Source organism: Pseudomonas sp. YH-1 (assembly GCF_051990045.1).
Lineage (GTDB): Bacteria > Pseudomonadota > Gammaproteobacteria > Pseudomonadales > Pseudomonadaceae > Pseudomonas > Pseudomonas nicosulfuronedens.
On record NZ_CP178184.1, the window covers coordinates 3,183,068 to 3,408,570 of the forward strand.

The window sequence follows — 225,503 nt, forward strand, 5'->3', positions numbered from 1 at the left end:
ACCATATCCGCAACGACGACGCGAACTATGTGGAAGCGGTGAAGGCGACCATGCACGAGCTGACCCGCGACCAGAGCCACGGCGGCTGGCTGTCGCGCTCGATGAAGCGATTCTTCGGCTGAATTTCGCAACACTTTGCCGGTGAATGCCGACGCGATTCCCCCACGGCTAACTATGCTCTGTGCACAACTACAAGCAATGCCACGGGGGTATTCGCGCATGAAGACGCTGTTGAAGTCACTGCTGCTGCTTTCTTTCCTGTCGTCCTTCCCATTGTTCGCCGCTCAGTCGGCCACCTCGCAGTCGGACGACCAGCGCGCCAAGGCACTGCTGTCCAAGGCGGTGGCCGCATACAAGCAGGAGGGCGACAAGGCCTTCGCCGCGTTCAGTCGCCAGGGCGAGTTCGTCGATGGCGACCTCTACGTCTTCGTGGTGGACAGCCACGGCACCATGCTTGCCAGCGGCGGGCCGTCGGTGGTGCTGATCGGCCGGGATGTTTCCTCTACGCTTGATCCCGCGCTGCAGCAGCAGTTCGCCAAGACGCTGAAGTCGCCGGAGACGGGCAAGGTTCAGCAGGCCGACTACCGCTGGAAGAACTGGGCGGACGGGCAGGTGGAGCGCAAGCACGTCTATTACCAGCGCGTCGGCGATCGCTTCCTCGCGGTGGGCTACTACATTCCGCGTGCCTCGGCGCAACAGGCCGCCGCCATGCTGGACAAGGCGGTGAAGGCCGTGGAGGCCAACCCGGAAGGCACCTTCAAGCAGATCACCGCACGGGACAAGGCCTTCATCGAGGATGACCTCTACGTCTTCGTGGTCGACCTGGATACCTCGAAGTTCGTCGCCCATGGCTTCAACATACGGATGGTCGGCACCGATTTCGACTCGCTCAAGGACCCGGGCGGTAACCCCATCGGCCACGCCATGCTGGAACTGGTGAAGGCCAAGGGCGAAGCCGAGTTCGAGTACCAGTGGCGCAACCCGGTGACCAGCAAGGTGGAGAACAAGCACGCCTTCCTGCGCAAGGCTGGCCACTATCTGGTCGCGGTGGGTTACTACACTCGCTGATCCCTTTCCTGCAGGCACAAAAAACCGGCCCTGGGGCCGGTTTTTTCATGGCGGCGGTTCGCGATCAGCGGATCAGGCTGAGGAACTCGCTGCGGGTGGCGGCGTTCTCGCGGAACTCGCCGAGCATCACCGAGGTGACCATCGAGGAGTTCTGCTTCTCCACGCCGCGCATCATCATGCACATGTGCTTGGCCTCGATCACCACGGCCACGCCCAGCGCGCCGGTGACCTGCTGCACGGCCTCGGCGATCTGCCGGGACATGTTCTCCTGGATCTGCAGGCGGCGGGCGTACATGTCGACGATGCGCGCGACCTTGGACAGGCCCAGGACTTTGCCATTGGGGATATAGGCGACGTGCGCCTTGCCAATGAACGGCAGCAGGTGGTGTTCGCACAGCGAGTAGAGCTCGATGTCCTTGACCAGCACCATTTCGCTGTTGTCGGAGCTGAACAGGGCGCCGTTGACGATCTCCTCCAGCGTCTGCTGGTAGCCGCGGCAAAGGTACTGCATGGCCTTGGCGGCACGCTTGGGCGTGTCGACCAGACCTTCGCGGGTGACGTCCTCACCGAGTTGGCTGAGGATCGCGGAGTAGTTTTGTTCCAGGGACATGATCTACCTGTGGCAATGACAAAAATAGAAACCGTGGCGCAGGGTAGGGCGCTCCGCCTTGGCTGGCAAGGCCCGCGCGCCGGTTGGCGCGTTATGGCGGGTGGTTTGTCGCCAGGCGCGCGGCCAGGGTTTTACTCGTCGCGGCCTTCGAGCATGGTGCGCCGCAGCATCACGTAGATGGCGCCGGTGCCGCCGTGGCGCGGCAGGCAGGAGGTGAAGCCAAGCACTTGCGGGTGCTGGCGCAGCCAGGTGTTCACGTGGCTCTTCACCATCGGGCTGCGGCCGTCGATGCGCGCGGCCTTGCCGTGGGTGACGCGGACGCAGCGGATCTCGAACTTGGTGGCTTCGGCAATGAAGTCCCAGAGGGTTTCGCGGGCGGTCTCGATTTTCATGCCGTGCAGGTCGAGGCTGCCTTCGAAGGCGATCTGGCCGGCCTTGAGCTTGCGGATCTGGCCTTCCTGGACGCCGTCGCGGGCCCAGTAGAGTTCGTCTTCGGGGCCGACGTCGATGACGAACTGGTCGGACAGGCCGTCCACCCGGATGTTCTCGGTACGCACGGTCGCGTTCTGCCGCAGCTCCTTGAGCTGTTTGCGGTCGGCCTTGGGTTTGCCGGTGTCGGCCTGGTCCACGGTGATGCGCTTGACGCCGCGCATCTCGCGGGCGAACTGGGAAAAATCGTCGTCTTGCATGCGCACCTCCTCGAAGAGCCGCGCAGTCTAACGGATCGTGCCTGCCCTGCGGAAATTCGTCACATTGCCCGTGGGAGATCAGTCGCGGCGCTTCATCAGTCGAGGCGACAGGCTCAGGCCTTCGCGGCCGCGGGCGCGGCGGCGGGCGGCGCGCCAGAAGGTGACGCCCAGCCAGAGGCAGAGCAGGCCGATCACCAGTAGCACGGCGCCGGCGCCCGGTTCGATGTGCAGTACGCCCACGGCGGGTTGGCGACGGAGCAGGGCGGCAACGCCAGCCATGGCGGACAGGATGCCGAAGGTGGCGATCACTGCGGCGATCGCGGCGGCGAAGCGCCAGCGCCAGCGGCCCGGACGTTTCGGGCGCAGGCTGGGTGGATCGAATTTCTCGGTCATCTTCATCCCGACTTCCTCATCTGTTGAACGAGGCTATGACCGGTGGGGAGGGGTGGGGTTCCAACCCCAGGGTCGGGAAGCGCGGCGAACCCACTGGGTGAGCGGGTTCGCGGGCTTTCGCGCCTAAGCTGAGCCTAACCCCGGGCGCTTGTCGTTGCCGCCCGTCGGGACGAATGGCTTCACACCAGCGCCTGGGCCTGTGCGACCACGGCGGCGAAGTTGTCGCCCAGGGCGGCGATTTCCGCTCGGTGCAGGTCGCGGGCCGCGAGCACGCCACCTTCGGGAGTGGGGATGTCGCGGGTGGCGCAGGCCGCATCCACCAGGGTGCAGCGGTAGCCGTAATCCTTGGCGGCGCGGACGGTGGTGCTGATGCTGGAGTGGGTCATGAACCCGCAGACGATCAGGTCCAGACGGCCGCTGGCCTGCAGGCGGTCATGCAGGTCGGTGCCGGCGAAGGCGTTGGGCAGGCGCTTGTCCACCACCACCTCGCCCGGCAACGGAGCCAGCTCGGGGAGGAAGCGGCCGCGCGGGCCCTGCGGGTCGAGCAGGCCGCCGACCACGCCCAGATGGTGCACGTGGACGATCGGGGTGCCCATGTTCCGGGCCGCCTCCAGCAGCAGGCGAATCTGCGCCACCGCGGCATCCAGGTCAGGCAGCGCCAGTACGCCGCTGCGGTACTCCTCCTGGGCATCGATGATCAACAGAGTGCTCTGGCGCAGGGTGGCCGGCGGATATCCGCGCCCACTGATCTGCAGCATGCTGAGCGGATGGGACATGTCACGACTCCTGTAAATGCATGTTCACTCATTGTGGGCCGTAACGCGTCCGCTGTGAATCTTTGCGAACTCGCGCCAAAGTGGTATTGGCATTCTTCTCAGGAACTGCCCGGAGGCGCCCCAGAGGTTCCCTGCTGAGCTAGAATGCGCCCCTTTTTTGCGAGCTGCGAGGACTGCTGCCGTGACCGAATCCCGTTTGCTGACCCTGCGTGACCATATCCGCTGGGCCGTCAGCCGCTTCCACGCCGAGGAACTGTTCTTTGGCCACGGTACCGACAACGCCTGGGACGAAGCCCGCCAACTGGTGCTGGGTGCGCTGCACCTGCCCTGGGAAATGGCCGATGCCTACCTGGACTGCCGCCTCGAGGACGAGGAGCGCGACTACCTGATGCACCTGCTGCGCCGGCGCATCGAGGAGCGCGTGCCCACCGCCTACCTGCTGGGCGAAGCCTGGTTCTGCGGCATGCCCTTCGTGGTGGACGAGCGTGTGCTGGTGCCGCGTTCCCCCATCGCCGAGCTGATCGAGCGCCGCTTCGAGCCCTGGCTGGCGGCTGACCCTGCGCGAATCCTGGACCTGTGCACCGGCTCGGGCTGCATCGGCATCGCCTGCGCCAGCGCCTTCCCGGAATCCGAGGTGGTACTGGGCGACCTGTCGTTCGATGCCCTGGAAGTGGCCAACATCAACATCGAGCGCCACGAGCTGGGTGAACGCGTCTATACCGTGCAGGGCGATGGCTTCGAAGGCCTGCCGAGCCAGCGTTTCGACCTGATCGTGTCGAACCCGCCCTATGTCGATGCGGAAGACTTCGCCGACATGCCCGCCGAGTACCACCATGAGCCGGAGCTGGGCCTGGCCTGCGGCAGCGACGGCCTGGACCTGGTGCGGCGCATGCTCGCCGAGGCTGCGGAGCACCTGACCGAGCGCGGCACGCTGGTGGTAGAAGTGGGCAACAGCCAGGTGCATGTGGCGGCGCTCTACCCGGAAGTGGACTTCACCTGGCTCGATTTCGAATACGGCGGCCATGGCGTGTTCCTGCTCTCGGCGCAGCAGTGCCGGGAACATCAGGAGCTGTTCAAGGCGCGGGTGAAGGCCTGATCCGCTCCGCAAGTGGGGTGAACCTGTAGGAGCGAGCTTGCTCGCGAACGGATTTGCCGGTTACCCCGGTGCTTGGCCGATTCGCGAGCAAGCTCGCTCCTACAAAAAACTCCTGGCACACTCGGCGCGGGCCATCGACGGCAATCCGCGCCTAGTGCGTGGCGATCCAGATCAGCAGCCCGGCCTGGAACACGGCGAACACCGTCAGGCAGGCGATGGTGAAGCGCAGGCTGGTGTCGTCGCGGCGGAAGGTCTCGATGCGCTGCTCCAGCCGGCGGATCTCGTTGGACTGGGTGGCGAGGTTCTGGTCGGCCTGTTCCAGCATGGAGCCGGCCTCCAGCAGCGGGACTATCTGCACCTTCTCCTTGTGCCAGTCGTCGTACAGTTCGCTGACCCTACCGACGCTGTAGCGTGCCTTCAGCAGCCGCGAATCCTCGTAGATCACATCGAAGCCCTGGGCGCGCAGGAAGTGGTCGCGGCGCTGCCGGGCCTCTTCATTGGGCGCGTCCTTCATCGCCAGCGCGCCGCCCTCGACGCGGTAGTGCGACCACTTCTTTTTCGCCCAGGCCACCCCCTGGGCCAGCAGGAAGCGCCCGAGGCCGCGGTTCAGCGGTTCGGTGGCGAAGCCTGAATCGGCGCCGAAGCGCACTTCCTTGTTGCGGTGGTCCGCCCAGACCTCCAGCAGGTTCACTTCCTTGCGCAGCACCAGGCCGGGCACCTGAACCGTCAGGCGCAGCAGGCTCTGCTCGGCGTTGTGGCGTTCCACCCGGCCGAATTGGACAAAACGCAACGGCCGCGCACCCGTGGTGCGATCGGTGGGCAACGGCGCCAGGCGCAGCAGGCGATAGTGTTCCGGCGCAAGCTCGGCCCATGGGTGCGGGCGGGCGGCGGCCTCGTCGGCGGCGACGGCGGTCTGTTCGGCTTCGGTCATGGGGATCTACCTCGGGGCCTGGCGGGCGTGGCCAGGGCTCTCCCGTGGTTTATCGACGCACCGGCGCATTTCTTGAGACGGTCGCTCCAGATTCCGCCAAGGTGCCGCCCGGCAGGCCCTGGGCCTTCTGGATAAAGGCGCTGACGCGCTCCACCAGCTCGCGGGCCAGCGGCAGATTGGGGTTGTTGTAGGAGGCGAGTTGCTGCGGACCGCTGGTCGGAACGATGCGCAGGATGTGGTTCATCCCCGAAATCAGGTGGAAGTCGCTGTCGGGCTTTGCGCGCTTGAGCGCCTGCGCGTCCTCGACGCCGACCTGGATGTCGTTGGTGCCCTGCAGGATCAGGGTGGGCAGCTTGAGCATGGCGAATGCTCGGGCCGGGTCCTGGCGGAACAGCGAGATCAGGTAGGGCTGCACGCTGGGGCGGAACAGCACTTTCAGTGGCTCTGGCACCTTGGGTTGCAGTTGCCCGGCCTGCAGGCCGTCGATCAGCTGGTCGGCCTGCGCCAGCAGTGGCGGGGCCAGCCGGCCCTGCAGCTGTTCGCGCAGCACGTCGCCGATCGGGCGGGCGCTGCCGGCCAGGGAAACCAGTGCCTCGGCGTGGGTTTGCGGCGCAGCGAGGCTGGCGATCAGCGCGCCTTCGCTGTGGCCGATGAGAATCTGCCGGCCGAAGCGTGGGTCGTGGGCCAGCTTGTCGCTCCACGCCACCACATCGCTGACGTAGGCCTCGACGCTGAGCTCTTCCTCGCGCGGCGCCGCCGGCAGGCTGCGGGCTACACCGCGCTTGTCATAGCGCACGCTGGCGATGCCGTTCTCCGCCAGTGCTTCGGCCAGCTTGCGCAGGTAGGCATTCTGCCCGCCCTCGGGATTGTTGCCGTCGCGGTCGGTGGGGCCGGAACCGGCGATCAGCAGGGCCACGGGTGGCGGGCTCTGGGGCGACGGCGACTGGGGTAGCAGCAGGGTACCGCGCAGCACACCGTGGCCTGTGTCCAGGTCATAGGGGCGTTGCAGGATGCTGGTGGGGGCGGCCAGGGCCACTGAGGAGGCGAGGCCGGCGAACAGGCAGAGGCAGAACAGGGCAAGACGGCGCATCGAGGACTTCGCGATGGGGCTGATGGCGCTTTGATCCTCGCGGGCGGCGAAGGTTCGCAGGGCGGATTGACGCAGGTATACTGCTCGGCCTTTTCGAATCCCAGCCTTTTCGCGGAGCCTCGCATGTCCGGCAACACCTACGGCAAGCTGTTCACCGTCACCACCGCTGGCGAAAGCCACGGCCCGGCGCTGGTCGCCATCGTCGACGGCTGCCCGCCCGGCCTGGAGATTTCCCTGGAAGACCTGCAGCGCGACCTGGACCGCCGCAAGCCCGGTACCAGCCGCCACACCACCCAGCGCCAGGAAGCCGACGAGGTGGAAATCCTCTCCGGTGTGTTCGAGGGCAAGACCACCGGTACTCCCATCGGCCTGCTGATCCGCAACACCGACCAGAAGTCCAAGGACTACTCGGCGATCAAAGACCTGTTCCGCCCGGCCCACGCCGACTACACCTACCACCACAAGTACGGCATCCGCGACTACCGTGGCGGCGGCCGTTCCTCGGCGCGCGAGACCGCCATGCGCGTGGCCGCCGGCGCCATCGCCAAGAAGGTGCTGGCGGGCATGGGCATCACCGTGCGCGGCTATATGAGCCAGCTCGGCCCGATCGAAATCCCCTTCAAGACCTGGGACAGCGTCGAAGACAACGCCTTCTTCAGCCCCGACCCGGACAAGGTGCCGGAGCTGGAGGCCTACATGGACCAGCTGCGCCGTGACCAGGATTCGGTGGGCGCGAAGATCACCGTGGTCGCCGAAGGCGTGCCGCCGGGCCTGGGCGAGCCGATCTTCGACCGCCTGGACGCCGAACTGGCCCACGCGCTGATGAGCATCAACGCGGTGAAGGGCGTGGAAATCGGCGCCGGCTTCGCCAGCGTTGCCCAGCGCGGCACCGAGCACCGCGATGAGCTGACTCCCGAGGGCTTCCTCTCGAACAACGCTGGCGGCATCCTCGGCGGCATCTCCTCCGGCCAGCCGATCATTGCCCACCTGGCGCTCAAGCCGACCTCCAGCATCACCACCCCCGGTCGTTCCATCGACGTGAACGGCGACCCGGTGGACGTGATCACCAAGGGCCGCCATGACCCCTGCGTGGGCATCCGCGCGACCCCCATCGCCGAGGCGATGATGGCCATCGTGCTGCTCGACCACCTGCTGCGCCACCGTGCGCAGAATGCCGACGTGAAGGTCGGCACCCCGGTCCTCGGCCAGCTCTGATCGACCTGGGCCCTCCGCGAGCCACACGGTTCGCGAAGGGCTCGTCGCGCCGCCGATGACGCAGGTTCCCTACTGGCGGCTGTCCAGTTTCTACTTCTTCTACTTCTGCCTGTTGGGCGGAACGGCGCCGTTCCTCGCGCTGTATTTCCATCACCTGGGCTTTTCCAGCGCGCGGATCGGCGAGCTGGTCGCCATCCCCATGCTGATGCGCTGCGTGGCGCCGAACCTGTGGGGCTGGCTGGGCGACCGCAGCGGCCAACGGCTGGCCATCGTGCGCTTTGGCGCGGTGTGCACGGCGTTGTGCTTCGCCGGCATCTTCCTCGGCCACAGCTACGCCTGGCTGGCGCTGATCATGGCCGGGCACGCGTTCTTCTGGCACGCGGTGCTGCCGCAGTTTGAAGTCATCACGCTCGCGCACCTCAAGGGCCGCACGGAATCCTATAGCCGGGTACGCCTGTGGGGCTCCATCGGCTTCATCTGCACCGTGGTCGGCCTGGGCTGGCTGTTCGAGTTCGCCAGCCTGGACGCCTACCCGCTGGCGCTGCTGGCGATCATGCTCGGCATCGTCGGCGCCAGCTGGTGGGTGCCGAACGCCCAGCCGCCGGCGCGGCAAGACGAGGCCAACGCCGGGGGCTTCCTCCAGCAACTGCTCAAGCCCGGCGTGCTCGCCTTCTATCTGTGCGTGTGCCTGATGCAGCTGTCCCATGGCCCGTACTACACCTTTCTGACCCTGCACCTGGAAGCGCTCGGCTACACCCGCGGGCTGATCGGCCAGTTCTGGGCGCTGGGTGTAGTGGCCGAGGTACTGCTGTTCCTGGTCATGCCGCGCCTGCTCAAGCGCTTCTCGCTGCGCCAGGTGCTGGTGGCGAGCTTCCTGCTGGCGGCCTTGCGCTGGCTTTTGCTGGGCACACTGGCCGGGCACCTGCCGGTATTGCTGTTCGCCCAGTTGCTGCACGCAGCGACCTTCGGCAGCTTCCACGCCGCCGCCATCCATTTCGTCCAGCGCAGCTTCCAGGCGCGCCAGCAGGGCCAGGGCCAGGCGCTCTATGCCGCACTGGCGGGGACCGGCGGCGCGCTGGGTGCGCTTTACTCCGGCTACAGCTGGGGTAGCCTTGGCCCGGCCTGGACCTTTGCCATTGCCAGCGTCGCCGCGCTGGCCGCCGCCTTCATCATCTGGACCCGTCTGAACGAGGACCCGCATGAACGACACCCGTGAACAGCTGACCCGGCAGATCATCGACGCCGGTCGCTTCCTCTATGGCCGTGGCTGGTCGCCGGCCACCAGCAGCAACTACTCGGCGCGCCTGGCGGCCGACCGCGCGCTGCTCACCGTTTCGGGCAAGCACAAGGGGCAGCTCGGCGAGGACGATGTGCTGGAAACCGACCTGGCCGGCAATAGCCTGGAGCCGGGTAAGAAGCCTTCGGCGGAAACCCTGCTGCACACCCAGCTCTACGCCTGGCGCCCGGAGATCGGTGCGGTGCTGCACACCCATTCGGTCAACGCCACCGTGCTGTCGCGCCTGACCGCCGGCGACCGCCTGGAGCTGCAAGACTACGAACTGCAGAAAGCCTTTAGCGGCGTCACCACCCATGAAGGCCGCGTCACCGTGCCAATCTTCGACAATGATCAGGACATCGCCCGCCTGGCTGCCAAGGTGCAGCCCTGGCTGGAGGCGCATCCGGACTGCCCCGGTTACCTGATCCGCGGCCACGGCCTGTACACTTGGGGCCCACGCATGGCCGATGCCCTGCGCCAGATCGAAGCCTTCGAGTTCCTCTTCGAATGCGAACTGAAAGTACTGAGCCTTCGCGGCGGCACGCGCTGAGCGAATCCGGCCCGCTTTTGAGAAAAAAGCCCAGAAGGACAACGACCATGAGCAGCCTGACCGTCTACCACGAATCCAACCCCGAGCAGCCACTGAAGCTGCTGACCCACGCCGAGGACATCGCTTCCACCCTCGGCGAGCTGGGCGTGCGTTTCCAGCGCTGGGCGGCCAACGCCCCCATCGTCCCCGGCGCCAGCCAGGAAGAAGTGATCGCCGCCTACCAGCACGAGATTCGCCGTTTGCAGGAAGAGGAAGGCTACGTCACCGTCGACGTGGTCAGCCTCACTGCTGACCATCCGCAAAAGGAAGAGCTGCGCGCCAAGTTCCTCGACGAGCACCGCCATGGCGAGGACGAAGTACGTTTCTTCGTCGCCGGCCGGGGCCTGTTCACCCTGCACATCGAGGACCACGTCTACGCCGTGCAATGCGAGAAGAACGACCTGATCTCGGTGCCCGCCGGCACCCGCCACTGGTTCGACATGGGCGAGCGCCCGCACTTCGTCGCCATCCGCCTGTTCAACAACGCTGAGGGCTGGGTCGCGAAGTTCACCGGCGACGAGATCGCCAAGCGGTTTCCGTTGCTGGAAGACTGACCTCCCCGTAGCCGGGGAGGGTGGACTGTTTCCTGCGATTCGTAGGAGCGAGCTTGCTCGCGAACAGTGTTACCGGCCCACTCCGTGCCATGCGGTTCGCGAGCAAGGACTGGGCGTCCCCCTCGGTCCTACACGTCATCCCGCCTGGGCTCAGGGCGGGTTTTTGGAGTTTCCATGCCCATCAAAGCCATCCTCACCGACATCGAAGGCACCACCAGCGCGGTCAGCTTCGTTTTCGACGTGCTCTTCCCCTATGCCGCCGCGCACCTGCCGGACTACGTGCGCCAGCACGCCGCCGAGCCGGTCGTGGCCGAGCAACTGGCGGCCGTGCGCGCCGACAGCGGCGAGGCGAATGCTGACAGCGAACGCTGCATCGAAATTCTCCTCGGCTGGATCGCCGAGGACCGCAAGGCCACGCCGCTCAAAGCGTTGCAGGGCATGGTCTGGGAGCAGGGCTACCGCGCCGGCCAGCTCAAGGGCCATGTCTACCCGGATGCCGTCGACGCGCTGCGCCAGTGGCACGCCGAGGGCTACCAGCTGTACGTCTATTCCTCCGGCTCGATCCAGGCACAGAAACTGATCTTCGGCTGCTCCGAGGCCGGCGATCTGTCGCCCCTGTTCTCGGGTTACTTCGACACCACCAGCGGGCCCAAGCGCGAGGCCGGGTCTTACCAGCGCATCGCCGCCGCCATCGGTCTGCCGGGCGAGGAAATCCTCTTCCTTTCTGACGTGGTTCAGGAGCTGGACGCCGCGCAGCAGGCAGGCCTGCAGACCATCGGCCTGGCCCGCGAGGGCGGTGTGCTGGAAGGCCATGACACCGTGGCCAGCTTCGCGGTGATCGACCCGGCCCGGTTCTGACACGCTACCAGTCGATCCAGATGGGACGGTGATCCGAGCCGCGCCAGGCGTAGGCTCCCACACCGGACACTGGTGCTCTGGCGCTGATCAGCGCGTGGTCCAACGACAGCAAGCCAGGCAACCAGGTCGGTCGGCCATTGGGGCTGCTGCGGCGCAGTCCGGCGGCCTCGATGAAGTGGCGCAGGCGTGGTGAGAACGGGCTGCTGTTGAAGTCGCCAAGCACCAGCACCGGTGCTTTCTCCGCCCTGATCCGTGCGGCGAGCTGGCGTAGCGATTCGTCCCTGGCCAACGCCAGGTTCGCTCCCAGCGGCGGCGGTGGATGCACACCGTAGATCAGCCGGCCGTCGGCCAGCTCGGCACGGATGTATGGGTAGCCCTGTGCGGCGCCGCCCAGACCGAGGACCCGGCAAGACTTCAGCGGTACCCGGCTGAATAGCGCCAGGCCGAAGGGTGAGTCGTCATAGCGGGCGCAACCCGGCGGCAATCCTTGTAATCGTGTCTCCCATTCGTGGCTGGCTTCGGTCACGAAGATCACTTTTGCATCGACCGTCGCCAGCCAGCGGGCGTCTGCATCGGCAGCGGGATTGTCTACTCTCAGGTTGTAGCCCAACAGGCGCAGCGGGCCGGCGGCGCTCGGGCTGGAAACGTCTGGAGCGGGTGCCAGGCTCCAGGCTGCCAGCCCCATCCCGACGAGCAGGAACAGGGCGTCTTGCCAGTCGCGCCGGTGGAACACGGCGGCCAGCAGCAGGATGGCTGCACAGTGGGGAATGAAGTGGCTGCACAGTTCCGCAAGCCAGTGCCAGCGACCCAGTTCGCCGAGGCCGGCCGCCAGCAGCGCCAGCCATGCGAGGCAGCGCAGGCGGGCGTTCAGGTAGTGAGGCAGGCGACTTTCGTCCATGGCGAGGTCCGAAGCTTCAACGCTGGCTATTCTGAGAGAACCTTACTTGCCGCGAAGAGAACTTCATCATGGGTTCCACCCTCAGTGGTCTGATCAGCCTGATCATCTTTGCCCTGGACATCTGGGCAATCATCAACGTCGTCAAAAGCGGTGCCGAACTACCGATGAAGATCATCTGGATCCTGGTGATCGTTATCCTGCCGGTGCTCGGGTTGATCATCTGGGCCATCGCCGGGCCGCGCGGCAACGTGCGGGTCTGAGCTTGCGGTATCGATGCCAGGGGCAGACACTTCGCTGATGCATTACTGCCTGATCGAAACAGACCTCGGCTGGTTCGGGCTCGCCTGGAGCCCGCAGGGGATTACGCGTGCCTATCTGCCGGGTGACTCCGTACACAGCGTGCGCGAGCGCTTCGCCAAGCTGGGTAGCGAAACCGCCCAGTGGCCGGCATTCATCGACGAAGCCTGCCGGTTGATCCTCGGCTATGCGCGGGGCGAGGCGGTGTCGTTCGAGACGCTGCCGCTGGACTTGTCGGGGCAGAGTGATTTCCACCGTCGCGTCTACGACGACATCCTTCAATTGGGCCGCGGCGAAACCACGACCTACGGCGAGATCGCCCGGCGCCTGGGCGATGTCGGCTTGTCCCGCGCGGTGGGGCAGGCGATGGGCTCCAACCCGATCCCGTTGATCATTCCTTGCCACCGAGTACTCGCCAGCGGCGGCAAGACCGGCGGTTTCTCCGCGCCCGGTGGCAGCACCTCGAAGATGCGCATGCTGGCGCTGGAAGGTTACGAGGACCCGCAGGCCGCGCAGACCGCTTTCGATTTCTAGCTCGGCTGTCAGGCCGATTCCAGCGCGCCTTCCAGGCGCAGCAGCAACTCCTTGCGCGGCAGGCCACCGGCATAGCCGGTGAGGCTGCCGTTGCTGCCGATCACCCGGTGGCAGGGGACGATGATGCTGATCGGGTTGGCGCCGTTGGCCGCGCCCACCGCACGGATCGCCTTGGGCCGGCCGATGCGCCGCGCGAGTTCCGCGTAGACGGTGGTGTAGCCGTAGGGAATTTCCAGCAGCGCCTGCCAGACCTGGCGCTGGAACTCGGTGCCGCCGGTATTCAGCTTCACGTCGAAGCGCTGGCGCTTGCCGGCGAAGTATTCGTCCAGCTGGCGCGCCACGTCGTCCAGCAGCGGACTGCCTTCCTGCCAATCTGGTTGTGGGTAGTGGCGGACTTCCAGATCCATGTAGAGCATCCGCAGGCCGCCTTCGTCGCCGGCCAGCAGCAGGCGGCCGGTGGGGCTGTCGTGGTAGCGGTAGTGCATGGTCATCCTCCGGTACGGCCAGCCTGGGAATAGGCGTGCCACAGGTAGACGGCGGCGTAGGCGCGCCAGGGCCGCCAGGCTTCGGCGCGGCGTTGCAGCTCGCGAGCGGTAATGCCCTCGGCGCCCCAGACCGGCGACTTGAGCAGGCCCAGGTCGGCGGCGGGGAAGGCGTCTGGATCACCGAAGGCGCGCAGGGCAATGTATTCGGCGGTCCAGGGGCCGATGCCGGGAAGGGCGCAGAGGCGCTTCACCAGGTCCTCGGCGCCGTCGTCGACGTGCAGCTCCAATGCGCCGCTGGCGCAGGCGGCGGAGAAGCGCTGCAGGGTCTCCACGCGCTTGCCGGGCATGCCGATGCCGGCGAGGTCGGCTTCGGCCAGGGCCTCGGGGGTGGGAAACAGACGGGTCGGCTGGCCTGCGATGTCGCCGGGCAGCGCTTCACCCAGGCGCTGCACCAGCCGCCCGACGATGGTCACCGCAGCTTTCACCGTGACCTGCTGGCCGACGATGGCACGCACAGCCTGTTCGAACGGGTCGAACGCCGTGGGCAGGCGCAGGCCGGGGGCCTGTAGCAAGAGCGGGCCGAGGACGGCGTCACCGCCCAGGTGCGCGGCGATGTGGGTGGGATTGCTGTCCAGGTCGAACATCTTGCGCACCTGCGTCGTCAGTGTGTCGCTGTGACGGGACGGTACGTGCAGCTCCAGCGCCAGCTCTGCGGAGTCCTCCAGAGGCGCCACGCTGAACCAGCCGCTATCCGCACCCAGCCTTACGCTGCGGGCGTAACGCCGGGGCGACAGGCATTCGACACCGCTCAGGCTGCGCAGGGCGAAGTGGTCGTGGAACTGCTGCCAGTCCCAGGGGGAGTGGTAGGGCAGGCGGATGATGCGGGGGGCGGGGGCTGTGCTTTTCATGCAGCGACCTTACCTGTTGCGTGCCGGGCTGTCCTCCCGCGGCTGACTTTCAAACTGGAGCGGCCAGGCTCGTTATATAGAGGGTACCGACGGCAGGGTTCGACCTGTCATCTTCCGGCACGTAGAATGCGCGCCTCTTTCGGGGCGGCCCGGCCGTCCCCTCCTAATGTCTTGTCCCGACGGGAGCCCACTGCATGCACGATTACCAGGAAACCCTCTACGACGGCTATGGCCAGCGTTTCAGCGTCGACAGGATGCTCCACGAGGTGCGCACCGAGCACCAGCACCTGGTGATCTTCGAGAATGCCCGCATGGGTCGCGTGATGGCGCTGGACGGCGTGATCCAGACCACCGAGGCCGACGAGTTCATCTACCACGAGATGCTCACCCACGTGCCGGTCCTCGCCCATGGCGCGGCCAAGCGCGTGCTGATCATCGGCGGTGGCGACGGCGGCATGCTGCGCGAGGTGGCCAAGCACGCCAGCGTCGAGCACATCACCATGGTCGAGATCGACGGCACCGTGGTCGACATGTGCAAGGAATTCCTGCCCAACCATTCCCAGGGTGCCTTCGACGATGCGCGCCTGAACCTGGTGATCGACGACGGCATGCGCTTCGTCGCCACCACCACGGAGAAGTTCGACGTGATCATCTCCGATTCCACCGATCCGATCGGCCCGGGCGAAGTGTTGTTCTCGGAAAACTTCTACCAGGCCTGCCACCGCTGCCTGAACGAGGGCGGCGTGCTGGTGACCCAGAACGGCACGCCGTTCATGCAGCTGGATACTGTGCGCAACACGGCGGGTCGCATGAACGGCCTGTTTGCCGACTGGCACTTCTACCAGGCGGCCGTGCCGACCTACATCGGCGGCTCGATGACCTTCGCCTGGGGCTCGACCAACCCGGTGCTGCGCAAGGTCGATGCCGCGACCCTGGCCCAGCGCTTCGCCGCCAGCGGAATCCAGACCCGCTACTACAACCCGGCCATCCATCAGGGCGCTTTCGCCCTGCCGCAGTACGTGCTGCAGGCTATCGGCAAGCCGGCCAACGACTGATGTACCGCTGCCCGCCGTGCCGATCGCACGGCGGGCAGGCGCGCAATGCCCCTGGATTTCCCGCCTGTCGGGACATTTTCTTCACAGGCCGTCCGGCACTATCCCCGCCGTCAGGCGGTCCCACCTGCGCCGGTTCACGCTTGCATCATTCGGAAACGAATCCCCGGCCAGGCTTAATGCCTGCTTAAGGCGCGCACAATAGAATGCGGCGCCGCTGCTTTTGCGGTGTAATGCCGCAGCCTTTCGCGCTCGCGCGGGCAGACCTTCCGCCCGGCCATGGCGATGCTCCTTCGAACCCTGAACGTTCACAACGGAACCAAGAAATGGGCCAATCAGAAGTCCTGACCAACCGCCAGACCGGTGCGAGCCTCACGCGGCCGACCGTGTCCAGCCACCTGGCGTTCACCGCGCTCAGCGTCGTTGCGCTGATGGTGATGTTTTCCCTGCTGCGCGTGGCGCTGCTGATCTACAACCGCGAGCTGATCGGCAGCACCCCGGCGTCCACCTTCGTCGAGGCCTTCATCACCGGTATGCGCTTCGACATCCGCGCGGTGGTCTACATCGTCGCCCCGCTGGTGTTTGCCATCGCCAGCGTGCGCGCCATGGGCTGGCGCTGGCTGTGGAAGGCCTGGCTGACCATCGCCGCGAGCATCACGCTGTTCCTCGGCGTGCTGGAGATGGACTTCTACCGCGAGTTCCACCAGCGCCTGAACAGCCTGGTGTTCCAGTACATGTCCGAAGACCCGAAGACGGTCATGAGCATGATCTGGTATGGCTACCCGGTGGTTCGCTACCTGTTGGCCTGGGCCTTTGCCACCTGGCTGCTGTACCTGGTGTTCCGTGGCATCGACCGCGCGACCCGTCCGGATGCTTCCGGTCCGCGCGCCGCCGCCTGGTACATCCGTGTGGCCGTGATGCTGGTAGTGATCGTGGTCTGCGTGGTTGCCGCTCGCGGCACCCTGCGCCAGGGCCCGCCGCTGCGCTGGGGCGATGCCTTCACCACGGATTCGATGTTCGCCAACCAACTGGGCCTGAACGGCACCCTGAGCCTGATCAAGGCCGCCGAGAGCCGCTTCCTGTCCGAAGACCGCGACAACATCTGGAAAGCCACCCTGCCGGTGGATCAGGCACGCGACGTGGTGCGCCAGATGCTGGTGATGCCGGACGACAAGCTGGTCGACGCCGATGACGCCGCCGTGCGCCGTGACTACACCCCGCCGGCCGACGGCACGCTGCCGATCAAGAACGTCGTGGTGATCCTCATGGAAAGCTTCGCCGGCCATTACGTCGGTGCGCTGGGCGGCAAGGGCGACATCACGCCGTACTTCGACAAGCTGAGCAAGGAAGGGCTGCTGTTCACCCAGTACTTCTCCAACGGCACCCACACGCACCAGGGCATGTTCGCCACCATGGCGTGCTTCCCCAACCTGCCGGGCTTCGAGTACCTGATGCAGACGCCCGAGGGCGGCCACAAGTTCTCCGGCCTGCCGCAGCTGCTGTCGGCGCGCAAGTTCGAGGACGTCTACGTCTACAACGGCGACTTTGCCTGGGACAACCAGTCCGGCTTCTTCGCCAACCAGGGCATGACCTCGTTCATCGGTCGTAACGACTTCGTCAACCCGGTGTTCTCCGATCCGACCTGGGGCGTGTCCGACCAGGACATGTTCGCCCGCGGCAACGAGGAGCTGGACAAGCTCGAAGCCACTGGCAAGCCGTTCTATGCCCTGCTGCAGACCCTGTCCAACCACGTGCCCTACGCACTGCCGAAGGATCTGCCGGTGGAGCGCGTAACCGGTAACGGCAGCCTCGACGAGCACCTGACGGCCATGCGTTATTCCGACTGGGCGCTGGGGCAGTTCTTCGAGAAGGCGAAGAAGTCGCCGTACTACAAGGACACCCTGTTCGTGGTCGTCGGCGACCATGGTTTCGGCAGCCCCGAGCAACTGACCGAGATGGACCTGTTCCGCTTCAACGTACCGCTGCTGCTGGTAGCCCCGGGCATCCAGGAGAAGTTCGGCGCGACCCGCGATACCGTTGGCACCCAGATCGACATCGTGCCGACCATCATGGGCCGCCTGGGCGGCGAAGTGCGTCACCAGTGCTGGGGCCGCGACCTGCTGAACCTGCCGGCTGGCGACAAGGGTATCGGCGTCATCAAGCCCTCGGGTAGCGAGCAGGTGGTCGCCGTGATCTCCGGCAACCGCATCCTGATCCGTCCGAAGGAAGGCGATATCCGCGTCTACGACTACAAGCTGGGCAGCGACTTTGGCGTGAAGCGTGTGGATGGCGCCACCGACCAGGAAAGCCTGCGCGTACGCCTGGAGTCCTTCATCCAGACCGCGACCAAGAGCCTGCTGGACAACACCGCTGGGGTGGTGGACGGCAAGCCTGACGCGAAGTGATCGAGCGCTAAGTGGAAAAGGGGCCTTCGGGCCCCTTTTTCGTTCCCACAGCGGAGCTCCCAGCAGGGGCGATTCATGCCCGCGATCATGCGCACAGTGAGCTCCTACAAGGCCCGTGCCAGAGACCTCGGACGAGAAATAAGCAACCAAACTAACGGTAAAAAGCAGTTATAAAGTAAGACCACATCGATCTAATGGATTATAAGAAAAGCCGTTATCCTGCCGCCCACACCACGAGGTGATCAGTTTCGCCAGTCAGGACGCGTAGATGGATGTTGGCAATATCGGTTTCGTAATCGCGGGTCTTGTCGTTGGCTTTATCGTGGGAATGACCGGTGTCGGCGGCGGTTCGCTGATGACGCCGATTCTCCTCTGGTTCGGTATCAACCCCGCCGCTGCAGTGGGTACCGACCTGCTCTATGCCGCCATCACCAAGTCCGGCGGCGTCCTGGTTCACCGCAAGAACGACAACATCGACTGGCGCATCACGGGTTGGCTGGCCCTGGGCAGCGTCCCGGCGGCGGCGCTGACGCTGCTGTTCCTGCACAGTCTGCACACCGATACCGCGGCCATGAACGCCGTGATCAAGAACGCCCTGGGTGTCGTGCTGCTGCTCACTGCGCTGGCGGTACTGTTCAAGAAGCAGGTGCTGGCCTTCGCCCAGCGCCATGCCGGCGATAGCTTCCACTTCAGCGGCTCGAAGCTGAACACCCTGACCGTGATCACCGGCGCCATCCTCGGCGCGATGGTCGCGCTGACCTCCATCGGCGCCGGCGCGCTGGGCACCGTGGCGCTGTTCATCCTTTATCCCTTCCTCGCCACCCGCCGTCTGGTCGGTACCGAGATCGCCCACGCCGTACCGCTCACCCTGGTCGCCGGCCTCGGCCACGCCAGCATGGGCAACATGGACTGGGGCCTGCTGGGCTACCTGCTGATCGGCTCGCTGCCGGGCATCTACGTCGGCAGCCACCTGGCCGGACGCATTCCGGACGGCATCCTGCGGCCGTGCCTGGCTGTGATGCTGGCGATGATCGGCTACAAGCTGGTCTTCTAAGCGCCCGAGAACACTCAGCTGCGGCGGAAACGCCCCGGTGTCACGCCTTTCCAGCGGCGGAAGGCGTGAATGAAGTTCGACACCTCGCCATAGCCGAGCCGCTCGGCAATCTCCTCCAGACGAATCGCCCCCGTGGCCAGCAACTCCTCGGCCAGCGCCTGGCGCACCTCGTCGAGCAGCGCGCGATAGCTGCTGCCTTCGGTTTCCAGCCGGCGGCGCAGCGTGCGCGACGTCATGTGCAGTTCATCCGCCAGTTGTTCCATGTCCGGCAGCCGCCCCGGCGTGCCCAGCAGACGATCGCGGATCTGTCCGGACAGCCCGGTGCGCACCTGGCGCCGGGCGAGCAGGGCGCGGCATTGTTCCTCGCAGCGGCGCGCTACTTCCGGATTGGCGCCGGGCAGCGGTAGTTCGAGAATACGGCTGTCGAAGACGATGCGGTTTTCCACCTGACCGAACAGCGGTTTCACTCCCAGTTCGTCGAGGTAAGGCTGCAGGTCGGCTGGCGCCTCGCGGCGGAACAGCGCCTGGCGGATCGGTGGCGGCTGGTTGGTGAGGTCGCGTTGGATACGCAGCACGCCGCCGCCGTCGCGGTCGATGAGGAAGTCGCGCAGGTCTTCCGGCACGGCCGCATCGTCCAGCAGCAGATGCGCCTCGCCGTCGTGTTCCTCCAGCGTCATGCGGTGGAAGGCATAGGTCAGGTCGAGGTAGCGCAGGCCCAGGTGCGCCGCGCTGAGGAAGGTCGAGCTGCTGAGCAGGGCGAAGCCCCAGATGCCATAGGTGTTGAGGTGATAGCGCAGGCCGGCCTTGAGGCCGATACCGGGGCGTTGACCGATGTGCCGGTTGATATTGCGCAGCAGCTCCAGTTCCTGGGTGGCTTCCACCTCGGCGCCGGGGTTGGCCAGCACGCCGATGTCCAGCCCGGTGCCGTCCAGGCACTGTTCCAGGGTCATGCCGTGGTCAAGGCCGAACTGGGCCATGAGCTGCACGCTGATGGCGCTGCGCCGGGGCGACCAGGGTGGGGTGGCAGGCATCGGAACCTCGGAAGTCGGAGTGACCGAAAGTCACAATTTTATGTCCGACTATGCCATAACCCGTGGCAGGAAGTCGCACTAGGATGTTGTCATCCGCCGCCGTGCGGACTTCGAAACCGGGAGCACAACAATGACAACACCTTCCCGCCGATCAGCCGCTCCGCGCGTGCTGATCATCGGTGCCGGCTTTGCCGGTCTGGGGTTGGCGATCCGCCTGCAGAAGGCCGGGATCGGCGACTTCCTGATCCTCGAAAAGGCCGCCGACGTTGGTGGCTGCTGGCGTGAGAACGTCTATCCGGGCGCCGCCTGCGACGTGCCTTCGCACCTGTATTCCTTTTCCTTCGAACCCAAGGCCGACTGGTCGCGCAAGTTCGCGCCCCAGGCGGAAATCCTCGATTACGCCCGGCACTGCGCGGACAAGTACCGCCTGCGCGAACGCATCCGCTTCAACTGCGAAGTGCGCGAGGCGAGCTTCGATGAAGCGGCTGGAGAGTGGCGAGTGACCTGCGCCGACGGTGAGGAGCTGCGCGCCCAGTCGCTGGTCTGTGCCCTCGGCCAGTTGAGCCGCCCGTTGATCCCGAAGCTGCCGGGTATCGAGCGCTTCCAGGGCAAGGCCTTCCATTCCGCGCAGTGGGACCACGGTGCGCCGCTGGAGGGCAAGCGCGTCGCGGTCGTCGGCACCGGCGCCAGTGCCATCCAGTTCGTCCCGCAGATCGCCCCGAAGGTAGCCGAGCTGCTGCTGTTCCAGCGCAGTGCTGCCTATGTGATCCCCAAGCCGGACCGTCCCTACGCCGACTGGGAACGCCGCATCAAGGCGCGCCTGCCTTGGCTGCAGCGCCTGGACCGCGGCCTGAAGTACGTCCAGCACGAGGCGCGGGCACTGGCCTTTACCGTGTTTCCGCCGATGATGAAGTTCATGCGGATCAGCTTCCACCTGCACATGCGCAAGAGCATCACCGACCCGCAGCTGCGCGCGCGGTTGCAGCCGGACTACCCCATGGGCTGCAAGCGCATCCTGATCAGCAACGACTATTACCCGGCGCTGGCGCGCAGCAACGTGAAGCTGGTGGATGCCGGCATCCGCGAGGTCACCGAAGACGCCATCGTCACCCGCGACGGTGTGCGGCATCCGGTGGACACCCTTATCTACGGCACCGGATTCGCCGCCACTGAGTTCCTCGCGCCGATGCGTATCACCGGCCTGGGCGGCCGTGAGCTGAACCAGGCCTGGAGCGACGGTGCCGAGGCCTACAAGGGCATCAGCGTCAGCGGTTTCCCCAACTTCTTCATCCTCTACGGGCCGAACACCAACCTGGGACACAACTCCATCATCTACATGCTGGAGAGCCAGTTCCCCTACGTGCTCGGCTGCCTGCAGCGGATTCAGCGCGAGGGCCTGAAGTACCTGGACCTCAAGCCACAGGCGCAGCAGGGCTTCAACCGCCAGTTGCAGCACGACCTGCAGCACACCATCTGGGAGCGCGGTTGCAGCAGCTGGTACAAGACCGAAAGCGGCCGCAATACCGTGAACTGGCCGGGCTTCACCTTCCGCTACCGCCAACAGACCCGTCAGCCGGAGTTCGCCGACTATGACTGCATCCGTTGAACCCGTGGTAACGCTGTCGCCCCGCCAGAAACTGCTGACCGCCACCCTGCGCGGTACCCTCAACCTGCTGTTTCGCGGCCTGATGGGGCCGCAACTGCCGGTGAAGGCGCAACGCGCGCTATTGCGCGGGCTGACGGCCGCGACGTTGACGCCTCGGGGTGTGCATTGCGAGCAAACGAACCTGGGCGGCGTACCTGCCGAAGTCTGGCGGCCCGACCGTGGTGGTGAGGGCCGGGTGATCCTCTACCTTCACGGCGGCGCCTACCTGATCGGCTCGCCCGCCACGCACCGGGCGATCACCGCCAACCTGGCGCGGCGCTGCAAGGCCGAGGTCTGGGTGCTCGACTACCGCCTGGCGCCCGAGCATCGCTTCCCCGCCCAGCGTGAGGATGCCGTGGCGGCCTACCGCGCGTTACTCGACAAGGGCATTCCCGCGGCAGCCATCGCGGTGGCCGGGGATTCCGCCGGCGGTCACCTGACCTTGCAGCTGGCGTTGCAGGCCAAGGCCCAGAACCTGCCGATTCCGGGGGCTTTAGTGACCTTCTCGCCGGTCACCGATCTCACCGGTGAGCATTTGCACGCACCGGCGGCGGGCGATCCGCTGATCACCCGCGCCTGGATAGACAGCGCCATGGGCATGTTCTGCCCGCCGGGCGTGCCGCGCGCCGATGCGCAACTGTCGCCGCTGTATGCCGACCTCACCGGCCTGCCACCGTTGCTGATCCAGGTCGGCGAGGACGAAGTGCTGCGCAATGACAGCTTGCGCTTCGTCGCCGCTGCGCGGCGTTACGGCGCGACGGTCGAGCTGCAGCGCTTCCCCGGTTGCTGGCATGTGTTCCAGGCCCACGCTGGGTTGCTGGACGTGGCCGACCGAGCCTTGCAGGACGTAGCCCATTTTGTCGCCAGCCATCTACAGGTCGCCCCCATGCAAGGAGTGCAGCGATGAACACCATCCTCATCAGCGGGGCCGCCTCGGGCATCGGCGCCGCCACCGCGAAACTGTTCCATCAGCGCGGCTGGCGCGTCGGCCTGATCGACCTCAATCCTGAGCCGCTGGCGGCACTGTCTGCCGAGCTGGGCGGCGCCTGGCAGCGGGCGCTGGACGTCACCGACGCCGAGGCGGTGACGGCGGCGGTGCGCGAGTTCGCCGACACACACGACGGCCATCTGCGCCTGCTGTTCAATTGCGCAGGCATCCTGCGTTTCGGCCGCTTCGAGGACATCAGCCTGGCCGAGCACAATCGCATCATCGCCATCAACGTGCAGGGCGTGCTCAATTGCTTCTACGCCGCGCTGCCGTACCTCAAGCGCACGCCGGGCGCGCAGGTGTTGAACATGGGCTCGGCATCCGGACTCTATGGCGTGCCGCAGATGGCCAGTTACTCGGCCTCGAAGTTCGCGGTGCGCGGGCTGACCGAGGCGCTGGAGCTGGAATGGCGCGAGCTGGGCATCCGCGTTGCCGACCTGATGCCGCCGTTCGTGCGCACGCCGATGGTTGCCAGCCAGACCTTCGAGCCGCCGGTGCTGCGCCGCCTGGGCGTCACCCTGGTAGCTGAGGATATTGCTCGGGCCGCGTGGCGACAGGCGCAGAGCGGCGGCGTGCATCGGCCCATCGGAGCGATGTTCCGCGCCATGTACTGGTCCGGCCAGTTGTCGCCGCCGGCAATCAACCGCTGGGTGATGGCCTGGCTCAGCCGCTGAGCGCAACGCGCAGGCGTTCACGGTCCGTTTCGCGAATGCCCCGGAGAACGGCTGCGGTCAACGCCGCCAGCGGACGCTCCCTTTAGACTGCGTACTGAGAATCCGCCCTGGCCGGGTTGCGGCCGGGGCGACAATGCAGCCAAGGAGCCCGATTCGTGGAGCGATCGCGACTTTCCTGGAAAACCGCCTGGAACAAGGCCTGGGGCGACCTGACCGATCCGTTCGACCGGCTCAGCGAAGTCGCCTTCGGGGTGATCATGGCGCTGACCATCATCTCCGTCATTCCCACCGCGGCGGATGGCGCGGGACGGCAGCAACTGGTGCTGGCGGCGCTGGGCTGCAACCTGGCGTGGGGCATGGTCGATGCCCTGATGACCCTGGTCGGCATGCGCGTGGACCGCGAGCATCGGCACGCAGGCCTGCGCGCCTTGCGTGGGTCGGAGGACGAGAGGAGCTTTCGCGAAGGCCTGCGGGAATTCCTCCCGGACCTGATGGTGGATCACCTGCAGAGCAGTGACGTCCAGCGTCTGCGCAGCAACTTCCTGAAATCATTGCTCGGCACCGGGGAGGCCCCGAGCCTGGGTCGCGAGCATTGGCTCGCGTGGCTGATCCTGGCCGGCCATACCTTCGTCGCGACCTTGCCGATCATCCTGCCGCTGCTGGTCATTCATGACGACCTGTTGGCGCTGCGCATGGCACAGGTCACGGGCCTGCTGCTGATGTTCGGGCTGGGTTGGCTGCTGGCGCGCTGGGCCGGCGGTCGGCCGTGGCAGGGCGCCGTCGGTTTTGCCGCGCTGGGCGTGGCGATGACCGGCATCTGCCTGGCGCTGGGTGGGTAGCTTCCCGGACGGCGCCATCCGGCTGCCGCCTGTCGCCGCCGAATGGGCGTTAGCGTCAAAGTAGCGGCAGGGCGCGCCGCCAGACGCTACGCTGAGCAATGTGGCCGGGAGAGTTCCGCTGCGCCGCTCGGCGCGTTCGGCGGAGTTGGCCACCATTTCGGGGGACGTTGCGTCATTTGACGTTTCCCGGCGGCACACTGAAGTGCCCGGAATACGCCCGCGCAGGGCGTGTTCGTTGGCGGGGAATACACTCTGAACGTCTCGAAAGGAGGTGCGTACCATGGAAAAGCCCCTCTCGGAGGATATCAGCGTCAACGTGTTGCGCCGGATGAAGGAAGGTGGTTTCGATTTCGCTCGTATTCATCCCATCGATTTTTTCGCCATCTTTTCCGATGAACAGAACGCCCGCAAAGCTGCCCGGCAGTTTCGCGGCGAGTCGCTGAGAACCCAGGTCGAAGCGCGCGATGACGGCGGCTGGAACCTGCAGATCAGCAAGGTGATGTTCGCCACCCATGCCGCCATCGGCGATTTCGAACACGACCTTGAGGAAGTCGTGGTGCCACTGGGCGGTACACTCGATGGATGGGGTGTGACCCAGGAGGTCACCTCCCTGCGTTGATCGCAACACGTCGTTGAGCCGTCGCAGGACGGCCGATCTTCTACCCGCGTCTCTATCCGCAAAGATGAAAATGCGCGCCGTTGCCAGCAGTGGCGGCGCGCCTTTCTTCGTGCGTGGGCGGCAGCAGTGCAAGCACGACCTTGCGGACACGCCCGGTTTCCTCCTCGCCACCGATGCGGCAGACTGCGGCGCGGAGGTAACCATGACCGATATCCTGATCCTGACCCACGTCGATTTCTGTCCGCCCGGCCACCTGGGGGCGGTGCTCGATCGTCTGCAACTGCCGTTCGACGTGCTTCGCGCCGATCTGGGCGAGTTGCAAGGCTACGACCTGGAACGACCGAAAGCCGTCGCCATCATGGGTGGCCCCATGAGTGTGAACGACGACCTGCCATGGTTGCGCGCCGAGATCGCCGCGATTCGCCGCTTCATCGAACGCGACGTGCCGATGATCGGCCACTGCCTGGGTGGTCAGTTGCTGGCCAAGGCGCTGGGCGCCGATATCCACCGCCTGCCGTACACCGAACTGGGCTGGCAGCCGATGCGCCGCGAGGAAGGGCAGAGCCCGTGGCTGGCGCACCTGCCCGAGGAATTCCCGATCTACCAGTGGCACGGCGATACCTTCGACATCCCCGAAGGCGCTACGCGCCTGCTCTCCAGCCCCTGGTGCGAGAACCAGGCGTTCAGCTTTGGCGAGCGCATCCTTGGTCTGCAGGGGCATCCGGAAATGACCGAAGAGCTGGTCAGCGGCTGGGTCAATGGCTTCCCGGAATACCTCGATCCGAGCCAGCCGAGTCAGGAAAGTGCTGACGTGATGCTGGCCGACCTGTCGCAGCGGGTGGCGGCCATGAACCGCGTGGCGGAAGGCTTCTACCATCACTGGCTGAAGCTGGCTGGATTAGTCTGATCGGCGCCCTGCACTCCGCCAGCGGTGCAGGGCGCGCCTTGTAGGATGGCGTGGAGCGTAGCGATACCCATCAATGCTGCGAGCCCATCAGCATGGGTATCGCTGCGCTCCTCCCATCCTACGGTTCATATGCTCAGCCGGTTCAGTGCTTGAACATGATGTGCCGCGCCACGGTGTAGTCCTCCAGGCCGTACATGGACAGGTCCTTGCCGTAGCCGGACTGCTTGAAGCCGCCGTGGGGCATTTCGCTGCACAACATGAAGTGGGTGTTCACCCAGGTGCAGCCGTATTGCAGGCGCGCGGCCACCCGTGAGGCGCGGCCGACATCCTTCGTCCACACCGATGAGGCAAGTCCGTAATCGGAGTCGTTCGCCCAGCGCACCGCCTCGTCCGCATCGCTGAACGGGGTCACCGAGACCACCGGGCCGAACACTTCGCGGCGGACGATCTCGTCGTCCTGCTGGGCGTTGGCCACCACAGTCGGTTCGTAGAAGAAGCCCTTGCCGCTGACCATCTTGCCGCCGGTAGCGATCTGGATGTGCGGGCTGGCCTTGGCCCGTTCGATGAAGCCGGAGACCCGGTCGCGCTGGGCCGCAGTGATCAGCGGGCCGAGTTCGGTATTCGGGTCGTTCTGCAGGCCGGTCTTGAGGCTCGATACCGCACTGGCGAGGTCGGCGACGAAATTGTCGTAGACCTTCTTGCCGGCGTAGATGCGGCAGGCCGCGGTGCAGTCCTGCCCGGCGTTGTAGAAACCGAAGGTGCGGATGCCGGCGATCACGTCCTGCAGGTCGGCATCGTCGAAGACGATCACCGGGGCCTTGCCGCCCAGCTCCATGTGCAGGCGCTTCACGCTGTCGGCGGCGCTCTTGATGATGGCCTTGCCGGTGCCCACCGAGCCGGTCAGCGAGACCATGCGCACCAGGTCATGGCTGACCAGCGGTGCGCCCACGCTCGGGCCGCGGCCGAACACCATGTTCACCACGCCGGCAGGGAACAGCTCGGCGATGAATTCGGCCACCCGCAGGGCGGTCAGCGGAGTCTGTTCCGAGGGCTTGAGCACCACGCAGTTGCCGGCGGCCAGTGCCGGGCCAAGCTTCCATGCCGCCATCATCAGCGGGTAATTCCAGGGCGCGATGGAGGCGACCACGCCCACCGGGTCGCGGCGAATCATCGAGGTGAAACCGGGCAGGTACTCGCCAGCGGCGGAACCGGGCAGCACACGACAGGCGCCGGCGAAGAAGCGGAAGACATCGGCGATAGCCGGGATCTCATCGTTCAGCGCGGCCGCGTAGGGCTTGCCGCAGTTGTCCGATTCCAGTTTGGCCAGTTCCTCGGCATGCTCCTCGATGCGATCGGCCAGACGCAACAGGAGCATGGCGCGGTCCTTCGGCGCGGTCTGCGACCAGCTGTCGAAGGCGGCATCGGCGGCGCGCACGGCCGTGTCCACCTGGGCTTTGCTGGCTTCGGCGACCTGGCCGATCACTTCGCCCGTGGCGGGGTTGAGGACGTCCAGCTTCGCGCCTTCGCCGGCGACGAACTGGCCGTTGATCAGCAGTTTGGTTTGCATGGGGCTCCTCCGTAGTGGGTTTCCCTCTCTCCAACCCTCTCCCTGAAGGGAGAGGGAGCTGTCCGTGCCGGCGAAAACGGTCGTTTCCTCCTGCGCCGTTCCAGTCCCCTCTCCCTTCAGGGGTAGGGCTAGGGAGGGGGCGCTTGGCACGGGATCATTTGCCGCTCCCCGCGACGTCGCTGGTGCCGCGCGTGAGGTAATACGCGCCGAGGATCGGCAGCATGGTGGCGAGCATCACCAGCATCGCCACCACGTTGGTCACGGGCACGTCGCGCGGGCGGGTCAGCTGGTTGAGCAGCCACAGCGGCAGGGTGCGCTCGTGGCCGGCGGTGAAGGTGGTGACGATGATCTCGTCGAACGACAGGGCGAAGGCCAGCATGCCGCCGGCCAGCAGCGCCGTGGCAATGTTCGGCAGGATGATGTAGCGGAAGGTCTGCCAGCCGTCGGCGCCCAGGTCCATGCTCGCTTCGATCAGGCTGAACGACGTGCGGCGGAAGCGTGCGATCACGTTGTTGTAGACGATCACCACGCAGAAGGTCGCGTGGCCGATGACGATGGTCAGCAAGCCCGGTTCGATCCCCAGCGTCTTGAACGCCGAGAGCAGGGCGATACCGGTGATGATGCCGGGCAGGGCGATGGGCAGGATCAGCATCAGCGAGATGCTTTCCTTGCCGAAGAAGTCGCGACGGTACAGCGCGCCGGCGGCCAGGGTGCCGAGGACCATGGCGATCAGCGTGGCCACGCAGGCGATCTTCACCGACAGCCAGATGGAGTCGAGCACGTCACCGCGCCCGAAGGCGATGCTGAACCACTTCAGGGTGAAGCCCTGCAGCGGGAAGCTGTACGCCGACTCCTCGGTGTTGAAGGCGTAAAGCAGGATCACCAGGATCGGAAAGTGCAGGAACAGCAGCCCGCCCCAGGCGGCCAGGCGCAGGAACCAGGAGGGGCGATCGGTGGAGTGGGCGTCAGAGCGCATCGAAGGCCCCCAGTCGCTTGGCGATGGACAGGTAGACAGCGATCAGCACGATGGGCACCAGGGTGAACGCCGCCGCCAGCGGCATGTTGCCCACCGCGCCCTGCTGCACATAGACCATGGTGCCGATGAACAGCCCGCTGGGGCCGACCAGCTGGGGGATGATGAAGTCGCCCAGGGTCAGGCTGAAGGTGAAGATCGAGCCGGCCACGACGCCAGGGAAGGCCAGCGGCAGGATGACCTGGAAGAAGGTCTGCCGCGGGTGCGCACCGAGGTCGGCCGAAGCCTGCAGCAGTGACGGCGGTAGGCGCTCCAGGGCGGCCTGGATCGGCAGGATCATGAACGGCAGCCAGATGTAGGTGAATACCCAGAAGCGCCCGATGTGCGAGGTCGACAGGGTGTTGCCACCCACGCCGGGTACTCCCAGCAGCAGGTCCAGCAGGCCGAGCAGGTGCAGGTGTTCGATCACCCAGTAGAGGATGCCGCCCTTGGCCAGGATCACCGTCCAGGCATAGGCCTTGACGATATAGCTGGCCCACATCGGCAGCATCACCGCGATGTAGAAGAAGGCTTTTTCCTTGGGCCCGGCATAGCGCGCCATGTAGTAGGCGATGGGGAAGGCGAGGAGGGCGCTGGCCACCGACACGGCAATCGCCATGCTGAAGGTGCGCAGCACGATGTCGTAGTTGGCCGGGTTGAACAGGGCCCTGTAGTTGGCCAGGGTCAGGTCCGGCGTCACCGCCATGGTGAAGTCGTCGAAGGTGTAGAAGCTCTGCCAGAGCAAGGCGAACAGCGAGCCGATGTAGATCACGCCGAACCACAGCAACGGCGGGATCAGCAGCATCAGCAGGTAGAGCGTGCTGCGCCGGTAGAGAAAGCTGGAGATCGCCCTCACGTTGCCGGCTCCTCGAGCAGCGGCACCAGCGCGCTGCGCGCCCAGCAGGCGGTTACCGCGTCACCGGGTTTCGGCCTTTGCTCCTCGCGTTCGCCGTTGGGCAGGGCGGCGACCAGCCGCACGCCGTTCTCCAACTCGATCTCGTAGCGGCTGCTCGCGCCCATGTATTGCACGTCGAACAGGGTGCCGCTGACTTCCAGTTCCCCTTCGCCGGCATGGCCGAAGCGCACGTGCTCGGGGCGCAGCGAGTGCGGGCGGGATTCGCCGAGCAGGCGCTGGGCGAGGTCCCCGCGCAGCACGTTGGCGGTACCGACGAACTCGGCGACGAAGCGCGTGGCGGGGCGGCGGTAGAGATTGCCGGGAGTGTCGACCTGTTCGATGCGGCCCTTGTTGAACACCGCCACGCGGTCGGACATGGACAGCGCTTCGCTCTGGTCATGGGTGACGAAGATGAAGGTGATGCCGAGCTGGCGCTGCAGCTTCTTCAGTTCCACCTGCATCTGCTCGCGCAACTTGAGGTCCAGAGCGCCGAGAGGCTCGTCCAGCAGCAGTACGCGCGGGCGATTGACCAGGGCACGGGCCAGGGCAACACGCTGGCGCTGGCCGCCGGAGAGCTGCGCCGGCTTGCGCTTGCCGTACCCGGCCAGGGCGACCATGCCGAGGGCCTCTTCGGCGCGGTGGTAGCGTTCGGCCTTGGCTACGCCTTTTACCTTCAGGCCGTAGGCAACGTTGTCCAGCACGCTCATGTGGGGGAACAGCGCATAGTCCTGGAACACCGTGTTTACGTCGCGCTCGTAAGGTGGCAGGCCTGCCGCTTCCGCGCCGTGGATGCGGATGGAGCCGGAGGTAGGCTGCTCGAAGCCGGCGATGAGGCGCAGGCAGGTGGTCTTGCCCGAGCCGGAAGGGCCGAGCATGGAGAAGAACTCGCCGTCGCGGATCTCGATGGATACCGAATCGACGGCGCGTACCTCGCCGTAGTGACGGCTCACGTCAGTGAACTGGACGGCTGTGGTCATGCTGCGGGCTACCTGAATGGCGGGGGCTGCATCAGAAAAGGTAGCGCATGGGGGCGGGGGTGCTCGGTTCGCTGGGGGCCAGGCGTGGAGGACGTCGTGTTCCCTCTCCCTAACCCTCTCCCTGAAGGGAGAGGGGACTGCCCGGCGAGCGCGGAATACACATCGCTCACTGCGGAAAACGAAATTGCCGGCAGGCTCTATATTCAGCTCCTGCTCGGATGGCTCCCTCTCCCTTCGGAGCGGGGCGCGCAGCCAGGGCTGGGGAGAGGGGCCTTCAGCGACGAAACAACGTCACCTCCCCCCCATGATCGCGATGTAGTCCTGTGTCCACCGGCTGTACGGCACGCACTGGCCTTGCTCGCACTTGGCCTGTGGAGTCTTCCAGAAAGCGATGCGGTCGAACTGGTCATAGCCGTTGTTCGCGCAGCCCTGGGCGCCGAGCAGCTGGCTGCCGGTGCAGCCGTCCGGAACCGCTGGCACCGAGCCGAACCAGGCGGCGACGTCACCCTGTACCTTGGGCTCCAGCGACCAGTTCAGCCACTTGTAGGCGCACACCGGATGCTTGGCGTCGACGTGCATCATGGTGGTGTCAGCCCAGCCAGTGACACCTTCGCCGGGGATGGTCGAGGCGATCGGCTGCTTCTCGCCCTGCAGCGCGTTCACCTGGTATGGCCAGGAGCCGGAAGCCGCCACGCCCTCGTTCTTGAAGTCGCTCATCTGTACCGTCGCGTCGTGCCAGTAGCGGTGGATCAGCTTCTGCTGTTCGCGCAGCAGCTTGAGGGCAGCGGCGTACTGCTCCTCGTTGAGTTCGTAAGGGTCCTGGATGCCCAGCTTGGGCTCGGCGGTCTTCAGGTAGAGCGCCGCGTCGGCGATGTAGATCGGGCCGTCATAGGCCTGCACGCGGCCCTTGTTGCTCTTGCCGTCGGGCAGCTTCTGCTCGCTGAACACCACGCTCCAGCTGTCCGGCGCTTTGGGGAAGACCTTGGTGTTGTACATCAGCACGTTCGGCCCCCACTGGTAGGGCGTGCCGAAGTGCTTGCCGTCCACGGTGTGCCAGGGCGCGTCCTGCAGGCGCTTGTCGACGTTCTTCCAGTTGGGCACCAGGGCGATATTGATCGGCTGCACGCGCTTGCCATAGACCAGCCGCAGTGAGGCGTCGCCGGAGGCGGTAACCAGGTCGTAGCCGCCCTTGGCCATCAGGCTGACCATCTCGTCGGAGGTGGCGGCCGTCTTCACGTTGACCTTGCAGCCGGAGTCTTTCTCAAACTGGCTGACCCAGTCGTAGTTCTTGTCGCTCTCGCCGCGTTCGATGTAGCCGGGCCAGGCGATGATATCCAGCGCCCCTTCGGGGTTGCCCAGCTGTTTGAGCGCTTCGGCGGCCTGCAACGAACCGCTGGCGAGCAGGCTGGCGCCGACGAAGGCCAGCGCCGCGACTTTCACTGAAAAGAATGGCACGGATGACATGGACGGACTCCTGTTGTTCTACGTTGTGGGAGCCACTGCGATACCAGCGCGCAGAAAATTGGCACCTCTGTTGATCGCGGCATGTCCATGGGAAATGGGCACGCTCTTGCAGCGTAGTTCCGGCCCCAGAGGCTGACAAGAAAGCCCTCGGCACCCCGCAAAGGCCCGCCACATGGCGCTCGCGGCTCCAAACGGGGCGATCCGGGGTTGCTGGCCGACAAAATCGCACCGCTCTGGTGCGGGGCGGTCGGGCAACCTTCGCAAGTCATTGAACGAACAGGAATTCGACCTCTGGCACGGGCCTTGCGACGGTTCCTTCAGCCGAGGACGAGCGGCAACAAGGAGTAGAAGATGGCTCGGGTGTTCTATGACGAAATGCATGACGCCGCTGGCGCCTGCCGACCGCACTACACGGAGTTCGCCCGCTGGCTGGCGGACATGCCCGGCGAACAGCTGCAGCAGCGTCGCCGCGAGGCCGACCTGTTGTTCTATCGCGCCGGGATTACCTTCACGTTGTACGGCGACGACCAGGGCACCGAACGCCTGATCCCCTTCGACACCATCCCGCGCAGCATTCCCGCCAGCGAGTGGAGGATCATCGAGGCCGGCTGCATCCAGCGGGTGCAGGCACTCAACCTGTTTCTCGCCGATCTCTACCATGACCAGCGCATCCTCAAGGAAGGCCTGATCCCACCCGAGCAGGTGCTGGCCAACGACCAGTACCAACTGGCCATGCAGGGCCTGGACGTGCCCGGCAACGTTTACGCGCACATCGCCGGCATCGACCTGGTGCGCGACGGCAATGGCGCGTACTACGTGCTCGAGGACAACCTGCGCACCCCCAGCGGCGTCTCCTACATGCTGGAGAACCGCAAGATGATGATGCGCCTGTTCCCGGAGCTGTTCTCCGCCCAGCGCATCGCGCCCATCGACCACTACCCGAACCTGCTGCTGGACACTCTGCGCAACTCCAGCCCGCTGGACAATCCCAGCGTGGTGGTGCTCACGCCGGGCCGATTCAACAGCGCTTACTTCGAGCATGCCTTCCTCGCTCGCGAGATGGGCGTGGAGCTGGTGGAAGGCGCCGACCTGTTCGTTCGCGACGAGCGCGTCTACATGCGTACTACCGCCGGCCCGCAGCAGGTGGACGTGATCTACCGGCGCATCGACGACGACTTCCTCGACCCGCTGGCCTTCAACCCCGACTCCATGCTCGGCGTGCCCGGCCTGCTGGCTGCCTACCGCGCCGGCAACGTGGTGCTGGCCAACGCCATCGGTACCGGCGTGGCCGACGACAAGTCGGTCTATCCGTACGTACCGGAGATGATCCGCTTCTACCTCGACCAGGAGCCGATCCTGCACAACGTGCCCACCTGGCAATGCCGCCGGCCGCAGGACCTGTCCCACGTGCTGGCGCACCTGCCCGAGCTGGTGGTGAAGGAAGCCCAGGGCTCCGGTGGCTACGGCATGCTGGTGGGACCGGCGTCGACCAGCGCCGAGATCGAAGCCTTCCGCGCCCGGCTCATGGCCCGCCCGGAGGCCTACATCGCGCAGCCGACCCTGAGCCTGTCGACCTGCCCGACCTTCGTCGAGAACGGTATCGCCCCGCGCCACATCGACCTGCGGCCCTTCGTGCTGTCCGCGCCGGACAACGTGCGCCTGGTGCCCGGTGGCCTGACCCGCGTGGCGCTGCGCGAAGGCTCGCTGGTGGTCAATTCGTCACAAGGTGGCGGTACCAAGGACACCTGGGTGGTGGAGTAGACGCTGCGTCCTCACAGTGAATGACGACCCCGCTGCGCCCCGAAAGGCGCAAGGTTCGGAAGAGAAGGAGGTTTCAGTGAATACCGATGAAACACGAGTTGCATCAGCTTGCGCCTTTCGGGGCACAGCCCTGCGGGTTGGCGCTGTGGGCCTGCCATGCGTCGTTGCGGGACTGGGTGAGGGGCCGACCATCACCGGCGTCCCGCGTCTAGCCTGGCAGGCCCCCATCACCAACGTGGTTCGCCATTAACTGTAAGGACGCACCGCATCATGCTGAGCCGTACCGCTTCCGACCTGTACTGGATGTCGCGTTACCTGGAACGCGCCGAGAACCTCGCGCGCATGCTCGACGTGTCCTACTCGCTGTCGCTGATGCCGCAGGATGGCCGTGGCGATGGCCTGGAGGAACTGGCCATGCCGCTGCGCATCACCGGCAACCTGGACGCCTACCTGGCCCGCCACGGCGAACTGCACGCCGAGCGATTGCTGAACTTCTTCGCGCTGGATGCGCAGAACCCCACCAGTATCTATTCCTGCTTCGGTGCCGCCCGCGCCGGCGCCCATGCGGTGCGCGGACGGATCACCACTGACATGTGGGAGAACATCAACGCCACCTGGCTGGAGATGCGCGACATCGCCCACCAGGGTCTGCTGCGCTACGGCATCAGCCACTTCTGCGAATGGGTGAAGGACCGTTCGCACCTGTTCCGCGGTGCCACTTTCGGCACCAGCATGCGCAACGACGCCTTCCACTTCATTCGCCTGGGCACCTACATCGAGCGTGCCGACAACACCCTGCGCCTGCTCGATGCGCGCAACCAGATCCTCGGCGGCGACCAGGGGCCGGCCGAAGGTTCCGCGCGCGGCTACTACCAGTGGACCGCACTGCTGCGCGCCTTGTCGGCCTTCGAGGGCTACACCGAGCTGTACCGCGACGCCCTCAACGCCCGCAACATCGCCGAACTCCTGCTGCTGCGCGAAGACGTCCCGCGCTCGCTGCTGGCCTGCGCCGAGGAGCTGCGCCAGATCCTCGCCAGCCTGCCCGGCGCCAACGGCCGTCCGGCCCAGCGCATGGCCGCCGAACTGGAAGCCCGGGTGCGCTACACCGGCATCGACGAAGTGCTGGATGCCGGCCTGCACGCCTGGATCACCGAACACATCGGGCTGGTTCGCCAGCTCGCCAACGCCATTCACAGCTCGTATCTGGAGGCCGCATGAAACTCTCCATCCGCCATGACACCACTTACCGCTACGAAGACCAGGTGCGCGCGAGCATCCAGTACCTGCGCCTGACGCCACAGGAAAGCGAGCGCCAGCACGTGCTCGACTGGCAGTTGCACCTGCCGCGCCCGGCCCATCCGCAGCGCGATGCCTATGGCAACATTCTCCATGTACTGACCCTGGACGAGCCCCACGAGGCCATCGTCATCGCCGCCCATGGCCAGGTGGAAATCGACGTGGAGAACGAGTGCGAGCACGATCACCTGTCGCCATTGCCGTTCCTGCGCAGCACCCGCCTGACGCTGGCCGATGGTGCGCTGCAGGAATTCGCCCGCGCCCAGTGCGCCGAGCGCCGTGACCGCAAGGCGATGATCCAGTTGATGCAGGCGTTGCATGATCGCATCGCTTACGTGCCCGGCTCGACCCAGGTGGACAGTACCGCCGCCGAAGCCTTCGCGGCCGGGCAGGGCGTCTGCCAGGACCATGCCCACGCTTTCCTCGCTTGCCTGCGTTACCTGGGTGTGCCGGCGCGCTACGTCTCCGGCTATCTCTACACCGACGCCGAGGAACACCTGGCCAGCCACGCCTGGGCCGAGGCCTGGCTGGACGACGCCTGGTACAGCTTCGACGTGACCAATGTGCTTGACCGCCCGGAGCGCCACCTGAAGCTGGCCGTCGGCCTGGACTACCTCGACGCCTGCCCGGTGCGCGGCATGCGACGGGGTGGCGGGGGCGAGCAGATGCATGCGCGCGTGACGGTAGCGCCGGGGCACCTGCAGCAGGCCCAGCAGATGCAACAGTGAGCAGGCGTGGCGAAAGGCCTGGCACCGGCTTAAGATCGGTGCCAGCTTTCCCGCTCCGTGAACCTGCCATGAGATCGTCATGACCTACTGCGTTGCCATGAACCTCGCCCAAGGCCTGGTCTTCATTTCCGATTCGCGCACCAATGCCGGCGTCGACAACATCGCCGTGTTCCGCAAGCTGCATATCTTTGGCACGCCGGGGGAGCGGCTGATCGTGGTGCAGAGCGCCGGCAACCTGGCCACCTCGCAATCGGTGATCAGCATGCTGCGCCAGCGCATGGGCGGCGACGGACCGAACCTGGGGAATGTCGAGAACCTGTTCGAGGCGGCCCGGCTGGTGGGCTCGACCCTGCGCGAGGTAGTCGATCACGACGAGAACATCGGCCAGAACCAGGGTGTCGACCTGGGCAGCTCGTTCCTTGTCGGTGGGCAGATCGGTACGGAAGTGCCGCGCCTGTTCAACGTCTACCCGCAGGGCAACTTCATCGAATCCTGCCGTGATACGCCCTACTTCCAGATCGGCGAGAGCAAGTACGGCAAGCCGATCATCGACCGCGCCATGAGCTACGCCACGCCGCTGGAGCAGGCCCTGCGCTGCGCGCTGATCAGCTTCGATTCGACCATCCGCAGCAACCTCTCGGTGGGCATGCCGCTGGACCTGCTGGTCTACCGCGAGGGCAGCCTGGAAGTGCCGGCGGGGTATCGCATCCAGGAAGGCGATGCGTATTTCGAGGGCATTCGTGGGCAGTGGGGCGCCGGTTTGCGCCAGTTGCTCGGCGAATTGCCGGCGCCGCCGGGGGATTACTGGCACTGAGGCTTCGCGGCTGGGCGGGTTCGCGAGCAAGCTCGCTCCTACCAGAGCCGCACCGAACTCGCTTTTCGTAGGAGCGAGCTTGCTCGCGAACCGCATCGATCCTAACCCCCGCTGTCCCCGGTTAGCGGATAACGCTGGCGCGTTATGCGTCCTGCGCAAGCGTCGGGTTTCAGCTCCCGGCCTTCACCTTCCGCCCCGCCATGTGCTTCAGGTAGGCCAGGATCTCATCCAGCTCCCGGTCGCTGATCACGTCCGCCGGGAAGCCCTTCATCCGCGCCTCCGGCCAGTGCCGCAGGCTCTGTGGGTCGCGGATGTACTGTTTGAGATAGCCGGCGGCAAAGTATTCGGTGGGGTTGTGCGGCAGGTTCAGGTCCGGGCCGAACTGCGAATCCCCGGCGCCATTCAGGCGATGGCAGGCCAGGCAGTTCTTCTGGAACTGGGCAAACCCCTTCTGCACCGACTCAGGTGCATTCTTCGCTGGCAGCAAAGCCGGGAAGCGCTCGGCCAGCGGCTTCAGGTAGCGAATGCTGGCGACCTGGAACGGCCATTGCTCCGGGCCGACGCCGGCGGCCTTCGGGTCGGTCCACACCAGATAGAACGGCCCGGCGGACGGCTTGCCTTCGCCCAGCTTCGGCCAGGGTTTATCGGGCTCCTCGATGGCCAGCCAGGCGCGTGCGCCTTTTTCCTCCAGTAGCGGTGCGGCCGGCAGTTCAGCGGCAAAGCCGTCCAGCGCCACGGCCTGCAGGTGATCTCCGGGGTTCACGCTTTGCAGCAACGCTGCCAGCGGCACCGCGCGGTAACGCATGGTGCGGTTGTAGGAGACGTCGGCGGGCACGTCGATGTCCTGCGCCTTGGGGTTGGCCAACAGTTGTTCCGTGCTGAAGTCGTGCTTGCCGTCGGGCAATTCCAGGGTGAGCGTGGCGGCGAAAGTGGTCGGGCAGAGCAGGAGCAGCGTCAGCAGCAGTGGGCGCATGGTCGCATCCGTGGCGGAGAAGGGCCGCGGAACATTAGCAGAGGTGTGGGGGCTACAGGAGGTAGGTGGCTCCCGCGCTGCGTTGACCGTGGCTCGCGGATGGCGGCACGCGGTACGCAGCGGCGGGGTAGCCGGGTGTTGGCCCTAGCCGACCAGACGACTCAGATTGGGGATGATCAGTACGACAGTGGTTGCGAAGACGATCAGGCTTGCCTGACGCCATTTTCTCGATTGTTTGTCCATGATGTCCTTCCGCCTTTCTTGTTCTTGGCACTGCCCACTCACGGCCTGTTGGTAGTGGAGCCTGCACCTTGGCTTCTGGTTTTTCGAACCGCTCCGGCAAACCCGGCAGCGGCACTCTTCGCATCATCTGCACGCTTTTCATTCACTGCATATCGGAGTCTAAGCCTAGTGCCGCGCGGGCTTAGACCATCTGGCAGCAAGTGATGCAGTTCCAGGCATATTCCCTCTATATGACCGCGGCGTGACAGCTCTGTTCAGCTTTTCGACCGTTCGTCTGCCTGCTCCGATAGCCCCTTGCCAGAGCCGTCGCCCCAGTCGCCGCCGGTCGGTGGCTGAGCGTGGCGGTCAATTGCGCTGAGCGCTGCGGTCATTGCCCCCGGCCGATACGTCGCTAAGGTAGGCCGACACGCCACGCCTGCGTGACGACAACTCTAAGAGAGAACGCCATGACCGAAGCATTCATTTACGACGCGGTGCGTACTCCCCGCGGCAAGGGCAAGAAGGACGGCGCGCTGCACAGCGTCAAGCCGGTCAACCTGATGGCCGGAGTCCTGCGCGCACTGCAGCAGCGCAACCAGCTCGACACGGCCCAGGTCGACGACATCGTCCTGGGCTGCGTGACTCCGGTGGGCGACCAGGGCTCGGACATCGCCAAGACTGCCGCGCTGGTGGCCGACTGGGATGAGCAGGTTGCCGGCGTACAGATCAACCGTTTCTGCGCCTCGGGCCTGGAAGCGGTCAACCTGGGCGCCATGAAGGTGCGCTCGGGCTTCGAGGACCTGGTGGTGGTTGGCGGCGTGGAATCCATGTCCCGCGTGCCCATGGGCTCCGACGGCGGCGCCTGGGCGCTGGACCCGGAAACCAACCTGCACACCAGCTTCGTGCCCCAGGGCATCGGTGCCGACCTGATCGCCACCCTGGAAGGCTTCAGCCGTGCTGACGTCGATGCCTTCGCCCTGCGCTCCCAGCAGAAGGCCGCCAAGGCCCGCGCCGAAGGGCTGTTCGCCAAGTCCCTGGTGCCGGTCACCGACCAGAACGGCATCGTCCTGCTCGACCATGACGAGTTCATCCGCGCCGACTCGACCCTCGAAGGCCTCGGCGCGCTCAAGCCCAGCTTCGAGATGATGGGGCAGATGGGCTTCGACGCCAGCGCGCTGCGCAAGTACAGCTTTGTCGAACGCATCGAGCACGTGCATACGCCGGGCAACAGCTCCGGCATCGTCGACGGCGCCACCGCCATGCTCATCGGCTCCGAGGCCAAGGGCCGCGAGCTGGGCCTGAAGGCCCGCGGGCGCATCGTCGCCACGGCGGTGACCAGTACCGACCCGACCATCATGCTCACCGGCCCCGCGCCGGCAACCCGCAAGGCGCTGGCCAAGGCCGGTTTGAAGGCCGAGGACATCGACCTCTACGAGGTGAACGAAGCCTTCGCCTCGGTGGTGATGAAGTTCATGAAGGACATGGGCGTGCCGGAGAGCAAGGTCAACGTCAACGGTGGATCCATCGCCATGGGCCACCCGCTGGGCGCCACTGGCTGCATGATCCTTGGCACCCTGCTGGACGAGTTGGAGCGGCGCAACCTGCGCTACGGCCTGGCCACCCTCTGCGTGGGTGGCGGCATGGGTATCGCGACGATTATCGAAAGGGTTTGAGGCCGGAGAACAAGAAAATGACCGACGCCATCCGCTTTGAAAAAGGCCAGGACAACATCGTCGTCCTGACCATGGACATGCCCGGCCAGAGTGCCAACACCATGAATGGTGTGTACCGCGAGGCCATGGCCGCCACCGTCGCGCGCCTGGAGGCCGAGAAAGACTCGATCGCCGGTGTGGTGATCACCTCCGCGAAGAAGACCTTCTTCGCCGGCGGCGATCTCAACGAACTGATCAAGGTGACCAAGGCCGACGCCCAGGCCTTCTACGAAGGCATCCTGGTTCTGAAAGGCCAACTGCGCCGCCTGGAAACCCTCGGCAAGCCCGTGGTCGCCGCCATCAATGGCGCGGCGCTGGGCGGCGGTTGGGAAATCTGCCTGGCCTGCCACCACCGCATCGCCCTGGACGAAAGCCACGTCCAGCTCGGCCTGCCGGAAGTCACCCTGGGCCTGCTGCCCGGCGGCGGCGGCGTGGTGCGCATGGTGCGCCTGCTCGGTCTGGAGAAGGCCCTGCCGTACCTGGCTGAAGGCAAGAAAGTACGCCCGGATCAGGCGCTCAAGGCTGGCCTGATTCACCAGCTGGCTTCCAGCCGCGAAGAGCTGCTGAGCAAGGCCCGCGAGTGGATCGCTGCCAACCCGGCCGCCAAGCAGCCGTGGGACAGCGCCGGCTACAAGATCCCCGGCGGCACGCCGTCCAGCCCGGCCGTGGCGCAGATGCTGGCCATCGCACCGTCGGTGCTGCGCGACAAGACCAAGGGCTGCTTCCCGGCGCCGGAGAAGATCATGTGCGCCGCCGTCGAAGGCGCGCAGGTGGACTTCGATACCGCCCAACTGATCGAGGCGCGCTACTTCACCGAACTGACCACCGGCCAGGTGGCGAAGAACATGATTGGCACCTTCTGGTTCCAGCTCAACGAGATCAACGCCGGCAAGTCGCGCCCGCAAGGCATCCCGCCGCAGCAGACGAAGAAGGTCGGGGTAGTCGGTGCCGGCATGATGGGCGCGGGCATCGCCTACGTCTCGGCCGCCGCCGGTATCGAGGTAGTGCTCAAGGACGTGTCCATCGAAGCGGCGGAGAAGGGCAAGGCCTATTCCGCCGGCCTGCTGGACAAGAAGGTCGGCCGGGGCCAGATGAGCGCCGAGAAGCGCGATGCCTTCCTCGCCCGGATCAAGCCGACTGCCAGCGACGCCGACTTCGAAGGTTGCGACCTGATCATCGAAGCGGTGTTCGAGGACCGCGGCCTGAAGGCCAAGGTCAGCGCCGCCGCCGAATCCGCCGCGCTGCCGGACGCGGTGATCGCCTCCAATACCTCGACCCTGCCGATCACCGGCCTGGCCGAAGCGGTGGTGCAGCCGCAGAAATTCATCGGCCTGCATTTCTTCAGCCCGGTGGACAAGATGCCGCTGGTAGAAATCATTCGTGGCGAGAAGACCGACGACGTCACCCTGGCCCGTGCCTTCGACTACGTCTTGCAGATCAAGAAGACCCCGATCGTGGTCCACGACAGCCGCGGTTTCTTCACCTCCCGCGTGTTCGGCACCTTCACCAACGAAGGCCTGGCCATGCTCGGCGAGGGCGTGTCGGCGGCGATGATCGAGAACCAGGCGCGCCAGGCCGGCATGCCGGTGGGTCCGCTGGCGATCAGCGACGAAGTGTCCATGAGCCTGATGACCCACATTCGCGAGCAGACTCGCAAGGACCTGGAAGCCGAGGGCAAGCAATTGCCCAAGCACCCGGCCTTCGCCGTGGTGGATCTGATGGTCAATGAGTACAAGCGTCCGGGCAAAGCCGCCGGCGCGGGTTTCTACGACTATCCCGCCAACGGCAAGAAGCACCTGTGGCCGGAGCTGAAGCAGCGCTTCGAGAAGGCTGACGCGCAGATCTCCGCCGAGGATGTGCGTGACCGCATCCTCTTCGTGCAGGCCATCGAGACAGTACGTTGCGTGGAGGAGGGGGTACTGACCTCCACTGCCGACGCCAACATCGGCTCGATCTTCGGCATCGGCTTTGCGGCCTGGAGCGGCGGCGCGCTGCAGTTCATCAACCAGTACGGGCTGAAGGACTTCGTCGCTCGCGCCCAGTACCTGGCCGAGCAGTACGGCGAGCGCTTCCTGCCGCCGGCGCTGCTGCTGGAGAAGGCTGCGCGCAACGAGAGCTTCTGACGGGCTCTTCATAGGAGCGAGCTTGCTCGCGAACGGGCTCGCAGCGGGATTGGGTTCGCGAGCAAGCACTGGGCGTCCTCCTCGCTCCTACAGAAAAACCGGCCGTGGTGGCCGGTTTTTTCTTGCCTGCTCAGGCCGTAGGATGGCGTCTTCCTACTCGCAAGGAGCGCCTCGATGACCCCTCCCGCCCTGTTGATCATCGACCAGCAGCAAGGCATGCGTACCAGCCCCGAGCCGCGCAACAACCCGCAGGCCGAACGTCGCATCGGTGAACTGCTGGCTGCCTGGCGTCGGAAAGGCTGGCCGCTGGTGCATATCCGCCATATCTCGCGTAGTCCGGGGTCGCCGTTCTGGCCGGGTCAGCCAGGTGCGGAGTTCCAGCCGGAGCTGGCGCCGCTGGATAGCGAGCACGTGGTGGATAAGAACGTCCCGGACGCTTTCATCAGCAGCGGCCTGGAGCGCTGGTTGCGCGTGCGGGGCATCGAGATGGTGGTGATCTGCGGCGTCAGCACCAACAACTCGGTGGAGGCCACGGCGCGCACAGCGGGGAACCTGGGATTCGCTACACGGGTGGTGGCGGACGCCTGTTTCACCTTCGACAAGCGCGATTTCAATGGGGTGCAACGCAGCGCCGAAGAGGTTCACGCCATGTCCCTGGCCAACCTGCAGGGCGAGTACGCGCAGGTCATGGACACGAACTTGGTGCTGCAAAGGCTGTCCATCGGCTGAATCCTTGCCAACCGGCCGTCACTCCTGTGCATCGGTGCAATTGAAGGAAGTCGGTTTTTCCGGTATTTCCCCTGAAATTCCTACACAAGAATCGGCTCAGGCATCTTGTGTGGTGAAAAAATAGGGCGTAATTTTCACGCGCGTTTCATCAGTGTCAGGAAAACCATTCTTATCAGCCGCCAACCCCCCAGGAATCACCCCTGCATGTCGTTGCACATCTGCATTCTGGAAACCGACATCCTCCGCCCCGAACTCATCGATCAGTACAAGGGCTATGGCTGGATGTTCCAGCAACTGTTCGCCAAGCAACCCGTTCCGGCCGAGTTCACGGTCTACAACGTGGTGGAAGGGCATTACCCGCCCGAAGATGAGAAGTTCGACGCGTACCTGGTGACCGGCAGCAAGGCGGACTCCTTCGGCACTGATCCCTGGATCCAGACCCTCAAGGACTACGTGCTCAAGCTCTACGAGCGTGGCGACAAGCTGCTGGGCGTGTGCTTCGGCCATCAGCTGCTGGCACTGGTGCTGGGTGGCAAGACCGAGCGGGCGAGCCAGGGCTGGGGCGTGGGCATTCACGATTACCGCATCGAGGAGCAGCCGGAGTGGATGACCCCGGCCCCGGGCGATGGCCTGACCCTGCTGGTCAGCCACCAGGACCAGGTCACCGAACTGCCCCATGGCGCTCGCCGTATCGCTTCCAGCGACTTTTGCCCGAACGCCGCCTACGCCATCGGCGACCAGGTACTGTGCTTCCAGGGCCATCCGGAGTTCCAGAGCGACTATTCCCAGGCGATCCTCGAGCTGCGCAAGCACATCTTCAGCGAACCGGTGTTCCAGTCCGGCATCGACAGCCTCTCGCGCCCTCACCAGGGCACGGCGGTCGGCGAATGGATGATGCGCTTCGTCCAGCAAGGTCGTGACGAGAAGAAAAGCGCGGCCTGATTTCGACTGTGCTGACTGAAAGCGCCGCTCGATTGAGCGGCGTTTTCGTTTGCGCAAGTGCCAGGCTGAACAGCTTTTGTAGGATGGGTGGAGCGCAGCGATACCCATGCAGGCCGGTGCACACCATTCGATGGGTATCGCTGCGCTCCACGCCATCCTGCGTTCCGCGTCGCCGAATGGCTCCCAAGGGTCTCTATAGCCAATCCGCCTGCTTGAAACTGATGTACAACCCGACGCAGCCCAGCGCCAGCAGCCCCATGATCAGGAAGTAGCCGTAGTGCCAGTGCAGCTCCGGGATGTATTCGAAGTTCATCCCGTAGATGCCGGCCACGGCGGTGGGGAAGGCGAGGATGGCCGCCCAGGCGGCGAACTTGCGCTGTACCACGCTCTGCCGTGAGGACTCCAGCGCCAGCCCGACCTCGATGGTCTGGCTGGCCACGTCGCGCAGGGTGGTGAGGTCTTCGAGCAGGCGGTTCACGTGGATCGCCACGTCGCGGAAGTAGGGCCGCATCTGCTTGTCGATGAAGGGGAAGTCCAGGCGCTGCAACTCCTGGCAGATCTCCACCATGGGTGCGGCGTAATGCTTGAGCTTGAGTACCTCGCGGCGCAGGCCGTAGATCTTCTCGATCTGCTCCTGGGTCAGCGATTGACGCAGCACCTGCTGCTCCACTTCCTCGATTTCCTCGCGGATGGCTTCCACCACCGGCTCGTAGTTGCTCATCACGAAGTCCAGCAGGGCGTAGAGCACGAAGTCGGTGCCGTGGGCCAGCAGGAGCGGCCGCGCCTCGCAGCGCTGTCGGACCTGGGCGTAGGACTGGGAGAAGCCGTGGCGCGCGCTGATGATGTAGCCGATGCCGGCGAAAAGATGGGTTTCGACGAACATCAATCGACTATCGGCGCGAATCGGTGAATAGATGACGATGAACAGCGCGTCACCAAAGGTCTCCAGCTTCGGTCGGCTGTGCTTTTCCAGGGCGTCGGACACGGCCAATTCGTGGAGGTTGAACTGTCGCTGCAGGTTGAACATCTCTTCCGGCGTCGGCTCCTGCAGGCCGGTCCAGACGAAGTGGTCGGGCTGGCACGCCCAGCGGTAACCGTCCTCGAGCGGGATGTCGGAGACCTTGCGGCCCTTGCTGTAGACGGCGGAAGCGATGACTCGGCCCATGCTCAAGCCCACCCTGCTGCTGGATAGGTCGTTCTGCAGGGATTGAGTGTTGGCCAGCCTGGCGCGACGCGCCAGCGAAGCGGAATCAGGAGTGAGGCGTGAGCGCTTCCTGGAGGCCTTGCAGTGCCACGGGCACCGCCTGATTGAAGCGTTCGAAGAGCCCGGTGCGATCGATGTTGTCCACCGGGGCGCGGCGGGCGTCGTCGAAGCCGGCGGTAAGGGCGGTGACCACCAGGATCACGATGGTATAGAGCCCCAGGGCAGCGAGGGCGCCGTTGCGGGCATAGCGATGGGCTTGGCGGTTCATGCTGGCGACTCGGGTTAGGGGAAGTGATGGCCCAGTGTCGCTTTGGTCATTTCGATTGAATAACGATGCCGGTTGGTTTCCGGTATCAGGCAAATTGATAGGTGGCGGTGCGGCGACCAAACGCAGGGTGGCGGGAGCCGGGGCGCTGTCGGTGGTTTGCTGGACTCTGGCGGGCTTCATGGCTATCTGACCCTTGCCGAGGTTGCGTCATCGTCCCTGAAAGGCCCGGCATCACGCCGGGCTTTTCGCTTCGGGCTCGACTGCATGACGTCACCTGCTGCAGGCGGCTGTAGGGGGGTAAAGGTTTCAGCCCTGCTTGGCAGCGGCTTCGACGTTCACCTGGCTGGCGGACTGCTCGGACTGTTGTTGCTGGATGGCAGCCTGGGTCATGTGAACCATGCGGTCCTGCATCAGCGGGGACTCTTCGGCGAAGCTGGCCTGGGCGGCAAAAGCGGTAGCGGCGGCCAGTACACTGGCGGCGATGATGTTGAGTTTCATGATGAACACCTCTGGGTTGGTTTGCTTTGGGTTCATCTATAGGTTAATGCGTAATAATTTTTGAAAAATAGCAAACAGGCTTAATCAGTATTGCTGTTTAGGTAATAGTGGTGGCATGAAAAAGCCCGGCATGTAGCCGGGCTTTTGTCTTTGGCCGCTCAGGCCAGGTGGTTCTTGTCCAGTTCGATGGACTTGTCCAGGGTTTCCAGCAGTTGCTTGCGCACTTTCAGCTTGGTGTTGCGGTGCGCGGTCATGTTCAGCTTCTTCAGGTGCTGGGCGGCTTCCAGGGCGGCGGCCTGGAGTTGTTCGGCCGGCACCACCTTGTCGAGGAAGCCGGCGTCCACGGCGTCGCGTGGGTTGAACATTTCCGCGTTCACCACGGAACGGGTGAACGCGGAGCGGCGCAGGCGGTCACGAGCCAGTTCGATGCCGACGTGGTGCATGGTCATGCCGATGGCGACTTCGTTGAGGCCAATCTGGAACGGACCGTCGACGCCGATGCGGTAGTCCGCCGAGAGCAGGATGAAGGCGCCCTTGGCCACCGCGTGGCCAGTACAGGCGACGATGACCGGGAACGGGTGGGACAGCATGCGGCGGGCCAGGGTGGAGCCGGCGGCCACCAGGTTCACGGCGTTTTCCGGGCCTGAGGTCATCACCTTGAGGTCGTAGCCGCCGGAGAGAATGCCCGGCTGGCCGGTGACGATGACGATGGCACGGTCTTTCTCCGCCTGGTCCAGGGCCTGGTTGAAGGCTTCGATGACCGCCGGCGAGATGGCGTTCACCTTGCCGTTGTTCAGGATCAGGGTGGCGATGCCGTCTTCGAATTGGTAGCTGATCAGCTCACTCATGGCAGAGGGTCCTGGGTTGCAGTCCTTGGGTTGGAAGTGGCCAGAACATACTGACGCGAGACGGGGGCGTAAAGCGTTTTGACTGACTGGTGAGTCAGCGGCATGCCACGAAATTCGGGCAGTTTCTGTGCGCTATGCACGCAAATTCCGACGGCGCTCGTGGAGAGGTGCCAGGTGTACTGTTAAGCTGCCACTATCCCTGCGTCCCGCTCTCGCACAATCCAGGATGTGCCTGCCATGTCGAAGATTCTCAAGTGGTCCCTTTTCGCCGTCGTGGCGATCGCCCTCATCATCAAGGCGTCGCTCTGGCTTTCGGTGCGCAGCGTGGTGAATGACGCCATCGCACGCGTCTCTCCGTTCATGGAGATCACCTATGGCGGCATTTCCTCGTCCTTCGACGGCCGTGTCGGCCTGCAGAACGTGGTGATCAGGGTGCCCATGGCGGGCGACAGCCTGAAGGTTTCCCACGCCCAGTTGAAATTCAATGGGCTGCGCGAGTTGCTGAGCTTCAAGGAGCGCCTGGACGAGGGCAAACTGCCGGAGCAGATGGCAGTGGACCTGAAGGGCGTTGAGTTGCAGATCCACGGTCCGTTCATGCGGTCGCTGTACGCCCAGCCGGCAGAGAAAAGCGCCTTTACCGCCATGAGTGAAGTGGCCTGCGGCGACGTGCGCAACATTGGCGTCGATGAGCTGCTGCAGATGGGCTACCGCACCCTCGAGTCGGATATCGAGTTCTCCTACCACATGCAGCCGGGCGCGCAGACGCTGACCTTCGACCTGCGCAGTGATACCCGCGACATGCTGGACATGCACACCAGCATGACGCTGATGAACGTCTCCGAGCGTCCGGGCGACATGCGCGTGAACCCGCCGCGGGTATCCCAGGTCGTCGTCGAAATGAACGACAACCAGTACCAGCGCCGGGTCAGCGAATTCTGCCGTGGCAAGCTGGGCGTGGACCAGAAGGCCTACACCGCGTTGTCGCTGGAAAAGTTCGACGCGGCCCTGCGCCAGCAGCGCATCGCGGTCGACAAACCGGTGCTCGAGGCCTATGGCCGTTACCTGGAAGATCCGCGTTCGCTGCGTATCGAGCTGATGCCCAGTGAGGGCATGGCCTGGGGTGGCCTGCAATTTTTCGAACCCAAGGATGTGATCCAGATGCTGCATCCGGTCGTCTTAGTGAACCAGCAGTCAGTCACACCGCTGGGGTTTGCCTGGGTCGATCCGCTGAAGAAAAAACTCACGCCGGAAAGCCAATATCAAATGGTTTCGGCCCCGGAAACGGTTGAGTCGCAGGCCAAAACGCAGCAATATGAGTTCGTTAGCGTTGAAAGCCTTGCCCAGTACACCGGCAAGCGCCTGCAGTTCATCACGTTTGATGGTGCCTATTATCAGGGTGTGCTGCACAAGGTGGAGAACGGCCGAGTCTATATCACCGTCATGATCGGGACGGGCTCGGCGGAAATGTTCCTCCGCCTGAACAAGATCAATCAGGTGCGGGTCATGTTGTAGAGGCCCTGCGAAGGAGAGAGCAAGTGAGTGAGTCGTTGTCCATCCAGCATGATGAAACCAGCCACCAGTTCGTAACGACTGTTGATGGTCATCGCGCCTATCTGGCCTACATGGATCTGGGCAAGCAGACGCTCGACATCTATCGCACTTTCGTTCCGGACAGCCTGCGTGGCCGTGGCATCGCTGCCGCGCTCACCGAACATGCTCTGCAGTTCGCCGAGCGCAAGGGCTACAGCGTCATCCCGTCGTGCTCCTACGTCGAGCGCTACCTGGAGCGCCGCCAGCGTCACACCGATACCGCGCTTTGACCGTCAGCGTGCCAATAGAAAAAGCCCGGCGAATGCCGGGCTTTTTTGTATCTGATGAGTCCGGTAGCCATCTTTGTAGGAGCGAGCTTGCTCGCGAACCGCTTGACGCTGGTGCGGACGGAGACCCCGTTCGCGAGCAAGCTCGCTCCTACGAAAAGCCAATAAAAAAGCCGGGCATCAGCCCGGCTTTTTCGTTCATGCCATGAACGTCAGCCGCGTTGGCGCTTGGGCAGGACGTCCTTGAGCTTGGTGTGCATGCTGCGCACGGCCTTCTCGGTAGTGTCCCAATCGATGCAGGCATCGGTGATCGACACGCCGTACTGCAGTTGGCACAGGTCTTTCGGGATCGGCTGAGCGCCCCAGCCCAGGTGGCTTTCCACCATCAGGCCGACGATGGAGTTGTTGCCCTCGGCGATCTGGTTGGCGACGTTGTCCATCACCAGCGGCTGCAGGGCCGGGTCCTTGTTGGAGTTGGCGTGGCTGCAGTCGACCATCACGTTCAGCGGGATCTTTGCCTTGGTCAGTTCCTGTTCGCACAGGGCGACGCTGACCGAGTCATAGTTCGGCTTGCCGTTGCCGCCGCGCAGCACCACGTGGCCGTAGGCGTTGCCCTTGGTGGTGACGATGGAGACGCCACCTTCCTGGTTGATGCCCAGGAAACGGTGCGGGCTGGAAACCGACTGCAGGGCGTTGATCGCCACGGTCAGGCTGCCGTCGGTGCCGTTCTTGAAGCCGACCGCCGAGGACAGGCCGGAAGCCATCTCGCGGTGGGTCTGGGATTCGGTGGTGCGTGCGCCGATGGCCGACCAGCTGATCAGGTCCTGCAGGTACTGCGGGGAGATCGGGTCGAGCGCCTCGGTGGCGGTGGGCAGGCCCATCTCGGCGAGGTCGCGCAGCAGCTGGCGGCCGATGTGCAGGCCGTCCTGGATCTTGAAGGAGTCATCCAGGTACGGGTCGTTGATCAGGCCCTTCCAGCCGACGGTGGTGCGCGGCTTCTCGAAGTACACGCGCATCACCAGGAACAGGGTGTCGGAGACTTCCGCGGCCAGCACCTTCAGGCGCTCGGCGTATTCGTGGGCGGCCTTGATGTCGTGGATCGAGCAGGGGCCGATCACCACGAACAGGCGGTGGTCCTTGCCATCGAGGATGTCACGGACGACCTGGCGGCCGTTGGCGACGGTGCGCAGGGCGGCGTCGGTCAGGGGGATTTCGCGCTTGAGCTGCTCCGGCGTGATCAGTGTCTCGTTGGAGGCAACGTTAAGGTCGTCGATCTGTAAATCAGCCATCGTGGTACTCAATCAGGTCACGGGTGCCGGCCGCCAGAAATCCCCGTGCGATGGGGCGCAGGCAAATGTGTCGCTAAGGGGAACCCGAACCTTAACCGTTCAGGCAGCGCCTCGACAATGGCTCGATGCAGGAAAATGCCCGGATCACGGGCATTTGCGCGACTTTCTGCGGGGCGCCGATCAGACCGCGCAAAACATCGGGAAGTCGGCGGCGTTCTGCGCGATCCACTCCAGCGCCAGCGTCTCGAACGGCAGGCGGGTGCCGCTGGCCTGTTCCTGCTGGCGTCGGTACTGCTCGATCTGGCAGACCTGCTCGACCATGCGCGCCCGGAACAGGGTGTCTTCGTCGATGAAGGCGATACCGACGCGATAGTCGCTGGCTTGCTTGCGGCTCCAGGCAATGATGCCGGGGTAGCAGGCTGAGTCGCCCAGCAGGGGAATGCGCAGCTCGATGGCGGTGCCCCGGCGAAAGCCCCGTGGCGAATTGCACGCGACGCCGCCGAGGCTGATATTGTGCAACCGCTGGCGCGGCAGGAAAGTCTGTTTGCGGATGACCAGCTCGACCGGAAAATCGCACGGGTGACGCAGGAACTGACGCATGACGGAACGCTCCGACTGCAATCTTTATAGTGTTGGCACCTTGAGTATAGTGCCGGCCCTGGAGCTGACCGACCTGGATGCCGACCGCCGGCTGCTGGAGCTGCCGGGTGTATCGCTGCTGATCTTTACTGGCGAAGGCTGCTCCACCTGCCGCTGGGCGCGGCAGGTGCTGCCGGAGTTCGGCCTGCCGGTAGATCGCCTGTGCTGGATCGATGCCGGACACAGTGGCGGCCTGGTCGAGCGCTACGAGGTCTTCCACCTGCCGTCCCTGTTCCTGGTGCGTGACGGCCATTTCCTGGGCCCGGTTCACGCACCGCTGCGCCCTGAACCCCTGATCCAAGCCCTGCGCGCTGCCCTGGCGCGCCCTGCTGAGGAATTGCCTTGATGAATCTGCGAATCGGCATCATCGGAACCGGCGCCATTGGCGGTTTTTACGGCCTGATGCTGGCCCGGGCCGGCCATGACGTTCATTTCCTGCTGCGCAGCGAGTTTCCCGCCGTCGCGCAGAACGGCCTGCGTCTGAACAGCCAGGTGCACGGTGCACTGAGCCTGTCTCCGGTGAATGCCTATGCCGACGTGGCGAAGATGCCGCCCTGCGACTGGCTGCTGGTGGGCGCTAAGACCACCAGCAACGCCGACCTCGCGCCGCTGATCGTTCAGGCCGCTGCACAGGGGGCGAAAGTCCTGTTGCTGCAGAACGGCCTTGCCGTGGAAGACGAGTTGCGCGCGTTGTTGCCCGAGCATATCCACCTGCTGGGCGGGCTCTGCTTCATCTGCGTGCACCGCGCCGAGCCGGGCGTGATTGAACACCAGGCCTTCGGAGGGGTGAACATCGGTTATCACTCGGGCTCTGCGCAGGAGGCCGAAGCACGCCAGGCGATCGTGGAGGAGGGCGCCGCGCTGTTCCGCAGCGCCGGCCTGGACTCCAACGCCATGCCCAACCTGGAGCAGGCGCGCTGGCAGAAACTGGTCTGGAACATCCCCTACAACGGCCTCTCCGTGCTGCTCGACAGCGGTACACGGGCGATCATGGACAATCCCGACAGCCGCGCTCTGGTGGCCGAGCTGATGGAGGAAGTGATAGCAGGTGCCGCCGCCTGCGGGCATTCGCTGCCCCAGGGCATCGTTGGCGCCATGCTCAGCTCCACCGACGCCATGCCCGACTATCTGCCGAGCATGTACCATGACTTCTCCCAGCGCCGGCCGCTGGAGCTGGGCGCGATCTACGCGGCGCCTCTGGAGGCTGCACGCAGGGCAGGGCGCGAGCTGCCGAAGATCGAGGCGCTGTACCGCGCGCTGCGTTTCATCGATGCGCGCAACCAGGCACGCTGACGGACACCGGGGGAAGCATGGCAAAAGGGCTGGGCGACAAGCTGGTGGTGGCGATTTCCTCGCGGGCGCTGTTCGACCTGCGGGAAAGCCATCAGGTCTATGAAAGCGAGGGCGTCGAAGCCTATCGTCAGTACCAGATCGACCGCGAGGACGAAGTCCTGCCGCCCGGCGATGCCTTCGCCCTGGTGCAGAAGCTGCTCGCGCTCAACGGCGGGACCGAAAGCGCGCCTGTCGAAGTCGTTCTGGTCTCGCGCAATAGCGCCGACACCGGCCTGCGTGTGTTCAATTCCATCCAGCACTACGGCCTGGGCATTTCCCGCGCTGCCTTCGTCGGCGGTCGCAGCCCCTATCCCTATCTAAAGGCGTTCAATTGCCACCTGTTCCTCTCCACCCACCTGGAGGACGTGCGCAACGCGCTGGAAGCAGGTTTCGCTGCGGCGACCATCCTCTCCGGGGGCACCCGTCGGGAAGCCAATGGCGAGCTGCGATTCGCCTTCGATGGCGATGCGGTGCTGTTCTCCGACGATTCCGAGCGCGTCTACCAGCAGGGCGGACTGGAAGCCTTCCAGACCCACGAGCGCGAGTCCGCCCGCGAGCCTCTGGGCGGCGGGCCGTTCAAGCCCTTCCTGGCGGCGTTGAACCGCGTGCAGCAGGCTTTCCCGCAGGAGTCCTGCCCGATACGCACGGCGCTGGTCACCGCGCGTTCCGCCCCGGCGCACGAACGGGTGATCCGCACGCTGCGCGAGTGGGACATCCGTCTGGACGAGTCGCTGTTCCTCGGCGGCCTGGACAAGGCCGCCTTCCTCGAAGCCTTTGCCGCCGATGTGTTCTTCGACGACCAGCCGATGCATTGCGAGAAGGCTCGGGACGTGGTGGCGACCGGCCATGTCCCGCACGGCGTGAGCAACGAGAAGAAGGTCGCCGGATAGCCGCCGGGCCGCGACAACCGGCCTTCTCGGAGCGATTCTCGTTCTCCTGCTACGCTGCTGGATAGGCCCCGCCGCGCAGGCAGTCGAGGAGGCCGCATGATCAGAACGATTCTTTACGCCACCGACCTCGGTCTTTACGCCCCCTACGTCCTTCAGCACGCACTTTCGCTGGCCCGTGCCTACGGAGCCGAGGTGTATGTCGTACACGCGGTAGAACCGTTGGGGCTGTTCGCCGAGTCCGTCTTGCAGACCTATCTGGATGAGGGCACGTTGAACGAGATGCGCACCAATGGCCTGACCAACGTCATGGGCAGCATTGAGCAGCGGGTGATGGAGGGGTTCCGCGATGAACTGGGGGAGGCGCGCCAGGACGCCGAGCTGATCCGCTCGGTGCGCGTGGTGCAGGGGGATGCGCCGATGGTGATCCTCGACGAGGCCAAGCGCCTGGGCGTCGACATCATCGTCGCCGGCAGCCACAGTCACGGGGACGGACTGAACACGCCGCTAGGGCGCACTGCCGCGCGCCTGGTGCAACTGGCCGAGGTGCCGGTCTACCTGGTGCCGATGCTGCAGCACCGCTGAAAGCTTTGTGACGATACGTCGGACAAGCCCGGATTTTCCGTGGGGCTTTAGACGAATGGCATGCAGGGCAAAAAAAAACGTCTAGTTTTATTCCTTAAACCATTAATATGGTTATAAAACGACAAGCCCCTGATCGCGGGACGCGACATTCATTTCGAGGAAAGTCCATGAAGCTTCAGCAACTGCGCTATATCTGGGAAGTCGCGCACCACGATCTGAACGTCTCGGCCACCGCCCAAAGCCTGTACACCTCCCAGCCCGGCATCAGCAAGCAGATCCGCCTGCTGGAGGACGAACTGGGCGTCGAAGTCTTCGCCCGCAGCGGCAAGCACCTGACCCGTGTCACCCCCGCTGGCGAGCGCATCATCACCACCGCCGGCGAGATCCTGCGCAAGGTCGAGAGCATCAAGCAGATCGCCCAGGAATTCTCCAACGAAAAGAAGGGCACGCTGTCCATCGCCACTACCCACACCCAGGCACGATATGCGTTGCCCGGCGTGATCAGCGGCTTCATCAAGCAGTATCCGGATGTCTCCCTGCACATGCATCAGGGCACGCCGATGCAGATCGCCGAGATGGCCGCCGACGGTACCGTCGACTTCGCCATCGCCACCGAGGCGCTGGAGCTGTTCGGCGACCTGATCATGATGCCGTGCTACCGCTGGAACCGCTGTGTGATCGTGCCCCAGGGGCACCCGCTGACCAAGGTGCCGAAGCTGACCCTGGAGCTGCTCGCCGAACAGCCCATCGTCACCTACGTATTCGGCTTCACCGGCCGCTCCAAGCTCGACGAAGCTTTCAACCAGCGCGGTCTGGTGCCGAAAGTGGTGTTCACCGCCGCCGACGCCGACGTGATCAAGACCTATGTTCGCCTGGGCCTGGGCGTAGGCATCGTGGCTCACATGGCGGTCGACCCGAAGCTCGACAGCGACCTGGTGATGCTCGACGCCAGCCACCTGTTCGAGTCCAGCGTGACCAAGATCGGTTTCCGTCGCGGTACTTTCCTGCGCGGCTTCATGTGCGACTTCATCGAGAAGTTCGCCCCGCACCTGACCCGCGACCTGCTGGCCAAGGCCGTGCAATGCCACAACAAGACCGAGCTGGACGAGCTGTTCGACGGCATCGAGCTGCCGGTCTACTGAGGACGTTCGTCCCTGCCATTGCCTAGGCAAGCTGCAAGGAAAACGCCGCGATCCGAAAGAGAGTCGCGGCGTTTTTTTATGAGCGGTTTCCAGGTGTGGTGGCCGGCTGCATTGGGTAGGAGCGAGCTTGCTCGCGAACAGCTCAACGTCGGAGTGCCCGGCGGGTCCTTTTGCGAGCAAGCTCGCTCCTGCAAAAGGGGCAGCGTCTCAGCGGACACGCCAGCGCAGCAACAGCAAGGCGGCGAAGGCAAGCGCCGCGCCGGCAAGGAAGGTCCAGCTGGCGCCGAAGCTCTGCCACAGCCAGCCGGCCAGCACGCTGGCGGCCAGCATGGCGAGGCCGCTGGCGAGGTTGAATACGCCGAAAGCGGTGCCCTTGAGATCGGCTGGCGTGGTGTCGGCGATCAAGGTCGCCAGCAGCCCTTGGGTGAAGCCCATGTGCAGGCCCCAGAGCGCGACACCGACGAGCATCAGTGGCGTGGAGTCGCCCCAGGCCAGCAGCAGGTCCGCCGCCACCAGCAGGAACATGCCGATGGCCAGCAAGCCGGTACGATCGGTGCGGTCAGACCACCAGCCCACGGGATAGGCCGAGAGCATGAACAGCAGGGCCATCACCACCATGACTATTGGCGTCCAGGCCATTGGCAGGCCGATGTCCTGGGCACGCAGCACCAGGAAGGCTTCGCTGAAGCGCGCGAGAGTGAACACCGCGCCGATGCCGACCACCCACCAGTAGCGCGCCGGGAAGCTGCGCAGCGCGTCTCGATGGATCGGCGAGCGGAAGCGGTGGGTACCTTCGGCCTGTTCCGGTTCCTTCACGAAGAAGACGATGGCCAGCACCGCGATACCGGCTGGAATGCAGGCGAACCAGAACACCAGCGGCAGATTGTTGCCTAGCCAGAGCATCAGCACGATGGCCAGCAGCGGGCCGGCGAAGGCGCCGACGGTGTCCATGGACTGGCGCAGGCCGAAACAGGCGCCACGGATCGACGGCGGCGAGACGTCAGCAATCAGTGCGTCCCGCGGTGCACCGCGGATGCCCTTGCCGATACGGTCGAGCAGACGCGCGGCGAAGATGGTCTCGCCCGAGGTGGCCAGCGGGAACAGTGGCTTGGAGAGCGCCGCGAGGCCATAGCCGAACAGAACCAGCCCCTTGCGCCGGCCGAGGTAGTCGCTGATGGCGCCGGAGAACACCTTGACGATCAGCGCGGTGGCCTCGGCGATGCCTTCGATCAGGCCGACCGCGACCATGCTCAGCCCCAGGCTGCCGACCAGGAACAGCGGTAGCAGGCTGTGCAGCAGTTCGGAGGAGACGTCCATGAACAGGCTGACGAAACCCAGCGCCCAGACGGTGCCGGGAATACGGGGGCGTGTGCGATCCGCGCCGTCGGCCATGGAGAAACTTCCTTGTGCGTCAGTAGTAGGAAGCGACAGTCTGGCCGAGCGGCCATCAAGAAAGCGTCAAGGTTGACGGCTACAGGCGATCCAGATCGTCGCGCTGGGCCAGTTCGGCCAGGGCTTCGCGAGAGTCCAGCGGCAGTTCGCCGCGGCCTTCGAGCACCTCGTGGAGGAAACTCATGAACACCGTGTAAACGACTTCACGACCGTCATCGTGGCGGACGACGAAGAAGGGCGCGGTGTCTACGCCGTACTGTGCAGCGACCAGCCAGCCGGTGCTGGCGGGGTTGCGTTCGTCGGCGACCAGGGTGCGATCGATTCGATTCAGGTAGCCGCCCTTGACCAGGCGTTCGTGGACTTCGCGGCACTTGCGGCAGTCCTGGCCATCGGCCAGGACCTTTTTCACCAGGGTGATGCGCATGGGATTGGCTCCGCCGCAGGCATGCAGGCGTCCGATCCTGGGCTGCGGGCTGACAAGGGAATTTCCGTCAGCCGAGGGTAAGGCCTCAGGCCTTGCTGATCAAATTGCCGGCGTGCAGGCCGCACTCTTTCTGGGTAGCTTCCTCCCACCACCAGCGGCCTTCGCGCTCGTGCTGGTTCGGCAGTACCGGGCGGGTGCAGGGCTCGCAACCAATGCTGATGAAGCCTCGCTCGTGCAGGCTGTTGTAGGGGATTTCCAGCATGCGGATGTAGGCCCAGACCTCTTCGCTGCTCATGTTCGCCAGCGGGTTGAACTTGATCAGAGGTTTCTCCGGGGTGGAGAACGCGCCGTCCACTTCGACTACGGCGACCTGGCTGCGGGTGCCCGGGCTCTGGTCCTTGCGCTGGCCGGTGGCCCAGGCGGTCACGGTGGACAGCTTGCGCTTGAGTGGTTCGATCTTGCGGATGCCGCAGCACTCGCCGTGGCCGTCCTTGAAGAAGCTGAACAGGCCCTTCTCCTTGACGAACGGCTCCAGCAGGCGCGGGTCCGGGGTCATCACTTCGATGGCGATGCCGTAGTGCTCGCGCACCTGCTCGATGAAGCGGTAGGTCTCCGGGTGCAGGCGACCGGTATCGAGGCTGAATACCTTGACGTTCTTGTTGAGCTTCCAGGCCATGTCCACCAGCACCACGTCCTCGGCACCGCTGAAGGAAATCCACAGCTCATCACCGAAGTGCTCGAAGGCAAGCTTCAGGATGTCCTGTGGGGCTTTGCTGGCATAGCTCGCGGCGATTTCCGCGATATCGAACGGGAGGCTCATCAGGCGGTATTCCTAGTTTTATTGGCGCAAGGCGCTCTGTGGGCGCGATGGTAGCAAAGAGGCGGATATGCCCATAAATAACCATCAGGAAGGTCGACTGTGGTGTTTGGGTATAAGTGGCGCGTTGCGCCGCTTGGAGCGAGCGGCTAGAGTGCCGCCTCTCAAGTCAAACCTGCGGGGAAATCGTTCGTGGAAATCGCCTGTCTCGACCTGGAAGGGGTTCTGGTTCCGGAAATCTGGATCGCCTTCGCTGAAAAAACCGGTATCGAAGCGCTCAAGGCGACGACCCGCGATATCCCGGATTACGACGTGCTGATGAAGCAGCGCCTGCGCATTCTCGACGAGCACGGCCTGAAGCTGTCCGACATCCAGGAAGTGATCGCCACCCTGAAGCCGCTGGAAGGCGCAGTGGAATTCGTCGACTGGCTGCGTGAGCGCTTCCAGGTGGTGATCCTCTCCGACACCTTCTACGAATTCTCCCAGCCGCTGATGCGCCAGCTGGGTTTCCCGACCCTGCTGTGCCACAAGCTGATCACCGATGAAACCGACCGTGTCGTCAGCTACCAGCTGCGCCAGAAGGATCCGAAGCGTCAGTCGGTCATCGCCTTCAAGAGCCTGTACTACCGTGTGATCGCTGCTGGCGACTCCTACAACGACACCACCATGCTCTCTGAAGCTCACGCCGGCATCCTGTTCCACGCACCGGACAACGTGATTCGCGAGTTCCCGCAGTTCCCGGCCGTGCACACCTATGAGGACCTGAAGAAGGAATTCCTCAAGGCGTCCAACCGCCCGCTCAGCCTGTAACACCGGCTGTGACGAAAAAGCCCCGCTGATGTGGGGCTTTTTCTTTTGGCGCTTTTTGTAGGAGCGGACTTTGTCCGCGATGCCCTTCAGGCAGGCCTGTCGGCCGGTTCGCGGACAAGATTCGCTCCTACAGACTTTCCAGGGTTCGCAGTAGCACGCCTACCTTGGTCAGCGATTCCTCGTATTCCTCTTCCCAGTCGGAGTCGGCCACGATGCCGCCGCCGGCCCAGCAACTTGCCTGGCCGTCCTTCACCAGCACGGTGCGGATGGCGATGGAGCTGTCCATTTCGCCGCGTACGTCGAGGTAGAGCAGGCTGCCGCAGTAGATGCTGCGCTGGGTCGGCTCCAGTTCGTCGATGATCTGCATGGCGCGGACCTTCGGCGCACCGGTGATGGAGCCGCCAGGGAAGCTGCCTTCGAGCAGGTCCAGCGCGTCCTTTCCTTCTGCCAGTTCGCCTCGCACGCTGCTGACCAGGTGGTGAACGTTGGGATAGGTCTCCACCGCGAACAGTTCGGGAACACGCACACTGCCGGGTCGGCAGCTGCGGCCGAGGTCGTTGCGCAGCAGATCGACGATCATCAGGTTCTCGGCACGGTCCTTCTCGCTGGCAAGCAGGGCGTCGGCATTCTGCTGGTCGGCCTCGGGCGTGTTACCGCGCGGGCGGGTGCCCTTGATCGGGCGAGTTTCCACCTGGGTGCCATGGAGCTGGATGAAGCGCTCCGGTGACAGGCTGAGGACTGCGCCTTCAGGCAATGCCAGGTAACCGGCAAAAGGCGTAGGGCATGCCTCGCGAAGTGCGCGGTAGGCCAGCCAGGGCGAGCCGCTGCAAGGTGCGCGGAAGCGCTGGGTGTAGTTCACCTGGTAGCAGTCGCCGGCGAGGATGTAGCTGTGCACGCGCTCCAGCGCTTCTCGGTACTGTTCGCGGCTCAGGTCCGGACGAAATGGTGCGCAGAGCCGGAAGGGCGGCAGCGCTTCATCTTCCTGAGCACCTTCGAACAGCGCGATCAGGCGCTCTCGCTCGCTCCTGGCCAGCGACGGGTGGAAGACCAGTTGGCTGCTGCATTCCTCGTGGTCGGTGACCAGCGCCCAGGCGTACAGGCCCAGGCGCGCATCGGGCAGGGCGAGGTCGTCGAGGTTCGGTTCGGGCAAATGCTCGACGCGCCGGCCGAAGTCATAACCGAGATAGCCGATCATTCCGCCGACGAATGGCACTCTGCGATTGTCTGGGACTTTTGCCTCGCCCAGGCTCTGCAAGGCGGCTCTTGCGCGGGCAAAAAAGCCCTTGGCCGATTCGTCGGCGGTTGGTGCCAGTTCTGCCAATGGCCAGGCGCTCAGAAGGTCATAGCGTCCACGTGTGGCAATGGGTCGACCGGCGTCCAGGAGTACGGCGCCGGGTGCCCGATGGATCAGGGCGAAGCGTTCGCCCGGGTCTTCCCGGTAAGGAAGCGGGTACAAAAAACAGTCAGGCATGGGTAACAGCGTGCAGGCAAATGAGGTGATCAGGTCGGCTGAAGTGTCGATCCTAGAGCTATTTCTTCAGTTTACGTAGGAAAAGCATTCTGATAAGAAGTGACGAATCCCACGCGGACAGTGCTCCGTACCAACAACGATAATGACATAGGGATACAGGCCGTGGATGTAGTGCTAGAGCCCGCAGCCGGCAGCCTTCTGCGCTCCAGATTAACACCCCCTCGGGTGCCTGCTGATTATTTGATTCGTCCCGAGGTCCAGAATGCCCTGGACCGTCATCCTTATGCCTCGATACTGTCGTTTTCGGCTCCCGCCGGTTTCGGCAAGACCACCGCACTGGCGGCACTGGCCGGCAAGCGTGCGAGCGAGGGACATCAGGTTGCCTGGCTCTCCCTGGAGAGCGACGACGACGATCCCGGCCGTTTCTGCCTGAAACTCATCCAGGCCCTCGCCACCGCCGTGCCCGGCACTGGCGAGGATGCGTTGGGCTACGTGCACAACACTATGCGTGTGCCCGTGGTCGCGGTCATGGAAAGCCTGCTGATGGACCTCGCCCGCGACGAGCGCAAGGTCCTGCTGGTACTCGACGACCTGCATGAGATCACCCATTCCGACGTCTTCGCCGGCCTCAATCGCCTGGTGCAGTACGCGCCGCCCGGCCTCACCCTGGCCATCGGCAGTCGTTCCCAGCCGCCGCTGAACCTCGCCACGTGGCGCGCCAAGGGGCTGCTGCTGGAGATCGGCCAGGACGAGCTGCGCCTGTCCCGCGACGAAACCCGCGAATACCTGGCCCGCGATGGCCTGCAACTCGAAGATAGCTGCCTGCAGTCGCTGCACAACCAGACCGAAGGTTGGATGGCGGGGGTTCATCTGGTCAGCCTGTGGCTGCGCCAGCAGCCGGGTGCTCCGGAAGACCTCAAGCTGCTAAGCAGCGACAAGGCGGCGGTAGGCGATTACCTGCTGCGCGCGGTGTTCGAGCGTCTTCCCGCCGATGTGCAGGGCGCACTGCTGTCCCTGGGGATTGCCAATCGCCTGAATGGCGACCTGGCCAACACCCTGACCGGTCGCCAGGACGGCCAGGCGCTGCTGGAACACCTGGACAGCATGCAGCTGTTCCTTCTGCCGCTGGACCGTGACCGCCAGTGGTACCGCTTCCACCAGCTGTTCGCCGACTTCCTCCGCGCCCGCCTGCGCGAGCGCGACCCGGAGCGCTTCAAGCAACTGCACTTCAATGCCAGCCTGTGGTTCACCAATCACCACATGCCGACCCTGGCCATCGAGCACGCCTGCCTCGCCGAGGACCCGGAAATGCTCGCCGCGCTGGTCGACGGCTGCGGCCTGGAGCTGATCAACCGAGGCCAGCTCTACCTGATCTCGCGCTGGCGCAAGCACGTGCCGAACGAGATCGCCGAGCGCTACCCGATCCTCGTGCTGAGCGACGTCTGGACCCGTGCCACGGAGCTCAGCCTGCCCGAAGCCAACCGCATGATCGACGAGCTGCTGGCGCGCTGGGGCGACTCGCGCGGCAACGGCCCGATGGGCAATCAGTACCTCTCGGCGCTGGCGGTGAAAGCCGTGTTGGCGCTGCAGAAGGACGACCTTGAACAGTGCATCACCCTGGCGCGCAAGGTGGAAAGCCAGCTGGGGCAGAACTCGGCGTTTCTCGAAGGTGCGATCCTGCTGATCGGCGCCTTCGCCCAGGTCATCCGCGGGCACGCGGAGCAGGCGCGCCGCCTAATGGGGCTGGCGCAGCAGCGCAACCATTTCCTCGACGGCCGCTACCTGCACATGCAGCAGTGCACCATCGAAGTGGTGCTGGCGCTGGAGCAGGGCCAGGTCAAGCAGGCGCAGATGCTCATCGAACGCGTGCGCGAGCAGGCCATGCCGCTGTTCGACAAACGCTCCCAGGCCCTGGCGCTGCCGGCCATCGCCGAAGCGCTGACCGCCTACTACCGCACCGAGCTGGACGGCCTGGAAGAGCGCCTTCGCTGGGCGCTGGGTCGGGTCGACGTGGTCAACCCCATCGACCTGTACGCCCAGGGCATGCAATGCCTGGCGCGCATCCAGCGCCTGCAGGGGCGCGGCAAGGAGGCCCTGGCTACCCTGGGGTTGATGCAGACCCTGGCCTCGCGCAATCAGTCCTGGCGCTTCTTTGCCATGGCGGTGGGCGAGGAGATCAACCTGATCCTCCAGGAAACCGCCACCGACCGCTGCAAGCGCGCCGAGCAGCGGCTCAAGGCCATCGACTGGGCCAAGCTGGCCAGCCACTACAAGCAGATGCCGTTCAACCCGGTGCTCTGGGTGCAGGGCATCAGCCGGGTGCGGCTGCTGCAGGCGCGCGGACACTTCAGCGAGGCGCTGCACGAAATCACCCAGCTGCGCGGCATGCTGCAGCCGGGCTGGCACGGCCTGCAACGGCTGCGCCTGGACCTGCTGGCGGCCCTGAGCTACCAGCGCTTGGGCTACCAGGAACGTTCCCACAGCCTGCTCGGCCAATGCCTGGTCGGCGCCGAGCGGGAAGGGGTGCGGAGCATTTTCATCGAGGAAGGCGAGGGGATTCGCCAGTTGCTGCAGCAACTGGAGTCCACCGAGCGACAACCGGCGCTGCAGGTCTTCATTCGCGGAATGTTGACCGTCTGGCCGGGGCAGGAAGCACGCAGGTCGCCCGAGGTGCTCGAAGAAGGTCTGACCGACCGCGAGCGCGAGGTGGTATGCCTGGCGGCCCAGGGACTCTCCAATGAGGAGATCGGCCAGCAGTTGTCGCTGGCGCTGGGCACCGTCAAATGGCACCTGCACAACATCTACGAGAAGCTCAAGGTGCGCAATCGGACCCAAGCGATACGCCGTGCCCGCGAGCTGAGTCTGCTCTGACATGACGACCCTGACCACACTGCCGCAGCAGCCCATGCCGCTGCTGCGCACCAAGCTGTTTCCACCGCGCACCGACAGCGATTCGCTGCTGCCGCGTCGTGCCCTGATCGACCGCCTGTATGCCAACCGCCAGCAGCGCGTGCTGATCCTCAGCGCACCGGCCGGCTTCGGCAAGAGCACCATTCTCAGTCTGCTCCGCGAGCGTCTGCTGGCAGGTGGCGCGCGGGTCGCCTGGATGTCCTGCGATGAGGGGGACAGCGAGCCGCAACGCCTGGTGCAGTACCTGGTGGCGAGCATTCGCAGCGTCGAGGCGGACTTCGGCACCAATACCTCGAACCTGCTGCAGTCGGACATGACCCTGCCGCTGGAAGGCATCATCGACGCCTTCCTCTCCGACCTGCGCCGTCTCGACGGGCCGCTCTACCTGCTGCTCGACGACTTCCATCAGATCCGCCATCCGGCGCTGGCCCATGGGGCGCGCTACCTGATCGAGCACCTGCCGGACAACATACGGCTGGTCACCAGCACCCGCTACCGCCCGCGCTTCCTGGTGGACGAGCCGGGCCTGGCGCCCTGGGCCTTCTGCCTGAGCGGCGACGACCTGCGCCTGACCCGCGAGGAAACCGACACCTTCCTCACGCAGCTCAAGGGCCTGGCCCTGAGCGACAGCGAGCTCAAGCTGCTGCACAAGCGCACCGAAGGCTGGATTACCGCGCTGCACCTAGCCGCTCTGGCGCTGGCGCGCAACCCGGACCGCGCGGCGCTGCTCAAGGGGCTTTCCGGCACCGAGCGCGACCTTGCCGACTACCTCGCCGAGGACGTGCTGTGCAGCCTGCCCGAACCGCTGCAGCAGTTTCTCGACCAGACCTCGGTGCTCGACGAGTTCTGCGCTGAGCTGTGCAATGCCCTGACCGGGCGCCGCGATGGCCTCGATATGCTGATGCGGCTGCAGAACGAGCAGTTGTTCATCATCGCGCTGGACGACCAGCGCGAGTGGTTCCGCTATCACCACCTGTTCGCCGAATTCCTCCAGGGCCGCCTGGCGCGCAATTCCGATCCGACACCGCTGCTGCATGCTGCCGCGCGCTGGTGTGAGGGGCGTGACATGGCCGACCGTGCGATCAAGTACGCCTTGCGCGCCCGTGACTATGCCTTCGCCGCCGACCTGCTGGAGCGCCAGGGCGCCAAGCTGATCGCCGGCAACCGCGTCTACGGCATCCTCGGCATGCTCAGCAGCATCCCCGCCGAGGTGATCCGCGAGCACCCGGTGTTCCAGATTTTCTACGCTTGGCAGCTGGCCTTCGAGCAGAAGTTCGCCGAGGCCGAGGCGCTGATCGAAGAGCTCAGCGTCCGGCTGCTGCAGGGGCAGGGCAAGGTGCGCCACTTCGGCATGGCGGAGTTGCTCGCGGTGGCCCAGGTGCTGAAGGCGCTGGTGCTGCTCTACCAGGACAAACTGGAAGCTTGCCTGAAGGTGGCGCGCCAGTGGCTGGCGCTGGTGCCGGGCAACCAGCCGGTGTTCCGCGCCAGCCTGTCGTGCATCCAGGCGGCGGCCTATGCGCTGCTGGGGGACTACGCCGAAGCGGCCAACGCCATCGGTGTCGCCCGCGATTGCCTGCGCATGGCCGACAGCGAGTACCTGCAGGTCGTGGTCAGCATGATCGAGGCCTTGATCTGCAAGGAGCGCGGCGAGCTGGAGCGCGGTCGAACTATCGCCGAGAGCGCGCGCAGCCGCGTGGAGCGGGTCTTCGGCCGGCGCAGCCGCGTTGGCGGACCTTTGTCGCTGGCCTACGCGGACCTGCTGTACGAGCAGGATCGCCACGCGGCGATCCTTGCCGAACTACCGCTGGCGACCACCTGGCGCGACGTCGCCACGCCGGTGGAGCTGATCAGCCGCGGCCAGTTGGTGATGGCCAAGGCGCGGTTCTTCGCCGGCGAGGCCGAACAAGGGTTGGCCCAGCTCGACGAATGGCTGGTTGGCCTGCAGTCGCCGGGCTACGAGCGGGTGCATGCACTGGCCATGAGTTGCAAGGTGCAGCTGTTGCTGTGGATGCGACGGCCCAACGAGGCCGAGCGCGTGTGCCTGCAACTGGCGCGGCACCTGTCGGGGCTCAACGCCGAACGCTATGCCGATGCCCATGCGGCGCTGGTGATGGCGGAGGCGCGCCTGGCACTTTCCGAGCGCCACGCCGAGCGAGCTCAGCAGCGTCTGGAATCGTGCCTGGCGGGCTTTACCTCGCCCTATCAGCGCGACCGGCGGCTGCGTCTTTCGCTGTTACTTTCTGTGGCGTATTGGCAGAAAGGTAACAGCGAAAAAGCCTTCGCCTTGTTCGCGCCCACCCTCGAGGAAGCCTGGAACCTGGGCTACCGACGCCTGTTCCAGGACGATGCTCTGTGGCTGCTGCCGCTCTGGGAGGCCTGGAAGGCCGCCGAACCCAAGCGTGCATCGGCCTGGCAGGGGGTCGCCGAGATGCTTCGCGAGCAGTGCCGCAGGTTGTCTGTCGATCCTGAAAGTTTCGATGAAAATCAAGATGTTAGCCATCGGGAGCGAGAGATCCTGCGACTCGTGGCAGCGGGCTTGTCGAACCGGGATATCGCCCAGGCGGTGCATCTGTCGGAGGCCACCATCAAGTGGCATCTGCACAACCTGTTCGCCAAGCTTGGCGTGCGTAGCCGGACCCAGGCGGTACTCAAGGGGAAGAGTCTGGGACTGCTCAGCGAAGCTTGAGTCAGAAGGTTGGTTTTGCGCCATCCCTTGGATGGGCTGGCAGGTTCACGGCGGGTCAGTAGCTTGGAGATCAGGACGCGAAGCCTTGTGCTTCACGAATCCATACCCGCGGCGCCTAAGGAAGAAGTCGGGGGTCTGGAAGATCGGCAGCAGCCGGTCAACCTGCAGCGGGGTAGGACGCCCCTTGCAGTGCCTGGGGCAACCCCACCTGAACACTGGAGAGTTATAACAATGAAAATCAAGCAACTGGTTCTTGCAAGCGCAGTTCTGGCCGCTCCGTTCCTGGCACATGCCGACATGAAATCCATGGATGACGCTGCACTGTCCGGTATCACCGGCCAGGATGGCATCAGCATTTCCGGTACCTTCAACGCCTCCATCGGCGCTGTCACCTACAAGGACGCCGATACCGGCGGCGGCTCCCTGGTGCTGCAGGGCATCCACCTGCCGAGCGTGACCATCGCCGACAACGCCCCGATGACTGTCGACGTGGTGACCACCAGCATCACCCCTGTCGGCGGCACCACTGCTGTTGCCACCCAACAGCTCGCCATCGGCCTTCCCACCGTGAACGGCGATGTGACCATCGACGCCGTCAAGGTTGGCACCAACGGCGCCAGCATTGGCTCGCTGACCGTTTCCAACCTGAACCTGGCTGGTTCGACCGTGAAGGTCTGGGGTCACTGATCCCGAGGTTGAAGCGCAGTACCCCTTGCCGGCGCCTGCCGGCAAGGGTCTTCCAGGATTGACTTCCAATATTGAAGAGAGGGGTGGGATGTTCGAGATTCTGCTGGGAAGCCTGCTGGGCCTGTTCGGTTTTACCCAGGCCGTGGATACCAAGCCGCAACAGCAGGGCACAGTGAACATCTCGCAGCCGCTCACGCCCAACGGTCCCTTCCGCGAGTCGGTCCAGCTCGAACCGATGAGCCAGGTGCAGTTCCGCAACGTCATTCGCCAGGCCTACGACTACAGCTGTGGCTCGGCGGCACTGACCACGCTGCTGGACTACTACCTGGGTCGCAACCTGGAAGAGCGTCAGGTCATGGAAGGCCTGATCAAGTACGGCGAGGCCGACAAGATCGTCCAGCGCCGTGGCTTCTCGCTTCTGGACATGAAGCGTTATGCCGCCGCACTCGGCTACAAGAGTGGCGGCTTCCGTGCCGAGTTCTCCGACCTGGACTCGCTCGAACACCCGGCGCTGGTGCCGATCCACTATGCCGGCTTCAAGCATTTCGTCGTGGTCCGCGATGTCTACAACGACCACGTCTTCGTTGCCGATCCTGCCTTGGGCAACATCAGTTTCACCCGCGCCCGTTTCGAGGAAATCTGGGACCAGAACGTGCTCTTCGTCATCTACCCCAGCGGCCAGGAGCCCAGGAACGCCCTGGAGCTGCGCGAGGCCGACCTGCGCCTGGTGGACGACCGGACCGTCAGCCTGCTGGCGTTCCGCGAGTTCCCGGAGATGAGCAAGATTACCCAGAACCAGATTGGCGAAGCCGCCACGAATGGAGACGTGCAGTACATCCGGCGCAAGTGACCGCCCGATCGGCCCATACGAATAAGAACAAGACCAGGGGATAGCAACATGGATTTCAAGGGGTTTGCGTGCGTTGCCGCTCTGGCCTTGCTGGCAAGTACCATCGCCATCGCCGAAGAAGCGACAAATGAAGACGCGCGTGATGCGCTGGCCAAGAAGGAAACCGACGCCGACAGCGCCAAGGCGCTGGAACAGGTATTCCAGGCCGCCGAGAAGAGCTACACCCTGCTCAAGAAGGGTGAGCGCCAGCTGACCTACGGCTTCGACTACACCTTGATGCGCGACACGCGCCTGCAGGCCGTGCGCAGCGGCGAGAACGTCTACAGCGTGCTGGCCCAGAGCGAGGCGCAGCACACCTTCACCAACTCCTTCACCTTCGACTACGGCATCTGGGACAACCTGACCTTCAGCATGCGCCTGCCGTTCGTGGCCAAGTACGACACCGAGCGCGACATCCATGCCTACAGCCTGGGCGACATTTCCGCGACCCTGCGCTGGCAACCCTGGGCGGCGGGCCGTGGCCGTCCGGTCACCACGCTCTACGCCACCCTCGGCCTGCCGACCGGCGACAGCCCCTACAAGGGCAACGTGCAGGACGACGTTTCCACCGGCAACGGCTTCTACAGCCTGGGCGCCGGGGCCAACATGTCCTACGTGATCGATCCGGTCGTGCTCTACGGCTCGCTCGGGTACACCTACAACATGAAGGTCGACGACATCCACCAGAACCAGTACGGCGAAGAACTGGAGAAAGTGGTGCCGGGCGACACGGTCAACTTCGCCATGGGCATGGCCTACGCGCTGTCCTACGACGTTTCCCTGGCCACCTCCTACCAGATGGCCTACTCGTTCAAGAACAAGTACTACTTCAACGACCGCACGGTCGAAGCGCCCGAGCAGACCAGCGCGATCATGAACTTCTCGCTCGGCCTGCGAACATCGCCGGACTACATCGTCAACGTGAACGCCGGTTTCGGTCTGACCGAAGACTCGCCGGATGTACTGCTGGGGGTTTCCCTTCCCCTGGATATCCAAGGCCTGAAAGCCCAGTAACCGACGAGCGACCACTACATGACTATGCGCATTTCGCCCCTCGCGGTGGCGATGGCAGGGGTGGGGTTTGGCTGGGCGACGCTCGCCAACGCCCAGTTGGCCAATGACCTGACCATCGGCAACCCCAAGGCCATGGCCATGGCCAACGCGGTGACGGCCGATTCCACTGGCATCGACGCGGTGCACTACAACCCGGCCGCACTGACCAAGCTCAAGGGCCGCCAGACCCAGATCAAGCTGATCACCGGGGTCATGGATATTCGCGCCGGCTTCAAGGCACCGCCGGACTACGGCTCGTCTGCCTTCGGCCTGGACGATGACCCGGTGGCTGGCGAGAACAGCCGCACCCTGACCCCGACCATGTACCTGCCCGGCCTCGGCGGCATGACCGACATGCCGTTGCTGGTGGCACCGCTGGCGGGCCTGTCGATCAACCCGCCGGGTTCCAAGTTCACCTTCGCCACCAACGTCTACGCGCCCCAGGCGCTGGGCTATTCGCGAGACTCGGACAGCGATCCGGCGCGCTACGAAGGCCGCCGCGTCTCGCTGCAACGCATCACCTACTTCTCGCCCTCGGTGGGCTACGAGGTCAACGACACGCTGTCGGCGGGCCTTTCGATCGGCTTCTCGCACCAGGCCATGGCGCTGGATACCGACTTCCGCAACCCCGGCCTGCTCACCGGCCTGCTGCAGACCCTGCACGACACCACCTGCGTGCCCGGCGCGCAGGAAATCGTCGAGCTGGTGTTCAACGTCTGCGGCGGGCGGATCGGCCCGTACGACTCGCTGGCCAACCTCAAGCTGGACATGCAGCAGACCCTCTCGCCGAGCTTCAACCTGGGCGTGCTCTGGGAGCCCTACGACTGGTTCGCCTGGGGCGCGACCTACCAGAGCGAGTCGCGCATGCACCTCAAGGGCAAGTACCGCGTCGACTACACCAAGGACTGGCAGGGCTTCTGGTCCGGCATGCAGAGCTCGGTGTTCGGCGCCTTCCTGAGCCCGCTGTTCCCCTATGGCAACGCCGAGGAAGAGCACGGCGTGGCGACGCTGAACATGGTCAATCCGGACAGCTTCTCCACCGGGATCAAGGTGCGCCCGTTCGACAAGTGGCAGTTCAACTTCGACCTGAAGTGGACCGACTACAGCGACTGGAACAAGCTGGAAATCGAGTTCGACAAGGAACTCGACCTGCTGCGCATCGCCAAGAACTTCGCCCCCAACGGCGCCACCGACCACAGCATCATCCTTGACCGTGGCTACCAGGACACCTGGAGCTATGCCATGGGCATGCAGTACGACGTCAACGACCGCCTGCAACTGCGCGCCGGCTATGAATATCGCCCCTCGGCGATTCCCAAGGACAAGGCCGATGCACTGGTGCCCATCGGCGATGCCAACCTCTACGGCCTGGGCTTGGGCTACCAGTGGGACAAGGACACGGTGATCGACCTGGGCTTCAACTACTTCGTCTCCAAGCAGAGCATCAAGGCGGGCACCAGCTGCAACCTGAACTGCACCGGCATCGACAACCTGGTGTACAACCCTTATGCCGGTCTCGATGTCAGCACCACGGTGAAGGCCTACGTCTTCGCCATGACTTACCGCACCACCTTCTGAGGGCATGGGCATGGGCAGGTTGACCCTCCTGATTTCCTGCGTCGCCGCCGCCGGCATGAGCGCGCCGGTGCACGCAGCCAGCGGCCGCTACCTGTCGTGGATCGACGATAGCGGCCAGGTGCACAACACCTTCGTCGACGACAGCTATGCCAAACAGCAACGCCAGGCGGACAAGCGCATCGATCAGAGCGACCGCGCGCGGCTGATCGATGTCAGCGCCACGCAATGGCCAGGTAGCAAGCCGGCGGGGGAGAGCAAGCGTCGCTATTTCACCTGGGTCGATGCCCAGGGCAACCTGCAGAACAGCTTCTATGCCGCCGGCCAGGTCGCGCCCGGGCGTGCCGATTACGTGCTGCCCAACGGCGATCATTCAGCCGAGTACATCGACGCGGAATCCTATGAGGACCGCGGTTTCGTCCGCAGCGAGAATGGCAACCCATACTTCACCTGGGTCGATGACAAGGGGCAGGTGCGCAACTCGCCGATCACCGCGCAGCAGCGCGGCGAGACGTTCCGTCGGGGCGAGCAGGGTGGCAGCAATATCGCCTTCACCGAGGGCCGGCAGGTCGACCTGAAGGCGCGCCCGAACAACCTGCCGGGGCTCGATGGCACCGGCGAGCAGACCGACGCCATGAAGGCGCTGCTCAAGGGCAGCGGCAAGACCCTGGACGACCTTTACGTCGACCTGCAGCGGCGCTGCTGCGATCAGATGGGCGATGGCGACTTCACCGAGCTGTCGGCCGAGGAGCCACGCTACGAGGAGCTGAACAAGTTCTCGCCGAGCTTCGACTTCCCCATGGGCAAGAGCTACTTCGTCGCGATGAAGCTGCCCAGCTCCCAGCGCGTTTACGGCCTGCGTGTGCGCAGCTTCGCCAACCACCAGGTGGTCTATCCGTCGTTACTGTTCCTCGACGAACAGAAGCGCCCGACCCGGCTGGTGAGCGACGCGGTGTACAAGCTCAATCCGGAGACCTGGTACCGCTATGCGTTCATCGAAGGGACCATTCCGGTGCGTGCCAACCAGGGCGAGCGCTATGTGCTGCTACTGACCACCGACGAGGACCGCAGCCTGCAGACCCTCGACAACAAGCCCTACAAGCGTCCGCTGGAAGACCTGGCAGTGAACGAGGCGGGGATGAAAGTGCGCGAGCACGGTGACCAGGGAGGCTTCGAGCTGGCCGTGGTGCGTTGAGTTGTGCGCGGGGGCGATGTTTTTTCGTAGGAGCGAGCTTGCTCGCGAACCGGGCAGCGGCGGAGTTGCCCGTGAATCCGTTCGCGAGCAAGCTCGCTCCTACAGTTTCACGCCAACGCTCATTGCCGAAGTTGCGTAGGGCGCATAACGCGTCAGCGTTATCCGCCATAGAGTATCCGGCGGATAACCTGTTCCAGGTTATGCGCCCTACGGGTCTGCTTCCCTGTGGTCACCCATGAAAAAGCCCGGCAATGGCCGGGCTTTTTCATGGGGTAGGTCGCCTCAGACTTCCTTCGGGTGCACGTGGCCGAAGAGCTGCTGGGAGAAGCGCACGCGCTCTTCCACGGTTTCCTTCACACCCTTGGCCTCCAGCTCGGCGAGGTGCGCTTCGACGGCATGGGTGCGCAGGGTCAGGCCACAGTCGTTGGCGATCTGGATGTTCAGGCCCGGGCGGGCGTTGAGCTCGAGAATCAGCGGGCCCTTGTCCTGGTCCAGCACCATGTCTACGCCGATGTAGCCCAGCCCGCACAACTCGTAGCAACCAGCGGCCAGCTTCATGAAGCCGTCCCAGTTGGGCAGCTGCACGCCGTCCACCGCGTTGGTGGTGTCCGGGTGCTTGCTGATCTTGTTGTTCAGCCAGGTGCCGCGCAGGGTCAGGCCGGTGGCCAGGTCCACACCCACGCCGATAGCGCCCTGGTGCAGGTTGGCCTTGCCGTTGGACTGGCGGGTCGGCAGGCGCAGCATCGCCATGACCGGATAGCCCATCAGTACGATGATGCGGATGTCCGGCACGCCTTCGTAGCTGATGCTCTTGAAGATCTGGTCCGGGGTCACCCGGTACTCGATCAGCGCACGATCGCGGTGGCCGCCCAGGGAGTACAGGCCGGTGAGGATGCTCGACAGCTGATGCTCGATTTCCTCATGGCTGATGATCCGCCCTGAGACCGTCTTGTAGCGCTCCTCGAAGCGGTCGGCGATCACCAGGATGCCGTCGCCGCCGGCGCCCTGCGCCGGCTTGATGACGAAGTCGCTGCGCTCGCCAATGATCTCCGGCAGGCGTTCGATCTCCTTCTCGGTGGAGATGATCCCGTACATTTCCGGTACGTGGATGCCCGCCTCGATGGCGCGCTGCTTGGTGATGATCTTGTCGTCGACGATCGGGTACAGGTGCCGCTGGTTGTACTTGAGCACGTAGTCCGCGTTGCGTCGGTTGATGCCCATGATGCCTTTGGCTTCCAGGGCTTTCCATCGCTTGATCAGGCCGAACATGGCTTAGTCCTTGAGGAAGGCTTTGAAGCGAAACAGTTCGGTCAGGCGGTAACCGCGGTAGCGACCCATCGCCAGCATGAACGACACCAGAATCAGCAGCACGGCCGGGAAGGTGAACACGAAGTACACCAGCTCCGGTACGCGCATCAGGATGTGCGCCAGGGCAGCGGCGAACAGGGTGCCGATGGCGGCCTTCATCGCGTGGGCGGCGCCGCGCTCTTCCCAGGTGATCGACAGGCGTTCGATGCTCATGGTCAGGATCACCATCGGGAACAGGGCGACCGACAGACCGCTCTCGAAGCCGAGCTTGTGGCTGAGCAGGCTGATGGCGGCGATCATCACCACCACGAAGGTCAGCACCACCGACAGGCGTGGCAGCATCTGCAACTTCAGGTGTTCCAGGTACGAGCGTAGCGACAGGCCGAGCGCGGTGATCACGGTGAACAGGCCAATGCCCCACTGCAGGCCGGTCTCGCGGAAGGCAAGGGCGATCAGTACCGGAGTAAAGGTGCCCAGTGTCTGCAGGCCGATCAGGTTGCGCAGGATCAGGATCACCAGTACGCCGAACGGGATCATGATCATGATCTGGAAAGTCTGCTGGGTGGACAGCGGCAGGCCGTACAGCGAGTACTCGAGGAAGGCCGCGTCGGTGTTCTCGTCCGACAGTTTGGCCAGGCGGATGGCGTTCATCTCGCTGCTGTTGAGGCTGAAGCTGACCTGGGCTTTCTTGCCGCCCTCGATGGACAGCAGGCTCTCGTCACCCAGCCACCAGATCAGGCGGTCGTTGGGCAGGCCGCGTTCGCCGGTTTCCGGGTTGAAGTACAGCCACTCCTTGCCGTTGTAGCTGCGCAGCCAAAGCTCGGGCTGCTGCGGCTGGTTGGCGACCAGGCGGATGGTGTGCACGCGCTCCAGCGGCACGTGGGCCACCGCGAGCAGGGTTTCGACCACGTGGGAACGCTTGTCCAGGCTGGTGTCGCCGGCCAGTAGCAGTTTCACGTTGTCATCATTGAGGTTGTTGGCGCGCTTGATGGCTTCGCTGACGAAGGTCTCGACGTCCGCCGAGTGCTGGCGGATGGGCGCGATCAGGGCTTCGGCGGCGATCTTGTCCGGACCTTCCAGGGGCAGGCTGTCGCGGAAGATCGGGCCCTTCTCCTTGGCCTTCTCGGTGGCGCCGGCATAGCGCTTGGTCAGCACCAGGCGATAGTAGAGGGTCTGCTGGCCGTTGGCACGGCGCGAGGACCAGGTGACCTTGCGATTGCCGTCGGAGCGGTTGATGCCAACGCCGTAGTTGTTGGAGACGAAGCTCTCGTTGAGGCTGACGTAATCCTGGGTCAGCGGCGGTACGAACATCTGCACCTTCACCGGAGTCTTCGGTGTGGCGACGAACTCGACCTTGGCGTCGATGTTCCACAGGTCGTCGGTCTCGGCCTCGGTCATGGGAATGCCGAGGACGAAGATCTGGTAGGCGGTGATCGCGACGCCCAGCGTCAGCAGGATGGCGATCAGGACCTTCAGATGCAGGGTAAGAGAGCGCATGGGATTACTCGGCAGGTTTCGCTACGGGTTGGCAGCCGGGCTTGCCGGCAGCGTATTTCAGGCTCGGGTCGACCAGGGCGCCGAAGCGCTTGAGCGCGTCGGAGCCGATCAGAAGCGGGTATTGGAAGGCGCTGCGGTCGGTAAGGTTCACTTCGATGGTGCGCAGGGCCTTGCCCATGCACAGCTCGAGCTCGATGACCGGACGTGCAGTGTAGGCCTTGCCCTCGTCGGGATCGTAGTCGCCGTGGCGACGCTTGATCTTGCTGATGCGCGCCAGGGGTTTCTCGATCGGCTGGCTGTCGGCGGTGTCGGTGGCCAGGTAGAAGCGCACCCAGGTCTCGCCATCGCGCTTGAAGCGCTTGATGTCGCGGGCGCTGAGGGAGGCGGTCTTGGCGCCGGTGTCGAGCTTGGCGGCCAGTTCGATGTCCAGGTCGTTGATCCGGGCGTATTCGTTCAGGCCATAGACGGTCTTGCCGGCAGCGGCGCTGATGCCGGGAAGCAGGAAGATGCTCAGGAAGAGGAGCAGGGCAGTGGGCTTGAGTCTCATGGGCCTTGATGAGTGAGTGGCCGCAAAGCCTTGAAAAGAAACGCCCCGGTCGTCACCCCATGTGGCTTTGGCCGGTATGCCGGCTGGCGTGGCCTGGTGACGCCAGGCAATAGCGCGCCGAATTCTATCATGTGGTTTTTCGCTGGCGACAGTCGGTTGGCGCGTTGGCAGGGTATTTGTTTCAGGCTCATGACAGGTCTGCGCGAGCCTGCCGGGAGCCAGTGCGCGTGACGGGCCTGCCGTGAACCCGTCCGACCGGCGGGCGGCCGGACAGGTTCAGTCACTCAGGGCTTTTCTTCTTCGGCAGTGACCTCGGTCCAGCTGCTGTCCGGGTCGAAACGACTCATCTTCTTGGCAATCTTGTCGCTCTCCGGGCCGAGGTTCTTGGAGAAGATCTCGCCATCGTGGCTGATCATGAAGCTCATCACGCCACTGTCGCCATACTTCACTGGCCAGGCGATGAGGGCAAAGCCGCGGGTCATCCTGCCGCCGATCCGGTAGTCGTAGGCGCCACCGGGTGCCGAGGGGCCCTGGGCGGTGAGGATGCGGTAGTGGTAGCCATGCCAGCCGTCGCCCGGCAGTTCGTCGCCGAACAGCGGGCCAAGCGGGCTTTCCTCGCCGCCATCTTCCTCCGGCCAGTACAGCCCATCATGGTGCCCGTCGCTGCTGACGAACTTCTGCGCGTACTCCAGGACGCCATCGTCGTTGCGGTCCACTTCGGCGTAGTCCATCTGCGCATCGTGGTAGGCCTGCACCGCCTCCAGGGTTGATTCCTCGTTGCGGCCGATCCGGCGAATGCGGATTTCCTCGCCGCCGGCCTTGGCGTTGAAGGCCCAGCCGTTCTTCTCATGGACGATCGGCAGGGGCAGGGTCCAGGGATCGTTGCCGACGACCAGGTGGGCGAGGTGGGGATTGTCCTGCTCGATCTGGTGCTTGTCCTTGTAGTGGGCGAGGAAGGCGTCCACTTCGTCCCGGTCGATGCCGGCGGTTGGAATGTAGCTCTGCCAGTCCTTGCCCAGCAGGGCGGCCAGGCGTTCGGGGTCGGCTTTTTCGGTGCCGAGCGCAGCGATGAAGGCGTCGGCGGCCGCGTCGGGAGTGGGGAAACTGTCCTGGGCCAGCAGGCTGGCGGGGAGGACGGCGAGGAGCGCGAGCGCCAGCAGGCGCGAGGCGATGGGCATGGCTCGTCTCCTATCGGCGTCCGCCGCCACGCGGGGCGCGGGCGGGGCGTTGCACGGTGTGGCCGGCGCGTGCCGCCTGCGGCCGGCTGGCAGCAGCGCGACTGACCTGGCCACGGTTGGCGAATTCGCGGGATTGTCGCGGGTTGTTGGCGCCGGCGAAGGCATTGTTGCGCGGAGCCTGGGTGCGGGCATGCTGCTGGCGCGCCTGTTCGCGGATCTGCTGGTTGTTCTGCGCCCGGGGCCGTTGCTGTACCTGATTGCTACGGTTCTGCATGGCGTTCTGCGCCCGCTGCCGGTTCTCAGGGTTGTTCTTCAGCTCGCGGGTGGCGTTCTGCGCGCGCTCACGGGCCAGATTGGCGTCGCGGGGTTCACGGTTGGCCTGTTGGGCGCGCTGGAGGGCTTGCGGGTTGTCACGCAGATCGCGGGTCGCCGCCTGAGCTCGCTCGCGCGCCTGCTGGTTGTTCGCTGCCGGGGCAATGCCCCGCTGCGTCAGGCTTTCCCGTGCACGGGAGCGCTCTTGCGCGCGGGCCGAGTCGAATCCGCGCATGGCTTCGCGCTGCTCGCCACCGGACAGGCGCCGGTTGTACTGCTCGCGGCTGCGGGCGTCGCGGTAGGGAACGCCATTACGATAGGTCGGGTCATGGCGCCAGGCTGCCCGATTGCCATTGATGTTCTGGCTGAACTCGCGATTCACGTTGCGATTGACGTTCCGGTTGCTGTTGAAGTTGTTGTAGTGCTCCACGTCGACGTCGATCTCATGGTCATCCCAGTCGCAGTCACCCCAGAGCGAGCCGACGATGGCAACTCCCGCGCCAAATGCCAGGCCGGTGGCCAGTGCGGTGGCAACGGGGTATTCGGGAGGTGGCGGGTAGTAGACCGGTGGGCTGGCCGGGTAGGGCCAGGAGCCATAGACCTGCGTGGGGTTGTAGCTGGGGACATAGACCACCTGCGGATCGGCAGGCTCGATGATGATCGTTTGAGCGGGTGCCGATTGCTGCACCACCTCGGTGCCGCCTGCCGTAGACGGCTGAGCGGTGGCCGGTGGCGCCGGTTTCACGGTGACAGTCTGCTGCTCGTTGGATTGCAGGTTGCCGGCGGCCTGGGCCTGGCGGCGCAGGCGCTGGATGGAGTCCATCACCGCGTCGGGCTGGGCCAGGAAGGCATCGCCGACGCGCTGGACCCAGGCCGGGTCCTGCCCCAGCGTGGCCAGTACCAGCGGGAAGGCAACCAGCGACTGGACGCTCGGGTCCCATGGCTGATCTGCCACCTGCTTGACGGCATCATCGCCACTGACTTTGGGGTGAGCCTTCGACCATGCTGCCGCGTCGGCCACGTTGCCGGGGTAGGTCGTCGCCATCAGCACCTGAGCCAGCAGTGAGTCGGGATACAGCGCCAGGGGGGCGAGCATCTGGTCCAGTTGCTCGGGGGTGAACACCGCCTGGCTGGGCTGCTCTGCCGCGGGGGCGGGTGGCGCTGCAGCGGGCTGCGCGGGAGCAGGCGCCGGAGCCGGCGGAGGCGCTGGTTCGGCGGCGGGTTGATTGGCGGCTGGGGGGCTCGTGGTGGCTGTCTTGGCTTTGGGCGGCTCGTCCGAATCGCAACCCGACAGCGCCAGTAGTACGGCCAGAACCAGATACTGACATCCTCGCATGGCGCTCTCCTGTGCCGGTGCAGTGGAATGCCCGCCCCATGACATAGGTCACGGGTAAATCGTGGGTCTGGAGAATGATAGGCGCAGCGGCGAAAGGCTGCCGGAAAGATCAGCGGCCGGTAGGGACAGCCGCTGCAAGCAGGAAAGTGAGCAAGGTGTTGGTGATTACTTGAGGCGACGCTCGACGCCTTTTTCCACCAGGATCTTCGCGGAGATTTCCTCCACCGAGAAATGCGTGGAGTTGATGTAGGCGATGTTCTCGCGGCGGAACAGGTTCTCCACCTCGCGAACCTCGAATTCGCACTGGGCGAAGCTGGCGTAGCGGCTGTTGGGTTTGCGCTCGTGGCGGATGGCGGTGAGCCGGTCGGGGTCGATGGTCAGGCCGAACAGCTTGTGCTTATAGGGCTTGAGCGCGTTGGGCAGCTGCAGGCGCTCCATGTCTTCTTCGGTCAGCGGGTAGTTTGCCGCGCGGATGCCGTATTGCAGGGCCATATAGAGGCAGGTGGGCGTCTTGCCGCAGCGCGAGACGCCGACCAGGATCAGGTCGGCCTTGTCGTAGTAGTGAGTGCGGGCGCCATCGTCGTTGTCGAGGGCGAAGTTCACCGCATCGATCCGCTCCATGTAGTGCGGGTTATGGCCGATGCTGTGGGATTTTCCGACGGAATACGAAGAGTCTGAGGATAATTCTTGCTCGAGCGGTGACAAAAAGGTCGAGAAGATGTCAATCATGAAACCGTTGGATTGCGCAAGGACCGAACGGATCTCACGATTGACGATGGTATCGAAGATGATTGGCCTTGCCCCGTCCGCCTCCGCAGCCCGGTTGATTTGCTGTACCATGACGCGCGCCTTTTCTTCGGTATCGATGTAAGGTCGTGTCAGTTTGGTGAAATTGATGTTCTCGAACTGCGCCAGAAGGCTCTGGCCGAGGGTTTCGGCAGTGATGCCGGTGCCGTCGGAAATGAAGAATGCAGTTCGTTTCATGTGCGCTGCGGGCCTTATAGGTAGGATCGAATCCTGGTTATGATAGGCCCCGCGTTTGCAAGGCCCTTTGCCGGGGCATTCTCACCCATTTTTCCGGCTCCGGCCAGACAGGGTGGGGCCGCACCGACTTGTATGACCTTTTCCAACACTTAGTGGAGAGATCACCTTGGTAGAGTACGTAGTTTCCCTCGATAAGCTCGGCGTCCACGATGTCGAACATGTGGGGGGCAAGAACGCATCCCTGGGCGAAATGATCAGCAACCTCGCCGGTGCCGGCGTTTCCGTACCGGGTGGCTTCGCCACTACCGCCCAGGCCTACCGTGACTTCCTCGAGCAGAGCGGCCTGAACGATCGCATCCACGCGGCACTTGACGCCCTGGACGTGGACGACGTCAACGCACTCGCCAAGACCGGCGCGCAGATCCGCCAGTGGGTGATGGACGCCGAGTTCCCACAGCGTCTGGATGCCGAGATTCGCAAGGCCTTCGCCGAGATGGCCGGCAGCAACGACAATATGGCCGTGGCCGTGCGTTCCTCCGCCACCGCCGAAGACCTGCCGGACGCTTCCTTCGCCGGCCAGCAGGAGACCTTCCTGAACATCCGCGGCGTGGACAACGTGATCCGCGCGGCCAAGGAGGTCTTCGCCTCCCTCTTCAACGACCGTGCCATCGCCTACCGCGTACACCAGGGCTTCGACCACAAGCTGGTCGCCCTGTCCGCCGGCGTGCAGCGCATGGTCCGTTCGGAAACCGGTACTGCCGGCGTGATGTTCACCCTGGACACCGAATCCGGTTTCCGTGACGTGGTGTTCATCACCGGCGCCTACGGTCTCGGCGAGACCGTGGTACAGGGCGCAGTGAACCCCGATGAGTTCTACGTCCACAAGCCGACCCTGGAAGCCGGTCGCCCGGCCATCCTGCGTCGCAACCTGGGCAGCAAGGCCATCAAGATGATCTACGGCGACGAAGCCAAGGCCGGTAAATCGGTCAAGGTGGTCGACGTGGAGAAGGTAGACCGCGCCCGCTTCGCCCTGTCCGACGCCGAAGTGACCGAGCTGGCCAAGCAGGCCCTGATCATCGAGAAACACTACGAGCGTCCGATGGACATTGAGTGGGCCAAGGACGGTGACGACGGCAAGCTGTACATCGTGCAGGCCCGTCCGGAAACCGTTAAGAGCCGTTCCAGCGCCAACGTGATGGAACGCTACCTGCTCAAGGAAAAAGGCAAGGTCCTGGTCGAGGGTCGTGCCATCGGCCAGCGCATCGGCGCCGGCCCCGTGAAGGTGATCCACGACGTTTCCGAGATGGACAAGGTCCAGCCGGGCGACGTACTGGTCTCCGACATGACCGACCCGGACTGGGAGCCCGTGATGAAGCGCGCCAGCGCCATCGTCACCAACCGTGGCGGCCGTACCTGCCACGCCGCGATCATCGCCCGCGAACTGGGTATCCCGGCAGTCGTCGGCTGTGGCAACGCCACCGCGGCGCTGAAGGACGGCCAGCGCGTGACCGTCTCCTGCGCCGAAGGCGATACCGGCCTGATCTACGAAGGCGAGCTGGGCTTCGACGTCCGCCAGAATTCGGTCGACGCCATGCCTGACCTGCCGTTCAAGATCATGATGAACGTCGGCAACCCGGATCGCGCCTTCGACTTCGCCCAGCTGCCGAACGAAGGGGTGGGCCTGGCCCGTCTGGAGTTCATCATCAACCGTATGATCGGCGTGCATCCCAAGGCGCTGCTGAACTTCTCCAGCCTGCCGGCGGATATCAAGGAAAGCGTCGAGAAGCGCATCGCCGGCTACGACGATCCGGTCGGCTTCTACGTCGAGAAGCTGGTCGAGGGTGTCAGCACCCTGGCCGCCGCTTTCTGGCCGAAGAAGGTCATCGTGCGTCTGTCGGACTTCAAGTCCAACGAATACGCCAACCTGATCGGCGGCAAGCTCTATGAGCCGGAAGAAGAGAACCCGATGCTCGGCTTCCGTGGCGCCTCGCGCTACATCAGCGAGTCCTTCCGCGATTGCTTCGAGCTCGAATGCCGCGCGATGAAGAAGGTTCGCAACGAGATGGGCCTGACCAACGTCGAGCTGATGGTGCCGTTCGTCCGTACCCTGGGCGAAGCCTCTCAGGTCGTCGACCTGCTGGCCACCAATGGTCTCAAGCGTGGCGAGAACGGCCTGCGCGTCATCATGATGTGCGAGCTGCCGTCCAACGCCCTGCTGGCTGACGAATTCCTCGAGTTCTTCGACGGCTTCTCCATCGGCTCCAACGACCTGACCCAGCTGACCCTGGGTCTGGACCGTGACTCGGGCATCGTCGCGCACCTGTTCGACGAGCGTAACCCGGCGGTGAAGAAGCTGCTGTCCAACGCCATCCAGGCGTGCAACCGCGCCGGCAAGTACATCGGCATCTGCGGCCAGGGCCCGTCGGACCACCCGGACCTCGCCAAGTGGCTGATGGAGCAGGGCATCGAGAGCGTGTCGCTGAACCCCGACTCGGTCCTCGATACCTGGTTCTTCCTCGCTGAAGGCCAGTCCTGACAGGCTCTCTACCATCCTGAAAAGGGCGGGTGATTTCACCCGCCCTTTTTTATGCAAGCGATTCCATGCAAAGCAGCAGTCAACTCTTTCCCGTCGCTCTCCTGAGTGCGGAACTGCGCGGCGACCTCACCGAAGACGTCTACCGCCTCAAGCCCAACAACAGCCCGGACTCCAGCGTCGAGCTGGCCGTCACTCGTCTGGGGCTTCCGGATGGGCGCCGCGGCGTGCCGGTGATCCTGTTGCACGGCAGCTTCTCCAATCGACGCTTCTGGTTCTCACCCAAGGGGATTGGGCTGGGTGCCCATCTGGCACGCTCCGGTTTCGATGTTTGGATTCCAGAGATGCGTGGCCACGGCCTGTCGCCGCGCAACGAGGACTACGATCACAATCGCGTGGCTGATTACGCCCGCTTCGATCTTCCGGCCATCGCCAACTTCGTTGTCGAGCAGAGTGGGCAGGCCCCGCACTGGATCGGCCATTCCCTGGGCGGCGTAACCCTGGCAGCCGCCCTGGGGGGCGGCTACCTGGATGAGCGGCAGGCCGCCACCGCAGCGCTGTGTGGCAGCCAGGTCAGTCGTACCTATTGGCCGTTGAAACTGCCCCCGGTGGCCTGGGGTGGGCGCTTCCTGCTCAGGCGCATGGGCGGCCTGTCTGGTTCACGGCTCAAGCGCGGGCCGGAAGACGAGCCGCTGGGGCTCGCCCTGGAGGCATTGCACTGGTACAGCCTGTTCGGTCGCTTCGGCGAGAAGGACAACGACTGGTGGGGCGGTCTGCAGAATGTTCGCGTGCCAGTGCTGGCCGTGGCCTCCGACGGTGATGTCCAGGACCCGGCCTGGGCCTGTCGCAAGTTGCTGGAGCAGTTTGGCTCCGAGGTGCGCGAGTACCTGCGCCTGGGGCGGCGCCAGGGCTTCTCGGAGGATTTCGGCCACATCGAGATGCTGATCAGCAAGGGCGCCCAGCGCGAAGTCTGGCCATTGCTGCAACACTGGCTGGACCACGCTGGATTGCCGGAGGGGCAGGGCGCTCTGGCGCAGGCTTGAGCTTGGCGTGGCAGGGAGTAGACTGTGACGCCATTGCGGCTTTCGGTCACATCCAGGCCTGAAGCCCTGCCGGATTTCATCAAGAGGAGCTTCTCCATGCATTACGTCACCCCCGATCTGTGCGATGCCTACCCGGAGCTGGTCCAGGTCGTCGAGCCGATGTTCAGCAACTTCGGCGGGCGGGACTCCTTCGGAGGCGAGATCGTCACCATCAAGTGCTTCGAAGACAACTCGCTGGTCAAGGAGCAGGTCGAGAAGGACGGCAAGGGCAAGGTGCTGGTGGTGGATGGCGGCGGCTCGCTGCGCCGCGCCCTGCTGGGTGACATGCTGGCCGAGAAGGCTGCCAAGAGCGGCTGGGAAGGCATCGTGGTGTACGGCTGCATCCGTGACGTCGACGTGATCGCGCAGACCGACCTGGGCGTGCAGGCGTTGGCCAGCCACCCGATGAAGACCGACAAGCGTGGCATCGGCGACCTGAACGTCGCCGTGACCTTCGGTGGCATCACCTTCCGCCCGGGCGAGTTCGTCTATGCCGACAACAACGGCATTATCGTTTCGCCTAAAGCGTTGAAAATGCCGGAATAATTCGAACCTTCCAGCTAAGGTTCAGGTCAATGCCGGAAGTGAAAGCTTCCGGCATTTTTCATGGAGCCTCGCGAACGCGACCTTGAGCGAAGGAAAAGGGCATGCAGCAGTACGAAAGCGGCACGGAGCGCGGATTGATCGACGGCTTCGTGCTGGACGGCCACGGCGGCGGCCGGCGGATCACCCGCAGTGAGCTGCCGCTGCTGGATCTCAAGCCCGAGGAAAGCCTCTGGGTGCACTGGGATCGTGGTGTGCCGGAAGCCCAGTCATGGTTGCGCGAGTCCAGCGGCCTGAATGAATTCGCCTGCGACCTCCTGTTGGAGGAGGCCACCCGTCCGCGCCTGGTGGACCTGGGCGGCGAGCGCCTGCTGCTGTTTCTGCGAGGGGTCAACCTGAACCCCGGCGCTGTGCCCGAGGACATGGTCTCGCTGCGCGTCTACGCCGAGTCGCAACGGGTGATTTCCCTGCGTCTGCGTCCGCTCAAGGCGGTGGCTGACCTGCGCGCCGACCTGGATGCCGGGCGCGGACCGAAGACGGCTTCGGAGGTGGTGCTGTACCTCGCACACTACCTTACCGATCGCGTCGATACCCTGATCGGCGGCCTCGCCGACCAGCTCGACGCCATGGAGGAGGCCATCGAGGAGGACGAGCGCAGCATTCCCGACCAGCACCAGTTGCGCGCCCTGCGACGACGTGCCGCGGGGTTGCGCCGCTACCTGGCGCCGCAGCGGGAAATCTACTCACAGATGATTCGCTTCAAGGCGTCCTGGACAGTGGCCGACGACGCGGATTACTGGAACGAGCTCTACAACCGCCTGACCCGCAATCTGGAAGAGCTGGAGTTGGTGCGAGAGCGCATCAGCCTGATCCAGGAAGCCGAACATCGTCGAATTACCGAGCGGATGAACCGCACCATGTACCTGCTTGGTATCATTACCGGCTTTTTCCTGCCCATGAGCTTCGTGACCGGTCTCCTGGGCATCAACGTCGGCGGCATTCCCGGCTCCGACGCACCCTACGGCTTTGCCGCGGCTTGCGTGGTGATCCTCGGGATAGTGGCTTTCCAATGGTGGATCTTCCGCCGCATGCGTTGGCTCTAGGTGTGACTTTTGAGGTGATGGGGGCGTCAAGCACCTCACACAGGCGAGGTGCGTATGCACGATCCATTTGAAGAATCCTTGCGCGATCTGCTGCGAATGCCCCCGGAACAGCCGGGAGACGATTCGCGCCTGGATCGTGTCCTGAAGACCGCCAACCGCCAGGTGGGCGCAGGCGATCTGTTCAGCCTGATGGGCCACTGGTTCCAGGCCCTGTCCATTGGCGTGAGCCGTGGCGCCGCGCACCTTGCACCCGTCACGCGCCACGCGCAGAATTCCGCCCCTTCCGCTGACAAGGCCGACTGAACATGCAATTCGACATCTGGACGCAAAGCCTGCTCACCGCCATGAACACCCTGTGGGGCAAGCTGGCCGGGTTCATCCCGAACCTGCTCGCCGCGCTGGTGATCGTGCTGCTCGGCTTCGTCGTCGCCAAACTGCTCGATGCGCTGCTCTCCAAGCTGCTGGCAAAGCTCGGCCTCGACCGCCTGATGGCGGGCACCGGCCTGACCAAGCTGCTGGCCCGTGCCGGCATCCAGGTGCCGGTCTCGACCCTGATCGGCAAGATCATCTACTGGTTCGTGCTGCTGGTATTCCTCGTTTCCGCGGCGGAATCCCTCGGCCTGCAGCGCGTCTCGGCAACCCTGGACATGCTCGCGCTGTACCTGCCCAAGGTGTTCGGTGCGGCGCTGGTGCTGATCGTCGGCATCCTGCTTGCCCAGTTGGCCAACAGCCTGGTGCGCGGCGCTGCCGACGGAGTCGGCCTCGAGTACGCCAACGGCCTGGGTCGCGTTGCCCAGTGGCTGGTCATCATCATCAGTATCTCGGTGGCCATCGGCCAGCTCGAGGTCAAGACCGACCTGCTGAACTACATCATTGCCATCGTGCTGATCACCATCGGCCTGGCTGCTGCGTTGGCCCTGGGCCTGGGCAGCCGCGAGGTGGCGGGGCAGATCATCGCAGGCATATACGTGCGGGAGCTGTATCAGGTCGGACAACAGGTGAAAGTGGCTGATGTCGAAGGCATCATCGAGGAAATTGGTACCATCAAGACTATCCTGCTGACAGACGAGGGTGAGCTGGTGTCGATCGCCAACCGCATCCTGCTCGATCAGCGTGTAACCAGTCGCTGAAGATGATGACCGATTACCGGTACGGCTTGCCGAAAGCCGCGCCGGACGCTGACTTGACCTGGCCCGACCCGACTTGAACAAGCCGCAATCACTGTCCTTGCGCTATGACCCGCGCCAGCTCACCGACGAGGAGCTGGTGGAGCGTTCCCACGAGGAGCTCTACCACGTGACGCGGGCTTATGAAGAGCTGATGCGCCGCTACCAGCGCACGCTCTTCAACGTCTGCGCACGCTATCTGGGCAACGACCGGGACGCCGATGATGTGTGTCAAGAGGTCATGCTCAAGGTGCTGTATGGTCTGAAGAACTTCGAGGGAAAGTCGAAGTTCAAGACCTGGCTGTACAGCATCACTTACAACGAGTGCATTACCCAGTATCGGAAGGAACGGCGTAAACGCAGATTGCTCGATGCGCTGAGTCTGGATCCCATCGAGGAAGCTTCTGAAGAGAAGGCTCCGAAAGTCGAAGAACGGGGTGGACTAGACCGCTGGCTAGTTCATGTCAATCCCATTGATCGGGAAATCCTCGTGCTCCGATTTGTTGCGGAACTGGAGTTCCAGGAAATCGCCGACATCATGCACATGGGGCTTAGCGCCACGAAGATGCGCTACAAACGTGCACTCGATCGAATGAGAGAAAAGTTTTCGAATGTGACGGAATCTTAGTCCGGGAAATATTGTCTCTCTGTTTGGCAAGTTCTGATAAACTTGCCACCCAAGTTGTACGGCCTATGGTTAGGACAACTTATTGACCACCAAGATGGGGATTTAACGGATGAAACTGAAGAACACCTTAGGCGTCGTAGTTGGCTCGCTGATCGCCACCGCCGCTGTCAATGCCTTCGCTCAAGGCCAGGGCGCCGTCGAAGTCGAAGCATTCGGCAAGCGCTACTTCACCGACAGCACCCGCAACATGAAGAACGCGGACCTGTACGGCGGCTCCGTTGGTTACTTCCTGACCGACGACGTCGAGCTGGCTCTGTCCTACGGTGAGTACCACGACGTACGTGGCACCTACGAGACCGGCAACAAGAAGGTCCATGGCAACCTGAGCACTCTGGACGCCATCTACCACTTCGGCACTCCGGGTGCTGGCAACCTGCGTCCGTACGTCTCCGCCGGCGTTGGCCACCAGAGCCTGACCAACATCAACTCCGACAACGGTGGCCGTCAGAACCTGACCATGGCCATGGTCGGTACCGGTCTGAAGTACTACTTCACCGAAAACTTCTACGCCAAAGCTAGCCTCGACGGCCAGTACGGCCTGGAGAAGCGTGACAACGGTCACCAGGGCGAGTGGATGGCTGGCCTGGGCGTCGGCATGAACTTCGGCGGCGGCGCCAAGCCGGCCCCGGCTCCCGAGCCGGTTGCTGAAGTCTGCTCCGACTCCGACAACGATGGCGTCTGCGACAACGTCGACAAGTGCCCGAACACCCCGGCCAACGTCACCGTTGACGCCAACGGCTGCCCGGCTGTTGCCGAAGTCGTTCGCGTTCAGCTGGACGTGAAGTTCGACTTCGACAAGTCCAAGGTTAAAGAGAACAGCTACGCTGACATCAAAAACCTGGCTGACTTCATGAAGCAGTACCCGTCCACCTCCACCACCGTTGAAGGCCACACCGACTCCGTCGGCACCGACGCCTACAACCAGAAGCTGTCCGAGCGTCGTGCCAACGCCGTTCGTGACGTACTGGTCAACGAGTACGGTGTTGAAGGCGGCCGCGTAAACGCTGTTGGTTACGGTGAGTCCCGTCCGGTTGCTGACAACGCAACCGCCGAAGGCCGCGCTGTTAACCGCCGCGTAGAAGCCGAAGTAGAAGCCCAAGCCAAGTAATTGGTCTGAGCTGACGAGAAAAACCCGGCCTAGGCCGGGTTTTTCTTTGCCTGCAGGAAAGTGAGCTTCAGGCGGTGCGAGCCAGGATTGACTGCTGCGAAGCGGCGGCGACTTCGCCGATCACCAGGATTGCCGGGCTCTTCAGGGCAAAGCGCTGGGCGTCGTCCAGCATGCTGGCGAGTTGGGAGCGGTACTCGCGTTGGGTGGGCAGGGAAGCGTTCTCGATCATCGCCACCGGCGTGCCGGCAGCCATGCCACCGTCGAGCAGGCCGTCGCGGATTTCCGCCAGTTTTGCCACGCCCATGTACACCACCAGCGTTGTGCCGCCCTCGGCCAGGCCACGCCAGTTCAGCAGGCTGTCGTCCTGGGTGTGCGCTGTTACCAGGGTCACGCCCCGGCTGATGCCGCGCAGGGTCACGGAGATGCCGCACTGGGTCGCGGCTGCCAGCCCGGCGGTGATGCCATTGACCAGTTCGCAGTCGATGCCGCGCGCAGTGAGCCAGTCGGCTTCTTCGCCGCCACGGCCGAAGATGCACGGGTCGCCGCCTTTCAGGCGTGCCACGCGGCGCCCCTGGCGGGCGTAGCGCAGCATCAGGCGGTGGATGAAGTCCTGCGGTGTAGAGCGGCAGCCGCCGCGTTTGCCGACGGAAATCACCCGCGCTGAAGGGCAGTGCTCCAGTACCGCGGGATTCACCAGGTCGTCGATGAGGACCACGTCGGCCTGAGCCATCGCACGGACGGCCTTCAGGGTCAACAGTTCCGGATCGCCGGGGCCGGCGCCGATCAGCCAGACTTTTCCACTCATGTCGTTCTCCTCGGGCTGCCGTCTTCGCGGCTTGGTTCAGGCTGTCGCCGCCAGCGGTTTTTGGGCCAACAGGCGCTTGATTTCCGGTACGCAGGAGCCGCAGGCGGTCCCGCACTTGAGTTCGCATTTCAGACCTTCGAGGTCCAGGCCCTTGTCGATACCGGCCTGGATACGGCTCTGGCTGACGTTCAGGCAGTTGCAGAGTGTCTTGTCTGCTGCCGCGCCAGCCTTGCCGGGGGCCGCGCTGAGCGGTGCGAGCAGCCAGCGGCGCAGTTCCTGGTCGGCACGGCCTTCCTTCCAAAGCTCGCGTAGCCAGGCGCGGGCGGCGGTTTCGCCGGCCAGCCGCAGCGAGACAATTCGTGATTGCTCGATACGCACGCGTTTGCCCACGGTGCGGCGCGGGTCGTCATAGGCCATGACCGGTCCATCGCCGAGGTCCAGCAGGGCGTCTATGCGGGCCAGCCAGTCCGCACTGGGGGCCTCGTGGTGCGCGGCACGGATCACCAGCGCCGGGCGCTCGCGGCCGATGGGGCTGAAGCTGGCGTAGCGCAGGTCTTCGAAAAGCGGGCGCAAGGCGTCGAAGCGTTTCTGTACGTCGCCTTCCACCAGGGCGAAGAACTGCCAGGGCAGCTCGATGCGGCTGACTTCCACCGTGGCGTGTTTCAGCTCGGGTTGGCGGGACAGCGGGTCTACCGCCGGCAGGGTCAGCACATTGATGCCCAGACCCTTGAGGTAGCGGTCGCCCCAGTGCATCGGCAGGAAGGCCTGGCCGGGGCGCAGTCGGTCGTCTGCCTGTACCGGCAGCACCAGTTCGCCACGGCGGCTATGCAGGCGCACCAATTGGCCGTCGCTGATGCGTCGGCGGCGCAGCTCGTCCGGGTGCAGGCCGAGTATGGCTTCTTCCACGTGGCCGAACAGTTGGGGAGCCGTGCCGGTACGGGTCATGCCGTGCCATTGATCGCGCAGGCGACCGGTGTTGAGGATCAGCGGGTAACGCGCATCACGCTTTTCCTTCGGGGCGCGGTAGGGCTCAGCGATCAGCCGGGCGCGGCCATTGGCGGTGGGGAACTGTCCGTCGCCATACAGGCGCTCGGTGCCTTGGGTTGCGCCGGCGCGGAAGGGCCATTGCTGCGGGCCACGGGTGTCCAGCAGTGCGTAGTCGATACCGGACAGATCAAGATCACGTTCACGGGTCAGCAGCTTGTACTCGTCGAACAGCGCGGACGGTGAGCCGAAGTCGAACAGGCTGCTTTCGCCGGGTCGCAGGTGTTGTTCCAGGCGGCGGGCGAAGTCGCAGACGATGTTCCAGTCCGCCCGGGCCTCGCCGATCGCCGGAATGGCCGGGCGCACGTGGCTGATGCGACGTTCGGAGTTGGTCACCGTGCCTTCCTTCTCGCCCCAGCTGGCGGCCGGAAGCAGCAGGTCGGCGTACTGGCAGGTCTCACTGGTGGTGAAGGCTTCCTGGACGATGACGAAGGGGCAGGTGGCCAGGGCTTCGCGCACGCGGGTCTGGTCCGGCAGCGATTGTGCCGGGTTGGTGCAGGCGATCCACAGGGCCTTGATGCGCCCGTCGCGTACTGCGTCGAAGAGCTCGATGGCGCTCAGGCCGGGACTTTCCGGCAGCCGTTCGACGCCCCAGTAGGCAGCCACTTCGGCACGATGTTCAGCGTTTGCAGCCTCGCGGTGGCCAGGCAGCAAGTTGGACAGGCTGCCGGTCTCGCGGCCGCCCATGGCGTTGGGCTGGCCAGTGAGGGAGAAGGGGCCGGCGCCGGGGCGGCCGATCTGCCCGGTGGCCAGGTGCAGGTTGATCAGCGCACTGTTCTTCGCGCTGCCGGCGGTGGACTGGTTAAGTCCCATGCACCAGAGCGACAGGACGGACGGCGACTGGCCGATCCACTGGGCCGCACGCTGCAGGTCATCGACTGCGATGCCACAGATTTCCGCCACGGCCAGCGGGCCGTAGTCACGCACCAGGGCTTTGAGCTCATCCAGGCCGTCGGTGTGGGCGTCGATGAAAGCCCGGTCGATCCAGCCTTCCCAGAGCAGGATGTGCAGGATGCCGTGGAACAGCGCGACGTCGGTGCCGGGCAGGATCGCCAGGTGCAGGTCGGCCGCCTCGGCCGTGTCGGTGACGCGCGGGTCGATGACGATCAGCTTCATCTCCGGGCGCCGTGCGCGGGCCTCTTCCAGGCGGCGGAACAGCACCGGGTGCGCGTAGGCCATGTTGCTGCCGGCGATCAACACGCAGTCGGCCAGTTCGATGTCTTCGTAGCTGCAGGGCGGGGCGTCGGCGCCCAGGCTGCGCTTGTAGCCGACCACCGCCGAGGACATGCACAGGCGCGAGTTGCTGTCGATGTTGTTGGTGCCGACCAAGGCGCGGGCGAGCTTGTTGAAGGCGTAGTAGTCCTCGGTCAGCAACTGGCCGGAGACGTAGAAGGCCACGCTGTCCGGCCCGTGCTCGCGAAGGGTTTCGGCGAAGACGCCAGCGGCATGTTCCAGCGCGGTGTCCCAGTCGGTTCGGGTGCGCGACAGGCCCTTGTCCAGGCGTAGCTCCGGGAATTGCGCGCGGGCATCGGCATCGCCGGTCAGGTGCAGGGTCGAGCCCTTGCTGCACAGGCGGCCGAAGTTGGCCGGATGCTGCGGGTCGCCCTGCACGCCCAGGATGCGCTCGTCGTCGTGCTCGATCAGTACACCGCAACCCACGCCGCAGTAGCAGCAGGTCGATGCGGTAGTGCGACGGTTATGGGTCATGGCGCAGCCTCGCTCTGAATCGGAAGCAGGGAAAATCAGGCGCAGTGGGTGAGGTTGTCGCGCAGGGCCAGCAGCACGCGGCCATCCGTGACCTTTACCTCGTGGCGATGGGCACAACCCTGGTCGGGGGCCACGGCTTCGCCGCTGGCCAGTTCGATCTGCCAGTTATGCAGCGGGCAGGCCACGCGCTTGCCATAGATCAGGCCCTGGGACAGCGGGCCGCCCTTGTGAGGGCAGCGGTCGTCGAGGGCGAAGACCTCATCATCGGAGGTACGGAAGATCGCGATGTCGCCCTTGGGGCCGGCGATGACGCGTGAGCCCAGCGGGTTGATGTCGTCCAGGGCGCAGATATCGATCCAGTTCATGGGGTGTCTCCGGCAATCGGGTAGTAGGGGCCCCGATGGCGGGGCCCGGCGGGCACTCAGGCGGGTTCCAGCTGCTTGAGGGGAATCCGTTCGAACTCCTTCTTCAGCGGCTGCTGGGCGATGCGCTCCTGCCACGGGTCCTGCTCCAGCGACAGGGAGAACTGCAGTCGGGCGTTGAGGGCCCGGCGGTTATCCGCGTCTTCCAGCACGGCCTTCTTGATGCGCTCCATGCCGACGCGCTGCAGGTAGTGCACGGTGCGTTCGAGGTAGAAGGCTTCTTCGCGATAGAGCTGCAGGAAGGCGCCGCTGTACTCGCGGACTTCGTCGGAGGTCTTGAGCTTGACGAAGAACTCCGCCACCTCGGTCTTTATCCCGCCATTGCCGCCGATGTACAGCTCCCAGCCCGAGTCCACGCCGATGATGCCGATGTCCTTGATGCCGGCCTCGGCGCAGTTGCGCGGGCAGCCGGAGACGGCGAGCTTGACCTTGTGCGGCGACCACATGTTGAACAGGTCGTGCTCCAGGTCGATGCCCAGCTGGGTCGAGTTCTGCGTGCCGAAGCGGCAGAACTCGCTGCCCACGCAGGTCTTCACGGTGCGGATGGACTTGCCGTAGGCATGCCCGGAAGGCATGTCCAGTTCCTTCCAGATCGCCGGCAGGTCGTCCTTCCTGATGCCGAGCAGGTCGATGCGCTGGCCGCCGGTGACCTTGACCATGGGCACCTGGTACTTGTCAGCGACGTCGGCGATGCGCCGCAGTTCGGCGGCGTTGGTGACGCCGCCCCACATGCGCGGGACCACCGAGTAGGTGCCGTCCTTCTGGATGTTGGCGTGGGCGCGCTCGTTGATCAGGCGCGACTGCGGGTCGTCCTTGGCCTCGCCCGGCCAGGTGGAGATCAGGTAGTAGTTCAGCGCGGGGCGGCAGGTGGCGCAGCCGTCCGGGGTGCGCCAGTCCATGAAGCGCATGGCGCTGCTCAGGGTGACCAGGTGATGGTCGCGGATCGCCTGGCGTATCTGGCCGTGGTTGAGGTCGCTGCAGCCGCAGATGGCTTTTTCGCTCTTGGGCTTCACGTCCGCCGCACCGCCCACGGTGCTGATCAGGATCTGCTCCACCAAGCCGGCGCAGGAGCCGCAGGAGCTGGCGGCCTTGGTGTGCTTCTTCACCTCGTCGACGCTGAACAGGCCGTTTTCCTGGATAGCCTTGACGATGGTGCCCTTGCACACGCCGTTGCAGCCGCAGACTTCGGCGCTGTCGGGCATGTTCGCCGCGCTGTTCTGGCCCTGGTGGCCGACATCGCCAATGCTGCTTTCACCGAACATCAGGTGGTCGCGGATCTCGCCGACGTTGTGGTTCTCGCGGATCTGCCGGAAGTACCAGCCACCGTCGGCGGTGTCGCCGTAGAGGCAGGCGCCGACCAGGACGTCGTCCTTGATCACCAGCTTCTTGTACACGCCGCCGATGGGGTCGGAGAGGGTGATGGTCTCGGTGCCTTCGCCGCCCATGAACTGGCCGGCGGAGAACAGATCGATGCCGGTGACCTTGAGCTTGGTGGAGGTCACCGAACCCTGGTAGCGGGCGAAGCCGAGCATGGCCAGGTGGTTGGCGCAGACCTTGGCCTGCTCGAACAGCGGCGCCACCAGACCGTAGGCGATGCCGCGGTGGCTGGCACACTCGCCCAGGGCGTAGATGCGCGGGTCATAGGTCTGCAGGGTGTCGTTGACCAGGATGCCGCGGTTGCAGGGCAGGCCGGTTTTTTCCGCCAGTTCGGTATTGGGGCGTATGCCGGCGGCCATCACGACGAGGTCAGCGGCGATCACTTCGCCATCCTTGAAGCGGATGGCGCAGACGCGGCCGTTGCCATCGTCGATCAGCTCTTCGGTATGGGTGTTCAGGCGGAAGTGGATGCCGCGCGATTCCAGCGCTTCCTGCAGCAGCTTGCCGGCGGTGCGGTCCAGCTGGCGTTCCAGCAGCCAGTCGGAGAGATGCACCACAGTGACGTCCATGCCGCGCTGCTTCAGGCCGTTGGCCGCTTCCAGGCCGAGCAGGCCGCCGCCGATGACCACCGCGTGGCTGTGGGTGCCGGCGGTGTCGATCATGGTCTGGGTGTCGGCGATGTCGCGGTAGCCGATCACGCCCTGCAGACGGCTGCCCGGCACCGGCAGGATGAAGGGGTTGGAGCCAGTGGCAATCAGCAGGCGATCGTACTCGGCCTCGGTGCCGTCTTCGGCGTAGACCTTGCGACGATGACGGTCGATGCGGGTGACCTTGCGGTTGAGCAGCAGGCGGATGCTGTTCTCGCTGTACCAGTTGAGGTCGTTGAGGACGATGTCCTCGAAGGCCTGTTCGCCAGCCAGCACGGGGGAGAGCAGGATGCGGTTGTAGTTGGGGTGCGGCTCGGCGCCGAATACGGTGATGTCGTAGAGGTCCGGGGCGACCTTCAGCAGTTCTTCCAGGGTCCGCACACCGGCCATGCCGTTGCCGATCAGTACGAGCTTGAGCTTCTTCATGTCAGGGCTCCGTCACGCAAAGCTGAAACACGGAAAACAAAAAAGGCGTCCCGCCGGTTGCCCAGCGAGGACGCCTTTGTCCAAGTCCCGTTCGATCGGGAAGTGCGAGCCTCTTCGTTGAGGGACGCGCTTTTGTAGATTGTTGCCAGGGTTATTGCAGGGGCTGTGCCAACTTGCTTGGACCCCGTTTTCCGGGGCTTTCAGCTGGCCTGTCGTACCGGTCGGCCATTTTGCTGCACTGCGGTGATGCGTACTGGGCCGAACTGGTGCGTCTTCAGCCGCCGTGCAATAGCCAGAACAGCAGGCCCAGGTTGATTGTCAGGGAGGCCAGGGCGACGCCGCGCCACACCCGAAGCGGCTCGCGTTCCAGGAGTGGGCGCGGGCGCGCGGGGGCCTGCCGTTCGCCTTGTTCCAGGGCGAGCAGGCATTCCTCGGCGGTCTCGAAGCGCTGTTGTGGCTGGGCGGAAGTCAGTTTTGCCAGCCAATCGTCGAGCCAGGCCGGCACATCCGGACGGTAGCGGCTGGCCGGGGCGGCTGTGCCGAAGCGCGGATGCTGGAAGGCTTCGATCTCGCCGTAGGGGTAGTGCCCGCAGAGCAGGCGGTAGAGCGTTACGCCGGTCGCGTAGAGGTCCTGGCGCGCGTCCGGTGCTGAGCCCTGGAAGGATTCCGGGGCGAGGTAGCTCGGCGTGCCGGGCAGGTCGTGCGGGTCCTCCTGCGACAATCCCGGGCAGTAGGCCAGGCCGAAGTCCAGCAGGCGCAGCTCGCCGTCGTCGGCCCAGTGCAGGTTTTCCGGCTTGATGTCGCGGTGCAGGATGTTGCGCCGATGCAGCTGGCCCAGGCCGCGCAGTAGCCGCTGAGCAAGGTTCAGCCAGTCGGGCAGGTTCAGCGGGCCGTTGAGTTTCAGGTGCTCGTCCAGCGTCTGCCCCGGATACTCGCGCATTGTGTAGTACAGGTGCTGGCGTTGCGGCAGGCTATGCAGCTCGGGGAAGTAGCGGCCCTGCACGCGGCGCAGGAACCATTCTTCCAGCAGCAGCGCCTGGGCGGCTTCCGGGGAGTCGCGCAGCGCCGACGGCAGGGTCTTGAGCAGCCAGGGACGATTCTGCCGGTCGCGCACGCGGTAGATCAGCGATTGGCGGGACTGGGCCAGTTTGCCTTCCACCTGCCAGCCTTCGAACTCCTGCCCGTCCCGCAGAGCGGGCGGTGCCGGCCAGTGATCGAGCTGGGCGAGGGCGTCGCCGAGACTCGCGGGTGGCAGTTCCGCCACCTGGAGGAGCAGGGCGCTGGCGTTGTCCTGGCTGCCGGCCAGGTGAGCGGCGCTGACCAGCGCATCGGCGCAGGCCTGCAGGGATTGAGCGTCCTCCAGCAGGCGCTGGATGGTGCTGTCGCCCAGCGCGGCCCAGATGCCGTCGCTGACCAGCAGGAAGCTCTGCCCGACCTCCAGCTCTCCGTCGCAGTAATCGACCACGAGGTGCTGGTCCAGGCCCAGCGCGCGCTTGAGCACGTGCTGCATGCCGGGCTGTTCCCAGACGTGGTCCTGGGTCAGGCAATCCAGAACGCCTGCCTGCCAGCGGTACAGGCGGCAGTCGCCGACGTGGGCGAGGGTGAAGCGCCGGCCCCGCAGGACCAGCGCGGTGAGGGTGGTGAGCAGCGGTTGTCCGCCGCCGTTGGCCTGCAGCCAGCGGTTCTGCGAGATCAGCAGGCGGTCGAGGGCCTGGGCGACGGCCCAGGTCTCGGGGGTGGCGTAGTAGTCGGAGGCCAGCGCCTGCAAGGTCAACCGTGCGGCCAGGCCGCCGTCGGCGCAGTGGCTGACGCCGTCGGCGATGGCGAACAGGTGCCCCTTGCTGGCGGCCAGCCCGGCGGGCGGGGTGACTACCCGCAGGGCATCCTGGTTCTCGTCGCGCGGGCCGGTGGCGCTGGCCTGGGCAAGGCTCAGGCGCAGCTGATTGTAGGAACGAGCTTGCTCGCGAACGTGTTCCCCAGTGACCTCCGCATCAAGCGGTTCGCGAGCAAGCTCGCTCCTACAGGCCATGTTCAGACTCGCGCCACTGTAACGGCCGCACTGCCCCAGGTGGTGCGCCAGCGGGCTTTCACCGCGTGCAGGCCGAACCAGGCCAGTACACCAAGGCTGGCGAACAGCCAGAGGCCGATCTGGTAGTCACCGGTGGCCTGCTTGATCGCCCCCAGGCCCGCCGTCAGGCAGAAGCCGCCGATGCCGCCGGCCATGCCGATCAGGCCGGTCATCACACCAATGGTCTGGCGGAAGCGCTGCGGCACCAGCTGGAACACCGCGCCGTTGCCCGCGCCGAGGCTGAGCATGGCGACCACGAAGAGGCCAAGCGCCGCCACTGCGCTGGGCAGGTGGAAGCCCACGGCGGCGATGCAGATCGAGGCGATGGTGTACATCACCAGCAGGCTGCGGATGCCGCCGATGCGGTCGGCCAGGGCGCCGCCCAGCGGGCGCATCAGGCTGCCGGCGAAGACGCAGGCGGCGGTGTAGTAGCCGGCTTTCACCGGGTCGAGGCCGTACTGGTCGTGGAAGTAGCCGGGCAGGGTGCTGGCCAGGCCGAGGAAGCCACCGAAGGTCACGCTGTAGAAAAACATGAACCACCAGCTGTCACGGTCGCCCAGGGCCTTCAGGTAATCCCCTAGGGATTTGGCCGGCGGCCGCTCCGGCGCATTGCGGGCGAGCAGGGCGAACACCACCAGGGTGGCCAGCAGCGGGATCAGCGCGAAGCCGAACACGTTCTGCCAGCCAAAGGCGGCGGCGATGGCCGGGGCGAACAGCGCGGTGAGCACGGTGCCGGAGTTGCCGGCGCCGGCGATGCCCATGGCCTTGCCCTGGTGCTGCGGCGGGTACCACTGCGAGGCCAGCGGCAGTGCCACGGCAAACGAGGCGCCGGCCATGCCCAGCAACACGCCGAGGATCATCGCCTGTTCCAGGCTGTGAATGCCCAATTGCCAGGCGCCAAACAGGGCGCAGATGACGATCACCTGGCCGAGGATGCCGGCGGCCTTGGGTGACCAGCGATCGGCCAGCAGGCCCATGAGGAAGCGCAGGATGGCGCCGGAGAGGATCGGCGTGGCGACCATCAGCGCGCGCTGCTGGGTCGTCAGTTGCAGGTCGGTGGCGATCTGCACCGCCAGCGGGCCGAGGACGTACCAGACCATGAAGCTCAGGTCGAAATACAGGAAGGCGGCAAACAGGGTCGGCGCATGGCCGGCTTTCCAGAAACTCGTGTTCATCGAACACCTCATCAGCAACGGTAGAGGAGCCCGGTCGTGCGCCACGTGGCAGCCGCCGGGTTCGAGAAGGTCCTGAGCCCCTGCGCCGGGGCAAACGAAAAAGGCGTCGCTCCACCCACCGCTCTGCGCGGGTGTGGATGCGACGCCTTTGTCGAAGTCGGGTAATCGCCGTTGATTACCATCGCCTTGTGCACAGCAAGGCGCGGGCCAATAGCGGAAAGTCCCGCCGGATCAAAAGGTTAGTGGTATTCGTGCTTCGCGGGCTGTCCCACAACGGGGCGCACGCGTCCCTGGCGTGCTCCCCGTTGGGGCGATTCAGGGGGCTGGCGAGGAAGGGAAGAGCACGACCGGGCCCTTGGGCGTGCCGCCGGGCGGTACGTAATCGGGCGCCCTGTTGCCGGCAGCGCCGAGGTGGCGCACGTAGCGATAGATACCGCGCAGGTCGGCTTCGTCCATGATCCGCAGCGTGTGGGAGGGCATTGGCGGACGGAAGTTGGCCTGGCGCGCGATGGCCAGCCATTGCTCTTCGTCATAGGCCTGCATGGCCAGGCGCAGGTTGCTGGCGTAGGTGGTGCCCCAGGGGCCGCTCCAACCGAGCTGGTCGCCGGTGAGCCAGGTGCTTTCGGGGACCTTGTCCGGGGCGAGGATGTAGCCAGCGGTGTGGCAATCGTTGCAACCGGCGACTTGTACCAGATAACGGCCGCGCTGGACCGGATCGGTATCCGCCGCCTGGGCGATGGGGAACAGTGAAGGGAAGGGCAGGCACAGACAGCTGGACAGCGCGCCCACCCGAAGGAAGGACGGCATGCTGGAATCTCCTCTGGAGGCTGACGGGTACGACTCCAGAGGTATAGCGCGCTGCCGCTTCGCTTGCCGCTCAGGCGACCCAGTTGACGTTGGGGAAGGTGTCGCGGAAGGCCTCGGGAATCGGCACGACCTGGCCGATCTTGTAGTCGAAGAACACGAAGCCGGACTTGGCCATGGCCACCAGGGTGCCGTCGGCCGGGCGGGTGATACGGAAGATGATGTCGCCGCCGTACTTGTTGAAGTCCATCACGCCGACCTCGAACAGCAGCTGGTCGCGGGCGTGGGCTTCGGCGCGGTAGGTGGTGGCGAGGTCGGTGACGATGATGCCGGTCTCGCGGATGCCGTAGTCGAACAGGAAGCGCGCTCGGGCCTCGGAGATCATCGAGATCATCGAGTCGTTGCCCAGGTGGTTGGCGCCGTTGATGTCGGTGACGCGAACGGTGAGCTTGGTGGTGTAGATGAAGAGTTCTTCGGGAAATTCCAGTTTCAGGCGGGCCATGGCGGTCTCGATGACAAGGCAACGGGTAGTGCGGATGTGCCGCGCATTCTACGCGCAGTCCGCCCGCCCCGTGCCTCATCAGGTCAGTGAATGGCGAGTCAGCGGTGTGCCGAGTTCAGGTGGAAGACGGTCACCCGCGCGCCCTCGCTGCTGTCGCCGTAGTTGTCGTTGATGTACGCGCCGGCCTTGAAGTACAGCAGTTGTTTGGACCAGGTGGTGCTGAGGATCTTGCGGTAGTAGTTGGCCCGACCGTCGGAGGTTTCCACGCGGATCGCCAGGTTGCCCACCGAGGTGACGCGCAGGCTGTAGTTGAAGGTCTGGTCCAGGGCGATGTTGTCGATCAGCGGGACGTTGATGCTGGCGCTATCGTCGGGATGGTTGCGCACCAGGGCTTCCAGGCGTCCACTTTCCAGGGTAGGGAGGTAGTGGTACTGCAGCTTGACCAGGGGCTCGCCGTTGCCGGTGTAGGGCGAGCGGCTGTGGATCTGGCCGATGATGATCTTGTTCTTCGACGGCACCTGCTGGACGCTCATGGTCACGCGCAGCTCGTTGTCGCCCTGGTTGTAGTACCAGTTGGAGACCTCGCCAGCGGTAGTGGTCTCGCGCAGTTCGCTGCGCGGGTAGACGCTATCGGAGGTATGCGAGCCGGTGACGGGAACCCAGAACACCACCTGACTGCCGTCGCGTTGGAAGTAGCGGCTCTGGTAGCCCCTGGCGATCTGCGCGGTGGTGACTTCGGTGGGGCGGGGGTCGGTGGGAACGCTGAGGTTCCAGGTGGTGAGGTCGATCATGGGCTTGCCCTTGCTGAGCCGCACAGGCGGCGAGGTCGGGTGGGCGCCGAGGTGCCTAGCCGGCGGCGGCCACTGCGATGCGCCATCGAACCCTGCCGATGACGCTCCTGGGACCCGGCCAGAAGACCGGGCGGCCGCAGCATAGGGCGTTGCAGGCGAGGTAGGGGCCAGCTCCGCCGCTGGCGAAATGATCGCGCCTTGCCGCCGCTGGCCGTTGGCCGGCTTCACCTCTTCGACGTCAGTGCCCCAACATCTCGTGCATGGCGATGATCTGCTCGGCCACTTGTGAAAGCTTCTGCTGGCGGCCCATGGCTTGGCGGCGCATCAGGGTGTAGGCCTCCTCCTCGGCACAACCCTTCATTTTCATCAGCAGCCCCTTGGCCAGCTCGATGCGCTTGCGCTCGGCCAGTTGCTGCTCGCGGGCCTGCAGTTGGGCACGCAGAGCCTGGTCGCTCTCGAAACGGGCCATGGCGACATCGAGGATCGGCTGCAGTCGCTCGGCCTGGATGCCCTCGACGATGTAGGCGCTAACCCCGGAGCGGATGGCCTGGCGCATCACCTGCGGGTCGTGTTCGTCGGTGAACATGACGATGGGGCGTGGCTGGTCGCGGCTGACCAGTACCACCTGTTCCATCACGTCGCGGCCGGGGGATTCGGTATCGATGAGGATCACGTCCGGGTGCAGGGCTTCGACCCGTTGCGCGAGGTCCACGGTGAGGCCGGATTCGTCGATGACCTCGAAGCCGCACTCCACCAGCGCGGCCTTGAGGCGCCCGACCTTTTTCGGGGTGTCGTTGATCAGCAGGACGCGCAGCATGCACAACCTCGCTCCGCCAGGGCATTCAGCTCGAAGCTGCGGGCATAACCGGCCGGGTCGCTGCCGTCCCAGAGGCGCCCGTCGATCAGGGTCGAGGCACGCATCTCGGCGGCCGGCACGCTGACGCCCACGGCGCTGGCGGCTTCTCGATAAAGGTCGAGTTGCTGAACCTGGCGGGCGGTGCCGAGGTAGTCGACGTCCTCGCGCAGCAGGCCCCAGCGGCGGAACTGGGTCATGAACCACAGCCCGTCGGAGAGCCAGGGATAGGTGGCCTGGCCGTCATTGAAGAAGCGCAGCGGGTGCGCATCTTGCCAGGCGTGGCCGAGACCGTCCTGATAGCGGCCGAGCAGGCGTGGCTCGACGCTGGCGAGAGGGGCGTCGACGTAGTCCTCGCTGCTGATCAGCTGGGCGGCACTGCGCAGGTTGTCTTCGTTGGCTTCGATGAAGCGGCTGGCATCGAGGAGGCTCATCACCAGCGCGCGGGCGGTGTTGGGGTACTGCTCGACGAAGGCACGGGTGGTGCCTAGCACCTTTTCCGGGTGGTCCGGCCAGATCTGCTGGCTGGTGGCGAGGGTAAAGCCCATGCCTTCGTCCACCGCCAGCGCGCCCCAGGGGCCGCCGGCGCAGAAGCCGTCGATGCGCCCGGCCTTGAGGTGCTCGACCATCTGCGCCGGGGGCACCACGAGACTGCGGACATCTTGCAGCGGATGGATGCCGTGGCTGGCCAGCCAGTAGTAGAGCCACATCGCATGGGTGCCGGTGGGGAAGGTATGGGCGAGAGTCATTTGTGCTCCGTTCTGGCGCACGTGGCTCCGCAGTGCCTCGGCAGAGGTCACACCGTCGCGCATTAGTGGGGCGGAGAGGTTGATCGACTGGCCGTTCTGGCATAGCCCCATGAGCACGGCCATGTCAGTGGCCGGGGCGCCGCCCAGGCCCAGTTGCAGGTCGTAGATGAGGCCGTAGAGGCTTTGCGCTGCGTCCAGTTCGCCGCTGAGCAGGCGGTCGCGCAGCCCGGACCAGGAGTTCTGTCGCTGCAGGTTGAGCGTCAAACCGTAGGGCTGGCCGAATCCCTGGGTGGCGGCCACCACCAGCGAGGCGGAGTCGGTGAGGGCCATGAAGCCCAGGTTGAGCGCGGTCTTCTCCGGGGCATCGGAGCCGGCCACCCAGGCCAGGTTGTCCGGCAGTGGGCTGGTGCTGTCGATCATCTCCACCTCTCAACGCACTCTCAATACAAAAAAGCGCCGCTCCACCGGCCGTCGAAGAGGCGGTGGCAGCGACGCCATTGTCGGTAGGCGATCCGCCGTTGGATCACCCTTTGCGAAAGTGCAGCAAGGGCTGTGCCAGTCAGCTGGATAAAAAGAAGCCCCGCCATGGAGGGCGGGGCGCAGAGGAAGGGAGCGCACCTCTGGAGGGTTCCACAAGGGCACCTGGGCACGGATATCGGCAGGAGCCTGATCTCCACCTTAGACCCGAGGCGCGTGGGTGCAACCGGTCAATAAGTATTAGGCCCATCGTTAGGGGAGGGCGGGAGCGCTCTGTTTCGGGGCCTGGAAAAGAAAAGCCCCGCACGAGGCGGGGCTTTTCATCACGCTAGGAGTCTCAGACCTGGACGGCCGGGATCTTCGCGTTGGCGGCAGCTTCGCGGAACTCGGCGATCTGGTCGAAGCTCAGGTAGCGGTAGATATCGGCAGACATGCTGTCGATGTCCTTCGCGTAGGCCATGTACTCCTCGACGGTCGGCAGCTTGCCGATGATCGAGGAGACGGCGGCCAGCTCGGCGGATGCCAGGAACACGTCGGTGGCGTCGCCCAGACGGTTCGGGAAGTTACGGGTCGAGGTGGAGACCACGGTCGAACCGGTCTGTACGCGAGCCTGGTTACCCATGCACAGCGAGCAGCCCGGCATTTCCATGCGCGCGCCAGCCTTGCCGTAGATGCCGTAGTAGCCTTCTTCGGTCAGCTGATGGGCGTCCATCTTGGTCGGCGGAGCCAGCCACAGACGGGTCGGAATGCCACCCTTGACCTTGTCCAGCAGCTTGCCGGCAGCGCGGAAGTGACCGATGTTGGTCATGCAGGAGCCGATGAAGACCTCATCGATCTTGCGGCCTTGAACGCTGGACAGCAGGCGGGCGTCGTCCGGGTCGTTCGGAGCGCAGAGTACCGGCTCCTTGACGTCGGCCAGGTCGATCTCGATGACCGCGGCGTACTCGGCGTCCTTGTCGGCTTCCAGCAGTTGCGGGTTGGCCAGCCAGGCTTCCATCGCTTGCGCGCGGCGCTCCAGGGTGCGGGCATCGCCGTAGCCTTCGCCGATCATCCAGCGCAGCAGGGTGATGTTGGACTTCAGGTACTCGGCGATGGCCTCTTCCGGCAGCTTGATGGTGCAACCGGCAGCCGAACGCTCGGCGGAGGCGTCGGACAGCTCGAAGGCTTGCTCGACGGTCAGGTCGTTCAGACCTTCGATCTCGAGGATGCGGCCGGAGAAGATGTTCTTCTTGCCTTTCTTCTCGACGGTCAGCAGGCCAGCCTGGATCGCGTAGTAGGGGATGGCATGGACCAGGTCACGCAGGGTGATACCCGGTTGCAGCTGGCCCTTGAAGCGCACCAGAACCGATTCGGGCATGTCCAGCGGCATGACGCCGGTGGCAGCGGCGAAGGCGACCAGGCCGGAGCCGGCCGGGAAGCTGATGCCGATCGGGAAGCGGGTGTGCGAGTCGCCGCCGGTGCCGACGGTGTCAGGCAGCAGCATGCGGTTCAGCCAGCTGTGGATGATGCCATCGCCCGGACGCAGGGAGACACCGCCGCGGGTCATGATGAAGTCCGGCAGGGTGTGGTGGGTCTTGACGTCGATCGGCTTCGGATAGGCAGCGGTGTGGCAGAAGGACTGCATCACCAGGTCGGCGGAGAAGCCCAGGCAAGCCAGGTCTTTCAGCTCGTCGCGGGTCATCGGGCCGGTGGTGTCCTGGGAACCGACGGTGGTCATCTTCGGTTCGCAGTAGGTGCCCGGACGGACGCCCTGGCCTTCGGCCAGACCGCAGGCGCGGCCAACCATCTTCTGGGCGAGGGTGAAGCCCTTGCCGCTGTCGGCCGGCGCTTCCGGCTTCTTGAACAGGTCGGACGGGGCCAGGCCCAGCTCGGCGCGGGCCTTCTCGGTCAGGCCACGGCCAACGATCAGCGGAATACGGCCGCCGGCGCGGACTTCGTCCAGCAGGACCGGGGTCTTCAGCTCGAAGGTGGTGACCACTTCGCCGCTGTCATGACGCACGACCTTGCCTTCGTACGGGTAAACGTCGATGACGTCGCCCATGGCCAGGTTGGTGCAGTCGAATTCGATCGGCAGGGCGCCGGCGTCTTCCATGGTGTTGTAGAAGATCGGGGCGATCTTGGTGCCGAAGCAGAAACCGCCGCCGCGCTTGTTCGGCACGTAGGGGATGTCGTCGCCGAAGAACCACAGCACCGAGTTGGTGGCGGACTTGCGGGAAGAACCGGTACCGACCACGTCACCGACGTAGGCAACCGGGAAGCCCTTGGCCTTGACCGCTTCGATCTGCTTCAGCGGACCGACGGAACCCGGCTGGATCGGCTCGATGCCGTCGCGGGCCATCTTCAGCATGGCCAGGGCGTGCAGCGGGATGTCAGGGCGCGACCAGGCGTCCGGAGCGGGGGACAGGTCGTCGGTGTTGGTTTCGCCGGGGACCTTGAACACGGTCAGGGTCAGCTTTTCGGCGACGGCCGGACGGGCCTTGAACCACTCGCCATCGGCCCAGGATTGCAGCACGGCCTTGGCGGCGGCGTTGCCTTTCTTGGCGCGCTCGGCGACGTCGTGGAAGGCGTCGAACATCAGCAGGGTGTGCTTCAGCTGCGCGGCGGCGACTTCGGCCAGCTCGGCGTTGTCCAGCAGCTCGACCATGGTGGTGATGTTGTAGCCACCCTGCATGGTGCCCAGCAGCTCGAGCGCGCGGGCCTTGGTCAGCAGCGGGGAAGTGGCTTCACCCTTGGCGACGGCGGACAGGAAGCCGGCCTTGACGTAGGCAGCTTCGTCCACGCCCGGCGGTACGCGGTTGGTGATCAGGTCGAGGAGAAATTCTTCTTCGCCGGCCGGCGGGTTCTTCAGGAGTTCGACCAGACCAGCGGTCTGTTCGGCGTTCAGCGGCTGGGGCACGACGCCCTGGGCGGCACGCTCTTCTACGTGTTTGCGATAGGCTTCAAGCACAGTATTTCCCTCATCAGTGGTCCCGGAGGACGCGTATCCAGGAGACCCCTCCGATCCATTCGTCAGGCATGGTGGACGGTAATCCACTGACCTACGACGGCACCGGCGATCTCCGGGCAGAAGCTGTTTTCAAAGTTTTACGCCGGGGTGGCCTGGGACTGATGGGTCTGGGCGCTTGAGGGAGGCGCCCAGACCGCGCGGCTGCCGGAATCTGTGCTTCGTGACGCTTTGAAAACAGCTTCTTTCGGACAATGACGCCAAAAAGGCGCAGCCATTCTAATGGAATTAATGGGCCTTGGTAAGCCGATTTGCGTGGCGCCCGAGGGTGATCTTGCCTAGACAAAGGGCTAACATGCCTGCTTTGCCAGCTATCTGTTCAGCCATGTCTTCGCAACGCATCAAAACCCCCTGTGTCGGGCTCTGCTCGACGGTCTATGGCGACCTGGTCTGCCGTGGCTGCAAGCGCTTCCACCACGAAGTGGTGAACTGGAACCGCTACGGCGACGAAGAGAAACGGGCGGTCCTGAGCCGTCTGGAGATCCTGCTGACGCAGGTGATGATGGCCAAGCTGGAAGTCTTCGATGCGTCCTTGCTGCGCAGCCAGCTGGAACAGCGGCAGATCCGCTTCGTGCCCGAGCAGTCGCCGTATTGCTGGGCCTACCAGCTGATCGCCCGCGGCTCGCGGATGATCAACCAGGTGGAAGCCTACGGCCTGGCGCTGTTGCCGGAGTTCCGCGAATGGCCGCTTCCGGACCTGCGTGATGCCATCGACAAGGAGTTCTTCATCCTGTCCGAGGCGCATTACGAACGTTATATCGCGCCGAGCTTCCTGGCTGATGCGCTGGAGTCGCGGGTCTGACTGTCTGCCGCCTGCCCATAAAAAAAGCGCCCGACGGGCGCTTTTGTTTTTTGTAGGAGCGAGCTTGCTCGCGAACTGGATTTTCCGGCAGCTCCAGCGCTGTGCTGGTTCGCGAGCAAGCTCGCTCCTACAGGTCAGGCTTCTGCGCGGTTTTCAGGGCTTGGCGGCGATCTCCTCCAGGTGGGCGATGATGTCGTCCGGCTTGAGCACCAGGATGTCGCTTTCCAGCGTATCCAGCACCACTTCCGCGGTGTTGCCGATCAGTGCGCCGGCGAACCCGGTGCGCGCCACGCTGCCGATCACCGTTACCGCCGCATCGAGGTTATGCGCTGCACGGGGGATCAGCACGTCCGCCGGGCCTTCCTCGATGTGCAGGTGCTGGTCGTCGACGCCGTATTCCGCCTGGAACGCCTTGCACGCCTCGCGGTACTTGGCCTCGATGGTCTCGCTGAGCTGGAAGGTCGGGTCGGCCGCCGAGAGCATGGGCGAGGGATGCGCGCTGATGACGTGCAGCTGACCGTGGGCGAGGCCGGCGATGTCGTAGGCGTGGCTGACGATCCCGGCGTGCAGCGTGCGGTGCTCGACGTCGTTGTTGCCCACGTCCACGGCGGCGAGGATGTTGCGCCCGGCCCAGGGCAGGCTGGTCTTCACCAGCAACACCGGGGCAGGGCAGAAGCGCAGCAGCTTCCAGTCGTCCGGGGTGAGCAGGGCTTTCTTCAGTGGGTTGTCCGGGCTGTGCTGCTTGATCACCAGCCCGCAGCCTTCGGCTTGCTGTTCGGCGATGATGGTCTGGTGGAGGTTGTCCTTCCAGGCCTGGCGGCTGGAAGCGCTGAAACCTTCCTGGCGCAGCACCTCGGCGACTTCCTCGAGCTTGGCGCTGTAGTCGGCGCGACGCTCGCAGGCCAGCAGGTGCAGGTGCGACTGGGTCACGCTGGCGATCAGGCGGGCCCGTTTCAGCGCGAGACCTTCCGGCTGGTCCGGGTCCACGACTACGAGGATGCTACGGATGGCTTGCATGATCGTCTCCCTTCGTGCGCGTTGTTTATGTGGAACAACTGTAGTCGGGATATCTCGTTCATGACGTTGAGGCATATCAACGCCGGAAGCTGGTTCCGCGCGGCGGCATTCGTATAATGCTCCGCCTTTATGACACCGGCCAGCGACGGGCGGGTGCGCCAAGTGTTTGCGCGGCTGCGCGTCGGTCTGCGGGTTGGAGAAAGTACATGTTGTCTGAAATCAGGGAATTCCTCGGTTGTGCCACGCCGGATGCGTGGGTGGAAGCCGCGCTGCGGGATCAGGCGGTGATGCTGATCGACCACAAGAACAACGAGTTCAAGGCTGCCAGCACTGCCCTGGCCCTGATCGCCAAGTACAGTGCCCACGAGGAACTGGTGAACTTCATGTCGCGCCTCGCCCGCGAGGAACTGCGTCACCATGAGCAGGTGCTGGCAATCCTGAAGAAGCGCGGCATCCCGCTACGGCCGATCTCCGCCGGTCGCTACGCTTCCAGCCTGCGTACCGTGGTACGCAATCACGAGCCGCAGAAGCTGGTGGATACCCTGATCGTCGGCGCCTTCATCGAATGCCGCAGCTGCGAGCGTTTCGCCGCGCTGGTGGATCACCTGGATGCCGACCTGGCGAAGTTCTACGGCTCGCTGCTCAAATCCGAGGCGCGGCATTTCCAGGGTTACCTGAGCCTGGCGCGCCGCTATGGCGATGACGCCGACATTGACCGCCGCGTGGCGGAGATTCGCGAAGTGGAGGCTGGACTGATCCAGTCGCCGGACAGCGAGTTCCGTTTCCACAGCGGTGTGCCGCTGGATCAGGCGGCCTGAGCCTTCGACCAGAATGAAAAAAGCGCCCTGATGGGCGCTTTTTCTTTGCTCTTTGTAGGAGCGAGCTTGCTCGCGAACCAATCCAGCGCGGGAGCTGCCGGGAAACTCGTTGGCGAGCAAGGACTGGGCGTCTCCCTCGCTCCTACAAATGCGGTGTCAGTCCTTCACCTTCAGGTCCAGCGCCAGGTCGCGCGCGGCCTTGGTGGCCAGTACGCCCATCAGCTGGCCGATCTCGTCCTGGCGGCTGCTGGCGCTGTTCTGCCCGCCGGCCATCATCACGCTGGGTACCGGCGCCTGGGCGGCGGCTTCGGCCCAGACCTTGTTGATGGCGATCAGCGCGTCCAGCTTGGGTTGCAGCGCACCGTCGGCCTTGATTACCGCTTCGCGGGCATAGGCATCGGCGTCGGCGGTGATCTTGGTGGCCTGTGCCGTCACGGTGGCTTTGTCGCGCAGCAGCTCGGCGGTTTGTTTCTCGATCTCGGCGCGCTGCTTCTCGCGCTCGGCGTTGATTACTGCCAGCTGCTTCTCGGTCTCGGCCTGGGTGGTGCGCTCGATCTGGTCACGCAGGGTTTCCTGGCGCTTGGCTTCCACTTCCTTCTCGCCGCGAGCGGTGACCAGCAGCTTCTCTTCCTCTTCCTTCAGGCGGTTCTGACGAGCCACGGCCAGCTCGGCCAAAGCCTGCTGAACCTTGACCATGCGCTGCTTGTACTGCGGGTTGGGGTCGACGTTGGTGATGCGTGCCTCCACCACTTCCACGCCGAACTTGCGGAATTGCTGCTGCTTGCGTACCGGGATGCCCTTGGTGTCAGTGACCTTCTCGGTGACGAACTGGCTGGCGTTGTTGTCGCCGAAGCTGCCCTGTTCGGTGCCGGCCTGGAGGATGGCGGTCTGATGCGGGACGGCGCCGCGCGGGCCACGGACTTCCTTGCGCTTGATCAGGTAAAGGCCGTCGTTGAGCTGGTTCTCGAACTCTGCGGCGAATTCGCTGCGGGCGCCGGCGTAGTAGTCGTCGGCGGTCATCAGTGAGGCGGTGGCCTGTAGGGTTTCCTTGATTGCCGGGACCAGCGCGGTACGGATGAAGTTGTCCGGGTTGCGATATTCCTGGGCCATCTTCAGGAACTGGTCGCCGCCGGGCAGGCGGAAGCGCGCGGAGGACTCGACCTTGGCGTCGACGTTGCCGAGGAACACGATCGGGAAGGCTTCGATGGTGGCGCCGAGGCCATCGTTGTCGGGGTTGTTGTCGTTGTCGTCCATGATCAGTACGGACTGCACGCTGATGGCTTTCTTCCAGGTAGTGGCGCGGCCGAACCATTTGGTGGCGTAGCCGACGTCGTCGACGATCTTCTCGTCGCCGAAGATGGTCCGCACGTGGGTCATGAAGCCGGCTTCGTTATAGAAGAAGACGCCGTTGAACAGGATGAAGGCGGCGGCGACCAGTGCCAGGGGCAGGGCGCCGAACTTGATGAGGTTTCCCTTGCTGAACATGTTTCTTCCTTGAGTGAGCAAACCGCGAATGCTGCGCAGGGCGGTTGGTGCCGGTCAAGGAGAAATGTCTGACAGTGCGGGTGAGTTAGCGCCAAAAGGCCACCATTGCGGTGGCCCGGGGCTTCACAGGGGGAAGGGCGCCTGCTGCATGCCCTGTTCGTCGGCCTCCAGGGCCCAGCCCTGGCTGTCCCAGTCGCCGAGGACGATGCGCCGCGCGGGGCGGCCGTCGATTTCCAGTTCGTGGACGGCGGGGCGGTGGGTGTGCCCGTGGATCAGGATGCGTACGCCCTTGTCGCGCATGATGCGCTCCACTTCCGTCGGGGTGACGTCGACGATCTCGCTGGCCTTCATGCGAGTCTGCGCGCGGCTTTCCTTGCGCAGCTTGCGCGCCAGCTTGTGGCGGGCGGCCAGTGGCAGGTGGCGCAGGATGAACAGGGTCAACGGATTGCGCAGCCAACGGCGCAGCTTCATATAGGCCACGTCGAGAGTGCACAGGCTGTCGCCATGCATCAGCAGGACTTGCTCGCCGCCCAGATCGATCAGGCTCGGGTCGCGCAGCAGCTTGCAGCCGGCCTCACGGCAGAAGGCCTGGCCGATCAGGAAGTCGCGGTTGCCGTGCATCAGGAAGATGCGCGTGCCGCTATCGGACAATTCACGCAGGGCGCGGGCGATGGAGTGCTGGAACTCGTCCATGCCATCGTCGCCGATCCAGGCTTCGAAGAAGTCGCCGAGGATATACAGCGCCTCGGCCGTGCGGGCCCGGGTAGAGAGGAAATGCAAGAACGCCCGGGTAATGTCCGGGCGTTCCGCTTCGAGATGCAGGTCCGAGATGAACAGGACGCTCATCGACTCACTCGCCGATGACTTCTGCTTTCTCGATGATCACGTCGTCGGCCGGTACGTCCTGGTGGCCGGAGCGCATGGTGGTGGCGACGGTCTTGATCTTGTTGACCACGTCCATGCCGTCCTTCACTTCACCGAACACGCAGTAGCCCCAGCCCTGCACGGTCGGTGCGCTGTGGTTGAGGAAGTCGTTGTCGGCGACGTTGATGAAGAACTGCGCGCTGGCCGAATGCGGCTCCATGGTACGGGCCATGGCGACGGTACCGATCTTGTTGCCGACGCCGTTGTTGGCTTCGTTCTTGATCGACTTGCGGGTGGACTTCTGCTTCATGCCCGGCTCGAAACCGCCGCCCTGGATCATGAAGTTGTTGATCACACGGTGGAACACGGTGTTGTCGTAATGGCCGGCCTTCACGTACTCCTTGAAGTTGGCGACGGTTTCGGGCGCCTTGTCGTCGAACAGTTCAAGGGTGATATCGCCGAAGTTGGTCTGCAGTTTGACGGTGGTAGTCATCAGGGAATTCCGCTCTTTGGAAAAATCGAAGGCCTGTCAGGGGGTTGACAGCTTCGGCTATGATAAGCGCTTTGGTTTGGCCGGCCTACCCTGGCTGAACGACAGCATGATCAAGGACACCATGAGCAAGCCTACCGCCGATACGAAAGAAGCCACCGTTGCCGCCAACTTCCTGCGCCCCATCGTCCAGGCTGACCTGGACAGTGGCAAGCACCAGAAGATCGTCACCCGCTTCCCGCCGGAGCCCAACGGCTACCTGCATATCGGCCATGCCAAGTCCATCTGTCTGAACTTCGGCCTGGCCAAGGAGTTCGGCGGTGACTGCCACCTGCGCTTCGACGACACCAACCCGGCGAAGGAAGACCAGGAATACATCGACGCCATCGAGGCTGATGTGAAGTGGCTGGGCTTCGAGTGGGCCGGCCAGGTGCGCTACGCCTCCAACTATTTCGACCAGTTGCACGACTGGGCAGTGGACCTGATCAAGGCCGGCAAGGCCTTCGTCTGCGACCTGAACGCCGAGGAAATGCGCGCCTACCGCGGCTCCCTGACCGAGCCGGGCAAGAACAGCCCGTTCCGCGAACGTTCGGTGGAAGAGAACCTGGACCTGTTCGCCCGCATGAAAGTCGGCGAGTTCCCGGATGGCGCCCGCTCGCTGCGCGCGAAGATCGACATGGCCTCGCCGAACATCAACCTGCGCGACCCGATCCTCTATCGCATCCGTCACGCCCATCACCACCAGACCGGCGACAAGTGGTGCATCTACCCCAGCTACGACTTCACCCACGGTCAGTCGGATGCGATCGAGGGCATCACCCACTCCATCTGCACCCTGGAGTTCGAGGATCACCGCCCGCTGTACGAGTGGTTCCTGGCCAACCTGCCGGTCCCGGCCCAGCCGCGCCAGTACGAATTTGCGCGCCTGAACCTGAACTACACCATCACCAGCAAGCGCAAGCTCAAGCAGCTGGTCGATGAAAACCACGTGAATGGCTGGGACGACCCGCGCATGTCGACGCTGTCCGGCTACCGTCGCCGTGGCTACACCCCGGCGTCGATCCGTGCCTTCTGCGACATGATCGGTGTTAACCGTGCCGGTGGCCTGGTGGATATCGGCATGCTGGAGTTCGCCATCCGTGACGACCTGGACGCCAACGCCGGCCGCGCCATGTGCGTGCTCAAGCCGCTGAAGGTGGTCATCACCAACTACCCGGAAGGCCAGGTCGAGAACCTCGAACTGCCGCGCCATCCGAAGCAGGACATGGGCGTGCGCGTGCTGCCGTTCAGCCGCGAGATCTACATTGATGCCAGCGACTTCGAGGAAGTCCCGCCGGCCGGCTACAAGCGCCTGATCCCGGGCGGCGAAGTGCGCCTGCGCGGCAGCTACGTGATCCGTGCCGACGAAGCCGTCAAGGATGCCGCAGGCAATATCGTCGAACTGCGCTGCAGCTACGACGAGAACACCCTGGGCAAGAACCCCGAGGGTCGCAAGGTCAAGGGTGTGATCCACTGGGTACCGGCCGCCGAGAGCGTCGAGTGCGAGGTGCGCCTGTACGACCGCCTGTTCCGCTCCGCCAACCCGGAGAAGTCGGAAGAGGGCGGCAGTTTCCTCGACAACATCAACCCGGACTCCCTGGTGGTGCTCCAGGGTTGCCGCGCCGAGCCGTCGCTGGCCAGCGCCGCTGCCGAGGATCGCTTCCAGTTCGAGCGTGAAGGTTACTTCTGCGCGGATGCCAAGGACTCCAAGGCTGAAGCCCTGGTCTTCAACCGCACCGTGACCCTGCGCGATTCCTGGGGGCAGTAACGGATGGCTGACTTGCAGATCTACAGCACGCTGTCCAAGACCAAGGACAGTTTCAAGCCGCTGGTGGGCAACCAGGTACGCATGTACGTGTGCGGCATGACCGTGTACGACTTTTGCCACATCGGCCATGCCCGCGTGATGGTGGCGTTCGACGTCATTGCCCGCTGGCTGCGCCATCGCGGCTATGACCTGACCTATGTGCGCAACATTACCGACATCGACGACAAGATCATCCGTCGCGCCCAGGAGAACGGCGAGTCGTTCGAAGATCTGACCGCCCGCATGATCGCTGCGATGCATGAAGACGAGGCGCGCCTGTCGGTCCTGCGTCCGGACATCGAGCCACGCGCCACCGGCCATATCGCCGGCATGCATGAGATGATCCAGACGCTGATCGACAAGGGCTACGCCTACGCGCCGGGCAACGGCGACGTCTACTACCGGGTCGGCAAGTTCGCCGGCTACGGCAAGCTGTCGCGCAAGAAGATCGAAGACCTGCGCATTGGGGCGCGAATCGAGGTCGACGAGTCCAAGGAAGACCCGCTGGACTTCGTGCTCTGGAAGGGCGCCAAGCCAGGCGAGCCGAGCTGGGAATCACCCTGGGGCGCCGGGCGTCCGGGTTGGCATATCGAGTGCTCGGTGATGTCCACCTGCTGCCTGGGCGAGACTTTCGACATCCACGGCGGCGGCCCGGACCTGGTGTTCCCGCACCACGAGAACGAGATCGCCCAGAGCGAGGCGGCCACCGGCAAGCTCTATGCGGCCAGCTGGATGCACGCCGGTGCGGTGCGCGTGGATGGCGAGAAGATGTCCAAGTCCCTGGGCAACTTCTTCACCATTCGCGAAGTGCTGGAGAAATACCATCCGGAAGTCGTGCGCTTCCTGCTGGTCTCCAGCCACTACCGCAGCCCGATCAACTATTCCGAAGACAACCTCAAGGAAGCGAAGGGCGCACTGGAGCGTTTCTACACCGCGCTGCGCGGTCTGCCGCAGGTGGCTGCCGAGGGTGGCGAGGAGTTTGTTGAGCGCTTCGGCAATGCAATGGATGACGACTTCGGTACGCCGGAAGCGGTTGCCGTGCTGTTCGAGATGGTCCGCGAGGTCAATCGTCTACGCGAAAGTGATCCGGCGGCAGCGGCTGCTCTCGCGGCGCGCGTGCGTGAGCTGGGTGCTCTGCTGGGCGTGCTGCAGCTGGATGCCGACGAGTTCCTCCAGGCCGGCGCTGTCGGCAAGGTCGACGCCGCGCAGGTCGAGGCGCTGATTCAGGCTCGCCTGGATGCCCGCGCGGCGAAGAACTGGGCTGAATCCGACCGCATCCGCGACGAGCTGACCGCTCTGGGCGTCGTGCTGGAAGATGGCAAAGGTGGCACTACCTGGCGTCTCGCCGAGTAAAGCTGTCCTGGAAATGAAAAAGGCCGCTGATCAGCGGCCTTTTTCTTGCTCGTCGAAAGCCTGTCAGGTGTGCAGGTGTTCGGCGGCGTACAGCGTGTTTTCCAGCAGGCAGGCACGGGTCATCGGGCCGACGCCGCCCGGCACCGGGGTGATCCAGCTGGCGCGCTCGGCGGCAACGTCATATTCAACGTCGCCCACCAGCTTGCCGTCGGCCTGGCGGTTAATGCCCACGTCGATGACGATGGCGCCTTCCTTGATCCACTCGCCCTTCACCAGGCCTGGCTTGCCGGCGGCCACGACCACCAGGTCGGCGCGGCGTACGTGATCGGCCAGGTCGCGGGTGAATCGGTGGGTCACGGTGACGGTGCAGCCGCCCAGCAGCAGTTCCAGTGCCATGGGGCGGCCGACAATGTTCGACGCGCCCACGACCACTGCATCCATGCCGTAAAGATCGACGCCAGTGCTTTCCAGCAGGGTCATGATGCCTTTCGGGGTGCAGGGGCGCAGCAGCGGGATGCGCTGGGCCAGGCGGCCGATGTTGAAGGGGTGGAAGCCGTCCACGTCCTTGTCCGGGCTGATGCGCTCCAGCAGTTGGGAGGCATCGAGGTGGGCGGGGAGGGGCAGCTGGACGAGGATGCCGTCGATGGCCGGGTCGGCGTTCAGGCGGTCGATCAGTGCCAGCAGCTCTTGCTGGGTGGTGCTGGCGGGGAGGTCGTACGCCTGGGAGAGGAAGCCGACCTCTTCACAGTCCTTGCGCTTGTGCGCGACATAGACCTGAGAGGCGGGGTCGCTACCGACCAGGATCACAGCCAGGCCGGGGATGCGCAGTCCTTGCTGGCGGCGTTCATTGACGCGTTGGCCAATCTGCTGGCGGAGGCTGGCGGCGATCGCTTTGCCGTCGATCAGTTTTGCAGTCATGTCGGGGGGATAACCATTAAGGCGGGTGAAAAGAAGGCGCGCATTTTCGCATGCTGCCTCCATAAGGCAAAGGCGGGAGCCCCTGATTTGGCGTAACTCCTTTATCTCTTTGAACTTTTTTTAAAAAAGTTGTTGACGGGGTATGGCCTCATCGATAACATGCGCCCCGCTTGCCGAGCACAGCCTGAAACACGAAAGAGGCGGTGCCAACCGATTCGGTGGTTTCCACTGAGTCTGCTTAGCAAGGGTTGCCGCCACTAAAGCGCCCGTAGCTCAGCTGGATAGAGCATCCGCCTTCTAAGCGGATGGTCGCAGGTTCGAGTCCTGCCGGGTGCGCCAAGTGGCGTTCGGTACAAGCAAATGTAATATGGTGGGCGTAGCTCAGTTGGTAGAGCACAGGATTGTGGCTCCTGGTGTCGTGGGTTCGATTCCCATCGTCCACCCCATATTCCGAAGCGCCAGGCCCAGAGCCTGGCGTTTTCGTTTCTGCGGTACCCTGCGGACGTGGTGAAATTGGTAGACACGCCGGATTTAGGTTCCGGTGGCGCAAGCTGTGAGAGTTCGAGTCTCTCCGTCCGCACCATCTTCTTTCCATAAGCTCTCGCATCCGTGAATTTCCGCAGCTTCCACTCGGGGTGACTTCTGCATTTCTAGCTACTAGAATGCTTGCCCTTGATTCTGGGAGCCGGAAGGACCGGCTTACGTCTGTGCCACGAGGAATATCCATGCAAGTTTCCGTTGAAAGCACCTCCGCTCTTGAGCGCCGCATGACCGTTGGCGTGCCGGCCGAGCGCATCGAGACCGAAGTCAACAAGCGTCTGCAGCAGACCGCTCGTCGCGCCAAGGTTCCTGGCTTCCGTCCCGGCAAGGTGCCGATGAGCGTGATCCGTCAGCGCTATGAAGCCGCCGCTCGTCAGGAAGCCCTCGGTGACCTGATCCAGGAAACCTTCTACGAAGCCGTGGTCGAGCAGAAGCTGAACCCGGCTGGTGCCCCCTCCGTCGAGCCGAAAGTGTTCGAGAAAGAGAAGGGCCTCGAGTACATCGCTACCTTCGAAGTCTTCCCCGAGTTCCAGGTTGCCGGTTTCGACGGTATCAAGGTCGAGCGCCTGCAGGCCGACGTGGCTGACGCCGATCTCGACAACATGCTGGAAATCCTGCGCAAGCAGAACACCCGCTTCGAAGCTGTTGACCGTGCCGCTCAGAACGACGACCAGGTGAACATCGACTTCGTTGGCAAGATCGATGGCGAAGCCTTCGCTGGTGGTTCCGCCAAGGGCACCCTGCTGGTGCTGGGCTCTGGCCGCATGATCCCGGGCTTCGAAGAAGGCCTGGTCGGCGCCAAGGCCGGTGAAGAGCGCGTTCTGAACGTAACCTTCCCCGAGGACTACCAGAACCTGGACCTGGCCGGCAAAGCCGCCGAGTTCACCGCTACCGTCAACAGCGTCGCCGAGCCGAAGCTGCCGGAACTGAACGAAGAGTTCTTCGCTCTGTTCGGCGTCAAGGAAAGCACTCTGGAAGGCTTCCGCACCGAAGTTCGCAAGAATATGGAGCGTGAGCTGCGTCAGGCCATCAAGTCCAAGGTGAAGAACCAGGTGATGGAAGGTCTGGTAGAGACCAACCCGATCGAAGTTCCGAAAGCCCTGATTGGCAACGAAGTCAATCGTCTGCGCGTCCAGGCTGTCCAGCAGTTCGGTGGCAACATCAAGCCCGACCAACTGCCGGCCGAGCTGTTCGAGGAGCAGGCCAAGCGCCGCGTCGTGCTGGGTCTGATCGTTGCCGAGCTGGTCAAGCAGCACGAGCTGAAGGCTGATGAAGCCCGCGTTCGCGAAATGATCGAAGAGATGGCTTCCGCTTATCAGGAGCCGGAACAGGTTGTTTCCTGGTACTACAAGAACGACCAGCAACTGAACGAAGTTCGCTCGGTTGTACTGGAAGAACAAGTTGTAGATACTGTCCTGCAGAAGGCCAATGTGACCGACAAGCAGGTATCCTACGAAGACGCGGTCAAGCCTGCAGAAGCTCCGCAAGCGGCCTGATCCTTCGCTTCGTTCGATTGTCACAAGCCAGCCTTCGGGCTGGCTTGTGCGTCTATAGAGACATGACTTTTTATTAGGGAGTGATCGTCGGACATGCATAATCCTTATATGCCGCAAGTTCCGAACATTCAGGCCGCTGGTGGTCTGGTGCCGATGGTGGTGGAGCAGTCCGCCCGCGGTGAGCGTTCCTACGACATCTATTCGCGCCTGCTGAAGGAGCGGATCATCTTCCTGGTGGGCCAGGTAGAGGACTACATGGCCAACCTCGTGGTTGCCCAGCTGCTGTTCCTCGAGGCCGAAAACCCGGACAAGGACATCCACCTCTACATCAACTCCCCGGGTGGTTCCGTGACTGCTGGCATGTCGATCTACGACACCATGCAGTTCATCAAGCCCGACGTGTCCACCATCTGCGTGGGCCAGGCGTGCAGCATGGGTGCCCTGCTGCTGGCCGGCGGCGCCGCTGGCAAGCGTTACTGCCTGCCGCATTCGCGCATGATGATCCACCAGCCGCTGGGTGGCTTCCAGGGCCAGGCCTCGGACATCGAGATCCACGCCAAGGAAATCCTCTTCATCAAGGAACGCCTGAACCAGGTGCTGGCGCACCACACCGGCCAGCCGCTGGATGTCATCGCCCGCGATACCGATCGTGACCGCTTCATGAGCGGCGACGACGCCGTCAAATACGGTCTGATCGATCAGGTCTTCACTCAGCGTCCTTCCGCCAGCTGAGTCTCTCCGCTGTACCGCGGCCGGTAATCCGGCCGCTCGCGGGCTTGAAAATGCCTGCGAATGCCTTCATCTTGTCCTTCACGTATATCCCCGATTGGAACGATCGAATGACTGACACCCGCAACGGCGAGGACAACGGCAAGCTGCTGTATTGCTCCTTCTGCGGCAAGAGCCAGCACGAAGTGCGCAAGTTGATTGCCGGCCCCTCGGTCTTTATCTGCGACGAGTGCGTCGACCTGTGCAATGACATCATCCGTGAGGAGGTGCAGGAAGCACAGGCAGAGAGCAGTGCGCACAAGCTTCCGGCGCCGAAAGAGATCCGCACCATCCTCGATCAGTACGTGATCGGCCAGGAACGTGCCAAGAAAACCCTGGCAGTAGCGGTGTACAACCACTACAAGCGTCTGAACCAGCGTGAGCGCAAGGACGACGTCGAGTTGGGCAAGAGCAACATCCTGCTCATCGGGCCGACCGGCTCGGGCAAGACCCTGCTCGCCGAGACCCTGGCGCGCCTGCTCAATGTTCCCTTCACCATCGCCGATGCCACCACCCTCACCGAGGCTGGCTATGTGGGCGAGGACGTCGAGAACATCATCCAGAAGCTGCTGCAGAAGTGCGACTACGATGTCGAGAAAGCCCAGATGGGTATCGTCTACATCGACGAAATCGACAAGATCTCGCGCAAATCCGACAACCCGTCGATCACCCGCGACGTCTCCGGCGAAGGCGTTCAGCAGGCTCTGCTGAAGCTGATCGAAGGTACCGTGGCTTCCGTACCGCCCCAGGGCGGCCGCAAGCACCCGCAGCAGGAGTTCCTGCAGGTCGACACCCGCAATATCCTGTTCATCTGCGGTGGCGCGTTCGCTGGCCTGGAAAAGGTCATCCAGAACCGTTCCACCAAGGGCGGCATCGGTTTCAATGCCGAGGTTCGCAGCCAGGAAGCGGGCAAGAAGGTCGGTGAGGCGCTGCGTGAGGTCGAGCCGGAAGATCTGGTGAAATTCGGTCTGATCCCCGAGTTTGTCGGCCGCCTGCCGATCATCGCGACCCTTGACGAGCTGGACGAGCCTGCGCTGATGCAGATTCTGACCGAGCCGAAGAACGCGTTGACCAAGCAGTACGCCAAGCTCTTCGAGATGGAAGGCGTGGACCTCGAGTTCCGCCCGGACGCGCTCAAGGCTGTCGCCCGTCGCGCGCTGGAGCGCAAGACCGGCGCCCGCGGCCTGCGTTCGATCCTCGAAGGCATCCTGCTCGACACCATGTACGAGATCCCCTCGCAGAACGATGTCAGCAAGGTGGTGATCGACGAAAGCGTTATCGAGGGCTCCTCCCAGCCGCTGCTGATCTACGAGAACAGCGAGCAGCCGGCCAAGGCTGCACCTGACGCCTGAAACCAGAAGGGGCCCTAGGGCCCCTTTTTTCTTCCCATCTACCGCGCTTGTTTTTTCCCAGTCCTAACCCCATCTTAGGCCGAAGGGTCCAATCCCATCGTTTTGGCCAAGTGCCGCTGTAGAGCCGAATATCATGAAAACACTCGTCGAGTTGCCCCTGCTGCCCCTGCGTGACGTAGTGGTGTATCCGCACATGGTCATCCCGCTGTTCGTGGGGCGTGAGAAGTCCATCGAGGCCCTCGAGGCCGCCATGACCAGCGACAAGCAGATCCTGTTGCTGGCGCAGAAGAATCCGGCCGACGACGATCCGGGCGCGGACGGTCTGTACCGCATGGGTACCGTGGCCACCGTCCTGCAACTGCTGAAGCTGCCCGACGGTACCGTCAAGGTGCTGGTGGAGGGTGAGCAGCGCGGCCAGGTAGAGCGTTTCATCGACGAGGAAGCCTACTGCCGCGCCGAAGTTTCGATCATTGACGAGGCCACCGTCGGCGAGCGCGAGTCTGAAGTCTTCACCCGCAGCCTGCTCAGCCAGTTCGAGCAGTACGTGCAGTTGGGCAAGAAAGTCCCGGCCGAAGTCCTGTCCTCGCTCAACAGCATCGACGAGCCCGGCCGTCTTGTAGACACCATGGCCGCCCACATGGCGCTGAAGATCGAGCAGAAGCAGGAAATCCTCGAGATCACCGAGTTGTCCGCCCGCGTCGAGCACGTGCTCGCCATGCTGGATGCCGAGATCGACCTGCTGCAGGTCGAGAAGCGCATCCGCGGCCGCGTGAAGAAACAGATGGAGCGCAGTCAACGCGAGTACTACCTCAACGAACAGATGAAGGCCATCCAGAAAGAACTGGGTGACATCGACGAAGGCCACAACGAAGTCGAGGAGCTGAAGAAACGCATCGACGCCGCTGGCCTGACCAAGGAAGCCCTGGCCAAGGCCACTGCCGAGCTGAACAAGCTCAAGCAGATGTCGCCGATGTCCGCCGAGGCGACCGTGGTGCGCTCCTACATCGACTGGCTGGTGAATGTGCCGTGGAAGGCCGAGAGCAAGGTGCGCCACGACCTGGACAAGGCCGAGGACATCCTCGACGCCGACCACTATGGCCTGGAAGAGGTCAAGGAGCGCATCCTTGAGTACCTCGCCGTGCAGAAGCGCGTGAAGAAGCTCAAAGGCCCGGTACTCTGCCTGGTCGGCCCTCCCGGCGTCGGCAAGACCTCGCTGGCCGAGTCCATTGCCCGCGCGACCAACCGCAAGTTCGTGCGCATGGCCCTGGGTGGCGTACGTGACGAGGCCGAGATTCGTGGTCACCGTCGTACCTACATCGGTTCCATGCCCGGTCGTCTGATTCAGAAAATGACCAAGGTCGGCGTGCGCAACCCGCTGTTCCTGCTCGACGAGATCGACAAGATGGGCAGTGACATGCGCGGCGACCCCGCGTCGGCGCTGCTGGAAGTGCTCGACCCGGAGCAGAACCACAACTTCAACGACCACTACCTCGAAGTCGACTACGACCTTTCCGACGTGATGTTCCTCTGCACGGCGAACTCCATGAATATTCCGGCAGCGTTGCTGGACCGCATGGAAGTCATCCGCCTGCCGGGTTACACCGAGGACGAGAAGATCAACATCGCCTCGAAATATCTTGTACCGAAACAGACTGCGGCCAATGGTCTCAAGAAGGGCGAGGTGGTCTTCGAGGAAGCGGCAACCCGTGACATCATCCGCTATTACACCCGCGAAGCCGGCGTGCGTAGCCTTGAGCGCCAGATCGCCAAGGTCTGCCGCAAGGCGGTCAAGGATGGTGGCAAGGCCAAGCGCATCGAAGCGGTGGTGACGCCGGATTCGCTGGAAAACTACCTGGGCGTGCGCAAGTTCCGCTACGGCCTGGCCGAGCAGCAGGACCAGATTGGCCAGGTGACCGGCCTCGCCTGGACCCAGGTGGGCGGCGAATTGCTGACCATCGAATCAGCCATGGTTCCCGGCAAGGGCGCACTGACCAAGACCGGCTCGCTGGGCGACGTCATGGCGGAGTCCATCACCGCCGCGCTGACCGTGGTTCGTAGTCGTTCGAAGAGCCTGGGCATCGCCCCGGACTTCCACGAGAAGCACGATATCCACATCCACGTGCCGGAAGGCGCGACGCCCAAGGACGGCCCTAGCGCGGGCATCGGCATGTGCACCGCACTGGTTTCGGCGATCACCCAGATCCCGGTCCGCGCGGACGTTGCCATGACTGGCGAGATCACCCTGCGGGGTCAGGTGCTGGCCATTGGTGGCCTGAAGGAAAAACTTCTGGCTGCGCACCGGGGTGGAATCAAGACGGTGATCATTCCCGAGGAAAACGTACGAGACCTTAGGGAAATTCCGGATAATATTAAGGCCGATCTTGTTATTAAACCGGTTAAATGGATTGACGAGGTCCTGCAAATTGCGCTGCAATACGCCCCGGAGCCCTTGCCCGATGCGGCTCCCGAGATGGTTGCAAAGGATGAGAAGCGCGAGTCTGATTCCAAGGAGCGAATCAGCACGCATTAGTTGGGGGGCTTTCTTGACACTGTTTTTGAGCCCTTGTTATAAAGCGGCACTTGCTTTGTCAGTTGGCAAACCAGCACCTGCTTTTGCTTACACCTAACACATAGAAACATACTCAACAGAAATAAGGGGACTTAGAGTGAACAAGTCGGAACTGATCGATGCTATCGCCGCATCTGCTGATATCCCGAAAGCTGTTGCCGGTCGCGCTCTGGACGCGGTGATCGAGTCCGTAACTGGCGCCCTGAAGGCTGGTGACTCCGTCGTACTGGTAGGCTTCGGCACCTTCGCTGTCAAAGAGCGCGCTGCTCGCACCGGTCGCAACCCGCAAACCGGCAAGCCGATCAAGATCGCTGCTGCTAAGATCCCGGGCTTCAAGGCCGGTAAAGCCCTCAAGGACGCTGTCAACTAAGCGTCTTTTTGGACTTGACCTGGACCGGTTCAACCTCGGTTGGGCCGGTCACGGAGCGATGACCCGGCTGGCGTAGGTCGGTTGGAATCATCAGGGGTCACGGGCTCAATGCCCGCAAGCTCCACCAGTTACGAGAAGGCGCATCCTCGGATGCGCCTTTCTTATATCCGCCTTTTTTCCACGCCGCGCCGCCATTGACGGTGAGCCGTGGCCGCGTCGGGGGCCGCATGCTGCAAAACATCAGGGACAATTCCCAAGGCTGGATCACCAAGACCATCCTGGGCGTGATCGTTGTCCTCATGGCTTTGACCGGGTTCGATCAGATCATTCGCGCAACCCACCACGAGAACGTCGCTGCTCAGGTCAACGGTGAAGACATCGGTCTGCCGGAACTGCAGCAGGCCGCGGACATGCAGCGTCGCCAGCTGATGCAGCGCCTGGGCAAGGACTTCGATTCGTCCATGCTCGACGACAAGCTGCTCAAGGATTCCGCGCTGAAGTCGCTCATCGAGCGCAAGCTGATCCTGCAGGCCGCCCAGAACGACAAGTTCGCCTTCTCCCAGCAGGCGCTGGATCAACTGATCCTGTCGACTCCTGAATTCCAGGTGGAGGGCAAGTTCAACGCCGACCGCTTCGACCAGGTCATCCGCCAGATGGGCTATGACCGCATGCAGTTCCGCCGCATGTTCGGCGAGGAAATGCTGATCGGTCAGCTGCGCGCCGGCATCGCCGGTACCGGCTTCGTCACCGACGACGAGCTGAATGCGTTTGCCCGCCTGGAGAAGCAGACCCGCGACTTCGCCACCCTGACCCTCAAGGCCGACCCGGCCAAGAGCAAGGTCGAGGACAGCGAGATCAAGGCGTACTACGACGCCCATAGCACCGAGTTCATGACTCCCGAGCAGGTCACCATCGACTACGTCGAGTTGAAGAAGTCGGCCTTCTTCGACCAGGTCGAGGTGAAGAAGGAAGATCTCGATGCTCTCTATCAGAAGGAAATCGCCGGCCTGGCCGAGCAGCGCGACGCCGCGCACATCCTGATTGAGGTGAACGACAAGCAGAACGACCAGCAGGCCAAGGCCAAGATCGACGAGATCAAGGCGCGCCTGGACAAGGGTGAAGACTTCGCCAAGCTGGCCAAGGAGCTGTCCAACGATACCGGTTCTGCGGCCAACGGTGGTGACCTCGGCTTTGCCGGTCGTGGCGTGTATGACCCGGCCTTCGAGGAGTCGCTGTATGCGCTGAAGAAGGGCGAAGTCTCTGCCCCGGTGAAGACCTCCTACGGCTGGCACCTGATCAAGCTGCTGGGCGTCGAAGCGCCGGAAGTTCCGACCTTCGATAGCCTCAAAGCCAAGCTGGAGCACGAAGCCAAGGCCCAACTGGTCGAGCAGCGTTTCGTCGACGCGACCAAGCAGCTGGAAAGCTCCGCCTACGAAGCTTCCGATCTGGGCCAGCCGGCTCAGGACATGGGCCTGAAGGTGCAGACCAGCAAGCCGTTCGGCAAGGAAGGTGGTGAGGGCGTGACTGCCAACCGCCAGGTCATCCAGACCGCTTTCAGCCCCGAAGTGCTGGAAGAGGGTGCCAACAGCGGCGCCATCGAACTGGACCCCGACACCGTAGTTGTGCTGCGCGTGAAGGAGCACCACAAGCCTGAGCAGGAAACCCTGGAGCAGGTGAGTGCCGATATCCTCAAGCGCCTGCAGGTCGAGCACGCTGCCACCGATGCCAAGGCTCGTGGTGAAGCGCTGCTGGCTGGTCTGCGCGATGGCAAGATCCCGCTGACCCAGGCTCAGGAAGGCCAGGACTGGAAGGTCGTGGAAGCGGCCGCCCGTGGTCAGGAAGGTGTCGATCCGGTCGTGCTGCAGAGCGTGTTCCGCATGGCTCGCCCGGAAGGCGCCGGCAAACTCGGCCTGGGTGGTGTCGCGCTGCAGAACGGCGACTTCGTGTTGGTCAAGCTCAGTGGTGTGAGTGAGCCGGAGGCCAAGCCGACCGAGGAAGAGAAAGCCATGTATCAGCGCTTCCTCGCCTCGCGTAGCGGCCAGGACGATTTCTCGGCCTTCCGTCGCTACCTGCAGGATCAGGCGAAGATCGAGAAGTTCGACGACGCCAAGAAGTAAAAGACAGGGCCGCGCAAGCGGCCCTTGTTTTATCGGGTACAAGAAAAAGGCCGCATCAGCGGCCTTTTTCTTTGCTTGGGATAAGATCTCAGTCGTCGCCCAGCGGGCCCATGGCGGTGGTGTTGAAGCCGCCATCGACATAGAGAATTTCGCCACTGATACCGCTGGCCAGGTCCGAGCAGAGGAAGGCGCCGGCGTTGCCAACCTCCTCGATGGTCACGTTGCGCCGCAGCGGCGTCTGCAGTTCGTTGGCGGCGAGCATCTTGCGGAAGCTCTTGATGCCCGAGGCGGCGAGGGTGCGAATCGGGCCGGCGGAGATGGCGTTGACGCGGGTGCCTTCCGGGCCGAGGCTGCCGGCCAGGTAGCGCACGCCGGCTTCCAGGCTGGCCTTTGCCATGCCCATGACGTTGTAGTTGGGCATCGTGCGTTCGGCGCCCAGGTAGGAGAGGGTGAGCAGGCTGCCGTTGCGGCCCTGCATCAGTTCGCGACCGGCCTTGGCCAGGGCGACGAAGCTGTAGGCGCTGATGTCGTGGGCGATGCGGAAGCCGTCGCGGGTGGTCACTTCGGTGAAGTCGCCGTCGAGCTGGTCGCCCGGCGCGAACCCCACCGAGTGGACGATGCAGTCCAGGCCGTCCCACTGTTTCGCCAGTGCGGCGAACACGGCTTCGATGTCCGCATCGCTGGCCACGTCGCACGGGAAGCAGCGCTCGGCGTTGGAGCCCCAGCTGGCGGCAAACTCCTCGACGCGGCCCTTGAGCTTGTCGTTCTGGTAGGTGAAGGCGAGCTCGGCACCTTCCCGGTGCATCGCTGCGGCGATGCCGGAGGCGATGGACAGCTTGCTGGCGACACCGACGATCAGTACGCGTTTACCGGCGAGAAATCCCATGTCATTGCTTCCTTGTCTGCTGGGTCAGGCTTGCGTGGGCACCATGAAGGCTGCCTCCAGCAGTTGCTGTGTGTAGGCATGCTGTGGCGCGGCGAAGACTTCCTCCGCCGAACCCTGTTCGACCACCTTGCCGTGGCGGATCACCATCAGCTGGTGACTGAGGGCTTTTACCACCGCGAGGTCGTGGCTGATGAACAGGTAGGTCAGGTTGTACTTGGCCTGCAGCCCGCGTAGCAGTTCGACGACCTGGCGCTGTACGGTGCGGTCCAGCGCCGACGTTGGTTCGTCCAGCAGGATCAGCGCCGGCTTGAGCACCAGCGCGCGGGCGATGGCGATGCGCTGCCGCTGGCCCCCGGAAAATTCGTGGGGATAGCGGTGGCGAGTATCCGGGTCGAGGCCGACTTCCTTGAGCGCCTCGACGATCGCCTGTTCGCGTTCCTCGGGGGTGCCCATGCCATGGATTTCCAGGCCTTCGCCGACAATCTGCCCCACTGACATGCGCGGGCTGAGGCTGCCGAACGGGTCCTGGAAGACTACCTGCATCTCGCGACGCAGAGGCCTGACTTGCGCCTGGTTCATGCCTTCGATGGCCTGGCCTTCGAAGCGGATGCCACCCTGGCTGTTGATCAGCCGGAGGATGGCCAGGCCCAGGGTCGACTTGCCCGAGCCGCTCTCGCCGACGATGCCCAGGGTCTGGCCGCGCGGCAGGCTGAAGTCGATGCCGTCCACCGCCTTGACGTGGTCGACGGTCTTGCGGAACACGCCTTTCTTGATCGGGAACCACACGCGCAGGTCGTCGACCTCCAGCAGCGGCTCGCCGGGCTCGTTCTGTGCGGGTCTACCGCTGGGTTCGGCGCCGAGCAATTCGCGCGTGTAGGGGTGCTGCGGGGCCTCGAAGAGGGTTTCGCAATCGGCCTGCTCGACGATGCAGCCGCGCTTCATCACGCAAACGCGATGGGCGATGCGCCGCACCAGGTTGAGGTCGTGGGTTATCAGCAGCATGGCCATGCCCAGACGCTGCTGCAGGTCGCGCAGCAGGTCGAGGATCTTCAGCTGAACCGTGACATCCAGCGCCGTGGTCGGTTCGTCTGCGATCAGCAGCTCCGGCTCGCAGGCCAGCGCCATGGCGATCATCACCCGCTGCCGTTGGCCGCCGGAAAGCTCGTGCGGGTAGGCCTTGAGGCGGCTGGCGGGATTGGGGATACCGACCAGGTCGAGCAGTTCCAGCGTGCGCTCGCGGGCCTGGTTGCCGTTCATGCCCTTGTGCAACGCGAGCACTTCGCCGATCTGCTTCTCGATGGTGTGCAGTGGGTTCAGTGAGGTCATGGGTTCCTGGAACACCATGGCGATGCGGTTACCGCGGATGCCGCGCAGCTTGCGCTCGGGCAGCTTGAGCAGGTCCTTGCCGGCGTACTGGACGCTGCCGGAGGGATGGCTGGCGGTGGGGTAGGGCAGCAGGCGCAGGATGGAGTGTGCGGTGACCGACTTGCCGGAACCGCTTTCGCCGACCAGTGCCAGGGTCTCGCCCTTGCGGATGTCGAAGCTGATGTGCTCGACCGCACGCACTTGTTCGTCGCCGCAGCGGAAATCGACGGACAGGTCGCGGACTTCGATGAGGTTCTCGTTCTGGTTCATGTCACTTCCTCGGGTCGAAGGCATCGCGGGCGGCTTCGCCGATGAACACCAGCAGGCTCAGCATCACGGCCAGCACCATGAACGCGGTGATGCCCAGCCAGGGCGCCTGCAGGTTGGACTTGCCCTGGGCGACCAGCTCGCCCAGCGACGGCGCGCCAGCGGGGAGGCCGAAGCCGAGGAAGTCCAGGGAGGTCAGGGTGCCGATCGCGCCGGTGAGGATGAAGGGCATGAAGGTGAGGGTGGAGATCATCGCGTTGGGCAGGATGTGGCGGAACATGATTGCCCCGTTGCGCATGCCCAGGGCGCGCGCGGCGCGCACATACTCCAGGTTGCGGCCACGGAGGAACTCGGCGCGCACCACGTCCACCAGGCTCATCCAGGAGAACAGCAGCATGATTCCGAGCAGCCACCAGAAGCCCGGCTGCACGAAGCTGGCAAGGATGATCAGCAGGTAGAGCACCGGCAGGCCCGACCAGATTTCCAGGAAGCGCTGGCCGAGCAGGTCGATCCAGCCGCCATAGAAGCCCTGCAGCGCACCCACGGCGACGCCGACGATGGAGCTGAGCACGGTGAGGATCAGGGCGAACAGCACCGACACGCGGAAGCCGTAGATCACGCGCGCCATGACATCGCGCGCCTGGTCGTCGGTGCCCAGCCAGTTCTCCGCGGTGGGCGCCGAGGGGGCCGGCACCCGCAGGTCGTAGTTGATGGTGTCGTAGCTGTAGGCGATCGGCGGCCAGAGAATCCAGCCGTCCTTCTGCGCGATTTGCTCGCGCATGTACGGGCTCTTGTAGTTCGCCTCCATGGGGAACTCACCGCCGAAGGCGGTTTCCGGGTAGCGCTTGACCACCGGGAAGTACCATTCGCCGTCGTAACGGATCGCCAGCGGCTTGTCGTTGGCGATCAGCTCGGCACCCAGGCTCAGGACGAACAGCGTGAGGAACAGCCAGAGGGACCACCAGCCGCGCTTGTTGGCCTTGAAACGCGCCCAGCGGCGCTGATTGATGGGAGACAGGCGCATCGGATTACTCCCGGTTCTCGAAGTCGATGCGCGGATCGACCAGCGTGTAGAGGACGTCGCTGACCAACTTCATGATCAGGCCGAACAGGGTGAAAATGAACAGCGTGCCGAACACCACCGGGTAGTCGCGGTTCAGTGCCGCCTCGAAGCTGAGCAGGCCCAGTCCGTCGAGGGAGAAGATCACCTCGATCAGCAGCGAGCCGGTGAAGAAGATGCCCAGGAGGGCGGAGGGCAGCCCCGCGATGATCAGCAGCATGGCGTTGCGGAACACATGGCCGTAGAGCACGCGGCGCTCGGTCAGGCCCTTGGCGCGGGCGGTGACCACGTACTGCTTGCCGATCTCGTCGAGGAAGCTGTTCTTGGTCAGCAGGGTGATGGTGGCAAAGTTGCCGATCACCAGCGCGGTAATGGGCAGCGCCAGGTGCCAGAAGTAGTCGCGGACCTTGCCGCCCCAGGTCAGCTCGTCGAAGTTGTTGGAGGTCAGCCCGCGCAAGGGGAACCAGTCCCAGTAGCTGCCGCCCGCGAACAGAACCACCAGCAGGATCGCGAAGAGGAACGCGGGGATGGCGTAGCCGACGATGATTGCCGAGCTGGTCCAGACGTCGAAATGGCTGCCGTGGCGCACCGCCTTGGCGATACCCAGCGGGATCGACACCAGGTACATGATCAGCGTGCTCCATAGCCCCAGGGAGATGGACACGGGCAGCTTCTCGACGATCAGGTCGGTGACCTTGGCGTCGCGGAAGAAGCTCTGGCCGAAGTCCAGGTGCACGTAGTTCTTGAGCATGATCCAGAAGCGCTCGGGGGCCGGCTTGTCGAAGCCGTACATCTTCTCGATTTCCTTCACCAGCTCCGGGTCCAGGCCTTGGGCGCCGCGGTAGTGCGTGCCAGCGGAGGCCACCTCACCGCCGCCGCCGGAGATGCGCCCGGTGGCGCCGCCGCTGGCGGCATCGAAGCCCTCCAGCTTGGCGATCATCTGCTCGACCGGGCCGCCGGGGGCGGCCTGGATGATGATGAAGTTGATCAGCAGGATGCCGAACAGGGTAGGGATGATCAGCAGCAGGCGCCGCAGGATGTAGGCCAGCATCAGTTGGACCCTTGGGCGACGGTGCCGTCAGCCGGCGTTTCGCTCGCGGCCTTGGCATCCGTATGGGTCGGTACGGCCTTGTCGCGGGCCTGCCACCAGGTCTGCAGGGCGTAGCTGTAGGGCGGCAGTTTTTCCGGGTGGGCGATGCGGTTCCAGTAGGCGATCCGCCAGTTGCCCAGGTACCAGTTGGGCACCACGTAGTGCCCCCAGAGCAGGGCGCGGTCGAGGGCGCGGGCGTGGCGAACCAGGCTTTCGCGGGAGCCGGCGTTGATCAGGCCTTCCACCAGGGCGTCGATGCCCGGATCGCGCAGGCCGATGAAATTGCGGCTGCCGGGCTTGTCGGCGCTGCTGGAGTGCCAGAACTCGCGCTGCTCGTTGCCGGGCGAGCTGGACTGCGGCCAGCTGCTGACGATCATGTCGTAGTCCCGCGAGCGCAGGCGGTTGATGTACTGCGAGACATCGACGCGGCGCAGCTGCATGTCGATGCCCAGCTCGGCGAGGTTGCGCTTGAACGGCAGCAGCACGCGCTCGAAGTCGGCCTGGGCGAGCATGAACTCGAAGCTCAGCTGCTTGCCGTCCGGGCCGACCATCTTGTCGTTCTCGATCTTGTAGCCGGCCTCCAGCAGCAGTTGGTAGGCCTTGCGCTTCTGCTCGCGAATGATGCCGCTGCCGTCGCTGGTGGGCGGTACGTAGACCTGGGTGAAGACTTCTGGCGGCAGCTTGTCGCGCAGCGGCTCGAGGATCTTCAGCTCCTCCGCGTCGGGCAGCTCCTTGGCGGCCATCTCGGAGTTCTCGAAGTAGCTGCCATCGCGCAGGTAGGAGCTGAAGAACAGCTGCTTGTTGGTCCACTCGAAGTCGAACAGGTTGGTGATGGCTTCACGCACCCGCGGGTCCTGGAACACCGGGCGGCGGATGTTGAAGGCATAGGCCTGCATGCCCCACGGGTTGCCGTTCACCGGCTCTTCGCGAACGATGCGGCCGTCGCGCACGGCGGGCGAGTCGTAGGCGGTCGCCCAGTTCTTTGCGATGCGCTCGTCGTTGAAGTCGAACTGCCCGGCCTTGAAGGCCTCGAGGGCGACGGTGAGATCGCGGTAGGACTCCACCACCACGGCGTCGAAGTTGTTGAAGCCGCGATTCACCGGCAGCTTGTCGCCCCACCAGTCCTTGACCTTCTCGTAGCGGATCGAACGCCCCGCCTCGACCTTGGCGATACGGTAGGGGCCACTGCCCAGCGGCGGTTCCATGTTGGTCTTGTTGAAGTCACGGCTGGCCCACCAGTGCTTGGGCAGGATCGACAACTGGCCGAGAATCAGCGGCAGCTCGCGGTTGTCGCCGTGCTTGAAGTCGAAGCGCACGCGCAGCTTGTCTTCGGCCACCACCTTGTCGACGTCCGCGTAGTAGTTGCGGTACATCGGGTCGCCGTCCTTCATCAGCGTCTCGAAGGTGAACACCACGTCTTCGGCAGTGACCGGCGTACCGTCCTGGAAACGCGCCTCGGGGCGCAGGTAGTAGCGGACGAAACGGTGCTCCGGGTCCTTCTCGATCTTCTCGGCGAGCAGGCCGTACTCGGTGAAGGGTTCGTCGAGGGAATGGAAGGTGAGGGTGTCGTAGATCAGGTTGATCTGCGGGGCCGAGTTGCCCTTGGCGATGAAGGGGTTGAGGCTGTCGAAACCGCCGAAATCGGAGAGGCGCAGCGTACCGCCCTTGGGCGCATCCGCATTGACGAAGTCGAAATGCTTGAAGTTCGCCGGGTACTTCGGCGCCTCGTCATACAGGGTGATGGCGTGCTGCGGCGCGGCCTGCGCACTGCCCAGCAGTCCCAGCAACAGGCCGGCGCAGAGCGCGGCGCGGCGGGGGCTTTTCATAGGGTTTTCTCCTGGTCTTTTTGCCACCAGGCTCGCAGACCCAGCGTGTAGGGCGGCGTGGTGACGAAGGCGAAGCGGTTGCGGTACGCCAGTCGGTGCTTGTTCAGGTACCAGTTGGGAATGCTGTAGTGCTGCCACAGCAGCACTCGGTCCAGGGCGCGCGCCGCCGCTTCCTGCTGGTCGCGGTCGGTGGCGCTGAGGAGTTTATCGAGCATCGCGTCCACCACGGGGTTGGCGATGCCTGCATAGTTCTTGCTGCCCTTGACCGCCACCTGGCTGGAGTGGAAGTACTGCCATTGTTCGAGGCCGGGGCTCAGTGTCTGGGGCAGGGTCATCAGAATCATGTCGTAGTCGAACTGGTCCAGACGCTGTTTGTACTGGGCGCGGTCCACGGTGCGCAAGCTCGCATCGATACCGATGCTGGCGAGGTTCTCGCGATAGGGCTGAAGTATCCGTTCCAGGCTGGGGTTGACCAGCAGGATCTCGAAGCGCAGCTGCTTGCCGCTGGCATCCAGCAGACGATCGCCAGAGAGTTTCCAGCCGGCTTCGCCCAATAGACCCAAGGCATGGCGCAGGGTTTCCCGCGGAATGCCGGCGCCCTTGGTCACCGGCACGGTGAAGGGGCGCTTGAACAGCGCTTCGGGCAGTTGCGAGCGGTACGGCGAGAGTAGCAGCCACTCCTGGCCTTGCGGTACGCCGGTGGCAGCGAGGGTGCTGTTGGGGTAGTAGCTGCTGGCGCGTGCGTAGGCGTCGTTGAACAGCGCGCGATTGGTCCATTCGAAGTCGAACATCATCCCCAGCGCCTCGCGCAGGCGGCGATCGGCGAAGGTCGCGCGGCGGGTGTTGAGGAAAAGCGCCTGGGTCTGGGTGGGAATCTGGTGGGGGATTTCCACCTTCACCACATCACCCCGGCGCACTGCCGGGAAGCGGTAGTTGCTGCGCCAGTTCTTCGCCTGGTGCTCGATGTAGACATCGAACTCGCCGGCCTTGAAGGCTTCGAAGGCGATGCCGGCGTCACGGTAGAAGTCCACCTCGACCCGGTCGAAGTTGTACTTGCCGCGATTCACCGGCAGGTCCTTGCCCCACCAGTCCTTGACCCGCTCGAACACCAGGCGGCGCCCCGGCTCCACCTCGGTGATCCGGTACGGGCCGCTGCCCAGCGGTGGCTCGAAGGTGGTGGCCTGGAAGTCGCGGCCTTTCCAGTAGTGCTGCGGCAGCACTGGCATCTCGCCCAGCCGCAGGATCAGCAGCGGGTTGTCGTGGCGCTTGAAGACGAAGCGGATGCTCTGCGGCGAGAGGATGTCGACCCGCTGCACTTCCTGCAGGTTGGTGCGGTACATCGGGTGGCCGTGGTGCAGCAGCGTGCGATAAGAGAACGCCACGTCGTAGGCGGTGATCGGTTTGCCGTCGTGGAAGCGGGCTTCCGGGCGCAGGTTGAACACTACCCAGCTGCGGTCCTCGGCGTATTCCACGCTGCGGGCGATCAGGCCATAGCTGGAGGCAGGCTCGTCGCCGGACGGGTCATACAGCCCGGTGCCGACCATCAGCGGCTCATTCAGCTCACTGACGCCGTACTGCAGGAAATCCGCGGTGCTGACCGGCGGGCTGCCCTTGAAGGTATAGGGGTTGAGCGTATCGAAGGTGCCCAGGCCCATCAGCCGCAGCAGGCCGCCCTTGGGCGCCTTGGGGTTGACCCAGTCGAAATGGTCGAAGCTGGCCGGGTACTTGAGGTCGCCGAACTGGGCGTAGCCGTGGCTCTCGGTGATCTGGGCGGAGGCGGGGAGGCCCAGGAAGAGTCCCAGGAACAGGAGAGACAAGCGACGCATCAGGCGTAGGATCCGATCCCGGCTGGCTGAAGGGGTTAGCGTCGTACAGTAGCAGCTTGTCCTGGCTGCCAGAAGACATGCAGCCGGGGCTGTGCGCCCCGGCGCATGGTGAAACTCAGCGGCTGGCGGTATCGAGGTACAGGGTGATGGTCTGGCCCGGCTTCAGGGCCTGGCCACTGCGCGGGTTCCAGCGCTTGATGTGCTGCATCTCGACGTTGAAGCGCTTGGCGATCAGGTACATCGAGTCGCCCTGCTTGACCTTGTAGTAGGTCGCAGTGTCCTGCTTGGACTTGCTCTTGCTGCTGGAGGCCAGCTGCGTCGCGGCGGCGCTCTGCAGCTTGAGGGTCTGGCCGGGCTTGACGCCATGGCTGTCCAGGCCGTTCCAGCGCTTGAGGTCCGCCACCTCGACGCCGTTCTTCTTGGCGATGTTCCACAGGGTATCGCCATTCTTCACGGTGTAGCTGCGAGTAGCGACGCGGGCGCTGGCGATGGTCTTCGAGCTTTCCACCTGAGCCAGTTGGCGCGGGCTCTCCGGCTCGATGGTCGGACGGCCGGGCTGGCCGGGGATGACCAGGGTCTGGCCATTGCGCAGGCGGTTGGCGCTCAGGCGGTTGGCGGCCTTGAGTTCGGCCACGCTCAGACGGTAGCGCTGGGCGATGCTGTGCAGGCTATCGCCTTTGCGTACGCGGTAACGGCCAGTGTTCGATGCCACCAGGGGCTTGACCTGTACCGGTTCCAGGTTTGCGACGCCAGCCTTGAGGGAGTCGGCCTTGGCCAGCGGCACCAGCAGGTGATGCGGGCCATCCAGGGTCACACCGCGCTTGAAGGCGGGGTTGAGCTGTTGCAGTTCGTCCTGGTCCAGGTCCCCCGCAGCGGCGACCTGGGAGAGATCCAGGCCCGGCTTGACACGGATCGAGGTGAAGTAGGGCTGGTTGGCGATCGGACTGAGGTTGATACCGTAGATGGTCGGGGCATTCACCAGTTGCGACAGGGCCAGCAGCTTGGGCACGTAGTCCTGGGTTTCCTGCGGCAGTGGCAGGTTCCAGTAGTCGGTGGGCAGGCCGAGGCGCTCGTTGCGCTCGATCGCGCGGCTGACGGTACCTTCGCCGGCGTTGTAGGCGGCCAGCGCGAGCAGCCAGTCGCCGTTGAACATGTCGTGCAGACGGTTCAGGTAGGTCAGCGCGGCGTTAGTCGATGCGGTGATGTCGCGACGGCCGTCATAGAAGTTGGTCTGGCGCAGGTTGAAGTGCGTGCCGGTGCTCGGGATGAACTGCCACAGGCCAACGGCCTGGGCGCGCGACACGGCCATCGGGTTGTACGAGCTCTCGATCATTGGCAGCAGCGCCAGCTCCAGCGGCATGTCGCGCTCTTCCAGGCGCTCGACGACGTAGTGCATGTACGGCGCACCGCGCTCGCTGGCGTTTTCCAGGAACGACTGGTTGCTCATGAACCACAGGCGCTGACGCTCGATACGCGGGTTGGTATTGAGCTGGTCCTGCAGCTGGAAGCCGCCACGCATGCGTTCCCAGATATCGTTCTGGGCCTGGTTCCAGGCCGGGTTGAACTGCACGTCAATGGCGCGGGAAGCACTGCGAATCTGGTTGTCGCTGGCGGTCTGCTGGGTCGACTGGCAACCCGCCAGGCCCGCCGCGAGGAGGACAATGGAGACTCGGATGGCGCGTGCCAATGCGTCTAGATCGGAGGTCTTTCTGGTCTTGGGCGGCATTGGCTGATGACTATGTCCGGGGCAAAAATTTCGGCGATTCTAGAAACCGAGCCTGCCCTGGTCAAGATTTCGCCAGCCCTCAGAACTGATCCTTCCAGCGGCGAATGGTCGCAAAGACCTCTTCCGGCGTGCGGATTTGCTGGCCGCTCCGCTCGTCGGCGACTTTCTTAACGGATGTTTCCGACACGCGAAGGAAAGGATTCGTCGCCCGCTCCAGAGCAATGGAAGAAGGAAGACTGATCTTCCCTTGTTCGCGCCAGCGACTGACTTCCTCGAAGCGCGCCAGGACCTCGGGATTCTCCGGCTCAACCGCACAGGCGAAGCGCAGGTTGCTCAGGGTGTATTCGTGGGCGCAGTACACGGCCGTGTGCTCGGGCAGGGCGGCCAGCCGGCTCAGCGAGGCATGCATCTGCGCCGGCGTGCCTTCGAACAGGCGACCGCAACCCGCGGCGAACAGGGTGTCGCCGCAGAACAGCAAGGGTTGCTCTTCGTCGTCATGGCTGTCTGTTGAGTGGAAATAGGCGATATGCCCGAGGGTGTGGCCCGGAACATGGATGACCTCGAACGGCAGGCCGAGCACTTCGACACGGTCGCCGTCTTCGAGCGCCACGTCGCGCCCTGGAATCTTTTCCCCGGCCGGGCCCAGCACGCGGGCGCCGGTTTCCGCCTTGAGACGGACGACGCCGCCGACATGGTCGGCATGGTGGTGGGTAATGATGATGTCGGTCAGCTTCCAGCCAGGATGGGCCTGTAGCCATTGCTCGACCGGCGCGGCGTCACCCGGGTCGACCACCGCGCATTCGCGGCGGGTCACATCCTGCAACAGCCAGAGGTAGTTGTCGGAAAAGGCGGGCAGGGCATCTATCTGTATCATGGGTGGAAAGTCGCCAAGTGGTGGGCATTGGCGCATAGTAGTGCGGATACGCACTTTTGTGTCGCGCTGTCCCACAGGGGGTAGTGATGATCGAAGAACCCTTCGCCCAGGCCGATGCCGACTGGCTCGAACTGATCGACCAGGCCCGCCATTGGCTGTCCGGGCCGATCGGCGGAATGATGCTCGCCGAAGAACAGCAACTGCTGATCGACGAGCTGGAGCGCTACTTCGGCGGCTACCTGGTGCATTACGGGCCGCATGCACAGTTGCCGGCGAGCGTCGGCAATATCCAGCGTGGCGTCCGCCTCGGGCCACCGTTGCCCGGCGTGGAGATCGCCTGCGACGAGGCTGCCTGGCCGCTGGGCGAGCATGCTGCTGACGTGGTGCTGCTGCACCATGGCCTGGATTTCTGCCTGTCGCCTCACCGCCTTCTGCGCGAAGCCGCGCGCAGCGTGCGCCCTGGTGGGCACCTGCTGGTGGTCGGGGTGAACCCCTGGAGCGCCTGGGGCATCCGTCATTACTTCGCCCGCGATGCCTTGCGCCGCGCCCGCTGCATCTCGCCGAACCGGGTCTGCGACTGGCTCAACCTGCTGGGTTTCGCGCTGGAGAAACGCCGCTTCGGGTGTTATCGTCCGCCGCTTGCATCGGCGAAATGGCAGGGCCGTCTGGCACGCATGGAGACCTGGGGCCCCGTCCTGCAGGGCTCTGGCGCCGGCTTCTATCTATTGGTGGCGCGCAAATTGGTGGTTGGTCTGCGGCCCCTGCGTCAGCCCCGTCGCGAGCCGCGCGGCCAACTGGTGCCGCTGCCGGTGGCCAAGGTCAGCCGCCGCGATTCCGAGTCCTGAAAGCGAGCCAAATGAGCGAAGAGAAAGTCGAGATCTACACCGACGGCGCCTGCAAGGGCAACCCGGGTCCGGGTGGCTGGGGCGCCGTGCTGTTCTACAAGGGTGCCGAGCGCGAACTGTGGGGCGGCGAGGCCGAAACCACCAACAACCGCATGGAACTGATGGCCGCCATCATGGCCCTGGCCGCGCTCAAGCGGCATTGCGAGGTGCGCATCGTCACCGACTCGCAGTACGTCATGCAGGGCATCACCGAGTGGATGGTCAACTGGAAGAAGCGTGGCTGGAAGACCGCCGCCAAGCAGCCGGTGAAGAATGCCGACCTGTGGCAGGCGCTGGACGAGCAGGTGAACCGGCATAATGTCGAATGGCGCTGGGTGCGCGGCCACACCGGCCACCCCGGCAACGAGCGGGCCGACATGCTTGCCAACCGTGGCGTGAGCGAGCTGCCGCGCTAAGCGTCCCGTTATCAGGATCAAGGTCGCCCGGAGCCGTCCGGGTGCATCAATCGCAAGAAGGTTTCACACAGAATGCGCAGCGTCGTACTCGATACTGAAACGACCGGTATGCCGGTCACCGACGGCCACCGGATCATCGAGATCGGTTGCGTCGAACTCGACGGTCGCCGCCTGACCGGCCGGCACTTCCATGTCTACCTGCAGCCCGATCGCGAGATCGACGAAGGCGCCATCGCGGTCCACGGCATCACCAATGAATACGTCAAGGACATGCCGCGCTTCCGCGAAGTGGCGGATGACTTCTTCGAGTTCATCAAGGGTGCCCAGCTGATCATCCACAACGCGGCGTTCGACGTTGGCTTCATCAACAACGAATTCGCCCTGCTGGGGCAGACCGAACGCGCGGACGTCGCTGACTACTGCGGCATCCTCGACACCCTGCTGATGGCCCGCGAGCGCCATCCGGGCCAGCGCAACAACCTCGATGCCCTGTGCAAGCGCTACGGCGTCGACAACTCTGGCCGTGACCTGCACGGCGCACTGCTCGATGCCGAGATTCTCGCCGACGTCTACCTGGCGATGACCGGTGGCCAGACCAGCCTGTCGCTGGCTGGCAACGGTGCCGAAGGTGACGGCAGCGGCCGCGCTACCGCTTCGGCGATCCGTCGCCTGGCGGCGGAGCGTGGGCTGACCCGTGTGATCCGCGCCACCGATGCAGAGATCGAAGCGCATGTGGCGCGCCTGGCGGTGATCGAGAAGTCTGCTGGCGGCCCGTCGCTGTGGGCGCAGATGGAAGCGCCGAAGGAGTGATCCTCCGTGCTGCCCTAAAAGGCCCCTGAACAGGGGCCTTTTTCATTTCGGCGAACAGTAGCCAGAGCCCGGCGCTCGAGGTGAGCGCACCTGTCAGCCACGCGACGTTTTATTACAGCCGTCAGCCGGGTGCATTCCCCTACATTCCGTGAGTCCATACTCTGGAGAGGATCGACGCCAGTCGTACGTCTTTTCAGGGGTTCACAATGTACAAAGATCTAAAATTCCCCATCCTCATCGTTCACCGCGACATCAAGGCCGATACCGTGGCCGGCGACCGGGTGAGGGATATCGCACGGGAGCTGGAGCAGGACGGCTTCAGCATCCTTTCCACTGCCAGTTCCGCCGAGGGGCGCATCGTCGCCTCGACTCACCATGGCCTCGCCTGCATCCTGGTCGCCGCCGAGGGGGCGGGGGAGAACCAGCGCCTGCTGCAGGACGTGGTGGAGCTGATCCGCATGGCCCGGGTGCGCGCGCCGCAACTGCCGATCTTTGCCCTCGGCGAGCAGATGACCATCGAGAACGCACCGGCCGAGTCCATGGCCGACCTGCACCAGCTGCGCGGCATTCTCTACCTGTTCGAGGACACCGTGCCGTTCCTTGCGCGCCAGGTCAGCCGCGCCGCGCGCAAGTACCTGGAAGGCCTGCTGCCGCCGTTCTTTCGGGCGCTGGTGGAGCACACCGCGCAGTCCAACTATTCCTGGCACACACCGGGCCACGGGGGCGGCGTAGCCTATCGCAAGAGCCCGGTGGGGCAGGCTTTCCACCAGTTCTTCGGGGAGAACACCCTGCGTTCCGACCTCTCCGTCTCGGTACCCGAGCTGGGCTCGCTGCTCGACCACACTGGCCCGCTGGCCGAGGCGGAGGCCCGCGCAGCGCGTAATTTCGGCGCCGACCATACCTTCTTCGTGATCAACGGCACCTCCACGGCGAACAAGATCGTCTGGCACTCCATGGTCTGCCGCGACGACCTGGTGCTGGTGGATCGCAACTGTCACAAGTCGATCCTCCATTCGATCATCATGACCGGTGCCATCCCGCTGTACCTGACACCGGAGCGCAACGAGCTGGGCATCATCGGGCCGATCCCGCTGTCGGAATTCAGCCGCGAATCCATTGCCGCGAAGATCGAGGCCAGCCCGCTGGCGCGCGGCCGAGAGCCCAAGGTGCGGCTGGCGGTGGTGACCAACTCTACCTACGACGGCCTCTGCTACAACGCGCAGCTGATCAAGCAGGCCCTGGGCGACAGCGTCGAGGTGCTGCATTTCGACGAAGCCTGGTATGCCTATGCGGCTTTCCATGAGTTCTACGCCGGACGCTACGGCATGGGCACCAGTCGCGACGACAGCGGCCCGCTGGTATTCACCACCCACTCCACGCACAAGATGCTCGCGGCTTTCAGCCAGGCCTCGATGATCCACGTGCAGGATGCCGGCGCGCGGCGTTTCGAGCAGGCGCGCTTCAACGAAGCCTTCATGATGCACATCTCCACTTCGCCGCAGTACGGCATCATTGCCTCGCTGGATGTGGCCTCGGCGATGATGGAAGGCCCGGCGGGGCGCTCGCTGATCCAGGAAACCTTCGACGAAGCCCTGAGCTTCCGCCGTGCCCTGGCCAACGTGCAGCAGAACCTCGCCGAGGATGATTGGTGGTTCTGCGTCTGGCAGCCGCCGGGCGTCGAGGGCACCGATGAGGTGAAGACCCGCGACTGGGTGCTGGAGCCCAACGCCGACTGGCATGGCTTCGGTGACGCGGTGGAAGACTACGTGCTGCTCGACCCGATCAAGGTGACCCTGGCCACGCCGGGCCTCACCGCCGGCGGGCGTCTGGACTCCCGCGGGATCCCCGCCGCAGTGGTCAGCCGCTTCCTCTGGGAACGCGGGCTGGTGGTGGAGAAGACCGGGCTGTACTCCTTCCTTGTCCTGTTCTCCATGGGCGTGACGAAGGGCAAATGGAGCACCCTGGTCACCGAGTTGCTGGAGTTCAAGCGCAGCTACGATGCCAACCAGCCGCTGGCGGACGCACTGCCCAGCGTCGCACAGGCAGGCGGCGCGCGATACGCGGGCATGGGCCTGCGCGACCTGTGCGACGAGTTGCATCGCTGCTACCGCGACCACGCCACGGCCAAGGCGATGAAGCGCATGTACACGGTGCTGCCGGAAATCGCCATGCGCCCGGCGGATGCCTACGCGCAGCTGGTGCGCGGCGAGGTGGAGGCGGTGCCTATCGATCGGTTGGAAGGGCGTATCGCGGCGGTGATGCTGGTGCCATATCCGCCAGGAATTCCGCTGATCATGCCAGGTGAGCGGTTCACCGAATCCACCCGCTCCATACTGGATTACCTGGCCTTCGCCCAGAGTTTCGAGCGCAACTTCCCAGGTTTCGACTCGGACGTCCATGGTCTGCAAGTGCGCGAGGTAGACGGTGAGCGGCGCTATACCGTGGAGTGCTGCAGGTGACCGTCCGGCTCCTGACAGAAGTGACATACAACCTTGTATGAAAACTGGAACTATCCTTGTGCGCATCGGTAAAGGGAGAACTTGAGGAAAAAGGGAGGTTTCCCCTATGCGCTGTCCCGTGACGTTGCCGAACGAAAGTGAGCGTTTGAGCGCGCTCTCCGACTATGGATTCGACGACGAAAACCTGCTGCCGAGCCTGGACCCGGTGGTGCAGATTGCCGTGCGCATGTTTGGCATGCCGGTCGCTGCGGTGAACATGATCGGCAGTGACCACGTGTTCTTCGCGGCCGCCACCGGCATCGGCGAAGTGGACATGGGGCGCGACGTATCCTTCTGCGCCCATGCCATCGCCCAGGACGGCGTGATGGTGGTGGGCGACGCCAGGCGCGACGAGCGCTTCCACGACAACCCCCTGGTGACCTCGCCCAATGGCGTGCGCTTCTATGCCGGCGTTCCCCTGCTCTCGGTGGAGGGCCAGCCGCTGGGCGCGTTGTGCATCATCGATAGCCAGCCCCACGAGGATTTTTCCAGCGACGACTGCGAGCGCTTGAAGGAGCTGGCGCGGATGGCTTCCGATCGCCTGGAGCTGCGGCGTATCGAGGTCGCCTCGGCGCGCACTCGGCCGCTGTTCGAGGAGTACGCCGGTACGTCGCCGACACCGGTCGTGTGGTTCGATTGCTGGGGTGAGATCGGCGCCTGGAACGAGGCTGCCGCCAACCTGTTCGGCTACGAGCTTGCCGAGGGCAGTGGGCAGGCTTTTGAACTGCTGTTGCCCGAGCGCAGCCGCCAGTCCTTCCGCAGTCTGATCAGCGGGGCCAGCGATGCCACCTCCCTGGACGGCATGGCCGTACCGGGAGAAATCGCCGGCTTGCGCAAGGATGGCTCGGAACTGTCCCTCGGCCTGACCCTGTTCAGCTGGTCGGAGCGGGGCAAGCTCAAGTTCGAGGCGGTGCTCAAGGATCTCACCGCCCGCCACCTGGAAGAGGAAGCGCTGCGCCAGTTGGCCAGCGTCGACGTGCTCACCGGCCTGGCCAATCGCGGTCAGTTCTACCGGCGCACCGAGGAGGTGCTGGTGCAGTCCCGGCCGGCGGCGGTGCTGATGATCGACCTGGACGGTTTCAAGGACGTCAATGACTCCCTGGGTCATGCGGTGGGCGATGGCATCCTGCGGCAGGTGGCCGAACGACTGGACCGGCTGGCCACGGCGGAGGCCACGGTCGCGCGGATCGGCGGCGACGAATTCGCCATCCTCGAGCCCAATCTGCTCTCGCCGGAGCATGCCATGCGCCTGGCTCAGGCTGTGATCGCCAGTATCGCCGAGCCCATCGTCATCGAGGCACACGAAGTGCGGGTAGCTGCCAGCTGCGGGGTGGCGCTGGCGCCTCTGCATGCCCAGGAAGCGCTGGAGCTGGTCGGCGACGCCGACCTGGCCCTGTTCAAGGCGAAGATCAGCGGGCGCAGCCACGCCTTCGTGTTCGTTCCGGCACTGAAGATGGAAGCGGCGGCGCGGCACCTCTATGGCATGGAACTGCACCGAGCCGTGGCCAACGGTGAGTTCCTGCTCTTCTACCAGCCGCAGGTGAGCCTGCGCGATGGCTCGCTTCGCGGCGCCGAGGCGTTGATTCGCTGGCAGCATCCGCAGCGTGGCCTGCTGTCACCGGCGGCTTTCCTGCCATCGCTGGAGGGCGGACCGCTGGCGGCCATCGTCGGGGCCTGGATACTCGATGAAGCCTGCGCCCAGGCTGCCTACTGGCGCCGCAACGGTGCGCCCGACTTGCGCATGGGGGTGAACCTGTTCGGCGCGCAGTTCCGCATGGGCAACCTGGTCACCCAGGTGCTCGAAGCGTTGGAGCGGCATGGCCTGCCGGCGGAGGCGCTGGAGCTGGAGATCACCGAGAACATCGTGCTCAACCACGACGACAGCGTGCTCAGCACCCTGCAGAGCCTGCGTTCCTATGGTGTGGGCATCGCCTTCGACGATTTCGGAACCGGCTATGCCTCCCTCAGCCTGCTCAAGACCTACCCGCTGAGCCGCATCAAGATCGATCGCACCTTCGTCAACGGCATGCTGGAGACCCAGCAGGATCTCTCGGTGATCCGCGCGATCCTCGACATGGCGCGCAGCTTCGATCTGGAGACCATCGCCGAGGGCATTGAAACGACTGCCCAGCGCGATCGCCTGCGCGCTGAGCGCTGCACCGAAGGACAGGGGTACCTGTTTGCCAAGCCGATGCCGTCACTGTTGTTCGAGCAGCTCTACGGCATCGGCGCGCGTCAGGTCGGATCTGCCTGATTCCACGGTTTTTCTGCAGCGGCATTGACCGTGCAGGGCGAAATCGCTCGAAACGGGCAGTGTCGTCCTGCAAAACGGTTTCCTCCTTTGCCCGGCGCTGTCTACCCTGTAGGACAGATCGCCGCTCTGCGTCTTCTCCAGGGGCAGGGCGATAAAACGAAAATACGGATCGCGGGCTTCTAAGGAGCGCAGATGGCGGAAGCGAAAAAGGGCAGCATGGGGTTCTGGAGCTGCACTGCGCTGGTGGTCGGCAACATGGTCGGGTCAGGGGTGTTCCTGTTGCCGTCGAGCCTGGCGGCGTTTGGCGGGCTCAGCCTGTTCGGTTGGCTGGTGTCGAGCACCGGGGCGGTGATCCTGGCCTTCACCTTCGCCCGGCTGGCGCGGCTCAATCCCGGTGCCGGCGGACCTTACGCCTATACCCGCGACGGTTTCGGCAGCTTTGCCGGTTATCTCTGCGCCTGGACCTACTGGAAAGCCGCCTGGATCGGCAACGCCGCCATCGCCGTCACGCTGGTGGGCTATCTGCGGGTGTTCATTCCGGCCCTGGCCGACCCGCTGCTGATGGTCGCCACGGCCATTGGCGCCATCTGGTTGTGCACCCTGATCAACCTGCGTGGCATCACCGCCTTCGCCGTGGTGCAGAACTGCCTCACGGCCCTCAAGCTGATCCCCTTGCTGCTGGTGGGCATTCTCGGCTGGTTCCACTTCAACCCCGACTACCTGACTATCCCGGCGCCTAGCGAGCTGCCGAACATGGGCTATGCCCAGGCGATCGCCACCACGGCGGCGCTGACGCTGTGGTCGTTCATCGGCCTGGAATCGGCCACCGTGCCGGCGGACGACGTGCGGGACCCGAAGAAGACCATCCCCCGCGCCACGCTGTTCGGCACCCTGGCAGCGGCTTCCGTGTACATCCTGTCGATCACCGCCGTGCAGGGCCTGATGCCGCCGGAAGTGCTGGCCAAGTCCACCTCGCCGTTCGCCGATGCCGCGCGCATCCTGCTGGGCAACTGGGGCTACTACCTGGTCGCCGGCGGTGCGGTGATCGCTTGCCTGGGCGCGCTCAATGGCTGGGTGCTGCTGCAGGGACAGATTCCGGTGGCGCCGGCCCGTGACGGGTTGTTCCCCGAGTCCCTGGGCAAGCTCAACAAGAATGGCGCGCCGGCCAATGGCCTGCTGTCCTCCGGGCTGCTGGTGACGGCGCTGGTGATGGTCGACGGCCACGGCGAGTTGGTGGAGGTGTTCAACGTCATCATCCTGCTCGGCACCATGACCGGCGTCGTGCCCTATGCCTTCTGCACCGCCGCGCTGCTGCAACTGCTGGCCACCAAGCCGGAGTCCTTCTCGCCACGCTCGCGGCCGCAGGTGCTGGCGATCGGTTGCCTGGGCTTCCTCTATTCGCTGTGGGCGTTGTATGGCACCGGCGAGCAGGCGATCTTCTGGGGCTTCCTGGTGTTCATGGCGGGTATCCCGATGTACACCTGGCGCCAGTACCGCAACCGTGCACAAGGGCTGCCGATGGCCGCTGGCGACTGATTGTCGCGGCGGCCACCTTCCTGCCAGATCAAGCAGTTGGTGAGCGTATTGCGAGCGGATTCACGCCTGATGCCGTGGCCTGTGTCACAGACCATGGCATCGACTTTTGGTCTTGCCTTGTTATAGTGGCGCGATGCCAAAAATCTGTATGCGGCACCCATAAGAACTGTTGGCCCGGGCTCCAGCGGCAGCGCGCCGCACCCAGACGAGAAGCAGGGCATTCCCGAGGACATCTCCCGTGACCGAATACAAAGCCTTCCGCGTTGAACTGGCGGACAAGATCGCCCATGTGCAGATCAACCGTCCGGAAAAGCTCAACGCCATGAACGCTGATTTCTGGAAGGAAATCATCGATATCTTCCAGTGGGCCGATGAAACGGATGAAGTCCGTGTCGTCGTCCTCAGTGGCGCCGGCAAGCACTTCTCCGCCGGCATCGACCTCGCCCTGCTGGCCCAGGCCGCCAGCCACCTGGGCAAGGACGTAGGTCGCAACGCCCGCGCGCTGCGCAAGACCATCCTGCAACTGCAGGGCTCCTTCAACGCCGTGGACCGCTGCAGCAAGCCAGTGCTTGCGGCGATCCAGGGTTACTGCATCGGCGGCGGCATCGACCTGATCTCCGCTTGCGACATGCGTTACTGCAGCGCGGATGCGCAGTTCTCCATCAAGGAAATCGACATGGGCATGGCGGCCGATGTCGGCACCCTGCAACGCCTGCCGCGCCTGATTGGCGATGGCATCATGCGTGAGCTGGCCTACACCGGGCGTAACGTCAATGCCGAGGAGGCCCAGCGCATTGGCCTGGTCAACAGCGTCTACGCCGACCATGCCGCGCTGTTCGATGGGGTGATGGAACTGGCCCGGCAGATCGCTGCCAAGTCGCCAATCGCCATTCGCGGCACCAAGGAAATGATCGGCTATGCCCGCGACCACCGTGTTGAGGACGGCCTGGAATACATCGCCACCTGGAACGCCGCCATGCTGCAGTCCGCTGACCTGCAGGCCGCCATGATGGCGCACATGAGCAAGAAGACCCCCGAGTTCGCCGATTGATGTCCGTTCACTCTTCTTGCGCGCAGGAGGCGCACTAGGCCGATGGTTACTGGAGCCACGTCCCTCAGTCTGGTCCGCGACGAGCTGTTTGCCACGATGGAGGAGGCCGAGCAGAATCTCGAGCACTTCATCGCCGAGCGCCAGAACGGCAGCCTGCTGCAACATTCCGTTGATTGCCTGAGCCAGATCCGCGGCACGCTCAATCTCATCGAGCTGGCCGGCGCTGAATTGCTGGCGCAGGAAGCGCTGGACCTGGCCACCGACATTCCGACCGGGGTCAGTGAAGACCGCGACGGCCAGCTGGCCGCGCTCGGCAACGCGCTCTACGTGCTGCGCCGCTACCTGGAAAACCTCGAGGCACACCGCCAGGAAATCCCCGAGCTTCTGCTGCCGGCGATCAACGACGTGCGCCAGGCCGCTGGCCAGCCCGCGCTGCCCGAGAGCTTCTTCTTCAGCGCGCGTCTGGACCTGCCGCGCCCGCTGCGCGCCGTCACCGCGCCACAGGTGGACGACCCGGCTCGCGAAGTCCGCCGCCTGCGGCAGATGTACCAGGTCGGCCTGGTGGGTTTGATCCGGGAACAGAATCTCTATCCCAGCCTCAAGCTCATGGGCCGTGCGCTGGGCAAGCTCGACGTATTGCTGGGCAGTGCCGCGCGCACTCGCCTGTGCTGGGTCGGTGCAGGCGCGCTGGAGTCGCTGGTGGACGCGCAGATGCTGCCGCGCAAGACGCGCAAGCTGGTGTTTTCGCGTCTGGACCGCGAGCTCAAGCAACTGATCGTCAACCCGCAGTACGAAGCGCCGCGGCAATTGCTCAAGGAGCTCCTGTATCTCACCACGCTGGCTGATACCAGCGGTGTGCGCGCCACCGAGCTGCGCCAGGTGTTCGGCCTGGCGCCGCTGCCGTTTACCGATCACCTGCTCGAGGACGAGTCGCAGCGCCTGTCCGGCCCTGGCCAATCGGTGATGCGCTCGCTATCGGTGGCAATCCGCGAGGAACTCACCGCCGTGAAGGACCAGCTCGACCTGATCGAGCGCGGCGTCTCCCAGGCCGATGCGCTGGGCATTCTGCACGCCCAGCTGGGCAAGCTGGCCAAGACCCTGGGCATGGTTGGCCTGAACTCTGCCGCCACTTCGCTGCAGCACCAGCATGGCGTGGTCGCCGGCTGGGTCTCCAGGGGAACGGTGGACGACCCTGCTGCGCTGAACTCCCTGGCCGATGCGTTGCTGTATGTCGAGAGCATGGTCGGCAACCTGGAGCGGGGCGAGCGCATGAGCACGCGTCCGACGCCGATGGGGGAGGACGACTCCTTCGCTGTGCACCAGCTCGCCGAGGCGCGCATCGTGGTGATCGACGAGGCCCAGGCGGGCCTGGCGCTGGCCAAGCGCGCGATTACCGCGTACCTGGAATCCAATGGCGACAAACTGCACCTGGCCAACGTCCCGGTCAGCCTGCAAGCGGTGCGTGGTGGCTTGTGGTTCCTCGGTCAGGAGCGCGCGGCATTGCTCGTGGGCGCCTGTGCCGATTACATTCAGGGGCAGATGATCGAGACGACCCAGATGCCGTCCGAGCAGATGCTGGAGACCCTGGCGGATGCACTGACCGGCCTGGAGTACTACCTGGAGGGTGGAGCCATGATGCGGCCTGAAGGCCAACCCGACGTCCTGGACGTCGCCAGCGAGAGCGTCAAGGCCCTGGGCCTGACGGTGGCAGCCTGATGCGTACCGGGCGCTGGGAGTCCTCGATGTTCGAGGTCGCGGCGAACGGCGGCTGGGCGCTCGCCCACTGCCAGCAGCAGTTCCTCGCCGACAGCAACGGCGTGCTGTTCCCCCGTGACTGGCTCAAGCGCCAGGACCTCTCGGTGCTGTCCGAGCATGCCGTCGGCCAGTTCGACGGCGAGCCGGTGTACCTGCTGGAAGTCGACCGCACTGATCCATTGGAGGGCGCCAGCTGGATCGGCCTGCGCCAGTTCATGATGCAGGCCGAGGACGACATCTTTGCCATGCTCGGCTTCGCCAGCCAGATCGGTATCTGGTGGCGGCAGAACCGCTTCTGCGGCAGCTGCGGCCAGCCCAGCCAGCGCCTGCCTCGCGACCGCGCCATGCACTGCGAGAGCTGTGGCATCCAGCGCTACCCGTTGCTGTCGCCGAGCATGATCGTGCTGGTGACCCGTGGCGATGAAGTGCTGCTGGCGCGTTCGCCGCGCTTCGTGCCGGGGATGTACAGCACCCTGGCCGGCTTCGTCGAGCCGGGCGAGTCGGTGGAGCACTGTGTCGCGCGCGAAGTGCGCGAAGAGGTGGGCGTGGAGATCGGCAATATCCGCTACATGGGCAGCCAGCCCTGGCCGTTCCCGCATTCGCTGATGTTCGGCTACCACGCCGAGTACGTCAGCGGCGAGATCGTCATGCAGCCGGACGAGATCGAGGATGCCCGCTGGTTCCACGTCGACGAGCTGCCGCGCCTGCCGGCCGAGCGCTCCATCGCCCGCTACCTGATCGAGGTCTACCTGGCGCGCCGCGCCGGTCGTCCCGATCCTGTCCTGCCCGGCGGCGCCTGAATCCAGGCGCCGCAACGGCCGCCTCAGGCCGCGGCGGAGAACCAGTGCTGCCAGGCCAGGCGCACGGTCAGAGCGAGCACCACCAGAATGAATACCGGACGAATGAACTTGGCACCGCCGCCAATGGCCGTGCGCGCGCCAAAATAGGCGCCGACCATCAGCGAACTGCCCATGCACAGGCCCAGCAGCCAGACCACCTGACCCGAGGCGATGAACACCGCCAGCGCGACGATGTTGCTGACGAAGTTCATGCTGCGCGCCACGCCGCTGGCGCGGACCAGGTCGAGCGGGTACATCAGCAAGGTGCTGACAGTCCAGAAGGCGCCAGTGCCGGGCCCGGCCACGCCGTCGTAGAAACCCAGGCCCAGACCCTGTGGCCACTGGCGGCGCTGGGCAATGCGCGGATTGGCGTCCAGCGGCGCCTCGGGTGTCTTGCCGAACAGCAGGTAGAGGCCGCAACCGAACACCACCACCGGCAGCATGCGGTTCAGCCATTCCGCTGGCATCAGGTGCGCAGCCCAGGCACCCAGGGCTGCGCCGATGGCGGTGGCGATCAGACCCTTGCGCCACTGGCGCGGCTGGAACAGCTTGCGGCGGTAGAAGGTATAGCTGGCCACGGCGGCGCCGAAGGTCGAGCTCAGCTTGTTTGTGCCCAGCGCCAGGTGCGGAGGGACGCCAGCAGTGAGCAGGGCAGGGATGGTCAGCAGGCCGCCGCCACCGGCGATGGCGTCGATGAAGCCGGCGAGGAAGGCAACGCCGGCGAGAATGACGAGGGTGGTCGGGTCTACGACGAGTTCGAAGGGCATGGGTCAGGCCTTGATCGGGGGCCCGTGGCGCCACTCTCTCGTAAAGAATGGTGCGCGGGAAACGTTAACGGGCCCGAAAGCTGCGACGGTCTGGCTGGCCGCGCAGGGATGCGGTGCGCATAATGCCGGCATTTCTACAAGGAAGGAAATCATTCGATGCAGTACGACGGTCTGGCCTGGGTCGTTGCCTTCTTGGCGCTGTTGGCCCTGGTGGTAGCCGCCCGCATTCTGTTCGACCGTCACTGGTTCCTCGGCTGGTTGCGGGGTACGGCGGGCATGCTGTTCGTGGCTGTCGCCGTGTTGGTGGCGCTGGTGGCCTGGGATCTGCGCAGCTACGACCCGCTGCCGGCAGAGCGTCCGCTGGCGACGCTGAGCTTTCACAAGGTCGGTGAGCAGCGCTATGACGTCACCGTGCTGCAGGGCGATGAGGAGCGCCGCGTGGAACTGGCTGGGGATCTCTGGCAGCTGGATGCGCGGGTGCTGGAGTGGAAAGGGCTGGCACGCTTGATCGGCCTGGCGCCGGGTTACCGCCTGCAGGACCTCAGCGGCCGCTTCCTGGCCGTGGAGCAGCAGAGCCTGGGGCGCAAGGTGGCGCTGGCGGACGACGTGCTGGGGCTCGATCTGTGGCGCTGGCTGCGCGACGGCCAGCATGACCTGCTGACCTTCGTGCCCAAGGCAGGCCGGGTGAACTACCTGCCGTTGGCCGACCAGGCCGTTTTCGCAGTGCGCTACGGGGCCGGTGGGTTGACCGCCGAGCCAATGAACGCGGCGGCGAATCAGGCGCTGAAAGACTGGCAGTGACTGCTTTTCTGTAGGAGCGAGCAAGCTCGCTCCTACAAAGAGCCGCTCGTTCGGAAATGAAAAAAGGGAGCCAATCGGCTCCCTTTTTCGTTTCCTCGATCAGGCTCAGGCGAGGAAGCCGCCGTCCACGTTCAGCGTGACGCCGGTGGTGTAGCTGGAGGCATCGCTGGCGAGGTACAGCACGGCGCCGGCCATTTCGCTCGGGTCGGCCACGCGCTTGAGCGGGATGCGCTGCAGGGCAACGTTGCGGATGGCGTCGTTGCTCACCAGCGCCGAGGCGAACTTGGTGTCGGTCAGGCCCGGCAGCAGGGCGTTGCAGCGAATGTTGAACTGCGCGCACTCCTTGGCGAAGACCTTGGTCATGCTGATCACCGCGGCCTTGGTCACCGAGTAGATGCCCTGGAACTCGCCGGGAGTGACGCCGTTCACCGAGGCGACGTTGATGATGCTGCCGCCGCCGTTGGCCTTCATCAGCTTGCCGCCTTCGATGGACATGAAGTAGTAGCCGCGGATGTTCACGTCGACGGTCTTCTGGAAGGCCGACAGGTCGGTGTCCAGTACGTTGCAGAACTGCGGGTTGGTGGCAGCGTTGTTGACCAGGATGTCCAGGCGGCCGAACTGCTCGCGGATCTGTGCGAAGACGGCCTGGATCTGCTCCATCTCGCCGATGTGGCAGGCAATCGCGGTGGCCTTGCCGCCGGCGGCGACGATTTCGTCAGCCACGGCCTGGCAGCCGTCGATCTTGCGGCTGGAGACGATCACGTGGGCGCCCTGTTGGGCCAGCAGCTTGGCGATGGCCTCGCCGATGCCACGGCTGGCGCCGGAGACGAAGGCGATCTTGCCTTCGAGGTCGAACAGTTGGGTCTTGGACATGGGGGTTCTCCTTGTTCTGGGGCGCCTTTACAGGCGGGACTTGCCGATGACTTGCAGGCTCACCTGTTCCAGCAGCTTGTTGGCGTGGATGAAGGTGGCGAAGCGCTTGTCCTGGGTCTGGCCGTGGAAGAAGCGGTAGTAGATCTGCTGCATGATGCCGGCCAGGCGGAACAGGCCGTAGGTGTAGTAGTAATCCAGGTTGTCGATCTGGATGCCGGCGCGCTCGGCGTAGTAGTCGGCGAACTGCTGGCGGGTCAGCATGCCCGGCTCATGGCTGGGCTGGCGGCGCAGCATCTGCATCGGCTGCGGATCACCCGCTTCGATCCAGTAGGCGAGGGTGTTGCCCAGGTCCATCAGCGGGTCGCCGATGGTGGTCATCTCCCAGTCGAGCACGCCGATGATCTGCATCGGGTTGTTCGGGTCGAGGATGACGTTGTCGAAGCGGTAGTCGTTGTGGACGATGCCCGGCTTGTGATGATCGGCCGGCATCTTCTCGCGCAGCCACACCTTCACCTGCTCCCAGGCCGGTGCGTCGGGGGTCAGGGACTTCTCGTAGCGATCGATCCAGCCGCCGATCTGGCGCTGCACGTAGCCCTCGGGCTTGCCCAGGTCGCCCAGGCCGCAGGCGTTGTAGTCGACGTTGTGCAGGTCGACGAATTTGTCGATGAAGCTCTTGCACAGGGCGGTGGTCTTCTCGGCGTCGAGGTTCAGTTCCTTGGGCAGGTCGCTGCGCAGGATGATGCCGTTGACCCGCTCCATGACGTAGAACTCGGCGCCGATCACCGATTCGTCGGTGCAGTAGGCGTACGCCTTGGGGCAGTAGGGGAAGCCGTCCTTGAGCTGGTTCAGGATGCGGAACTCGCGCCCCATGTCGTGGGCCGACTTGGCCTTCTTGCCGAACGGCGGGCGGCGCAGGACCAGCTCCTGGTTGTCGTACTGGATCAGGTAAGTCAGGTTCGAGGCACCGCCGGGGAACTGGCTGATGCGCGGCTGACCCTGCAGGCCGGGGATGTGGTCCTTGAGGTAGCCGTCGATCACGGCGGCATCGAGTTCTTCGCCTTCGCGGGAGCGGATGGTCTGGTCGGTCAACGACATGCTGGTCCCTTTTTATCTAGGAGCTCGTCTTGTACTGGCTCGTACTGATCTCCCCGCGAAGCCTGGGGCTCGGTGCGAGGTGCGCGCAGGCCGGCGCCTGTTTCTTGCCCGGTGGGTCGTGGCAGGATCAGGCAAAGCAATGATGACGCCGGGTGATCATTGGCTAATCTAATGTCCGGCCCTGTCCGTCACAAGCACACAAAGCCCTTATTGGTATTCGTGTTGGGCCCCGATCAGGCTGCCTGATCCGGGCCTTGCAGCGGCGCGCGGGCATAAAAAAACCGGAGCCATGGACTCCGGTTTTTTGCGTCGCGCGGGGCGGTTGCCTCGGGCTCAGACCGGGAACAGTTCGCCCAGCTTCATTGCCAGCATCATGTCGCCTTCGGCGCGCAGCTTGCCAGCCATGAAGGCCTGCATGCCGTCGGTTTCGCCGCTGGTGATGCCCTTGAGGGTTTCGCTGTCCATGATCAGGGTGACGTTGGGGGACTCGGCGTCGCCCTGCACGACTTGGCAGGTGCCGTCCTTGACGACCAGGTAGTGGTTGTCGCCGTCTTCGATGTTGAACTGGAACACCAGATCCAGGCCGGCGGCCGCGCTGGCGTTGAACTTGCTCTGCATGGTGGAAACGATGTCAGCAACACTCATGGTTCTATTCCTTTTCTAGGTTTTCTCGCGCGACGTCGAGGTCGCATTGGGCCGGTTCTCAACGATAGGTGATGAGTTCCGGCGCCTTCAACAGTTCCAGATGCACGTGACTGTTGAAGGAAGCCAGGGCCACTTCGCTGCCGCGGAACTTCAGGCGGTTGAGCGAGGTGTTGACGATCTGCCAGTTGAGCTCGAAGGCGTTCAGCGCCGGAATGCCGGTCACCTGCTGGAGTACCGCGGTGATGGTGCCGCCGGAGGTGAAGACGCCGATTGTGTCCTTGCCGCTGGCCGACTCCAGCAGGCGCTTGAGGCCGCCGTGCACGGTGTCGAGGAATTCGGCCCAGCTGACCAGGCCATCCTTGTCATGGTCGCCGGACACCCAGCGGGCGATCACGTTGGAGAACAGGCGCTGGAACTCGGCGCGGTGATCGGCGGCATTGCGCATGATGTGCAGCGCCTGCGGCTCGATCTCGAGCAGGTCCGGCAGGTGCGCGCGGATCACCGCGTCGGCTTCGAATTCGTTGAAGGCGGAGTCGATTTCCAGGGCAGGCGTGGCGATCCCGGCTTCGTTCAGCCGACCCATCACCGCTTCGGCGGTGTGGCGCTGGCGGCGCAGGTCGCCGGCAACGCAGCGATCGAAGCGCAGGCCCAGGCTGGCCAGGTGTTCGCCAAGAATTTCCGCCTGGCGTACGCCGGTGGCCGAGAGCACATCGTAGTCATCGGCACCGAACGAAGCCTGGCCATGTCGAATCAGGTAGATGCTTCCCACGCGCAGTATCCCGGCAGGGCTGAAAGTTCCGGCGAGGTTATGAGGATCACCTGGGGCTGTCAACGAAAAAACATACGCTTGTTTGAATGGCATTCGCTGGACTGATACAGCGGTTTGCCAGCGCTGGTGGCGGGCCTGCGGCGTGGGTATGCTTGCGGGATTCACTGCGCTTGTCGTGCGTGCGCGAACAGAATTGTAAAAGGGGATGTGAGTGGAGTTTCTAGCGGATTACGCGGGTTTCCTGGCCAAGACCTTCACCGTGGTGGTGGCCATCGTCATCGTCCTGGTGGTGATCGCCGCGTTGCGCGGCCGCGGTCGCCGCGGCGGCAGCGGGCATCTTGAAGTTCACAAGCTCAACGACTTCTACAAGGAGCTGCGCGAGCGCCTGCAGCACAGCGTGCTGGAGAAAGCCAAGCTCAAGGCCTTGCGCAAGTCCGAGGCGAAAAGCCTGAAGGAAGCGAAAAAGAAGAAGGGCAGCGAAAAGAACCGCGTCTACGTGCTCGACTTCGATGGCGATATTAAGGCCTCCGCCACCGAGCAGCTGCGCCATGAAGTCACCGCGCTGCTGACCCTCGCCACGCCGCGCGACGAAGTGGTGCTGCGCCTGGAGAGCGGCGGCGGCATGGTTCATGGATATGGCCTTGCCGCTTCACAGCTGGCGCGCATCCGTCAGGCAGGCGTGCCGCTGACTGTCTGCGTGGACAAGGTCGCTGCCAGCGGCGGCTACATGATGGCGTGCATCGGCGAGCGCATTCTCTCCGCACCCTTCGCCATCCTGGGGTCCATTGGCGTCGTGGCGCAGTTGCCCAACATCCATCGCCTGCTGAAGAAGCACGACGTCGATTTCGAGGTGCTCACCGCCGGTGAGTACAAGCGCACCCTGACCGTGTTCGGCGAGAACACCGAGAAGGGCCGGGAGAAGTTCCAGGAAGACCTGGAAACCACCCACGAACTGTTCAAGCGCTTCGTCGTCCACTACCGGCCGCAACTGGCCATCGACGAAATCGCCACCGGCGAGGTCTGGCTGGGCCAGGCGGCGCTGGGCAAGAAGCTGGTCGACGAACTCAAGACCAGTGACGAATACCTGGCCGAACGCGCCCGCGAGGCGGATGTCTACCAGCTCAGCTACGTGCAGAAGAAGTCCATCCAGGAACGCTTCGGCGTCGGTGTCAGTGGCGTGATCGATCGCGTGCTGGTGACCTGGTGGGACCGTCTGGGCCGCAGCCGCTTCTGGCAATGATGCTTCTGGCAAAGATTGGGTGTCGGGCGCCGGGATAGCGCCCGTTTTAGCGAATTCGAAAGAGGAGGGTCGAGATGAGTGCATTCAAGGCGTTGTGGGTCACGGAGAGCGCACATGGCGTGTATGACCTGCAGGTGGCCGAGCGGCAGGTTGCCGATCTGCCGGCGGGTGAAGTGCTGGTACGGGTGAAGTATTCCTCGCTCAACTACAAGGATGCGCTGTCTGCCAGCGGTAACCGCGGCGTCACCCGCAAGTATCCGCACACCCCCGGCATCGATGCCGCCGGTGTAGTGGAGTCCTCCTCGGTGGGTGAGTTCGCCCCCGGCGATGAAGTCATCGTCACCGGCTACGACCTGGGCATGAACACGCCGGGTGGCTTCGGCCAGTACATCCGCGTACCCGCCGCCTGGTTGATCAAGCGCCCACAGGGCCTGTCGCTGCGCGAAGCGATGATCCTCGGCACCGCCGGCCTGACCGCCGCACTGTGCGTCGACAAGCTGGAGCGTGCCGGCGTCACGCCGTCCGCCGGGCCGATCCTGGTCACTGGCGCCACCGGTGGCGTGGGCAGCATCGCGGTAATGCTGCTGGCGCAACTGGGCTACACCGTGGCCGCCGCCACCGGCAAGCTGGAACAGGCCGAGCTGCTGAACCGCCTTGGCGCGCGACAGATCCTGGATCGAGCTACCGTTTCCGACGGCATCGACAAGCCGCTGCTGCGTGAGCAGTGGGCCGGTGCGGTGGACACCGTGGGCGGTGACATCCTGTTCAACGTGGTCAAGTCGCTGCAGTACGGCGGTAGCGTCGCCTGCTGCGGCCTGACCGCCGGTGCCGCCTTCAAGGCCACCGTGCTGCCGTTCATCCTGCGCGGCGTGAACCTGCTGGGCGTGGACTCGGTGGAGCTGCCGCTGGTGGTCAAGGCTTCCATGTGGGACAAGCTGTCCCTGCAATGGAAGCTCGACAACCTAGAAGCGGCAGTGCGCGAGGTCAAGCTCGACGACCTGCCGGCCGCCATTCACCAGATCCTCGCCGGCAAGCTGGTCGGCCGGGTGCTGGTCACGCTGGACTGAGATGGTGCACGGAGGAGCCTGCAAAGGGCTCCTTTATTCTTCTGGGGCAGGGAGGCCACGGAATGAGCTGGAAGACAGCGGTTATCGGCAGCGAAAGCCCGTCAAAAGAGCGGTTGGCCTGGGTGCTCTGCATGTATTTCACTCTGGGCATGTTCGGTTACGGAGCAATTACCGATTTTGTGCCCGCCCCCGTTTGGCAGTCCTTTGGTGCCTATATTGCCGCAGCTGTCACGGCCATCGTGCTACTTGTCTTCATTGTGAATCTGGCGCTGGGTCGAGTACCCCTGAAAGACAAGAACTCCTTCTGGCGCAAGTGGTTGGCCATTCTGGCGCTTCCGCCGATTCTGTACGTCGTTGTGTGGTTAGGAGTGGTAAGGGGGGCTGCTGATCTGTATTCGTGTTGGGTTGGGCGTGCGGCGCAGGTCGAAGCAGTTTTGACGAAAGAGCGCGTCCATAGTCGGCGAGCTTGCGACTACCGGCTCGTGGGGCCCTCGCTGCGTGCTGGTTGGCTCGATTACTTCTGTGTTCGCGCGGCGCAGTTCGATGCCTTACCGGCGACTGCTCTTTATCGGCTGGAGGGACGAGCATCGTCGTTGGGTTTCCATATCGACGAGATCAGGACTTCCAGCGGAGAGCTGGTCCGCTAGCCGCTGGGTGTCCTTCTGCGCTCATTGTCGCTTGAGCTTCAGCCCAGGTCCGGCAACAGGTAATCCGCCCACAGCGAATCGGCGAACTGGCTGCGGAAGAAGCCGAAGTGGCCGATGCGTTTCACGCCGATGTCTTCTGGTGCAATGCGCTTCAGGGTTTTTCGCGAGCCGCGGTAGAAACCGTGCAGTGATTCGGTATTACGCCCGGACATCATCTCGTCGTCGGTGAAGGAGATCGAGGTGATGGGCGTACTTACCGAGGAGTAGGCCTCGCGCACCGCGCCGCCTTCCGCGCCCACCGAGTACTCGGGGTTCAGGCACCAGCGCCGCCATTGCTCGATCACTCCGCGCGGCAGGTCGCCGACCACGCCCAGGCGCTTGCCGGGGAAGTAGCCCAGCACTGGCGTGATGGTCGGCGCCAGCAGGTACCAGAGCAGCCAGGCCTTGTGCCGCAGACCTTTGGTGTTCTCGCGCCAGTAGCCGCTGCCGGTGGCGATGGTGAAGGCGCGGTGGATGCGCTCGGTGCCGCGTACGAAGGGCAGTATCTGCCCGCCGAGGCTGTGACCGATCCAGAACACCGGCAGGTCGCCGGCGGCCTCGATCACGGCGTCGAGCATCGCACTGCAATCGTGGTTGCCCCAGGCCAGGATGTCGACGTCCAGGTCACGCAGGTGGCCGGCACGGGACTTGCCCATGCCGACGTAGTCGAAGGTCACGGTCAGGTAGCCGCGCTCGGCCAGCCAGTTGGCGAAGGCCGTGTAGAAACGCTGCTCGACGCCCATGGCGGGGACGATCAGCACCGCTCCGCGAGCTTCTCCGGGTGGGTAGTACCAGTGGCTGGACAGGCTGTGGCCGTCGCCATTGTCCAGTGGACGAGGAAGCGGGGTGATCATGGTGCGGTCCCTCAGGCCTGGCTGATGTACATGGTGATGTCGGCACGGAAGACCTTCTTGTCGCCGACGTAGGCGAGCACCGGGACGATGATGTCGCCTTCCTGGTCCCAGTCCACCGCACGGCCATCGGCCACAGTGCGTACGTCGCCGTCAGCCTTGGCCAGGTATTCCACCGTCATGCCACGGGGAATCCAGCGGCGTCCCTGGGGGATCGATACGTCGGTCAGGGTGCCGGCCGCCAGTTCAGCAGCGTTGCACAGGGCAATGGCGTGAACGGTGCCGATGTGGTTGAGCACTTCGCGGCGCTTGGGGAAGGTCACTTCCGCATAGCCGGGGCGCAGTTCGACGAACTGCGGGGCGATGCTGGCGAAGTAGGGAGCGACCTGGCCGATCATGGCGCTGAACTGCGTGGGGCCGGCCTGCTGGTACATTTGCATCATCTGACTCATGGCAACTCCGGGGCAAAGCGGATTGAAGATGGATGCGCGCCCAGGCAGTATACGAAGATTAGAAAGTAATTCTAGAAAAATATTCTAGAATTCTGTTCGAGCAGTTTTCACCACAGGAACCCCATGGCCCGAGCTTCCCGCAAAGACGACATTCTCCAGGCCGCGCTGGCCTGTTTCAGCGAGTCCGGTGTGGACGCCACCACCATCGAGATGATCCGCGACCGCTCCGGCGCCAGCATCGGCAGCCTCTATCACCATTACGGCAACAAGGAACGCATCATCGGTGCGCTGTACCTCACGGGTGTTGGCCAGTACGCGGCGCTGCTGGACGCTGGGATCGAGGAGGGAATGAGCGCGGAGGCCTGCGTGAAACTATTCGTCACCTGTTACGTCGATTGGGTGGCGGCCAACCCGGACTGGGCACGTTTCATCCTGCACAGCCGGGGCCGGGTCGAGGCGGGAGAGGTGGGCGAGGCGTTGCGCGAGGCCAACCGCGAGCAGGGTCGGCGTATCGCCGGGCTGCTTTCCGAGCACCGCAAGGCTGGTGCATTCAAGGAGCTCGCGGCGGAATTGTTCAACTCGGTGGTGATTGGTCCGAGCCAGGACTACGCGCGCAATTGGCTGGCCGGGCGGACGAAGGTGCACCTGATCGATTGCCGGGATCAGCTGGCGCAGATTGCCTGGGAGAGCGTGCGGGCCTGAGAGCTGTTGCAGGGGGCGTAGGGCGAATAACCTGGAACAGGTTATCCGCCGTCTTCTTGGTGGCGGATAACGCTGGCGCGTTATGCGCCCTACGAGAGCGTGCGCAGCTTCCGAATCTGCAGAAATGAAAAAGCCCCGCGGTGCGGGGCTTTTTCATGTCGCTGAAGCGATCGGCCGGATCAGGCCAGCTGGCGGCGACGGAACAGCGGTTGCGGCTGGGTCACCGAAGTCTGGTAGACCTCGCTGAAGTCATCCAGGCCGGCCAGCGCTGCTTGCGGGTCGCGGTCGGCGCGGATGGCGTAGGCGTCGAAGCCACAGCTCTGCATGAAGAACAGCTGGTCACGCAGGACATCGCCGATGGCGCGCACTTCACCCTGGTAGCCGAAGCGCTCGCGCAGCAGGCGTGCGGTGCTGAAACCGCGGCCATCGGTAAAGGCCGGGAAGTTCACGGCGATCACCTGGAACTTGTCCAGATCACCGGCGATGGCCTCGGGCTCTTCTTCCGCATCCAGCCACACGCCCAGACCACCGTCACGGCCGCGCAGCGCAGGGCCGTGTTCCAGCCACAGGTTCAGCGGGATGATCACGTCGTCGCAGTTGGGCACGGTCTCGAGGGTTGCGTCCTTGGGCAGCAGGTGCCAGCGGTCGTCGACGACCTCGCGGTTCTTAATGATTCGCTGCATATACGCGCTCCTTGAAGGGATCGATGCCGATGCGACGGTAGGTATCGAGGAAACGTTCCTCTTCGGTGCGCTGTTCCACGTAGACCTTGATGATCTTCTCGATCACGTCGGCCATCTGCTCCTGGGCGAAGGATGGGCCGAGGATCTGCGCCAGGCTGGCGTCTCGGCTGGCGCTACCGCCCAGGGAGACCTGGTAGAACTCCTCACCCTTCTTGTCCACACCGAGGATGCCGATGTGGCCGACGTGGTGGTGGCCGCAGGCGTTCATGCAGCCGGAGATGTTCAGGTCGATGGCGCCGATGTCGAACAGGTAGTCCAGGTCGTCGAAGCGACGCTGGATGGCTTCGGCCACCGGGATCGACTTGGCGTTGGCCAGGGAGCAGAAGTCACCGCCAGGGCAGCAGATCAGGTCGGTCAGCAGGCCCACGTTCGGGGTGGCGAAACCGTTCTCGCGCAGTTCGCCCCAGAGGGTGAACAGCTGCGCCTGTTCGACGTCGGCGAGGATGATGTTCTGGTTATGGCTGTTGCGCACTTCGCCGAAGCTGTAGCGGTCGGCCAGGTCGGCGACCACGTCCAGCTGCTTGTCGGTGATGTCGCCGGGCGCAACGCCCGTGGGCTTGAGCGACAGGGTCACGGCGACGTAGCCGGGCTTCTTGTGGGCGAAGGTGTTGCGGGTGCGCCAGCGGGCGAAGCCGGGGTTCTCGGCGTCGAGCTGGGCGAGGGCGGCGTCCTGGTTCTCCAGGGCCTGGTAGGCCGGGTCGACGAAGTGCGCGGCCACGCGCTGCAATTCGGCGTCGGTCAGGGTGCTCGGGCCATCCTTCAGGTTCGCCCATTCGGCGTCGACCTTCTGGGCGAAGACTTCCGGCGTCAGCGCTTTCACCAGGATCTTGATGCGCGCCTTGTACTTGTTGTCCCGACGGCCATAGCGGTTGTACACGCGCAGGATGGCGTCCAGGTAGGACAGCAGGTGTTTCCACGGCAGGAATTCATTGATGAAGTTGCCGACGATCGGGGTACGGCCCAGGCCGCCGCCGACGGAAACGCGGAAGCCCAGCTCGCCGGCTTCGTTCTGCACCGCTTCCAGGCCGATGTCGTGCACCTCAATGGCGGCGCGGTCGCTCACGGCGCCGTTGACGGCAATCTTGAACTTGCGCGGCAGGTGGGCGAATTCGGGGTGGAAGGTCGACCACTGGCGGATGATCTCGCACCAGGGGCGCGGATCGACCAGTTCGTCATGGGCGACGCCGGCGAACTGGTCGGTGGTGGTGTTGCGGATGCAGTTGCCGCTGGTCTGGATCGCGTGCATCTGCACGGTGGCCAGCTCCGCGAGGATTTCCGGCACGTCTTCCAGTTCCGGCCAGTTGTACTGGACGTTCTGGCGGGTGCTGATGTGCGCGTAGCCCTTGTCGTAGTCGCGGGCGATCTGCGCCAGCTTGCGAACCTGCTGGGAGTTCAGCAGGCCGTAAGGCACAGCCACTCGCAGCATGGGCGCGTAGCGCTGGATGTACAGGCCATTCTGCAGACGCAGCGGGCGGAATTCCTCGCCGGTCAGTTCGCCCGCCAGGTAACGGTGGGTCTGATCGCGGAACTGCTTGACGCGATCCTCTACGATCCTCTGATCGTATTCGTCATATACGTACATGAATCATCCTGCTGTCAGGCTATAGCGCTCAGGGCGTATTGCGTTTCCCAGCGCGCACGGCAACGCGCTCCACGCGGAGTGGGGCGCACGATACCAGTTCAGGAATATGCGCAAAAGTGATGTTTGAGTATATGGCGAGAACTTTCCGATCTAAGCCGCGCCAGGCCTGAAACACAGGCGTGGCGGCGGCTTGCGCGGCCATCGGTGTACCGCTGCGCTTAGCACTTTTTATGCGGTGATCGGGCTTCGCGCCCGTGGGCGGCGTCGCGCAGTTGCGAGGTGTCGACACGAACGAAGATCGAGTCGCCGACGCAGGTCAGCACGTCGCCGGCATAGACCTCGCAGATGATCCGGCTCTTGCGGCCGACTTCGCCCTCGACGTAGGCCTTGAGGGTCAGCGGTACGCCCATGGGCGTCGGCTTGATGTACTTGATGCCCAGGTTGCCGGTGACGCAGTCGATGCGCGGCAGGCTGCCCGGCTCGCGGCCTTCGGCGCGATAGTGGTAGGCCATGGCGGTCCAGTTCGAGTGGCAGTCCACCAGCATGGCGATCAGGCCGCCGTAGACCAGCTCCGGCCAGCCGCAGTACTTGGCTTCGGGCAGGTGCTCGGCGATGACGTGGATGCCGTCCTCGTGCCAGCGGCTCTTGATGTGCAGTCCGTGCGGGTTGCTGCCTCCGCAGCCGTAGCAGACGCCTTCCGGCGCGACAGTGTCTTGCAGTGAGTCCACGTGCTTAATCCACTCGCTTGTTCTTATGGAGCCAGCAGCCTAACGGCATTTGCGCGGCGACGGAAAGGGGCGGTTCCTTGAGCAGCGGGCAGGGCTGGTCTTAACTCTTGCCTGTGGTCCTTCAGCCAATAACGAGAAGATGGGGGAAACATGAGCGAAGAGTCGTCCAACAAGACCAGCGACAGTGTCGTCGATGCCCGCGCCGCATTCATCCTGATCCTGCTGGTGGTCGCGACCGCGGTGTTTTGGGTCAGCCACCAGTGACAGCGGTGCCGGCGGGTCGTCCTGCGGCCCGCCCGGTACCTCATCCTTCGCCCGGCTTATCTACAGCCCGGCGAAATGCAGCACCAACTGCACCAGCCCGTAGAGCAGCAACACGAAGACCAGCGTGAAGAGAATGCCCATGGCGATGAAATGACTGGGCTTGCCGTGGGTGAAGTCGCGCGCGCGATTGCGTCCGCTCTGTACGCCGAAGGCCGCGGCCAGCACGCTTTGGAGCATCTGCCAGAAGGTCGGCGGCTTGTTCTGTTGCTCGTCCATCGTTGGTCCTCCTTTTGCCTGCAAGACTAGCTCCTGAGGGCGCGAGCGCTAGAGTTCGATCTGCGTCCACTGGCGTTTCTGCCACATCACCGCGAAGATCGCCGAGGCCAGTCCGCGCTGGAGAATCTGCATGCTCCAGATTGCCAGCAGCCCGCCGCCCAGCACCGGGCCGACCAGGTAGGCCAGGGGCAGGAAGAACAGCCACTGGTTGCCGAGGCTCACTGCCATCACCGTGCGTACGGCGCCCGCGCCGAGCAGCGCCTGGGTCAGCACCAGCGCCGTGGCGTCGATCACCATGCCCATGCCGGTGAGCATCAGCGGCACCCGGCCCAGTTCGATCAGCGCAGGATCGCTGACGAACAATTGCAGGATGGCCTCAGGGAAAATCCAGAACGGCGCGCCCAGCAGCGCCAGGCCGCAGGCTGCCACCTTCACCACGTCCCAGCCCCAGCGGTGCGCGCTGTCGAAGTCGCGCTCGCCCATGCTCTGGCTGACCAGGGTGGTCGCAGCCATACCCAGGCCGACGCCGGGGAGAATCAGGAACAGCGCCAGGTTGATCAGTACGTGGGCCACCGCCAGCTCGCGGGTGCCGACCTGGGCGATGATCCAGAACAGCAGGGTGATGCCGGCGGCGAAGAAGAACTGCTGCAGCGAGTTGGGCAGCGACAGGCGTAGCAGGGTGCGAACGTCGCGTTCGCTGGGCAGGCGCGCACGCAAGCCCTGGGCGCGGGCGTCGCGCCAGGTGATCCAGGCGTAGATCAGGGAGCCGATGTACAGTGCCAGTGTCGTGCCCAGGCCGCTGCCAACGGCGCCCATTTGCGGCAGGCCGAACAAGCCGTGGATCAGGCTGTAGCTGATCGCTGCGTTGGCCAGGTGCATCACCACCAGGGTACGCATGTACATGCCTGAGCGCCGGGTGCCGTTCCAGTAGCCGCGGAAGGAGAAGTTCAGTCCGACGGCGAGTACCGACAGTGCGCGCCATTCGAAGTAGGGGATGCCGACCGCGAGTACTTCGGGGTCGCTGGACAGAGCTCGGACGATAGGCTCGGCGAACAGCAGGCAGATCAGCGTGATTGGCAGTGACAGCCCCAGCGCTACCAGAAGCCCGCAATTCAGCGGCGCGGCCAATTCATCGTTGCGGCCTTCGCCGCGGCGGCGCGCAACCAGCGCCTGTACGCCGGCGCCCAGGCCCATCACCAGGGAGATGGCGACGAAGTTGGCGTAACTGCCGATGCCGACTCCGGCCAGGGACTTTTCTCCGAGGTGCCCGACCATCGCCGCATCCACCAGGTTGAGCAGGCTCTGGCTGAGCATCCCGCCGATGATCGGCAGGCCCAGGCTGAGAATATTCTGGAACCGCTGGCGCTCTAGCATGGCGTCTCTGGGCAGTGAGCTCCGGCTTTGTGTGGACGTCCAGCGGGCCCGTGCCGGTAGGGCGCCACTGTGGAAATCCTAGCTGATCCGTCCGGTCCCCGCCCCCCATTCAGAACGTAATGTGCCTACGAATACTGCGAAGTTGGCCCGGCGATATTTCCGATATTTGTGTGAGGTGTATCACGTTTTTTCGCCTTGGCGAACGCAGGCGGCGTACTACGCTGAGATTCAATTGACCAGGGCAAACCTGTGCGAAAGCCAGGGACGCAAAGCCACCGATCTACAGCCCGTAAGGGCCATGACCGCGGGGTTGCCAAGCAGGTCGGACGTTCGTCCGCACCTTCTGCGAGCTTGCGCTCGGCATCTTCCAACGTCCCGGTGAGCCTCCTGATCAACCCGTGCAGGTTGATGGTGTTTGTTGGCCAAAGGGAGCGCGCCGATGAATCAGCCGTACCAGCTTCAATACACCTACGGGTTCGCCCGCATGGCGTTGCGAGATCAGGTGGTTTTCAAATCCATTGTCGGCCTGCTCAGCGGGCGCACACTGGCGAACTGGGCATACGTCGACGGCCCGGCCGATCTGCTGGTGGAGGGTGAGGAGGGCGCGCCGCGCGTCCAGTTGCGCACCGCCGAGGGCGAGCCTTTCTGGGTGCACTGGCCGCTGCGCGCCAGTGAAGTCTTCGACTGTCTTGAGCGCGCCGCCCGTGCCATTGGCCAGCGACCCATAGAGGCGCTTGGCGCCACGCTACGCCTGAAGCACTGGCCAGCAGCCTCCCTGCTCCAGGGAGATCATCGCTACGTACGCCTGGCCACGTTGCTCTGTGCCCGGACCATGAGCCTGGACGAGTTATGCGAGCGCTCCGGCGTGCCGCGCACGGTGGCGGAGAGCTTTGTCCGCCTGATGGCCGCGCAGGAGATGCTTCAACACAGTCAGGCCATTCCCGTCGCAGCTGCGCAGCCAACTGCTGCTCCCATTGGCCTGCTGGCACGTATCCGCCGTCACTTGGGCCTGGGCGGGGCGGTGGAGGCCAGCCGATGAGGGAATACAAGATCCTCTTCACCGGCACCATGGGCGCCGGCAAGACCACCGCCATTGCCGCGATCAGCGATATCGACCCGGTCAGCACCGACGTACAGAACAACGATCCCAGCCTGGACAAGGCGCGCACCACGGTCGGCCTGGACTACGGCGAAGTGGTTCTTGGCCCGGACGAGCGCCTGCGCCTGTATGGCACTCCCGGTCAGGCCCGCTTCGCCTTCATGTGGGGAATCCTTGCCCGCGGCGCGCTCGGCCTGGTGATCCTGATCGACAACTCACGGCCTGATCCGCTGGGGGACCTGCGCGTCTACCTCGACGGTTTCGCCGATTGCATCGCCCAGGCGCCCTGCGTGGTCGGCGTCGGCCGCTTGCCGGGCAACCCCAGCCCCAGCCTGGACGACTACGCCGCTGCCTTGGCACAGGCCGGGTATGCCTTCCCGGTGGTGGAAGTGGATGTACGCGAAGCAGAGCAGGTGCGACTGCTGCTCGACCTGCTCCTGCTGCAACTGGAATGCACGGCAGCCTGAGGCTGAATTTTGCAATCGATTGGAGTCGACCATGGAACCTGTCCTGATGGGCCTGCCGGAAAGACTGCGTCGCGACGCCGAGCTGGCGCTGGACGAACTGGGCGACAGCCTGGGCCGTCTGAGCGCGGCGGTGATCGCCACGACTGACGGTTTTGAAGTGGCCTCCCGTGCCGGCAAGGGGCTGGAGGTTTCCAAGCTGGCGGCCATGGCCTGCTCGATCTCGGCCCTCGGCGCGATGGTGGGCCAGGAGAGTGAAGTCGGGCCGCACCAGAACGTGATAGTCGAAGCGAGCGAAGGCTACATCGTCATCGTCGACATCCCGCACCCGAGCCACCCGATGATCCTCAACCTGGTCGCCGACCGCGAGGAGATGTTGGGCCAGGTGCTCTACCAGGCAAAGCGAACCGCAACTCGGCTGGCGGATGTTTCGCTGGCCGGCTGAGACAAAAGGCATCGCGGCGCGCGCGGCCGCGGGGCCCCTATAACAGGACGCGCACTCAAGGAGTAATCGCTATGGCAGCACTGCAACAATCGCTGGACGAACTGCTGAACCTGGATGGTGCCCTGGCGTCGGCCGTGGTGGATGCCAAGAGCGGCATGCTGCTCGGGCAGGCCGGTGGTGGCGTGGACCTGGAACTGGCCGCGGCGGGCAATACCGAAGTAGTCCGTGCCAAGCTCAAGACCATGAAGTCGCTGGCGCTCAATGATGTGATCGAGGACATCCTCATCACCCTCGGCCGGCAGTACCACATCATCCGCCCGATGGCGAAGCATGAGGGCGTGTTCATGTACTACGTGCTGGACAAGGTGAAAGCGAACCTGGCGCTGGCGCGGCGCAAGTTGCAGGAGGTGGAGGGGCAGATGGCGATCTGAGGCGGGCAGGCAGGAGGCTTCTGCCCGTTCCCTGATGTGCAACCCGCTGGCCCGACACGGGCCAGCTTCGTTTCAGCTGAGCAGGAGTTGCGCCAACTGCGCGGCATGGCCGCGCAATTCCGGGACCGCAGTGGCCTCCCAGTGGCTGGCGCGCAGCATCGGGCTGAGGAGGTACAGATCAGGATGGACAACGCCTCGGGCATTGCGCAAGCGATAGTGGGCGTCGGTTTCGAGTCCCAGTTGCTGGCTGTCCTGACAAATGACTCCGCGGTCGAGCAAGCCGCAGAGCAGGGGCTCGCTGACGGTGCGCAGGTTGGTACAGGGGCCGGTGCAGTTGATCAGGTAGTCAAAGTGCTGCGCGGCTGATTGCGACGCGCCTCTGGGGCGGATGTCGAGCAAGATGCCTTGCGCATTGGCGCTCGCTGCAATGACCCGGCCAGCCTGGATTCGCAGTTGCCCACTGTCGCGCAGGTCGTTGATCCGTTGCGCTACCGGTGGCGCGGCGCGGTGGCGATGAACGTCCCAGTAAGGCTGCAGATGGCGCAGGAAGCGGTCACGTTCCTTGTCGTTTAGTGCTTGCCAGAGCTGTGGTGTTGCCGGGCGCAAGGCGGCGATCACGTCGCGCCAGTCGTGGCCGTCCTCTGTGGCCTGACGAATCAGGCTTCGCAGTCGGCGCAACCGTTCGTTCAGTTCCATCTGGTCGAGGAAGGTCGTTGGGAGCTCGGGCAGCACGGGGTGGCTGGTATTGTCGCGGTGCGCCTGAGGTAGCAGGGATCGGCGCGACAGCGCCAGCAGCGAGCCGCGATGGCCTTGGTCCTGCAGGGCGAGGGCCATGTCGTACATGGTTAGCCCGGTACCCAGCAGCAGGATTCTGGCGTCGGACGGAATGCTCTCCAGCACGCCAGGGGCCCAGGGGTCGCGCAGGTAGCGCGGATCGCTTTCGAGCGCTTTCAGAGGGGCTGGGGTGGCGGGGGCGAAGTTGCCGGTGGCGATGACTACCTTGCGGCTGTCCAGATGCTGGCCGTTATCCAGCAGCAGGTGCAGGTAATCCCCCTGCTCGTTCAGCTCCAGTACTTGTTCGCACAGACTGCTAAAGCGTACTCCCGGTGCGGCTTCGGCTATCGCCTGGCCGAGGCGGTCCTGCAGGTAGTCGCCGTAGAAACGTCGCGGCAGGAAGTCTCCGGGGTTCGCCTCGGGCATCTGCCGGCGAGCGAAGTCGAGAAAGTCCGAAGGCTGGTCGGGGAACAGGCTCATGCGCTCGGCGGGCACATTGAGGATGTGGCTGGCGGAACGGGTGCCGTAGGCGAGACCGCGGGCCAGCCGCCCGGAGCGATTGATCAGGCTGAGGCGCAGCGGCCCCTTGGCGTTGCGAAGCAACTGGATGGCCAGCGCTGTACCGCAAAAACCGCTGCCGATGATGGCGATGTGTTCCATGCAACCCGCTCCCTGTTTCGGACCGGGGCAGGGTCGCAGAGCGAGGCGTGACTGGCAACCGGGGGGCCGCGGAAATCTTGGCCCAGGTCAAACGAGTCCGATGCGCGAACTGGGTAAATGCCGGGGAAATAACAGAAAGGCGACTTTGGGGTCGCCTTTCTGTCGGGACTTACTCGAACAGGCCGTGCCAGCAGTCGCTCAGATCGCCCAGTTCGAAGGACTTGGCCCAGGATTGCTTTTCCAGCCACAGGCGGGTGGTTTCGCGGTCGGCTTCGGTCAGGCTGCCGACGGCGTTCAGGCACAGATAGCCGGTGAACTCACCGTCTTCGGTAGCGCCGCCGACGAAGACCCAGCCCTCGGACTCGACGAACGCGATCCACTGATCGAGCACGTCATCCAGGTCGCCGGTGTAGTTCACTTCCAGGCTGAAGCCGAACTCCTGGAACTCGCCCAGGCGCAGTTTCTTCAGCAGGCGGCGTTTGCGCGGTTTGGCCATTTGTTCAGGGGTGAGGTATTTCATGGGGGCTCCTTGGAATTCGTGGATCCGGCGTCGTGCCCAGATCGGCGACAGCCAGCCCGTCATGCTATCACTTGTTGGCTCGACCTCGTCATGGATCACCGTGCCGGGCGCCGTCGCTGATCATCACTCCTCAGAGATAGAACACGGTCAGTTGAGCCGTTCCTCTCACCTTTCCTCCTGTTACTTGGGCAGCAGTGCCGGTCCGGTAGTAGGAGACGTTCATCTTGATTGGCAATGTCGTGTTGCCTGATGTCGGGTTGTAATCCGGGACGGTGTAACTGGAATCGCCGAAGCTTATAGGCGCTGTATTGGCTTCGTTGGTGATCCGTAGGCCAACGCCTTGCGCCATGTCAGCGCCCGAGGCGTTCTGGAAGGTGCCGTCGGTTGCGCTGATGATGGTACCGATGGGATCGAGTTGGTACCTGATGCTGTTCATGCCGGCCGGGCAGTTCTGCAAGGTGAACTGGAAAGGTTTAGTCCTGACGCTGGTTGCATTGGCGAAGTCGCTTATTCTCGCCGTATCCAGGATGACGTCGGCCCCGACCGCGGTGCAGCTCAAGGCCTGAAATGTCACGGGACCGATGACGTAGTTGCGGCTGCCGACGGCGGTGGAGAAGGTCCCATCGACTACCTCCGCGGAGTTGGTCATCGTGAAGGTCGGCACTGTTCCGGCTGTGATCCTGCCTGTCTGGATCAGACGAAACTTCAGCTGGGCACCAAACGAATAACTGCTCGATTGCAGGTTGTAGCACCACCGATAACTGTATGGGGTCGTACCTGACCCGGTAGCCCAAGGATACCAACCATTGACGCCACCGTTCTGCTCGCAGTAGTTGCCGCTGGTATAGAAGCGAAATCCGTAGACGATCCCAACGCCCGGTACGCTGGTATTGAAAACCTTGTACGTAATGCCGCCTTCGCTGTAGTTCCCGGCCTGCGCCATGGTCGGGAATTTGATGCCTATGCCCCCCTGCGTGCTGTTACTGAGCGTGCAGGTGTAGATGTTGGTTGCCGCTTCTCCTGTGACCCAGTTCGAAAGGGGCACCATCGAAGCACTGTTGTCGCGGGGAACGGTTATGGGGCTGGGAAAGTTAAAGGTTTCCGCTCCTGTGCCGTTGAAGGTGCACGTTACGGCGGCCAGGGCGTTCTGGCCCCATAGCCCCATGGCGAGCAACAGAGTACCGCTTGCCCTACGTGACCACGATTCGCCGAAGGTATGTCGGCGGGTAAGTTGCCTTGGGTTCATGTTGATTCTCCTGCGCGTATTCCTGCGAAATGGATAGCCGATGCGTTTGAATCGATAACAAATGCATTGGTTGGCGCTCGCTCCCTGGGGCCGGCGCTGACTTCGGGAGAGTCCGGCAACGACTTCAATCCGGAGATGATTACCGGAGTACTCGTTCGCGGTCTGTCTGAGAAGTAATCCCGCATGTAGGGAAAATTCCCGAAGTTGTCCCGTTTCTGGTGTGGTTGAGTTTTCTCGATAGTGCTGTGTCATGGCTGCTCCTTCCACTGGCTCCGGGTTGGCAAAAGCGCAAGTATTGGCGCTGGCGCCCAGGCCTTGTCATTTGCAGGGGGCGAAGCCGTAGCGGGATGGATGGTCTGCCAGGAGCCAATTCGGATAAGCGCGCTGGTAGGCCTCCTCGATGTAGTCCGCGACATGCTGAGGTGCGTCCTTTCGGGCAAGCTCGATGGGGGGGAACAGCCGGTAGCCGAAACGCCCCCTGGAGAACGTAAGGTGGAAGCAGAGCAATACTGCGTCGACGTGGCTGCCGATGCTGAATACGCCGCGGTGCAGGCGCGCGGGGCGTTCCGAGAGTGAGACTTCCACGGTTTCCATGGGGTAGCGCTGCATCATGTAGGGCGGTACGTCGCTGAACAGCACGGCGATGCCTTCCTGTCTCAGGGCTCGCATGACGCGCAGCCCCAGTCCGGAACGGTTGTTCTCGTCATAGGTGTGCAGGATACGCAAGCCCGGAATCAGGATGTCTTCCCGGTGGCCGTAGGCTTCCCGCGGGCTACCGGAGACTACGGCGAGCTCGGTCAGGCCCAGCTTGGCGCGCAGCGCGTCGACCACATAGATGTTGGCGTACTCGGAAACGTAGTGGAACGGCGAAATAATGACCGGCCTGCCGGCGCAGTCGCTCCGGATCCTACGGGTGGCGGCGGCTAGTTCCTGAGCTGCCGCTTCCAGCTCCGGCCAATGGTTGCCCCGACCGTAGAGCCGCCCCAGGTGCATACGGCGATCGATCAGGTGTTCGATCTCCTCGCTGGCCATGGTGCGCCAGACATCGGCGCGAGTGAGTGCCGCACTGTCGGTACCCCATTCGTAGCGCAGTCGACCTTTCCAGCGCGCCCGACTGCTGAAGAGACTGCGCAGGCCCCAGGAGAGCAGCGCGGCACATTCCAACCCCCGCGCCGATGAGGCCAGCAACCAGCGGTCCTGCCAGCGTGGTCTAAGGGCTTCAACTTGCGGAGACATCGACAGTCAACCAGTTGTCGAGCAGTTGGATATCTCCCAGGCTGAGCGCTGCGACTTCGGCCTTCAGGGCCAGGAAGGCCGAGAGCATCTCGTAATTGGTCTTCGCCTGATCGCTGCGGCTGGCAAAGAGCATTTCCTGGGCCCGGAGTACATCCAGATTGGTCCGACTTCCGGCCTGATAGCCTTTGCGGGTGGCTTCCAGCGATGCCTCATTGAGACGAACGATCTCGCTTAAAGCCTGGCAGCGATCGCGCGCCCAATTGAAACGCTGGAACCACTCCCGAGTATCCGCCGCCGATTTGCGGGTAGCCGCCAGCAGGAGATTTTCAGCCTTTTCCTCTCCCGCCATGGTCTGGCGCAGGCGAGCGCGGTTAGCACCGCCAGTGAACAGTGGTGCTGAAATGGTGAGCATCGCGCTATTGGTAGTGGTCGGTTCGGAGTAGCCGGAAGCCGCGCCGGAGGGCGAATGGCTGGCGCTAAAGTTGATCACGGGGTAACGCTGGGCGCGGGCTTTCTCGCTGTCTTCGCTGGCGTTGCGAACATCGAGTTTTCCCAGTTGCACGGGGTAGCTGGAGGTCTCTGCCTGGCGCACCCACTGTTGCAAGCTCCTGGCTTTCAGCCAGGGTTTCGTGCGGCTCAGGTTTATCGTTGCGGGTGGCGTGACGTCACGGCCGGTCAGGGTCTCCAGGGCGCGTCGGCGGGAATCGAGGTTGCGCAGGGCATCCTGCTGGCGTAGTTGAGCTTCGCTCAGGCGCGAACGGGCCTCCTGCACGTCGATCAGCGTCGCCTCTCCGCCAGCCTGCAATTTTACGGTAAGGGCATGCTGTTCGCTGACAGCGCGGAGAAAGTCCGATGCTTGGGACTGTTCCTGCGCTGCGGCGAGTAGGTCCAGATAGGCGTTTGCACTTCTTAGCACCAGCGCCTGCCAGGCACGGGCGTATTCGAGCTCTGCCTTGGCGCTGGCGATGTCCGCCTGGCGCAGGGCAACCCAGCGCTCCCAATCGAATATGGGTTGATTCAGGGTGACCATCCAGCCGTTCTGCCAGTACCTAGCGGTGGGTTGGTTGTCGGTCTTGATCTGGTTGTAGGTTCGCCCCCAGCCACCATCCAGCCTGGGCAGCAGGGTGGCCCTGGCGATGGGGATCTCTTCGCGGCCAATGGCGATCTCCGAGTTCGCCGCAGAGAGTTCGGCATCGTGGGCCAGGGCGTTGTTGACCACTGCCAGCAACTCGCCGGAGGATGCGTCCAGCGGAGCGAGGGCCAGATAGATTCCCAGCGGGATGAAAAGCTTCGCTAGGCTCATGCGGGGGCTTCCTCGTGTCGGATTCGCCGCCGCAAGGTTCCGTCGATCAGTTGATAGCTGCGCTCGAAGCAGGACGCCAGGGACAGGTCATGGGTGATGACAATCAGCGTGCGCTCCAGGCGCTGAAGGAGGGCAGCGATATGCGCCACCGACGCAGGGTCGAGGTTGGAGGTCGGTTCGTCGAGCAGCAGCACTTCGGCGCCCTGATATAGTGCGCGTGCCAGCAGTAGCCGCTGTCGCTGGCCGGCGGAGATGTTCGCGATCGAGTCGCTGATCACTGTCTGGGTACGCATCGGTAGCTGCATGACGTCGTCCAGCAGGCCGACATCCTTGAGCAACTGGTTGATCCGACTGTGATCGGGGTTGGCGCCGAACAGAGAGATGTTGTCGGTGATGCTGCCGTTGAGGATCAGGTCGCCTTGGCGCATCTGGGTCATGTGCCGGCGGATTTCGTCGACGGCGAGGTTTGCATAGCTCACGCCGTTCAGGCGGATCTCGCCCTGTTGCACCGGTTCGGCCGCGCACAGGAGTTTGAACAGGGTGGATTTTCCAACGCCCGAAGGGCCTACGATGGCGATCTTGTCGCCGCGCTGGATGTCCAGCGTCACCCCCGACAGAACGGTACGGTCGGATATGCCGTAGCTGAAGGTCAGGTCGCGTATCGCGATGGAGTCCAAGTGCTGGAGCTCTGCCGTCCGGCCGATCTGTTCGGGCAGAGCATAGCGTTCCGGTTCATGCTCGACGATGTCGGCGACTCGCTGTACCGGCACGCTCAGCATGAAGCGGCCGAACAAGGCATTGATCGATTGTGCCAGCCGCTCCGAGGCCAGGGATTTGTAGATCATGAAGGAGTAGAAAACCCCCACGGATATCCTGCCGTCGAGCATAAGTCCGGCAGCGAGCCAGGTGATGGCAATCACGTCGGCATACTCCACCAGCTTCAGCACGGCATCACGAGCCGCCGTGAGCTTGGCGCTGTGTAGCGCCGCCGCGGCATTGGCGCGGAATTTCGCCATGAAGATCGCGGTACGGCGGGTCTCGCCGCAAGCCAGCTTGATCAGTGAAGCGCCCCGTATGGTCTCGATCAGGGTGTCGTCACATTGGGCGGAACGCTCCAGCACCAGCATGTGGGCATCGCGCATTGGCACGTAGAGGGCGAACGCGGTGCCCAGGTACAGAGCGAAGACTGCCAGGGCGACGCCGGCGAGCAGCGCGCTCTGCATCAGCATGAGGGCTATCGCCAGGCCCGCGACCACCAGGTCGATGCGCAGCGCGAAGCTGGTGCGTACGGTGTAGTCATTGATTTCTTCCTGGGATTTCAGGCGGGCGAACAGGTCGCCGACGTTGCGCTTCTCGAAATAGGCAATCGGGTTGCGCAGCAATTGCCCGACCAGCCCCTGGGTCACGTTGACGCTGACCAGCGTCCCCGCCAGGGCGACCAGGTAGGTTTGTACGTACTTGCTGAAGGCGCCGATGGCGAAAATGCTGGCGAAGGTGACGGCGAGGATATGTAGCAGGTTGCGGTTGTCGCTGGTCACCACATGGTCGAGGACGAGGTTGCCGAAATAGGGAAGGGCGAGGATGGCGAACTGCCCGCCGATGGCCACGAACATGAGCTTGGCAATGTGGCCACGCAACTGCGGATTCAGTGCGCGAACCCTGGTCAATGCGCCGGGTACGCGGGAGTGAGCGCGGATGCGCGATAGTTGAGGTGTTGGCGAGCACTCGAGGAGGTAGCCCGAGACGTTCGCCATGAACATCTCCAGTGTCAGGCGACGGCGCCCCGAGGCTGGGTCGATGATCACCACATGGCTGCGCCTGCACTTTTCGAATACCACGAAATGGGCGCCGCCGAAGTGAAGGATCGAGCCGGCTTTGATGTTGCCCAGGTCGCTGAGATCGAACTGGAAGGCTTGCACGGCGAGGCCGAAAGCGGTGGCCACATCGTACAGGTCCATCAAGGTCAGGCCGTTGGCCGACAGTGGGCGATGTGCCGTTATTTCGCGTACGTCGGTCGCGCGTCCCAGATGGGTCAGCACCATCGCCAGGCAGGCATAGCCGCAGTCTGCGACTTCGTTCTGGTAGATGATCCGCACAGTCAGCCCCGGATCATCTGGAACAGTGGCTCTAGCACCCATTCGGCGATGGACCTGCGCTCGATGACAACGCTGGCGGTGCCGCGCATGCCGGGAAGGATGCGCAGGGGGGAGCGGGATGGACCGAAGGTGTCGCCGGCGAGCGTCGCCCAGGCCATGTAGTTGTTGGTCTCTGCCGGCTTGCTGGCTGCCGGCGCCAGGGGGGGCTCGCTCTTGTTCATGGCCGTATCGGAAATGGATTCGATACTCGCCGGCAGGGCGCCAAAGCGAGCATAGGGGTAGGCGTCGAGCTTGAGGCGGACCACCTGGCCCGCGCGAATGAAGCCGCGTTGCCGCGAGGGAATGCTCAGGGCGGCTACCAGGGGTTGGTTGGATCCGGTGTTGATGACTAGCGCGACGTCTTCGGCGCCCAGCGTGTGACCGGCGACAAGGCTGGAGAAGGTGACGAGTCCCGAGTGCGGAGCGAAGATGGTGGCGTTCTGGCGCGCCGCTTCGAAGCGTAGTCGAATGTCCTGTATTTCGCGGGCGAGCTGGGCATCCAGTTCCCGTTGCTGCACTTTCAGCTCGAGTTGGTTGCCGCGCAGCGTCTCGATTTCGCTTAGCAGCGACTGGCGTCGCGCATCGCCCTGGGCGACCTCGGCGGCGCTCTGGTTGGCCTGCAGGCGTGCCTGTTCGACACGTTCGACGACCACATAGTCGGCCATGCCTTCCAGCCGCCTCAGTGTAATTTGCGAATCGGCGGCCATTTGCCGAGTGCGCAGTTGCTGCCGGTCGATGGCCTTTAGCTCCAGCTCGCGAGCATTCCCGGTTCGTTCGGCGGCTTCGAGGCGCGCGGCCAGGGCTGCGCGACGGTCGTCATGCTGCGTGGTGGCGGTCGCGATCTGATCATCGCGCATGGCCTCATCGAACCGGGGGCGGGGCGTACCGTCGCTCGTAAGGGTGAGGTCCCTGGCAAGCTGGAAAAGCGGCTGTCCCTGGTGGACCTGCTGGTTGCTCACGACCTGCAGACTGGTTACCAGCCCGGAGAGTCCTTTGATCTTGATCTCGGAGGGCGAGACGATTTCGCAGGGAACGTCGCGTTTGAGTTCAATTTCCTGGAAGAACGCAAAGACGATGCCTGCTGTTACCACCGTCGAACTGAAATAGGCGATCCAGCGCCAGGGTATATCGGTGAAACGGGGTAGTTTCTCGGCTTGGATACTCAAAGGACGGCCTGGCGGGTGGCGGATCAGTGGGTGCTGTTTCTAAGAGGGGCAATGAAGGTATTGCCCGACAATTTGTCGGGCAACACGACGTGACTGACGAGGTATTGCTCGCCGGCCGGCATCGAGGAGATTTCAGGTAGCGCTTGCGCCGTCGTCCCCGGTCGTCATCACATTAGCGGCTGCTGTTAACACCGCCGCCGCCACCGCCGCTTGGCGGAACGGGGGCCGGGCACGGAGCCGGCTTTTTCTTGGTCTTGCAGCAGCCGCCGGAAAGTTCGGAATTGATCAATTGGTCGCGATTGAGCTTTTTCATTGTTCGGTTTCCTACATTGCCTAATGGGTCGGATTCTGTTCGGTTGATATGTGCAATGTCTAGTTGTTGTGTTTCCTCTGGATATGGAAGTTGAGTGTGGTCCGACGGGGAATTTGTGCTGTGGTCGCGGCGTTGATAATTGGCTGGGTGGTTCCAAGATTTGATGAGGATCTGAGAATTCTTCAATGTACACGGGCTATTATCCGGAGTTGTGCCGCAGCCGAGTAAGAGTGGATGGTTTCATTTGGATTGTGGGGTATCAATGGGAATTGTTTTGAGATGTTGAGTGAATTTTCCGAGCTATTAATTCTCGGCTAATTGAATATGTAAAAATAAGATTTCAAATAATTAATAATATTTTCGGTTTAGCTAAAGGCGCGAATGGACGCGATGCTTGGGACGGGAGGCTACGCTTTCGAAGTTTATGCACGAGGCAAGGGTAAACGGGGGGAGGCGCGAGAAAGCAGTCCAGGACGGCAGCCGTGAGTAGCACGGTTCAGCGGGTGGGGAAGTCAAGGTGGGGGATAAAGCAGGGGGTTCGGAGGAGCAGGCCGCTCGCTTCCTTCGAAGGAGCAAGCCAAGCCAGGCGCCATGGTCGCCTGGCCTGCTAGTACCCGTTCCCGGTGAACTTAGTTGTCGTAACCCAGGTTCGGCGACAGCCAGCGCTCGCTGGTGGTGATTTCCTGATCCTTGCGCGCGCTGTAGCGTTCGATCTGGTCCTTGTCGACCTTACCCACGGCAAAGTACTGCGCCTGCGGATGGGCGAAGTACCAGCCGCTGACAGCGGCAGCGGGGAACATGGCGTAGTGTTCGGTCAGGGTGACGCCGGACAGGCCCTTGGGATCGAGCAGCTTGAACAGCGTGCCTTTCTCGGTGTGGTCCGGGCATGCCGGGTAGCCGGGGGCCGGGCGGATGCCGACGTACTGCTCCTTGATCAGCGCCTCGTTGTCCAGGTGCTCCTCGGGCTGGTAGCCCCAGTAGTCCTTGCGCACACGTTCGTGCAGCCACTCGGCGCAGGCTTCGGCAAGGCGGTCCGCCAGAGCCTTGACCATGATCGCGTTGTAGTCGTCGCCCTTGGCCTCGTAGGCCTTGGCCACCTCCTCGGCGCCGATACCGGCGGTGGTGATGAAGCCGCCGACGTAGTCCTTCACGCCACTGTCTTTGGGCGCGACGAAGTCGGCCAGGCTGAAGTTCGGCTTGCCGTCGGGCTTGATGGTCTGCTGGCGCAGGTGGTGCAGGGTGGCCAGCTTGTGGCCGTCGTCGCCGTAGACTTCCAGGTCGTCGTGGTGCACCTGGTTGGCCGGCCAGAAGCCGAAGACAGCCTTGGCGCGAATGAGCTTCTCGTCGATCAGCTTCTTCAGCATCGCCTGGGCGTCGTTGAACAGGCTGGTCGCGGCTTCGCCCACGACTTCATCGGTGAGGATGCGCGGGTACTTGCCGGCCAGGTCCCAGGAGATGAAGAAGGGCGTCCAGTCGATATATTCGGCCAGTACGTTGAGGTCGATGTCATCCAGCACCTTGACGCCGGTGAAGCTCGGCACCGGCGGCTGGTAGCCAGCCCAGTCGAACTTCGGCTTGGCGGCGATGGCTTGCTCGTAGCTCAGGCGCTCGGTGCGCGCACTGCGGTTGGCGGTACGTTCGCGGACTTCCGCGTACTCCTCGCGCAGCTTGCGGGTGTATTCGGGTTTCATTTCCTTGGACAGCAGGGTGGTCGCCACGCCCACCGCACGAGAGGCGTCGGTGACGTAGACCACGGCGTCATTGCTGTACTGCGGGTCGATCTTCACGGCGGTGTGCGCTTTGGAAGTGGTGGCACCGCCGATCAGCAACGGCAGGCTGAAGTTCTGCCGCTGCATTTCCTTGGCGACGTGGACCATCTCGTCCAGCGACGGTGTGATCAGGCCGGACAGCCCGATGATGTCGCACTGCTGCTCGCGGGCGGTCTGCAGGATCTTCTCGGCCGGGACCATCACGCCCAGGTCGACGATGTCGTACCCGTTGCAGCCCAGCACCACGCCGACGATGTTCTTGCCGATGTCGTGGACGTCGCCCTTCACCGTGGCCATGAGGATCTTGCCCTTGGCCTCGGGCTTGTCGCCTTTCTCCGCCTCGATGAAGGGGATCAGGTGGGCCACCGCCTGTTTCATCACGCGGGCGGACTTCACTACCTGCGGAAGGAACATCTTGCCGGCGCCGAACAGGTCGCCGACCACGTTCATGCCGTTCATCAGCGGGCCTTCGATGACCTCGATGGGGCGCGCGCATTTCTGCCGGCACTCCTCGGTGTCCTCGACGATATAGGTGGTGATGCCTTTGACCAGCGCGTGTTCCAGGCGTTTCTCGACGCTATGGCTGCGCCACTCCTCGTTCTCGATTTCCTTGACCGCTCCGCCGCCCTTGTAGTTGTCGGCGATGGCCAGCAGCGCCTCGGTGGCGTCCGGGCTGCGATTGAGCACCACGTCCTCGACCTTGTCGCGCAGTTCCTGCGGGATCTCGTCGTAGATTTCCAGCTGGCCGGCATTGACGATGCCCATGGTCAGGCCGTTCTGGATGGCGTAGTAGAGGAATACCGAGTGGATCGCCTCGCGCACCGGGTTGTTGCCGCGGAACGAGAAGGACACGTTGGACACCCCGCCCGAGGTCAGGGCGTAGGGGAGGTTGTCGCGGATGTACGCGCAAGCCTCGATGAAGTCCACCGCGTAGTTGTTGTGTTCCTCGATGCCGGTGGCGACCGCGAAGATGTTCGGGTCGAAGATGATGTCTTCTGGCGGGAAGCCCACTTCGTTGACCAGGATGTCGTAGGAGCGCTGGCAGATTTCTTCCTTGCGCGCCTGGGTGTCGGCCTGGCCGGCTTCGTCGAAGGCCATCACCACCACGGCGGCGCCGTAGCGCTTGCACAGACGGGCGTGGTGCTTGAACTGCTCGACACCTTCCTTCATGGAGATGGAGTTGACGATGCCCTTGCCCTGGATGCACTTCAGGCCTGCTTCGATCACTTCCCACTTGGAGGAGTCGATCATGATCGGCACGCGGGAGATGTCCGGCTCGGAGGCGATCAGGTTGAGGAATCGAACCATGGCGGCCTTCGAGTCCAGCATGCCCTCGTCCATGTTGATGTCGATCACCTGGGCGCCGGCTTCCACCTGCTGCTGCGCCACTTCCAGCGCTTCGGCGTAGTTCTCCTCGCGGATCAGCCGGGCGAACTTGGCCGAGCCGGTGATGTTGGTGCGCTCGCCGACGTTCACGAACAGCGAGTTGCGGTCGATGGTGAAGGGCTCAAGGCCGGACAGGCGGCAGGCGCGGGGGATTTCCGGAATCGCGCGCGGTGCGTACTTGGCCACGGCCTTGGCGATGGCCTCGATGTGCCCTGGGGTGGTGCCGCAGCAACCGCCGATGATGTTGAGGAAGCCCGAGGCGGCGAACTCCTCCACGACCACCGCCATTTCTGCCGGGGTCTCGTCGTATTCGCCGAAGGCGTTGGGCAGACCGGCGTTGGGGTGCGCGGAGACGTGGGTCCCGGCCTTGGTCGCCAGTTCTTCCAGGTAGGGGCGCAGCTCTTTTGCGCCCAGGGCGCAGTTCAGGCCGACGGAGATCGGGTTGGCGTGGCGCACCGAGTTCCAGAAGGCTTCGGTGGTCTGGCCCGACAGGGTGCGGCCGGAGGCATCGGTGATGGTGCCGGAGATCATGATCGGCAGCTCGACGCCCAGCTCTTCATACACGCCCTGCACGGCGAAGATCGCCGCCTTGGCGTTGAGGGTGTCGAAGATGGTCTCGATCAGGATCAGGTCCGCGCCGCCTTCGATCAGGCCGCGGGTGGATTCGCTGTAGTTCTCCACCAGCTCGTCGAAGGTGACGTTGCGGAAGCCGGGGTCGTTGACGTCCGGGGAAATCGAGCAGGTGCGGCTGGTCGGGCCGAGGACGCCGGCGACGAAGCGCGGTCGGTCCGGGGTTTCGGCGGTCTTGGCGTCGGCGACTTCACGGGCCAGGCGCGCACCTTCCACGTTCATCTCGTAGGCCAGTTCCTGCATGTCGTAGTCGGCCTGGGACACGCGGGTGGCGTTGAAGGTGTTGGTCTCGAGGATGTCCGCGCCAGCGTCCAGATAGGCCTTCTCGATGGCCTGGATGACGTCCGGGCGGCTGAGCAGCAGCAGGTCGTTGTTGCCCTTCACGTCGCTCGGCCAGTCGGCGAAGCGCGCGCCACGGTAATCCTCTTCCTGCAGCTTGTAGCTCTGGATCATGGTGCCCATGCCGCCGTCGAGGATCAGGATGCGCTCCTTGAGGGCTTGCTGGAGGGCTTGCAGGCGTGCGGCACGGTCGATCATTGGAATACCTGGAAAAGGGCGTGACGAAAGGTCGCTGATGATAGCAAAGCTGCACGGCTTTCCGGTGGCTCGCGGTTTTCCATGAATTTCATTCATGTTGATGCGGGGTGTGGCTTGACGTGGTGTCAACCGCGCCCTGAGCGGGCCTGACAAGTCCGGAACTGCCTGACGGCGGGCTTGCTGGAAGAATTCACGGTACCGGGCGGCAAGGATGAGGAAGTTTCGCGTCGCTGACCGCCTACCCAAGGATTCCGGACGCAAGGAGACACCCATGTCGCAGAACGCCAACACCCTGATGCTGTTCTTCAAGGAGCAGGGCCCGCACGAGCTGTGCGTGCTTTCGCTGGTCAACCTGATGCGAGGCGACCAGGAAAAATCCCGCGGCTACCAGCAGCGCCTCGGCGTGGACCTTGGCGGCATCTGGGAGGAGGTCTGGTTCAACCAGCAGTTCAGCGCGCAGCCCGAGTACATTCGCCTGGACTTCGACACTTCGGTGCGCGCCAACCTGCCGCTGGCGTTGCTGGAAAGCCTGTTCGAGCAGGGGCTGCGTGCCGCCGTGATCGAGGTCTTCCATAGCCAAGTCGGCGAGACCCAGCGCCACCACTTCCTCGATGGCAAGTTGGTGAATCGCTCGGACCTTTACCATCGCGAACCCTTCATCGAGCCCATCGTCAGCGTGCAGCTGGATGCACGTCATGAGGATGGCGAGGAAGACACGAGCGTCTGCGTGACGCGCCCGGTACCCTTGCGCCAGCTGATCGAAGAGGAGCGCGAGCACGAGGAGAACGCCAAGGTGCTGGTGGAGGGGATCGCCGAGATCGCCAAGGTGGCGCGCCAGACCGGTGTCGGCCCCGGCGGAGTGATCAAGACCGGACTGGTGCTCTGGCAGATGGCCAAGGGCTTGCTGCACGCGGTGATCCTCACCGTGCTGGCGCTGGTGTTCTTCAAGGGCTTCTGGATGTGGCTGGGGCTGGGTGTACTGCTCGCCGTCATCCTGCCGCTGCTCTATGGCTGGGTCGAGTACAGCGACCTGACTGGAAAGCGCGAGGAACCCGAGGCAGCTGACGGCGCAGACTGACGCACCGTGTCTGGCACGCTGCTCTCCCGCCGCGAAATGCGAAATCCGTCGCAGCCAAAAGCGAAACGCTGTCGCACCCGTCTAGGCGCGGAACCCCGCCGTGCGTATGCTGGCGCGCGGCGAGAAGGTAGTGGCTATCTGCCTGCTCGTCCTCGGCGGGGCGCCGTGGGCGCCCACTCGATCATGAAGCCGGCAGCATCGCAAGACCGGCGGGGATGGAGCGTGTGGCGCAGCTGGCCGCCCCACGCAAGCTATGGACTGGCAACCTTGGACACGGATGCTTTCTCGCAACTGCTGACGCTCTACATGCGGCGTATTCGCGCCAGCGCTTCGGGCGTGGCAACGGAAATCGGCCTGAGCCGCGAGGCGGTGAACAACTGGCGCAACGGCCTGTCACTGCCCAATCCCAAATCCCGCGACAAGCTCATGGCCTGCGCCCGCTACCTGCGTCTGACCGAGCTGGAAACCAACCGCCTGTTCAGTGCGGCGGGCTTCGAACCGGAATTCCCGCTACAGGCCGAGACGACCGGTGGCGTGCCCTTCGCCCCCTGCATCGACGCGCTGTTCGAGCAATTGCGCCGGCTCACGCCGTACCCCATTGTCCTGCTGCTTTCCCAGGCGCACTGGGGCCAGCCGCCGTTCCGCCAGGAGTTGCTGGCCCGCGCCCGTGCGCTCTACGGCGAGCCGTCAGTGCTGCACATCCAGCCGCCCTACAGCGCCAGCACCGCCAGCAGCGACTACTTCGCCGCCATCGGCCGCCAGTGCGGCTTCGCCGATATCACTTCGGACTATGACTTCGAAGCAGCCCTGGAGCGCCGCCTGTTGGCCGGCGAACGACTGTTCTGCCTGGTCAGCCGTTTCGAACAGGGCACTCCGCAATTGCGCGAAATGCTCGCTGGCATCCTGCGCAGCTTGAGCGAGATGCACAGTGGCCGACTGCATCTGCTGCTGTGTGGTGGGGAAGCCCTGGCCGACCTGAAGTACCGCAGCGGCGACCTGTCGCTGCTGAACATCGCCCAGGTCAGCCACTGGTCCGAGCTGACCCTGGCCGACCTGACGCTGCTCGCCCAGCGCCGCTGGCCCGAGCGGCGTTTCGACCAGGCCATGCTGGGTGAGCTGCTGGAAAGCTGCGGCGGCCACCCGGCGCTGGCGGAGGAGGGGTTGGAGTGGCTGGTGCAATTCGCCGCGCTGACCCCGGACTCGCGCCAGGCGCTGCACGACCTGTTGTCGCGCAGTGCCCGGCTCTGGCAGGCCTTCCTGCCACTGGCGGACACCGACAGTTCGCGCGAGCGACTGCGCGTGCGCCTGGACGCACTGGATCTGGGCCGCGCCAGCCCGTACCTGGCCGATGGCGAGTTGCGCCGACTGTTCTGGAACAACCTCATCACCGTCCGTGGCCAGGGTGACTCGGCGCGTCTGGTGTGGCGTTGCGAGATCATCCGGCAGACCGGTCGCCAGGTGCTGGACGCATGCGTCGAGGTCTGATTCGCCAGGGGGGCGCGGTGAGCTACAAGCGCCTGTTGATCATCGCCAGCATCACTTTCCTGCTGGTCAGCACCATACTGGCGCCGCGGCTCAACCCGTTTACCCGCGATGCGGCGTTGGGCAATGCGGCCTTCGAACAGTTCTTTGGCGAAATGACGGCCTGGCGCACGGCGATGATGGAGGCGCAGCAGATCGAGGGGCAGTGGCCCAAGGACATCCTCGCCTACGCGCCGCCCATCGAGCATCCCGTGCTGAAAGTCGTTTCGCCACAGCCACAGCGCTTGCAGATGACCGTTGAGGACCGGAGTGAGCTGGGCGACCTGGCAGGCAAGCAAGTCATCGTTGACATGCCGCCGCGCAGCAGCGAGTGGAGCTGCCGGCCGGGGACTCCGCCGGTTCCCTCGCGCTACCTGATGAATTTCTGCCTGGACCTCGGGAAAGAGGCATCGAGCGATAGCCCGCTGGTGGAAAACCTGCGTTGGCTGGTGATCATCTGCGCGCTGCTGTTTGTCATCGCTGCGCTGCTCCTGCTGTTCCGTCACCCCTTGCTCGGGCCGGTGCAGTTGCGCCCACAGCGTCTGCTGGACATGCCACCGGCGGACCTGCCCAGGGTTGACCGCCTGCTCGGTCTGCTCGGGCGGCGCAGGGCAACCCTGCGTGCCGCTGGCATCGATGAGCAGCACTGGCAGCAGGCTCTGGCCTATGAGCGCTCCGAGGCGGAGCAACGCGCCCAGGCGCTGGCGCTGGCGTTGGGTGCCAGTTGCCAGGTGAGCTGGGGCTGGACGCTGCCGGGAAGGGTGTTCGAGTGGAAGCTGCCGGATAACGTGCCGGTTTCGCTGGACCGCTGCCTGGTCTACGTGCCGGCTCCGGAAGAGAACGAGAGCCGTGTCCTCCAGCACCTACGCGTTTCCCACACCGGGCTAGACGTGATGCTGGTGCTGCTGGGCGAGCGGCAGGGGCAATTGCTGAAGTACTGCGCGGATACTGCCAACCTTTGCGTTGCCGTCGATGCCCACGAACAGACCCAATGGCTGCTCGCCGGCAATCCGGGCGACCTGTTGTTGCGTCTGCTCGCTGCACAACTGCGGCTGACCCGCATCTCGCCCTACCAGACGCGGGGCGGCGTGGTGCGCGCCAGCTCGTTTTTCGGCCGCGACCAGCTGCTGGCACGGGTCCTCAACCGCGAGCCGGCCAACTACCTGGTGGTCGGTGGCCGACAGCTGGGCAAGAGCAGCCTGCTCAAGGCCGTTCAGCGGCGCCTGGAGGACCATCCGCAGATGGTCTGTCACTACGTGTCGCTACGCGACCACCGCCTCACGCCACGGCTGGCGCTGCAGTTCGGCTTGCCAGCGGACAGTTCGCTGGAAGCGATCATCGAGCATATTCAAACGCAGCAGGCTGGCAAACGCCTGTTCCTGCTGATCGACGAAGCCGATCTGTTCTTCCGTGACGAGGCAGCCAAGGGGTATCCGCAGCTCTCGACCCTTCGGGCGCTGAGCGAGGAGGGCCGTTGCTGGTTCATGCTCGCCGGATTCTGGGACCTCTATGCCACCGCCGTGCTGGATTATCAGTCGCCGCTGCGCAACTTCGGCGAGGTGCTGACCATCGGTGCGCTGGAGCGCCAGGCTTGCCGCGAGCTGGCCAGCGTGCCCCTGGCCCGCCTGCGGCTGGGTTTCGCCAGCGACACCTTGCTGGAGGATCTGGTGGACGCCAGCGGCCAGCGCGCCAACCTGGTCGCCATTCTCTGCCAGGAGTGCCTGGAAGCTTTGCCGCCGGGAGCACGGGTGATCGAGCGGCTGCAACTCAGGGGCGCGCTGGCCTCCCAGGCTGTCCAGGATGCGCTGGCGGGCTGGGGTCGCCTGAGTCCGGACGAGACGGCCTGTCGCCTGGACCGGATCATCGTCTACCACTGCGCACTGCACGCCGGCACCAGCCTGCCACGGTTGATCGATCTGTTCGGCGAGCGCATCGACGCCGTGGCGCTCAAGGCTTCCCTGGCGCGGCTGCAACTGGCCTTCGTACTCAAGCGCAGCGGCGATGGCTACGAGTTCGCTGTGCCGCTGTTCGTCGGACAATTCGAGGTCGCTGAGCTGCCAGTGCTGCTGCGCCACGAGCTGTCCACTCTGGAACGCGACGCACGCTAGCCAAAAGGCGCGGAGCCGCGGAGGCTGCGAGTTGGTAGACTTGCCGGCGTTACTGGTCAAGGAACGCCCCCATGCTACCCCGGATTCTCGTACTGCTGGCCCTGCTCATGGCCAGCGTGGGCCTGCGTGCCGAATCGATGTCCTACACCCGCGATATCCAGCCGATCTTCACCGAGAAGTGCGTGGCCTGCCACGCTTGCTACGACTCGCCGTGCCAGCTCAACCTGACCGCCGCCGAAGGTGCGCAGCGTGGGGCGAACAAGCTGCCGGTGTATGACGGTGCGCGTACGAAGGCGCAGGACCCGACGCGGCTGTTCCTCGATGCCCATGGTGCGGATGCGTGGCGGCGCAAGGATTTCTGGTCGGTGCTCGATGGCCGCGGCAGCCAGGCGGCGCTGATGGCGCGGATGATCGACCTGGGTCATGAGCATCCGCTGGTGCCCAACGCGAAGATTCCCGATGGGCTGGACCTGTCGATCAACCGCACCAACCAGTGCCCGACACCGGACAGTATCGATGACTTCGTGGCGAAGAATCCGCGCAGCGGCATGCCGTTCGCCGTCACCGGCCTGACCGACAAGCAACTGTCCACCATCAAGACCTGGCTGGCCCAGGGGGCGCCGGTCGACGAAAAGGCCTGGCAGCCTGGCAGTGGTGAGGCACAACAGATCAGTGAGTGGGAGAGCTTCCTCAACCAGCCCGGCGCTCGCCAGAGCCTGGTATCGCGGTGGCTCTACGAGCACCTGTTCCTTGCCCACCTGTACTTCACCGAGCGCGGTGAGCCGGGGCACTTCTTCCAGCTGGTGCGTTCGCGCACACCCAGCGGCCAGCCCATCGACCCCATCGCCACGCGCCGGCCCAACGACGATCCGGGCAACACCTTCTACTACCGCCTGTGGCCCATCCAGGGTGTGATCGTACACAAGACGCACATCACTTATCCGCTCAACGAAGCCCGCCTCAAGCGTAACCAGGAGCTGTTCTACGGCTCCGCCTGGGACACCGACAAGGTGCCGGGTTACGGCCTGCAGCACCGCGCCAATCCGTTCGTGACCTTCGAGGCGATCCCGGCGCGGGCGCGCTACCAGTTCATGCTGGACAACGCCGAGTACTTCGTCCGCACCTTCATTCGCGGGCCGGTGTGCCGCGGGCAGATTGCCACCGACGTGATCCGCGACAATTTCTGGGCAGTGTTCCAGGACCCGGACCACGATCTCTACGTCACCGATCCGAAGTTCCAGCGCCAGGCCTCGCCGCTGCTGGCGCTGCCGGGGCAGATCGATGACGTCGGCGCCATGCTGTCGCAGTGGCGTTCCTACCGCGACATGCGCAATAAATATGAGGAGCTGCGCCAGGACGTCTACGACGAGGCGCCAGCGCCGACCTGGGCCGACATCTGGGCCGGCAACGACAACGCCGTGCTGAGCATCTTCCGCCAGTACGACAGCGCCTCGGTGCGCAAGGGGTTGATCGGCGGCGTGCCGCAGACTATCTGGTGGATGGACTATCCACTGCTGGAGCGCACCTACTATGGGCTGGTGGTGAACTTCGACGTGTTCGGCAACGTCGCCCACCAGGCGCAGACGCGGCTGTATTTCGACCTGATCCGCAACGGCGCCGAGCAGAACTTCCTGCGCCTGATGCCGGTTGGCGAGCGCCAGAAACTGCTCGACGACTGGTACCAGAGCAGCGGCAAGCTGAAGATGTGGGCGGACTACTACAACTCCGACAGCGACGCGCCCACCGGCCTGTTCCTGCCGGAAAAAGGCGCCAAGCTGGCCTTCGCCAAGCAATTGCTGAAGCACTACGTGGCGCTCAATGCGCGCCCCGATCCGATCAACCTGTGCGAAAACGGCGCCTGCTACCGCAACACCGTGGCAGCGCCGCTGCAGGATGCCGAACAGGCCTTCAGCCGCCTGGTCAGCCGCCCGGCCGCCGGGTTGCCGGTCATCGACCAGTTCCCCGAGGCGACCATGCTGCGCGTGGAACTGCCGGACGGCCAGCGCGAGATCTACACCGTGCTGCGCAACCGCGCGCACAGCAACGTTGCCTTCATGACGGGCGAGTCGCTGCGCTACCAGCCGGGGCTGGATACGCTGACCATCTACCCCGGCGTGCTGTCGAGCTACCCGAACTTCATGTTCAACCTCAAGGCCGCCGAGGTGGGCGACTTCGTCGCTGCGCTGGAGCAGGTGAAGGGCGCTGCAGACTTCGAGAAGGTCGCCGACCGCTGGGGAGTGCGTCGCAGTAATCCGCAATTCTGGTTCTACTTCCACGACCTGGATGCCTACCTGCGCGAAACCGAGCCGGTGGAGGCGGGCGTGCTGGACATGAACCGCTACGAGAACCTCTGATCCTGTACGACCGAGAGGGACGCCCGGTCCTTGCTCGCGAACCAAACCCTGGCGTGGGGCTGTTCGCGAGCAAGCTCGCTCCTACGAAAAGCTGATCTGCCCAGCTGCGAATTATTCCTACTAAAACGGTAGGGCTTTATCCCTTCCCCCCGAATGGCGTAAACTGGCGCCACGTTTGCGAGGAGTTGCCATGAGCGCTATCACCATTACCGAAGCCGCACAGGATTACCTGGCCGAGCTGCTGTCCAAGCAGGACACCCCCGGCATCGGCATTCGCATCTTCATCACCCAGCCGGGCACCACGTACGCCGAAACCTGCATTGCCTACTGCAAGCCGGGCGAGCAGAAGCCGGAAGACACCCCTGTCGGCCTGAAGGATTTCACCGCCTACATCGACGCAATCAGCGAGCCCTTCCTGGAAGACGCCGTGGTCGATTACGCCACCGACCGCATGGGCGGCCAGCTGACCATCAAGGCGCCCAACGCCAAGGTGCCGATGGTCAACGAAGACAGCCCGCTCACCGAGCGCATCAACTACTACCTGCAGACCGAGATCAACCCCGGCCTGGCCAGCCACGGCGGTCAGGTGAGCCTGGTGGACGTGGTTGAGGACAACATCGCCGTACTGCGTTTCGGCGGTGGTTGCCAGGGCTGCGGCGCGGTTGAGATGACCCTGAAGGACGGCGTCGAGAAGACCCTGATCGAGCGCATCCCCGAGCTGAAGGGCGTGCGTGACGTCACTGACCACAGCAACCGCGAGAACGCCTACTACTAAGGCCGGAGCGTGAGCTGCAGAAAAGGCGACCTTCGGGTCGCCTTTTTCGTTGGTGGATAACCGCTCGGATGCATGCGTAGGGCGCATAACCCGGAACGGGTTATCCGCCGCAATGGCGGATAACGCCTGAGGCGTTATTCGCCCTACGCAATGCTGTTCTTCGTAGGACCGAGGGGGACGCCCAGTCCTTGCTCGCGAACCAACCCCGCACAACACCGTCAGGCCTGCGCCATTTCTCGCCGCCCCGACCACATCACCACCAGCGCCACCAGCAGCACCGGCCACACCAGCAGGTTTACCGCGCCCCAGCCGACGCTGGTGATCAGCGCGCCGGAGCTGAACGACATCAGCGCCGCCAGGCTGCCATTGCCCAGTTCCATCAGCCCCTGCGCGTGGCCTCGCTCCTGTGGCGTATGGCCGAAGGCGAGCAGCGTGGTGCCGGCTACCAGCATCAGGTTCCAGCCCATGCCCAGCAGCAATGAGCTGACCAGGAACTGCGCCACCGACTGCCCGCTCAGGGCCACTGCCGCGCTCACCGCCAGCAGCGCCATGCCGACCCAGGCCACCCGACGACCGCCGAGGCGATCCACCAGCGGGCCAGCGATGAAGGCCGGCAGGAACATCCCCAGCACATGCCACTGGATCACGCTCACCGAGCGTTCCAGCGGCAGCCCGCAGAAGCTCATGGCCAGCGGCGTGGCGTTCATGATCAGGATCATCAGTCCATGGCCGGCAGCGGTGCAGGCCATGGCGGCGCGGACCGGCGGGCGCGACAGCAGCTCGCGCATCGCCTTCCAGCCGCCAGTGGAGGGCGCGGGCGCTGCGCCTTCCGGCAGGCGGCTGAGTACCGCGATGGCAACCAGGGCCAACCCGGCAATTGCCAGGTAGGAGCCCACGAAGGGCGCGGGCAGTGCGTTGCGCGACCACAGCGCCAGACTCGGCGCGAGCAGGGCGGCCAGCACGCCACCGCCGATCACGTAGGCCGTGGCGCGGCCCTTGTGCGACTCATCCACTGCCTCCAGCGCGGCGAAGCGGTAGTACATCGCCGATGCCTGGTAAGCACCGATGGGCAGCGCGCCGAGGCAGAACAGCAGGAAGTCCGCCAGCCACACGCCCAGCGCGCAGAGGAGCCCGCCGAGTACGCCGCCGGCCGCGCCCAGCAACAACCCGCGTCGGCGGCCATGGCGCTGCATGAACAGCGACAGCGGCTGTACCGCCAGCAGGTTGCCCAGCACCAGAATCGCCAGCGGCAGGGTCGCCAGGCTGTTGAGCGGCGTGAGTTGCGCGCCCACCAGCGAGGTGAGGGTGATACCGATCAGCGAGCAGGACCAGTACAACGCCTGGCTGGTGAACAGCAGACGGATGGCCGGAATGCGCAGCAGCATGATGCTTCCTCAGCCCTGGCAGCCGGCGGGCTTCAGCACCCGCTGGGTCGAGGCTGGATTGGCGGCGAGCTTTTCCAGCGGGCGGCGCGGGCGCGGCACCAGCTCGCCGCCGCAGTTGGGGCAATGGCCGTGCAGTACCTGTTCGGCGCAGTCGCTGCAGAAGGTGCATTCGAAGCTGCAGATACGGGCGTCGGCGCAGTCGCCGGGCAGGTCGCGGTCGCAGCATTCGCAGCCGGGGCGGAGTTCGAGCATGGCAGTCCTCCTGTGGGGGGTTGTCGTTGTCAGTGCAACTGGCCAAAGCGCTCGGCGTATTCCTGCGGGCTGATCGCCAGGTGCTTGTGGAAGGTGCGGCGCAGGTTCTCCGGATGGCCGAAGCCGCACAGCCGCGACACCGTGCTGATCGACGCCTGGGCGTCCTGCAGCAGCGCGCGCGCCGCTTCCAGGCGTACCCGTTCGACGTAGCGGCCAGGCCCCATGCCCAGTTCGCTGATGAACACCCGCGAGAGTGTGCGCGGGCTCATGCAGGCCTGCTCGGCCAGGGCTTCCAGCGACAGGTCATGGCCCAGGTGGGCGGGAATCCACTCCAGCAGCGCGGCCAGGCGCGGCGTGCGGGTCGGCTCCGGGGTCAGCCAGTGACTGAACTGCGCCTGCCCGCCGGGGCGCTTGAGGAACATCACCAGCCGCCGCGCCACCGCCAGTGCCAGCGCGCGGCCGAGGTCGGCTTCCACCAATGCCAGGGCGAGGTCGATGCCGGTGGTGACGCCCGCCGAGGTGAATACGTGATCGTCGCCATCGCGGCGCTGCGGATCGTAGGTGTGCAGGCGATCGCCCTGGACGAGCACTTCGGGAAAGCCTGCGCACAGCTCGTCGACATCCGCCCAGTGGGTGGTGGCCGGACGGCCGTTGAGGACGCCGGCAGCTGCGAGGATCAGTGCACCGGAGCATACCGAGCCGAGCCGGCGCACCCGGGGTTCGGCGGCGGCCAGCCAGTGCAGCAGGTCGGTGTTTTCGCATTGCGCCGGAACGCCTAGCCCGCCGGGGACCAGCAGGGTATCCAGGGTGGTGGGATCGACTTCCCGCCACCCCTGATCGGCGCAGATGCGGATGCCCGCCGAGGTCGCCACCGGCCCGGCCTGTTCGCCCAGCACCAGCAGTTCATAGAGCGGTGCCAGGCCCTGGCGCTGGCGCTCGACATTGGCGGAGGCGAACACCTGCAGCGGCCCGGTGATGTCCAGGCTCATGACCTCGGGGTAGAGCAGGCAGGCGATGCGGCGCGGCGATTCCATGGCAACACTCGTTCAGTGGATGGAACGAGTGTGGCGATGACCGGCGCTGGCGGCAACGTCAGTCATCCCACGAATCTTGCCAAGTTATGCCGCGGGGGCCTTTGCAGAACCCAGCCGATAGGCGCTGGCATACAGCACCGGCAGCACCACCAGCGTCAGCAGCGTGGCGAAGCCCAGGCCGAACATGATCACCACCGACATGCTCTGGAAGAAGGCGTCCAGCAGCAATGGCGCCAGGCCGAGGATGGTGGTCAATGCGGTCAGGCAGATCGGCCGCAGACGCGCGCAGGCAGCATTGACCAGCGCCTCGCGCGGTGGCTGGCCGCTTTCGGCGAGGTTGTCGACTTCCTCCAGCAGCACGATGCCGTTGCGCACCAGCATCCCGGACAGGCTCAGCAGCCCCAGCAGGGCCATGAAGCCGAACGGGATACCGGTGAGCAGGAAGCCGACGGTCACGCCGATCATCGCCAGCGGCACGGTGAGCCAGATCAGCAGCGCCTTGCGCGGTGAGGAGAACATCAGCACGGTGATGATGAACATCGCCAGGAAGGCCATCGGCAAGCTGCCGAGCACGCCGTTGCGGGCGTCGCCGGAGCTTTCCACGTCGCCGCCCCAGGCCAGCTCGTAGCCCGGTGGCAGTTGCAGCGCTTCGATCTGCGGGCGCACGCGGGCCAGCAGTTGCGAGGAGGTTTCGCCGCTCTGCGGGGCGACGTCGGCCATCACCGTCAGGGTGCGCTTGCGGTCCTGACGCAGGATCAGCGGGTCTTCCCAGACGCTGTCGAAGCCGCCGACCACTTGCTCGATGGGCAGGTAGCGCTGGCTCACCGGACTCCACAGCATCAGGTCGTTGATCTGCCCGGCAGTCAGCTCGCTCTCGCGTACGACGATGGGCAATTGCTGGGTGCCGTCGCGGTAGAGACCCACCGAGAGGCCGCTGAAACTCATGCGCAGCAGGCTGTCCAGGTCGCCCTTGTCGATGCCCAGTTCACGGCCGCGGGCTTCGTTGAACTGTGGGCGCACCAGCAGCGCGCGGGCCTGCCAGTCGTGGCTGACGCCGGTGGCGACAGGGTCGGCGGCGAGGATGTCACCGACCTGGGCACCGAGGCGGCGTAGTTGTTGCGGATCGGAGCCGGTCAGGCGCACTTCGATGGCACTGCCGTTGGACGGGCCGAACATCAGGCGCTTGAGGCCGGTCTGCACCTGCGGGTAGTGCTCGTCGAGGTAATGCTGCAGGTCGGCGATCAGCCCGGGAATCTGCGCGCGGTTCTCGGTGCGCACCAGCACCTGGGCGTAGTTGGCGTGCTGGCGTTCGGCGCCGTAGGTGAGGATGAAACGCGGCGCGCCCTGGCCGATGCTGGTCACGGTGCGCTCGACGCCGGGCAGGGCGGTGATGTGCTGGTCGATCTCGGCGGCCAGGTCGCGGGTGTGCTCGATGGCCGTGCCCTGGGGCAGCCACAGGTCAACGAAGAACATCGGCGTGTTGGCCGGCGGGAAGAAGTTCTGCCGCACCTGGGAGAAGCCCAGCAGGGACGCAGCCAGCGCCAGGGCCAGTACGCCCAGGGTCAGCGTGCGCTGGCGCAGGCAGGCTTGCAGCAGGGCACGGTAGGCGCGATACAGCCAGCCCTGGTGCGGCTCGGCGCTGTCGCCTTGCACCGGCATGCGGGCGAAGGCCCAGCGGGCGAACAGCGGCGCCAGGGTCATGGCGGTGACCCAGCTGAGCAGCAGCGACACCAGCAGCACGTCGAACAGCGAGCGGCAGTACTCGCCGGTGGAGTCCGAGGACAGCCCGATGGGCGCGAAGGCCAGCACCGCAATCACCGTTGCTCCCAGCAGGGGCAGGGCGGTGAGGCGGACGATGTGACGGATCGCGGCGTCGATGCCCTGGCCGCGCAGGCGGCCCACCAGCACGCCCTCGACCACCACGATGGCGTTGTCCACCAGCATGCACAGGGAAATGATCAGCGCGCCGAGGCTGATGCGTTGCAACTCGATGCCCAGCAGGTACATCAGCAGCAGGCTGCCCAGCACGTTGATCGCCAGTACCCCGGCGATCACCACGCCGCTGCGCAGGCCCATGAAGATCAACAGGGTGCCGACGACGATGCCCAGCGCGAGGACGAAGCTGAGCAGGAAACCGTTCACCGCGCCGTGAACTTCCACCGCCTGGTCGTAGAACGGCGTGAGTTGCATGCCGGCGGGGCGCTCGCTTTCCAGCTGGTCGAGGCGCAGGTGCACGGCGTCACCGACCTTCACCACGTTCACCTGCGGGGCGAAGGCGATGCCCAGCGCCAGGGCGGGGTTGCCGTCGGCGCGCCAGAGGTGGCTGGGGGTATCGGTGAAACCGCGCTTGACCGTGGCGATGTCGCCCAGGCGGATCAACTGGGCGCTGCCCGGCGCACTGACCAGCAGTTGTTCCAGTTCCGAGACGTCAGTGAATTCGCCGGTGGGGTGCAGGCGGATACTCTCGCTGCCGACGCGCAGGCTACCGGCGTCGGACACCACGTTCTGACGGGTCAGCAGGTTCACCAGGCGAGTCAGCGGCACGCCCATGGCGGTCATCTTTTCCCGCGAGACGTCCACTTGCACTTGTTCTGCCTGCAGGCCTGAGACCACTACCTTGCTCACGCCCGGTACCAGCACCAGCTCACGGCGCAGGTAGTCGGCGTAGTCGCGCAGCTCCTGGTAGCTGTAGCCCTTGCCGGACAACGACAGGAGGATGCCGTAGACGTCACCGAAATCGTCGTTCACCTGCGGCGGCGAGACGCCCGGCGGCAGGTGCGGGGCGAGGTCGTTGACCTTGCGCCGCAATTTGTCCCAGATCTGCGGCAGCTCGCCTGCGCGGTACTGCGGCTTCACGTTGACGGTGATCTGTGACAGCCCGGCGCTGGAGATCGAAGTGAGCTTGTCGACATAGGCCAGTTGTTGGATGGCGTTCTCCAGCGGGTAGGTGACTTCTTCTTCCACCTGCTGCGGCGAGGCGCCGGCGTAGCGGGTGGCGACCACAGCGGTTTTCACTGTGAAGGCAGGGTCTTCCAGGCGGCCGATCTCGAGGATGGCGTAGAGGCCGCCGAGGGATAGCAGGAGGATGACGATCCAGCTGCTGACCTTGTTTTTCAGAAAGTAGCCGGTGATATCCATCACAGCCCCCGTTCGCGTTGCCACGGGCGCACGCGCTGGCCTTCACGCAGCTCGGCGGTGCCGGCGGCGACGATGCGCTCGCCTGGCTCCAGCCCGGAGAGAATCTGGATGCCTTCCGTGCCGGGCTGGCCGAGCTTCACTTCGCGGCGCTCGACGTGCAGCGCGTCACCGTCACCTTTCACTACCCATACCTGGCTCAGTCCCGGCGCGCTGTTATCGGCGCTGAACACCGCTTCCACCGGCACCCGCAGTACCGCCTGGGCATCGCGGCCGAGCTGGGCGAAGTCCACCTCGACGGTGGCGCTCATGCCCGGCAGCAGGGTCACGTCCCTGGGGCGCTCGAGGGTGAGGGTGACGGTGTAGCTCAGGGTCGCCGGGTCGGGGCGGGTGCTGTGCTCCTTGTAATGCGCGGGGAAATCGCGTCCCGGCACGCGGGCCAGGCGCACGATGGGCTGGTAGTCGCTGCGCAGGCTGGCGCCGTCGACGCGCTCGAGCAGGCTCTCCGGCAGCTGGAACTGCACGTCGTAGGTATCGGCCGATTGCAGGATCGCCACCGGCTGCTTGGGCTGCAGCATCTGGTGGTTCTGTACCGGCACCTGGGCGATGACCCCGGCGAAGGGCGCTTCCAGGCGCGCATAGCCCAGCTCCTGGCGGGCCAGTTTCAGCGCGGCTTCGGCGGAATCCAGCTGGGCCTTGCGCTGGTCCAGTTCGGCGCGGGCCACCAGTTGCCGCTCGTTGAGCGTGGCGACGCGCTGGTACTGGGCGCGGGCCAGGTTATAGCTGGCCTCGCGGTCGCGCAGGCGCAGGCGCAAGTCGGCGTCGTCCAGCTCGGCAATCGATTGGCCGCGCTCGACGCGCTGGCCCTGTTTCACCGAGAGCGTCTTGAGATGGCCGGCGATACGGAAGGAGAGGTCGACTTCATCCGAGGCCACCAGTTGGCCGGGGAACTGACGCACACCTTCGGCAGTGGCGGCGGGCACGCTGTAGAGCTTCACCGGGCGCACGGTCTCGACCGGTGCCGAGGGAGTCGGGCCACAGCCGACCAGCAGGCCGGCGAGCAGAAGGCAGGCGGGCGTTTTCACGCGGGAATCCTCTGAAATTGAGCGGTGCAACAAGGCTGCGCGCCGCTCGGAGAAGTCCGCCTGACATGAGTCAAGACGCGCCAGACGGCTCAGGGAAAGTTCAGCAGCTGTACAGGGTTCGTTCAGAAACAGCCGTCAGACCTTCAACACGCCACGAAAACCCCGCGCGGCGTAATAGGACTGCACACCATTGTGGTAGGTGAAGACCCGCTCGTAGCGGCGGTCGCCGAACAGCGCGCCGTCGAGCTTGCGCATCGAACCCGGGGTGCGCAGCCAGCTGGAGGTCTTCTGATCGAAGCTGCCCAGCTCCTGTAACTGCCGGTACTGCGCCTCGTCCAGCAGCTCGATGCCGATCTGCGCGGCCAGCTCGGTGGCGCAGCCAGCAGGCTTGTCCTTCTTGCGCGCGTCCAGGGCGTCGCGGTCGTAGCAGAGGCTGCGGCGGCCAGCCGGGGTCTCGGCGGAGCAGTCGAAGAACAGGAGGGCGCCGCTGGCGCTCTCGCGGCCGACCACGTCGGGTTCGCCGCCGGTTTCTTCCATCTGCTCCAGGGCCTTGAGCTTGGCCGGGGCGGCCTCCAGGCGCGCCTGGACTTCCACCCAGTCGATGCCCTTGTGGCGTTGCGGATGCTGGTCGAAGCGGGCCTGCAAGGTGGCCAGCAGGGTATCGCGCTGCTTTGCGTTCATTCGCCATCTCCCTGGAGTGATTTCTTCAGCGATGGCAAAGCAGTAAAGCAGGAAAACGCTGGCTCGCCCCGTCTAGCCGGCGTCGCCCCAGCGCTCGCGCACCGCGAGGATGTCCGGCAGGCAGTCGAGGAACAGCTCCACCAGCTCCGGGTCGAACTGGCTGCCTTTTTCCCGACGCAGCAGTTCCACCGCCTCGTCGATGCTCCACGCCGGCTTGTACGGGCGCACGCTGGTCAGCGCGTCGAACACGTCGGCGATGGCGACGATGCGCCCCTCGATGGGAATCTCCTCGCCGCGCAGACCCTTCGGATAGCCGGTGCCGTCCCAGCGCTCGTGGTGGGTGAGGGCGATGCTGCGGGCCAGGCGCAGCAGGTTGGAGTCGTGCTCGCCGATGATCCGTGCGCCGATTTCCGGATGCTGGCGCATCACCGCCCATTCGTGCTCGTCGAGCCGGCCGGGTTTCTGCAGGATGGCGTCTGGAATACCGATCTTGCCCACGTCGTGCATGGGCGCGGCATTGAGCAGGTCGTCGGCGGCCTTCTCGGAGTAGCCGGCAGCGCGCGCCAGGATGTGCGCGTAGTGGCTCATGCGGATGACGTGCAGGCCGGTCTCGTTGTCCTTGTACTCGGACGCCTTGCCCAGGCGCTGGACGATCTGCAGGCGCGTCTCGCGCAGTTCCTCCACGCGCACCAGCGACAGGTGCGTGCGTACCCGTGCCTTGACGATGGGCGGGCTGACCGGCTTGGTGATGTAGTCCACCGCGCCGACCTCGAAGCCCTTGGCTTCGTCCGGCACATCGGCCAGGGCGGTGACGAAGATCACCGGGATGGCGCAGGTCGCTTGCTCGGCCTTGAGTCGCTGGCACACCTCGAAGCCGGTCATGCCGGGCATCATCACGTCGAGCAGGATCAGCTCCGGGCGCTCGCGATTGGCCAGTTCCAGGGCCTTCTCGCCATCCTTGGCGAACAACAGGCGGTAGTCGTCCTGCAGAATGTGGCGCAGCACCTGCAGGTTGGTGGCCTCGTCGTCCACCAACAGCAGGCAGGGCCGATGATCTTGGGCGGTCAGGGTCATGCTTGCTCCAGGCGGGTGCCGAGGGTCCTGACCCATTCCAGGGCCTGGTCGAAGTCGAAATCGTCGATGGCGTAGCGCAGGGCTTCGAAGGCCTCGCGATGCTTGCCCTGGGCGGTACCCAGGCGCAGGCGCTCCAGCGCCTGGTCGTCGAGACCGCCACGGGAGAGCGCCAGTTGCAAGGCTTGCAGAGCATCGTGCAGGTCTTCCGAGGCCGCTTCGCCAACCGCTTCGGCGACGGCGTCGGGCACCAGCGGTACCGATTCGCGAACAGTGGCGAACTCCATGCGGACCCGCTCCAGCGCAGAGCCCAGCTGTTCAGCCGGACCATGTTCAGCGGCGCCTTCCAACGCGCCGATGGCGCCGGCCAGGCGCGGCAGGGCGAGGTTGGCGGCGGCACCGCGCAGTCGGTGGGCGAGGGTGGTGATGCTGGTGCGGTCACCTTCGTTCACCGCGCTTTCCAGTGCGGCAAGGCTGGCTTCCTGCTCATCGAGGAAGCGCCCGATGGCCCGCGCCATGGGCAGCGGGCCGCCCCACAGGCGCGCACCGGCAGTCCAGTCCAGGGTCGCCAGTGGTGTTGGCTCGCTGGCCTGTGAGCTGCGTACAGCGGGGGCGGCACCGAGCAGGCGGGCCATCTCCTCCAGCAAGCCGGCGAGGTCCAGCGGTTTGCTGGCGAAACCGTTCATGCCGGCGTCGAGGGCGTTCTGCCGGTCGCGGTCGAGCACGCTGGCAGTGAGGGCGATGATCGGTACGGCCTCCGCACCGCGCTGTTGCTCGAGGGTGCGGATGCGCCGGGTCGCTTCCAGGCCGTCCATGCCGGGCATCTGCACATCCATCAGGATCAGGTCGAAGTCCTGCGCGCTGTAGGCGTCAACGGCGGCCTGTCCGTCGCCGACGCTGTGCGGGCGATGGCCCAGGCGGCGCAGATTCAGCTCCAGCAGCTCGACGTTCTGCGGCACGTCGTCGGCTACCAGAATGCGCAGTGGCGGCAGGTTCGGTGTGTGGCTGCGGGCTGCCGGTTGCACGCTGCGGCCGGCCGGCAGCGGCAGGTCGACGGTGAACACGCTGCCCCGGCCCACTTCGCTCTCCACGGTAATACGGCCACCCATCAGCTCCACCAGCTGACGCGAAATGGTGGTGCCAAGGCCCGTGCCGCCGAAGCGCCGGCTCATGGAGGCGTCGGCCTGGGCGAAAGGGTCGAAGATGCGCTCCAGGCGGTCGGCGGCGATGCCGATGCCGGTGTCGCGGATGGCCAGGCGCAGCGCGCCGGGTTCGCCGCTGATCACCAGCCGCACCTCGCCGCGCTCGGTGAACTTCACCGCGTTGCCCAGCAGGTTGGTCAGCACCTGCTGCAGGCGCAACGGGTCGCCCTGGAAGTACTCGCCGGCGCGCTGGCCGTAGTCGATCTGCAGGCTCAGCCCCTTGCGCTCGGCGGACAGCCGCAGCGCCGCGCAGACTTGCTCGCACAGTTCCGGCAGGGAGAAGTCGAGCGCTTCCAGCTCGATGGCGCCACGGTCCAGCTTGGCGGTGTCGAGGATGTCGTTGAGCAGGCCCAGCAGCGAGCGCGAGGCGTTCTGCACGGTGGTCAGGTAGCGCCGCTGGTTCTCTTCCAGCGGCGAATCCAGCAGCAGTTCGGTGAAGCCCATGATGGCGTTCATCGGCGTGCGGATTTCATGGCTCATGTTGGCGAGGAAGCTGCTGCGTGCGGCGGCGGCCTGTTCGGCGCGGTCGCGGGCGCTGCGCAGTTCCTGCTCCATGACGCGGCGCGGGGTGAGGTCGGTGGCCAGTTTCACTACCTTCACCGGCTTGCCGTCGAAGTCGAGGATCGGGTTGTAGGTGGCGTGGATCCACACCTCGCGCCCATCCTTGGCCAGGCGGCGGTACTCGCCGGCGCTGTGCTCGCCTTCGCGCAGCCCCTGCCAGAACGCCTGGTAGCGGGCGCTGGCGGCGACGTCCGGCGGGCAGAACAGGCTGTGGTGCTGGCCCAGCACCTCCGTCTCGCTGTAGCCGAAGAGTTCGAGGATGTTCTCGTTGGCGGCCAGGACACGGCCGTCCAGGTCGAATTCGATCAACGCCATGGCGCGGCCGATGGCAGTGACCTTGCCTTCGTACTCGTTGCTCAGCAGCTTGGTTTCGGTCTGGTCGAGCAGTACGCCGTCGATCCATTGCGGCCTGCCGGCCTCGTCGTAGCTGGCGCTGCCGCCTTCCCAGATCCAGTGTTCGGCGCCGCTGCGGTCGAACAGTCGATATTCGACGACATAGCTGCGGCGCTCGGCGATGGCGCGGCGTACTTCCTCATTCACCGCTTGCTGGTCGTCGGGGTGGTAGAGCTGGCCGAAGGTGATGCGCCTGGCGCTGAAGTCCTGTGCGGACCAGCCGGTGATGGCCTCGACCGCGTCACTGACGAACAGGGTGCTCCAGGGATCGTCCGGAAGGACGCGGAAGGCGATGCCGGGCATGTTGCGGATCAACGAGCGGTACTGCTCCTCGCTGGTGCGCAGGGCCTGCTCCATCACGCGGCGCTCGCTGATGTCGGCGACGAACACGACGAACCAGGGCTTGCCGTCGTGATCGGTGACGCCGAGGCTGACCCGCGCGGGGAATTCGCGGCCATCCCGGGTGAGGCCTTCCAGCTCCAGTTCGGAGTTGTGGAACTGGCGCTCGCCGCTGCGTTTGTAGTGCTCCAGGGCGACGCGGAACTGGTGTCCGTAGGCCTCGTTCATCAGCACCTGCATGGGCTGGCCGACCAGCTCGTGGGGGTGCCAGCCGAACAGGCGCAGCACCGCGTGGTTCACCGAGCGGATCACGCCGCTATGGTCGATGGTGAGGATGGCCTCGACGGCGGCGTCGAGCAGCGAATCCAGGTGCTTGCGCCGTCGCTGCAGCTCCTGGAACAGCTGGCGGTAGCGCAACAGGCCGTTTACCGCGGCGACGCAGATGCTCAGGCTGATGGTGGCCATGGACACCGCCATCGCCAGGTAGAAGCTGCCCTGCACACCCTGCGGCACGCCGAACTCCTCGCGGCCGACGAAGCGTGCGGCGGCCATCCCGGTGTAGTGCATGCCGGCGATCGCCAGGCCCATCACCACGCCGCTGACCAGGATCGTCAGGTTCGGCCGTATCCGCCCGCGCAGGCCGAAGCGCACCCACAGCGCGATCACCGCCAGCACCACGGCAACCAGTATCGACAGGGTGAACATCCACGGGTCGTAGCGCAGCAACGGGGCCATCTGCATCGCCGCCATGCCGCTGTAGTGCATGGCACCGATACCCGCGCCGACCAGCACGCCGCCGCCGATCAGTTGAAGGCGGCTGACGTTGCGACGGGCGAGCAGGCTCAGGGCGATCCACGAGGCGAACAGGCTCGGCAGGCCGGAGAGCAGGGTGATCAGCGGGTCATAGCGCACCGCAGCGCAGAGCTGGAAGGACAGCATGCCGATGAAGTGCATCGCCCACACGCCGCCACCGAGGGCCACCGCGCCGGTGCCGAGGGCCAACTGGCGGTAGAACGGGCTGCGCGCGAGCCGCGCCACGCCCGACAGTTGCAGGGCCATGGCCGAGGTGAAGATGGCGATGAGGATGGAGAGCAGGACCAATGCCGTGTTGTGCTCGCCGAAAACCAGCAGCGAAGGGGTGTCGCCGCTGTAGAAATATCGCTGCAGATCGAGCATTGAACGAAGACCGTACTGCGTGCCGAAGGCCCGGTGGAAGACGAGACTGGGGTGAGCAAAACACAGGATGACTGCAAATTGCCATCATTGTCGGTCGCTGCGCCCGCGAAGACCCCGCCACAGAGCAGGAATCGGACGAGTGGAAAGCCGGTGTTCGGAATCGAAGCTGAAACGATGCAGCAGGTGAGGCGACCGATAACGCGCTATCGGCGAATGGGGCGGGAAATTGAGCGTTTGCCGACGGCTGGCAGAGCCCATGAAAAAGCCCGGCTGAGGCCGGGCTTTTTGCGGTACCTGTCTGTGGATCAGGCGGGCATGTGCCATTCCTGCAGACGGTAGCCTTCGCGGTTCAGCTCGTCACGGGCCTGGTTCAGCAGGCCTTCGAGCTGCTCCGGGTCGGAGTAGGCGGAGCTGGGAATGCGGGTGAGGCCCAGCAGACGGGCACCGGTACGATCGAGAACGGACAGGTCGAGGCTGCCGTCGCCCCCTTGGTCAACCCAGGTCACACAGTGGAAGGGTTGGAAGGCTCGTCCGGTGATCAGCAGAGCCTCGTTGAAACGAAGAGTCGCATGCATGGTTGTGATCTCTCTGCGCGGTAATCCATTGCGAAGGTGGCGAAAGCGGTTCATCCACTTTCGTGTTCGTTCACGCAATTGATGGATTCAGAGTCGAAGAAAGTCACAACCCATGTCGCGGTTGTACACAAAATAGTCGCAAATAAAACTGTTTGATTCGCTGTAGGCCCCGCCAGCCGTGGCCTGCAGCGATTCCAAGGGTGCGCCATCGCGTCGCACGCACCTGATATGACCGGCGACGAACGGTCAGGCTTGCATCGCCCAACCGTCCACGTTCATCGCCGCCTGGCGCAATGCCTCGGAGCGCGTCGGATGTGGGTGGCAGGTGCGCGCGACGTCCTCGGCGGCGCCGCGGAACTCCATGGCCACGCAGTATTCCGCGATCATGTCGCCGACGTTCGGGCCGATCATGTGCACGCCGAGAATCTCGTCGCTGCGCTCGTCCGCCAGCACCTTCACGAAGCCCTCGGTCTCGTGGTTGATCTTCGCCCGGCTGTTGGCGGTAAAGGGGAACTTGCCCACCTTGTAGGCGCGGCCCTCGGCCTTGAGCTGTTCCTCGGTCTTGCCCACGGTGGCCACTTCCGGGTGGGTGTAGATCACGCTGGGGATCACGTCGTAGTTCACTTCCCCGGCCTTGCCGGCGATCAGCTCGACACAGGCGATGGCTTCGTCCTCGGCCTTGTGCGCGAGCATCGGGCCGGAGGTCACGTCGCCGATCACCCAGATGCCCGGCACGCTGCTGCGGTGCTCGTGGTTTTCCAGCAGGCCGCGCTTGTCGGTGGTCAGGCCCACGCTTTCCAACCCGAGGCCCTGCGTATAGGGGCGGCGGCCGATGGCGAGCAGGACGTAATCGGCCTGGATCGATTCCGCCGCGCCGCCGGCGGCCGGCTCGACGCTCAGCGTCACCTGCTTGCCGCTGACCTTGGCCTGGGTGACCTTCGAGCCCAGCTTGAAGCTCATGCCCTGCTTGGTCAGCGCGCGCTGGAAGGTCTTGGCGGTTTCCAGGTCCATGCCGGGGCAGATGCGGTCCAGGTACTCGATCACCGTGACTTGCGCGCCCAGGCGGCGCCATACCGAACCCAGCTCCAGGCCGATCACACCGGCGCCGATCACCACCAGGTGCTTGGGCACTTCCGGGATGGACAGCGCGCCGGTGGAATCGAGGATGCGCTGGTTATCGACCTCCACCCCTGGCAGCGGGGAGGGTTCCGAACCGGTGGCGATGATGATGTCCTTCGCGGTGAGCGAGGTTTTGCTGCCGTCGGCGGCGGTCACTTCGACCTTGCCCGGCCCGTCAATGCGGCCCCAGCCTTTTACCCAGTCCACCTTGTTCTTGCGGAAGAGGAATTCCACGCCCTTGGTCAGCGCGGTAACGCTCTCGGCTTTCTGCTTCATCATCTGTGCCAGGTCCAGCTTGGGCTTGACCTGGATACCGAGGTTGGCGAACTCGCCGCCGGCTGCTGCTTCGTACAGCTCGGATGCGTGCAGCAAGGCCTTGGACGGCATGCAGCCGACGTTCAGGCAGGTACCGCCGAGAGTCTCGCGACCCTCCACGCAGGCGACCTTCAGGCCCAGCTGGCCGGCGCGAATCGCCGCGTTGTAGCCGCCGGGGCCGCCGCCAATGACGATCACATCGTATGCGCTCATGCAGTGTTCTCCGCAGTAGGAAAAAGGGGTGAATCGAGGTTAGTCGGCACTCGCCGGATCACCAGCGCAGGGCTCGGGATAAGCGTTACTCAATTTATATTACGAACATAATATATGATGCCGCGCAAGTCACGCAGACATGACAGGCGCGGCGAGGAGGGCGAAAATGCAGGGCTTTGGCGCCTCAGGTTCGTGCGCCTACGGAGAATTCATGAAGATCGACTGCGATTTCGACAGCGGCAACATCCAGGTCATCGACGACAGCGACCCGCGCCACGTGCGCCTGGCGCTGCGCCCGGACAGCAAAAGCCCGCACTTCCAGTGGTTCCACTTCAAGGCCGAGGGCCTGCAGCCCGGCCAGCAATACCAGTTCAGCCTGACCAATACCTCGGGCTCCAGCTACACCGGCGGCTGGCCGGGCTACAACGCCGTGGCGTCCTATGACCAGCGCGACTGGTTCCGTGTGCCCAGCTCCTTCGACGCCAACGGCCTGCACTTCACGCTCGATGTCGAGCAGCCCCAGGCCTGGTTCGCCTACTTCGAGCCCTACAGCCGCGCGCGCCATGCCGAACTGGTGAAGCACGCCCAGGCCAACGGTGCCGAACTGCTCGCCACGGGGCACAGCCTCGAAGGCCGCGAGCTGCCGTTGCTGCGTATCGGCAAGGGCGCGGCCGGCGCACGCAAGATCTGGCTGATTGCCCAGCAGCATCCTGGCGAGCACATGGCTGAGTGGTTCATGGAAGGCCTGATCGAGCGCCTGCAATCCGGCGCGGCTGACATCCAGAGCCTGCTGGAGCGCGCCGACTTTTACCTGGTGCCGAACATGAACCCGGACGGCGCCTTCCACGGCCACCTGCGCACCAACGCCGCCGGCAAGGACCTCAACCGCGCCTGGGCTGCGCCCAGCGCCGAGGAGAGCCCCGAAGTGCTGTTCGTCCAGCAGCAGATGGCAAAATACGGCGTCGACCTGTTCCTCGACGTGCACGGCGATGAGGAAATTCCCTTCGTGTTCGCCGCCGGCTGCGAAGGCAACCCGGAGTTCACGCCGCGCCTGGATCGCCTGGAAAGCCTGTTCCGCGAGCGCCTGGAAGCCAACGGCGAATTCCAGAGCGTGCACGGCTATCCGAAGGACGCCCCGGGCCAGGCCAACCTGACCCTGGCCTGCAACCATGTCGGCCGCACCTACGACTGCCTGTCGCTGACCCTGGAAATGCCGTTCAAGGACCACAACCTGTCGCCCAATGCGCGTACCGGGTGGAGCGGGGCGCGTTCCAAGGCGTTGGCCGGCGCGGTACTGACCACCATCGGCAGTCTGGTCGACGAGTTGCGCTGATTCGCGAGCGGGCGTGTATCGCGGTTTGTTATTGCCCGCCCCGGAGCTCTTCGTAGGACCGCGGGGGACGCCTAGTCCTTGCTCGCGAACCCGCCCAGCCGCAGAGCCGCTGGGTATCCTTGTTCGCGAGCAAGCTCGCTCCTACAGAAAGGTGCCTTTCCCGGCGACGTCCTACATCCTTGGCGGCTGACCGTTCGGTTGATCCGTCGCAGGCAGTCGTTGAATCTTCCTGCTCGCGTGCTAATCCAAAGGGTGAGGCATACAAGTTCAGGAGGTAGGTATGACTCGTCATCGGAAGCTGTTGACCCCACAGGCCATCGAAGACCTGCAGGAACGCATGGACGCCCTGGAAGAACTGGACTTCAGAGAGCGCCGTGAAGTGCGCAAGAACCGCTCGGGCGAACACAGGCCACGCGCCCATCTCGGCATGGCCTGAGCAAGTGGGCCTCACGGTCCGGTCTCACTGGCGCCAGCGCCAGCCAAGGAGACACGACAAGGCCGATTCGGCATCGCGCCGGACCGGCCTTGCGTGACGTTATTCACTCCTTCATTCATTTCGTCGGACGGTCTCCCGCATTCCGCGCTGTAGTTTCTCTCCTGTCATCCATTTCCCCTCTGTAAGCGGCTCCCTAGAGCGGTTCGTATCTGTAACGTCCGGCTTGTCCAGTAGCGGATGTCTTACAAAAAACCGACTGAAAACTTGAACTGCTTCACATAAAATCGGGTCTTCCGTTAGCGCATTTCGCTCTACCCGCAGCCGTCAGAAGTAGCCCCATGGAAAACCACAGTACCCCCCTGGGTCCGGTTCCCGCACACCTGGTCCGTGAAGCCGTGGCCAAGAAAACGGGACTCGGCTGGGTGGTCGAGTTCAACGTCGCCACCTGGCTCAACCTGGCCGTGCGCGACGACACCGCCATCGCGCTCAAGATCAGCTACCTGGACGGCGAAAAGCCCCGGGAAGTGCTGGTCGACAAGGGCAGCATCTTCGGCGCCCAGCGCATCCTGCTGTGCGGCATCGCCCGCCTGGGGGTGAACCAGAAGCTGGAGTCCATGAGCCTGTCGCTGGAAACCCGTGCGCCCATCCAGTCGCTGCTGGTCGAGGAACTCTTCGTCCAGGCCGTCGAGCGCCAGAGCGAAAAGAAGAACGGCACCCGCAAGGCCCGTTGACGCTTCAGCGCCAGTGGATCGCCTGAGCAACGCCATCGGCGGGCATTCCCGTCATGCATGAAGCCACGCCGGGCTTGCGATCCGCCGGCAGGAGCGGGGAACATCGCCGGGCCCCACTCGAAGCTTCAGGAAGCTCCATGCCCCTCGATATCGAACAGCTCAAGCTCTACACCGCCCACCGTGGCATCGCCATTCCCATGCTCGATTTCCTGCAGTTCCGCCACGCTCCGGCGGAAGACGGAAACGGGCCGGGTCGTCTGGTCGTACGCGTCGAACCGCAGCACGTGAACGGCTGGGCCAACGCCCACGGAGGTCTGATCATGACCCTGCTCGACGTCGCCATGGCACTGAGTGCCAGCGATGCCGACGAGGCCGGACGCGGCGTAGTGACGGTGGAAATGAAGACCAATTTCCTGCGCCCCGGTGGAGAAGTGGGTGAGGTCCTGGAAGCCCTCGGCAACGTACGCCATCACACCCGTTCCATCGCCTTCTGCGAGGCCGAGTTGCGCAACAGTGCCGGCGTGGTCGTTGCTTCCGCGTCCGGCACCTTCAAGTACGTCAACAAGCCGCGCCCGCTGGCCGACGCCTGAGCATTTCCCCTCCCGTTGGCGGCCGTAGACGGAACATCGCGGCCGTTTCTCTCCCCTGATATCGCCTCGATATCAGCTCCGTTCAGCGGCTCGCCCGCGTCATCGAGACCTTCCGAAGTTATCGGCTGTCCTATCGAAGAACGCTCTAGCACGGGCTTTGTAAGAAATATCTTTCACTGGCTGTAATGAATTCGTCATAAAGCGTGACTACATTTTTCTGTCATGAAAGTGTCACTCGATGTGACTGAGCCAGTGACGGCACAAGGCAACCCACCATGCTGCTCGATGACAAGAACTTCCCACGACGCGTCCAGCGCGACTTGCTGGATGACCGCGACGAAGAGCTCGAACTCGAACTGTTCGACGAACTCTACGACTTCGAAGGGCTGCGCGAAGGCAGCCTGCAGACCCATGAAGAACGCCTGGCGCGCCAGCGCTACTTCCACACGCTGTTCAGCCTGCAGGCCGAGCTGGTCAAGCTGCAGAACTGGGTGGTGAAGACCGGCCACAAGGTCGTCATCCTCTTCGAAGGCCGCGACGCGGCGGGCAAGGGCGGCGTGATCAAGCGCATCACCCAGCGCCTGAACCCGCGCGTCTGCCGCGTCGCCGCGCTGCCCGCGCCGAATGACCGCGAGCAGACCCAGTGGTACTTCCAGCGCTACGTCTCGCATTTGCCGGCGGCAGGGGAGATCGTCCTGTTCGACCGCAGCTGGTACAACCGCGCCGGGGTGGAGCGGGTAATGGGCTTCTGCACCGACGTCCAGTACGAGGAATTCTTCCGCAGCGTGCCCGAGTTCGAGCGCATGCTCGTGCGCTCGGGCATCCAGGTCATCAAGTACTGGTTTTCCATCTCGGACGAGGAGCAGCACTACCGCTTCCTCAGCCGCATCCATGACCCGCTCAAGCAGTGGAAGCTCAGCCCCATGGACCTGGAATCGCGCCGCCGCTGGGAGTCCTACACCAAGGCCAAGGAAGTGATGCTCGAACGCACCCACATTGCCGAAGCGCCCTGGTGGATCGTGCAGGCCGACGACAAGAAGCGCGCGCGGCTGAACTGCATCAGCCACCTGCTCAGCCAGATTCCCTACCAGGAAGTGCAGCAGCCCGCCGTCAGCCTGCCTGAGCGGCAGCGCCACGAAGGTTATCGCCGGCATCCCACGCCGCAGGAATTACAGGTGCCGGAAGTCTACTGACCGGTACCGGTCGCTCTCGTAGGATGGTGTGGAGCGCAGCGATACCCACATCGATCCCGTGCTCGGACAGCATGGGTCTCGGCTGGACTCCATCCCTCTTACGGGCGTTCCGGCCTTGCTGCAGGAACTGGCTCTGCCCGCGCCCCTCTCGGGATCACCTTATTTGGCCAGGCTGCGGACCGTGAGGCTACCGTCCGCAATGGCGTCGCAGAGGAAGTACGGCATCCATTCCTCCCAATGCCCCTTGGTCACCGGCGATTCGTAACGGCACAACAGCCTACCCTCGCTGTCGAACAACCCCCATGGCTGCAACTCCCCGTCCGTGAGCTTGCTCTGCACCTTGATGCCCTGGTAGCTGGCATTGCAGCCCACATGAAACAACTCCGTCCTCCAGCGCACCGGCTCGTGCGGCGGGAACGGCTGCGCCGCGAGGAAGCCGAACAGATCGTCATGGCTCAGCAGGCTCTGACGAATGGTCGGCCACAGGCTGCGGCGCAGGAAGTACTGGTCGGCAAAGCGCTGGTGCGCTGCTTCCTCCTTCAGGTACTGGGCAATCAGCTCGCGGATGCCCGGCATATTCGGGTTGTGGCAGCCGGCCCACATGCCCGCCAGCAGCAATTCGGTATGGCTGAAGTAATCGCGCATGTGGTGATACCAGCAATCACTCTGAAGCCAGGCCTCGACCGCCGCGCGGTCCCGCTCGGAAAGCAGCGAATCGGCATCTCGCACCTGGAAGCGCGAGACCGTGTTGTCCTCCATCACCAGGAAGCGCCACATGGTCGCGGGGATGGCGCGGCGAGTCGCTTCGTCAACCCGCACGACCTGCGCGCCAGCCTCCTTCAATCGCGCCAGTACTGCCGGCGGCACCGAGTCGTCCACGTAGAAGCGGCAGCGCCATTGCGGGAACAGTTCGCGCGCGGCGTCCACGTTCTTCAGTGCACTCTCGCAATAGCGTGGGCGGGCGCCGAACAGCGAGAAAACGATCAGGTTGCGCTCAGGGTGCTTCCCGTCGAACGCCGGTGGCGGCGCATCGGGCAGCGGGTAAGCGAGGAACTGGCTGTACTTCCTGTCTGCCACGCTCAGCGACAGGTTGCCGTAGCGACGCACCAGATGATCGCGCTTCAGCCAGCCGCAGACCTCGGTCAGCCCGTCCAGCGCCGTGCCCGGCATATTGTTTTCGCCCAGTTTGTTCAGCAGCTTAAGGTAAGTCTTGTAGGCCAGTTCGTAGTCCTTGGTCCGCATCAGGCACAGGGCGTAGTCCGCCAGCAGCGTGGGATGGTTCGGCGACATTTTCAGCGCCTCGCGAGCCGAATCGCGCCCCTGTCGGTAATTCCCCTTGGCCAGCGCCGCCCGAAAGGTGGCGGCCAACTGGTTCAACTTCTTCTCGATGGCAGACATGCAGGACTCTCCAGGGCAGGGCAGCGGCGGATGGCTCTGCACGGGATGGGCAGGCCGCACGCGTCGATGGCATGGAGCGCAAGGCTAGGGAGCGGGGGGGGGGGAGGCTCTATCGGAAAATTCCTGCACCTGGCGGCGATAAGTACGAAGTCTCGCCCGTGCCGTACGGCGCCTATCACTAGCGGCAATTACAGAGTGCCACTAATCTCTCGCGCGCAGGGAGGCCATCTGGCCCCAGAGCATTTAAACGGGTGATCGAATGCATCGAATCGGACTGGCGAGCCTGCTCGCTCTGGCTATCAGCACGCCCGTTCTTGCCGGCGGCTTCGCTAAAACCGACCAGGGCTGCCAAGTGCAGGACTGGAACGCTCAGCGCTCCAACCCGACCTACATCTGGTCCGGCCAGTGCGTGGGCGGTCTCGCCGATGGCAAGGGCATCCTCCTGTCGCTGGTGGACGGCCAGGTGTTCTCCACTACCGAAGGCACCATGCACAAGGGCAGCTTCAATGGCCCGGCGGTGATCCAGTGGGCCAAGGGTGACCGCTATGAAGGCGAGTTGCAGAACGGCACCCTTAGCGGCCGCGGCAAATACCGCTACCCCGACGGCTCCACTGCCAGTGGCGTGTTCAGCAACAGCGCCCTGGTACAGCCCGATGCTCCAGTCGCCGCAGCCGGCAATAGCGGCAGTGTCCAGAGCGACCGCGCCTCGGCCGTCTCTTCCGACATCGCCTCGGTCGACCTCTCCGGCGGCTGCGACACTGCCCAGCAGAAGGGCCAGGTCTACATGGAGCGCGTCAGCGAGGAGGCCAAATCCCGCGACTTCGGCATCTGCGAATCCGCCCGGCAGATGCACAAGATCGGTGAGCTGACCGTACGCGTCGCCGAACAATGCCAGAACACCCCCAACTGGGAACAACTGCGCGCCGAAGGCCAACGCCTCATGCGCGAAAGCCAGGAAACCATGGACGGCTCCTGCGGCTGAGACTTGTCGATTCCCTCGCAACTTGCCCGCCTGAATGGAAAAGCCGCCCCGAGGGGCGGCTTTTTCGTCACTGCATCAACCGGCCGTCATCAATGCCAGAACAGCGCGATCAGGATGATGATCGGAATCGGAACGCCGAGGAAATACAGAAGGATCGAGCGCATGGTGGGCCTCCGGTCAGTGGGCGGGACGGGATTGCGTGGCGTGCAGCGTGCGGGTGTTCGTCAGCAGCACCACCGCGTCGCGGCGACGCCCGCCGTGGATGGCCAGGAAGCTGGCGAAGAACGCGCCGCAGAGCAGGGCGACGAACATCCACAGCGCCGAGGCGGCGGCCACCTTGCGCGCCGTATCGGCCGCTTGCTGGGCTTTCAGCTTGGCCTGCTGCGCAGCGGCGAAGACCTGGTCGATCCGTTGCTCGGCTTCGGCCTGGCCGATCTCGGTACGCTGAGCGACGACGCGAGCCAGGTAGGTGCGGTCATCCGCCGTCAGTTGGCCGTCGGCCAGCCCGCGCAGGAAAATGCGCGTGGCGATGGCGTGGGCGGCATCGTTGTCCACCGCCACCGGACGGTTGTCGCGGAACAGCATGTCGATGAAGTACCCCGAACCGGCCTCCGTGCGATGCGCGCCGCCTGCACTGGCAAAGGCTGCCGAGCTGGCCGCCGCGGTTCCCGCCTGCAAGCCGCCGCCGACGATACCGCTCAGCGAGCCCACCACCAGTGTCGCCGTCACCAGCGTGGAGATGGCCCAGGCCAGGAAGCCGTGGGCGGTGTCGCGGAAATACACCTCGTCGTCATGCAGGCGCGCCCAGCGCACCCGCAGGCGCCCGGCGATGTAGCCACCCAGGCCCGAGGCGAGGATCTGCGTCAGCATCAGCCAGACGACCGTGGACACGCTCATCTGCTTGAAGGTCGCGCCATCGCCCGGCCAGGGCGACACCGCGGAAAAGCCCAGGCCGAAGCCCAGGAGAATCAGGATCAGGGACAGCGCCGCCGCTCCGGCGGCCCCGGCGAACACCGCCGCCCAGGACACGCCGGAGTGGTCCGACGTATCCACGGCAGTGGTGGCGTAGGCATCAGTCGTTGTCATCATTGTTGGCTGCTCCGTGGCAAAGAGGTGGAAGCCTCATCACCCTTGGTGCAGCCGCTGTGCCAGATGTAACAAAATAATTAGGCTTGGAAAATCAAAGGCTTGGAAAATTGCGACGGCCAACGGCCATGCAGATTGCAGGATCGGGTCAGCGCCAGCGAGCAGATTGCAACCGAGTTGCTGATCCGATAGCGGCGTGACCTATAGTGGCCAACACGCTTTCATGAACCCGCCAGGGCAGGGCGACCATGACCCTCGAACCCACCACACTGTTATGGGGCGCGCCTTTGCTGATGTTGCTGGGCGGCTACGGGCTGATCCGCTGCATCGGCCGGCTGCGCCGCATCATCTTCCCCGACGTGCGCCAGCGCTGGTCCGACGCCGCGCGCCCGCAAGTGATCGCCTTGCCGCGCGCCGGGCGCTACGTCATCAACATCGTTTTTCCGGCTTTTACCGTGGTCACCGGCACCGCGCATTTCGCCGCCGACTTCGCCATTACCCGCTTGCCCGGCCAGCCCGTACCGTATCAGCGCTACAGCCGCTTCAGGTTGTTCAGCGTGCGGCGCAGCGACATGGGCGGCAACTCCAGCAACCCCCTGGGTGAGTTCAGTTGCAGCGAGCCCGGTGACTACCAGATCACCTGCTTGATCCCGGAACACATCCGCCCCGGCTTCCAGCTGGAAGTCTCACCCTACGTCTCGCCAGCCAGCTTCGTCCCGCTGATCCTTGGCACCATCCTCACGGCAGCGATGACCATTGGTGGGCTGGTCTTCACCCTCCTCAAACTGACCGGCCGGCTGTGACCTCACCGACACCGAGAAACGCCTTCCCGGTTCCGTAGGATGGCGTGGAGCGAAGCGATACCCATCAACCGCCCACACCCACGGCCGATGGGTATCGCTTCGCTCCACCCATCCTACGAACAGCGTTTCCCTGTAGGAGCGAGGGGGACGCCATCGTTATTGCTCGCGAACCACTTCGCTGCCCAACGCAGGGCGTATAACGCGTACCGCGTTATACGCCCTGCGCTCTACACCATTACGGCAGATCCCACTCCATCCGCAGGCCGATTTCCCGGCGGAAATCGTCAAGCGCAGCAAGGTACTGGTCACGGTCGAAAATGGCCGAAGGGATGTTGTAATACTCGGTGATAGGGGCGGGATGGGTAATGCACTCGTGCAACAGACCGAAGCGCTCCCAGCGAACATCCCTCTCGTCCGCCACCTGCTCGACCGCGATCACCGCGCAGCCCAGGTCCAGGTCATCAGAGCACACCAGTAATGGCACCACCGTCTTCCAGCCGGGTGCCACGGAATACGACCGATCCCAGAGCAGCGCTGAGTCGCTATCGCTGTAGAGGCCTGCATGAGCGCTGACCAGATCGAGTTCTGCGCCTGGATCGTGTTGCGGCAACCAGACTTCCAGCGGCAACCCGTCAATGCTCAGGGCTGGGTAAAAGTCCATGCTGTAGCGCGATTTGTACAGTTTGCAGGAGAGTCGATTCATTGGGCGCTCTTGGCCAGGCATTCAACGTTTTCCGGCTCGAAGCGGCCGGCGCCGCAGCGCTTGATGCTCAGCCAGAGGTCTTTTTTCGGTTCGAAACGCTGCAGCGAAATGGGCGATTCTTTCCAGGTGTCGAACTCGTCGTACACCACCTGCCGCCAATCGAAATCCGGACTCCACGACAGCGTGTAGGACGCTGTGCCGTTCCCCGCGGCAATATGGATCGAGAAGACCTCCAGTGGCGAACCCCGGCAGGCGGCCGACTCCAGTAATCGCCAGAGTTCCGGCTCGCCAGGGCGGACCGTCTCACGGGTAAATGCGATGACTGCTTCGATATCATCCCACGCGGCTTGGGCCAGCGATTGGACCTCCCGCAAATAAGGCTCTGATGCTTCACCAGCCGGGTGCGCGACGTAGATCAGTCGTTGGCCGAACTGAAACTCACACTGGCTGACTTCACCACAGGAGCTCCAGAAGCCAAGAATGTGCGACGCATTCAGCTCGATTCGCATATCAGCTAGTGCTTCGGATGCTCGTGCCAGGCCACCGCAGTTCGCAGCAAGGTTCGCGCATTGGAATAGTCCACGGCATATTGCGGCTTGCGGGTGAAGGCCAGTGCACTCTTGGTGAATACCAACAGGGGGGCGTTGGTGTCGCGCTCCAGCTCCAGGCGGGCATCGACCGCAGTGAACTCCGGGCGAGCACTGAGCTTCTCGCGGCTCTGGATGCGCTGCTCCAGCGGTAGTTCGCTCCAGGCGATGAAAGTCAGGACCGGCTCCAGCCCGGCGGGAAAGGTATCGCGCTCCAGGCGCTTGCCGAAGGTCAGGTACTTTGGCCCCAGGTCATCGGTGAAGTCCATCCACTGATCGCTATCGGCGATGCGCACCGGCAACATGTACGGCGAGTAAGCATCACGCTGGCGCACGCCGGCATCTGCATCGAATCGATAGTACTGAATATCCGTCTTGTAGAGTTCGAAGAGGCGCAGGGTCGCGTACTTGCTGAATGTACTGACGTTGCGCTGGGATTGATCCCAACTGCAGCCGGAAAGCGTAAGGGCAATGACGAGCGGCAGAATACCGAAAAGTTTGCGCATGGTTTTCCCTGAGGTGCTGGTTCTTCCTTGCGCCGCGCGACATCCGCGCCGCAGCCCCTTAGCGAAGGGGCGCGACATGGTAGCTAACTGACAGCCTTGAGCCAATTGTCTCTCCAGTCGCACCCACGCTTGTGCTTGCTACGTCCGCAGCCGCTTCGCCCAGCCGCGCCAGCCTGTGCGCCCGGCAATCGGCGAACGCCCGCCGAGCACGCGCGGCAAGTCGCCGAAGCTCACCCAGAGATCGTCCTGCCAATCCAGCACCTGCAGGCATTGCCGCTCGAACTGCAACTGCACATGGCGCGGGCTGCTGGCCTTGAACTGGCTGCGCACCTGCGGCACCACCGTGCCGCTGATCCAGCGCCGCAGCGAACCGTAGTCCGGCACATTGAACAGCACCAGCGCCTGGTACACGGCGGATTCGCTGATCAGCACGTAATCGAGTTCCAGGCCGTCCTCGGTCAGCAGCCGCTCCTGGCGGATCTGGTCGTCGGCCATGCGCATGGCCATGCGGTCTTCGTGCGTATAGCCCGTGACGCGGCAGAAATCGGAGAGGAGGAACCAGACCTGATCGTCGATCAGCAGCGCGCGCAGGGTACGGCGATGGCGGAGGAAGGGGAGTGGGGTGGGTAAGGGTAGATCGTCCATAGAGGGAGTCCTTTACTGGTCATTAGGACCGCCCCCTCCGCTGCTAAACAGAATGGAGGCGGAACCGCATCGGGTTAGCAGACCGGGACCAGAGGACCGGCAGACCCGAAGGTCTCCCAATGCGGCCCACCGTCAAGGCAAATTCCGGGCGAATTCCATCGCCGAAAATCGCTAGGCGTTTCCGCACTCTGATCGTTCGGGCTGCTAAACCCGGCCCCGTCAGTTTCACGAGGCGAGAAGAGGGTATGACGAAGCTTTATTGACGTCAACGATAAACGAAAGCTAACTGTATTTATGGGCTACAGTAGATTATGGGTATTATATTCATTTCTTTTGCTGCATGAGCAAAGGAGGAAATAATCCAGAGAAGTTGTGTGACGTTTCCAGGAACTCTCTCTCCTCTCTGGATTCTTGAGAATTCACGTTGAAGCATGGATTTTGAAAGAAACGAGCAAGCAAGAATGCAGCGCCGATTAAGGCGGTAGTCTTGAAGTAGCGAGTCAATAAATCTGCCTAAGTGACGTCCGCTGCCTAGTCTTGTTCGAGATATGCGGGTTCCGCTATATAGATTTCTGAACTTGCTTGTTCTTTTGTGAAGCATTTGATCCTTTGTGAAGTACATATTGCCTAGGTTCTTTATTCCTTGTCCTACGACGTCATGTAAGTTGCTCGCAGAGCAGCTTGGATCTCCATGTTTTGAGTGAATAAAGCTAATGGAAGGGTTGGAGCTGTTTAATGAGATGTGGTCCGCCCACTCGTTCCCTAGATCATCACAGAACAAGAAGTCATCGTTGTTGTGTATTTCTTCAATGGCGCCAAATACGCAGTTTCTGTCGAATTGTATGCTGTTGGCGTCGAATGTTCCCTTTTCAGATGTCGAGCGAGATATTTGAGGGTGCGGCTGAAGTATATCGAGAAGGCTCGGGATCTCACTGATTCCTGCGCTGTCTTCGAAGCATTTCCCCATAAAATACATGTACTTGGGATCTTCGAAGCAAATTGTTGTTAGAAGGTGCTTCGATATGTAAGCTTGTAGCGTTATGTCCTTGCCGTTTTCTTGTAGGCTTATATTTTGTAATGTTCTGCTGATTAAGCTAATAGAGCTTTTGTTCTTTCTGATCTTTGCGGGAAATTGTGGGGAGTCTAGTGAGAGGTCGGGGGCGATTTCGTAAACTTTTTCTAAAGTTGATGTTAGCTTATTCAAGTTCTTTTGAGTGAGGTCTAGTTTTCGGCCGCGCCGAGTAGTGTACTTTAGTGGGGTTTGGGTGTTTATTAGTTGGTCGACGATGTAAGAGTTCTCGATTAAGATGGCGGAAGGTCTGGAGTGTTGCCAGACCTCATCTAGATCGATCATTTTTGCAAAAGAGTCTAGAAACGTCTTTTGAAGTGATGGGTTGTTGATTTGGACGAATTGCTGCTTTGCCCATAGAGCAATTTCGTCTAGTGATCTTCGCTCTGATGATTCTACAACTCGCCCTGTCTGGGAAGAGATTGTTTTAGTGGTTCCAGAAATTTTTATTTTGAAGAAGTATGGGATTGATCTTCCTGCTGCGTGTGTTGATAGTAATCCTTTCAGGTCGGCAGCTTCATATGCTCTGGCACGCATGGCCCTATCAGAGATGGTCATGTTTCGTAGTGCTATTTTTTGAAACTCAGCATCATCATCACTAAATGACGCGGTAAGAGAGTTGCTGGTGATTGCCGTTAGATGGTTTTCGCAAGCATCTGAAATGCTTGCGCAGGATTTCTTTAGAATTGCTATATTTTCGCCTAGCTCAATAACTATTATATATGCGTATATTGTGTCGAAGAGGTCCGAGTCAATGAAATACACTGGTCTCGTGCTGGGAAATACTCGAATGCTGAATGTGTATTGACCACTTCCGTCAGGAAGGGGGCGCTCAGATTTTAATAGGTTTATTATAAAATCGGTATCGGCCTCTTTGTTATCGCTGGCTGACTCCAATATGGATAGAAGTCCTGCAGTAGTTAAAGCCGTTTCTGCTCTGAAAAATTGTGCATTTTGAGTGATAAGGAGATTCTCGATCATGTCCCACTCCTGTGTGGCGATTCGAAATTCCTGTTCCTGCTTAGCCCTAGCTAATTAGAGCTAAGGACCGATCTATTCCCCGCCCACCCCATTCCTCTGATGCCGATAAACACTCACCGCCTCATAAACCGCCTTCCGCAGCCGGTTAATGCCCCCAATCGGCTGGTGCTCCGGCAGCGCGTGCCAGGGGTTGTAGGAGATGTTGTCGCAGGCGAGGTTCTGCTCGCGGCTGTCGAAGTCCTGGGGCGGGATGTTGACGGTGGCGACAGTCTGGAAGGGGGCATCGGATTCGCTCCATTCGACGCTGGTGTCTTCGATGGGCATGTACTTGCTCGGGTCCTGTTTCTGCACTTGCAGGGCGAAGCAGGCGGGGACGCGGTCGACCGAGAGTTGCTGGTACATGGCGGTGCGCAGGAAGTTGGGCAGCTTTTCATTGAGCTTGGGTAGCTGGTAAGCCGGGCAGCCTTCGGTCTGCGGGATGACGCGGAACTTGATGTTGTTGGCCTGGCCCAGCTTGTACGGCGCGATGCCGTTGTAGCCGGTTTCGAAGGGGCTGTCGGGCGCGGGGGCGAGGGTCTGCAGGGCGATGACCAGGTGGCGGATTTCCCAGGTGCTGGGCTTCCAGCTGGGGAAGAAGGCGGCGACCTTCTGGCCGCTGGCCTGGGCGGCGAAGTTCTGCCGGTATTCGGCGACGTCGCGGACGAAGAACACCGGGTGGTTGAACATGACGAAGTCCTGTTCGGTGTCGTGGCCTTTGCCGGGCATCAGCTTGGCGCCGGGGACGTCGAGCAGTTTGATCGCCATGCCGCGGGCGTCGCGGGCGCTGTCGAACTGCGGGTAGGCGTTGCCGTTGGAGAAGCGGACCATGGCCTCCCACTTGTGACCCGGTTCGGCGAACACGCCCTGGCGCAGGCCGGGGGCGATGTCGCTGGCGACGGTCACTTCCGCCTTCACGCAGCCGTGGGCTTTGGCGTGGGCGTCACGCAGTACGCGGGTGTTGTCGCGGTGCTGTTCGACGATGCGCACGGCGTCTTCGATGATGGCCTGGGTGAGCTGGGCTTCGCCCGGCGGGATTTCTTCTTGGGCGGAAACGGGGCCGGAGAATTTCCAGGCGTAGTAGAGGCTGCCGAGGCCCCAGCCGAGCAGGCCGATGGCGGCGACGGCGAGCAGCAGACGGCCGAGCCATTTGCCGAGGAAGAGCCAGATTCGGGTGAGCAGGGAGCGCATGGCACGGGGTCCTTTGGTGTTTTCTTTTTGTGGAGGGGATTCCGTTCCCTGGCCCGTGCGGGCTGGCTTTGGGGCGTTTCCCTCTCCCTAGCCCTCTTCCTGAGGGGAGAGGGGATGGGGTCGGTGATTCGGTGGTGCTCGGGAGCTTTACCTGTAGGAGCGAGCTTGCTCGCGAACGGATTTTCCGTTGGCGCCGGAGCTGGGCGGGTTCGCGAGCAAGCTCGCTCCTACAAAAGAACAAAAGACCGTTTAGCGCTGGCCGGTTATTCGCACTTCGGCCCGGGCGTCCACGGCTGGCTGGGGACGTTCGGGTCGAGTTTGCTTTCGTACTCGGCGTTGCCCAGTACCTTCAGGTATTCCACCAGCGCCCAGCGCTCTTCCGGCGACAGGGCGCGGCCAATGACGCCGTCCTTGCGGCAGCCGTCGCGGAATTCGTGGCCGCGGTTGCTGTTGCCGGTGACGCTGGTCTTGTAGAGGAAGCCGCCGGGGAAGCGCTCGGTGCGGTAGCCGGCGAACTTGGGGTCGTACTCGAAGCTGCCGACCCAGAATTGCGCGTCGCGCTCGGCCACCGGGGAGAGCATCTGGAACAGGTTGGGCACCGAGCCGTTGTGCAGGAAGGGCGGGGTGGCCCAGATGCCGTCCAGCGGGCGGGCCTTGTAGGCACGCAGTTCCTGCACGCCGATGGGCAGGCCGTAGCCGTTCATTTCCTGCTGCTGCGCTTCGCTGATGTGCGCGTCGCGGTAGGCGCGCTGCTCGACGAAGGCGGTAACGTAGGCCAGGCCCTTGGCGGCGGAGATCTTCGACAGGTCGAGTTTCTCGTCGTTCTCGGGATAGAGGTGGACGTTCATGCCCTTGAGCTCTTCGACCTTGAGCTTGAGCGGACGCACGTCGAAGGTGTGGTCGGCGATGTTGTCGGCGGTGGTCGGGTCGGTGCCGATCTCGCTGGTGGGTACCATCTTCATGCGCCACTCGGGCACGCGGGCCGGGGCGATGTAGTCCGCCGCGCCGGGTTCCTTCACATGCGGGCCGTGGCAGTAGACGCAGTTGGCCTGGAACAGCGCGCGGCCCTGGGAGGCTTTCTTCAGGTCGATGTCGCCGAAGACCGCTTTCGGCCAGGTCGGCGGTTTCAGCTGCTTGAGGGTTTCTTCGAGGGTGTAGAGGTCGCGCAGACGCACGCTGGAGGCGTAGCGCTCATCGCCCATCACCGGTTTGCCGTCGCTTTCGAACAGGCGCAGGGTGGCGCCGACGCCGAGGGCTTCGCCAATGTTGCGCGCCATGGGCTGCATGGCGGAGCCGTTCCACTGCACCCAGTCGAATTTCCAGATGTCCCACACCTGCGGGTAGTTCACCGGGGCGTTGGCGACGCGGTAGTTGGAGGCGTCGATGCCGTCGCCGAACACGCTGTTGGCGATGCGGCCAAAGGCGTCGGCGCGGCCGGGCCCTTCCAGGGTCGGGTAGAGGCCGCGGTGGGTATCGTTCCAGGCGGTGGAGAGCAGGGTACCGAGGACGTTGCGCACGTCGCGCTTGAGCGCGGCTTTGCCCTTGGGATAGCGGTCGCCCAGGACACCCTTGGCGAAGCGGTCGAACTTCCACGGCACGTAGTAGGTGGACGCGAGGCTGGCGCCCAGCGCCTGGCCGAACGCGCCGCCGCGCAGGGTGGGCACGGTGGAGGCGATGGAATGCATGGCGGCGCCGCCGTCGATGCGCACGGCAGTGCCTTTGTAGCGCAGCTCGCCGGTGTGGCAGGCGGAGCAGGTGATGTCGAGGTACCAGGCGCCGGTCTCGCCGTCCTGATGGCGGGCGAAGCCGACGGGCAGGTTGCCGGGATTCTTTGTGGTAGTGAGCGCGGTGGCGGCCAGCGTGTCGTCGGCGGCGCGTCCAATCTGCTCGGGCTCGATGAGGAAGCCGAAGCGCGCGAGGTTTTCCGGGCTGGCGAACTTGTCCTTGTTGAAGGGCTGCTCGAGGTGGGTGAACCAGTCGTAGCGCAGGCCTTTCACCTGGGTGCCCTGGGGCGTGTAGTAGTAGGTTTCGCGGTCTGCCGGACTCCACTGGTCGAGGTGGACCATCTTCTCCGGCTTGGAATATTCGGGGAGATTGGGATGCGCGGTGTACCAGGCGATGACGCCGCCGACGAGCAAGAGGAGTAGCAGGACTGCAAGTAGGACGCGTCCGAGAATGCGCATCGAAACTTCCTTGTTATGTGTGCGAAAAAGAATCGGACGTTTATGCCAAGTACCGGCCGGATTGGCAAGGTGATGGCTTACGGAATTCAGGGTTTTTATGGCGGGTCAGCGAGCAGGCCGGGATGTCGCCGATTTCAAAGGCAGGAGTTATACGCGGCGGCAGCATGGGTATCGCTGCGCTCCACCCATCCTACGGGGAGCTCCGGGGTGGGTAAGTGGCACGCTCGTAGGATGGCGTGGAGCGAAGCGATACCCATCGTCTTTCAGGCAATCACCCAGGGCGCAGTTCCAGCAGCAGGCTCAGGCAGATCGCCGCGCCGATCAGCAGGCCGACCACGCTGGCGATGATCAGTGGCCAGCGCAGGCCGGGGCTGTCGTCTTCGTCGTCGGGAAGGCGCGCATGGATGGTGGGCCAGAGTTCGTCCGGTGGCGGCAGCTCCGGCCAGGGTTCGTCGCTGGGTGGCGGGGAGGGGTGGTCGGCGAGCTGGTAGAGCAGGGCGACCATCCAGTCCAGCGCAGCGATGCGCGTGGGGTGGTAGCGGTCGGCGTCGGTCCAGACATGGAGGAAGGTGTCGACCAACAGGGCGTCGGCGGTTGTCTGATCGCTCTTCAGCTTCAGCGCCAGTGGGTAGAGCCGAGGGGCGGTGCAGCGGTACAGCGCGGCGAAGGCGCGCGCATCCCCGTCGCCGCTTTCGGCGAGCAGGTAGCTGAGGAAGTTGGCTTCGTCCGGGTCGATGGTGGCCTCCGGCGGTGTCGCGGCGAGCGGCGTGGCTGGAGGGTAAGAATAGTCGTGAGCTGTTTGTAGGAGCGAGCTTGCTCGCGAACGACGTTACCGGCAGCTCCGGTGTAAGGCGGTTCGCGAGCAAGCTCGCTCCTACAGAATCGTAGGGGGAAGAACCTGGAACAGGTTATCCGCCGGCTCTTGAACGGCGGATAACGCTGGCGCGTTATGCGCCCTACGGAGCTGGGAAATCGGCGTCAGGCCACCTCCTCGAAAGGCAAGCCGACATAGTTCTCCGCGATGGTGGTGCGGCCGGCCTCGGAGCCGAGGAAGTAGTCCAGTTCGGTCTCCAGCATGCGCCGCGTGAAGGCGTCGCTGTCGGGGAACTGGTGCAGCATCGAGGTCATCCACCAGGAGAAGCGTTCGGCCTTCCAGATGCGCCGCAGGGCGATGGGCGAATACTGCTCCAGCAGGTCGGTGCGGCCTTCGCCGTAGACCTTCACCAGGATGCGGTGCAACGCGTCGACGTCGCTGGCGGCGAGGTTCAGGCCCTTGGCGCCGGTGGGCGGGACGATGTGGCCTGCGTCTCCGACGAGGAACAACCGGCCGTATTGCAGCGGCTCCACCACGAAGCTGCGCAGCGGGGCGATGCTCTTTTCCAGCGATGGACCGGTGACCAGCTGGCGTGCGGCGTCTTCGGGAATCCGGCGCTTGAGTTCTTCCCAGAAGCGCTCGTCGGACCAGTCTTCCACTTTCTCGTCCAACCCCACCTGCAGGTAGTAGCGGCTGCGGGTGACGCTGCGCTGGCTGCACAGGCTGAAGCCGCGTTCGCTGCTGGCGTAGATGAGCTCGTGGTTGACCGGCGGGGTATCGCTGAGCAGGCCGAGCCAGCCGAATGGATAGACGCGCTCGAAGGTTTTCAGGCGCTCGACGGGAATGCTGCGCCGGGCCACGCCGTGGAAGCCGTCGCAGCCGGCGATGTAGTCGCAGTCCAGGCGTACGTGTTCGCCCTGGTGCGTGAAAGTGACGTAGGGCTTTTCGCAGGTAACGTCATGCAGCTCCACGTCGGCCGCTTCGTACACGCTCATCGCTCCGCTGGCCGCGCGGGCCTGCATCAGGTCACGGGTGACTTCGGTCTGGCCGTAGACCATGACCTGCTTTCCGCCAGTGAGGGCCTTGAGGTCGATGCGTTCGCGACGGCCGTTGAGGACCAGCTCGAAACCGTCGTGGAGCAGCCCTTCGGCGTCCATCCGCGCGCTGGCGCCGGCTTGACGCAGGAGGTCGGCGGTGCCCTGTTCAAGGACACCCGCGCGGATGCGGCCGAGTACATAGTCGGGTGTCTGGCGTTCGAGGATCACGCTGTCGATGCCAGCCTTGTGCAGCAGCTGGCCAAGCAGGAGGCCGGCAGGGCCGGCGCCGATAATGGCGACTTGAGTCTTCATGGGGTGGCTCCTTGGAGAGCGCTGTTGTTTTTGTCTCCTGCATTTTTTGTGGATGAGGAAGGCCTTTGAAGGTAATTTCCAACAGTCTTCTTGGACTTTTCATGGATGTGGGCGGTGATCGAACAACCTGCTGACACGCCGGTCCCGGTGTTCCGCCTGTATGGCGAAACGACGGTGTGGCCGACGCCGGACCTGATCCACTGCGAATCCATCGCCTCGCGCAGCCGTCTGCACGACTGGGAAATCCGACCGCATCGGCATGGCGATCTGGTGCAGCTGCTCTATGTGCAGTCCGGCGCGGCGGAGCTGGAAGTGGAGGGGCAGGTGACGCCGGTCCGCGAGGCTTCGCTGCAGGTCACTCCGGCGTTGGCGGTGCACGGTTTCCGCTTTGCCGAAGACGTGCAGGGCTGGGTGCTGAGCATGGGGTTGCCGCTGGCCGAGCAGCTCGGCGGCCTGCTGCAAAGCTCGGTGCTGGAGCAAGCGGTGTGCTTCACCGTGGGCGAGGGCAAGCGCGAGCTGGATGGGCTGTTCGAGTCCATCGAGCGCGAGTACGCGCAGTCGGCGCCGGGCCGCGACCTGATGTTGCAGTCGCTGCTCAACCTGCTGCTGGTCTGGCTCAGCCGCCGGGCGCTGGCGCAGTCCCGCGCCGAGGCCAGCCAGCAGGACCGTGGCGTCGAGCATGTACACGCGTTCTGCCGCTTGCTGGAGCAGGACTTCCGCGAACACCGGCCCATCGAGCATTACGCGGCGGCGCTGGGCATCAGCTCTGCACACCTCAATGCGCTGTGCCGGCGGCTGGGCGGGCAGTCGGCTTTGCAGATGATCCACCAGCGCCTGCTGCTGGAGGCCAAGCGCAACCTGGTGTACACAGCCATGACCATCCAGCAGGTGTCGGACAGCCTGGGCTTCTCCGAACCTGCCTACTTCTCCCGATTCTTCAAGCGCTACGCCGGGGTTTCGCCCCGTGCGTTCCGCGAGCTGCGCTGAGCTGCCATGAATATCGATTCGCGTATCAAGTTCCGCCACCTGGTGTGCTTCCTCGAGGTAGCCCGCCAGGGCAGCCTGGCCCGCGCGGCGGACGCCCTGGCGGTGAGCCAGCCGGCGATTTCCAAGACGCTCAAGGAGCTGGAGGACCTGCTGGAAGCCAGCCTGTTCGAGCGCGGCAAGAGCGGTGCCAGCCTCACGGAGGCGGGTGTCGCCTTCCTGCGTTACGCCGGTCCCTGCGTGCAGGCACTGCGCGATGGTGTGAACAGCCTGCGCGGTGGTGAGTACGCCTCCAGCACCGTGCGCCTGGGCGTGCTTTCCACCGTGGAGAGCCTGCTGATGCCGGAGACGGTGCGGCGCCTGCACGAGCGCCATCCGGCGCTGGTGGTCAGCGTGGTGACCGGGCCGAGCGCGCATCTGCTCTCGCAACTTCGGGTGGGCGAGCTGGACCTGGTGGTTGGCCGCATGACCGAGAGCCCGCAGATCCAGGGGCTGACCTTCGAGCACCTGTACAGCGAGTCCATGACCCTGGTGGCCCGCGCGGGGCACCCGCTGCTGGGCCGCCCGCTGCCGCCTTCGGCGCTGGACGACTGGCCGCTGGTGCTGCCGCTGGCCGGTACTACCATCCGCAAGTCTGCTGATAGCTTGCTGGTGCAAAGCGGCCTCGGCCAGCCGCGGCGAAAACTGGAAACCCTGTCCACGGTACTCAGCCGCCGTTATGTGTTGACCAGCGACGCGCTGTGGATTGCCCCGCTGGATTCGGTACGCCTGGACCTGCGCTCTGGCGAGATGCTCGAATTGCCGCTGGATGTCCAGGAACCGGGCGGTTCGGTAGGGGTGTGCAGCAACTCGACGCTGCCGCTTTCGCTCGGGGCGCACTGGTGCCTGGAGGTGCTGCGGGAAGTTGGGGAAGCGTATCGAGAGGGAACTTATCCATAACCATTTGGTTATGGTTGTCGGGTATCTTTTCAATGTTCGGCGTGGGAGGGGCGGGCGACACTCCGTCGCACTGCCTGATGCAACAGGCTCCTATAAATCCAACAAGAGGAGACCGACATGTCCGACGCGGAGAACAGCCGCTTCGTCATTCGTGACCGAAACTGGCACCCCAAAGCCCTGACGCCTGACTACAAGACTTCCATCGCCCGCTCGCCGCGCCAGGCGCTGGTGAGCATTCCGCAATCGGTCTCCGAAACCAGCGGCCCGGATTTCTCGCACCTGAAGATGGGCGAGCATGACAACGACCTGTTGCTCAACTTCGACCACGGTGGCCTGCCCATCGGCGAGCGCATCATCGTCTCCGGCCGGGTCATGGACCAGTACGGCAAGCCCGTGCCGCACACCCTGGTGGAGATGTGGCAAGCCAACGCCGGCGGCCGCTACCGTCACAAGAACGACCGCTACCTCGCGCCGCTGGACCCGAACTTCGGCGGCGTCGGCCGCGCGCTGACCGATAGCGAAGGGCGCTACGTCTTCCGCACCATCAAGCCCGGCCCGTATCCCTGGCGCAACGGCCCGAACGACTGGCGCCCGGCGCACATCCACTTCTCCATCAGCGGTCCGTCGATTTCCACACGGCTGGTCACCCAGCTGTATTTCGAGGGTGACCCGCTGATCCCGATGTGCCCCATCGTCAAATCCATTGCCAACCCGGAGGCGGTGCAAAGCCTGATCGCCAAGCTCGACATGAGCAACGCCAACCCCATGGACTGCCTGGCCTACCGTTTCGACATCGTGCTGCGCGGCCAGCGCAAGACCCACTTCGAAAACCGCTGAGGAGGACCGACCATGCCTATCGAACTGCTGCCGGAAACCCCCTCGCAGACTGCTGGCCCCTACGTGCACATCGGCCTGGCGCTGGCCGCCGCCGGTAACCCGGCCCGCGACCAGGAAATCTGGAGCGAGATGGCCAAGCCCGGCGCGCCCGGCGAACACATCTTGCTGATCGGCCATGTGTATGACGGCAACGGCCACCTGATCCGCGACTCCTTCCTGGAGCTGTGGCAGGCAAATCACGAAGGCGTGTACGACGCTGCCTTCGATCTGGAAAAGCCCTTCAACGGCTTCGGACGCACGGCAACCACCTTCGATGCCGGTGAGTGGCAGGTGCAGACCATCAAGCCCGGCGTGGTGAAAAATGCTGCCGGCGTGCCCATGGCACCGCACATCAACGTCTCGCTGTTTGCCCGTGGCATCAACCTGCATCTGCAGACGCGCCTGTACTTCGATGACGAGGCGCAAGCGAACGCCGTGGACCCGGTTTTGAACCTGATCGAGCAGCCCGAACGTCGGCAAACCCTCATTGCAAAGCGTTGCGAGGTGGACGGGAAGCTCGCTTACCGGTTTGATATCCGCGTCCAGGGAAATGCGGAAACGGTGTTCTTTGACTTCTGACACACGACTACAGGAAACATCCGCCGAGCCGGTCGCCGACCGCGTTCGGCGGCACTTCGCGGCCGCGCTCGACGAGCGCGGCTACCGGGCGGACGAGGCCCAGGTGACGGCGGTGGACCACCTCGCCACCTGGCTCGACGACTTCCTCGCCGGCCGCCATGGCTTCCTGCGCAAGCCGGTGGCCGGCGTCTACCTGTGGGGCGGCGTGGGGCGCGGCAAGAGCTTCGTCATGGACCAGTTCTTTGCCGCCGCGCCGACCCAGGCCAAGCGCCGCGTGCACTTCCATGCCTTCCTGCAGGAATTGCAGTCGCGCATGCTGGCGATCACCGGGCAGTCCGACCCGTTGGTGCGTGTGGCCCGCGCCATCGCTGAAGAAACCAAGCTGCTGTGCTTCGACGAATTCCACGTGCACGACATCGGCGACGCCATGCTCCTGGGGCGGATGCTGAGGGTGCTGGTGGACGAAGGTGTAGGCCTGGTCTGTACGTCCAACTACGAGCCGGAAAACCTCTGTCCGAACCCGCTGTACCGCGAGCGCTTCCGCCCGGCCATCGAGCTGATCGAGAAACGCTTCGACGTGATCTCGGTGGATGCCGGGCAGGACTACCGCGAGCACAGCACGTCGCTGGAGGAGTGGGGCAGCTTTCTCTGGCCCGCTCGCGCCGATGACCTCGAACTGATCGGCTCGCGGCTGGGGCTGGCGGCGGATGCGAAGTTCGACGAGGTGCTGAGCGTCAATCACCACCCGCTGAAGGTGCACGCCCACGACGATCACTGCGCGTGGATGGACTTCAGCGAGATGTTCGAACGCCCGCGTTCGGCCAGCGATTACCTCTGGCTGATCGAGCACTACCCGCGCATGGCAGTGAGCGGCCTCGGCCCGCTGGCGGACTACCCGCCGGATGTGAGCATGCGTTTCCTCAACTTCATCGACATCGCCTATGACCGGCAGTTGAAGTTGCAGCTGTTTGCCACGGTGTCGCTGGAGGACCTGGCGGCGGGCGGGGCGGCGCTGGACTTTTCGCGCACGCTGAGCCGCTTGCGGCAGTTGAAGCTGGAGCCGTTGTAAGCCCTCGCGCCGGCTGTTGGCCCTGTTCGCGAGCAAGCTCGCTCCTACGAAGAGCGCGCTGGCGTATACCCGCGGGACTGAGGGGGACGCCTGGTCCTTGCTCGCGAACCCAGGTCGGCACCGATGCGCCGGCTTGTGAACGGCGGATAACGCTGGCGCGTTATGCGCCCTACGCCAGTGGTACGGGGTGTCGATAAGCTCCGTTCGATAATCGGTCAGTCGTGTTGCGATAATCGCCCGTGCGTGTCGATAATCGCCCGGCACTCGCCTGCCAGGACAACAACAATGACCGATGCCCCCCGTGCCAGCCTGCCGCCCCTCGCGCCGCCGATCATCGCTTCACCGGCCAAGCGCATCGAGGCCTTCACCGGCGACCCGAACTTCATGACCTCGCTTGCCCGTGGCCTGGCGGTGATCCATGCGTTCCAGGAGCGCAAGCGCCACCTGACCATCGCGCAGATCAGCCACCGCACCGAGATTCCACGCGCAGCCGTACGCCGCTGCCTGCACACGCTGATGAAACTGGGCTACGTCACCTCCGACGGTCGCACGTATTCGTTGCTGCCCAAGGTACTGACCCTCGGCCACGCCTACCTGTCCTCGACGCCGCTGGCGGTCACCGCCCAGCCGATCCTCGACCGCCTGAGCGAGCAACTGCACGAGGCCTGCTCCATGGCCACGCTCGAAGGCGACGAAATTCTCTACATCGCCCGTTCGGCCACGCCGCAGCGCCTGATCTCGGTGGACCTGAGCGTTGGCAGCCGCCTGCCGGCCTACTGCACGTCCATGGGCCGCATCCTGCTCGCCGGGCTGAACGACGAAGCGCTGGAGGATTACCTGGTCCACGCCGATCTGCAGGTGAAGACCAGCCGCACCGTGCACACCCCGGAAATGCTCCGCGCGAGCATCGCCGAAATCCGCCAGCAGGGCTGGGTGATCATCGACCAGGAGCTGGAAGTCGGCTTGCGCTCCATCGCCGTGCCGCTGAAGGACTCCGCCGGCCAGGTTCTGGCTGCGTTGAACGTCGGTACCCATGCTGGCCGTGTGTCGCGCCAGGAGTTGGAAACGCGCTTCCTGCCGGTGTTGCTGGAGGCCAGTCGCGAGCTGGGCACGCGGCTGTTCCATTGAGTGTGGGGGAGGGCCGGCGCGTCTTACGCCGGCCATTGGCAATCCCCGTTCGCTAACCGCCCACTGGCGCGATTATCGAATTGAACGGCCGGGCGTCTCTTCGTACTGTTGCTCGACCCGTCCAGCCGGACGGGCAATAACAACAATGAGCGTCAGCCATGGCCCCTGTGTGCCTGCCCCATCCGCCGGTCCGTGCGTCCACCGGCTCGCGACTCATTCCTGTCCAGCTTGCGGGAGTGCAGGGCGATCCTGCCGGCCTTCCCGCGACGACGCCTTCGCAGGAAGTCTTCGCATGACCAGTTCCGCTCACGTGCCCGCTGCCGGCACCCTCGACGTCCAGTCCTTCATCAACGCCCAGCCGCTGTCGCTGTACCAGTGCCGCATCGTGCTGCTGTGCTTCCTCATCGTTTTCCTCGACGGCCTGGATACCGCCGCCATGGGCTTCATCGCCCCGGCGCTGACCCAGGACTGGGGCATCGACCGCGCCAGCCTCGGCCCGGTGATGAGCGCCGCGCTGATCGGCATGGTGTTCGGCGCCCTGGGTTCCGGACCGCTGGCCGACCGCTTCGGGCGCAAGGGCGTGCTGGTGGTGGCGGTGTTTCTCTTTGGCCTGTTCAGCCTGCTCTCGGCCTACAGCAGCAACCTCGAACAGCTCATGGCGCTGCGCCTGCTGACCGGCATCGGCCTGGGGGCGGCGATGCCCAACGCCACCACGCTGCTCTCGGAGTACACCCCTGAGCGTCTCAAGTCGCTGCTGGTGACCAGCATGTTCTGCGGCTTCAACCTGGGCATGGCGTCGGGCGGCTTCGTCTCCGCCAAGCTGATCCCGGCCTACGGCTGGCACAGCCTGCTGCTGCTCGGCGGCGTGCTGCCGCTGCTGCTAGCGGTGGTGCTGCTGGTGTGGCTGCCGGAGTCGGCGCGTTTCCTGGTGGTGCGCAATCGCGGGGCGGAGAAGGTCAAGCGCGTGCTGGCGCCCATCGCGCCGTCCGAAGTGGTCACCGCCCGTGACTTCAGCGTGCCGGAACAGAAGACGGTGCAGAGCCGAAACGTGTTCAAGGTGATCTTCTCCGGCACCTACAGCGCGGGAACCCTGCTGCTGTGGCTGACTTACTTCATGGGCCTGGTGATCGTCTATCTGCTCACCAGCTGGCTGCCGACGCTGATGCGTGACGCCGGTGCGAGCATGGAGCAGGCCGCGTTCATCGGTGCGCTGTTCCAGCTTGGCGGGGTGCTCAGTTCGGTGGCGGTGGGCTGGGCCATGGACCGCTTCAACCCGCACAAGGTCATCGGCATCTTCTATTGCCTGGCCGGGGTGTTCGCCTACTTCGTCGGGCAGAGCCTGGGCACCGTCACGCTGCTGGCGACCCTGGTGCTGGCTGCCGGCATGTGTGTGAACGGCGCACAGTCGGCCATGCCGTCTCTGGCGGCGCGCTTCTACCCGACCCAGGGCCGCGCCACGGGAGTTTCCTGGATGCTCGGTATCGGCCGCTTCGGCGCCATCCTCGGTGCCTGGATCGGCGCGACCCTGCTGGGCCTGGGCTGGAACTTCGAACAGGTGTTGACTGCGCTGATGGTGCCGGCTGCCATTGCCACGGCCGCCGTAGTGATCAAGGGGCTGGTGAGCCACGCGGACGCCACCTGACAGACGCTTCCGATAGGGCCGCGGTGCAAGGTCGCGGCCTTTCCGCCAGCAGGCGTTTACGGCGCTACGGAACTCGACGCAATGTCGGTGGTTCTGGCGTCAAAAGGATGAACGGTCGCTGAGCGGGAATGAACGGTCGAAAAAACGTTCCGTTTCGCTGAAATAGATTCAACTCCCTGAAGAAATTGCTGTCGGACCATTAGCCAATCTTTGTCCTGGCACCCCGCAAGGGGGGCTCCACACGGGGCCCGGCCACCTGACCATCGTTGGAAATATCCATGGTTCTTCATGCAGTTGGATGCTCATTTTCCCGCCTGACCTTGCGGCGGGGTCGCGGACGCCAGGAAGGCTTTTCCCTGGTGGAGCTGATGGTGGTTGTCGCACTGCTGGCGATCTTCGCCGGCGTGGCCTTGCCAGGCTTCCGCTACCTGATCGAATCCAGCCGGGTGCAAAGCGCCTCCTCGACGCTTTATCGCCTGCTCCAGGCGTCTCGCGCCGACGCCGTGAATACCCGCCAGACCCTCACGCTTTGCCCCAGCAGTGGAAACCTGCAGTGGGTAGTCGTGCGCGCCAGCACCTGCGCGTCGATCACCACTGCTGTGGTGAGCCAGCGTCTGGATCTGCCGAGCAGCCTCAGCGTGAGCAGCAGCATCAGCAATCTTTCGTTCAAGCCCGATGGCACCGCCGCGGCGGCTGATCTGGGCATTTCCAGCAGCGGCACCAGCAAGGCGTTCAGCATCAAGGTGGCCGCTTCGGGTTACATCAGCCTGCAGGGAGCTAGCGGCCAATGAGGCGGAGCATGGCGAACCGGTGTACGGCGGGATTCAGTCTGGTGGAGGTCATGGTGGCCCTGCTGGTTACCTGTTTCGGCGTGCTGGGCATGCTGGCGATGCAAGGGCGCACCATCAGCTATGCCCAGGACACCATCCTGCGCAGCAACGCGGCGGAGCTGGCGGACGAGCTGATGGAGATGATGCGCACCGATATCTACTCCACCCAGGACGGCAGCGCGGCCCAGGTGGTGCCACCGGCCAGCTGGGGCTACTACAAGGCTGCCAGCGCTTCGTTTCCCACCGCTCCCAGCAGTTGTGCCTCACTGGCGACGCTGACCGCCAGCCAGCGCCTGGCCTGCTGGGCGCAGCGGGTGAACCAGGCGCTGCCGGGTGCCTCGGAGCTGGCCAGCGAGTTCTATGTCTGCCGCACCAATGGCACCAGCAAGTGCAGCAACAGTGGGTCGGCCATCGAGATACAGCTGGCTTGGCGGGTGAAGGCGGGCGAGTGCCTGGATGCCAACGCCACGGGTGACAACACCATCTGCCGATACGTGCTGCGGGAGGAACCCTAGGATGCGTCGGCCAAGTGCGGGGGCTCAGTCCGGGGTGACGCTCATCGAGCTGATGATCGCCATGGGCCTGAGCCTGTTCCTGATCCTGGGCGTGACCCAGATGTTCCTCGACGGGCAGAACCGTTCGCGTTACTTCGATGGCCAGGCGCAGAACCAGGACAACGCGCGCTACGCGCAACAGATGCTGGAGGGGCGCCTGTCGAAAGCCGGTTACCGGCGCCTGCCGTCCTCGCGGATGACCGCCGCGTTTCCCGCGCAGACCAGCAACGGCTGCGTCTTCTCGGCCGGCCAGGCGCTGGTGCGGGTGGATGCCAATACCGTCTGCCTGCGCTACCAGCCGCGCGACACCACCGACGTCGATTGCACCGGCGCTTCGCTGGCAAGCCGCGCGGGGGTCAACAAGCCCTACAGCAATTACAGCCCGAGCAACAATGTGGTCGAGAAACTCACCCTGAGTAACGGCCAGCTGACCTGCAACGGCAGCACCCTGGTGGAGAACGTAGTGGCGCTGCGCTTCGACTTCGGGGTGGACAGCGAGAGCGACGAATTCAATCGCCAGGTCGCGAAGTACGTCGCCGCGCCCGCCACCGGCCAGACGGTGCGCAGCCTGCGCTACGCCCTGTTGCTGGCCAGCAGCGACTCGGTGAGTGGCGGGTTGACTGCCACTACCTGCCAGCGCTGGCAGGACCTCTACGGCAGCAAGGCCTGCACCGACGGCGACGGGCCCGTGCGGCGCATCGTCAGCGGTACCAGCATGTTGAGGAACCTGATGCCATGAACGGACTGTCCTTCCAACGGCAGCGCGGTGCGGTGCTGTTCGTCGCGTTGGTGATGCTGTTGCTGATCACCCTGGCTGCCGTCAGCGGCATGCGCGGCATGCAACTGGAAGGGCGGATGACCGGCAATCGCCTGGAGCAGCAGCGGCTGATGAGCGCGGCCGAGTCCGCGCTGCGCGAAGGGGAAGGGCGCCTGCGCAAGAACACCCGCGCACTGGACAACTGCACGGCGGGCACCTCGCCCTGTTTCACTGCGGCGGCAACCAATTACAGCACCGACTTCAGCAAGTCCAACCTCTACTCCGGCATGGACGGCGGCACCAGCCTGCTGCGCAGTGCGCGCTGGTACCTGCGCTACATCTCGAACAACTGCAAGGGTGGTGGGGGTGGCAGCGCCAACTCCTACCTGTCGAAGGGGCAGGTGGGGTGCACCTACTACTACGAGGTCAACTCCCAGGCCTACAAGGGCACCGCGACCAGCAAGGCCTGCGGCGCCGATGCGCTGTGCCTGCGCTCCACCTTCGGGCTGGTGATCCAGTGAATCGTTGCGCTCGTACAAGGATGCCGACGCCATGGCTTGTTACCCCATGAGAATGCTGCGCGCGACGTTGGTCCTGCTGCTGTCCTGCCTGGCGGGTGCCCAGGCGTGGGGCGCGTCACTGGCGCAGACGCCCCTGTTCGTCAGCAACATCGCCCCGCCAATGAACATGCTGGTGGTCGGTCGTGACCAGAAGCTCTATTTCCCGGCCTATAACGATGCTTCCGACATCGACGGCGATGGCCAGCTGGACACCTACTACAAGCCCGCCATCGACTACACCGGCTACTTCGATTCCTACAAGTGCTACCTCTACGATGCACTCAGCGGAGCATTCACCCCGTCTTCCACCACAGCGAACAAGAAGTGCACCAGCGCCGTGGGCCGTTGGAGTGGGGACTACCTCAATTACCTGACCATGTCACGCCAGGATGTGCTGCGCAAGGTGCTCTATGGCGGCTACCGTTCTACCGACACCGCGCTGTCGACCGT

201 protein-coding genes, 3 tRNA genes and 1 riboswitch (2 of these 205 running past the window's edge) are annotated in these 225,503 nt (G+C 64.3%); of the genes, 105 read left to right on the plus strand and 99 right to left on the minus strand.

Features of this window, described 5'->3' with window-relative positions:
- Together ACKI1H_RS14925 and ACKI1H_RS14930 are read left to right on the plus strand one after the other, a co-directional pair.
- Positions 1–122: the 3' portion of a bacteriohemerythrin gene (locus ACKI1H_RS14925; protein ID WP_138525181.1), read on the plus strand. It extends 340 nt beyond the left edge of the window; only the last 122 of its 462 coding nucleotides appear in the window; its start codon lies beyond the left edge, outside the window; the stop codon is at positions 120–122.
- 97 nt (positions 123–219) lie between these two features.
- The gene (locus tag ACKI1H_RS14930) at positions 220–1,068 is read left to right on the plus strand and encodes a cache domain-containing protein (protein WP_440468731.1); all 849 of its coding nucleotides are present in this window, start codon (positions 220–222) and stop codon (positions 1,066–1,068) included.
- 64 nt (positions 1,069–1,132) lie between these two features.
- Here ACKI1H_RS14930 and folE read toward each other — a convergent pair whose 3' ends face one another.
- The 4 genes from folE to ACKI1H_RS14950 form a co-directional block, all read right to left on the minus strand.
- Positions 1,133–1,678, minus strand: a complete 546-nt coding sequence (folE, locus tag ACKI1H_RS14935; RefSeq protein WP_024765420.1) for a GTP cyclohydrolase I FolE — start codon at positions 1,676–1,678, stop codon at positions 1,133–1,135.
- A gap of 131 nt (positions 1,679–1,809) precedes the next feature.
- Positions 1,810–2,367, minus strand: a complete 558-nt coding sequence (locus ACKI1H_RS14940; protein WP_138525180.1) for a Smr/MutS family protein — start codon at positions 2,365–2,367, stop codon at positions 1,810–1,812.
- A gap of 78 nt (positions 2,368–2,445) precedes the next feature.
- Entirely contained in the window at positions 2,446–2,766 is a 321-nt protein-coding gene (locus ACKI1H_RS14945; protein ID WP_138525179.1) for a hypothetical protein, read from the minus strand.
- Positions 2,767–2,939: 173 nt separating this feature from the next.
- Positions 2,940–3,536, minus strand: coding sequence for a cysteine hydrolase family protein (locus ACKI1H_RS14950; RefSeq protein ID WP_138525178.1), 597 nt, complete (start codon positions 3,534–3,536; stop codon positions 2,940–2,942).
- Positions 3,537–3,717: 181 nt separating this feature from the next.
- Between ACKI1H_RS14950 and prmB the strand changes: the two genes are divergently transcribed.
- A complete protein-coding gene (gene prmB / locus ACKI1H_RS14955; protein WP_440468732.1) occupies positions 3,718–4,632 on the plus strand; it encodes a 50S ribosomal protein L3 N(5)-glutamine methyltransferase in 915 nt (304 codons plus the stop codon).
- A 151-nt stretch (positions 4,633–4,783) separates the two neighbouring features.
- Here the strand turns inward: prmB and ACKI1H_RS14960 are convergent, their stop codons facing one another.
- Both ACKI1H_RS14960 and ACKI1H_RS14965 read right to left on the minus strand, forming a co-directional pair.
- On the minus strand, positions 4,784–5,563 hold the full coding sequence (locus ACKI1H_RS14960; RefSeq protein WP_440468733.1) for a hypothetical protein: 780 nt from the start codon (positions 5,561–5,563) through the stop codon (positions 4,784–4,786).
- 49 nt (positions 5,564–5,612) lie between these two features.
- The gene (locus ACKI1H_RS14965) at positions 5,613–6,653 is read right to left on the minus strand and encodes an alpha/beta hydrolase (protein ID WP_440468734.1); all 1,041 of its coding nucleotides are present in this window, start codon (positions 6,651–6,653) and stop codon (positions 5,613–5,615) included.
- Between the two features lie 123 nt (positions 6,654–6,776).
- On the opposite strand from ACKI1H_RS14965, the gene aroC reads away from it, so the two are divergent.
- The 5 genes from aroC (at position 6,777) to mtnC (ending at position 11,145) form a co-directional block, all read left to right on the plus strand.
- The gene (aroC, locus tag ACKI1H_RS14970) at positions 6,777–7,868 is read left to right on the plus strand and encodes a chorismate synthase (RefSeq protein ID WP_138525174.1); all 1,092 of its coding nucleotides are present in this window, start codon (positions 6,777–6,779) and stop codon (positions 7,866–7,868) included.
- A 55-nt stretch (positions 7,869–7,923) separates the two neighbouring features.
- Positions 7,924–9,084 (plus strand): MFS transporter, encoded by a 1,161-nt coding sequence (locus ACKI1H_RS14975; RefSeq protein WP_440468735.1) that lies wholly within the window; start codon positions 7,924–7,926, stop codon positions 9,082–9,084.
- Positions 9,068–9,694 carry a methylthioribulose 1-phosphate dehydratase gene (locus tag ACKI1H_RS14980; RefSeq protein ID WP_440468736.1) on the plus strand — a complete coding sequence of 209 codons (627 nt, stop codon included), beginning with the start codon at positions 9,068–9,070 and terminating at the stop codon, positions 9,692–9,694. The genes ACKI1H_RS14975 and ACKI1H_RS14980 overlap by 17 nt, the downstream gene beginning before the upstream one ends.
- Positions 9,695–9,741: 47 nt before the next feature.
- Positions 9,742–10,287 (plus strand): 1,2-dihydroxy-3-keto-5-methylthiopentene dioxygenase, encoded by a 546-nt coding sequence (locus ACKI1H_RS14985; protein WP_440468737.1) that lies wholly within the window; start codon positions 9,742–9,744, stop codon positions 10,285–10,287.
- A gap of 174 nt (positions 10,288–10,461) precedes the next feature.
- Entirely contained in the window at positions 10,462–11,145 is a 684-nt protein-coding gene (gene mtnC / locus ACKI1H_RS14990; protein WP_280055890.1) for an acireductone synthase, read from the plus strand.
- 4 nt (positions 11,146–11,149) lie between these two features.
- On the opposite strand, the gene ACKI1H_RS14995 is transcribed toward mtnC, so the two are convergent.
- Complete coding sequence (locus ACKI1H_RS14995) at positions 11,150–12,043, minus strand: endonuclease/exonuclease/phosphatase family protein (protein ID WP_440468738.1); 894 nt, start codon at positions 12,041–12,043, stop codon at positions 11,150–11,152.
- A gap of 68 nt (positions 12,044–12,111) precedes the next feature.
- On the opposite strand from ACKI1H_RS14995, the gene ACKI1H_RS15000 reads away from it, so the two are divergent.
- Both ACKI1H_RS15000 and ACKI1H_RS15005 read left to right on the plus strand, forming a co-directional pair.
- On the plus strand, positions 12,112–12,303 hold the full coding sequence (locus tag ACKI1H_RS15000; protein ID WP_138525168.1) for a PLDc N-terminal domain-containing protein: 192 nt from the start codon (positions 12,112–12,114) through the stop codon (positions 12,301–12,303).
- A 37-nt stretch (positions 12,304–12,340) separates the two neighbouring features.
- Positions 12,341–12,874 (plus strand): methylated-DNA--[protein]-cysteine S-methyltransferase, encoded by a 534-nt coding sequence (locus ACKI1H_RS15005; RefSeq protein WP_138525167.1) that lies wholly within the window; start codon positions 12,341–12,343, stop codon positions 12,872–12,874.
- Between the two features lie 8 nt (positions 12,875–12,882).
- On the opposite strand, the gene ACKI1H_RS15010 is transcribed toward ACKI1H_RS15005, so the two are convergent.
- Both ACKI1H_RS15010 and ACKI1H_RS15015 read right to left on the minus strand, forming a co-directional pair.
- A complete protein-coding gene (locus tag ACKI1H_RS15010) occupies positions 12,883–13,359 on the minus strand; it encodes a methylated-DNA--[protein]-cysteine S-methyltransferase (RefSeq protein ID WP_138525166.1) in 477 nt (158 codons plus the stop codon).
- Between the two features lie 2 nt (positions 13,360–13,361).
- On the minus strand, positions 13,362–14,267 hold the full coding sequence (locus ACKI1H_RS15015) for a DNA-3-methyladenine glycosylase family protein (protein WP_440468739.1): 906 nt from the start codon (positions 14,265–14,267) through the stop codon (positions 13,362–13,364).
- A 194-nt stretch (positions 14,268–14,461) separates the two neighbouring features.
- Between ACKI1H_RS15015 and speE the strand changes: the two genes are divergently transcribed.
- The 3 genes from speE to ACKI1H_RS15030 all read left to right on the plus strand — a co-directional run bounded on the left by speE (position 14,462) and on the right by ACKI1H_RS15030 (position 18,778).
- Positions 14,462–15,322 carry a polyamine aminopropyltransferase gene (speE, locus tag ACKI1H_RS15020; RefSeq protein WP_440468740.1) on the plus strand — a complete coding sequence of 287 codons (861 nt, stop codon included), beginning with the start codon at positions 14,462–14,464 and terminating at the stop codon, positions 15,320–15,322.
- 323 nt (positions 15,323–15,645) lie between these two features.
- Entirely contained in the window at positions 15,646–17,724 is a 2,079-nt protein-coding gene (locus tag ACKI1H_RS15025; protein WP_138525163.1) for an LTA synthase family protein, read from the plus strand.
- A 268-nt stretch (positions 17,725–17,992) separates the two neighbouring features.
- Complete coding sequence (locus tag ACKI1H_RS15030) at positions 17,993–18,778, plus strand: sulfite exporter TauE/SafE family protein (RefSeq protein ID WP_081520618.1); 786 nt, start codon at positions 17,993–17,995, stop codon at positions 18,776–18,778.
- A 14-nt stretch (positions 18,779–18,792) separates the two neighbouring features.
- On the opposite strand, the gene ACKI1H_RS15035 is transcribed toward ACKI1H_RS15030, so the two are convergent.
- On the minus strand, positions 18,793–19,809 hold the full coding sequence (locus ACKI1H_RS15035; protein WP_138525162.1) for an AraC family transcriptional regulator: 1,017 nt from the start codon (positions 19,807–19,809) through the stop codon (positions 18,793–18,795).
- 130 nt (positions 19,810–19,939) lie between these two features.
- Here ACKI1H_RS15035 and ACKI1H_RS15040 point away from each other — a divergent pair, with 130 nt between their 5' ends.
- From ACKI1H_RS15040 to ACKI1H_RS15065, 6 genes are all read left to right on the plus strand, one after another.
- Positions 19,940–21,415 carry a flavin-containing monooxygenase gene (locus ACKI1H_RS15040; protein WP_440468741.1) on the plus strand — a complete coding sequence of 492 codons (1,476 nt, stop codon included), beginning with the start codon at positions 19,940–19,942 and terminating at the stop codon, positions 21,413–21,415.
- The gene (locus tag ACKI1H_RS15045; protein WP_440468742.1) at positions 21,399–22,361 is read left to right on the plus strand and encodes an alpha/beta hydrolase; all 963 of its coding nucleotides are present in this window, start codon (positions 21,399–21,401) and stop codon (positions 22,359–22,361) included. Before ACKI1H_RS15040 ends, ACKI1H_RS15045 begins: the two co-directional genes overlap by 17 nt.
- Positions 22,358–23,116: an SDR family oxidoreductase gene (locus ACKI1H_RS15050; protein WP_440468743.1), complete on the plus strand. Its 759-nt coding sequence runs from the start codon at positions 22,358–22,360 to the stop codon at positions 23,114–23,116. Before ACKI1H_RS15045 ends, ACKI1H_RS15050 begins: the two co-directional genes overlap by 4 nt.
- A gap of 155 nt (positions 23,117–23,271) precedes the next feature.
- Positions 23,272–23,955 (plus strand): hypothetical protein, encoded by a 684-nt coding sequence (locus ACKI1H_RS15055; RefSeq protein ID WP_138525158.1) that lies wholly within the window; start codon positions 23,272–23,274, stop codon positions 23,953–23,955.
- Positions 23,956–24,235: 280 nt separating this feature from the next.
- Positions 24,236–24,574 (plus strand): ribonuclease E inhibitor RraB, encoded by a 339-nt coding sequence (locus ACKI1H_RS15060; RefSeq protein WP_045208619.1) that lies wholly within the window; start codon positions 24,236–24,238, stop codon positions 24,572–24,574.
- Between the two features lie 202 nt (positions 24,575–24,776).
- On the plus strand, positions 24,777–25,481 hold the full coding sequence (locus ACKI1H_RS15065; protein ID WP_440468744.1) for a type 1 glutamine amidotransferase: 705 nt from the start codon (positions 24,777–24,779) through the stop codon (positions 25,479–25,481).
- A gap of 142 nt (positions 25,482–25,623) precedes the next feature.
- Here the strand turns inward: ACKI1H_RS15065 and ACKI1H_RS15070 are convergent, their stop codons facing one another.
- The 5 genes from ACKI1H_RS15070 to ydcS all read right to left on the minus strand — a co-directional run bounded on the left by ACKI1H_RS15070 (position 25,624) and on the right by ydcS (position 31,396).
- Entirely contained in the window at positions 25,624–27,048 is a 1,425-nt protein-coding gene (locus ACKI1H_RS15070; protein ID WP_440468745.1) for a gamma-aminobutyraldehyde dehydrogenase, read from the minus strand.
- A 154-nt stretch (positions 27,049–27,202) separates the two neighbouring features.
- Entirely contained in the window at positions 27,203–28,024 is an 822-nt protein-coding gene (locus tag ACKI1H_RS15075) for an ABC transporter permease (protein WP_138525155.1), read from the minus strand.
- Positions 28,014–28,865, minus strand: a complete 852-nt coding sequence (locus ACKI1H_RS15080) for an ABC transporter permease (protein WP_440468866.1) — start codon at positions 28,863–28,865, stop codon at positions 28,014–28,016. The genes ACKI1H_RS15075 and ACKI1H_RS15080 overlap by 11 nt, the downstream gene beginning before the upstream one ends.
- A 47-nt stretch (positions 28,866–28,912) precedes the next feature.
- On the minus strand, positions 28,913–29,932 hold the full coding sequence (locus ACKI1H_RS15085) for an ABC transporter ATP-binding protein (RefSeq protein ID WP_440468746.1): 1,020 nt from the start codon (positions 29,930–29,932) through the stop codon (positions 28,913–28,915).
- Positions 29,933–30,223: 291 nt separating this feature from the next.
- Entirely contained in the window at positions 30,224–31,396 is a 1,173-nt protein-coding gene (gene ydcS / locus ACKI1H_RS15090) for a putative ABC transporter substrate-binding protein YdcS (protein WP_138525152.1), read from the minus strand.
- A 351-nt stretch (positions 31,397–31,747) separates the two neighbouring features.
- Between ydcS and ACKI1H_RS15095 the strand changes: the two genes are divergently transcribed.
- From ACKI1H_RS15095 to ACKI1H_RS15110, 4 genes are all read left to right on the plus strand, one after another.
- Positions 31,748–33,157 carry a circularly permuted type 2 ATP-grasp protein gene (locus ACKI1H_RS15095; RefSeq protein WP_440468747.1) on the plus strand — a complete coding sequence of 470 codons (1,410 nt, stop codon included), beginning with the start codon at positions 31,748–31,750 and terminating at the stop codon, positions 33,155–33,157.
- A 270-nt stretch (positions 33,158–33,427) separates the two neighbouring features.
- Complete coding sequence (locus ACKI1H_RS15100; protein WP_138525150.1) at positions 33,428–34,375, plus strand: alpha-E domain-containing protein; 948 nt, start codon at positions 33,428–33,430, stop codon at positions 34,373–34,375.
- Entirely contained in the window at positions 34,372–35,181 is an 810-nt protein-coding gene (locus ACKI1H_RS15105; protein WP_138525149.1) for a transglutaminase family protein, read from the plus strand. Before ACKI1H_RS15100 ends, ACKI1H_RS15105 begins: the two co-directional genes overlap by 4 nt.
- 79 nt (positions 35,182–35,260) lie before the next feature.
- Positions 35,261–35,995 (plus strand): peptidase, encoded by a 735-nt coding sequence (locus tag ACKI1H_RS15110; RefSeq protein ID WP_440468748.1) that lies wholly within the window; start codon positions 35,261–35,263, stop codon positions 35,993–35,995.
- Positions 35,996–36,164: 169 nt separating this feature from the next.
- Here the strand turns inward: ACKI1H_RS15110 and ACKI1H_RS15115 are convergent, their stop codons facing one another.
- Positions 36,165–36,968, minus strand: a complete 804-nt coding sequence (locus tag ACKI1H_RS15115) for a c-type cytochrome (protein ID WP_440468749.1) — start codon at positions 36,966–36,968, stop codon at positions 36,165–36,167.
- Between the two features lie 689 nt (positions 36,969–37,657).
- Between ACKI1H_RS15115 and ACKI1H_RS15120 the strand changes: the two genes are divergently transcribed.
- From ACKI1H_RS15120 to ACKI1H_RS15135, 4 genes are all read left to right on the plus strand, one after another.
- Entirely contained in the window at positions 37,658–38,863 is a 1,206-nt protein-coding gene (locus tag ACKI1H_RS15120) for an acetyl-CoA C-acetyltransferase (protein WP_054908479.1), read from the plus strand.
- Between the two features lie 17 nt (positions 38,864–38,880).
- Positions 38,881–41,025, plus strand: coding sequence for a 3-hydroxyacyl-CoA dehydrogenase NAD-binding domain-containing protein (locus tag ACKI1H_RS15125; RefSeq protein WP_440468750.1), 2,145 nt, complete (start codon positions 38,881–38,883; stop codon positions 41,023–41,025).
- 174 nt (positions 41,026–41,199) lie between these two features.
- Entirely contained in the window at positions 41,200–41,754 is a 555-nt protein-coding gene (locus tag ACKI1H_RS15130) for a cysteine hydrolase family protein (RefSeq protein ID WP_440468751.1), read from the plus strand.
- Between the two features lie 204 nt (positions 41,755–41,958).
- Positions 41,959–42,696: an amidotransferase gene (locus ACKI1H_RS15135; RefSeq protein WP_138525143.1), complete on the plus strand. Its 738-nt coding sequence runs from the start codon at positions 41,959–41,961 to the stop codon at positions 42,694–42,696.
- A gap of 193 nt (positions 42,697–42,889) precedes the next feature.
- Here the strand turns inward: ACKI1H_RS15135 and ACKI1H_RS15140 are convergent, their stop codons facing one another.
- The 4 genes from ACKI1H_RS15140 to ACKI1H_RS15155 all read right to left on the minus strand — a co-directional run bounded on the left by ACKI1H_RS15140 (position 42,890) and on the right by ACKI1H_RS15155 (position 45,514).
- Positions 42,890–43,861, minus strand: a complete 972-nt coding sequence (locus ACKI1H_RS15140; RefSeq protein ID WP_138525142.1) for a magnesium and cobalt transport protein CorA — start codon at positions 43,859–43,861, stop codon at positions 42,890–42,892.
- 85 nt (positions 43,862–43,946) lie between these two features.
- Positions 43,947–44,168, minus strand: coding sequence for a hypothetical protein (locus ACKI1H_RS15145; RefSeq protein WP_138525141.1), 222 nt, complete (start codon positions 44,166–44,168; stop codon positions 43,947–43,949).
- Between the two features lie 306 nt (positions 44,169–44,474).
- Complete coding sequence (locus tag ACKI1H_RS15150; RefSeq protein WP_236174496.1) at positions 44,475–44,666, minus strand: hypothetical protein; 192 nt, start codon at positions 44,664–44,666, stop codon at positions 44,475–44,477.
- A 158-nt stretch (positions 44,667–44,824) separates the two neighbouring features.
- Positions 44,825–45,514, minus strand: coding sequence for a crotonase/enoyl-CoA hydratase family protein (locus tag ACKI1H_RS15155; protein WP_440468752.1), 690 nt, complete (start codon positions 45,512–45,514; stop codon positions 44,825–44,827).
- Between the two features lie 237 nt (positions 45,515–45,751).
- Here ACKI1H_RS15155 and ACKI1H_RS15160 point away from each other — a divergent pair, with 237 nt between their 5' ends.
- Both ACKI1H_RS15160 and ACKI1H_RS15165 read left to right on the plus strand, forming a co-directional pair.
- Positions 45,752–47,026: a hypothetical protein gene (locus ACKI1H_RS15160; RefSeq protein ID WP_138525138.1), complete on the plus strand. Its 1,275-nt coding sequence runs from the start codon at positions 45,752–45,754 to the stop codon at positions 47,024–47,026.
- 23 nt (positions 47,027–47,049) lie between these two features.
- Positions 47,050–47,334 carry a GNAT family N-acetyltransferase gene (locus ACKI1H_RS15165; RefSeq protein ID WP_024765462.1) on the plus strand — a complete coding sequence of 95 codons (285 nt, stop codon included), beginning with the start codon at positions 47,050–47,052 and terminating at the stop codon, positions 47,332–47,334.
- A 209-nt stretch (positions 47,335–47,543) separates the two neighbouring features.
- Here the strand turns inward: ACKI1H_RS15165 and ACKI1H_RS15170 are convergent, their stop codons facing one another.
- Together ACKI1H_RS15170 and ACKI1H_RS15175 are read right to left on the minus strand one after the other, a co-directional pair.
- Entirely contained in the window at positions 47,544–48,620 is a 1,077-nt protein-coding gene (locus ACKI1H_RS15170; RefSeq protein WP_138525137.1) for a 3-deoxy-7-phosphoheptulonate synthase, read from the minus strand.
- A gap of 180 nt (positions 48,621–48,800) precedes the next feature.
- Positions 48,801–49,220, minus strand: a complete 420-nt coding sequence (locus ACKI1H_RS15175) for a PilZ domain-containing protein (protein WP_138525136.1) — start codon at positions 49,218–49,220, stop codon at positions 48,801–48,803.
- On the opposite strand from ACKI1H_RS15175, the gene ACKI1H_RS15180 reads away from it, so the two are divergent.
- The 5 genes from ACKI1H_RS15180 to cysB all read left to right on the plus strand — a co-directional run bounded on the left by ACKI1H_RS15180 (position 49,219) and on the right by cysB (position 53,205).
- Positions 49,219–49,605: a thioredoxin gene (locus ACKI1H_RS15180; RefSeq protein ID WP_138525135.1), complete on the plus strand. Its 387-nt coding sequence runs from the start codon at positions 49,219–49,221 to the stop codon at positions 49,603–49,605. The two genes, ACKI1H_RS15175 and ACKI1H_RS15180, sit on opposite strands and share 2 nt — an antisense overlap.
- Entirely contained in the window at positions 49,605–50,552 is a 948-nt protein-coding gene (locus ACKI1H_RS15185; RefSeq protein WP_440468753.1) for a putative 2-dehydropantoate 2-reductase, read from the plus strand. The genes ACKI1H_RS15180 and ACKI1H_RS15185 overlap by 1 nt, the downstream gene beginning before the upstream one ends.
- Before the next feature lie 17 nt (positions 50,553–50,569).
- Complete coding sequence (locus ACKI1H_RS15190) at positions 50,570–51,481, plus strand: 5'-nucleotidase (RefSeq protein WP_138525133.1); 912 nt, start codon at positions 50,570–50,572, stop codon at positions 51,479–51,481.
- Positions 51,482–51,577: 96 nt separating this feature from the next.
- Entirely contained in the window at positions 51,578–52,063 is a 486-nt protein-coding gene (locus ACKI1H_RS15195; protein ID WP_138525132.1) for a universal stress protein, read from the plus strand.
- 167 nt (positions 52,064–52,230) lie between these two features.
- Positions 52,231–53,205 (plus strand): HTH-type transcriptional regulator CysB, encoded by a 975-nt coding sequence (gene cysB, locus ACKI1H_RS15200; RefSeq protein ID WP_024765699.1) that lies wholly within the window; start codon positions 52,231–52,233, stop codon positions 53,203–53,205.
- Between the two features lie 207 nt (positions 53,206–53,412).
- Here the strand turns inward: cysB and ACKI1H_RS15205 are convergent, their stop codons facing one another.
- From ACKI1H_RS15205 to ACKI1H_RS15215, 3 genes are all read right to left on the minus strand, one after another.
- The gene (locus tag ACKI1H_RS15205; RefSeq protein ID WP_138525131.1) at positions 53,413–54,597 is read right to left on the minus strand and encodes an MFS transporter; all 1,185 of its coding nucleotides are present in this window, start codon (positions 54,595–54,597) and stop codon (positions 53,413–53,415) included.
- 79 nt (positions 54,598–54,676) lie between these two features.
- Positions 54,677–55,021, minus strand: a complete 345-nt coding sequence (locus ACKI1H_RS15210) for a hypothetical protein (protein WP_045208573.1) — start codon at positions 55,019–55,021, stop codon at positions 54,677–54,679.
- Between the two features lie 85 nt (positions 55,022–55,106).
- On the minus strand, positions 55,107–55,841 hold the full coding sequence (locus ACKI1H_RS15215) for a phosphoadenylyl-sulfate reductase (RefSeq protein WP_138525130.1): 735 nt from the start codon (positions 55,839–55,841) through the stop codon (positions 55,107–55,109).
- Between the two features lie 189 nt (positions 55,842–56,030).
- Here ACKI1H_RS15215 and thrH point away from each other — a divergent pair, with 189 nt between their 5' ends.
- Positions 56,031–56,648 (plus strand): bifunctional phosphoserine phosphatase/homoserine phosphotransferase ThrH, encoded by a 618-nt coding sequence (gene thrH, locus ACKI1H_RS15220; protein WP_138525129.1) that lies wholly within the window; start codon positions 56,031–56,033, stop codon positions 56,646–56,648.
- 127 nt (positions 56,649–56,775) lie between these two features.
- On the opposite strand, the gene pabB is transcribed toward thrH, so the two are convergent.
- Complete coding sequence (pabB, locus tag ACKI1H_RS15225; protein ID WP_138525128.1) at positions 56,776–58,119, minus strand: aminodeoxychorismate synthase component I; 1,344 nt, start codon at positions 58,117–58,119, stop codon at positions 56,776–56,778.
- A gap of 162 nt (positions 58,120–58,281) precedes the next feature.
- Between pabB and ACKI1H_RS15230 the strand changes: the two genes are divergently transcribed.
- The 7 genes from ACKI1H_RS15230 to ACKI1H_RS15260 all read left to right on the plus strand — a co-directional run bounded on the left by ACKI1H_RS15230 (position 58,282) and on the right by ACKI1H_RS15260 (position 69,114).
- Positions 58,282–60,990: a LuxR C-terminal-related transcriptional regulator gene (locus ACKI1H_RS15230; RefSeq protein WP_440468754.1), complete on the plus strand. Its 2,709-nt coding sequence runs from the start codon at positions 58,282–58,284 to the stop codon at positions 60,988–60,990.
- Position 60,991: 1 nt separating this feature from the next.
- Positions 60,992–63,715, plus strand: a complete 2,724-nt coding sequence (locus tag ACKI1H_RS15235) for a LuxR C-terminal-related transcriptional regulator (protein WP_440468755.1) — start codon at positions 60,992–60,994, stop codon at positions 63,713–63,715.
- Between the two features lie 231 nt (positions 63,716–63,946).
- Positions 63,947–64,402, plus strand: a complete 456-nt coding sequence (locus ACKI1H_RS15240) for a DUF6160 family protein (RefSeq protein ID WP_138525125.1) — start codon at positions 63,947–63,949, stop codon at positions 64,400–64,402.
- An 88-nt stretch (positions 64,403–64,490) separates the two neighbouring features.
- On the plus strand, positions 64,491–65,252 hold the full coding sequence (locus tag ACKI1H_RS15245; RefSeq protein ID WP_138525124.1) for a C39 family peptidase: 762 nt from the start codon (positions 64,491–64,493) through the stop codon (positions 65,250–65,252).
- A gap of 48 nt (positions 65,253–65,300) precedes the next feature.
- Entirely contained in the window at positions 65,301–66,305 is a 1,005-nt protein-coding gene (locus tag ACKI1H_RS15250) for a transporter (protein WP_138525123.1), read from the plus strand.
- An 18-nt stretch (positions 66,306–66,323) separates the two neighbouring features.
- Positions 66,324–67,922, plus strand: a complete 1,599-nt coding sequence (locus tag ACKI1H_RS15255) for an outer membrane protein transport protein (protein WP_138525122.1) — start codon at positions 66,324–66,326, stop codon at positions 67,920–67,922.
- A 55-nt stretch (positions 67,923–67,977) separates the two neighbouring features.
- Entirely contained in the window at positions 67,978–69,114 is a 1,137-nt protein-coding gene (locus ACKI1H_RS15260; RefSeq protein ID WP_440468867.1) for a MalM family protein, read from the plus strand.
- Between the two features lie 282 nt (positions 69,115–69,396).
- Here ACKI1H_RS15260 and ACKI1H_RS15265 read toward each other — a convergent pair whose 3' ends face one another.
- The 6 genes from ACKI1H_RS15265 to ppsR all read right to left on the minus strand — a co-directional run bounded on the left by ACKI1H_RS15265 (position 69,397) and on the right by ppsR (position 76,276).
- Positions 69,397–70,383: an alpha-L-glutamate ligase-like protein gene (locus tag ACKI1H_RS15265; protein WP_081520580.1), complete on the minus strand. Its 987-nt coding sequence runs from the start codon at positions 70,381–70,383 to the stop codon at positions 69,397–69,399.
- Between the two features lie 3 nt (positions 70,384–70,386).
- Positions 70,387–71,919, minus strand: coding sequence for an osmotic stress tolerance membrane protein RloB (gene rloB / locus ACKI1H_RS15270; protein ID WP_280055893.1), 1,533 nt, complete (start codon positions 71,917–71,919; stop codon positions 70,387–70,389).
- 4 nt (positions 71,920–71,923) lie between these two features.
- Positions 71,924–72,466 (minus strand): retropepsin-like aspartic peptidase RloA, encoded by a 543-nt coding sequence (gene rloA, locus ACKI1H_RS15275; RefSeq protein WP_024765709.1) that lies wholly within the window; start codon positions 72,464–72,466, stop codon positions 71,924–71,926.
- A 284-nt stretch (positions 72,467–72,750) separates the two neighbouring features.
- On the minus strand, positions 72,751–73,644 hold the full coding sequence (locus ACKI1H_RS15280; RefSeq protein ID WP_440468756.1) for a DUF2950 domain-containing protein: 894 nt from the start codon (positions 73,642–73,644) through the stop codon (positions 72,751–72,753).
- Positions 73,645–73,654: 10 nt separating this feature from the next.
- On the minus strand, positions 73,655–75,292 hold the full coding sequence (locus ACKI1H_RS15285; protein WP_440468757.1) for a DUF3300 domain-containing protein: 1,638 nt from the start codon (positions 75,290–75,292) through the stop codon (positions 73,655–73,657).
- A 165-nt stretch (positions 75,293–75,457) separates the two neighbouring features.
- Positions 75,458–76,276, minus strand: coding sequence for a posphoenolpyruvate synthetase regulatory kinase/phosphorylase PpsR (ppsR, locus tag ACKI1H_RS15290; RefSeq protein ID WP_017516884.1), 819 nt, complete (start codon positions 76,274–76,276; stop codon positions 75,458–75,460).
- Positions 76,277–76,442: 166 nt separating this feature from the next.
- Between ppsR and ppsA the strand changes: the two genes are divergently transcribed.
- The 8 genes from ppsA to ACKI1H_RS15330 all read left to right on the plus strand — a co-directional run bounded on the left by ppsA (position 76,443) and on the right by ACKI1H_RS15330 (position 84,499).
- The gene (ppsA, locus tag ACKI1H_RS15295; RefSeq protein WP_440468758.1) at positions 76,443–78,812 is read left to right on the plus strand and encodes a phosphoenolpyruvate synthase; all 2,370 of its coding nucleotides are present in this window, start codon (positions 76,443–76,445) and stop codon (positions 78,810–78,812) included.
- A gap of 65 nt (positions 78,813–78,877) precedes the next feature.
- A complete protein-coding gene (locus tag ACKI1H_RS15300) occupies positions 78,878–79,852 on the plus strand; it encodes an alpha/beta fold hydrolase (protein ID WP_138525115.1) in 975 nt (324 codons plus the stop codon).
- 96 nt (positions 79,853–79,948) lie between these two features.
- Complete coding sequence (gene rraA, locus ACKI1H_RS15305) at positions 79,949–80,437, plus strand: ribonuclease E activity regulator RraA (RefSeq protein ID WP_024765711.1); 489 nt, start codon at positions 79,949–79,951, stop codon at positions 80,435–80,437.
- A gap of 101 nt (positions 80,438–80,538) precedes the next feature.
- Complete coding sequence (locus ACKI1H_RS15310; protein ID WP_440468759.1) at positions 80,539–81,537, plus strand: zinc transporter ZntB; 999 nt, start codon at positions 80,539–80,541, stop codon at positions 81,535–81,537.
- A gap of 54 nt (positions 81,538–81,591) precedes the next feature.
- Positions 81,592–81,840: a CrfX protein gene (locus tag ACKI1H_RS15315; RefSeq protein ID WP_138525112.1), complete on the plus strand. Its 249-nt coding sequence runs from the start codon at positions 81,592–81,594 to the stop codon at positions 81,838–81,840.
- 2 nt (positions 81,841–81,842) lie between these two features.
- Entirely contained in the window at positions 81,843–82,667 is an 825-nt protein-coding gene (locus ACKI1H_RS15320) for a mechanosensitive ion channel family protein (RefSeq protein ID WP_045208529.1), read from the plus strand.
- Between the two features lie 73 nt (positions 82,668–82,740).
- Positions 82,741–83,331: an RNA polymerase sigma factor SigX gene (gene sigX / locus ACKI1H_RS15325; protein ID WP_138216354.1), complete on the plus strand. Its 591-nt coding sequence runs from the start codon at positions 82,741–82,743 to the stop codon at positions 83,329–83,331.
- 109 nt (positions 83,332–83,440) lie between these two features.
- Complete coding sequence (locus ACKI1H_RS15330; RefSeq protein ID WP_045208524.1) at positions 83,441–84,499, plus strand: OmpA family protein; 1,059 nt, start codon at positions 83,441–83,443, stop codon at positions 84,497–84,499.
- A 67-nt stretch (positions 84,500–84,566) separates the two neighbouring features.
- Here the strand turns inward: ACKI1H_RS15330 and cobA are convergent, their stop codons facing one another.
- The 12 genes from cobA to acnB form a co-directional block, all read right to left on the minus strand.
- Positions 84,567–85,304, minus strand: a complete 738-nt coding sequence (cobA, locus tag ACKI1H_RS15335; protein WP_440468760.1) for a uroporphyrinogen-III C-methyltransferase — start codon at positions 85,302–85,304, stop codon at positions 84,567–84,569.
- Between the two features lie 36 nt (positions 85,305–85,340).
- Positions 85,341–88,055, minus strand: coding sequence for a nitrate reductase (locus ACKI1H_RS15340; RefSeq protein WP_440468761.1), 2,715 nt, complete (start codon positions 88,053–88,055; stop codon positions 85,341–85,343).
- 35 nt (positions 88,056–88,090) lie between these two features.
- Entirely contained in the window at positions 88,091–88,420 is a 330-nt protein-coding gene (nirD, locus tag ACKI1H_RS15345) for a nitrite reductase small subunit NirD (protein WP_440468762.1), read from the minus strand.
- 56 nt (positions 88,421–88,476) lie between these two features.
- Positions 88,477–90,927, minus strand: coding sequence for a nitrite reductase large subunit NirB (nirB, locus tag ACKI1H_RS15350; protein WP_440468763.1), 2,451 nt, complete (start codon positions 90,925–90,927; stop codon positions 88,477–88,479).
- A 274-nt stretch (positions 90,928–91,201) separates the two neighbouring features.
- Positions 91,202–92,956: a protein kinase domain-containing protein gene (locus ACKI1H_RS15355; protein WP_440468764.1), complete on the minus strand. Its 1,755-nt coding sequence runs from the start codon at positions 92,954–92,956 to the stop codon at positions 91,202–91,204.
- A 2-nt stretch (positions 92,957–92,958) separates the two neighbouring features.
- The gene (locus ACKI1H_RS15360) at positions 92,959–94,170 is read right to left on the minus strand and encodes a nitrate/nitrite transporter (protein WP_440468765.1); all 1,212 of its coding nucleotides are present in this window, start codon (positions 94,168–94,170) and stop codon (positions 92,959–92,961) included.
- A gap of 315 nt (positions 94,171–94,485) precedes the next feature.
- Positions 94,486–94,977 (minus strand): cytochrome C, encoded by a 492-nt coding sequence (locus ACKI1H_RS15365; protein WP_440468766.1) that lies wholly within the window; start codon positions 94,975–94,977, stop codon positions 94,486–94,488.
- A 70-nt stretch (positions 94,978–95,047) separates the two neighbouring features.
- Positions 95,048–95,476 carry a thioesterase family protein gene (locus ACKI1H_RS15370; RefSeq protein ID WP_440468767.1) on the minus strand — a complete coding sequence of 143 codons (429 nt, stop codon included), beginning with the start codon at positions 95,474–95,476 and terminating at the stop codon, positions 95,048–95,050.
- Positions 95,477–95,574: 98 nt separating this feature from the next.
- Positions 95,575–96,267, minus strand: a complete 693-nt coding sequence (locus ACKI1H_RS15375; RefSeq protein ID WP_440468768.1) for a polysaccharide lyase family 7 protein — start codon at positions 96,265–96,267, stop codon at positions 95,575–95,577.
- Between the two features lie 238 nt (positions 96,268–96,505).
- On the minus strand, positions 96,506–97,084 hold the full coding sequence (locus ACKI1H_RS15380) for an ANTAR domain-containing response regulator (protein WP_440468769.1): 579 nt from the start codon (positions 97,082–97,084) through the stop codon (positions 96,506–96,508).
- Positions 97,066–98,289 (minus strand): CmpA/NrtA family ABC transporter substrate-binding protein, encoded by a 1,224-nt coding sequence (locus ACKI1H_RS15385; protein WP_440468770.1) that lies wholly within the window; start codon positions 98,287–98,289, stop codon positions 97,066–97,068. Before ACKI1H_RS15385 ends, ACKI1H_RS15380 begins: the two co-directional genes overlap by 19 nt.
- Positions 98,290–98,683: 394 nt before the next feature.
- Positions 98,684–101,293, minus strand: coding sequence for a bifunctional aconitate hydratase 2/2-methylisocitrate dehydratase (gene acnB, locus ACKI1H_RS15390; RefSeq protein WP_280055895.1), 2,610 nt, complete (start codon positions 101,291–101,293; stop codon positions 98,684–98,686).
- A gap of 382 nt (positions 101,294–101,675) precedes the next feature.
- Between acnB and ACKI1H_RS15395 the strand changes: the two genes are divergently transcribed.
- Positions 101,676–102,152 carry a DUF1289 domain-containing protein gene (locus tag ACKI1H_RS15395; protein ID WP_081516465.1) on the plus strand — a complete coding sequence of 159 codons (477 nt, stop codon included), beginning with the start codon at positions 101,676–101,678 and terminating at the stop codon, positions 102,150–102,152.
- Positions 102,153–102,305: 153 nt separating this feature from the next.
- Here the strand turns inward: ACKI1H_RS15395 and ACKI1H_RS15400 are convergent, their stop codons facing one another.
- Entirely contained in the window at positions 102,306–103,169 is an 864-nt protein-coding gene (locus ACKI1H_RS15400) for a universal stress protein (protein ID WP_138525501.1), read from the minus strand.
- Between the two features lie 206 nt (positions 103,170–103,375).
- On the opposite strand from ACKI1H_RS15400, the gene ACKI1H_RS15405 reads away from it, so the two are divergent.
- Positions 103,376–103,987, plus strand: coding sequence for a tRNA-(ms[2]io[6]A)-hydroxylase (locus ACKI1H_RS15405; protein WP_440468771.1), 612 nt, complete (start codon positions 103,376–103,378; stop codon positions 103,985–103,987).
- A gap of 156 nt (positions 103,988–104,143) precedes the next feature.
- Here ACKI1H_RS15405 and ACKI1H_RS15410 read toward each other — a convergent pair whose 3' ends face one another.
- The 3 genes from ACKI1H_RS15410 to ACKI1H_RS15420 form a co-directional block, all read right to left on the minus strand.
- On the minus strand, positions 104,144–105,472 hold the full coding sequence (locus ACKI1H_RS15410; protein ID WP_440468772.1) for an SPFH domain-containing protein: 1,329 nt from the start codon (positions 105,470–105,472) through the stop codon (positions 104,144–104,146).
- A 123-nt stretch (positions 105,473–105,595) separates the two neighbouring features.
- A complete protein-coding gene (gene lpxH, locus ACKI1H_RS15415; RefSeq protein ID WP_440468773.1) occupies positions 105,596–106,318 on the minus strand; it encodes a UDP-2,3-diacylglucosamine diphosphatase in 723 nt (240 codons plus the stop codon).
- 4 nt (positions 106,319–106,322) lie between these two features.
- Positions 106,323–106,829, minus strand: coding sequence for a peptidylprolyl isomerase (locus tag ACKI1H_RS15420; protein ID WP_081516469.1), 507 nt, complete (start codon positions 106,827–106,829; stop codon positions 106,323–106,325).
- Between the two features lie 121 nt (positions 106,830–106,950).
- Between ACKI1H_RS15420 and ACKI1H_RS15425 the strand changes: the two genes are divergently transcribed.
- Complete coding sequence (locus ACKI1H_RS15425; RefSeq protein ID WP_440468868.1) at positions 106,951–108,633, plus strand: glutamine--tRNA ligase/YqeY domain fusion protein; 1,683 nt, start codon at positions 106,951–106,953, stop codon at positions 108,631–108,633.
- A 3-nt stretch (positions 108,634–108,636) separates the two neighbouring features.
- Positions 108,637–110,025 (plus strand): cysteine--tRNA ligase, encoded by a 1,389-nt coding sequence (gene cysS / locus ACKI1H_RS15430; RefSeq protein ID WP_440468774.1) that lies wholly within the window; start codon positions 108,637–108,639, stop codon positions 110,023–110,025.
- A gap of 63 nt (positions 110,026–110,088) precedes the next feature.
- On the opposite strand, the gene folD is transcribed toward cysS, so the two are convergent.
- A complete protein-coding gene (gene folD, locus ACKI1H_RS15435) occupies positions 110,089–110,943 on the minus strand; it encodes a bifunctional methylenetetrahydrofolate dehydrogenase/methenyltetrahydrofolate cyclohydrolase FolD (RefSeq protein ID WP_440468775.1) in 855 nt (284 codons plus the stop codon).
- A gap of 262 nt (positions 110,944–111,205) precedes the next feature.
- Here folD and ACKI1H_RS15440 point away from each other — a divergent pair.
- From ACKI1H_RS15440 to ACKI1H_RS15480, 9 genes are all read left to right on the plus strand, one after another.
- Positions 111,206–111,282, plus strand: a tRNA-Arg gene (locus tag ACKI1H_RS15440).
- 31 nt (positions 111,283–111,313) lie between these two features.
- Positions 111,314–111,389: transfer RNA gene (locus ACKI1H_RS15445), tRNA-His, on the plus strand.
- A 52-nt stretch (positions 111,390–111,441) separates the two neighbouring features.
- Positions 111,442–111,526 (plus strand) — tRNA-Leu (locus tag ACKI1H_RS15450).
- 142 nt (positions 111,527–111,668) lie between these two features.
- On the plus strand, positions 111,669–112,979 hold the full coding sequence (gene tig / locus ACKI1H_RS15455; RefSeq protein WP_054907730.1) for a trigger factor: 1,311 nt from the start codon (positions 111,669–111,671) through the stop codon (positions 112,977–112,979).
- Between the two features lie 93 nt (positions 112,980–113,072).
- The gene (clpP, locus tag ACKI1H_RS15460; RefSeq protein WP_138525507.1) at positions 113,073–113,711 is read left to right on the plus strand and encodes an ATP-dependent Clp endopeptidase proteolytic subunit ClpP; all 639 of its coding nucleotides are present in this window, start codon (positions 113,073–113,075) and stop codon (positions 113,709–113,711) included.
- 107 nt (positions 113,712–113,818) lie between these two features.
- Positions 113,819–115,099, plus strand: a complete 1,281-nt coding sequence (gene clpX / locus ACKI1H_RS15465; RefSeq protein WP_017519553.1) for an ATP-dependent Clp protease ATP-binding subunit ClpX — start codon at positions 113,819–113,821, stop codon at positions 115,097–115,099.
- Positions 115,100–115,232: 133 nt separating this feature from the next.
- Entirely contained in the window at positions 115,233–117,629 is a 2,397-nt protein-coding gene (lon, locus tag ACKI1H_RS15470; RefSeq protein WP_081516474.1) for an endopeptidase La, read from the plus strand.
- A 136-nt stretch (positions 117,630–117,765) separates the two neighbouring features.
- Positions 117,766–118,038: a nucleoid-associated protein HU-beta gene (gene hupB / locus ACKI1H_RS15475; RefSeq protein ID WP_003087931.1), complete on the plus strand. Its 273-nt coding sequence runs from the start codon at positions 117,766–117,768 to the stop codon at positions 118,036–118,038.
- 227 nt (positions 118,039–118,265) lie between these two features.
- Complete coding sequence (locus ACKI1H_RS15480) at positions 118,266–120,155, plus strand: SurA N-terminal domain-containing protein (protein ID WP_440468776.1); 1,890 nt, start codon at positions 118,266–118,268, stop codon at positions 120,153–120,155.
- Positions 120,156–120,243: 88 nt separating this feature from the next.
- On the opposite strand, the gene fabI is transcribed toward ACKI1H_RS15480, so the two are convergent.
- The 8 genes from fabI to gloB form a co-directional block, all read right to left on the minus strand.
- The gene (gene fabI, locus ACKI1H_RS15485; RefSeq protein ID WP_440468777.1) at positions 120,244–121,041 is read right to left on the minus strand and encodes an enoyl-ACP reductase FabI; all 798 of its coding nucleotides are present in this window, start codon (positions 121,039–121,041) and stop codon (positions 120,244–120,246) included.
- Positions 121,042–121,065: 24 nt separating this feature from the next.
- The gene (locus tag ACKI1H_RS15490; protein ID WP_440468778.1) at positions 121,066–122,676 is read right to left on the minus strand and encodes an ABC transporter ATP-binding protein; all 1,611 of its coding nucleotides are present in this window, start codon (positions 122,674–122,676) and stop codon (positions 121,066–121,068) included.
- Between the two features lies 1 nt (position 122,677).
- Complete coding sequence (locus tag ACKI1H_RS15495) at positions 122,678–123,697, minus strand: ABC transporter permease (RefSeq protein WP_138525512.1); 1,020 nt, start codon at positions 123,695–123,697, stop codon at positions 122,678–122,680.
- Positions 123,698–123,701: 4 nt separating this feature from the next.
- Positions 123,702–124,784, minus strand: a complete 1,083-nt coding sequence (locus ACKI1H_RS15500; RefSeq protein WP_017519547.1) for a microcin C ABC transporter permease YejB — start codon at positions 124,782–124,784, stop codon at positions 123,702–123,704.
- Positions 124,784–126,649, minus strand: a complete 1,866-nt coding sequence (locus ACKI1H_RS15505) for an extracellular solute-binding protein (protein ID WP_440468779.1) — start codon at positions 126,647–126,649, stop codon at positions 124,784–124,786. Before ACKI1H_RS15505 ends, ACKI1H_RS15500 begins: the two co-directional genes overlap by 1 nt.
- Entirely contained in the window at positions 126,646–128,475 is a 1,830-nt protein-coding gene (locus ACKI1H_RS15510; protein WP_138525514.1) for an extracellular solute-binding protein, read from the minus strand. Before ACKI1H_RS15510 ends, ACKI1H_RS15505 begins: the two co-directional genes overlap by 4 nt.
- A gap of 115 nt (positions 128,476–128,590) precedes the next feature.
- Positions 128,591–130,201 (minus strand): LysM peptidoglycan-binding domain-containing protein, encoded by a 1,611-nt coding sequence (locus ACKI1H_RS15515; RefSeq protein WP_440468780.1) that lies wholly within the window; start codon positions 130,199–130,201, stop codon positions 128,591–128,593.
- Between the two features lie 79 nt (positions 130,202–130,280).
- Positions 130,281–131,075, minus strand: coding sequence for a hydroxyacylglutathione hydrolase (gene gloB / locus ACKI1H_RS15520; protein ID WP_138525570.1), 795 nt, complete (start codon positions 131,073–131,075; stop codon positions 130,281–130,283).
- Positions 131,076–131,164: 89 nt separating this feature from the next.
- Here gloB and ACKI1H_RS15525 point away from each other — a divergent pair, with 89 nt between their 5' ends.
- The 9 genes from ACKI1H_RS15525 to nudC all read left to right on the plus strand — a co-directional run bounded on the left by ACKI1H_RS15525 (position 131,165) and on the right by nudC (position 143,079).
- Positions 131,165–131,920, plus strand: a complete 756-nt coding sequence (locus tag ACKI1H_RS15525) for a class I SAM-dependent methyltransferase (RefSeq protein ID WP_026079125.1) — start codon at positions 131,165–131,167, stop codon at positions 131,918–131,920.
- Between the two features lie 11 nt (positions 131,921–131,931).
- A complete protein-coding gene (rnhA, locus tag ACKI1H_RS15530) occupies positions 131,932–132,375 on the plus strand; it encodes a ribonuclease HI (protein ID WP_045208371.1) in 444 nt (147 codons plus the stop codon).
- A gap of 72 nt (positions 132,376–132,447) precedes the next feature.
- A complete protein-coding gene (dnaQ, locus tag ACKI1H_RS15535; RefSeq protein WP_045208368.1) occupies positions 132,448–133,185 on the plus strand; it encodes a DNA polymerase III subunit epsilon in 738 nt (245 codons plus the stop codon).
- A 206-nt stretch (positions 133,186–133,391) separates the two neighbouring features.
- The gene (locus tag ACKI1H_RS15540) at positions 133,392–135,644 is read left to right on the plus strand and encodes an Orn/Lys/Arg decarboxylase N-terminal domain-containing protein (protein WP_138525517.1); all 2,253 of its coding nucleotides are present in this window, start codon (positions 133,392–133,394) and stop codon (positions 135,642–135,644) included.
- A gap of 145 nt (positions 135,645–135,789) precedes the next feature.
- Positions 135,790–137,937, plus strand: a complete 2,148-nt coding sequence (locus tag ACKI1H_RS15545) for a putative bifunctional diguanylate cyclase/phosphodiesterase (protein ID WP_440468781.1) — start codon at positions 135,790–135,792, stop codon at positions 137,935–137,937.
- A 192-nt stretch (positions 137,938–138,129) separates the two neighbouring features.
- Positions 138,130–139,473 (plus strand): amino acid permease, encoded by a 1,344-nt coding sequence (locus ACKI1H_RS15550; protein ID WP_440468782.1) that lies wholly within the window; start codon positions 138,130–138,132, stop codon positions 139,471–139,473.
- A 238-nt stretch (positions 139,474–139,711) separates the two neighbouring features.
- Positions 139,712–140,524 (plus strand): crotonase/enoyl-CoA hydratase family protein, encoded by an 813-nt coding sequence (locus ACKI1H_RS15555; protein ID WP_138525520.1) that lies wholly within the window; start codon positions 139,712–139,714, stop codon positions 140,522–140,524.
- A 42-nt stretch (positions 140,525–140,566) separates the two neighbouring features.
- Positions 140,567–142,240 (plus strand): ferrous iron transporter B, encoded by a 1,674-nt coding sequence (locus ACKI1H_RS15560; RefSeq protein WP_138525521.1) that lies wholly within the window; start codon positions 140,567–140,569, stop codon positions 142,238–142,240.
- Entirely contained in the window at positions 142,240–143,079 is an 840-nt protein-coding gene (gene nudC / locus ACKI1H_RS15565) for an NAD(+) diphosphatase (protein ID WP_440468783.1), read from the plus strand. Before ACKI1H_RS15560 ends, nudC begins: the two co-directional genes overlap by 1 nt.
- A gap of 23 nt (positions 143,080–143,102) precedes the next feature.
- On the opposite strand, the gene ACKI1H_RS15570 is transcribed toward nudC, so the two are convergent.
- Positions 143,103–143,885 carry a TSUP family transporter gene (locus ACKI1H_RS15570; protein WP_440468784.1) on the minus strand — a complete coding sequence of 261 codons (783 nt, stop codon included), beginning with the start codon at positions 143,883–143,885 and terminating at the stop codon, positions 143,103–143,105.
- A 156-nt stretch (positions 143,886–144,041) separates the two neighbouring features.
- Here ACKI1H_RS15570 and ACKI1H_RS15575 point away from each other — a divergent pair, with 156 nt between their 5' ends.
- Entirely contained in the window at positions 144,042–144,686 is a 645-nt protein-coding gene (locus ACKI1H_RS15575) for a hypothetical protein (RefSeq protein ID WP_138525524.1), read from the plus strand.
- Between the two features lie 105 nt (positions 144,687–144,791).
- Here ACKI1H_RS15575 and ACKI1H_RS15580 read toward each other — a convergent pair whose 3' ends face one another.
- From ACKI1H_RS15580 to ACKI1H_RS15595, 4 genes are all read right to left on the minus strand, one after another.
- Positions 144,792–145,559 carry an SDR family oxidoreductase gene (locus ACKI1H_RS15580; RefSeq protein WP_045208354.1) on the minus strand — a complete coding sequence of 256 codons (768 nt, stop codon included), beginning with the start codon at positions 145,557–145,559 and terminating at the stop codon, positions 144,792–144,794.
- Positions 145,560–145,586: 27 nt separating this feature from the next.
- Positions 145,587–146,654 carry a phosphotransferase family protein gene (locus ACKI1H_RS15585; RefSeq protein ID WP_416746733.1) on the minus strand — a complete coding sequence of 356 codons (1,068 nt, stop codon included), beginning with the start codon at positions 146,652–146,654 and terminating at the stop codon, positions 145,587–145,589.
- A 333-nt stretch (positions 146,655–146,987) separates the two neighbouring features.
- Positions 146,988–147,299, minus strand: coding sequence for an SCP2 sterol-binding domain-containing protein (locus ACKI1H_RS15590; RefSeq protein WP_081516542.1), 312 nt, complete (start codon positions 147,297–147,299; stop codon positions 146,988–146,990).
- A gap of 58 nt (positions 147,300–147,357) precedes the next feature.
- Positions 147,358–148,068, minus strand: a complete 711-nt coding sequence (locus ACKI1H_RS15595) for a histidine phosphatase family protein (protein WP_440468785.1) — start codon at positions 148,066–148,068, stop codon at positions 147,358–147,360.
- Between the two features lie 211 nt (positions 148,069–148,279).
- Between ACKI1H_RS15595 and sohB the strand changes: the two genes are divergently transcribed.
- From sohB to ACKI1H_RS15610, 3 genes are all read left to right on the plus strand, one after another.
- Positions 148,280–149,308: a protease SohB gene (gene sohB, locus ACKI1H_RS15600; protein WP_440468786.1), complete on the plus strand. Its 1,029-nt coding sequence runs from the start codon at positions 148,280–148,282 to the stop codon at positions 149,306–149,308.
- Positions 149,309–149,382: 74 nt separating this feature from the next.
- Positions 149,383–150,375 (plus strand): YhdH/YhfP family quinone oxidoreductase, encoded by a 993-nt coding sequence (locus ACKI1H_RS15605; RefSeq protein ID WP_440468787.1) that lies wholly within the window; start codon positions 149,383–149,385, stop codon positions 150,373–150,375.
- A 62-nt stretch (positions 150,376–150,437) separates the two neighbouring features.
- Positions 150,438–151,022, plus strand: coding sequence for a hypothetical protein (locus tag ACKI1H_RS15610; RefSeq protein WP_440468788.1), 585 nt, complete (start codon positions 150,438–150,440; stop codon positions 151,020–151,022).
- A 38-nt stretch (positions 151,023–151,060) separates the two neighbouring features.
- Here ACKI1H_RS15610 and ACKI1H_RS15615 read toward each other — a convergent pair whose 3' ends face one another.
- Both ACKI1H_RS15615 and ACKI1H_RS15620 read right to left on the minus strand, forming a co-directional pair.
- Positions 151,061–151,915, minus strand: coding sequence for an alpha/beta hydrolase family protein (locus ACKI1H_RS15615; protein ID WP_440468789.1), 855 nt, complete (start codon positions 151,913–151,915; stop codon positions 151,061–151,063).
- A gap of 11 nt (positions 151,916–151,926) precedes the next feature.
- Complete coding sequence (locus tag ACKI1H_RS15620) at positions 151,927–152,364, minus strand: hotdog fold domain-containing protein (RefSeq protein WP_440468790.1); 438 nt, start codon at positions 152,362–152,364, stop codon at positions 151,927–151,929.
- A gap of 123 nt (positions 152,365–152,487) precedes the next feature.
- Here ACKI1H_RS15620 and ACKI1H_RS15625 point away from each other — a divergent pair, with 123 nt between their 5' ends.
- On the plus strand, positions 152,488–153,066 hold the full coding sequence (locus ACKI1H_RS15625; protein ID WP_440468791.1) for a TetR/AcrR family transcriptional regulator: 579 nt from the start codon (positions 152,488–152,490) through the stop codon (positions 153,064–153,066).
- A gap of 179 nt (positions 153,067–153,245) precedes the next feature.
- Here the strand turns inward: ACKI1H_RS15625 and ACKI1H_RS15630 are convergent, their stop codons facing one another.
- The 5 genes from ACKI1H_RS15630 to ACKI1H_RS15650 all read right to left on the minus strand — a co-directional run bounded on the left by ACKI1H_RS15630 (position 153,246) and on the right by ACKI1H_RS15650 (position 158,033).
- Positions 153,246–153,749, minus strand: coding sequence for a DUF934 domain-containing protein (locus ACKI1H_RS15630; protein ID WP_440468792.1), 504 nt, complete (start codon positions 153,747–153,749; stop codon positions 153,246–153,248).
- A complete protein-coding gene (locus ACKI1H_RS15635; protein WP_138525534.1) occupies positions 153,733–155,391 on the minus strand; it encodes a nitrite/sulfite reductase in 1,659 nt (552 codons plus the stop codon). Before ACKI1H_RS15635 ends, ACKI1H_RS15630 begins: the two co-directional genes overlap by 17 nt.
- Positions 155,392–155,609: 218 nt before the next feature.
- On the minus strand, positions 155,610–156,128 hold the full coding sequence (locus ACKI1H_RS15640; protein ID WP_440468869.1) for a PaaI family thioesterase: 519 nt from the start codon (positions 156,126–156,128) through the stop codon (positions 155,610–155,612).
- A gap of 315 nt (positions 156,129–156,443) precedes the next feature.
- A complete protein-coding gene (locus tag ACKI1H_RS15645; RefSeq protein ID WP_440468793.1) occupies positions 156,444–156,659 on the minus strand; it encodes a DUF2970 domain-containing protein in 216 nt (71 codons plus the stop codon).
- A 48-nt stretch (positions 156,660–156,707) separates the two neighbouring features.
- Positions 156,708–158,033: an MATE family efflux transporter gene (locus ACKI1H_RS15650; RefSeq protein ID WP_440468794.1), complete on the minus strand. Its 1,326-nt coding sequence runs from the start codon at positions 158,031–158,033 to the stop codon at positions 156,708–156,710.
- A gap of 230 nt (positions 158,034–158,263) precedes the next feature.
- A riboswitch (cyclic di-GMP riboswitch) is annotated at positions 158,264–158,351 on the plus strand.
- Between the two features lie 121 nt (positions 158,352–158,472).
- Here ACKI1H_RS15650 and ACKI1H_RS15655 point away from each other — a divergent pair.
- From ACKI1H_RS15655 to ACKI1H_RS15670, 4 genes are all read left to right on the plus strand, one after another.
- Complete coding sequence (locus ACKI1H_RS15655; protein WP_440468795.1) at positions 158,473–159,072, plus strand: hypothetical protein; 600 nt, start codon at positions 158,473–158,475, stop codon at positions 159,070–159,072.
- Entirely contained in the window at positions 159,069–159,599 is a 531-nt protein-coding gene (locus tag ACKI1H_RS15660; protein WP_138525539.1) for a GTP-binding protein, read from the plus strand. The genes ACKI1H_RS15655 and ACKI1H_RS15660 overlap by 4 nt, the downstream gene beginning before the upstream one ends.
- 31 nt (positions 159,600–159,630) lie before the next feature.
- The gene (locus tag ACKI1H_RS15665; RefSeq protein WP_138525540.1) at positions 159,631–160,041 is read left to right on the plus strand and encodes a roadblock/LC7 domain-containing protein; all 411 of its coding nucleotides are present in this window, start codon (positions 159,631–159,633) and stop codon (positions 160,039–160,041) included.
- Positions 160,042–160,112: 71 nt separating this feature from the next.
- Positions 160,113–160,472 carry a hypothetical protein gene (locus ACKI1H_RS15670; RefSeq protein WP_024763315.1) on the plus strand — a complete coding sequence of 120 codons (360 nt, stop codon included), beginning with the start codon at positions 160,113–160,115 and terminating at the stop codon, positions 160,470–160,472.
- Between the two features lie 72 nt (positions 160,473–160,544).
- On the opposite strand, the gene ACKI1H_RS15675 is transcribed toward ACKI1H_RS15670, so the two are convergent.
- From ACKI1H_RS15675 to metH, 9 genes are all read right to left on the minus strand, one after another.
- Positions 160,545–161,906 (minus strand): FAD/NAD(P)-binding protein, encoded by a 1,362-nt coding sequence (locus ACKI1H_RS15675; RefSeq protein ID WP_440468796.1) that lies wholly within the window; start codon positions 161,904–161,906, stop codon positions 160,545–160,547.
- A 169-nt stretch (positions 161,907–162,075) separates the two neighbouring features.
- Complete coding sequence (locus tag ACKI1H_RS15680) at positions 162,076–162,426, minus strand: 50S ribosome-binding protein YggL (RefSeq protein ID WP_138525543.1); 351 nt, start codon at positions 162,424–162,426, stop codon at positions 162,076–162,078.
- 130 nt (positions 162,427–162,556) lie between these two features.
- Positions 162,557–163,924 (minus strand): fimbrial protein, encoded by a 1,368-nt coding sequence (locus ACKI1H_RS15685; protein WP_440468797.1) that lies wholly within the window; start codon positions 163,922–163,924, stop codon positions 162,557–162,559.
- Between the two features lie 66 nt (positions 163,925–163,990).
- Positions 163,991–164,908: a hypothetical protein gene (locus ACKI1H_RS15690; protein ID WP_440468798.1), complete on the minus strand. Its 918-nt coding sequence runs from the start codon at positions 164,906–164,908 to the stop codon at positions 163,991–163,993.
- Positions 164,892–166,211: a TolC family outer membrane protein gene (locus tag ACKI1H_RS15695; protein ID WP_440468799.1), complete on the minus strand. Its 1,320-nt coding sequence runs from the start codon at positions 166,209–166,211 to the stop codon at positions 164,892–164,894. The genes ACKI1H_RS15690 and ACKI1H_RS15695 overlap by 17 nt, the downstream gene beginning before the upstream one ends.
- The gene (locus tag ACKI1H_RS15700) at positions 166,208–168,307 is read right to left on the minus strand and encodes a peptidase domain-containing ABC transporter (protein WP_440468800.1); all 2,100 of its coding nucleotides are present in this window, start codon (positions 168,305–168,307) and stop codon (positions 166,208–166,210) included. The genes ACKI1H_RS15695 and ACKI1H_RS15700 overlap by 4 nt, the downstream gene beginning before the upstream one ends.
- Positions 168,308–168,309: 2 nt before the next feature.
- The gene (locus ACKI1H_RS15705) at positions 168,310–169,512 is read right to left on the minus strand and encodes an HlyD family secretion protein (RefSeq protein ID WP_440468801.1); all 1,203 of its coding nucleotides are present in this window, start codon (positions 169,510–169,512) and stop codon (positions 168,310–168,312) included.
- Positions 169,513–169,684: 172 nt separating this feature from the next.
- Positions 169,685–169,825: a hypothetical protein gene (locus ACKI1H_RS15710; RefSeq protein WP_440468802.1), complete on the minus strand. Its 141-nt coding sequence runs from the start codon at positions 169,823–169,825 to the stop codon at positions 169,685–169,687.
- A gap of 629 nt (positions 169,826–170,454) precedes the next feature.
- Positions 170,455–174,147, minus strand: a complete 3,693-nt coding sequence (gene metH / locus ACKI1H_RS15715) for a methionine synthase (protein ID WP_440468803.1) — start codon at positions 174,145–174,147, stop codon at positions 170,455–170,457.
- A 271-nt stretch (positions 174,148–174,418) separates the two neighbouring features.
- Between metH and ACKI1H_RS15720 the strand changes: the two genes are divergently transcribed.
- The 5 genes from ACKI1H_RS15720 to nfuA all read left to right on the plus strand — a co-directional run bounded on the left by ACKI1H_RS15720 (position 174,419) and on the right by nfuA (position 181,983).
- Positions 174,419–175,225 carry a hypothetical protein gene (locus ACKI1H_RS15720; RefSeq protein ID WP_138525545.1) on the plus strand — a complete coding sequence of 269 codons (807 nt, stop codon included), beginning with the start codon at positions 174,419–174,421 and terminating at the stop codon, positions 175,223–175,225.
- Positions 175,226–175,492: 267 nt separating this feature from the next.
- Positions 175,493–176,710, plus strand: coding sequence for a hypothetical protein (locus ACKI1H_RS15725; RefSeq protein ID WP_440468804.1), 1,218 nt, complete (start codon positions 175,493–175,495; stop codon positions 176,708–176,710).
- On the plus strand, positions 176,695–178,854 hold the full coding sequence (locus tag ACKI1H_RS15730) for an ATP-binding protein (protein WP_440465520.1): 2,160 nt from the start codon (positions 176,695–176,697) through the stop codon (positions 178,852–178,854). Before ACKI1H_RS15725 ends, ACKI1H_RS15730 begins: the two co-directional genes overlap by 16 nt.
- A 71-nt stretch (positions 178,855–178,925) precedes the next feature.
- A complete protein-coding gene (locus tag ACKI1H_RS15735; protein ID WP_440465521.1) occupies positions 178,926–181,208 on the plus strand; it encodes a fatty acid cis/trans isomerase in 2,283 nt (760 codons plus the stop codon).
- 190 nt (positions 181,209–181,398) lie between these two features.
- The gene (gene nfuA / locus ACKI1H_RS15740; RefSeq protein ID WP_138525549.1) at positions 181,399–181,983 is read left to right on the plus strand and encodes a Fe-S biogenesis protein NfuA; all 585 of its coding nucleotides are present in this window, start codon (positions 181,399–181,401) and stop codon (positions 181,981–181,983) included.
- A gap of 218 nt (positions 181,984–182,201) precedes the next feature.
- Here the strand turns inward: nfuA and ACKI1H_RS15745 are convergent, their stop codons facing one another.
- The 10 genes from ACKI1H_RS15745 to lpdA all read right to left on the minus strand — a co-directional run bounded on the left by ACKI1H_RS15745 (position 182,202) and on the right by lpdA (position 196,519).
- Positions 182,202–183,368, minus strand: coding sequence for an MFS transporter (locus ACKI1H_RS15745; RefSeq protein WP_440465522.1), 1,167 nt, complete (start codon positions 183,366–183,368; stop codon positions 182,202–182,204).
- Between the two features lie 9 nt (positions 183,369–183,377).
- The gene (locus tag ACKI1H_RS15750) at positions 183,378–183,620 is read right to left on the minus strand and encodes a DUF1272 domain-containing protein (RefSeq protein ID WP_138525551.1); all 243 of its coding nucleotides are present in this window, start codon (positions 183,618–183,620) and stop codon (positions 183,378–183,380) included.
- 29 nt (positions 183,621–183,649) lie between these two features.
- Complete coding sequence (locus ACKI1H_RS15755) at positions 183,650–184,654, minus strand: GlxA family transcriptional regulator (RefSeq protein WP_440465523.1); 1,005 nt, start codon at positions 184,652–184,654, stop codon at positions 183,650–183,652.
- An 84-nt stretch (positions 184,655–184,738) separates the two neighbouring features.
- Positions 184,739–187,792 (minus strand): efflux RND transporter permease subunit, encoded by a 3,054-nt coding sequence (locus ACKI1H_RS15760; protein WP_440465524.1) that lies wholly within the window; start codon positions 187,790–187,792, stop codon positions 184,739–184,741.
- Positions 187,792–188,874 (minus strand): efflux RND transporter periplasmic adaptor subunit, encoded by a 1,083-nt coding sequence (locus ACKI1H_RS15765; RefSeq protein WP_440465525.1) that lies wholly within the window; start codon positions 188,872–188,874, stop codon positions 187,792–187,794. Before ACKI1H_RS15765 ends, ACKI1H_RS15760 begins: the two co-directional genes overlap by 1 nt.
- Positions 188,875–189,009: 135 nt before the next feature.
- Positions 189,010–189,555 carry a DUF4256 domain-containing protein gene (locus tag ACKI1H_RS15770; protein ID WP_138525555.1) on the minus strand — a complete coding sequence of 182 codons (546 nt, stop codon included), beginning with the start codon at positions 189,553–189,555 and terminating at the stop codon, positions 189,010–189,012.
- Positions 189,556–189,627: 72 nt separating this feature from the next.
- A complete protein-coding gene (locus ACKI1H_RS15775; RefSeq protein ID WP_138525556.1) occupies positions 189,628–190,629 on the minus strand; it encodes a response regulator in 1,002 nt (333 codons plus the stop codon).
- Positions 190,626–194,297 (minus strand): PAS domain S-box protein, encoded by a 3,672-nt coding sequence (locus ACKI1H_RS15780; RefSeq protein ID WP_440465526.1) that lies wholly within the window; start codon positions 194,295–194,297, stop codon positions 190,626–190,628. The genes ACKI1H_RS15775 and ACKI1H_RS15780 overlap by 4 nt, the downstream gene beginning before the upstream one ends.
- Positions 194,298–194,602: 305 nt before the next feature.
- Positions 194,603–194,872, minus strand: a complete 270-nt coding sequence (locus tag ACKI1H_RS15785; RefSeq protein WP_026079120.1) for a hypothetical protein — start codon at positions 194,870–194,872, stop codon at positions 194,603–194,605.
- A 246-nt stretch (positions 194,873–195,118) separates the two neighbouring features.
- On the minus strand, positions 195,119–196,519 hold the full coding sequence (gene lpdA, locus ACKI1H_RS15790) for a dihydrolipoyl dehydrogenase (protein WP_440465527.1): 1,401 nt from the start codon (positions 196,517–196,519) through the stop codon (positions 195,119–195,121).
- Positions 196,520–196,730: 211 nt separating this feature from the next.
- Between lpdA and ACKI1H_RS15795 the strand changes: the two genes are divergently transcribed.
- The 5 genes from ACKI1H_RS15795 (at position 196,731) to ppk2 (ending at position 200,802) form a co-directional block, all read left to right on the plus strand.
- Positions 196,731–197,852 (plus strand): M14 family metallopeptidase, encoded by a 1,122-nt coding sequence (locus ACKI1H_RS15795; RefSeq protein WP_440465528.1) that lies wholly within the window; start codon positions 196,731–196,733, stop codon positions 197,850–197,852.
- Between the two features lie 280 nt (positions 197,853–198,132).
- Positions 198,133–198,288: a hypothetical protein gene (locus tag ACKI1H_RS15800; protein WP_440465529.1), complete on the plus strand. Its 156-nt coding sequence runs from the start codon at positions 198,133–198,135 to the stop codon at positions 198,286–198,288.
- Between the two features lie 338 nt (positions 198,289–198,626).
- Positions 198,627–199,019: a hypothetical protein gene (locus ACKI1H_RS15805; protein ID WP_138525560.1), complete on the plus strand. Its 393-nt coding sequence runs from the start codon at positions 198,627–198,629 to the stop codon at positions 199,017–199,019.
- 137 nt (positions 199,020–199,156) lie between these two features.
- Positions 199,157–199,609, plus strand: coding sequence for a PaaI family thioesterase (locus ACKI1H_RS15810; protein WP_440465530.1), 453 nt, complete (start codon positions 199,157–199,159; stop codon positions 199,607–199,609).
- A 275-nt stretch (positions 199,610–199,884) separates the two neighbouring features.
- The gene (gene ppk2, locus ACKI1H_RS15815; protein WP_440465531.1) at positions 199,885–200,802 is read left to right on the plus strand and encodes a polyphosphate kinase 2; all 918 of its coding nucleotides are present in this window, start codon (positions 199,885–199,887) and stop codon (positions 200,800–200,802) included.
- 159 nt (positions 200,803–200,961) lie between these two features.
- Here the strand turns inward: ppk2 and ACKI1H_RS15820 are convergent, their stop codons facing one another.
- Positions 200,962–202,200 carry a tetratricopeptide repeat protein gene (locus tag ACKI1H_RS15820; RefSeq protein WP_440465532.1) on the minus strand — a complete coding sequence of 413 codons (1,239 nt, stop codon included), beginning with the start codon at positions 202,198–202,200 and terminating at the stop codon, positions 200,962–200,964.
- Between the two features lie 259 nt (positions 202,201–202,459).
- Between ACKI1H_RS15820 and ACKI1H_RS15825 the strand changes: the two genes are divergently transcribed.
- The gene (locus ACKI1H_RS15825) at positions 202,460–203,182 is read left to right on the plus strand and encodes a hypothetical protein (protein WP_440465533.1); all 723 of its coding nucleotides are present in this window, start codon (positions 202,460–202,462) and stop codon (positions 203,180–203,182) included.
- Positions 203,183–203,359: 177 nt separating this feature from the next.
- Here the strand turns inward: ACKI1H_RS15825 and ACKI1H_RS15830 are convergent, their stop codons facing one another.
- Positions 203,360–204,271 (minus strand): hypothetical protein, encoded by a 912-nt coding sequence (locus ACKI1H_RS15830; protein WP_440465534.1) that lies wholly within the window; start codon positions 204,269–204,271, stop codon positions 203,360–203,362.
- A gap of 245 nt (positions 204,272–204,516) precedes the next feature.
- Between ACKI1H_RS15830 and ACKI1H_RS15835 the strand changes: the two genes are divergently transcribed.
- Positions 204,517–205,071 carry a hypothetical protein gene (locus ACKI1H_RS15835; RefSeq protein WP_440465535.1) on the plus strand — a complete coding sequence of 185 codons (555 nt, stop codon included), beginning with the start codon at positions 204,517–204,519 and terminating at the stop codon, positions 205,069–205,071.
- Positions 205,072–205,306: 235 nt separating this feature from the next.
- On the opposite strand, the gene ACKI1H_RS15840 is transcribed toward ACKI1H_RS15835, so the two are convergent.
- The 9 genes from ACKI1H_RS15840 to pobA form a co-directional block, all read right to left on the minus strand.
- Entirely contained in the window at positions 205,307–205,774 is a 468-nt protein-coding gene (locus ACKI1H_RS15840) for a hypothetical protein (protein ID WP_246084919.1), read from the minus strand.
- Positions 205,771–206,283: a hypothetical protein gene (locus ACKI1H_RS15845; RefSeq protein WP_440465536.1), complete on the minus strand. Its 513-nt coding sequence runs from the start codon at positions 206,281–206,283 to the stop codon at positions 205,771–205,773. The genes ACKI1H_RS15840 and ACKI1H_RS15845 overlap by 4 nt, the downstream gene beginning before the upstream one ends.
- Positions 206,284–206,288: 5 nt before the next feature.
- Entirely contained in the window at positions 206,289–206,867 is a 579-nt protein-coding gene (locus tag ACKI1H_RS15850) for a hypothetical protein (protein ID WP_440465537.1), read from the minus strand.
- A 138-nt stretch (positions 206,868–207,005) separates the two neighbouring features.
- Positions 207,006–207,512 (minus strand): BRO family protein, encoded by a 507-nt coding sequence (locus ACKI1H_RS15855; RefSeq protein ID WP_440465538.1) that lies wholly within the window; start codon positions 207,510–207,512, stop codon positions 207,006–207,008.
- Positions 207,513–207,804: 292 nt separating this feature from the next.
- The gene (locus ACKI1H_RS15860) at positions 207,805–209,562 is read right to left on the minus strand and encodes a hypothetical protein (protein ID WP_440465539.1); all 1,758 of its coding nucleotides are present in this window, start codon (positions 209,560–209,562) and stop codon (positions 207,805–207,807) included.
- 72 nt (positions 209,563–209,634) lie between these two features.
- Positions 209,635–210,789, minus strand: coding sequence for a catalase family protein (locus ACKI1H_RS15865; RefSeq protein ID WP_440465540.1), 1,155 nt, complete (start codon positions 210,787–210,789; stop codon positions 209,635–209,637).
- 263 nt (positions 210,790–211,052) lie between these two features.
- On the minus strand, positions 211,053–212,972 hold the full coding sequence (locus ACKI1H_RS15870; protein ID WP_440465541.1) for a di-heme-cytochrome C peroxidase: 1,920 nt from the start codon (positions 212,970–212,972) through the stop codon (positions 211,053–211,055).
- Between the two features lie 271 nt (positions 212,973–213,243).
- Positions 213,244–213,552, minus strand: coding sequence for a hypothetical protein (locus ACKI1H_RS15875; RefSeq protein ID WP_138526632.1), 309 nt, complete (start codon positions 213,550–213,552; stop codon positions 213,244–213,246).
- 398 nt (positions 213,553–213,950) lie between these two features.
- Positions 213,951–215,135 carry a 4-hydroxybenzoate 3-monooxygenase gene (gene pobA, locus ACKI1H_RS15880; protein WP_440465542.1) on the minus strand — a complete coding sequence of 395 codons (1,185 nt, stop codon included), beginning with the start codon at positions 215,133–215,135 and terminating at the stop codon, positions 213,951–213,953.
- 117 nt (positions 215,136–215,252) lie between these two features.
- Here pobA and ACKI1H_RS15885 point away from each other — a divergent pair, with 117 nt between their 5' ends.
- The 12 genes from ACKI1H_RS15885 to ACKI1H_RS15940 form a co-directional block, all read left to right on the plus strand.
- Positions 215,253–216,122, plus strand: a complete 870-nt coding sequence (locus ACKI1H_RS15885; RefSeq protein ID WP_440468870.1) for a helix-turn-helix domain-containing protein — start codon at positions 215,253–215,255, stop codon at positions 216,120–216,122.
- Between the two features lie 6 nt (positions 216,123–216,128).
- Complete coding sequence (gene pcaQ / locus ACKI1H_RS15890; RefSeq protein ID WP_440465543.1) at positions 216,129–217,058, plus strand: pca operon transcription factor PcaQ; 930 nt, start codon at positions 216,129–216,131, stop codon at positions 217,056–217,058.
- 117 nt (positions 217,059–217,175) lie between these two features.
- Positions 217,176–217,895, plus strand: a complete 720-nt coding sequence (pcaH, locus tag ACKI1H_RS15895; RefSeq protein WP_440465544.1) for a protocatechuate 3,4-dioxygenase subunit beta — start codon at positions 217,176–217,178, stop codon at positions 217,893–217,895.
- A gap of 12 nt (positions 217,896–217,907) precedes the next feature.
- A complete protein-coding gene (gene pcaG / locus ACKI1H_RS15900) occupies positions 217,908–218,513 on the plus strand; it encodes a protocatechuate 3,4-dioxygenase subunit alpha (protein ID WP_138526627.1) in 606 nt (201 codons plus the stop codon).
- The gene (zapE, locus tag ACKI1H_RS15905) at positions 218,503–219,582 is read left to right on the plus strand and encodes a cell division protein ZapE (protein WP_440465545.1); all 1,080 of its coding nucleotides are present in this window, start codon (positions 218,503–218,505) and stop codon (positions 219,580–219,582) included. Before pcaG ends, zapE begins: the two co-directional genes overlap by 11 nt.
- 285 nt (positions 219,583–219,867) lie before the next feature.
- Positions 219,868–220,710 (plus strand): IclR family transcriptional regulator, encoded by an 843-nt coding sequence (locus ACKI1H_RS15910; protein ID WP_138526625.1) that lies wholly within the window; start codon positions 219,868–219,870, stop codon positions 220,708–220,710.
- A 292-nt stretch (positions 220,711–221,002) separates the two neighbouring features.
- On the plus strand, positions 221,003–222,352 hold the full coding sequence (locus tag ACKI1H_RS15915) for an MFS transporter (RefSeq protein ID WP_440465546.1): 1,350 nt from the start codon (positions 221,003–221,005) through the stop codon (positions 222,350–222,352).
- 278 nt (positions 222,353–222,630) lie between these two features.
- Complete coding sequence (locus ACKI1H_RS15920; protein ID WP_440465547.1) at positions 222,631–223,143, plus strand: GspH/FimT family pseudopilin; 513 nt, start codon at positions 222,631–222,633, stop codon at positions 223,141–223,143.
- 8 nt (positions 223,144–223,151) lie between these two features.
- Entirely contained in the window at positions 223,152–223,697 is a 546-nt protein-coding gene (gene pilV / locus ACKI1H_RS15925) for a type IV pilus modification protein PilV (RefSeq protein ID WP_440465548.1), read from the plus strand.
- Position 223,698: 1 nt separating this feature from the next.
- On the plus strand, positions 223,699–224,475 hold the full coding sequence (locus tag ACKI1H_RS15930) for a PilW family protein (RefSeq protein ID WP_440465549.1): 777 nt from the start codon (positions 223,699–223,701) through the stop codon (positions 224,473–224,475).
- A complete protein-coding gene (locus ACKI1H_RS15935; RefSeq protein WP_138526619.1) occupies positions 224,472–225,014 on the plus strand; it encodes a pilus assembly PilX family protein in 543 nt (180 codons plus the stop codon). Before ACKI1H_RS15930 ends, ACKI1H_RS15935 begins: the two co-directional genes overlap by 4 nt.
- Positions 225,015–225,060: 46 nt before the next feature.
- On the plus strand, positions 225,061–225,503 hold the start of the coding sequence (locus tag ACKI1H_RS15940) for a pilus assembly protein (protein WP_440465550.1). Its footprint extends 3,877 nt past the window's final position; 443 of the gene's 4,320 nt are visible here — the first part of the coding sequence; the start codon lies at positions 225,061–225,063; its stop codon lies beyond the right edge, outside the window.

What these genes read in the sequence shown, in the direction of transcription:
- tig (WP_054907730.1), top strand. Translation starts at nt 111,669, where the DNA reads ATGCAAGTTTCCGTTGAAAGCACCTCCGCTCTTGAGCGCCGCATGACC.
- folE (WP_024765420.1), bottom strand. Translation starts at nt 1,678, where the DNA reads ATGTCCCTGGAACAAAACTACTCCGCGATCCTCAGCCAACTCGGTGAG.
- ACKI1H_RS15000 (WP_138525168.1), top strand. Translation starts at nt 12,112, where the DNA reads ATGGGTTCCACCCTCAGTGGTCTGATCAGCCTGATCATCTTTGCCCTG.
- mtnC (WP_280055890.1), top strand. Translation starts at nt 10,462, where the DNA reads ATGCCCATCAAAGCCATCCTCACCGACATCGAAGGCACCACCAGCGCG.
- cobA (WP_440468760.1), bottom strand. Translation starts at nt 85,304, where the DNA reads ATGAGTGGAAAAGTCTGGCTGATCGGCGCCGGCCCCGGCGATCCGGAA.
- ACKI1H_RS15835 (WP_440465535.1), top strand. Translation starts at nt 204,517, where the DNA reads ATGACCCTCGAACCCACCACACTGTTATGGGGCGCGCCTTTGCTGATG.
- rnhA (WP_045208371.1), top strand. Translation starts at nt 131,932, where the DNA reads ATGAGCGAAGAGAAAGTCGAGATCTACACCGACGGCGCCTGCAAGGGC.
- ACKI1H_RS15510 (WP_138525514.1), bottom strand. Translation starts at nt 128,475, where the DNA reads ATGCGTCGCTTGTCTCTCCTGTTCCTGGGACTCTTCCTGGGCCTCCCC.
- ACKI1H_RS15065 (WP_440468744.1), top strand. Translation starts at nt 24,777, where the DNA reads ATGACCGATATCCTGATCCTGACCCACGTCGATTTCTGTCCGCCCGGC.
- ACKI1H_RS15040 (WP_440468741.1), top strand. Translation starts at nt 19,940, where the DNA reads ATGACAACACCTTCCCGCCGATCAGCCGCTCCGCGCGTGCTGATCATC.
- ACKI1H_RS15400 (WP_138525501.1), bottom strand. Translation starts at nt 103,169, where the DNA reads ATGCAAGCCATCCGTAGCATCCTCGTAGTCGTGGACCCGGACCAGCCG.
- ACKI1H_RS15185 (WP_440468753.1), top strand. Translation starts at nt 49,605, where the DNA reads ATGAATCTGCGAATCGGCATCATCGGAACCGGCGCCATTGGCGGTTTT.
- ACKI1H_RS15280 (WP_440468756.1), bottom strand. Translation starts at nt 73,644, where the DNA reads ATGCCCATCGCCTCGCGCCTGCTGGCGCTCGCGCTCCTCGCCGTCCTC.
- rloA (WP_024765709.1), bottom strand. Translation starts at nt 72,466, where the DNA reads ATGAGACTCAAGCCCACTGCCCTGCTCCTCTTCCTGAGCATCTTCCTG.
- ACKI1H_RS15590 (WP_081516542.1), bottom strand. Translation starts at nt 147,299, where the DNA reads ATGAGTGTTGCTGACATCGTTTCCACCATGCAGAGCAAGTTCAACGCC.
- ACKI1H_RS15870 (WP_440465541.1), bottom strand. Translation starts at nt 212,972, where the DNA reads ATGCGCATTCTCGGACGCGTCCTACTTGCAGTCCTGCTACTCCTCTTG.
- ACKI1H_RS15630 (WP_440468792.1), bottom strand. Translation starts at nt 153,749, where the DNA reads ATGCAGCGAATCATTAAGAACCGCGAGGTCGTCGACGACCGCTGGCAC.
- lpdA (WP_440465527.1), bottom strand. Translation starts at nt 196,519, where the DNA reads ATGAGCGCATACGATGTGATCGTCATTGGCGGCGGCCCCGGCGGCTAC.
- ACKI1H_RS15075 (WP_138525155.1), bottom strand. Translation starts at nt 28,024, where the DNA reads ATGCGCTCTGACGCCCACTCCACCGATCGCCCCTCCTGGTTCCTGCGC.
- ACKI1H_RS15580 (WP_045208354.1), bottom strand. Translation starts at nt 145,559, where the DNA reads ATGTCCAAGACCCAACTGTTCGACCTCGAAGGCAAGATCGCCTTCGTC.
- folD (WP_440468775.1), bottom strand. Translation starts at nt 110,943, where the DNA reads ATGACTGCAAAACTGATCGACGGCAAAGCGATCGCCGCCAGCCTCCGC.
- ACKI1H_RS15505 (WP_440468779.1), bottom strand. Translation starts at nt 126,649, where the DNA reads ATGAAAAGCCCCCGCCGCGCCGCGCTCTGCGCCGGCCTGTTGCTGGGA.
- ACKI1H_RS15915 (WP_440465546.1), top strand. Translation starts at nt 221,003, where the DNA reads ATGACCAGTTCCGCTCACGTGCCCGCTGCCGGCACCCTCGACGTCCAG.
- ACKI1H_RS15865 (WP_440465540.1), bottom strand. Translation starts at nt 210,789, where the DNA reads ATGCGCTCCCTGCTCACCCGAATCTGGCTCTTCCTCGGCAAATGGCTC.
- ACKI1H_RS14950 (WP_138525178.1), bottom strand. Translation starts at nt 3,536, where the DNA reads ATGTCCCATCCGCTCAGCATGCTGCAGATCAGTGGGCGCGGATATCCG.
- nirD (WP_440468762.1), bottom strand. Translation starts at nt 88,420, where the DNA reads ATGAACTGGATCGATATCTGCGCCCTGGACGACATCAACCCGCTGGGC.
- ACKI1H_RS14940 (WP_138525180.1), bottom strand. Translation starts at nt 2,367, where the DNA reads ATGCAAGACGACGATTTTTCCCAGTTCGCCCGCGAGATGCGCGGCGTC.
- ACKI1H_RS15060 (WP_045208619.1), top strand. Translation starts at nt 24,236, where the DNA reads ATGGAAAAGCCCCTCTCGGAGGATATCAGCGTCAACGTGTTGCGCCGG.
- ACKI1H_RS15160 (WP_138525138.1), top strand. Translation starts at nt 45,752, where the DNA reads ATGTCGAAGATTCTCAAGTGGTCCCTTTTCGCCGTCGTGGCGATCGCC.
- ACKI1H_RS15405 (WP_440468771.1), top strand. Translation starts at nt 103,376, where the DNA reads ATGTTGTCTGAAATCAGGGAATTCCTCGGTTGTGCCACGCCGGATGCG.
- ACKI1H_RS15285 (WP_440468757.1), bottom strand. Translation starts at nt 75,292, where the DNA reads ATGCGAGGATGTCAGTATCTGGTTCTGGCCGTACTACTGGCGCTGTCG.
- ACKI1H_RS15745 (WP_440465522.1), bottom strand. Translation starts at nt 183,368, where the DNA reads ATGCTGCTGCGCATTCCGGCCATCCGTCTGCTGTTCACCAGCCAGGCG.
- pcaH (WP_440465544.1), top strand. Translation starts at nt 217,176, where the DNA reads ATGTCCGACGCGGAGAACAGCCGCTTCGTCATTCGTGACCGAAACTGG.
- ACKI1H_RS15785 (WP_026079120.1), bottom strand. Translation starts at nt 194,872, where the DNA reads ATGCATGCGACTCTTCGTTTCAACGAGGCTCTGCTGATCACCGGACGA.
- ACKI1H_RS15910 (WP_138526625.1), top strand. Translation starts at nt 219,868, where the DNA reads ATGACCGATGCCCCCCGTGCCAGCCTGCCGCCCCTCGCGCCGCCGATC.
- ACKI1H_RS15120 (WP_054908479.1), top strand. Translation starts at nt 37,658, where the DNA reads ATGACCGAAGCATTCATTTACGACGCGGTGCGTACTCCCCGCGGCAAG.
- ACKI1H_RS15670 (WP_024763315.1), top strand. Translation starts at nt 160,113, where the DNA reads ATGGCAGCACTGCAACAATCGCTGGACGAACTGCTGAACCTGGATGGT.
- nfuA (WP_138525549.1), top strand. Translation starts at nt 181,399, where the DNA reads ATGAGCGCTATCACCATTACCGAAGCCGCACAGGATTACCTGGCCGAG.
- ACKI1H_RS15770 (WP_138525555.1), bottom strand. Translation starts at nt 189,555, where the DNA reads ATGAACGCAAAGCAGCGCGATACCCTGCTGGCCACCTTGCAGGCCCGC.
- ACKI1H_RS15570 (WP_440468784.1), bottom strand. Translation starts at nt 143,885, where the DNA reads ATGCCCTTCGAACTCGTCGTAGACCCGACCACCCTCGTCATTCTCGCC.
- ACKI1H_RS15820 (WP_440465532.1), bottom strand. Translation starts at nt 202,200, where the DNA reads ATGTCTGCCATCGAGAAGAAGTTGAACCAGTTGGCCGCCACCTTTCGG.
- pcaQ (WP_440465543.1), top strand. Translation starts at nt 216,129, where the DNA reads ATGAATATCGATTCGCGTATCAAGTTCCGCCACCTGGTGTGCTTCCTC.
- ACKI1H_RS15845 (WP_440465536.1), bottom strand. Translation starts at nt 206,283, where the DNA reads ATGCGAATCGAGCTGAATGCGTCGCACATTCTTGGCTTCTGGAGCTCC.
- ACKI1H_RS15490 (WP_440468778.1), bottom strand. Translation starts at nt 122,676, where the DNA reads ATGAACCAGAACGAGAACCTCATCGAAGTCCGCGACCTGTCCGTCGAT.
- ACKI1H_RS15300 (WP_138525115.1), top strand. Translation starts at nt 78,878, where the DNA reads ATGCAAAGCAGCAGTCAACTCTTTCCCGTCGCTCTCCTGAGTGCGGAA.
- ACKI1H_RS15365 (WP_440468766.1), bottom strand. Translation starts at nt 94,977, where the DNA reads ATGCCGTCCTTCCTTCGGGTGGGCGCGCTGTCCAGCTGTCTGTGCCTG.
- ACKI1H_RS15625 (WP_440468791.1), top strand. Translation starts at nt 152,488, where the DNA reads ATGGCCCGAGCTTCCCGCAAAGACGACATTCTCCAGGCCGCGCTGGCC.
- ACKI1H_RS15585 (WP_416746733.1), bottom strand. Translation starts at nt 146,654, where the DNA reads ATGTCGTTGACCGACCAGACCATCCGCTCCCGCGAAGGCGAAGAACTC.
- ACKI1H_RS15680 (WP_138525543.1), bottom strand. Translation starts at nt 162,426, where the DNA reads ATGAAATACCTCACCCCTGAACAAATGGCCAAACCGCGCAAACGCCGC.
- ACKI1H_RS15370 (WP_440468767.1), bottom strand. Translation starts at nt 95,476, where the DNA reads ATGGCCCGCCTGAAACTGGAATTTCCCGAAGAACTCTTCATCTACACC.
- ACKI1H_RS15860 (WP_440465539.1), bottom strand. Translation starts at nt 209,562, where the DNA reads ATGATCGAGAATCTCCTTATCACTCAAAATGCACAATTTTTCAGAGCA.
- ACKI1H_RS15610 (WP_440468788.1), top strand. Translation starts at nt 150,438, where the DNA reads ATGAGCTGGAAGACAGCGGTTATCGGCAGCGAAAGCCCGTCAAAAGAG.
- pilV (WP_440465548.1), top strand. Translation starts at nt 223,152, where the DNA reads ATGGCGAACCGGTGTACGGCGGGATTCAGTCTGGTGGAGGTCATGGTG.
- ACKI1H_RS15205 (WP_138525131.1), bottom strand. Translation starts at nt 54,597, where the DNA reads ATGGCCGACGGCGCGGATCGCACACGCCCCCGTATTCCCGGCACCGTC.
- ppsR (WP_017516884.1), bottom strand. Translation starts at nt 76,276, where the DNA reads ATGAAACGAACTGCATTCTTCATTTCCGACGGCACCGGCATCACTGCC.
- ACKI1H_RS15840 (WP_246084919.1), bottom strand. Translation starts at nt 205,774, where the DNA reads ATGAATCGACTCTCCTGCAAACTGTACAAATCGCGCTACAGCATGGAC.
- ACKI1H_RS15150 (WP_236174496.1), bottom strand. Translation starts at nt 44,666, where the DNA reads ATGAAACTCAACATCATCGCCGCCAGTGTACTGGCCGCCGCTACCGCT.
- ACKI1H_RS15115 (WP_440468749.1), bottom strand. Translation starts at nt 36,968, where the DNA reads ATGCGCCCACTGCTGCTGACGCTGCTCCTGCTCTGCCCGACCACTTTC.
- metH (WP_440468803.1), bottom strand. Translation starts at nt 174,147, where the DNA reads ATGATCGACCGTGCCGCACGCCTGCAAGCCCTCCAGCAAGCCCTCAAG.
- ACKI1H_RS15380 (WP_440468769.1), bottom strand. Translation starts at nt 97,084, where the DNA reads ATGCTGCGCGTCCTGCTGATCAACGACACCCCGAAAAAGGTCGGGCGC.
- ACKI1H_RS15050 (WP_440468743.1), top strand. Translation starts at nt 22,358, where the DNA reads ATGAACACCATCCTCATCAGCGGGGCCGCCTCGGGCATCGGCGCCGCC.
- ACKI1H_RS15560 (WP_138525521.1), top strand. Translation starts at nt 140,567, where the DNA reads ATGGTTACTGGAGCCACGTCCCTCAGTCTGGTCCGCGACGAGCTGTTT.
- ACKI1H_RS15070 (WP_440468745.1), bottom strand. Translation starts at nt 27,048, where the DNA reads ATGCAAACCAAACTGCTGATCAACGGCCAGTTCGTCGCCGGCGAAGGC.
- ACKI1H_RS15330 (WP_045208524.1), top strand. Translation starts at nt 83,441, where the DNA reads ATGAAACTGAAGAACACCTTAGGCGTCGTAGTTGGCTCGCTGATCGCC.
- ACKI1H_RS15660 (WP_138525539.1), top strand. Translation starts at nt 159,069, where the DNA reads ATGAGGGAATACAAGATCCTCTTCACCGGCACCATGGGCGCCGGCAAG.
- ACKI1H_RS15190 (WP_138525133.1), top strand. Translation starts at nt 50,570, where the DNA reads ATGGCAAAAGGGCTGGGCGACAAGCTGGTGGTGGCGATTTCCTCGCGG.
- ACKI1H_RS14975 (WP_440468735.1), top strand. Translation starts at nt 7,924, where the DNA reads ATGACGCAGGTTCCCTACTGGCGGCTGTCCAGTTTCTACTTCTTCTAC.
- cysB (WP_024765699.1), top strand. Translation starts at nt 52,231, where the DNA reads ATGAAGCTTCAGCAACTGCGCTATATCTGGGAAGTCGCGCACCACGAT.
- ACKI1H_RS15690 (WP_440468798.1), bottom strand. Translation starts at nt 164,908, where the DNA reads ATGTCTCCGCAAGTTGAAGCCCTTAGACCACGCTGGCAGGACCGCTGG.
- ACKI1H_RS15125 (WP_440468750.1), top strand. Translation starts at nt 38,881, where the DNA reads ATGACCGACGCCATCCGCTTTGAAAAAGGCCAGGACAACATCGTCGTC.
- ACKI1H_RS15605 (WP_440468787.1), top strand. Translation starts at nt 149,383, where the DNA reads ATGAGTGCATTCAAGGCGTTGTGGGTCACGGAGAGCGCACATGGCGTG.
- ACKI1H_RS15930 (WP_440465549.1), top strand. Translation starts at nt 223,699, where the DNA reads ATGCGTCGGCCAAGTGCGGGGGCTCAGTCCGGGGTGACGCTCATCGAG.
- ACKI1H_RS15685 (WP_440468797.1), bottom strand. Translation starts at nt 163,924, where the DNA reads ATGACACAGCACTATCGAGAAAACTCAACCACACCAGAAACGGGACAA.
- ACKI1H_RS15800 (WP_440465529.1), top strand. Translation starts at nt 198,133, where the DNA reads ATGACTCGTCATCGGAAGCTGTTGACCCCACAGGCCATCGAAGACCTG.
- ACKI1H_RS15240 (WP_138525125.1), top strand. Translation starts at nt 63,947, where the DNA reads ATGAAAATCAAGCAACTGGTTCTTGCAAGCGCAGTTCTGGCCGCTCCG.
- ACKI1H_RS15045 (WP_440468742.1), top strand. Translation starts at nt 21,399, where the DNA reads ATGACTGCATCCGTTGAACCCGTGGTAACGCTGTCGCCCCGCCAGAAA.
- lon (WP_081516474.1), top strand. Translation starts at nt 115,233, where the DNA reads ATGAAAACACTCGTCGAGTTGCCCCTGCTGCCCCTGCGTGACGTAGTG.
- ACKI1H_RS14995 (WP_440468738.1), bottom strand. Translation starts at nt 12,043, where the DNA reads ATGGACGAAAGTCGCCTGCCTCACTACCTGAACGCCCGCCTGCGCTGC.
- ACKI1H_RS15655 (WP_440468795.1), top strand. Translation starts at nt 158,473, where the DNA reads ATGAATCAGCCGTACCAGCTTCAATACACCTACGGGTTCGCCCGCATG.
- ACKI1H_RS15825 (WP_440465533.1), top strand. Translation starts at nt 202,460, where the DNA reads ATGCATCGAATCGGACTGGCGAGCCTGCTCGCTCTGGCTATCAGCACG.
- ACKI1H_RS15210 (WP_045208573.1), bottom strand. Translation starts at nt 55,021, where the DNA reads ATGCGCATCACCCTGGTGAAAAAGGTCCTGGCCGATGGCCAGGACTGC.
- ACKI1H_RS15105 (WP_138525149.1), top strand. Translation starts at nt 34,372, where the DNA reads ATGAAACTCTCCATCCGCCATGACACCACTTACCGCTACGAAGACCAG.
- ACKI1H_RS15920 (WP_440465547.1), top strand. Translation starts at nt 222,631, where the DNA reads ATGGTTCTTCATGCAGTTGGATGCTCATTTTCCCGCCTGACCTTGCGG.
- pcaG (WP_138526627.1), top strand. Translation starts at nt 217,908, where the DNA reads ATGCCTATCGAACTGCTGCCGGAAACCCCCTCGCAGACTGCTGGCCCC.
- ydcS (WP_138525152.1), bottom strand. Translation starts at nt 31,396, where the DNA reads ATGTCATCCGTGCCATTCTTTTCAGTGAAAGTCGCGGCGCTGGCCTTC.
- ACKI1H_RS15935 (WP_138526619.1), top strand. Translation starts at nt 224,472, where the DNA reads ATGAACGGACTGTCCTTCCAACGGCAGCGCGGTGCGGTGCTGTTCGTC.
- rraA (WP_024765711.1), top strand. Translation starts at nt 79,949, where the DNA reads ATGCATTACGTCACCCCCGATCTGTGCGATGCCTACCCGGAGCTGGTC.
- ACKI1H_RS15170 (WP_138525137.1), bottom strand. Translation starts at nt 48,620, where the DNA reads ATGGCTGATTTACAGATCGACGACCTTAACGTTGCCTCCAACGAGACA.
- ACKI1H_RS15080 (WP_440468866.1), bottom strand. Translation starts at nt 28,865, where the DNA reads ATGCTGCTGATCCCGCCGTTGCTGTGGTTCGGCGTGATCTACATCGGC.
- ACKI1H_RS15155 (WP_440468752.1), bottom strand. Translation starts at nt 45,514, where the DNA reads ATGAGTGAGCTGATCAGCTACCAATTCGAAGACGGCATCGCCACCCTG.
- clpX (WP_017519553.1), top strand. Translation starts at nt 113,819, where the DNA reads ATGACTGACACCCGCAACGGCGAGGACAACGGCAAGCTGCTGTATTGC.
- ACKI1H_RS15495 (WP_138525512.1), bottom strand. Translation starts at nt 123,697, where the DNA reads ATGCGCCTGTCTCCCATCAATCAGCGCCGCTGGGCGCGTTTCAAGGCC.
- speE (WP_440468740.1), top strand. Translation starts at nt 14,462, where the DNA reads ATGCACGATTACCAGGAAACCCTCTACGACGGCTATGGCCAGCGTTTC.
- ACKI1H_RS15110 (WP_440468748.1), top strand. Translation starts at nt 35,261, where the DNA reads ATGACCTACTGCGTTGCCATGAACCTCGCCCAAGGCCTGGTCTTCATT.
- ACKI1H_RS15775 (WP_138525556.1), bottom strand. Translation starts at nt 190,629, where the DNA reads ATGACCCTGACCGCCCAAGATCATCGGCCCTGCCTGCTGTTGGTGGAC.
- ACKI1H_RS14980 (WP_440468736.1), top strand. Translation starts at nt 9,068, where the DNA reads ATGAACGACACCCGTGAACAGCTGACCCGGCAGATCATCGACGCCGGT.
- ACKI1H_RS14960 (WP_440468733.1), bottom strand. Translation starts at nt 5,563, where the DNA reads ATGACCGAAGCCGAACAGACCGCCGTCGCCGCCGACGAGGCCGCCGCC.
- cysS (WP_440468774.1), top strand. Translation starts at nt 108,637, where the DNA reads ATGGCTGACTTGCAGATCTACAGCACGCTGTCCAAGACCAAGGACAGT.
- nudC (WP_440468783.1), top strand. Translation starts at nt 142,240, where the DNA reads ATGCGTACCGGGCGCTGGGAGTCCTCGATGTTCGAGGTCGCGGCGAAC.
- ACKI1H_RS15215 (WP_138525130.1), bottom strand. Translation starts at nt 55,841, where the DNA reads ATGAGCCTCCCGTTCGATATCGCGGAAATCGCCGCGAGCTATGCCAGC.
- pobA (WP_440465542.1), bottom strand. Translation starts at nt 215,135, where the DNA reads ATGAAGACTCAAGTCGCCATTATCGGCGCCGGCCCTGCCGGCCTCCTG.
- ACKI1H_RS15310 (WP_440468759.1), top strand. Translation starts at nt 80,539, where the DNA reads ATGCAGCAGTACGAAAGCGGCACGGAGCGCGGATTGATCGACGGCTTC.
- ACKI1H_RS15720 (WP_138525545.1), top strand. Translation starts at nt 174,419, where the DNA reads ATGTCGCAGAACGCCAACACCCTGATGCTGTTCTTCAAGGAGCAGGGC.
- ACKI1H_RS15100 (WP_138525150.1), top strand. Translation starts at nt 33,428, where the DNA reads ATGCTGAGCCGTACCGCTTCCGACCTGTACTGGATGTCGCGTTACCTG.
- ACKI1H_RS15095 (WP_440468747.1), top strand. Translation starts at nt 31,748, where the DNA reads ATGGCTCGGGTGTTCTATGACGAAATGCATGACGCCGCTGGCGCCTGC.
- ACKI1H_RS15635 (WP_138525534.1), bottom strand. Translation starts at nt 155,391, where the DNA reads ATGTACGTATATGACGAATACGATCAGAGGATCGTAGAGGATCGCGTC.
- ACKI1H_RS15320 (WP_045208529.1), top strand. Translation starts at nt 81,843, where the DNA reads ATGCAATTCGACATCTGGACGCAAAGCCTGCTCACCGCCATGAACACC.
- ACKI1H_RS15755 (WP_440465523.1), bottom strand. Translation starts at nt 184,654, where the DNA reads ATGGAATCGCCGCGCCGCATCGCCTGCCTGCTCTACCCCGAGGTCATG.
- rloB (WP_280055893.1), bottom strand. Translation starts at nt 71,919, where the DNA reads ATGCGCTCTCTTACCCTGCATCTGAAGGTCCTGATCGCCATCCTGCTG.
- ACKI1H_RS15005 (WP_138525167.1), top strand. Translation starts at nt 12,341, where the DNA reads ATGCATTACTGCCTGATCGAAACAGACCTCGGCTGGTTCGGGCTCGCC.
- ACKI1H_RS15385 (WP_440468770.1), bottom strand. Translation starts at nt 98,289, where the DNA reads ATGATCGACAGCACCAGCCCACTGCCGGACAACCTGGCCTGGGTGGCC.
- ACKI1H_RS14965 (WP_440468734.1), bottom strand. Translation starts at nt 6,653, where the DNA reads ATGCGCCGTCTTGCCCTGTTCTGCCTCTGCCTGTTCGCCGGCCTCGCC.
- ACKI1H_RS15735 (WP_440465521.1), top strand. Translation starts at nt 178,926, where the DNA reads ATGCTACCCCGGATTCTCGTACTGCTGGCCCTGCTCATGGCCAGCGTG.
- ACKI1H_RS14945 (WP_138525179.1), bottom strand. Translation starts at nt 2,766, where the DNA reads ATGAAGATGACCGAGAAATTCGATCCACCCAGCCTGCGCCCGAAACGT.
- ACKI1H_RS15480 (WP_440468776.1), top strand. Translation starts at nt 118,266, where the DNA reads ATGCTGCAAAACATCAGGGACAATTCCCAAGGCTGGATCACCAAGACC.
- ACKI1H_RS15355 (WP_440468764.1), bottom strand. Translation starts at nt 92,956, where the DNA reads ATGGCCTGTAGGAGCGAGCTTGCTCGCGAACCGCTTGATGCGGAGGTC.
- ACKI1H_RS15265 (WP_081520580.1), bottom strand. Translation starts at nt 70,383, where the DNA reads ATGTTCGGCCTGATCAAGCGATGGAAAGCCCTGGAAGCCAAAGGCATC.
- ACKI1H_RS15195 (WP_138525132.1), top strand. Translation starts at nt 51,578, where the DNA reads ATGATCAGAACGATTCTTTACGCCACCGACCTCGGTCTTTACGCCCCC.
- ACKI1H_RS15250 (WP_138525123.1), top strand. Translation starts at nt 65,301, where the DNA reads ATGGATTTCAAGGGGTTTGCGTGCGTTGCCGCTCTGGCCTTGCTGGCA.
- pabB (WP_138525128.1), bottom strand. Translation starts at nt 58,119, where the DNA reads ATGCCTGACTGTTTTTTGTACCCGCTTCCTTACCGGGAAGACCCGGGC.
- fabI (WP_440468777.1), bottom strand. Translation starts at nt 121,041, where the DNA reads ATGGGATTTCTCGCCGGTAAACGCGTACTGATCGTCGGTGTCGCCAGC.
- ACKI1H_RS15010 (WP_138525166.1), bottom strand. Translation starts at nt 13,359, where the DNA reads ATGCACTACCGCTACCACGACAGCCCCACCGGCCGCCTGCTGCTGGCC.
- ACKI1H_RS15425 (WP_440468868.1), top strand. Translation starts at nt 106,951, where the DNA reads ATGAGCAAGCCTACCGCCGATACGAAAGAAGCCACCGTTGCCGCCAAC.
- ACKI1H_RS15245 (WP_138525124.1), top strand. Translation starts at nt 64,491, where the DNA reads ATGTTCGAGATTCTGCTGGGAAGCCTGCTGGGCCTGTTCGGTTTTACC.
- ACKI1H_RS15615 (WP_440468789.1), bottom strand. Translation starts at nt 151,915, where the DNA reads ATGATCACCCCGCTTCCTCGTCCACTGGACAATGGCGACGGCCACAGC.
- ACKI1H_RS14985 (WP_440468737.1), top strand. Translation starts at nt 9,742, where the DNA reads ATGAGCAGCCTGACCGTCTACCACGAATCCAACCCCGAGCAGCCACTG.
- ACKI1H_RS15675 (WP_440468796.1), bottom strand. Translation starts at nt 161,906, where the DNA reads ATGGAACACATCGCCATCATCGGCAGCGGTTTTTGCGGTACAGCGCTG.
- ACKI1H_RS15760 (WP_440465524.1), bottom strand. Translation starts at nt 187,792, where the DNA reads ATGGATATCACCGGCTACTTTCTGAAAAACAAGGTCAGCAGCTGGATC.
- ACKI1H_RS15375 (WP_440468768.1), bottom strand. Translation starts at nt 96,267, where the DNA reads ATGATCGACCTCACCACCTGGAACCTCAGCGTTCCCACCGACCCCCGC.
- ACKI1H_RS15140 (WP_138525142.1), bottom strand. Translation starts at nt 43,861, where the DNA reads ATGGGCCGAGTCATCGCTTCCGCCGTCTACAGCAAGGGCCGCAAGGTC.
- ACKI1H_RS15830 (WP_440465534.1), bottom strand. Translation starts at nt 204,271, where the DNA reads ATGATGACAACGACTGATGCCTACGCCACCACTGCCGTGGATACGTCG.
- ACKI1H_RS15810 (WP_440465530.1), top strand. Translation starts at nt 199,157, where the DNA reads ATGCCCCTCGATATCGAACAGCTCAAGCTCTACACCGCCCACCGTGGC.
- clpP (WP_138525507.1), top strand. Translation starts at nt 113,073, where the DNA reads ATGCATAATCCTTATATGCCGCAAGTTCCGAACATTCAGGCCGCTGGT.
- nirB (WP_440468763.1), bottom strand. Translation starts at nt 90,927, where the DNA reads ATGAAGAAGCTCAAGCTCGTACTGATCGGCAACGGCATGGCCGGTGTG.
- ACKI1H_RS15750 (WP_138525551.1), bottom strand. Translation starts at nt 183,620, where the DNA reads ATGCTCGAACTCCGCCCCGGCTGCGAATGCTGCGACCGCGACCTGCCC.
- ACKI1H_RS15130 (WP_440468751.1), top strand. Translation starts at nt 41,200, where the DNA reads ATGACCCCTCCCGCCCTGTTGATCATCGACCAGCAGCAAGGCATGCGT.
- ACKI1H_RS15145 (WP_138525141.1), bottom strand. Translation starts at nt 44,168, where the DNA reads ATGAACCGCCAAGCCCATCGCTATGCCCGCAACGGCGCCCTCGCTGCC.
- ACKI1H_RS15710 (WP_440468802.1), bottom strand. Translation starts at nt 169,825, where the DNA reads ATGAAAAAGCTCAATCGCGACCAATTGATCAATTCCGAACTTTCCGGC.
- ACKI1H_RS14930 (WP_440468731.1), top strand. Translation starts at nt 220, where the DNA reads ATGAAGACGCTGTTGAAGTCACTGCTGCTGCTTTCTTTCCTGTCGTCC.
- ACKI1H_RS15780 (WP_440465526.1), bottom strand. Translation starts at nt 194,297, where the DNA reads ATGCTCGATCTGCAGCGATATTTCTACAGCGGCGACACCCCTTCGCTG.
- ACKI1H_RS15340 (WP_440468761.1), bottom strand. Translation starts at nt 88,055, where the DNA reads ATGACCCATAACCGTCGCACTACCGCATCGACCTGCTGCTACTGCGGC.
- ACKI1H_RS15805 (WP_138525560.1), top strand. Translation starts at nt 198,627, where the DNA reads ATGGAAAACCACAGTACCCCCCTGGGTCCGGTTCCCGCACACCTGGTC.
- ACKI1H_RS15410 (WP_440468772.1), bottom strand. Translation starts at nt 105,472, where the DNA reads ATGTTCAGCAAGGGAAACCTCATCAAGTTCGGCGCCCTGCCCCTGGCA.
- gloB (WP_138525570.1), bottom strand. Translation starts at nt 131,075, where the DNA reads ATGATACAGATAGATGCCCTGCCCGCCTTTTCCGACAACTACCTCTGG.
- ACKI1H_RS15395 (WP_081516465.1), top strand. Translation starts at nt 101,676, where the DNA reads ATGTCTTCGCAACGCATCAAAACCCCCTGTGTCGGGCTCTGCTCGACG.
- ACKI1H_RS15255 (WP_138525122.1), top strand. Translation starts at nt 66,324, where the DNA reads ATGACTATGCGCATTTCGCCCCTCGCGGTGGCGATGGCAGGGGTGGGG.
- ACKI1H_RS15015 (WP_440468739.1), bottom strand. Translation starts at nt 14,267, where the DNA reads ATGAAAAGCACAGCCCCCGCCCCCCGCATCATCCGCCTGCCCTACCAC.
- ACKI1H_RS15850 (WP_440465537.1), bottom strand. Translation starts at nt 206,867, where the DNA reads ATGCGCAAACTTTTCGGTATTCTGCCGCTCGTCATTGCCCTTACGCTT.
- ACKI1H_RS15135 (WP_138525143.1), top strand. Translation starts at nt 41,959, where the DNA reads ATGTCGTTGCACATCTGCATTCTGGAAACCGACATCCTCCGCCCCGAA.
- ACKI1H_RS15855 (WP_440465538.1), bottom strand. Translation starts at nt 207,512, where the DNA reads ATGGACGATCTACCCTTACCCACCCCACTCCCCTTCCTCCGCCATCGC.
- ACKI1H_RS15645 (WP_440468793.1), bottom strand. Translation starts at nt 156,659, where the DNA reads ATGGACGAGCAACAGAACAAGCCGCCGACCTTCTGGCAGATGCTCCAA.
- ACKI1H_RS15650 (WP_440468794.1), bottom strand. Translation starts at nt 158,033, where the DNA reads ATGCTAGAGCGCCAGCGGTTCCAGAATATTCTCAGCCTGGGCCTGCCG.
- ACKI1H_RS15550 (WP_440468782.1), top strand. Translation starts at nt 138,130, where the DNA reads ATGGCGGAAGCGAAAAAGGGCAGCATGGGGTTCTGGAGCTGCACTGCG.
- ACKI1H_RS15540 (WP_138525517.1), top strand. Translation starts at nt 133,392, where the DNA reads ATGTACAAAGATCTAAAATTCCCCATCCTCATCGTTCACCGCGACATC.
- ppk2 (WP_440465531.1), top strand. Translation starts at nt 199,885, where the DNA reads ATGCTGCTCGATGACAAGAACTTCCCACGACGCGTCCAGCGCGACTTG.
- ACKI1H_RS15620 (WP_440468790.1), bottom strand. Translation starts at nt 152,364, where the DNA reads ATGAGTCAGATGATGCAAATGTACCAGCAGGCCGGCCCCACGCAGTTC.
- dnaQ (WP_045208368.1), top strand. Translation starts at nt 132,448, where the DNA reads ATGCGCAGCGTCGTACTCGATACTGAAACGACCGGTATGCCGGTCACC.
- ACKI1H_RS15175 (WP_138525136.1), bottom strand. Translation starts at nt 49,220, where the DNA reads ATGCGTCAGTTCCTGCGTCACCCGTGCGATTTTCCGGTCGAGCTGGTC.
- ACKI1H_RS15500 (WP_017519547.1), bottom strand. Translation starts at nt 124,784, where the DNA reads ATGCTGGCCTACATCCTGCGGCGCCTGCTGCTGATCATCCCTACCCTG.
- ACKI1H_RS15030 (WP_081520618.1), top strand. Translation starts at nt 17,993, where the DNA reads ATGGATGTTGGCAATATCGGTTTCGTAATCGCGGGTCTTGTCGTTGGC.
- ACKI1H_RS15260 (WP_440468867.1), top strand. Translation starts at nt 67,978, where the DNA reads ATGAGCGCGCCGGTGCACGCAGCCAGCGGCCGCTACCTGTCGTGGATC.
- ACKI1H_RS15420 (WP_081516469.1), bottom strand. Translation starts at nt 106,829, where the DNA reads ATGACTACCACCGTCAAACTGCAGACCAACTTCGGCGATATCACCCTT.
- ACKI1H_RS15235 (WP_440468755.1), top strand. Translation starts at nt 60,992, where the DNA reads ATGACGACCCTGACCACACTGCCGCAGCAGCCCATGCCGCTGCTGCGC.
- ACKI1H_RS15180 (WP_138525135.1), top strand. Translation starts at nt 49,219, where the DNA reads ATGACGGAACGCTCCGACTGCAATCTTTATAGTGTTGGCACCTTGAGT.
- ACKI1H_RS15515 (WP_440468780.1), bottom strand. Translation starts at nt 130,201, where the DNA reads ATGCCGCCCAAGACCAGAAAGACCTCCGATCTAGACGCATTGGCACGC.
- ACKI1H_RS15025 (WP_138525163.1), top strand. Translation starts at nt 15,646, where the DNA reads ATGGGCCAATCAGAAGTCCTGACCAACCGCCAGACCGGTGCGAGCCTC.
- ACKI1H_RS15360 (WP_440468765.1), bottom strand. Translation starts at nt 94,170, where the DNA reads ATGAACACGAGTTTCTGGAAAGCCGGCCATGCGCCGACCCTGTTTGCC.
- ACKI1H_RS15085 (WP_440468746.1), bottom strand. Translation starts at nt 29,932, where the DNA reads ATGACCACAGCCGTCCAGTTCACTGACGTGAGCCGTCACTACGGCGAG.
- ACKI1H_RS15315 (WP_138525112.1), top strand. Translation starts at nt 81,592, where the DNA reads ATGCACGATCCATTTGAAGAATCCTTGCGCGATCTGCTGCGAATGCCC.
- lpxH (WP_440468773.1), bottom strand. Translation starts at nt 106,318, where the DNA reads ATGAGCGTCCTGTTCATCTCGGACCTGCATCTCGAAGCGGAACGCCCG.
- ACKI1H_RS15730 (WP_440465520.1), top strand. Translation starts at nt 176,695, where the DNA reads ATGCGTCGAGGTCTGATTCGCCAGGGGGGCGCGGTGAGCTACAAGCGC.
- ACKI1H_RS15695 (WP_440468799.1), bottom strand. Translation starts at nt 166,211, where the DNA reads ATGAGCCTAGCGAAGCTTTTCATCCCGCTGGGAATCTATCTGGCCCTC.
- aroC (WP_138525174.1), top strand. Translation starts at nt 6,777, where the DNA reads ATGTCCGGCAACACCTACGGCAAGCTGTTCACCGTCACCACCGCTGGC.
- ACKI1H_RS15795 (WP_440465528.1), top strand. Translation starts at nt 196,731, where the DNA reads ATGAAGATCGACTGCGATTTCGACAGCGGCAACATCCAGGTCATCGAC.
- ACKI1H_RS15575 (WP_138525524.1), top strand. Translation starts at nt 144,042, where the DNA reads ATGCAGTACGACGGTCTGGCCTGGGTCGTTGCCTTCTTGGCGCTGTTG.
- ACKI1H_RS15665 (WP_138525540.1), top strand. Translation starts at nt 159,631, where the DNA reads ATGGAACCTGTCCTGATGGGCCTGCCGGAAAGACTGCGTCGCGACGCC.
- ACKI1H_RS15035 (WP_138525162.1), bottom strand. Translation starts at nt 19,809, where the DNA reads ATGCCTGCCACCCCACCCTGGTCGCCCCGGCGCAGCGCCATCAGCGTG.